This is a genomic window from Caballeronia sp. LZ033 (assembly GCF_031451265.1).
Classification (GTDB): domain Bacteria; phylum Pseudomonadota; class Gammaproteobacteria; order Burkholderiales; family Burkholderiaceae; genus Caballeronia.
Window position 1 is genome coordinate 1580666 of the sequence record NZ_JARUXQ010000001.1, and the last position, 212809, is coordinate 1793474.

Here is a 212809-nt window from a genome sequence, read left to right on the forward strand (position 1 = left end):
CCCCCCGCCCATCACACCCCCGCGGCGGGGCCCCCCCGCCCCGCCCCCCCCCACGGCGGTTTTGCCATGCGGCCCAAGCGACGGGCCGCGATGGAAGGGGATCAGAACTTGAGGCGCGAGATCTTCGTGCCTTGCAGCGACACGTCTGCCATCAGGCCGGCGTTCGTCAGCACGATGGCTTCGACCGGCTTGGTGGCCGTGGTGGTGTCGATCACGCCGTTCGCGCCCATCTTCACGAGTGCGACGGAGGCGTCCGCGCCTGCCGACCAGCCGTCCGAGTTGCGGAATTTGTCGAGCGCATCCTGCGTCATGAACAGGAAGATCAGCGCCTTCGACTGCGCGCCGGCCTGCAGGCCGAACGAGCCGGACGTCGTGCTGTAGTAGCCGACGCTGCTGCCGCCCACGCGCAGCGCACCCTTGCCGTACTGGGCGCCGACGATGAAACCTGCCTGCAGGACTTGCGGGAACACGAGAACGCCGCGCGCCTTCGCAACCAGCTCACGCGAGCCGCCGACGGTGGCATACAGGCGCTGGATGGTGGCATCGACATCGGAGTCGATGGAGCGGCGCGCGTCCGCCGCGCCTGCGGACTGTTCAGCGCCCGAGTTGGTGTTGGTCGTGCAGCCGGCAAGCGCAAGGCCTCCCAGCGCCAGAACAGCGGTGGACTTGAGCATGAAGTTTCGTCTTTGCATCATTGTTCTCCATCGTGAAATGTGGAAACCCCATAGAGCGGGAGGGTGAAGCACACAAGTTATAGCACGGCCGCAAACCGGCACGGTTCTCCGTGCACAGGCCGAAACCTTGTCGGACGCGGGTTTTCAGATTTTGCAAAATTGGGTTAAAGCTTTCCCGAAGGCCTCGCTCGCTCCGAATTCGCTTTCCTGTCCCCGTTCGAGCGTCGCAAATCACGCACATCGCCCGTCGTATCGCGACTGTAAGCTCGCGCTGGACGATGTTTCGACCAGCGGAATGCAAGGCGGAGCTTTCGCCCGAATGATGCCTTGCAAGCGAGCATTAATTTCGCGATGCCGCCGCGCGATGGTGCGACAAGACCGCATCAAGCAGTAGCAACGACCGTACCCGACCTGTATTCAGGAAGTAGTCGTCGTTTTTACTTTTGTGGAAGCAACGCTTGCTGGCGCTTCCGGGGAAGTGTCCGAAGGTTTTGCCGACGCGCCCGGCGGCCGCCGCAACGCGCGCCTGATGCCACCAATCAGCACTCCGAGGACAAGAAGAAAGGCTGCCGGAACGATCCAGTAGCCGACGAACGCATGCCAGAGATAGTCGGCCAGCGTGGCCTTGCGATGCGCGTACTCATCGAGCGCTTCCTGGTGCTTGCCGGCATTGGCGGCGAGGATGTCGGCGGGACAGCCGGCCGCGCGCGCCTCGTCGGGCACGCCGTGGCAGCGGGCCGCGGCGCCGGCCGCGCGCTGCGCGTCGGTCAGTTCCCAGGTGGAGAGGGCCTTTTGAAGATCGACGCTGTTGTAGGCCATCTCTTCGTGCACTTCATTGACCGCGACGATCAGCACCGGCACGAACCAGAACGTGATTGCCACGAGCCAGCGCCGGAACCAGCGGTTCTTGTGTCTCCATGCCATCCAAAGCCTCCATGCGGGGCTTGCGCTCCGCTCGAAACGGCGGCGGCCGATGGCTTCTGCTTGTATGGGTGAGGGGGCCGCCTCGCGCCATCTTATGAGAAAAAGACGACGGTGCGAATCACGAGCTTGGGTGCAGTGCAATAACGGCGCGTATCGAGCGTAAATAAGTGAGGCGCCGGCGGGAAGCGAAATGGCCGCGCAAGCCGCGCGGCTCAGAGAACGACATTGATTCGGTCAGCCCTTGTTGCTGAGACAGCTCTTCATGAACGTCTTGCGGTCGTCGCCTTTCTTGCCGGACGCCTGCTGGTTGCACGCGGTCATCTTCTGCTGCTGCGTCATCGGCGCGGAAGCGGCGGCGGGCGTGGCGGACAGACAGCTCTTCATGAAGGCCTTGCGGTCGTCGCCTTTCTTGTCGCCTGCCTGCTTGTTGCAGTCGCCCATCTTGGTCTGCTGGCTGTTCGCAGCGAAGGCCGCGTTGGCGCCGAAGGCAAGGCTCAGCGCGGCAAGGACGGCGGCGACGGCGGTGGTTCGAATAGTCATGAGATGCTCCCTGATCTGATTGACGGTTATTCTTCGACGACTCGTTCTCTGACACGGTGTCCAGCCCGCGCATTATGGCAAACCGAATTTGAACCGTGTATGGCATAAGGTGAAATCAGGAGACGCGCGCGGCGAACCGACGGGCATGCGGCTTGCCACCTTGCAGATGACTTTCATCAAGCGCAGCAAAGGCAATCAGTCGCAAAGTGTCCGATCTTGTTCAATCGCGGCGCACCTGAAAAACAGCCGACGTATGATCGTGCCGACCGCACTCATCCAGGAGACGAATCATGTCCACGCCGCTTTCCGACCATTACAAGGGCTTCGAGATCAAGGTGCAGGCTTTGCGCCGCGCGAAGGACCGTGATGAACCGGACGACGGCCCGCGTCACTTCGACATCGTGGTGACGATCGCGCGCAGCGCGCATGGCGACAGCGGGCGCTCGGTCATGTTCGGCGTGCCGGACCAGGAGCCGTTCGAGAGCCCGATCGATGCCACCCGCGCGGGCATCGACTACGCGCGCGACATCATCGACGACAAGGTCGAGGGCCAGTCGGTCAAGGATCTCTGAAGACGGGTCTCCGGCCTGACGCTTCACACAAGGCCGGCGCACTGGCGCGTCGGCGCGCGAACGCACGTTCTACACGTAAGCCCGATTGACCTCACGCGCCTCTGCAACGAGAATCGACGGCGAGCAAACGTTGCAACCGTCGCCGAGCGCGTTGAATCGGGCCTGTGCGTACATTCTCCTTTCACGTCCTGCGCGCGGTTCATGACGTCATGCTCGCGTTCGCTGCTGCGTTCGCCGCTTCACGCTCAAACCAGACAAACCAGAACAAAGCACTGGAGATCCGCATGAACCGAACCCTTCGCCGGCGTGTCCTGTCGGCTGCCGTCGCGCTCGCTGTCTGTTCCGTCCTGCCGTTTGCATCCACTTCAGCGTTCGCGCAGGCGGCGGCCAAGCCGAAGGTCGCGCTCGTCATGAAGTCGCTCGCCAACGAGTTCTTCCTGACCATGGAAAACGGCGCGAAGGACTATCAGGCCCACAACCCCGCCAAGTTCGATCTCATCACCAACGGCATCAAGGACGAGACCGACACCGCCGCGCAGATCCGCATCATCGAGCAGATGATCGTCTCCAAGGTCAACGCGATCGTCGTCGCGCCGGCGGATTCGAAGGCGCTCGTGCCGGTCATCAAGAAGGCGACGGATGCGGGCATCATCGTGGTCAACATCGACAACCGGCTCGACCCCGACGTGCTCAAGTCGAAGGACCTGAACGTGCCGTTCGTCGGCCCGGACAACCGCAAGGGCGCGCGCAAGGTCGGCGACTATCTGGCGCAACGCCTCAAGAAGGGCGATGAAGTGGCGATCATCGAAGGCGTGACCACCACGACGAACTCGCAGATGCGCAGCGCCGGCTTCAAGGACGCGATGGACGCGGGCGGCATGAAGATCGTCGCGCTGCAATCGGGCGAATGGGAAATCGACAAGGGCAATGCCGTCGCCGGGCAGATCCTGAATGCGAACCCCAACGTCAAGGCGCTGCTCGCCGACAACGACAACATGGCGATCGGCGCAGTCTCCGCGATCCGCGCGGCGGGCAAGGCCGGCAAGGTGCAGGTGGTGGGCTTCGACAACATCGGCGCGATCAAGCCGATGCTCAAGGACGGCCGCGTGCTCGCCACCGCCGACCAGTACGCGGCGAAGCAGGCGGTGTTCGGCATCGACGTCGCGCTGAAGGCGATCGCCGAGCACAAGAAGCAGTCGGAACTGTCGCAGGTGGTGGAGACGCCCGTCGATCTCGTGACGAAGTGACGCGATTTCGTCGGCGGCGAAACGGCTGCGGCAGCGCCGTTTCGCGTTCAGTCGGACTCAACATCGGCCTCAAGTTTGCCGCCGCGGTGCCGATATGTGTCAGGCGAACGTGCCGTCAGACTGCGCGCGGCGTGCCTGAGGAGCGACACGCGAACCGCGCGGAACGTCGAGCGAAGATGCACAGCGAAGCCTGGAAGCAGTCATGAGCCCATCCAACGACGCAAGCGGCATGAGCGGCACAAGCGACGCGAACGTGCTGACGGTGACGGGCATCGGCAAGACCTATGTCGAGCCGGTGCTGGCGGACGTGTCGCTGTCGCTCAACGCGGGCGAGGTGCTCGCGCTGACCGGCGAGAACGGTGCGGGCAAGAGCACGCTGTCGAAGATCATCGGCGGACTCACCGATCCGACCACCGGCACCATGACCCTCGCGGGCCAGCCCTACGCGCCGCGCAGCCGCTCCGACGCCGAAGCGCTCGGCGTGCGCATGGTGATGCAGGAGCTGAACCTGCTGCCCACTTTGTCGGTTGCCGAGAACCTGTTCCTGAACCGCTTGCCGCGCAAGGGCGGCTTCGGCTGGATCGACCGGCGCACGCTCGCGCAGGACGCGCGGCACGCGATGGCGCAGGTCGGGCTCGATGCCATCGATCCGGACACGCTGGTCGGGAGCCTGGGCATCGGTCATCAGCAGATGGTGGAGATCGCGCGCAATCTGATCGGCGATTGCCGCGTGCTGATCCTCGACGAACCCACCGCGATGCTTACCGCGCGCGAAGTCGATCTGCTGTTCGAGCAGGTCGAGCGGCTCAAGGCGCGCGGCGTCGCGCTCGTGTATATCTCGCACCGGCTGGAAGAATTGCGGCGCATTGCCGAGCGCGCCGCCGTGCTGCGCGACGGCCGTCTCGTGCACCTTGGCCCGATGGCCGAGCTGACCAGCGACCGGCTCGTCACGCTGATGGTCGGACGCGAGATCGGCGAGCGCATCGATCTGGGCGAGCGGCGCATCGGCGACGTCGCGCTGAAAGTGGAAGGCATGTCGCGCGGGACCGTGGTGCGCGACGTGTCGTTCCAAGTGCGCGCCGGCGAAATTTTCGGCGTGAGCGGTCTGATCGGCGCGGGGCGGACGGAACTGATGCGCCTCATCTACGGCGCGGATCGCGCGGACGCGGGCCAGGTGTCGGTGGCGCGGGCCGGGCAGCCGCTGCGGCGCGTGAACGTGCAGTCGCCGTCGGATGCGGTGAAGGCGGGCATCGCGCTGATCACGGAGGACCGCAAGGGCGAGGGGCTGCTGCTGAGCCTGCCCATCGCCGCGAACGTTTCACTGGGCAATCTCGGCGCGGTGGCGCGTCACGGCGTGGTCGACACGCGCCGGGAAGCGGCCCTCGCGCAACGCCAGATCGAGGCGATGCGCATCCGCACGTCGGGTCCGGCCCAGGCGGTGTCGGAGCTGTCGGGCGGCAATCAGCAGAAGGTCGTGATCGGCCGCTGGCTGGCGCGCGACTGCCCGGTGCTGCTGTTCGACGAACCGACCCGCGGCATCGACGTTGGCGCCAAGTTCGACATTTACGGCCTGATGGGTGCGCTGACGCGCGAAGGCCGGACGCTGGTCGTGGTGTCGAGCGACCTGCGCGAACTGATGCTGATCTGCGACCGGATCGGCGTGATGTCGGCGGGACGCATGACGGGCGTGTTCGAACGCGCGACCTGGTCGCAGGACGCGCTGCTGGCGGCGGCGTTCTCCGGCTACGCGCGGCGCGAGGCGCTGCTGCAGGAGCCGATCGCGCCCGACGCGAAGGCGCCCGAAGACAACGTGGAGCATTGAATGAGCGAAGCGAACCTTCCAGCCGATGCACCGAAGAGCACGAAAGGCGTCGGCACGCGGCTGGGGCTGTCGAATTACCTGGGTCTGGCGGGTGCGCTCGCCGCGATGATCGCGCTGTTTTCGGTGCTGAGTTCGCATTTCCTGACCTACGACACGTTCAGCACGATTGCCAACCAGATTCCGGATCTGGTCGTGATGTCGGTGGGCATGACCTTCGTGCTGATCATCGCGAGCATCGACCTTTCGGTGGGCTCGGTGCTGGCGTTGGGCGCGTCGGTGGTCAGCGTGGCCGCGCTCAAATGGCACTGGCCGGCGATTCCGGCTGCGCTGATCGGGCTCGCGGCCGCCGCGCTGACGGGCGCGGTGACCGGACTCGTGACCGTGGCATGGCGGATTCCGTCGTTCATCGTGTCGCTCGGCGTGCTGGAAGGCGCGCGCGGACTGGCCTATCAGATGACGAACTCGCGCACGGCGTACATTGGCGATGCGTTCGATTTCCTGTCGAATCCGATCGCCTTCGGCATCTCGCCGGCGTTCCTGATTGCGGTCGCCGTGATGATAATTGCGCATCTGGTCTTGACCCGGACGGTTTTTGGCCGATATCTCGTAGGGATAGGCACGAATGAAGAGGCCGTGCGGCTCGCCGGCGTCAATCCACGGCCTTACAAGGTGATCGTGTTCGCGCTGATGGGCGCCTTGTCGGGCCTGGCGGCGCTGTTCCAGATCTCGCGTCTGGAAGCCGCCGATCCGAACGCGGGCGCCGGTGTGGAACTGCAGGTGATCGCGGCGGTGGTGATCGGCGGCACGAGCCTGATGGGCGGGCGCGGCTCGGTCATCAGCACCTTTTTCGGCGTGTTGATCATCTCGGTGCTCGCGGCGGGACTGGCGCAAATCGGCGCGAACGAGCCGACCAAGCGCATTATTACGGGCGCGGTGATCGTGGTGGCGGTGGTGCTCGACACCTATCGCAGCCGCCGCAAGCGCGTTTGAAGCAAGGCAAAGGCAGGTAAAGTCAGGCAGCAGGACGGCGACGGCGCGCGCTCCGCACGGGGTGGAGAAGCGGCCCTGGCCGGAAACGGCAGCACCGGCGCGAGCAAACGTGCGCGTAGTCAGGCACGCGGCGCCGGCGAAGTGACGGAAAGCAGGCAGGGCGCGGGGAAGCAGTGCGGCGCAGGCAGCAGAAGCAGTCTTGGAAACAGCCGGCGCCGCCCGCCTTACGACCAATAAGAGAGCAGTTGGACCAAAGCAAAGCGAAGGACGATGTATGGCGACGATCAAAGACGTGGCAGCCATTGCCGGGGTGTCGTTCACGACGGTATCCCACGTAGTGAACAATTCACGGCCGGTTTCGGCCGACGTGCGGGCGAAGGTGGAGCGGGCGATCCGTGAGCTGGATTACGTGCCGTCGGCGGTGGCGCGCTCGCTGAAGGCGCGTTCGACGGCGACCATCGGCCTGCTCGTGCCAAACGCGACGAATCCGTATTTCGCGGAACTCGCGCGCGGCGTCGAGGACGGCTGCGCGAAGAACGGCTATTGCGTGTTCTTCTGCAATTCCGACGACGACCCCGCGAAGCAGCGCAGCTATCTGCGCGTCCTGCAGGAAAAGCGCATCGACGGCCTGGTGATCGCGTCGGCGGGCGAGGATTCGGTGCTGGCGCAATGTCTGGCGGGCGCGCGCGAGCCGCTCGTGATCGTCGATCGCAACATCGAGGGGGTGCAGGCGGACCTCGTCCAGATCGATCACGAAAAAGGCGCGTATATCGCGACCCGGCATCTGCTGCAGCTCGGGCATTCGGAAATCGGCTGCATTACCGGGCCCGTGCAGACCGCCGTGTCCGCCATGCGCCTGCACGGCTTCATCCGCGCGATGGCCGAACGCGGCATCGAAATCGAGCCGCACGCCATCCAGCAGAGCGACTTTTCGGCGACCGGCGGTTATGCTGCCGCATCGCAGTTGTTCGACCGCATGAAGCCGACCGCGATCTTCGCGTGCAACGACATGATGGGCATCGGCGCGCTGCGGGCGGCGGCCGAACGTCACATCAACGTGCCGACGGACTGCTCGATCATCGGCTTCGACGATGTCGAGCTGTCGCGCTATACGTACCCGGCGCTGTCGACGGTCGGGCAATCGGTCCGCGCGCTCGGCGAGATGGCCGCGCAGACGCTGATCGAACGCATCACGGGCAAGCTCACCGGTACGACGCGCCGCCGCGTGGTGCCGCCGCGCCTGGTGCGCCGCGAATCGACGGCCGTGGTGCCGGAATCGCGCAGCGTCCGGGCCTGATCCAGCCGGCCACGCCGGTCAACCAGGGAAGCATGATGGGCGAAAGCGCCAAAGCAGGCGATACGAACAAGACCGGGCGCGTGACCGTGGTCGGCAGTCTCAACATGGATCTCGTGGCGCGCGCGCCGCGTCTGCCGAAGCCCGGCGAGACGCTCGCCGGCCACGCGTTCGCGCAGGTGGCTGGCGGCAAGGGCGGCAATCAGGCGGTCGCCGCGGCGCGCCTGGGTGCGCAGGTCGCGATGATCGGCTGCGTCGGCGATGATCCGAACGGCGCGATCCTGAAACAGAGCCTCGAGGCGGAAGGCATCGATTGCAGCGCGCTCGCGACGAGCGCCGAGGCATCGACGGGCGTGGCGCTGATCGTCGTCGACGATGCCAGCCAGAACGCCATCGTCATCGTGGCCGGCAGCAATGCGCTCGTGACGCCGGCGAGCATCGAGGCGCAGGAGCAGCTGATCGCCGGGGCGGACCTGATCGTGTGCCAGCTCGAAACGCCGCTTGAGACCGTGCGCGCCGCGCTGGCCGCCGGCCGTCGTCTTGGCCGCACGACCATCCTCAATCCGGCGCCCGCCGCCCGCAAGCTGCCGCCCGACTGGTTTCCGCTGATCGACTATCTGATTCCGAACGAACACGAGGCCGCCACGCTCTCGGGCGTCGCGGTCAACTCGCCGGAAGACGCGCGCCGCGCCGCCCAGACGCTGAAGGCGAAGGGCGCGCGCAACGTGATCGTGACGCTCGGTTCGGAAGGCGTGCTCGCGCTGCTGGACGGCGAGGACGAAGCGGGTGTCCATCTCGCTTCGCCGCGCGTCGAGGCGATCGACACCACCGCCGCCGGCGATACCTTCATCGGCGGTTTTGCAGCCGAACTGGCGCGCGGCACAGCGGTGCGCGACGCGATCGCCTTCGGTCAGCGCGCCGCGGCGATTGCGGTAACGCGCGAGGGCGCGCAGCCATCGATACCACATCGCAGCGAAATTTCCGCATAATTCTTCAGTATTCGCTGAAAAATGGCGCGTTTGACGCGCCATTTTGTTTTTTGACGAAACAATCTCCTAAAGTGGTCGCGCGTTGACGCCGTTTACGTCTGGAACGGTCAAGAGGGCGCGCATCGGCCGCGCGCGCTTCCCGGGCGCAGCGGCCACCCCGCACGCACCCGCCGTCAAGCGGCCGGGCAAACCGCTCTCGAGCGGCACGGGGATCACTCAATGAAACAGGGTTTGACGATCAAGGCGCGCCTCGGCATCGCGATGGCGTTTCTGGGCGCTTTGCTGATCGCGATCGGCGCGCTGGGGCTCATCGGCATGAGCCACTCGAACGGCGCGTTCCTCGCCACCTACTCGGTGCAGATGCCTGCCGCTATCGCCGTCGGCAACGCGGAAATGTACGCGGCGCGCGAACGTCTCGTGTTCGACCGCGCCGCGCTGCTCGCAGGCACACCGGAAGTGGCGTCCACCGTCGAACGATCGCGCCTGATGCGCGACCGTGCCGACGCCTACTGGAAGCAATACACCTCGCTGCCGCTCTCACCGGGAGAAAAGCGTCTCGCCGACGCCGCGCAGGACAAGCGTCTGGCGCTGCAAGGCATCGTCGATCGCGGCGTGGCGGCCGTCATGGCGAACGATCACGACGCCATCATCGCCAGCGCCAAGGCGATGCAGGCCACCTACAACGAACTCGCCACAGCCAACGAAGCCCTGCGCGCATTCCTCACCGAATCCTCGAAGCTGAGTTACGAAGCCGCGCAGAACCGCTTCCTGTGGTTCCGCGCGCTGAGCCTGAGCGCGCTTGCGCTCGGCGTCGCGGCGGCCGGGTTCGCGTGGGTATCGCTGCGACGCGCGATCGCGCGGCCGCTGGAAGCCGCGCTCGGCCATTTCGACGCCATCGCCGCCGGCGATTTGCGGCGCGAGGTCGTCGTGACGTCGCGCGATGAAATGGGCCAGTTGCTCGAAGGGCTCGCCAGAATGCGCGCCAGCCTGCTCGACACGGTGCGCAGCGTGCGCTCGGGCAGCGAGTCGATCGCCTCCGCCACGCAGCAAATCGCGGCGGGCAATACGGATCTGTCCTCGCGCACCGAGGAACAGGCGTCCGCGCTGCAGGAAACCGCGTCCAGCATGGAAGAGCTCACCGGAACGGTACGCCAGAACGCCGACAACGCACGCCAGGCAAGCGCGCTCGCGGCGAACGCGTCGGCGATCGCGGGCAAGGGCAGCGCGGTCGTGACCCAGGTGGTCGACACGATGCGCGAGATCAACGGCAGCTCGTCGAAGATCGCGGACATCATCACGATCATCGAAGGCATCGCGTTCCAGACCAACATCCTGGCCCTGAACGCTGCGGTCGAAGCGGCGCGCGCCGGCGAGGAAGGCCGCGGCTTCGCGGTGGTCGCGGGCGAGGTTCGCAATCTGGCGCAGCGCTCGTCGGCGGCCGCGAAGGAAATCAAGGAACTCATCGACACCTCCGTCGCGCGGGTCGAGACCGGCTCCGCGCTCGTCGACGAAGCCGGCCGCACGATGGCCGAGATCAGCGGCGCGGTGCAGCGCGTGACCGACATCATGGGCGAGATCGCGGCGGCGTCGCAGGAGCAGTCGAGCGGGATCGAGCAGGTGTCGCGCGCGGTTACCCAGATGGACGAGGTGACGCAGCAGAATGCCGCGCTCGTCGAGGAAGCGGCGGCCGCGGCGCAGTCGCTGGAAGATCAGGCCGCGCGCCTGCGACAGGCCGTGGCGGTCTTTCAGTTGGCGGAAGGCGCGCCGCTTGCTGCTCATCCGACGTTTGCCGCGCCGCGCACCAGGATGGTGACGCCGCCCGTGTCGAAGCCTGCGGCGAAGTCCGTACCGATGGCAGCCCCGGTGCGCAAGGCAAAGATCACGGCCGATACGGCCGGCGACTGGGAGACGTTCTGACGTTCCGACCTTGGCCGGAGCCGGCGCCTCGGGACATCGCGTCACGCGCCAGCCATGTCGAACCGGTAACCCGTACACTGGTGAGCATGCGTGACCGCCCATAACGAGGATACCGACATGACCGGATCGACACTCGCTGCGAAGCTTGCGGAAGCCCGCCGCCGGCATCGGCTGATCGAGGTGCTGGAGCCCGCCGACATTCCCGCCGACGCGCCCACCGCCTATGCCATCCAGCACGAGATGCTGCGCGAGACGGAAGCACGCATCGGCGCCTGGAAGATCGGCGCGCGTGCGCCGGACGCGCTCGCCAACGGCGCGCCCATCGACGCCGCGCTGGTCCACGCCTCGCCGGCCCGGCTGCCGTTCGAGTCGTTCTTCCGCGTGCTGGTCGAACTCGAGATCGCATTTCGCTTCGCCTATTCGCTGCCGGCACGCAGCGAACCCTATACGCGTGAGGAAGTCATGGCGGCCATCGGCGGGATCGCAGTGGCGCTCGAAGTCGTCGACAGCCGCTTCACGCAGTGGCCCAATCTCGACCCGCTCGCGCAGCTCGCCGATTCGCAGAACAACGGCGCGCTCGTGGTCTCGGCAATGGAGCCTTACGACGTCATCGCACCCGGCTTCGACTTTCTTGCACCGCGCATCGAACTCACGCTCGACGGCATGTCGATTGCGCCCGCGGCACTTGGCAATCCGGCGGGCGATCCGCGCGAACTGCTGCTCTGGCTCGTCAACCATTGCTCGCGCATGGGTTTGACGGTCGAGCCGTTCTGGACCATCACGACGGGCTCGTACACGGGCGCCTATCGCGTCGATGGACCGGCGATGCTGCATGGCTCGATCGACCGCATCGGCGAGCTCGAACTGGTGCTCGCATGAAGCGCTTCAACATCGGGCAATCACCCTGCAAGCGGAACGGTTATCGCGAACATTGCAGGTTTTGCATCCGCGCGCAGCGACGCTGCGTAGGTGATGGGAGATGCGTAGGACACGGCTGAAAAAGGATGGCGGAGAAGCGCGGTGACGATGTACGAAAGAGCGCGGGGAAGCGAACAGGCAGGGGGCATGTCGAGCAAGAGGATAGGCACATGCGCGACATTGGGATGATGATTGTAGGTGAACGAAAATGACTCACCAAGCTAGGAATTCTGCGAAGCAAATGAACAACGCAAGTGCGTGAAAAAAAATTCGAAAGGGTTTAGGATGATTTCAAGCGATGTCGTTTCGATTACGCGCGTTGCGCACGGCATAGCTTTCTGACTTCGGCGAGGAGGTAGCATGGATATCTACAGCAGTTTCGCGACCCGCTTCGAAAAAACACGCGAGGAGGAGTTCTCGCTCGAAGAATATCTCGCGCTCTGCAAAGATGATCCTGCCACATATGCAACAGCGGGCGAACGCATGTTGACGGCCATCGGGGAACCGGAAATGGTCGACACTCGCCTCGACCCGCGTTTATCGCGTGTGTTTGCAAACAAGGTCATCAAGGTGTACCCGGCGTTCCGCGAGTTCTACGGAATGGAAGAAGTGATCGAGAACGTCGTGTCGTATTTCCGGCACGCGGCCCAGGGTCTGGAAGAGAAGAAGCAGATCCTGTATCTGCTGGGTCCGGTGGGCGGCGGCAAGTCGTCAATCGCCGAACGACTGAAGCAGCTCATGGAACGGGTCCCGTTCTATTCCATCAAGGGTTCGCCCGTCAATGAATCGCCGCTGGGCCTGTTCGACTACGACGAAGACGGCCCGGTGCTCGAAGAGCAATACGGCATCCCGCGCCGCTACCTGAAGAGCATCCTGTCGCCGTGGGCCGTCAAGCGCCTGCACGAGTACAACGGCGACATCCGCAAGTTCCGCGTGGTGCGCCGCTATCCGTCCATCCTTCGCCAAATCGGCATCGCCAAGACCGAGCCGGGCGATGAAAACAATCAGGACATCTCGTCGCTCGTCGGCAAGGTGGATATCCGCAAGCTCGAGACCTATTCGCAGGACGACGCCGACGCATACAGCTATTCGGGCGGCCTGTGCCTCGCCAATCAGGGCCTGCTCGAATTCGTCGAAATGTTCAAGGCGCCGATCAAGGTGCTGCACCCGCTGCTGACCGCCACCCAGGAAGGCAACTTCAAGGGCACGGAAGGCTTCGGTGCGATCCCGTTCGACGGCGTCATCCTCGCTCACTCGAACGAGTCGGAGTGGAAGGCGTTCCGCAACAACAAGAACAACGAAGCACTGCTCGACCGGATCTTCGTCGTCAAGGTGCCGTACTGCCTGCGCTACGGCGAAGAGATCAAGATCTACGAGAAGCTGCTGCGCAATTCGTCCCTCGCCGAGGCGGTCTGCGCACCGGGCACGCTCAAGATGATGTCGCAGATGGCCGTGCTCACGCGTCTGCACGAGCCGGAGAATTCGAGCCTGTTCTCGAAGATGCAGGTCTATGACGGCGAGAACCTGAAGGACACGGATCCGAAGGCGAAGTCGTATCAGGAGTATCGCGACTATGCGGGCGTCGACGAAGGCATGACCGGCGTCTCCACCCGGTTCGCGTTCAAGATCCTGTCGCGCGTCTTCAACTTCGATTCGTCCGAGGTCGCGGCCAATCCGGTGCACCTGATGTACGTGCTGGAGCAGCAGATCGAACGCGAGCAGTTCCCGCCGGAAACGGAGCAGAAGTACCTGTCGTTCATCAAGGACGTGCTGGCGTCACGCTACGCCGAGTTCATCGGCAAGGAGATTCAGACTGCTTATCTCGAATCGTATTCGGAGTATGGACAGAACATCTTCGACCGCTATGTGACCTATGCCGACTTCTGGATCCAGGACCAGGAGTTCCGCGATCACGACACCGGCGAGAGCTTCGACCGCGCGGCGCTGAATGCCGAACTGGAGAAGATCGAAAAGCCGGCGGGCATCAGCAACCCGAAGGACTTCCGCAACGAAATCGTGAACTTCGTCCTGCGCGCGCGTGCGGCGAATGGCGGCAAGAATCCCGCGTGGATCAGCTACGAGAAACTGCGCGTCGTGATCGAGAAGAAGATGTTCTCCAACACGGAGGAACTGCTGCCGGTCATCTCGTTCAATGCGAAAGGCTCGGCCGAAGAGCAGCGCAAGCACGAGGACTTCGTCAATCGCATGGTCGCCAAGGGTTACACGCCGAAGCAGGTGCGCCTCTTGTGCGACTGGTATCTGCGCGTGCGCAAGTCGTCATGATGTAAGGCAGGAAGGCGCGCGCCAGTCAGGTTGACGGGGGCGCGCCGATTGGCCGGAACGGGCGCCTGCGTCCGCTTCCGGTCCCGCGCAGCGCGGGAGTTATGATGTCACTGGCCGTACGGGCGTGAAGCTTGCGCCGGCCGCTCAGTGGACAGTTTGCGAGTCAGAGACGCTGCGACCGTTGGAAGGCTCACGCAGCGCCTCGCCATCTCGCCCATTACGCGGGAGACTGGATGTGCTGCACCAAATCATCGACCGCAGGTTAGCCGGCAAGAACAAGAGCATCGCCAATCGCGAGCGCTTTCTGCGACGTGTCAAGAGTTACATTCGCCGCGCGGTATCCGACGCGGTGCGCGATCGCAGTATCAAAGACATTCAAAGCACCCAGAGCATCACCATTCCCAAGAAGGACATCTCCGAGCCGTCGTTCCGTCATGGACCGGGCGGCAAGCGCGAGTACGTCCATCCGGGCAACGCCGACTACATTCGCGGCGACAAGATTCCCCGTCCGCCGGGCGGCGCGGGCGGTGGCGGCAAGAGCGCCAGCAACGAGGGCGAAGGGCAGGACGACTTCGTTTTCGAGCTCTCGCGCGAAGAGTTCATGCAGTACTTCTTCGACGATCTCGAACTCCCGCGCCTCGTCAAGACCCAGTTGCTCGCCGTGCCCACCTGGAAAAACGTGCGCGCGGGCTGGGCGGCGGAAGGCACGCCGAACAACATCGACGTGGTGCGCTCGCTGCGCAGCGCGCTGGGCCGTCGCATCGCGCTCGGCTTTCCGCTCTCGGCGCAGTTGCGCGAGATGGAGCGCCAGCTGGAGCAACTGAAGGAAGAGAAGGGCGACAAGGAAGAGATCGCGCGGCTCGAAGCGGAGATCGTGATCCTGCAGGGCCGGATCACGCGCATTCCGTTCATCGATCCCTTCGATCTGCGCTACATCAACCGCGTGAAGCAGCCGACGCCGTCGAGCAAGGCCGTCATGTTCTGCCTGATGGACGTGTCCGGCTCGATGGACGAGCAGCGCAAGGACCTGTCGAAGCGCTTCTTCATCCTGCTGTATCTGTTCCTGCAGCGGAACTACGAGAAGATCGAGGTCGTGTTCATCCGGCACCATACGCGCGCCGAGGAAGTGGACGAGGACACCTTCTTCCATTCCACCGAAAGCGGCGGCACCGTGGTGTCGAGTGCGCTCGAACTCATGAAGAAGATCATGGACGAACGCTATTCGCCGTCCGAATGGAACATCTACGGGGCGCAGGCCTCCGACGGCGACAACTGGACCGACGACTCGCCGAAGTGCCGCAAGCTGCTGGCCGAAGACATCCTGCCGAAGGTACGGTATTTTGCCTATATTCAAGTTGCGCCAGAGGAGCAGAATCTCTGGCTGGAATATGCCCAGCTCGCGCTCGGAGCGCCCGAACTGGCCATGAAGAAGGTGGACTCGGCCGCGGATATCTACCCGGTGTTCCGCGAACTGTTCGAGAAGCAGCAGGCCGCGGCGTAAGCCGCGGCAGCACGCGAATCGAGTCGCGCGGTTCGGCGGGAAGGCACGGACGATCGTGTTGCGATCGTGTCGTTTTCCGGCCGGACCCAGCGCCTGGCAACGCAACGCGTCCGCGGCGACGCACGAGGAAAGCAGGATGAATGTTGCAGAGAAACGGCGGCCGCTGCCGTGCCCGTCTGACTGGAGCGTCGAGCTGATCGAGGAATACGACGCCGAAATCTCCCGCGTCGCCAATCGCTACGGGCTCGACACCTATCCCATCCAGCTGGAAATCATCAGCTCCGAGCAGATGATGGACGCGTATGCGTCCGTCGGCATGCCGGTGAACTATCGGCACTGGTCGTTCGGCAAGCACTTTCTCTCGACCGAGAAAGGCTATCGGCGCGGGCAGATGGGCCTCGCGTACGAAATCGTCATCAATTCGAATCCCTGCATCGCGTATCTCATGGAAGAAAACACCATGACGATGCAGGCGCTCGTGATCGCGCATGCCGCCTACGGGCACAACTCCTTCTTCAAGGGCAATTACCTGTTCCGTCTGTGGACGGACGCGCACGCAATCATCGACTACCTCGTGTACGCGAAGAATTACATCGCGGAATGCGAGGAACGTTTCGGGCTGGACCGGGTGGAAGAACTGCTGGATTCATGTCATGCGCTGATGAACTACGGCGTGGACCGCTACAAGCGTCCGCAGAAGCTTTCGCTGGCGAAGGAAGCCGCGATGCGGCGCGAGCGCGAGGCGTATTTGCAATCGCAGGTCAACGAACTCTGGCGCACGCTGCCGAAAGGTAAAGAACCGACCGCCGAGGAAAGCGAGAGCCGTTATCCGCCCGAGCCGCAGGAAAACCTGCTCTACTTCGCGGAGAAAAACGCACCGCTGCTGGAGCCGTGGGAGCGGGAAGTGATCCGCATCGTTCGCAAGGTGGGGCAGTATTTTTATCCGCAGCGGCAGACGCAGGTCATGAACGAGGGCTGGGCGACGTTCTGGCACTACACGCTGCTCAACACGCTCTACAACGAAGGCCGTCTCGAGGACGGCTTCATGATGGAGTTCCTGCATTCGCATTCGAACGTGGTGTATCAGCCGCCGGTGACGAAGCCTTATTACAGCGGCATCAATCCGTACGCACTGGGTTTTTCGATGATGAGCGACATTCGCCGCATCTGCGAAAACCCCACCGACGAAGACCGCGAGTGGTTCCCGGAACTGGCCGGCAGCGACTGGCTGGAATCGCTGCACTACGCGATGCGCAATTTCAAGGACGAGAGCTTTATCGCGCAGTATCTGTCGCCGCATCTGATTCGCGAAATGCGTCTGTTCGCGATTCTCGATGACGACATGCGCGATGCGCTCGAAGTGTCCGCCATTCACGATGGCAGCGGCTATCGTTATGTGCGGCAGGCGCTGTCGAGGCAGTACGACATTCACCACCGCGAGCCGAACATCCAGGTGTATTCGGTGAATACGCGCGGCGACCGGAGTCTGACGCTGCGGCATTTCATGACCGATAACCGCCATCTGTCCAACGACAGCGACGAAGTGCTCAAGCACATGGCGCGCTTGTGGCAATTCGACGTGTATCTGGAAAGCGTCGATGAGAACGGGACGGTGAGGAAGCGGTTCGAGTGCCGGTATGTGGCGCCGGAGGGGCGCTGAGAAAGGGTGGTGGCACGATCTCGATGACAGCCGGCCTTACTTGGGTAAGGCCGGTTTTTTATTTGGGAGTTGCGGAAAACCTCTTTTCAGTGAAATTCGGAAAAAACGGATAAACACAGCCAGCCACCGCAGCGACAATCTGCGCATATCGGCCCGGGATGATTCAAGACGATCCGGTTCAGTGTGAGAACTCAACTTGCCGCAAGCAGGACTGCCTCACCGCCAAGGCCGCTGAAAGCGAGTCGAAGCTGGCCAACGCCGAGCGTGATGCTGCCCGGGCTCTGTCGCGATGGGATGAAGACGATCGCTACATTCGAACCGCTCAGGAGAATCTCGCGCGGGCAAACCGCGCCTTCAGGCAATATCGCACGGCACAATGCGGGCTGATCGCGTCCCTCAGCGGCGGCGCAGCCGGCAACGCTCACGACATCGGGCAACTGTCATGCGTGGCGTCCCTCAACACCGCACGCGCCGATGACCTTCGCCACACAATCTCCCGACTGCCGCTGAGCTAATCGGTGCCTACGCCCCCGCCTCATCCTGCGAGAACAGATCCCAGGCGGCCATGAACAGCGCCGCGACCAGCGGCCCGATGACAAAGCCATTGATCCCGAACAACGCCATCCCGCCCAGCGTGGAAATGAGCACGACCCAGTCGGGCATCTTGGTGTCCTTGCCGACCAGGATCGGCCGCAGCACGTTGTCCACGAGCCCGATCACGACGACGCAGAACACCACGAGGATCAATCCCTTGACGACCTGTCCGGTCATGAAGAAATAAATCGCCGCCGGCGCCCACACGATTGCCGCGCCGACCGCCGGCAACAGCGAGAGAAACGCCATCAGCACGCCCCACAGCAGCGAGCCGCTGATGCCCAGGATCCAGAAGATCAGCCCACCCAGCAAACCCTGCACCGCCGCCACGGCGATATTGCCTTTCACGGTCGCGCGCACAACCGTTGTGAACTTGGCGATCAGATGCTGCTTCGGCTCGGCATCGAGCGGAATGGCGCGACGGATGCGCCGGGCGATCTCACCGCCGTCGCGCAGCAGGAAGAACACCAGGTACAGCATCACGCCGAAGCTCACGACGAACTGGAACGTGTTCTGCCCGATCGACAGCGCCTGTGCCGCCGCGAACTGGCTGATCTGGGTCGCGCCTTCCATGAGCTTGCGCTGCACGCCGACGATATCGTCCAGCCCGAAGCGCCCGAGCAGTTGCTGCGCCGACACCGGCAGTGCATGCAGCACATGCTGGAAGTACAGCCCGAAATTGAGATCGCCGCTCTTGATGCGCCCATAGACCAGCGCGATTTCCTGCACCAGCGTCACCATCACGACCGCCAGTGGAATGATCACGATCAGAATGGCGGCGGCGAGCGTCGTGAGCGCGGCGAGGTTGCGCCGCTTGCCGAAGCGGGCGGCGAGATAGCGCTGCATGGGCTGGAACAGGATCGCGAGAATCGCCCCCCAGAAAATGGCGCCGAAAAACGGCAACAACACCCAGGCGAGCGCCACCGTGACGAAGAACAGCAGGATGTGGAAGAAGTTCTGGTGAGTCGTGTGATTGTTCATTCGCGAGCGTGTGACCGAAGGGCAGGGCGATTGTGCCAAAAGGCATGCGGTAAGCAAGAAACGGGCCACACTGCGTTGCGGCTGGTTTGCTTCTGGTTGCGCTGATTCGAGCGCCAGAACCGCCAATCGTTCGGAATGATTTACTAAATCCGGCAAATGCTGCTGGAGCGCAAGCTTGCTTGTCGACTAAAATCCGGCTTCCAATCCTTGCGGATCGCTTTCCGTCCGACGGCAAGCCGACAGAACCGCTCGCTCCGCTTCCGCGCAACGCATCGAATCATGAATCCAGGCGTCATCTACGCATTCTCGGCCTTCGCCATCTGGGGGCTGTTTCCGATCTACTTCAAGGCGCTGCATTCCATTGGCGCGGTCGAGATGCTGGCGCACCGGATGACGTGGTCGATGCTCTTCCTGCTGGTCGTGATGACCCTGCGCCGTCAATGGCGATGGCTGGGTCCGGTGCTGCGCGACAGGCGCCTGCTGGCGCGCTTCGCCGCCAGCGCCGTATTGCTGTCGGCGAACTGGGGCATTTATATCTGGGCGGTCAATGACGGCCGCATCGTGCAAGCGAGCCTCGGCTACTTCATCAATCCGCTCGTCAACGTGCTGTTCGGCATGGCCTTCCTGCATGAGCGGCTGCGGCCCGTGCAGTGGGTCGCCGTGACCGTCGCCGCGCTGGGCGTCGTGTGGCTCACCTGGGTGAACGGCGCGCCGCCGTGGATCAGCCTCGCGCTGGCGCTGACCTTCGGCGGCTATGGGCTGCTGCGCAAGACCGCTTCGCTCGGCGCGCTGGAGGGCTTGACGCTCGAAACCATGCTGCTCTGCCCCGTGGCGCTGTTGTATTTGTTCTTTCTGAACACGCATGGCGGCAGCGGCTTCGGGCAGGCATCGACCGGCGTGAAGCTTCTGCTTGCCGCGGCGGGCCCGGTCACCGCCGTGCCCTTGTTGCTGTTCGCGGCCGGCGCGCGGCGCATTCCGCTGTCGATGCTCGGCCTCATCCAGTACATCACGCCGACGCTGCAATTGCTGATCGGCGTCGCCATCTATCAGGAGTTTTTCGGCCGCGACCAGCTGATCGGCTATGGCGCGATCTGGGCCGCGCTCGCGTTGTACTCGCTGGAAGGCTTCTACCGGGCGCGCGCAGCCCGCCTGTGAACGCGCGCCGCGTGCGCTTCAGCGCAATGCATCGCCATAGCGATACTCGGCCGTCGCTTCATCGAGTCTGGCCTTGATGTCCGAATCGATAGGCTGATCGACGGCGGCAAGCGTTTCGGTCAGTTGCTCGGGCCGGCTCGCGCCGATGATCGCCGACGTCACCGCCGGATTCGCCAGCACCCACGCGAGCGCCGTGCTCGCGAGCGAGCGTCCGGTCGGTGCGACGATTCCGTTGATCGTCTCGATCGTGTGAAATTCGCGCTCGTGCCAGTAACGCTGCGTGTACATGGCGCCGGCCTTGCCGACGGTGTCGCTGAAACGACCTTCGCCCGGCCCGGCGCCAAAACTGTGCTTGCCGGTCAGCAGACCGCCCGCGAGCGGGTTGTACGGAATCACGGCCAGACCTTCCTCCGTCGCGAGCGGCAGCAGTTCCCGCTCGATCTGGCGAAACAGCAGGTTATAGCGCGGCTGCACCGACACGAATCGCGCGCGCCGCCCGACATCCGCGCGCCCCAGCGCACGCGCCAGCCGATAAGCCAGAAAATTCGACACCCCGATATAGCGCGCCTTGCCTTGCCGCACGATGGTGTCGAGCGCTTCGAGCATTTCGTCGAGCGGGGTATCGCGGTCGTCGTTGTGCAGCTGGTAAAGATCGACGTAATCGGTGTTCAGGCGCTTGAGCGACGCGTCGATGGCATCGAGCAGATGCTTGCGCGACGCGCCCTGTTGCCACGCGCGCGGCCCCATCTCGTGAACCGCCTTGGTGGCGAGGATGAAGTCGTCACGCCGTCCCTTCAGCCAGCGTCCGACGATCTCCTCGGTGCGGCCGGCGAGATCGTGGCTGCTGCCGAGCGGATAGACATTCGCCGTGTCGATGACATTGACGCCCGCCTCGGCGGCGCAGTCCATGATGCTGCGCGACACGTCCTCGCCGGTCTGGAGGCCGAAGGTCATCGTGCCGAGCGTAAGACGCGAGACGGTGAGCCCGGTGTTGCCGAATTTGCCATATTGCACGGTGATGCTCCCGAAAATGGATGATCCGATCAGACCGACAGCTTAGCCCGTCCGACGCTCAGGCATTGCGGGCGCCGGCGCGGGGGGAAGGCGTCGCGGGCGGCGTGCCGCGCGGCGCCGCTTCGAGGCGGCGGAACACGAGGCACGACAGCAGCGTGACCATGCCCATGCACGCGAAACTCAGACGGAACCCGGTCGAGGTGGAGAACGGTCCCTGGAACACCTGCACGAGCGAGCCGCCGATCGACACGCCCAGGCCGATCGCCAGCATCTGCACCATCGAGAACAGGCTGTTGCCGCTGCCCGCGTCCTTGCTCGACAGGCCCTTGAGCGTGACGCTGTTCATCGCGGCGAACTGCATCGAATTGCATGCGCCGAACAGCGCGAGAATCGCGATTTCGACGGCGAGCGGCAGGGAAGGCGAGAACAGCGCGCACGCCATGATGGACGCGCCGACGAGCGCCGTGTTGACGAGCAGGAAGGTGTCGTAGCCGTAGCGCTTCACGAGCCCAGGGATCCAGCGTTTGCTGATGGTGCCGGCAATCGCGATGGGCAGCATCATCAGGCCCGAGTGCAGCGGACTGTAGCCGAGTTCGAGCTGCATCAGCAGCGGCAGCAGGAACGGCACGGCAGCGGAACCGATCCGGCAGACCAGGTTGCCCACCAGCCCGACGCTGAAGTTGCGCTCGCTGAACAGCCCGAGATGAAACAGCGGGTTGCGCTTGCGCCGTGCATATGGGATATACGCCAGCGCCGACACGACCGAGAGCGCGAACAGGGCCGCCGAGACGGCGCCGCGATGCGTATCGACAGGAGAATCCAGCGCCAGCGAGAACGACACCATGCACAGCGACAGCAATCCGCAGCCGACGAAGTCGAACGGCGGCACGTCGTGAACTGCGTCGTTCGGCAGAAAGCGCTGCACGGCGTAAATGCCGAGCGCGCCGATCGGCACGTTGATGAGGAAGATCCAGTGCCACGAGAAGGATTCGACGAACCAGCCGCCGAGCGTCGGGCCGAGAATCGGGCCGATCTGGCCGGCGACGGAAATCATCGCGAGCGCGGAGACGTAGGCTTCCCCCGACACCGCGCGCAGCACGGCCAGGCGGCCGATGGGCAGCAGCATCGACCCGCCGATTCCCTGCAGCACGCGCGCCAGGACCAGTTGATTGAGGGTGTGCGCGCTCGCGCAGGTGAGCGAGCCGATCACAAACAGCGCAATCGATACCGAATAGACCAGACGGGTGCCAAAGCGGTCCGCGAGCCAGCCGGAGGCGGGCGTCAGGAGCGCCATCGTCAGCGTATAGGCGACGACGATCGCCTGCATCGCGAGCGGCGCGGCATGAAGACTGCGGGCGATCGACGGCAGCGCCGTGTTCACGATGGTCGTGTCGAGCGTCTGCATGAAGAAGCCCACGGCGACGATCCATAAAAGCGCCGTGTGCGAAGACTGTCTGGTCATGTGGGGAGATGAGGCTGAAACGGCGCGTCATCGAAAGGGCGGCGAAAGGCCGCTTCCTGCGCGCACTGTGACATGTTAGTGAATCGGGGCGTCATCGGGAAGCCCGCTGGCCGCATTGACTGCAATCGGATTTGGCGATCACAATGGCGCATGCTCAATCCGGTCTGGCTGACAACTTTCGCGACAGTGGCCGCGTCGCACAGCTTCACCGACGCCGGGCGGCAACTCGGGCTGCGGCAGTCGAGCGTCTCGGAGCACATCCGGCGTCTGGAGGAAAGTGTCGGACGCCGGCTGTTCGTGCGGGACACGCATTCGCTGGCGCTCACCGCCGACGGCGAAGCCATGCTGATCCACGCCCGCGTCATCCTCGAGGCGATGGCGCACGCGCAGTCGCAGTTCAGTTCGCCGCGGCTGCGCGGGCGGGTGCGGCTGGGTTCATCGGACGATCTGGCGCTCGGGCCGCTGCCCAGCGTGCTCGCCGCATTCCGGGATACGCATCCTGATGTCGAGCTGGAAATCACCATCGGCATGACGGGCAGGCTCTATCAAATGGTCGATGCCGGAGAACTGGATCTCGCGGTCGGCAAGCGGCGCCTCGGCGACCCGCGCGGCACGCGGCTGTTTTCCGGGCGCCTGGAATGGCTTGCGAAGACCGGCACGGTCGTGGACACGAGCCAGCCGCTGCCGCTGATCCTGGTGGCGGAACCGAGCGTCACGCGCGGACTTGTGCTCGACACGCTCGCCATGACGGGCGCGAGCTGGCAGATGGTCTGCACCAGCAGCAGTCACGCGGGATGCATTGCGGCTGCGCGCGGCGGGCTCGGACTGACCGTCCGCTCGCACTTTCTGGCGGCGCGCGGTCTGGCGCCGCCGGTGAACCGCACGGAGTTGCCCGTTTTGCCGGAAGTGGAATTCATCGTGTTCGGCTCGAAACATCCGAGCCGTCCGGCCGAAACCTTGCTACAGCTTCTGCAGGACAGCGACCTGCGCGGGAAATGGGATGGCGAATGAGCAGATGACCAGCACAAGGCAACGGCAAGTGGGTGATGCCCTTGTCACGACCCGCCGTCCCGGATGGCCGGCGACAATTTGTTCTTATATAGTGTGCGGCGTTTGACGTAGCCCTCCACGACGTGTTCCGCCTTATACGCTCTCTTTGTTCCGCTCCGTGGCGCCTGCGCGCCTGCCTCGCGACGATCATGCTCGCGGCCTTCGGTCACGCGCATGCCGCGGCCTATGTGACGAAGCATTGCGATGATCTCGAGGGCAAGCACGTCCCTGCATCCATCATCGGTCTGCCGACGCGCGGCGCGACCATCGTGTCGGCGTGGGTCGTGAAGGCGGCGGCGCCGGGCAACCGCAACGGCGAATACTGCCGCATCACCGGTTTCATCAAGGCGCTGCAGGACACGACACCGGACATCCGCTTCGAAGTGAACCTGCCGAGCCGCTGGAATGGCCGCGCATTGCAGATGGGCGGCGGCGGCTACAACGGGACCATTGTGTCCGGCACCGAGCCGATGCCGTTCGCGCCCGATTCCACGCCTCTGGCGCGCGGCTATGCGACCTTCGGCTCGGACTCGGGGCACGTGGGCAACTCGGGGCGCGCGGACTTCGCAATCAACGATGAGGCGATCGTCAATTTCGGCTTCGGGCATCTGAAGAAAACCCGCGACGTGGCGCTCGCACTGATCCAGATGGGCTATGGCCGCACACCGGAAAAAACCTATTTCGCGGGAGGCTCGACGGGCGGCCGCGAAGGCTTCACGGTGATCGAGCGCTTCCCGAACGACTATGACGGCGTCATCGCCAACGCGCCCGCGATCAACTTCTCGGGCGTGCGGCTGATGGGCGTGAAGGTCGGACAATCGTCGTATGCGAAGCCTGGTGGTTTCGTCGGACTGGCGCAGCAGCGGCGCGTGTTCGAGACCGTCGTACACGAATGCGACAAGCTCGACGGCGCCGCGGATGGCATCGTCAGCAATGTCGAGGCATGCAGGAAACTGGAGCCGCAGATCATTGCGTCATTGCGCTGCACGAACGGGCAGCGTCCGTCCCTGCGCGACAGCTGTCTGTCCGATGCGCAGATCGACACGCTCGAAACCTTGCGCGACGGACTCACGCTGCCCTATGCGCTGGCCTATAACGTGGTCCGGTATCCCGGCTACAACGTGTTCCAGGGCGTCGATTTCACGAGCGCGCTCGGCCTCGGCGATTCGCCTACGTTGCTCAGTCCGCCGACCTTCGCCGCGAACGGCTACCTGTTCGCGCAAGGCGATGCCTATATCCGTTACTTCGTCACGCGCGATCTGTCCTTCAGCGGGCTTGCGTTCGATCTCGACAATCCGGGCCGCTTCAAGCAGCGTCTGACGACGCTCGCCTACACGGTCGGCGCGATGAATCCGGACTTCTCCGCGTTCATCGCGCACGGCGGCAAGCTGATTGCGATGCACGGCCTTTCTGACGAAGTCATCAGCCCGAACCAGACCATCGCGTTCTATCGCGACCTGATCGAGCATTATGGCCGCGATACCGTCGAATCCTTCATGCGGCTCTACATGGTCCCGGGCTTTCAGCACGGCAATGGCGTGTTCATTCCGGCATGGGACGAACTCGGCGCGCTGGACGAATGGGTGAGCAACGGAGTCGCGCCGGAGACGCTCGTCGGCAGCGACATCGCGCCGGCCACCAATGGCCGGACGCGCCCGATATGCCGTTATCCGAACTATCCGCGTTACATGGGGAAGGGCAGCATCAACAGCGCGGCGAGCTTCCGTTGCGTCGAGCCTTGAAGGGCTCAGGCGAGTATGCGCTTTATGACGCGTTCACCGGGCCTGTTGCGATGCGCGGCCAGATTTTCGCGAGCCAGCGCGCGGCGCGTCCGTGCATGACGCCGCGATACGAGGTCAGCGATACCTCGACCGCGTGTGCGCTTTCCGTTGATAGCCAGACACGCTCGCCACGCGACAGGCGCACGACATCGCCTGCCTTCAGCCAGTAATCGTAGGGATCCTGATGACGCGTGAGCCACACCGATGCAGAGGCGACGCGCAATTCGGCGTCGCGCGACAGACGCCATGACACCGTCCGGTGCGGATGAACCTCGATGAAGACCACGATGCGCGTCCCGTACGATCCGGCCGCGCCGATGCGGCCCGACGCGACACCGTGGCCGACGCCCTGACATGCGGAATCCTGCGACAACTCTTCCATGCTGCTCTCCAGTGAGTGTGCCGGAGACGGAAGCCTTGCACGCAAAAACAAGAAGGCCCCGTCTTGCGGCGGGGCCTTCGGAACTCATTGCTGCCTTGTGCTTGCTCTTTCGCTAGCGCACACGCTGTTCCGTAGACCCGCCACGAATGGCGTTCATACGGTTTTTAATCGCAGCGGTGAGGAGCGTGAGGGCGGCGTGCATGAGTTGCAGTATCGTGTGGCGCAAGCTGACTTGTCAACCGTCGCGATGACAGCCACATCAAAGAACCCGGAGCAGGCCAGGCCTGCTCCGGGTTCGAGACACCGCTGACTTACATGCCGGTGTAGCCCTGCGGTCGCGTGCTGTTGCGCTTCGCGACATCCGCATTGGTCGAGACGACATATTGCGGCGACTCGGTCAGCGTCAGCGTGACTGCACCGTTCGAATACGGCACGCTCGATACGTTGCCCATCGCGTCGATCAACTGCACCGTGCCGCTGGAGCCGGCGGCATCGACATTGAGCTTGTAGCTCGTGCTGTACGTGCTGCTGAAGCTGCCGTTGGACGCGGGCCATACCGAGTTGTTATGCGTCCACAATGCGGTAATCACGCGGCCGTTGTTCAGCTGCTGGAACGAGTACGCATACACGCCGGACGGCAGGCTGTTCACCGGACCGAGGGTCGTGGTGCCGTCGAGCACGCGGGTCATCGTGGCGACTTCCATCGCGGCCGGCTTCGGGCTGATGTTGGTCGTGCCGAACTCGGCCTGCGGATGATCGAGGTCGAAGAACGTGCCATAGCCCGCCTCGCCCGGGAAGTCCGGGCCGAAGAACACGTAGGTCTGGTCCGCGCCTTCGCCCAGCAGGATCAGATGCGTGCGCGCAACCACGGCGCCCTGCGCGAACAGGATGTTCGGCGTCGGGTAGTTCGGGCCGTAGCTCGAACCCACGTCATAACTGATGCCCGTTTCCGTGACGAACAGCTTCATGTTCGGCTTGTAGTCCTTCGCCATTTCCGCGCGCAGGTTGCGCATTTCGTTGAGCAGCGAGTTGGCGGCGTCGGCGGGATTCGGGTCGGTGTGATGACGCTCCGGCGGATGCGAGGGCGACGTGCCCGCGTCGTAGTAACCGTGCGTGGCGATGCCGTCGAGATACTGCGCCAGACCGAGCGGCGCCAGACGTTTCAGGCGGTCGGTCGTCAGCGACGGGAACGGCTCGGCCGGACCCATCACGACCGCGTGCGGATCGCCGGCATGCAGCCCTTCGTACGTGCGCTGATACAGCGCGACGAAGTTCTTGTCCGTGTCCTTCCACTGGATGTACGGCTCCCACGTGACCTGGTAGTAGTTCGCCGACATCGTCGGGTAGTACTTCGCGCGGATCGCTTCGGTTTCCTGGCCGACGCGTGTCATGTAGTCACGGTAGTAGCCGAGATCGTTCGGGATATAGCCGTAGTCCGGATTCAGGCCGTGCATGCTGGCCCAGCCCGGCAGGCCGTCGAGACGCACGAGACGCATGACCTTGCCCGACGTGTAGAACGGGTCGAGGTTGTTGGCGGTCGGCTTGAACGTGTAGCGGCCATTCGGCTCCATCACGTTCATCTGGCGGTCGTCGATGGTCGAGGTGATGCCGAGCGCCGACAGCATCGTGCCGTTGTCGTTGAAGCCCTGCATCCCGAAGCGGTGCTGCTCCTGCTTCGCATACGTGACGGCGGGAATCGCGCCGGAGACGTCCGGGATCACGCCGAAGGTCGCGATGCCGTTCGGCCGCGTGCCCGAGGTCTGCACCTGGCCGCCGCCGTTGGCGAGCGTCGCCGACACGGCGAAGTAACCGGCGAGGTTCGAGCTGCAGGTGAGGGTGGTCGTCGTGGCCGCGGCGGGCGCCGCGAAGCTGCCGCTCGCGACCGTCTTGCCGAGCGCGTCGGCGATGGTCCACTTGAGCGTATCGGCCGAGCCGGGGCGCGTGGTGATCGCCACCTTGAACCTGGTATTGATCGCGAACATGCGCGAGCCGTCGGAGCCCGGTGTGTCGACAGTGATCTGGCCGCTGCCGCCCGATGCCGATGAAACCGCAGGAGAAGCACACGTGAGACGCAGATTGGCGGCCGCGTTGGCGACGGCTTGCGCGGTCACGGCGGCATCGCTCGCGAGCGCGGCGTTCGCCGCTGCGGTGCCGGAAGCGCCGGCCGCCGCGCTGCCGGATGCACTGGCGCTTGCCGCGCCGGCCGTGCCGGCTGCGCTGGTCGAAGCAGGCGAGTTGCCGTCACCGCCGCCGCCACAGGCAGCGAGCGCCAGCGCGAGCGTCGAAAGCAGGAAAGGATTCTTGATCATCGTGTCATACGCACAGGAACCGGACGCGCAGCAGTGCGCTCCCGGCGATGCCAGCGGCATCGGGAGTTGTTGACGGAAAGGCAGGGAAAGGCACGAAGCCATCCGGCCAGAGCGGAGCGGCGCACCGCGCTAATCGGTTCGAACGCCGACGTCCGGAGTCGGGACGCAAACGTCCGCTTCGCTTGTCGAACGACAGGCGAAGAATGATGCGGACGAAACCACCGGGAATGCGCCGGGCGCTGCCAGGCGTACAGCAGGTTCGCTGGCAGAAACGCACACTGGACACAGTGCGCGCGAACATTGGTAAGACATGCTTCGGATCGAATCCTACTAGGAAAGACTCGTTACAGTGAGTAATAGCGAGTAATGACTTGTAACGTATGATTAATAAGTTAATCATCACAAGAAACGCGCGGCCCCGTCTGTCTTGCCGATGCGCGCCGGACGGTTTAAGTTGGACCCCACTAAAAAAATTTTCAGGAGGACGTCGTGGCATACCTGTTACTCATCGTCGAACCCGTTGAACAGCGTGGCCAGCGCAGCCAGGAGGAGGGGCGGGAAGCCTATCGGCAAATGGTCGAGTTCGCCGACGACCTCAAGGCCCGCGGCGTGTTGCGGGCAGTGGAATCGCTGACTTCGCAGAAGGAGGCGGCACGCGTGTCGACGGCGCATGGCGATACGCGGGTGGTCGACGGGCCGTTCGCGGAAGCGAAGGAAATGATTGGCGGCTTCTTTCTGCTCGACTGCGAAACACAAGACGAGGCTGTTGCCATTGCCGCCGAATGTCCCGCTGCTGCGTGGTGCACGGTCGAAGTTCGCAAAACCGGGCCCTGCTATTTTTGACCGGGTGTTTTCCCGCATCCAGTCAATTTTTTCGATAGCACCCATGTCGATTCTGACGCGCACGGTTCGTCGTGGTGATTGAACGGCCGCGCTTTCAATCTGGAGACCCACACGATGCACAAGCAGATTTTCGTGAACCTGCCGGTCCGCGATCTCAAACGATCGATGACGTTTTTCAAGGCGCTCGGTTTGAGCTTCGACGCGACCTTCACCAACGACGATGCCGCGTGTCTCGTGATCGGCGAAAACATCTACGCCATGCTGCTCGTGGAAAGTTTCTTCAAGACGTTCACGGAGAAGCCCATCGTCGATGCGAGCACGAGCACCGAAGTGCTGGTGTGCCTGTCATGCGAAAGCCGGGCGGAGGTGGACGAACTGGTGGCGAAGGCGCTGGCCGCGGGCGGTCGGGCGCCGCGCGAGCCGCAGGATCACGGCTTCATGTATGGCCACGGCTTCGAGGATCTCGACGGACACATCTGGGAACTGGTGCACATGAACCCGGAAGCCGCGTGAGCGGGCCGGACAAGCGCGGCGCGGTCGCGGACGATGCGGCCCGGCGCGCCATCGACGCGGTGTGGCGCATCGAGTCGGCGAAGGTGATTGCGAGCGTGGCGCGCGTGGTGCGCGACGTCGCGCTCGCCGAGGAACTGGCGCAGGATGCGTTCGTCGCGGCGCTGGAGCACTGGAGCGAGACGGGCGTGCCGGAGAAACCGGGGGCATGGCTCATGACGACAGCAAAGAACAAGGCGCTCGACCGGTTGCGGCAGCATGCGTTGCACGCACGCAAGCACGAGGAATATGGACACGATCTCGAGGCGCACGAGGGCTACGTCACGCCCGATTTCGTCGATGCGCTCGGCGCCGCGCGCGAGGACGACATCGGCGACGACCTGCTGCGGCTCATTTTCACGGCATGTCATCCGGTGTTGTCCGTCGATGCCCGGGCGGCCTTGACCTTGCGGCTGATCGGCGGCCTGACGACCGATGAGATCGCGCGGGCGTTCCTGGTCCCGGAGCCGACGATCGCGCAGCGCATCGTGCGGGCGAAGCGCACGTTGTCGGCGGCGCGGGTGCCGTTCGAGGTGCCGCAGGCGGATGCGCGTGCGGCGCGTCTTGGCTCGGTACTGGAAGTGCTTTATCTGATCTTCAATGAAGGCTACTCGGCGACCGCTGGCGACGACTGGATGCGGCCGGCGCTGTGCGAGGATGCGCTGCGGCTCGGTCGGATACTTGCCGGGCTGATGCCGGATGAGAGTGAGGTTCACGGCCTGGTCGCGTTGATGGAGATCCAGGCGTCGCGGATCCGGGCGCGCGTCGATGGCCAGGGCCGTCCCGTGTTGTTGCCTGAACAGGACCGCAGTCGCTGGGATCCGTTGCTGATCCGGCGCGGGCTCGCTGCCTTGAAGCGCGCCGAAACGCTGGGCGGCGCGCGGGGCGTGTATGCGTTGCAGGCGGCGTTGGCGGCATGTCATGCGCGGGCACCGACAGCCGCGGACACGGACTGGGCGATGATCGTCGCGCTATACGATGTGCTGTTGCAGACGGCGCCGACGCCGGTCGTCGAACTGAATCGCGCGGTGGCCGTGAGCATGGCGTACGGCGCCGCCGAAGCGCTGCCGCTCGTGGATGCGTTGTGTGATGCGCCGGCGTTGAAGCATTATCAGTGGCTGCCCAGCGTGCGGGCGGATTTGCTGGCGCGGCTTGGGCGCAGAGAGGAAGCACGTTTGGAGTTCGAGCGCGCGGCGGCGTTGGCGAAGAACGCCCGGGAGCGGGCGTTCCTGTTGGGGCGAGCGCGGGAAATGGAGTGATGGATGTGGGTTCGGGCCAAACTTGGAGCCGAATTTTTAATTTAACATAAGACAAAATATCTCATTTTCGAGTGTAGGTCCCAAGTTCAAATGTCGTGTTCTGGCTATTTACAGATGTCGGGTTTTAAACGAGCGGCAAGCTGGTGGCTGGGTCGTCCAGCGGGAGCAAGCGATGTCACCGAATCCAACTGTGAGTTTGACCATGCGCGAATGGGACAGGCTGAAGGTGATCGAGGCGGTCGTGCAGACGGGACTCAAGCCCGGCCGTGCGGCTGAGCGACTGGGTCTGACGGTACGGCGGATCGAGCGGCTGATGACGCGGTATCGCGAGTACGGGCCGCTTGGCGTGGCCTCGGGCAGGCGTGGTCGGCCGGGCTTTGGCGCGCGAGAAGCTTGATGAGTGTCACGGCATCAAGCTGGCCAAGCAAACCGTGCAGCATCTGATGATCGACGCAGGACTATGGGTGCCGCACCGCCAACGGCCTCCCAAGATCTATCAGCCGCGTGCGCGCCGCGCGTGTCTGGGTGAGCTGATCCAGATCGATGGCTGCGAGCATCGCTGGTTCGAGGACCGTGCGCCGCAGTGCACGCTGTCGGTGTACGTGGACGATGCGATCAGTCGTCTGATGCAATTGCACTTCACGGTCACAGAATCGACTTTCGCCTTTTTCGAGGCCACGCGCACGTACGTTGAGCGCTATGACAAGCCTGGGGCCTTCTACAGCGACAAGTTCATGGTGTTTCGCAATGCCACGGCGGGCGGCACTGGCCACAGCACGACGCAATTCGGCCGGGCCATGTTCGAGCTCAATATCGACACGTTCTGCGCCAATTCGAGTTCGGCCAAGGGACGCGTGGAGCGCGCGCATCTGACCTTGCAGGATCGGCTTGGTCAAGGAATTGCGTCTACGTGGCATCAGCACGGTGGCTCGCGCCAATGTGTATGCGCCCTGCTTCATGGCCGATTACAACGCGCGCTTTGCCAGGCCGCCCAGGAGCGACTTTGATGCACACCGACCGGTACGAGACGACGAGAATCCGGTGCATGCGTTGACTTGGCGCGAGCCGCGCAAAGTCGCCAAGGCGTTGACGATACAGTACGACCGCGTGCTGTATCTCCTGGCGGATGTCCCGGAGAATGTTAGCGCTTTTTAGGCGTGTAGCGTATAGCGTATAGCGACAAGGCCGGCGTCTTAGATGGGCCTCGTACGAGCTAAACGTTGACGTGCCCTGTGCCAACACGAGCCAGGCCAAGGGGCACGTAAAGCGCGCCGACTGGACATTACAAGACCGGCTGCTCAAGACGCTTCGACTATGTGGCATTGGCACATGAGAGTAAGCCAATGCATATGCGCCCTCCTTCATCGCTGATTCCAATCGCCACTCTGGCTGGCCGCCCAGAAGCGAGCACGATGCGCATCGACCGGTGCGCGACGAAAAAGATCTCCGCCGGCGCTCGAAGCGTCTCGGCGGGTGCAGATCAAACGTGATGGTCGTCGTGCTTGCAATGCACCTTTGCGTACGCATCGCGGCAAACAGGTTCGAGCCTTGGATACAAGGCAGACGTGCCACATAAAGGCGGCTTCGACACCCCGCCATGGCTGGACCTATCAGAACCTCCAGCCTGGCACTACCGGCTCGATTATTGTTTGAAGATGCTTGATCAAAGCCGCGAGTTTGCAACCGAGTGCCCCGAAAAAGCCTTAAAAAGGTGCAAACCGCCACTGAGTTTATTTTCGGCCGGCAACGCCCTGGCGTACCTCCGAAAATCAAGCCCGCTCCCTGTTTTTGTTCTTGAATGGTTTTCCTTTTGCGGGATGGCTGAGCCCCCGGCGGCCCGCGTGATCCACCGGTGTGCGCGACGGACGGCATGTCGAGGCGCACGCGGCGTCCCGGACCTTCGAATCTGAAACTGAGGAGACGGCAGTGAGAGTAAGAACCCTACCCGACCACGGCAAGACGATCGAGCCTTCGACGGCACCGCGCACGCCGGAGGTCAGACAACGTCGTCACTTGCGCCCACGCCTGAAGTCTTATTGGTTGACCGGCGCCGTGCTGATCGTTGCGATCGCGCTGTGGCAGGCAATATCGATGGCCGGCGTCTTCCCCGCGTTCGCGCTGCCTTCGCCGGTGGCAGTCTGGCAGGCCTTCACCGACATTTCGCGCAACGGCTACGGCGGCCAGTCGCTGATCGGCGACATCCTGATCAGTTGCTTTCGCATCATCGTCGGCTTTGTCGGCGCTATCGCGATCGGCGTGCCCGTCGGTCTTTTGATGTCCCGCAGCAAGATCGTTTTCGACATCATCGACCCGCTGCTGCAGTTCATCCGTCCCGTGCCGCCGCTCGCCTATATCCCGCTTCTGGTGGTGTGGTTCGGCATCGGCGAATTGCCGAAGGCCATTCTGATTCTCGTCGGCACCATCCCGGTCATCATCATCGGGACCATGTCGGGCGTCAAAAGCACGCCGCCGCTGCGTATCGCCGTGGCTCGCACCCTCGGCGCCACCAACGCGCAAATCTTCCGCAGGATCGTACTGCCTTCAGCGATGCCCGAGATCTTCACCTCGATGCGTGTGGGGATCGGCGTGGCCTGGACCTGCCTCGTCGCCGCCGAACTGATCGCCGCCAGCAGCGGGCTCGGCTGGCTCGTGCAGTTCGCCGGGCAGGCGCTGCAGGTGGCCGTCGTCATCGTGGGCATCATCGTGATCGGGGTGATCGGCTACGCCATGGAACTCGTGATTCGCCAACTCGAAAACTGGATCGTGCCCTGGCGCGGGCACGACTGACATCAACACCATCCAAGGAGACCAGACATGAAGACGAGACGCCCGAAGCAAGCCATGACCGCCGCCCTCTTGATGGGCACCGTGCTCTACGCCGGCGCCGCCGGGGCACAGAGCAAGCCGCAGGTCATCATCGGCTACGAGGACAACGGCGCCGACCCCTACATGGTGTCGATGGCGGAGCACCTCTTCGAACGTCACATGAATGCGGATGTCGAGTACAAGCTCTTCAGCTCGGGACCGGCGGCCATGAGCGCGCTGGCCTCGAACAGCCTGTCGTTCATGTGCGGCCTCGGCGTACCGCCGCTCGTCACGGCGATCGCGCAGGGCTTGCCGATGACGATCGTGTACAACCAGGAACGGTATACGAACGCTGCCGGCATCGTGGTCAAGTCCGACAGCGGCATCCGCGACGTCGCGGGCCTGCAGGGCAAGAAGATTGCGATCGTCGCGGGCTCGCAGGCTTCCTTCGAACTGGCGACGTTCCTCGCCGAGGCACACGTCCCCTACACGTCCGTGACCCAGATCAACATGGCGCCGCCGCAGATGCGCACCTCGTGGGTGACGGGCTCGATCGACGCCGCCATCGTCTGGGATCCCGTGTTCAGCGCGTTGCGCGCGGCCGGCGGCAAGGCGATCAAGACCGACGGCGATCTGCCGCGCAGCGCGTCCAGCTACAACGTCTGTATTGCCAACGCGGACTGGGCGAAGGCGCACCCGGATCTCGTGCGCGGCTTCGTCGCCGCGCTCGACGAGGGCTATCAGATCACGAAGAAGGACCCGGACAAGGCCATCGCCGAGATGGCTCGCCAGACCGGCGTCACCGTGGATGTCGCGAAGAGCGAGCTGGCGGGTTACGAGCTTTTTTCCGGCGCCGATCAGACCACGCCGAACGTCATGGGCTCCGGCGCCGGCGTGAAGACCTCGGCCACGTATGAAACGCTCGTGAATACCGCCAAGGTGCTGAACTCGATCGGACGCATCCAGACGGTGCCGTCCAGCTTCGAGGTCAATGTCGCTCCGCAGTATTCGCAATCGCTGGCTCACTGAGGTGCTGCATCGACGTGCCGCATCGGATCGCTGAATCGTGCCGCTGAGGCGCTGAACACCTGCTCGCCAACAGGAGATGGACTTGACTATCCTGATCGATTCGCTTTACAAGACCTTCGGCGGAACCTCCGCCCTCGAGAACATCAATCTGCAGTTCCAGAGCGGCGAATTCGTCACCGTGCTCGGGGCTTCCGGCTGCGGCAAGACGACCTTGCTGCATCTGCTGGCAGGTCTGACATCGCCCTCTCGTGGCAGCATCCATATCGACGGCGAAATCAAGGATCGGCCCGGCGAAGATCGTGTCGTCGTGTTCCAGCAGGCCGGATTGTTCCCGTGGCTCAACGTCGAGGAAAATATCGAGTTCGGCCTCTCGCTTCACTCGGTTTCCAAGGCCGAGCGGCAGAGGGCCTCCGCCGACATCCTGCGCACCATCGGCCTCGAAAACTTCGCGCGGCACAAACCCTATGAACTATCCGGCGGGATGCAGCAGCGTGTGGCGATCGCTCGCGCACTCGTCATGAAGCCCAAGGTCCTGCTGATGGACGAGCCCTTCGGCGCGCTGGATGCGCAGACGCGCAGCGCCATGCAGACGTTTCTGACTTCGCTTTGGGACCAGTTGCATTGCACGATCGTGTTCATCACGCATGATATCGATGAAGCAATCCTGCTCGGGACGCGGCTCGTCGTGCTGTCGTCACGACCCGGGCGGGTCGCGCTGGATGTGCCGATCGAACTCGAGCGGCCCCGCACGCCGCAGTGTGCCTTCGATCCGCATTTTCTCGAGTTGAAGAAGCAGGCGATGGGGATTCTGGCGCATTGAAGGGGTGCCCGAAATCCGAATCCAGCATGGATTACGGGTTGTCGGAAAACTGCCGTTTGCCCCCTCCCTATGCGCATCTTCGACAGGATGCGCCTGGACTGGGAGACGCCGCCGTCAGTGGGTGAGCGACTTGCCGGCTGCGGGGCGAAGCTCGTTCGAGCAATGTTGCCGCGTCACGGCTTATGCCGATCCACCCGTCACGCGGTTTTACCCGGCGCCGGGTCGTCCTGCGAGCGCATCAGCACGTCCAGCACCTCACGCGCGGTGTTCTCGGAATGCTCGCGCAAGATGCGCGCGAGGCCGGCATGTGCCGTGTCCTGCAGCGCCGCAAGGATTACCTCGTGTTCGCTGGCCAAGTCCGCCCAGCGCAAGTTATCGGCGTTGGCCGCGCCGCGCGCGCGATGCACCTTCGCCATCAGCGTCGAATACCCATTCGCGAGCACTGGATTGGCGGCGGAATCTTCCTTTTCGTCAATACGCGCGCCAGCCGGGAACTCGCCCTCGTCGATCGTCACGCGCAGGCGCGGCAATTTCCGCCGCCATGTCGCGTGATGTCCGTCGACGGGGGGCGCGCCGCTGCAACCCGCGCCACGCCTCCTCAATTCACGAACGGCAGTTTGAGGTCGCGCGATTCGGTCAGCATCGACACCGTGATCTTGCGCACCTCCAGCTTGCTCTGCGTGATGTGGGCACGCAGCAGCATCGCCGCTTCTCCGCACTTGCCCCGCTCGATGAAGCGCAGCATCTTCGCGTGCTCGTCATACGTCGCGCTGGTGCGATGCGGCTTCAGGAAGTCGAGCCGCCGCACGATGCGGATACGCTCGGTGATTTCACCATGCACGCGCACCATCTCGTCGTTGCCGGATGCGCGCACGATGCCGCGATGGAACTCCTCGTCCATTCTGAACATGGCCACGGGATCGCTCTCGCGCGCCTCGACGGCCACGCACCAGGTTGACTTGAGCGTATCGATGCCGGGATGCGGCGGCGTGGCGCTCGCCAGCTTGTCGAGTGAAGCGGTCTCGAGCACGATGCGCAAGTCGTAAAGCTGGTCGAGCTGCGCAAAATTGATCTCCGAGACTTTCCAGCCGCGCCGGAAGCCTACCTGGAGATAACCTTCGCGCAACAGGCGAAACAGCGCGTCGCGCATCGGCGTGCGCGACACGCCGTAGTAGTGCGCGATGTCCGTTTCGGAGAAACGGTCGCCGGGAAACAGGCGGAAGCTGAAGATGTCCTGCTTCAACTGCTGATACACCTGTTCGGCGAGCGGATTGGCGCTCTGGATGTCGCGCACGACAGCACTGTCCGTCAGTTTGGGCGAATTGATTCGAGGTCTCCGGCAAGGCTTCTCAAGGCGCTTCGATCAGGCTCACATGCGCCGCGACGATGATCCATCCCGCGAACGTGCCCGCCCTGTCGCCGATGCGCGCCCATGTCTGCATCTGGCGCCCGAGCAATGGCGTGGCATCGCTTGTGAATTCGGTGCTCACCGTGGCATGGTCCGGGCCGAACGTCGTCACGACGGTCCGGTGCAGCCGCCGCGAACGCGGCACGGGTGCACACGTCTCGCGCCAGCGGCGGATTTCGTCGCCGCCATGCTGCACTTCGGCAATGCCATATCGTACCGTTTCCGGCGCATGCCAGAACAGCGCGTTCATCGTGCCGACGTCGTTGTCGACGAGCGCGCGCTCATAGGCGGCGAACGCACGTTCGACCTGCGCCACGGTGTCCGGATGATTCAGTTCCATCAGCCCTCCAGCAGATCGGCCAGCGTCGCCGTCCATCCGACGATGCCGCCCTGCGACCGGATCATCTCGATCGTCGCGGTCTTGAACGCGGGAATGTAGCTGGCCGTCGCGTCTTCGATCAATACGCATTCGTAGCCGCGATCGTTCGCTTCGCGCATGCTCGTCTGCACGCAGACCTCGGTCGTCACGCCGGCGAACACCAGGTGCGTGATGCCGCGTTGCGCCAGTTCCTCGCCGAGCCGCGTTGCATAAAACGCGCCCTTCCCCGGCTTGTCGATGACGATCTCGCCCGCCAGCGGCGCGACCGCGTCGACGATGGCATTGCCCGGCTCGCCGCGCACGAGAATGCGGCCCATCGGCCCGAGATCGCCGATGCGCGCATGCGGCGCGCCGCGCAGGCGTTTCGCGGGCGGACAATCCGACAGGTCCGGCGCATGCGATTCGCGCGTGTGCACGACGAGCCAGCCGTGGTCCCGCGCGTGATCGATAAGGCGCGCGACCGTCGGCACGATCAAGGCAAGCAGGGAGACATCGTTGCCCAGCGCTTCGCCGAATCCGCCCGGCTCGATGAAATCGCGCTGCATGTCGATGACCACCAGCGCCGTATGCGCTGCATCGAACGTGAAGGATCCGGGCCGGGCATGGACAAGGGTGGGCATCGTTCAGCCTCCGTAATGCCGTTCGGGCACCGGGAAACCGCAGGACGTACCGTCCTTCACGACGACCTCCTCTTCCCAGGGCAGGCGGTATTCGCCGCGCACCATGTCCTGCATGAACGTGTACGGGCAATCCCGCGCGCCGCCTTTCACGGCCACATAGCCGCGATGCCCGAGCTGATAGATATTGTTCTCGACGCCCCATTGCGTGCGCGCTTCGCGCACCAGGTCGGGACGCAGTTCACAGGTGATGATCTCGTCGGGACGATTGCCGCCTTCCACCATCACGGTGCCGTCGAAATCGCAGAACATGCCTTCGCCCATCGAATCGAACGTGCCGTCGCTGCCGCACAGACATACGCTCGCCGTCTGCGCGAGATTCTGGAATGCGTTCGACTGATTGGTGATCTTCCACGCATGGCGAATGGGCGCGGTGTAGCCCGCTGTGCGCAGGATGATCTCCGCCCCTTTGTAGGCCGCCTCGCGCGCCATCTCGGGAAACATGCCGTCATGGCAAATGATCAGCGAGAGCTTCGCGCCCCGCGGACCGACACACACCGGCACGCCGACGTTCCCCGGTTCCCACGGCTCCACCGGCACCCACGGATGCAGCTTGCGGTAATAGAGCTGGATCTCGCCCTTGTCGTCAATGACGATGCCGCTGTTATACGGGTTGCCGCCCGGATTGCGCTCCATGATGGAAAAGCATCCCCAGATGCGATGCTCGACGCAGGCGGCCTTGAAGGCCGCCACTTCCGGACCGTCCAGCGAACACATGATGGCGTCGTCGGTGCGCATCGACAGACCATGCAGCATGTATTCGGGGAACACGACCAGATCCATCGCGGGGTTGTTGCGGCGCGCCTTGCCCACCAGCGCCTCGACGCGCCGTGTTTGCGCAGCCAGTTGTTCCGGCGTCGCAACATCGGGATTCTGCAACTGGACCAGACCCACCACGATGCCCTGCGCCGACTTGTTCAATCCACCGAGACCGCTCGAACTCATTGGAAACTCCTTGATGCCGTCATGCATGCACGGCGATGGATTCGGACACATCGCGCCCCGTGCTTTCGACATGCCCCGCCATATGTCTTCCCAGTGCGACGCGATCCGCGCCGCTCGCGGGCGTTTCGTGCACGAGCCGCCCTTCCGCGATCACCACGATACGATCCGCCAGTTCCAGCAATTCGTCCAGGTCTTCGCTGACGAGCAGCACGGCGGCGCCCGCGTCGCGCGCGGCGAGAATGCGCGCATGGATATCCGCGACCGATGCGAAGTCCAGCCCGAACACCGGATTCGCGACGATCAGCACATCGACCGCCTGCCCGAGTTCGCGCGCCAGCACGGCGCGCTGGACATTGCCGCCCGACAGCGTGCCGATGGCACGCGCCGGGACCGGCGGCCGCACGTTGAAATCCGCGATGAGGCGCTCGGCGCGCGCGCGCATGGCGCGCCGGTCGAGCACCCAGCCATGGCGTTTCATCGGCGCGCGATCGAAGTCGCGCAGCGCGAGGTTCTCGGCGATGCTCATGTTCGCGACGCACGCATTGCGCAGCGGTTCTTCCGGCAGCGCGAACAGGCGCAAACGGCTCATCTCCGCGCGCGTCGCGCGATACGGCTCGCCCTTTACGCGCATCTCGCCGGCCTGCACGCGGCGCTGGCCGACCAGCGCTTCGATCAGTTCCTTCTGCCCGTTGCCCGACACGCCAGCGACCCCGAGTATTTCGCCCGACCTCACCGCCAGCGACAGCTCGCGCACCGCCGTGTGCCCACGGTCGTCCACCACACTGAGTGTCGACAGTGCGAGGCGCACGGGCGCATTGTCTTCGCAAGGCTTGCGCGTGGGACGGATCGCGGCCAGCTCCGGATCGTCGACGGCGGCGTCGCCGCCCATCATCCACGCTGCAAGCTGATCGCGGCTCGTGTCCGCCACCGCGCTCGTGCCGACGAGTTTTCCTTTGCGCAACACGGTGACATCGTCCGCGTACGCCATCACCTCGCGAAACTTGTGCGTGATCATCAGCACGGTCAGCTCGCCGCGCGTGGCGAGATCGCGCATCAGACCGAGCACTTCATCGGCTTCTTGCGGCGTGAGAACCGAAGTGGGTTCGTCGAGAATCAGGAAGCGTTGCCGCAGATAAAGCTGCTTGAGAATCTCGAGCTTCTGCTTTTCGCCGGCGGCAAGACCGGACACAGGAGCATCGAGCGGCAGGCGGAACGGCATGGAGCGCATGAAGGCAGCGAGCGCGGCACGCTCCTTCGGCCAGTCGATTCTCCATGGCAGGCGTCCGCGTGCGAGCAACAGGTTCTCCTCCACCGACAAGCCCGCCGCCAGTGTGAAGTGCTGGTACACCATGCCGATGCCGAGCGTCTGCGCATCGCGCGGCGATGCGATCTTCACCTGCCGCGCATCCGCGATGATCTCGCCGTCGTCGAGCAGCCCGTAGCCGACCAGGCCCTTCACGAGCGTGCTCTTGCCCGCGCCGTTCTCGCCGAGCAGGGCATGCACGGTGCTCGCGCGCACCCGGAGCGTCACGTCGTCGAGCGCGTTAAATGCGCCGAAACGCCGGGTCGCACCCAGCACTTCGACGCCCATGGCCCGGGTCTGGGCAGTCACAGGATTCATGATCAGCGTCCGAGTGCGGCCAGCAGCGCCCGCGAATGCGAGACCGCGCCGAATACGCCGCCCTGCATCAGCACCATGTTGAGGGCGGCGTCGTGATGGCCCTGATCAGTGGCGCCGCAGCAGTCCGCCAGAATCGTGCATTCGAAGCCGCGGTCGTTGGCCTCGCGCATCGTCGTGTGAACGCACACGTCGGTAGTGATGCCGGTCAGCACCAGATTGACGATGCCGCGCGTGCGCAGGATCAGTTCGAGATCGGTGGCGCAGAACGAGCCCTTGCCGGGCTTGTCGATGATGATCTCACCGGGCATGGGCTTCAGCTCATCGATGATCTCCCAGCCCGGCTCGCCGCGCACGAGGATCTTGCCGCACGGTCCGTCATCGCCGATGCCGATACCGTCCGTCCCCGCGCGCCGGCTTCTCCAGCGCTTGTTGGCGGGCAGGTCCGAGAGATCGGGCCGATGCCCCTCGCGCGTATGGATGATCGTGAAGCCCTGCTCGCGCATCAGGTCGAGAACGTTCCTGATCGGCCCGATCGGCGCGCGCGTCAGAGAGAGCTCATAGCCCATCTTGTCGACGTAACCGCCGATGCCGCAGAAATCCGTCTGCATGTCGATGATGACGAGCGCGGTATTGTCTGGGCGCAGATTGCCGTCATACGGCCACGGATAGGGGCGTGCTTCGATGAACCGGGTCATGTGCTTGGCTCCATGCAGAGAATTCAACGGGTAAGACTGAGTTCGCCGGGGGCGCCGGCCAGCGTGCGGTCGGGCCGGCAGTTGACGATCATGATCGCGAGGGTCAGCACGTACGGCGCCGCGTTGAACAGGTAGTAGCCGCTCGTCACGCCGATCGCCTGCAACGCGGGACCAAGCGCGCCCGCCGCGCCGAAGAGCAAGGCGGCCCACAGGCAGCGCAAGGGCTGCCAGCGGGCGAAGATGACGAGCGCGACCGCCATCAGGCCTTGTCCGCTGGACAGCCCTTCGTTCCAGCTTCCCGGGTACACGAGCGACAGATACGCACCGCCGACACCCGCGAAAAAGCCGCCGACGGTCGTCGCGAGAATGCGCACGCGCGTGATCGGATAGCCCATTGCGCGCGCGCTTTCCGCGTTCTCGCCGACCAGCCGCAGCGCCATGCCCCAGCGCGTGTGACGCAAGCCCCATTGCAGTGCGAACGCCAGCAGCACGCCGATGATGAACAGCGGGTTGATATGCAGCGCGTTGTGCAGTTGCGGCGAAGCGCTCCACGCGCCGAGGTCGATGGACGGCAGCATCGGCGCCTGCGGTTCGATGAACGGCTTGCCGAGATAGAACGCGAGGCCGGTGCCGACCAGCATCAGCGCGATGCCGAAGGCAATGTCCGACCCGCGCGGCAGCGAGCACACGAGACCGTGCAGGCAGCCGAGCAGCAGTCCGGCGCACCCGGCGGCGAGCACGCCGAGCCATGGCGAGCCGGACAGATACGCGGCGGCATAACCGGTCATCGCGCCGGACACGAGGATGCCTTCCAGCCCGAGATTCACGCGTCCGCCCTTTTCGGTCAGACATTCGCCGATGCTGACGAACAGATAGGGCGTGCTGACGCGAATGGCGCCCGCGAACAGCGAGAGCAGCAGCACGGCGATGGGGGAATGTGCATCAAACATGACTGCCCTCCAGTTGAGCCGACGAACGCGCGATCGTCATCGCCTGCAATCGGATGCGCCATGCCGCCACACGGCCGCCCATCGCCTCCCATGCCAGCAGGTTCGCGAACAGCAGGCCTTGCAAGACGAGCGTGGTGGCGTCGGGCAGGCCCAGGCGGCGTTGCAGCAGCGAGCCGCTCGCCTCGATGCCGCCCACGAGCACCGCGCACAGGATGATCGCAAGCGGGTTCTGGCGGGCCGCGAACGCAACGAGGATGCCGGCGTAACCGTACCCGGCCAGCAACGACGCGTTCGCGCTGCCCTGCACCGCCACGACTTCGAACGTCCCGGCCAGTCCCGCAGCCGCGCCGCCCAGCGCGCAGGCGGCGATCGCGAGCCGGTTCACCGGCAGCCCGACCAGTTTCGCGGCATGGGTGTTGCCGCCCGCGATGCGCATCGCGAAGCCTCGGGTGCTGTAGCGCACGAAGATCCACGCGGCAACGCAGGCAAGCGCGCCCCAGAACAAGCCCCAATGCACGTCGAGGCCCGGCAGCGAACCGACCATGAAGGCATCCGGAACAGGCGGCGTCGAGGGCTTGTTGAGACTTGCCGGATCGCGCAACGGACCTTCGACGAGATGCTTGAACAGCGCAATCGCGATATACGACATCAGCAGGCTGCTGATGGTCTCGTTGACGCCGCGCAGCTGCCGCATCGCCCCCACCGCGCCGATCCAGATCCCGCCTGCGAGCATGCCCGCGAACGCCATCAGCGGTGCGGCGACGAACCACGGCAGCGCCGCGGGCACGAGCGTCGCCACGACGGCCGATGCCAGTCCGCCGAGCGCCAGCGCGCCCTCGCCACCGATCACGATCAGCCCGACCTGCGCGGGCATTGCCACGCACAGCGCGGTCAACATGAGCGGTGCGGCCCGCAGCAACGTGCTCTGCCACGCAAACGAAGAACCGAACGCGCCTTGTGCGATGAGCACGAGGGCGTCGTCGGCCGGCTGTCCCTGCGCCAGCAGGAACAGCGAGAACAGCGCCAGCGTGCCGATCAGCGCGCACAGCGTCGGCAGTGCCGGCAATGCGCCCAGCGCCAGGCGCGGTAACAGGAAATTGGAACGCATGCTGGCTCCGCGAACTGGAAAATCAGATCTGCCCGACGACACCCGCCACGAGATAATTCATGCTCTCGAGCTTGATGTCGGTCTGCGCGTACTGGGTGCCGGACGCAATGGCGCTGCCGCCCTTGTTGTCCTTGAGCGGGCCCTTGAAGATCACGTAATCGCCCGCGACCATCTTCGACTTGATGGCGTCGGCGCCTGCCTTCGCATCGGACGTGACCTTGGGGCCGTACGGCGACATCCTGACGAAGCCTTCCTTCAGCCCGCCGCGCAAAATGTTGGGTTGCGGCTTGCCAGCCTGGGCATCGCCGACCACTTCCTTGAAGGGCGTCGCCCAGTCCCATTCCGCGCCGGTGAGATAGCCCTTCGGCGCCAGCGCGGCCTGGCTCGCGTGATAACCACAGCTCATTGCGCCGCGCTTCTCCGCGGTTTCGATCACGACTTTCGGACCATCGACGTGGCACGTCAGCACGTCGCATCCCTGATCGACGAGGCTGTTGGCGGCCTCGGCTTCCTTCACCGGCATCGACCAGTCGCCGGTGAAGATGACGTGCGTGCTGATGGACGGGTCGACCGACTGCGCGCCGAGCGTAAAGGCGTTGATGTTGCGCAGCACCTGCGGAATCGGCTTGGCGGCGACGAAGCCAAGTTTCTTGCTCTTGCTCGCGTGTCCGGCAACGACGCCGTTCAGGTACTGGCATTCGTCGATATAGCCGAAGTAGCTCGCGATGTTCGGCGGGTTGCCCTGCTTCCACAAGCCGCCGCAATGCGCGAAGCGCACCTTCGGATACTTGGCGGCCATCTTGAGCACGTGGGGATCGAAGTAGCCGAACGAGGTCGCGAAAATGAGCGTGGCGCCATCCTGCTCGATCATGGCTTCCATGGTCTTCTGCACGGCAACCGTCTCGGGCACGTTCTCCTCCTCGACCACTTTCACGCCGGGCAACTTCTTGATGATCGCGGCGGCCTGCGCCTGCGCCTGGTTGTAGCCATAGTCGCCCTTCGCACCGACATAGATCACGCCCACGGTCAGATTGCTCGCGCCGAAGGCGAGATCGAACGGCAATGCGCTGCCGAGCACGAGCGCGCCGGCGCCCTGAATGAATTGGCGGCGATTGGTCATGATGTGGCTTCCTGTGTGGGTTGATCGTTGGATGAAACGGCCAGGCTCTGCCGGTACGCGCGCCAGCCGCCGAAAGAAGTGATGTCGCGTGCGCCGCTTGCGGGCGCGACTGCGCCGGGTTCGCAGATGAAGCCCTTCACGGCGCGACCGTCGCCGGTCGTGATCGTGCCGATGCCGAGCGGCGCGGGAATCGCCGCGACGAATGCGCCGAAGTGGCGCAGCGGCATCTCCCACAACTCGATGGCGATGGCGCCCCCCTGTTCCTGGGCACGCACAAGGCCTGGTTTGGGCGGCTGCGTGCTGGCGAGCGCAAAGAGCCGGTAGTCCGCCGAGGTCGTGTTCTCTTCAATGAAGCGCCCGCCTGCCTGATGCATCTGCCATTCGAGCGGCATGCCGCGCAAATGCGCGCCGACCACGGCGAGCGTCACGGACGGTTCCTGCAGCGGCAGGGCTTCGATGGCGCCGTCGGTCAGGTCTGCATCGAACAGCGCCTGGATCTGCGCGCCGAGGGCGGCGAGCCGCTGGTCCGCTCCCGCGGGTCCAATCAACGTGATGCCTGCGGGCAAGCCGTCGGCGCGCGGCAGGCACGGCACCGCCAGCGCACAGAGGTCCAGCAGATTGACAAAGTTCGTATAGACGCCCAGTCGGCTGTTCACTTCCACCGGATTCGCCTGCACCTGCGCGATGGTGGGATGCGTCGGCGTCGTCGGGACGATCAGCACGTCGGTGATCGCGAACAGGGCTTCGGTCTCGCGCTTGAGCAGCGCGAGTTCGTATTGGCCGCTGAACGCGTCGGCGGCGGAGAATGCCTCTGCCCGGCCGATGACTTTCGCGACCGTCGGGTCAATGTCCGCGCGATTCGAGGTGAAGAATCCGCCGAGCGCCGCGCGTCGCTCCGCCACCCACGGGCCGTCGTAGAGCAGCGCGGCGGCACGCTGCATCGGCACGAAGGGAAACGTCGTGGGCGTGAGATGCAGATGCGTGCGGATGACATCGAGCGTGGCTGCGAACGCGTCAGCGGCGAGCGTGTCGCCGAAGAACTCGAGGCGGTCGGGATTCGCCACGCGCGGCGGAGCCGGCGGTACGCCGTGCGTGGCGATGCGGCGCGAGTAGCCGTCGAGCGCATCGAACGCGGCCATCTGTTGCAACACGAGCCAGGCATCTGCAACGTCGTGAGCGAAGATCGACAGCGTATCCAGGCTCCTGCATGCCGGCACGACGCCGCGCTTGCTGACGAGACCGAGCGTCGGTTTCAGTCCGACAATGCCGTTGAAGCCGGCAGGCACACGGCCCGAGCCGGCGGTGTCGGTGCCCAGCGAGAACGCCGCGATGCCCTGCGCGACCGCGACGGCCGAGCCGGAACTCGATCCGCCGGACACGTGAGCCGGGTGGTCGACCTGCCGTACAGCGCCGTAAGGCGAACGGGTGCCGACAAGTCCGGTGGCGAATTGATCGAGATTGGTCTTGCCAACGAGGATCGCGCCTGCGTCGATCAGACGCTGCACCGCGAACGCGGTCTGCTCCGGCGTATAGGCGAACGCGGGGCATGCGGCCGTCGTCGGCAAGCCGGCGATGTCGATATTGTCCTTGACCGCGAACGGCACGCCGAAGAGCGGCTTACGCGTGAAGATCGCAGGACCGTGCTCGGCCTGTTCGCGCATGAGAGTGGCCGCGACGGCTTCGAGGTCGGTCGCCGGGACGACGAGCGTCCACGCTTCTGGGCGTTCACTGGTTCCGATCCGGGCAAGCGTCGCCGCGACGACGTCCAGCGGATTGGTCTCACCGCTCTGGTAGGCATCGAGAAGCGCGCGAACCGTAACTGGAACATCGATTTTCGGCTTCATGAGTTCATTCTTGAATACAAGATTGAACTCTTTATGCACGATCTATGCCAGAGAAATGTTAGTTCCTTTGAATCAAGCGGTTAAACGACAGGACGCCTGGTTGGCTGAACGGATGTGATCCATTTCAGGTCGGCCGTAACCCTTCGTGGTGCGCTGGATGCCTCTGACGGTGCATCCGCAGTCCGCGATCAACGCACCACACCTTGCAATGCCAGCCAGCATCCGAACCAGAGGCAGGCTGCATCCATCACTTTGCCTCGGCCTGGCGCGCCGCCACCGTCGGCATGAGCATATCGTCGCGCCGGCCGACCACAAGAACGGCAAGGGTTGCAACGCCGATGGGTAGCGTCAGGAACATGAAGAGCTGGAACCATCGTCATCAAACCCGAAAGCTCAAAAGTCATCTTCGCCAGAACAACCGCAAAAATGCCTGCGGCGACGAGCGTGACCATCATCACCGTGTGAGCCTCGAGGCGATCCATCTCCCATCCGATAACGATGTTTCCGAGCGTGCCCCCGACCTGCATCATCGCGGCGACCACGGCGGCGTCGCTCATCGAAAAATGATTGCCCCTCACCATGACAGGAAGCCAGCTGTTGAGGAAATAGGCGAAAGACCTCGTCGGCCTGGGCGCGAACGTCACCATCGACGCGGCAAAGGATACAGCGCAGCGTTCGCGAATTAGCACGCGCAACCGGCGCGAGCGTGCGTTCCATTCGCCATTACGACGAACATGGACTCGTCGCTTCGGTGCGTGCGAGCAATGGTTATCGTGCCTTTCCTTATGCGGCGATCGCACAGGTTACGCCGATACAGCGCCTGATCGCCACGGGATTCAGCCTTGCCGACATTCGCTCATTTCCGGACCGCATGCGTTTGATCGAAGGCGCGGCTGCCTGCCCCGAAACCGAGGCATTGCATCGAGAGCGCTGCGCTCTATCGAAAAGCAGATCACCAATCTGGAGCGGCGGCGGTAGCGTCTTCTGGAGACGCTCAACGAAGGCCGTTCCGTGCCGGAAACGAAGTGACCTCCGGCAGTATGCCTCGCAGATGAGGTGTTCTCGCCGGAGCGTGGCCGTGCGCGTCAGCCGCGCTCGACGATTCCTGCACCGGGCTTGCGAAACGTAAAGGCTGCGGTCCTTGCCATCAACACCGCCGATGATGAACGCGACCCGCCGGAGACAGTCTCGATGATGGGCGCGATGCGGCTTGTGAACAACGGCCGGCTGTTTCTGCTTCCTGCCAGCGATGATACCTGCGGCCACGGGACGAACGGACTGGCTCGCGTCTACAAGCCGGCCCCTCGACCATTAATCGCCCTGCTCGTCCAGGTTTTTACTGGACGAAGTTGAACCCTCGGTATCCGGCTTCGAGGTCTGATCTTCGCCCGAGTCCGTCGTTGAAACGTGAAGATCGTCGAGGGTTTTGTCGATCTTCTCTTTGTCGCCTGCTTCGAGCGCATCTCGGGCAGATCTGTCCTTTTCCTGCTCGGCCGCGGCATTCGACCGGTCTTCTTGATCCCGTAGATCCTCGTTCGATACGGAATCGTTGCTGATTTGCTTGTTCATGATCCTTCCCCGATGTTTAGTGAGTGAGCCAACTAACGTGGCCCCAACCGGAACAGCCATCACACCATGCTGTGATATGTCGGTCCCGGCGACAGATGTGCAAAAGGGCTCGCCATTCAACAGCGCGCGATAAGTTCCGCCAGGTCTGAAGCTGATATGGGCTTGGGAAGATAGCCGTCAAATGCGCCAGCATTCGCCTCTTCACGAAAATCCGGGTGTCCGGTCACCGCAACGATGCAGGCTTCGTTTGACGCGCCGGCAGAGCGAATGTAGCCACACAACTTGCGCCCATCGATGTCGGGCAAGCCAATATCCATAAACACCGTGTCGTAACGCGTACGGCCAGTCATGCGCAATGCTTCGCCGCCTGAATGCGCGACTTCTGCACGATGCCCAAGTGATGCCGCGAGTTCTGCGAACGCCTTGGCCACGTTCTCGTCATCTTCAACAAACAGGAAAAGCATTGCGGCCTCGTCTTCGTTCGCGTCGCCGTGATCGGCCCATCTGCTGGATGCGCCATGTCCGCGCATGCCCCAGGTCATCGTGAAACTCGCTTGCGGCTTACATCGTTGAACACAACATCGAGCTGGGCAAGATCAACGGGCTTGGAAAAATGCTTGTTGAATCCAGCGGCCAATGCAGTCTGCTTGTCTTGCGTGCTGCCATACCCCGTCACCGCGATCGCGCAGATGTCCGCGCCGGATGGGAGTGCGCGGAGTTGTCGGACCAGCGCATACCCATCGATTTCTGGCAGGCCAATGTCGCTCAGCAGTACGTCGGGCGCGCGCTCCTGCACCATCTTGATAGCGTCGTGCGCACGGTAAGCGGTGCGCACCGTGTGGCCCGACGTCCGGAAGTAGATTGCCAGGGCATCCGCCGTATCGACGCTGTCGTCAACGACGATGATGTCGAGTACCGCAGCAGCGTGCTCTTCAATCTCCTGCTTAGGGCTTTCAGCAATCGGCGTGGCTTGCTTGAGCGTGAGCAAAAACTCGCTCCCCTCCCCTAATCCCTCGCTGCGCGCGTGCAGTGATCCGCCGTGCCACTCCGTCAGCCGCCGGGAAAGTGGCAGGCCCAGTCCCAGTCCGCCGTGCGCCCGGTCGAGCGATCGATCGCTCTGCCCGAACACCTGGAAAATCTCGTCCATATCAGACGCGGCGATCCCGATACCGGTGTCGGTCACGCACAACGTTACCCATTCGCCGTTACCTTCGATATGAATATCGACGAGGCCATGTTCCGGCGTGTACTTCGCGGCATTCATCAAAAGGTTGGCGATGATGAGCGGACACTGGACACGGTCCGCGAGCACCCAGGGATGATCGATCGACGAGCGGGTGACGCGATGCTGCCGCTGCCCCAGAATTCCCTCTGTCATTTCGAGCGCCTGATCGACAAGATCGTCGACAGCCACCGGCTCCAGTTCAAGCTTGATGGCGCCAAGCGAGACCAATGAAGCGGAAAGAAGATGCTCGACAATCTGACCCATGTGTCGAACGTGCCGGCTGATCAGCCTTTTTGCCCAATTTCGCTGCTGCGTGGAGATCTCACTGCGGCCAAGCACCTGAACAGCAGTCAGAATCGGCGACATCGGGGCACGCAGTTCGTGCGCGAGCATTGCCAGAAACTGATCGCGGCTGCGCTGAGCGTTCTCGATGGTCACCTCGACCTGCCGCGTCTTCTGCAAGAGCAGAGCGGCCTGCTCCCCTAGCATCTGCAGCAATTCCATCTCGTGCACCAGGAAATCACGCGACACGCGATCCTTGACACAGAGCGTGCCGAGCGGCAAGCCTTCAGGCGTTCTCAACACAAATGCCATGTAGAACACGGTGCCTTCCGCGCCGACGAACTCAGGGTGCGCGCGAACACCGTCGTCACGCGTCGCATCGAACACCACGATGTTCTCGCCGTCGAGAAGCGCCAGCGCACAGAGCGATTCGGCGTGAGCAACGGCCTTTCGCACACTGCCCCAAGCCGACTTGCACCACGTACGGGCCTCGTCGACGAAATTGATGAAGGCTTGCGGCACACGGAGCGCGTGCGCGGTCAGACGCGTCAAAGCGTCGAAATGCCGATCGACAGGCGTGTCGAGAATGCGCAAATTTTCCAGGGCGGCCAGCCTGGCGGGATCGAGGAGGAGGTTCATAAGGGCGTTTCTCAAGTACTTCATCTTGAGCAACGACTGTGCCCTGGGAAAAGCGGCCGAGTTCATCCGGCGTGGGATCACCTTGCTATCAGATGAAAAACGCCGGATTCGCTTCTACTGGTGCCCCCCGCTGCTTTCCCTGCGAGCCTGCATGCATTTCTTACGCCGTTCAGCGCCAATCCAGCGCAGCTTGATCGGGCGCGAGGTAACTAATACTTCGTCTGGGATCTGAATTGACCGAGACGTCGTACGTGAAGGCGACGCCGATTCGCTCGTTTCCCGGCATAGGGCGCGGACCTGGCGCGCGCATCGAGGCTCGACGCGCAGCTTCGCCGCCTCGATGCGGCAACCTCGCGATAGCCAAGGCCCGGAACTGCGAACGGCGTTTTCATCCCGCGCCCGGTGGACGTCAGCAAGGCTTCGCGCCTGCGAAGCGCCCACCCGCGCCCACCCGCGACTACCCGCGGTTATCCAGGACCGCCGACAGATCGTCGAGTCCACGCAGGGTCCAATCCGGCTTCTGGCCCATTTCCTCGAAGGTGTTGTCGCCGCGATTGATCCACGCGGTCGGAAACCCGAAATAGCGCGCGCCTGTCGCGTCCCATCCATTCGACGAAACAAAAAGGATGGATCCCCGTGCAACGCCGAACGCCGTTTCCGCCAGTTCGTATGCGCGATCATGGGGCTTGTAGATGCGCACCGGATCGACGCTCAGCAGATGATCGAAACAGTCGCGCAGCCCCGCGCTGTCGACCACGGAGGCGATGGAATGCGGTGATCCGTTCGACAGGATGGCGAGCTTGAGGCCGCGCTGTCGACACTGTGACAGCGCGTGCGGCACTTCAGGAAACGGCTGCAACTTCAGATACGCGTTGCATAGCGCGGTGCGGATTCGATCATCCAGGTCCAGCTTCAGATGACGCGTTGCATAGCGCAGGGCATCCTCCGTGGCCTGCTCGAACGTCACGTAGCGATCCATCAGGCTGCGCAGCCAGGTGTATTCGAGTTGCTTCTGCCGCCAGATGATGCTGATCTCGCGTCCGCGCCCGGGATACGCCTCGTCGCATTGATCGACGACCGAGTGCACGTCGAACAACGTCCCGTATAGATCGAACGCAATGGCCTTGATGTGATTCATGCCGTCTCCTCAACATGAGTTATCGAACAGGACACACACGCTAGCCATTCTTACCGGCCTTGAGCCGCGCGCGGTGTGCAGCCGCCTTCGCACGATTTCCGCAAATAGCCATACTGCACCACTGCCGCGCGTGACCGTGAGTGTGATCGGCGAACAGCAGTGTGCATTTTGGGCCTTTGCATGCCTTGACGTAGGTGAAATCCTCTTCACACACGAGCCTCGCGAGCGCCTCGACGATCGGCATCAGCAGCGACTCGGCCGTCGAATACCGACGTTGCATCGTGAAGGCGAGCCCGCCTGCCGGGCTCGTATCGGCCACGATCAGTCCGTGCTTCTCGTCGCGCTGCAACACGCTGTTCAACGCGTCCAGTTCGTTCAGCGCTTCGGCTGCTAGCGGTTGCCCCTTTCTCGTCTGCACAAAATGCCTGAACCATTCGCGCAGGCCGCGAGCCTTCGCGGCGACCTCGTCCAGATCGGCTGGCGCAATCTGCAGACGCATGCGCGCAAGCACGTCGCCCGGAACCAGACGCGCCTGATCCAGCCAGGACAACAATCCTTCGCCGTCCGCAATCCAGTCAATTGGTTCATCGACCGGCGTGGCAATCGAGTTCAGGAAGTCGAGACCTGTCGCGTCGGCAACGAAGATCGCAGGGAGTGAGCGGTATTCCATATTTTGAGTTCGGCAACGAAGCGGGCTTGCCAAAAATAGTAACCCCTTAGGAACAGCTTGACAAGTTACGATCGCGAAAAGTAACCTTCTAAAATAGATTTGGACGGTTACTATTTCGAGTCTTTCTGGCGTACTTCGCAAGCATCGGCCGAAGCTCGCCCCTTAACCACATCACCGCGTCACTTACCCAAGGAGAACATCATGCGAGCCATCGTCCTCGAAAAATTCGGCGGCCTCGACAGCCTTGCATATGCCGACATCCCCGAGCCAGAGCCACTGGAAGGGCATGTCGTCATCGAGATCAAAGCGTTCGGCATCAATCACGCGGAAATGCATATGCGGCGCGGGGAATGGGCCGAAGCAGCCAAGGTGAGCGGGATTGAATGTGTGGGCGTTGTGAAGTCGTGTCCGGGCGGTGAGTTTCCGGTAGGTGCCAAAGTGGCTGCGTTGATGGGCGGCCTGGGGCGCACGATCAACGGCAGTTATGCGGAATTCACGCGTGCACCCGTGTCGAACGTCGCGCTGATCGAATCCGACCTGCCCTGGGCGGAGCTCGCTGCCATTCCCGAAAGCTACGCAACGGCGTGGACAACGCTTTTTCGCAACCTCGACATCAAGAAGGGAGAAACGGTCGTCATCCGCGGAGCAACATCATCGTTCGGACAGGCAGCCGTGAATCTCGCGGTGAATGCAGGCGCGAACGTGATCGCGACGACGCGTAATACCGCTCGCTTTGCGAAGCTCGAAGCGATGCGCGTGTCGCGTGTCGAACTGGAAGGGCCAGACCTGAGCCGGCGCATTGCGGAAACGAAGCAGATCGATGCCGTGCTCGATCTGGTCGGCAACAGCACGATTCTCGATTCGCTCGCGATGCTACGGCGCGGCGGTCGCGCATGTCTTGCAGGCTGGCTGGGCGGGCTCGCGCCCATCGCCGATTTCAATCCGCTGCTGCAGATGTCGAGCGGCGTCTATCTGACTTTCTTCGGCAGCTTTGTGTTTGGCACACCGGGTTTTCCGCTCTCGGATGTGCCCTTGCAGGCGATTGCCGCAGATGTCGCCGCAGGCCGGTTCAACGCAAAGCCCTCGCGTGTGTTTTCGTTTGATGAGATTCACGAAGCGCATCGCGTGATGGAAGCCAACGAAGCCAATGGAAAGATGGTCGTCGTACATTGACTGGAGAGACAACATGAGCAACAAGGTAGCCATCGTCACCGGCGCAAGCCAGGGCATCGGACGTGCCACCGCTTTGCGGCTTGCACGCGACTTCAACTCGATCGTCCTCGTCGCGCGGAATCGCGCAAATCTGGAAGCGACCGCGGCAGCAGTTCAGGAACAAGGCGCGCAAACGCTTGTACTCGAGGTCGATCTCGCCCGGCGCGAGGCCGCGCAAGGCATCGTCGACGAAACGCTGGCGAGCTATGGACGTATGGATGCGTTGCTTAATATCGCCGGTGCGGTGCCACAGATCGATGTGTTCGACATGACTGACGAGCAGTGGAATGATGGGCTCGAGCTCAAGCTGCATGGCGCTCGCCGACTCACGGTCGCAGCCTGGCCGTCGCTCAAGGCATCATCTGGATCGGTGGTGTTGATGTCGGGAAATTCAGCGCTTCTCCCGAAGGCGGCTTATGCAGCAGTGGGCACGATCAACGCCGCAATCGTCGCGTTGGCGAAGGCATTTTCGGATCGCGGGATCGCAGACGGCGTGCAAGTGAACAGCGTTCTGCCCGGGCCCGTCATGACAGGTCGCCGGCGTTCTTATCTGGAGCATTGGGCACCGCTGCAAGGTCTGAGCGTCGAGCAGGCGCTCGCCCAATTCCCCGCTGCGGCGGGTATTGCCCGTTATGGCACGCCCGAAGAACTGGCGGAACTGATGGCGTTTCTTGTCTCGCCTGCTGCCAAGTGGATGACCGGGAGCGTCTTGCGGATGGATGGCGGCGAGGTCAAGTCAGTCTGAACGGAGGGAACGTTGCTTCAGAGATGTCATCTCAGCCATGCAGGCGAGCGTCGATGCGGACGACCCGTCGGCATACGTCGATGCGCTCGACCGCTATTACGCGATCGTCACGACCATCGCCGATAACCGCACTCTGCAGGACAACCATGCCGGACTGATCGGACCAGTGCGGCGCCTGCGTCGCATCGCGATGGCGCGTGGCGGACGCATGCGGCCATCGTTCGACATGGCGGCGAAGATCCGCGACGCCATCGTGGCGCGCTCGCCCGATGTTCAGGACCTCATGTGCGAGCAATTGCGCGGCGCATGCGATGCCGCACTCGATGTATTGCGGAGCGCGGAGGCCGAATAGGCGTGTCAGCGTTTCGCGGCCTGAACGAGATCCGGCGATCGCGCCTCGATCAACCGTCCGCGCTGATCCGGCGGGGACAGGTCGGCGGGGTCCTGCGCGCTCGTGTCGTAAAGCCGGTCGGGAATGAACAGCGTGCACACGCCGCTCAGGAAGAAGACCGCGCCCACCAGCAGGAAGCCCATGCCGAACGAGAATTGTGTCGCGACATAACCGATCAGGACCGGCGCTGCGCCCGAGCAGAAGCGCCCGACGTTATACGAGCCGCCGACCGCCGTGCCGCGAATGCGCGTGGCGAAGCTCTCGGACATGAACGCGCCCATCGTGCCGAGCGGCACGCCGTACAGGAAGCCGAAGAACAGCATCAGGACCATGATGTTCTCGCGCGTGTGCAGGAAGATGATGACGGGCAGGAACAGCGCCGCACCGATGCAGCCGATCACGTACATGCCGCGCCGGCTCCAGACATCGCCGAGCCAGCCCGCGAAGATCTTGCCGATGAATGCCACCACATAGGTGCCGATCATGTAGCCCGCGATCGAACTGAAGCGCACGTGCAGTTCCTGCTCCAGATACGTCGGCAGCCAGTTGTTGAGGCCGTAGAAGCCGGAGAGCGCGAACACGGATGCGAGCGCCCAGAGGACGAACATCTTGCGTGCTTCGTGATCCGAGAAGATCAGGTAGTAGCGGTTCTCGCGCCAGGCGCGGCGCTCACGCGGGGCGCGTTGCAGGGATACGCTCGCGCGCCAACCCGGCGGCTCGGGCACGAACCAGTGAATCGCCAGGGCGAGCAGAACGGGGATCGTCGCGACATAGAACAACATGCGCCAGCCGTAGTGCGGCAGGATCCAGTTGCTCAACGCGATGACGACGATATACCCCGCCGACACCCCTGTCTGCAGCATGCCGAGTATCAACGAGCGGCGCTCGGTCGGCACATACTCCGCAACGAGCGTGCTCACCAGCACCATGCAGCCGATGCCCAGCGAACTGACGAAGCGCACCGCTGCGAACTGCCAGAAGCTGTGCGTGAACCCAAGCAGGCCCGCGCCGAGCGAGAACAGCGCGAGCGCCCACACCACCACGCGCACGCGGCCAAGCGTGTCGCTGGCCCAGCCGCCGAGTATGCCGCCCACGGCCATGCCGACCAGCGTCAGGCTGCCGAGCGCGCCCGCCTCGACGTTGCTCAGACCGAACTCGCTCTTGATGCGCGTGAGCGTGAGGCCATACATCATCACGTCTGCGCCATCCACCAGCAGCGCGAGATAACCGAGCGCGAAGACGATCAGCCAGCGGCGGCGGTCAGACGCTGCGCCGTTCATGCGCGCGGCTCCTCTTGCGCGCCGCGCGCCGCGTGCGCGATCAGCGCGGGCGCGAGGAACGCGCCGAGCAGCAGGCCCACGTCTTCGTGATCGCTCGTGTACCAGTGTTCGACATGGGTGAGGTTCATCGTGCCGACGCACACGCCGTCATAGGCAATCGGAATGTTGAGGATCGAGCCCAGGCCCATGTCGGCCATCACCGAATGATCGTCGAAGGCGTTGCGGATATCCTGCGCGGTTTCGCCGCGAAAAGGTCTCAATTCATGGAGCACCCGCGTCGCCCACGCGGTGCCCTGCTTCTTCTTGCGGCCGCCGGCCGGATAGACGTCGGGCATGTTGGTATGCAGGCGTTGCACTTCGTGACGGCTTGCGTCGTAAGCCATGATCGTGAGCAGACGGAAGCCGATGGTCTCGGCCGCGACTGCCTCGACGGTTCTGAACAACGTGAGCGGTTGAGCGGGCTCGCGCATGGCGAGCGCGAGGCGTTGCAGATCATGTGACTGAACAGGGCGCATGAAAGTGAGGTCTTTTGAAGGAACTTGCTAGCTGCGCGCGAGACTTTCGCGTGCCTCGTTGTCGACGTCGCCGTTGACTTCAATGTCTTCGAGCGAGCGGTTGCGCGTTTCGATGCCCAGAAAGAAGACCACGCACGCGCCCGCGAGCAGCACGGCCGTGGTCATCGCGAATACGCCGAAGAAGCCGAATGCGGGATACACGATGCCGACCAGAATCGGCGCGCTGACCGATCCGATGCGCCCGAAGGATGACGACGACCCCGTGCCGGTGGTCCGGACGGAAGTCGGGAAGATTTCGGGCGTGTAGGCGTAGACGCCCGCGAACGCGCCGTTCATGAAGAACGACAGCGCGATGCCTGCCGCGATGATCTGCGGCCCGGTATGCGACAGCGACAGCATGATGGCCGCGATGCCGCCAAGCGTCATGTAGGACGCGACCACGCCCTTGCGGCCGATCTTCTCGTTGAGCCACGCCGCCGAGAAATAACCCGGTATCTGGGCGCCATAGATGGCGATGGAGAAGCCGAAGCTCTTCGTCATCGTCAGTCCTTCCTTGACCAGCAGGCTGGGAATCCACGAGAAGAACGAGTAGTACGCGAAGGCCACCGCGAACCACATGAGCCAGCTGACGGCGGTGGTGCCCGCAAGCCGCTTCGACCACAGCGACTTCACATTGAACCACGCGCTGCCGCTGCTCTTCGCGGCGGACGGGATGGCGCTGACCGACGAGAGCGGTGCAAGCGCGACGCCGCGTCGCGCATACCAGGCTTCGATTTCATCGACGACGCGATCGGCTTCGGCGGTGCGTCCCTGGCTTTCCATCCAGCGCGCCGATTCAGGCAGCGTGCGGCGCCACCACAGCAGCATCACCACGGGCAGCGCGGTGATGACAGCGAGATAACGCCAGCCGTCCGGAAAGTTACGCACGACGGTATAGCCGAGAATCGACGAACTCAGATAGCCGAACGACATGAAGCCGACCAGTGCGCCGCAGAACATGCCGCGATAGCGGCGCGGCACGAACTCCGCGAGAAACGGCGCGATCACCACCGTCTCCGCGCCCGAGCCGAAGCCCGCGACGATGCGCAGCGCGAAGAACGTATGCCAGTCCTGCGCGGTGGCGCTCGCGAGCGACGCCACGCAATAGATGGCGAGCGCGCTCATCATGATGCGGCGGCGGCCGATCACGTCCGCGAGCACGCCCGACAAAAACGCGCCGAAGAAGTAGCCGATATAGGTACTGCTCGCGACCAGTCCGGTCTGCGCACTGGTCAGGTTCCACAGCTTGCTGACGACCGGAAGCAGGAACGCGAGCGACGACGAATCGAGGCCGTCGAACAGATAACCCATGCCGCCGATGATCAGGAGCTTGCGGTGAAAGCCGGATAAAGGCAGCCGTTCGAGGCGGGCGGCGACAGCGGACATGATGTGAGTTTCCCGTTGATGGTCAGCGCCCGATGGCGTAAGCCTGCATCTGACGCGGCGTGGCTGCGCCGCGCATGAGCCCGTTGCGGATGCCGACCGCGCACACGCGTCCGAGCGACCATGGTTCGGCCACCGTGAGATCGTGGCCGCGCGCCCGCAGCCCGTCGAGCGTCGCTTGCGGGAAACTGGCTTCGGCAGACATCTTCCCCAACTGGATCTCGCGCGGATAAAACGAGCCGGGAAAGTGCGCGGTCTGGAACGACGGCGCATCGACGGCGGCTTGAAGGTTCATCGCGAAGTGCGCGTGTCGCAGGAACAGTTGCAACGACCATTGATCCTGCTGATCGCCGCCCGGCGTGCCGAGCGCGGCGTAAGGCTTGCCGCCGCGCGTGACGAGCGTGGGCGAGAGCGTCGTGCGTGGCCTGCGTCCCGGCCCGAGGGATGAGGGCAAGCCCTCTTCCATCCAGAACATCTGGCCGCGCGTGGTGATGTTGAAGCCCAGCCCCGGCACCGCCGGCGATGCCTGCAGCCAGCCGCCCGATGGCGTGGCCGACACCATGTTGCCCCAGCGGTCCACGACATCCAGATGCACCGTGTCGCCGCGCAGCTCGGGCAACGGCGCGAAGGTCGGTTCGCCCTGACCGAAGCCGCCCGGCTGCTGACGGCCCGCGTGGGCGAGAATCTTCGCGGCACGCACCTCGCTGTCGAGCAAAGGGCCGGGACGGAATTCGAACGATGCGCGCTGCGGATCGATCTGGCGGCGGCGTGCATCGTTGTAGGCGTCGCTCAGCAGCGTGTCGATGGGGACGTCCGCGAAGTTCGGGTCGCCGTAGAACACGTCGCGATCGGCGAAGGCAAGCTTCGCGCATTCGATCACCGTATGCACGAAGTCCGGGCCGAGCGGGTCCATGCCCGCGAGATCGAAGCCCTTCAGCAGCGCGAGCTGTTGCAGGAACATCGGGCCTTGTCCCCATGGCCCGGTCTTGTGCACCGTGAAGCCGGCATAGTCGTACGAGACCGCGTCTTCGTAGGTCGCTTCCCAGCGCGCGAGATCGGATGCATCGAGCAGGCCGCGATTGCGCTGGCCCGAGGTATCGAGCACATCGGTCGAACGGAAATACTGGTCGATCGTATCCGCGACGAAGCCACGATAGAACGCTGTCCGCGCCCGCTCGCACTGTTCGGCGCGGTCACGCTGCGTGCCGGCTTCGCGCAGGATGCGCTTGTAGGTGTTGGCGATGGCCGGGTTCGCGAACAGATGATTCGGCCTGGGCGCTTCACCGTCGCGCAGCCATTGTTCGGCGGACGTATGCCATTCGCTCTTGAAGAAGTCCTGGATCGCGAGGATCGACGACGCCATGCGCGGCAGTACCGGATAACCGTTCTCCGCGTAGCCGATCGCATAGCTCAGTACGTCTTCGAGCGGCAACTGGCCGTAGTCACGCAGCATGGTCATCCAGCCGCCGAACGCCCCCGGTACGACCGCCGGCAACAGGCCGGTGCCGGGCATCACGGTAAGACCCAGTTCTCTCATGCGCCCGATGGTCATGGCGGCGGGCGTCACGCCCTGACCGCACAGCACGCGCACGCGGTCCTCTTTCGCGCTGTAGAAGATGGCCGGCAACTCGCCGCCCGGTCCGTTCAGGTGAGGCTCGACGATCTGCAGCACGAAGCCGGCGGCAGCGGCGGCGTCGAAGGCATTCCCGCCTTTTTCCAGCACCGCCATCGCGGAGGCGCTCGCGAGCCAGTGCGTCGATGCGGCCATGCCGAAGGTGCCGATGAGTTCAGGTCGTGTCGTGAAGGCCATTTGCAGGTTCCGTCCTGTGAACCAATCATTATTGGTTCGATTTTACGAGGATTTTCTGTGACTGCATTTAGCGTACTTCACCATTAAAGACTTCGCAAATGGCGCCCTGTACGAAGTACGTGATACGCTTGAACCAATAATCAATGGTTCATCTGGATCGATCATGGAAAAGCCCGCACTCGACATGCTGCTCGACTACATTGCGCAAAGCGGCCTGAAGGATGGCGACGTGTTGCCGCCGGAGCGCAAGCTCGCTGAAGCGCTTGCGCTCAGCCGGCGCGATCTGCGTGCTGCGCTGGCATCGTTGGAAGCGGCTGGGCGGGTGTGGCGCGGGGTCGGGCGAGGCACGTATCTCGGCGCGCGCCCCTTGAGATTTACGGCGTCGCTACGCAGCTTGCGGGCGGGCGCAAGTCCCGCGGATATCGCCGAGATGAGGCTTGTGCTCGAGCCCGCTTTCGTCGAGCTGGCTGCGCGCAAGGCGAGTCCAGAGGATCTTGCGGAGCTGGAGAAGTGCGCGCGCCGCAATGCGATGGCGAATGATGACGAGGAGTGGCAGCAATGGGATCATCGATTCCATTTGCTGATCGCGCAGGCCACGCGCAACCCTTCGATCATCGCGCTGATGGATGTGGTGAACAGCATGCGCATGAAGCCGAACCTGCGTGAAAAGACCGCGGATCAGGAAACGCGCAGGCACTTCGCTTTGCAGCATCAAGCGATCGTCAGCGCGATGATGGAACGCGACGGCGTGACCGCAGGGTCACGCATGCGGGAACACTTGCTGAATGTGCAGTGGAGAATGCCGCTGTGACGGATGGCTGCCTGCGCCGCCCATGACATCAGGCGGGCATTCGCCGACACCCCGTCTTCGGGCGGGTAGCGGAATGAGCTTTTTCATCGCCCTCTCTTCAATCCGTGCGGAAGGGCGTGCGGGATTGCACGCTGCCCTCCGACGCCGCGCCGTCATGGCTGCAACGTCGAATTCATTGTGCGATTCGGGTGTTGATGCGAGTCTGACGACCCGATTGCGGAATTGATATCAAGCCGGTCTGCGGAATGGACAGGATGAAGCGTGTGCTGCGCGCATTTCTCTCGGCGTGGACGCGGCCGCCGTGCAGCTCCATGATGCTGCGCATGATGGCGAGGCCGAGGCCCGCCGAACCCGGCGTCGCATCGGACGCCATCCGCGAAGGATCGACACGATAGAAGCGGTCGAAGATGCGTTCGAGCAAGCCTGCATCGATAGGCGCGCCTTCGTTCTCCACGCACGCGCGAAGGAATACGCGATCGGCATGGACGGATAGCGTGGTGACGCCAGCGCGCGGCGTATGGCGCACGGCATCGGCCAGCAGATTGCTGACCGCGCGCCTGAACAGTTCGACATCGGCGCGCACCTGTCCTGCACCTGTCGCGACGATGCGCACGCCGGCGTCATCAGCGAGGCCTTCGAAATACCCGCGATACGCTGCAGCTCGTCCCTGACGTCGAACACGCGCATGTTCTTCGCGAACTGCGGATGTTCCGCGCGCGCCAGGAAGAGCACGTTCTCGATCATGCGCGAGAGCCGGTCGCACTCTTCGAGATTCGACGCGAGCAGCGTCTGATATTCGTCGGCCGAGCGCGGACGCGCCAGCGCCACTTCGGTCGCGCCGCGCACGTTGGCAAGCGGCGTACGCATGTCGTGCGCCAGATCGGCGGTATATCGCGACATGCGCTGGAAGCTGGCTTCCCGCCCCCGCCAGCTTGCGATTGAGTGCCGCGATCAGCGGCTCCAGTTCCGCCGGCACGCGGTCCATCGCAATCCGCGTATTCAGGTTTTCCAAGGTCACCGTGGCCGCACTGCGCGCCATCTCCGACAACGGACGCAGCGCGCGCCGCACGAGAAAGAAGCCCATCGCGAACGTGAGCATGACACCCGCCACGCCCGCCGGATGCAGCCTGTCGCGGTAACGGTCCAGCAACAGCCAGCGATCGCGCATGTTGCGCAGTATCACGATGGTCACCGTGCTGCCGTCCTTCAGGCGCGCGTCGACGGCCAGTGCGCGCACCGGTTCGTCGTTCGCGGTGCTCGTGGCAACGATGGCGCTGTCGCTGATGGTGTCGTCGACCGGCACGGCAAGTAGGGGCCCTTTCACGGACGACAGGGCGGCACTCAGGTTGTGCTGCACGAGCACGTGGCCCGCGTGATCCGCGATTTTCAGGGACAGCGCTTGTTGCCGGGCACCTGGCTTTCCAGGCGTTCCTGATAGCGGCCGATATCCGCGTAGCCGGAGAGCTCCTCGACGAGCCTGCGCGTGTGCTGCGCGGCCAGCACGATGTCGAGGTCGTCCTGCACGCGCACCTGACGTTCCAGCGCCAGGTACACGAAGCTGCCGACGATGCCGAACACGGCGAGCGTCGTGGTCAGCGAGCGGGCGCGATGCGCTTGCCCGCGCGCCTGACCTTGCGGCGCGTGACGTCGATACCGAAGTCCGCCACCGAGATCAGGTCGGTCTCGCGCGCGGGTCCGCGACGCGCGAGCGCCCGCACGCGCGCGAGGAGTTCGACGAAGGCAAACGGCTTGACGAGATAGTCGTCGCCGCCGAGTTCGAAGCCGCGCACGCGATCATCCACGTCGTCACGCGCGGTGAGAAAGAGCACGGACGCGGACTTCGATTCGCGCAGGATCTTGATGACGGTCCAGCCGTCCATGGTCGGCAGCATGACGTCGAGCACGATGACGTCGTAGTTTTCCTCCGTGGCGAGAATGAGGCCTTCCGCGCCGTCGTTCACGGCATCGACCGAATAGCCCGCTTCCTCGACGCCTTTCCGGATGTACGCCCCCGCCTTCTGCTCGTCTTCGACGATCAATAGCCCGCATCCCGCGGAAAAAAAGCCCGGCAAGCGCCGGGCTTCAAGAACAGTCCCGGGAGAGAGACTGTCCGCGTGGAACAGCGGTATCACAAGGATTCAGACGCACCGCCCCAGGCCGGAAACGGATCCGCAAACCGAAGCCAGGCCGCCGGTCCTCGAGCCATTTCCGCATCCGTCAGCAAGCAGGCATCGAGCCGCTGCCGCAACCCGGCCTCGTCCATCTCAATGCCGATCAGGACCATCTCCTGCCGCGCATCGCCGACTTCCGGATGCCACGCCTTCTCGATCGACTGAAGGGTATCCGGATCAGCCGGCCAGTGCTCCTTGGGTACCGCAGCCCACCACAATCCCGCCGCACCGTGACGGCACACCGCGCCCGCCTGCGACCAAGACCCGGCATACGTCGGCCGGCTGGCGAGCCAGAAAAAGCCCTTCGAACGCACGACGCCCGGCCATTCGCCATTGACGAGGTCCCAGAACCGCTGCGGATGCATCGGCCGGCGTGCGCGCCATGCAAAGCTGCGGATCCCGTATTCCTCCGTTTCCGGCGTGTGTTCGCCGCGCATCTCCCTGAGCCATCCAGGCGCATCGGCGGCTTCCTCGAAATCGAACAGCTTCGTGTCCAGCACGCGGTCGAGCGGCACGGAGCCGAACGCCGACACTTCGATTCGCGCACGCGGATTCAGCCCGCGCAGAATCGCTTTCAGGCGTTCACAACTTTCGTCGTCGATCAGATCGATCTTGTTGAGCACGATGACATCGCAGAACTCCACTTGCTCGATCAGCAGATCGACCACCGTGCGGTGATCGTCCTCGCCCAGCGATTCGCCACGCGCATGCAGGCTCTCCTGCGAACTGTAGTCGCGCAGGAAGTTGAAGCCGTCGATCACGGTGACCATCGTATCGAGACGCGCGACGTGGGACAGGCTCTGGCCGCTTTCATCGGCGAAGGTGAAGGTCTCCGCGACCGGCAGCGGCTCGGAGATACCCGTCGATTCGATCACGAGCTGATCGAAGCGCCCTTCCTTCGCGAGCCGGTTCACCTCCAGCAGCAGGTCCTCGCGCAACGTGCAGCAGATGCAGCCGTTGCTCATCTCGACCAGCTTTTCATCGGTGCGCGACAGCTGCGCGCCGCCGTTGCGAACCAGCGCGGCATCGATGTTCACCTCGCTCATGTCGTTGACGATGACCGCGACGCGCCGCCCTTCCCTGTTGTTCAGGATGTGGTTGAGCAGCGTCGTCTTGCCCGCGCCCAGGAAGCCCGAAAGAACGGTGACCGGAAGTCTTGAGTCCATGCTTGCTCCTTTGATGAATGGCGCGCGGCGCGCATCAGAACGTCGTGCGCACGCCGACCATGACGCTGCGGCCGCCCTCCGGCGCGATATCGCGCACGACCGAACTGGCGTAACGGATGTCCTGGTTCGTCAGGTTGTCGCCGCGCACATAAGCAAGCCAGTGCGTGCTGCCGACGTGGAACTTGTAGGTGAGGATCACGCCCAGCTTCGTGTAGCTGGCCGTCGGCAGATCGTCTTCCGGCACACGATGCTGCGCCCACGCATGCTGCATCTCGGCGCGCGCGCCGAAGGGCCCATAGCCATAGTCCAGCGCGACGGTCGCGCGCAGCGGCGAGATGCGCGGCAACGGCGAACCGGTGTCCATGTTGCGGGCGTGCGTGTAGTCGCCGACCAGCGAGAAATCGACCGTGTGCGCGCCATGTTCGAAGACGCGCCACTTGCTGTCCCATTCGATGCCGTAGAACTCCGCGCGAACGCCGCGATACACCGCTTCGTTGAGGGCGTCATCGGTGCCGGGCGCGACGACCTGATCGTCGTCATCGACGAGACGGCCCGTGTTGTACTCGGTGAGGTAGTTCCGGAAGCGGCTGTAGAAGACGCCGATGCTGCCCTTGTTCGGACCGCTCGCGAAACGCAGCGACAGGTCCGCCGACACCGCCTTCTCCTTCTGCGCCTCCGGATTGCCGATCAGATACTGTCCTGTTGCATCATGCGGGCCGTTGGCGAAGAGTTCGTAGAGCGCGGGCGCGCGTTCCGTGTAGGCGACATCGCCCGCGACGGACCATACGGGCGTCAGCTTGTAGAGCGCGCCGAGCGAGGCGCTCACGGTGTTGAAATCGCGCGTGGTCGCGCTCGCGAACTTGTCGTTGCCGGCCGCGGTCGGATCCTGGCTCACATGTTCGTAACGCGCGCCGGCGCTCAGCGTGAGGCGGTCGGTGACCTTCCATTCCTCGAGACCGAACAGTGCGACGTTGGTGGTCTGCGTGGTCGGCACGAGCGCTTCGTCGCCGAGCGCGGAGAAGGTGTTCTGGCTGACCTGCACGCCGATCGATCCTTCCAGCGGCCCGATCTTCTTGTGGCGCGCTTCGAGGCGCGCCTCGTAGCCGTGGTTGCGGAACGTCGTGCCGGTCTCGCCGTTGTCGATTTCCTTGTGCTCGTAGTCGGTGTAGCCGAAGTCGAACTTCAGTTGCGAGAACGGTCCCTGAAGGTTGCGCACTTCCGACGCGAACGCGACGTGATCCTGATGCATGCGCAGCCGCACATCGTCCTCGGCGACGGAGCCATAGTTCGCTTCGTAGCCGTTGTAGGACAGGCCCGCGTAGCCATCGGCCCAGGTGTACGACGTGCCCACCGCGCCGCCATGCCAGCGGCCATCGCTGTTCGGGATGCTGCCATAGGCCTCGTCGGCGTCGGGGCCGTCGAGCGCGCGCTGGCGGTCCGAATGCGCGAAGCCCGGAATGCGCTCCTTGCTGGTTTCGCGGTCGAAGGCATCGACGTGGAAATTGAATTGTCCATTGCCGCCTTCGACCATCGCTTCGCCTGCACGGGCGTTGTTGGCGCCGCCGTAACTGGTGTCGACTGCGCCGTCCACGCCCTTGATCGGCTCGCGCGGAATGCGGTTGTCGATCGTATTCACCACTCCGCCGATCGCATTGCCGCCGTACAGCAGCGCCGCCGGCCCGCGCACGATCTCGACCCGCTCGATGGTCAGCGGCTCCTGCGGCACCGCGTGATCGTAGGAGAGCGACGAGGCGTCCCACGCCGCCACGCCGTTCTGCAGAATGCGGATGCGGTCGCCGTCCATGCCGCGGATGATCGGGCGGCCGACCATCGGTCCGTAGGTCGTTGTGGAGACGCCCGGCAGACCGTTGAGCGTCTCGCCCAGCGAGTTGGTCTGCCTGCGCGTCAGTTCATCGCCGTAGAGAGCGGTCGCGGGCGCGATGAGATCCGTATCGCCGAGCGGATTGGCGGTGACGAACACCGGCGCAAGCGCGCCGCCCGGCACCGACGTTGCCGTGGTCGCCGCATCCTGCTGGGCTTGCGCCGCGAGTGCGAAACAGGCGAGCGACAGCGGGGAAAAGCGCAATGCACGTTGCGACAGGCGTTTCAGGTCTTTTTTCACGGTGGTTTCTGGATTTGATTTCGTTTTGATGCCGTTCGCGCAGGTGACGCAACAATATATCGTTGCGCACAGCGGGCAAGATTTTGACGTCGAACGGGGGCACGCCGTGACGTCGCGGTCGCAATGATATATTGTTGCATTAAGGACGTAAAGTTATGTCTTCACGGCGGAACACGCCGTCGAGGCTCAAAGGGCGCACTGCGTCGGACGTGCAGAAGGTCAATCGAGTCGATACACGCGGCTCACGGTGCCGCGAAACAGCGCTTCGCGTTCCGATGGGCTGGCCTGAGCGGTCAGGCGCTTGAACGCATTCCAGCCGTTGCTGAAGGGATACGAACCCTTGTCGACCGGAAAATTGCTTTCGAACATGCAGCGATCTGCGCCGAACGCGTCGATGCAGGTGTGCATCCACGGCGCCCAGGTTTCCGCCAATTCAACGGATGAAGGCGGCCGCGCGCCCTTCTCGAAATCGAAGCCGTTGATCCGCATGCCCAAGCCGCCCAGCTTCACGAACACATTGGGCAATTGCGCCAGTGCGCGCATGGAACGGGACCACCGGTCGAACACTTCCTTGCGCGGGTCCGCGTAACGGGCAATCCGCACGATGCCGCCGCAATGATTGACGATGAACGGCGTGCGAGGAAACGCCTTCGCCAGATCGAACAGTTCGGGCAGTTGGGTGAAAAAGAGCCAGGCGTCGCAGGACAGGCCGAGCGCTTCCAGTTGCGCCACGCCCGCCCGATACGCCGCATCGAGCAGCAAGCCTTGCGGCGCGGCCGATATGGGATTCACGAGCGTCGGGTCGGCATCCCAGGTGACCAGATGCCGCACGCCGCGCAGACGGCCCTCGCCTGCCTCCAATCCAGCTTCTAGCACGTCCCGCACCGCACTGCCGCGTCTTAGATCCGCATACCCGACGATCCCCTTCGCGATCTGCCGCTTGCCTTCCTGCAACGGCGCGGTGGCCTTGACCACGTAGTCGATCTCGCCGACCGGACGCATCGCCTCGGGCCCGTCTTTTCGATACCGCGTCAGCGCCTGCATGTACACCGACGCCGTGAGGTTGTGCCCTGACCCGATGTCCTCGAGATAGTCATCGGGAAGATAGGTCCATCCGGCGCGCTCATAGAAATGATGGTGCGCGTCGATGATCGGCATGTCCGGTTCGAGCGCCGCCTCGGTGCCCGTGGCGAGCCACGAAGCGCGTACGGGAAGGTAGTTGCCTGTCGTGCTCATGATGCGCGCGTTCCTCACCGTTCCGACTTGAAGGCATAGAGCGAGAGCGTCAGCAGGGTCGTGACGAGCAGCACCGCCGACAGGCCGATCATGCCCGCCGTGAACGTGCCGAAGCTGTCCTTGAGATAGCCGACGAGATAGGGCCCGGCAAAGCCGCCGAGCGCGCCGATCGAATTGATCAGCGCCAGGCCGCCGGCCGCCGCCTGGCCGGAGAGAAAGCGGTTCGGCAGCGTATAGAAGACCGTGCGTCCCGCAATCGTTCCGATCAGCGCCAGCGTGATTCCGCTCATGGCAGGCAGCAACTGATGAAAGTGCGTCGATATGCCGAGCGTCACGGCGCCGATCAAAAGACCCGCCGCCAGATTCGCGACGGGCGCGCCGCGCCGGTCGACCCGCCTCGCCCACCAGAGCAGCGCGATGGTCGCAAAGAAGTACGGCACGGCCGACAGCAGCCCCGTCTCCGTCATGCTCATGCCGTGGGCCTTGAGCATCTGCGGCAGCCAGATGCCGATACCGTACGAACCCATCGTGAAGCCGAACGAAATCAGCGCGAGGATGTACGTGCGCGCGTCCTTCAGCGCCGCACCGAAGTCCTTCTTTTTGGTACTGACCGCCCCTTCGCGATCGAACGCGTTCTGCAGGGCCTGGCGTTCCTGTGGCGAAAGCCACTTCGCATCGGCGGGACGATCCACGAGCATCCGGAGCACGAGAAAGCCGAGCACACAGGCGGGCAGACCTTCCGCGATGAACATCCACTTCCAGCCCGCCAGCCCGAGGACGCCGTCCATCGAGAGCAGCCAGGTCGACAGCGGCGCGCCGACGAGCGACGAAAGCGGCGTGGACACCGTGAACCAGGCGAGCACGCGCGTGCGGTAGCTGGCCGGAAACCACACGGCCAGGAAGAAGATCACGCCGGGAAAGAAGCCCGCCTCGCCGATGCCGAGCAGCAGCCGGATCGCGTAGAAACTGGCGGGACCGGTGGCGAGCGCGGTAGCGGCCGCGAAGAAGCCCCACGTGATCATGATGCGCGCAAGCCAGCGCCGCGCGCCGAAGCGATACAGCGCAAGATTGCTCGGCACTTCGCAGACGCAATAGCCCGCGAACATGATGCCCGCGCCCCAGCCGAACTGCGTGGCCGTCAGGCCGAGATCATGATTCATCGTCAGCGCGGCAAAGCCCACGCTGGTGCGGTCCAGATAGTTGAAGAAGTAGGCGAGCGCGAGCAGCGGGATGAAGCGCCACGCAGCTTTCTTCACTGCCTGTTGTTCGAGCGTGGCATCGACGGGACGGTCGGCGACCACGTTGGAGGAAAGGGATCGCATGGGTCGTCTCCTGTCGGCTGCGCTGTTCGTGCAGCGCAATGAGGTGTCGTGCTTCGGCCCGTTCAGGGCGATTCCTGGCACTTGACGACGCCCGCTTCCGTCAACTGCCTGAGCGCCTCGGTCGTGTAGCCGAGCTGCATGAGCAGTGCGCGCGTGTCCTGCCCCAGCGACGGCGGCGCTGCACGCAAGCTCAGCCGTTCACCATCGAGCGTCAGGGGCAGCAGCGCGGTCCGGGTGGACACGGCCTGGCCGGCGCCGCTGGCATCGGCGGGCAGGGTCACGTAGGCGAGTCCGCCGGTCGCGAGCAGATGCGGATCGTCGAACAGGTCCTGGGGCTTCGTGATCGGCGCATAGGGCAAGCCGCAGCGCTCGAACACCGCGCTGATCTCCGCCGCCGTGAACGCTTCCATATGCTCGCGAAGTTGCGGCAACAGCCAGTCGCGCGCCTGCACGCGCTGATTGTTGGTCGCGATGCGCTCGTCCGACTTGAGCGCCGACAGCCCGAACGCGTCGCAGAAGATCGCCCATTGCGTATCGGACACGACCGCCAGGAAAATCTGTTCGCCATCCTTGACGGAGAACACGTCGTAGACGGCCCAGGCGGAAATGCGGCTGGGCATCGGCGAGGCCGCGTGACCCGTCACCGCGTACTGCATCATGTGCTGCGCGACCAGGAACACGTTGTTCTCGAACAGTGCGCTCTGCACTTCCTGTCCGCGTCCCGTGCGTTCGCGCTGCGCCAGCGCCGCCATCGCGCCGATCGCCCCGAACATGCCGCCCATGATGTCGTTGACGCTCGTGCCCGCGCGCAGCGGACGCCCTTCCGGCCCTGTCATGTATGCGAGGCCGCCCATCATCTGCACGACTTCGTCGAGCGCGGTGCGGTGATCGTACGGTCCCGGCAGGAAGCCCTTGTGCGACACATAGACGAGCCGCGGATTGAGCTTGCCCAGCGCCGCATATCCGAGGCCCAGCTTGTCCATCGTGCCGCTCTTGAAGTTCTCGCTGAAGACGTCCGCGCTGCCGACCAGCTTGTGCATGATCTCGATGCCGCGCGCGTCCTTCACATCGACAGCGATGCTCTTCTTGTTGCGATTGAAGGTGCCGAAGAAGCCCGCGCCCGAGCCGCGCAGCGCGCGCGTGCTGTCGCCCGAGATCGGTTCGACCTTGATGACTTCCGCGCCGAGATCCGCGAGCACCATGCCGCAGGTCGGCCCCATCACCATGTGCGTCATCTCGACGACGCGCACGCCGCTGTACGGCAGGGTTTGATTCGCTTGCACGTCGCTCATTGCGCGGCTCCCAGCAGACAGCCTTCCGGTTGCGGCGCGCTCGGCGCGCGTCCGTCCGCATAGGCGAAGCCCTTCGGCAGCCCGGCATCCTGGACGTGTCCATACAGCGCATCTCCGGGCAACGCTTCGGCGAGGATCGCGCGCGCGGCGATCAGCTTGTCGATGTCCACGCCGGTGTTGTAGCCCATGGCCTCCAGCAGGAACGCGAGGTCTTCGGTGACGATGTTGCCGGTCGCGCCCGGCGCATAAGGACAGCCGCCGAGACCGGCCTGGCTCGAATCGATCGTGGTGACGCCGGCGTCGAGCGCGGCGACCACGTTGGCGAGTCCCTGGCCGCGCGTGTTGTGGAAGTGCGCGCCGCCCGCCTTCGCGCCCAGTTCAGACTGCAGCCGGCGGAACAGGCGGCGTACCTGGACCGGGTTCGCGTAGCCGCTGGTATCGGAGAGACCGATCTCGTCCACGCCGCACTTGGCCATCGCGACGCACATGCGCATGGTCTGGTCGTCCGTGACCGTGCCGGCAAGCGTGCAGCCGAACGCCACCGAAACACCCGCCTCGATCTCCACGCCCGGATACTGCGCGTCGCGCAATGCGACGATCTGGCGAACCTCTTCGATCATCTGCGCCGGCGTCTTGCGGATGTTCGCCATCGAGTGTTCCTCGGTCACCGAGACCGGCAGCGTCAGCTTGTGAACGCCCGCTTCGAAGGCGCCCTGCGCGCCGCGCAGGTTCGGGACGAGTACGGCCACATGCAGCCCCGGCAGCGACAGCGCATGCGCGACCACTTCGCGTATGTCGGCCATCTGCGGGAGCAGCCTGGCGGGAACGAACGAACCCACTTCGATCTCCTGCAAACCGGCGGCTGCCAGCGCGGAGATCCAGCGCAGCTTGGCTGCCGTTGGCATGACGCTCTTGATGCTTTGCAGGCCGTCGCGCGGACCCACTTCGCTGATCAGGATTCTGGGCGTAGAAGGTTCCAAGATTCACTCCTAAGTTCTATCTGATAGATCATGGTTCTGTCGGAAAGAACTATAGAAGTGATTTTGAACGCGTTGCAGATGGGTAAACCCGATTAAATCGAGATAAACAGAATTTGAGTTCTGTTCTACAGAACTGTAAAGTGGCGGAATAGCCAGGGAGGAACAGAAATGACGACAGCCGCGCCCGACAAGGGAGCGCCATCGGAAGACGCGCCGGAGACATCCAGCGGTGTCGCGGTCCTGGATCGTGCGTTTGCGATTCTCAATGCCTACGGGCCGACCGACGAACGGCTGACCCTCACGGAGCTCTCGCGCCGCACTGGCTTGTACAAGAGCACGGTTCTGCGCCTGCTCGGCGCACTCGAACATGGCGGCTTCATACGCAAGCTGAGCGACGGGCAGTATGCGATCGGACATCAGCCGCTGCGGCTCGCCACGCTTTACCAGCGATCGTTCCAGGTAGGGCCGGTGGTCGAGCCCATCCTTCAGCAACTGAGCCGGGATCTCGGCGAGACCGCCTCGCTGTATGTCCGCCAGGGCGACAAGCGCCTGGTCCTCTATCGCGTCGAGCCGACGCGAAGCGTACGCGTCGCGATCCGGGTGGGCGAGGAATTCGCCATCGACAAAGGCGCCTCCGGCAAAGTGCTGCTGGCATTCACCGAAGCGTCGGACCCGCGCTGGAATCATGTGCGCGATCAATTGTTCGCGGTGTCATACGGCGAGCGCGATCCGGAGACCACGTCGGCATCGGTGCCGGTATTCGATGCAACCGGCCTGATCGCCGGCGCGCTGACGGTATCCGGACCGAAGGGCCGATTCGGCGACGCCGCCACCATCGACACCGCGCTCAAGGCGCTGCTGCTCAGCGCCAAACAGGCGACGACCGCGCTGGGCGGCATGTCCGCGCGCTACGACGCGAGCATCGCCGGCTTCGACCGCGACGACACGACCCATCGCGGCGGCTAGCGGGATCCCCACGACGAGCCGTCGCCGTCCCACTCCCTACGCAAGCTTGCTGGTGTTATCCCTAGTCGCTCGTTCCGGAGGCGCGCGACTACCATACGCATGCTGTTGTGCAGAACACGGTTCTGCACAACAGAACTATCACTGAAGTTGGAAAGGAGAACATGCAGATGGCCAGCCTGCCCGTCGATGGGGTCAACCCGCCGCACAACCCACCGGAGGCCGGCGGATCGCAGCGCATCAACGCGCGTATCGACCGCCTGCCCGCGACACGCTCGGTATGGGCGCTGGTCTTCATGCTGTCAATCGGCGGCTGGTTCGAGTTCTACGACCTGTTCTTCACCGCGTACGTCGGGCCGGGCCTGGTCAAGAGCGGCCTCTACTCGACGACCACCGCCTCGTTCTTCGGTTTCTCCGGACTCGGCGCCTTCGTTGCGGCCTCGTTCGCGGGCCTGTTCATCGGCACCTTCTGTTTCACGCGCCTCGCCGATCGCTTCGGACGCAAGACCACCTTCACCGTATCGCTGCTCTGGTATTCGATCGCCACGTTCGCGATGGCCTGGCAGGACAGCGCGGCCGCCATCAACCTGTGGCGGCTGATCGCGGGCATCGGCGTGGGCGTGGAACTGGTGACGATCGATACCTACGTCAGCGAACTCGTGCCGAAACATCTGCGCGGTCGTGCGTTTGCCTTCGTGCATCTCGTGCAGTACACGGCGGTGCCTGCCGTCGCGCTGTTCTCGTGGTGGCTCGTGCCGCGCGCGCCCTTTGGCATCGACGGATGGCGCTGGGTCGTGATCATTGGCGCACTGGGCGCGCTGATCGTATGGGCGATTCGCCGCCGCGTGCCGGAAAGCCCGCGCTGGCTCGCGCAGCAGGGCCGTCTCGACGAAGCCGACAGCGTGTTGAGCACGCTTGAAGCCAGAGTCGCCCAGCAATACGGCCAGGCACTGCCCGCGCCCGATGACAGCAGCGAACCGGCCGCCGCCGCCGGCAAGGCTCGGTTCGGCGAGATCTGGCAACGCCCGTACCGCCGCCGCGCCATTACCTTGCTGGTATTCAACCTGTTCCAGGCGATCGGTTTCTACGGCTTCGCGTCATGGGTGCCCACGCTGCTGGTGTCCAAGGGCGTGACCATCACCCACAGCCTGATGTACTCGTTCGTCATCGCGGCGTCGAATCCGTTCGGGCCGCTGCTTGCGATGGCCTTCGCGGATCGCATCGAACGCAAGACGCTGATCGTGCTCTCGGCGCTCGGCATTGCGGTCTTCGGCAGCCTGTTCGCGACGCAGTCGTCGCCTGCCATGCTGATGCTGCTCGGCGTGCTCATCACGCTGTCGGGCACCCTGCTCTCGGTCGGCTATCACGCCTACCAGACCGAGTTGTTTCCGACGCGCATCCGCGCCACGGCTGTCGGCTTCGTCTACTCGATGTCGCGCCTCTCCGCGATGTTCTCGGGCTTCATGATCGCCTTCGCGCTGCGGCATGTGGGCGTGGAAGGCGTGTTCGGCCTGATCGGCGGCTCGATGGTGATGGTGATGGGCGCGATCGGCTTCTTCGGTCCGCGCACGAACAATCGCACGCTCGACGAGATCTCCCACTGAGACACTGACACACCGACAGCAAGCGCACGCCGGACCGACGGGGACTGGAACTTGCTACTCTGCCCGTTTCGCCGCGATCCGCATCACGCTGACCGCGACCCAACTGGCATGAGCCACGCCCGGGCAATCACTCGCTTCCGGGCGACCGGAGGACATCGACTGTGCGCTGGCTGCGGTACTTTCTTCTTTCCGCGGGCATTCTGCTGCCCGCTTACGCGCTGAGCACCGGCGCGTCCGGACGCTTCGGATTCGCGCCCTACGGCGCGGCGGGCGCGTTGCTCTGCGCGCTGGCCTGGCTCGCGAACCGGGCGGCCATCAAGGCTGCGAGCAAGCATCCTCATGAGTTGTTCGACGAATGATGCTGGTCTGAAGAAAACCTAGCATTCTGCTTCCGACGCCTGACAGCATGCCCCGGTCACGAAGCTGCCACTGCACGTCGCTACCCTGTGCCTTTTCATAAGAACGACACTAGAAAAGGAGTGCATGGGATGGTCAACAACAAGACGTGCGTGGCACTGGCAGTGACGTTGGCGCTGGCCGCATGCGGCGGCAACGATTCATCGGCGGACGACAGCCCGGCCGCCCAGGCTAAACAGGCGACACAGCTCTACACCCAGAACATCGCGCCCTATACGAACTGGGGCAACGTGCCGATCGTCGGCACCGGCTACGGCTCCGCACTGACGCCCGCGCCCAATCAGCCGGGCTACTTCTACGGCATGACCGATCGCGGTCCCAACGTCACCGCACCCGACGGCAGCAACAAGATCGAGCCTGACGCAGCGTTCCAGCCGGCCATCGCGCTGTTCCAGCTGGCGGGCGGCAAGGCGAGCGTGGCGAAGGTCATCGGCCTGTCGCTGGCCGACGGCACGCCGATGAACGGCCGGGTGAATCCGGAAGCGAGCACCGCCGAGACCATCTACGACATGAACGGCAACGTGCTGCCGACGAGCAACGCCGGCCTCGATCCGGAAGGGCTGGTCGCGATGGCCGACGGCACCTTCTGGGTATCGGACGAATATGGGCCGTACATCGTCCACTTCGATGCCAGCGGCAAGGAACTCCTCCGCCTCAATCCCTATTCCAAGGCAAGCACCGGCAACGATCTGGCGCTGCCCGGCGAGCTCAGGAAGCGCAAGCCCAACAAGGGCATGGAAGGACTGACGCTCAGCGCCGACGGCAAGTATCTCGTCGGCATCATGCAGTCGCCGCTGGACAAGAACGGCGTGGCGGCGGTTGCCTCGGGCAAGGCCGCGATCACGCGGGTCGTGAAGGTGTCGCTCGCGGATCCGGTCAACGATGTGCACGAATACCTGTATGCCCTGCATACGAATGGCGCGGGCAACCCCGAAGGCCAGGCCGTCAGCGAGATCACGGCGCTGCCGGACGGTACCTTCATCGTGGACGAACGCGACGGCAATTTCGAAGGCACCGTCGACGGCACGGCAAGCGGCAAGGCGCGCGCCGACAAGAACCTGTGGAAGCTCGATCTGAGCCGAGCCACGGACGTCGGTCCGAAATCGCCGCTGATCGGCACCACGATCGCGGGCGGTGCGGTGAGCTACGATCCGGCCAGCGGGCTCGAAGTGGGCGGCAAGACCATCGAGGACCTGGCCGGCACCGCCGATGCCCCGGCCGCCGTGCAGGCGCTGGGCGCGGCGGGGATCACGGTCGGCACGGAGTCGCTGTTCCTCAACTATGCGGCGCTCTTCACCACCATCGATCCGAAGGGCATGTACTTCGGTCACGACAAGGTCGAGGGTATCGCGGTCGATCCTGCCGATCCGACCAAGATCTATATCTCGAACGATTCGGACTTCGGCATCACCGACGAACCCGCGACGGTACCGATGGCCACGGCCGCGAATCCGTTCCCGCCGAGCGAGAAGTTCCTGCCCGACGGAAAGACGCAGGATTTCGGTGAGATCGTCATGATCGATCTGACGAAGGTGCCGGCGAAGTACAAGCAGTAAGCCGCGAGGGTAATAGAAGAAGAAGGCGCCGTGCGAGTTGCGGCGCCTGCATCACGCTGGCCGCGACACCATCCAGCCCACGCCGCGCACGTTCCTGATGACCTCGGCGCCCAGCTTCTTGCGGACCGTGTGAATCAGGAACTCGACGGCATTACTCTCGACTTCATCGGTCCAGCCATAGATATGGTCTTCCAGATCGGCGCGTGACAGCACGGCGCCGGGCTGCATCAGCAGCGCCTGCAGCAACGCGAATTCGCGGCCGGACAGGCGCGTCGCCGCCGCGTCCGAGCGGGCTTCACGAGTAGCCGGGTTCAAGGTCAGCACGCCGTTCGTCAACAGCGCCGCAGAGTGCGCGCCGAGGCGACGCATGAGTGCGTGCAGGCGTGCGTCGAGTTCCAGCATGTCGAACGGCTTGCTGACACAGTCATCCGCGCCTTCGTTCAGCGCGCGTATCCGCCCGGCGACCGCGCCCCGCGCCGTCAACGCGATCACGGGCACATGGCCGCCCGCGCGTCTCACCTTGCGCAGCACGGCCAGCCCGCCCGGGCCAGATCGTTCCGCATCGAGCAGAACGGCGTCGTAGACGTGCGTCGAAAGGGACAGCAAAGCCGTCTTGTCGTCATGAACCAGATCCACGACATAGCCGTAATCCTTCAGCGCGTGGTGCACGGGCTCGGCGCCACTGTGCCCGTCTTCGACCAGCAGGACTCTCATGTGCCGCTCCCGTGCGGCCCTGGCGAATGCAGGCCGCGGGCAGAGCGGGAAGGTGCGCGCTTCATCTGAACACTCGTCGACCGGACAAGGCCACGAGCCTAGTGCGCGCAAGCTTATGAAATGCTTAGCAGGCAGATGCGCCGAGGGATGGCGACGGAAGCAGCGGTCACTCGGCCGCGTGCGCGGCAGGTCTGGGCGTGAGGTCGAGCGGCGCATCGGCGAGTTCGCGCAGCCCCTGCACCGATACGGACAGCCCCGTCACGTCGCTGCGATTCGCGACGACCAGCGTTGCATGATGACGCCGCGCCACGCGTGACGCGATGGCGAGCCCAAGCCCGCTGCCATGCCCTGCCGTCCCTGAAATCCGGTAGAAGCGGTCGCACACGCGCGCGATCTCGTCGGCCGGGATGCCGCTGCCGGTATCGAGCACGGTCAGCGCGAGCCCCCGGGGTTCGCGCCGCAGGATCACGTCGACACGCCCGCCCGCCGGCGTATGGCGCACCGCGTTGTCCAGCAGATTGTTCAGCAGGACGCCCAGCGCGTGGACATCGCCGTGGATCATGAACTCGTCCCGCTCGCCGCGCGCCTGATCGACTTCGAGCCCGAGATCCAGCGACTTCGCCTCCGCCAGCAGCGAATAGTCGCCCACGCGTTCCTCGCACAGGTTGCGCAGGCTCATCGGCGCCATGGCGGCTTCGCGGGCCGCATCCTCGCGCGCCATGCTGAGCAGTTGCTGGGCGAGATGGATGACACGATTCAGGCGCCCTTCGATCTTCTGCCGGGTCACGGGGTCGACCTGCATCGATCCGTCGCTCGTCGCGCCCTGGATCTGGAGCTTGAGCGCGGTCATCGGCGTGCGCAGTTCGTGGGCCGCGTCGGCGATGAACGCGCGCTGCGCTTCCGACGCCTCGTCCACGCGCCCGAGCAGATCGTTCAATGCCTGCACGAGCGGATGCAGTTCGACGGGCATCGGCTTGTCGAAGCGGATCGGGTCGAGCGACTCGGGCGAGCGTGCCGCCAGCGCCCGCGACACCGCACCGACCGGCGACAGCCCGCGCGCCACGACGAACAGCACGATGCCGATCAGCACCGGGATCAGCACGGCCAGCGGCATCAGCGTGCGTGACGCGAGCCGGGCCGCGAGTTCCTCGCGCACGCTCGAAGGCTGCGCCACCTGGATGAAGCGGTTGCGCTCGGCGTGGCCGAAGGCGCGCCAGCGAATGCCCTCGCGCTCCGCTGAACGAAAGCCGTCGCCCAGGAACGGCAGCTCGGGTTCGTTCGGCGAGTGATAGACGAGCCTGCCCGAGCCGTCCCAGATGTCGATCACGAGCCGGTCGTCCGCGATGCCGCGCAACTCCGGCGCGCGTCCGTGCGCACCGGGCGTGTCATCGACGTTGCTCGGCATCGACAGCGCGATCGTGCGCAATTCGTAGTCGAAGAGTTCGCCCGCCTCCAGCTGCGCCAGGCTGAAAATGCCATAGCCCGCGATGGCGCAGGCCGCGCCGAGACCGCAGATCAGCCAGCCGAGCAGCCAGCGCCGGATCGATGTCATCCGAGCCCCTTCAGACGATAGCCCACGCCGCGCACCGTCACGATCTCGTCCGCGCCGATCTTGCGCCGCAGGCTGTGCACATGGACCTCGATGGCATTGCTGCCGACTTCCTCGCCCCAGCCGTACAGCTTTTCTTCGAGTTCGCGGCGCTTGAAGACCCGCTTCGGCTCCTCGATCAGGGACTGAAGGAGCGCGAACTCGCGCGGCACCAGGTTGAGCGGCACGCCGCCTTTTGCGGCCTCGTGCGCGGCAGGATCGAGCGTCAGTTCGCCGTGCGAGAAAACCGGATGCTTCTGCCCGGTCCGCCGCCGCAACAGCGCGCGGATGCGTGCGGCGAGTTCGGCGAGATCGAAGGGCTTGAGCAGATAGTCGTCCGCGCCGGCGTCGAGGCCGCGGATTCGTTCGTCCACGGCCTCGCGCGCCGTGATGATCAGCACCGGCGCGTTGCCGCCCCGGCTCCGATACGTATTGAGGACATCGATGCCGTCGCGGCGCGGCAGCGACAGGTCGAGCAGCACGAGATCGTAGACGTCGTTGGCGAGCGACAACTCGGCTTCCCGGCCGTCCTGAGCCCAGTCCACCGTGTAGTTGTCGCGGCGCAGCGCGGCGGCCACGGACTCTCCGATCATTTCGTCGTCTTCCACCAGAAGCAAGCGCACGTTGCCCTCCCCAGCCAATTCGCCGTGCCGACCCTGGCACGACCCGGAAGCTTAGCTGCCCGATATCCGTGATGGTAAGGGGGTGAGTGCTCTTTCTTCGGCGCAGTGGCGCCTTAAGCGTCCCATAAGCACCGCGTCCGCACAATGCGCCATTTTGGGTCCGAGGGCCGACATGACGGGCGCGCATCGCTCGCAGCACCATTCAATGCTTGTGGCCGATGTCGCCACGGGAGCGCCGGCATGAAGACCGCGCGTGTCAAACCGCTCGACATCGGGGCCGACGGCATCGCGTGGCGGCACTACGATCTGACGCAGGCCGATACCCTGGCGCAAGCGCCACCCGCCCCTGGCGAGCTCTACGTGTGGCTCGTCTCCACCGACTTTCCTTTCGCGTCCGCGTTGAACATCGGCCAGTGGCTGACCATCGCGGAACGCAGACGCGCGCGCATGCATCCCCGCGCGTCGATCGGACGACGCTTCAGCATCGCGCGCGCGACGCTGCGCCTGTCGCTGTCACACATGCTTGCCTGTGCGCCCGAGGAAGTCGCGCTGACAGAAGGGCCGTTCGAGCGCGTCGCGGTCGCGGGCCATGACGTGCCGCTGGGTGTGGATGTGGCCTACGCGGGCATCTGGATCGCCATCGTGATCGCGGCGTGCGAAGTGGGCGTGGGCCTGACGGTCGCGCCCGTGGCGGACGACGCGTCGCGCGGCGGCAGGGCCTGGGCCGAGGCCGCCGGAATCGCACGCGCGCGGCTCGGGCAGGCGAGCGCTGCGATGTCCCACGATCACGCCCTCACCCTGCCCATGCCCGGCGGCTTCCGGGGCGTTGCCCTGACGCGTGAACCCATCACGCGGGTCAGCACGTTCGGGTTCAGCCGGACGGTCATGCTCGAGGGGTGATCGCGCGCGGCGATCCCCCTTCCCTCCCGCTTACTGATAGAAGTTGACCGTGACCACGGCCGAGCGGCCCGGCGCCCATGTCGCGTAGATCGGATAGGCGGTCGAGAAGTACTTGCGGTCGAAGATGTTGTTTACGTTCAACTGCACGTCCACCGCTTTCGACACGTGATACGTCGCGACCGCATCGATGCGCGCATACCCCGGCGTCCACTTGCGCACCGTCGGCGAGACCGACGCATAGGTCTTGCTCGCGATGGTCGCGCCCGCGCCGATCTTCAGCTTCGGCAGCACGTCATAGAACGACCACAGCGCGACGTTGTGCTTCGGGACCATGACCATCGGCAGGCCGGATGAGGCCGCGCTGGCCGCGCCGGCATCGACGGTGATCGCGTCGAGATACGAATAGCCGCCGAACACGCTCCACTTGCCCGTGATGTTCCCCGCCGTGCCCACTTCCACGCCGCGCACGCGCTGATGCCCGGCGTTGATCAGGCCGCCCAGGCCGTCGCTCACGCGTGCGTTGGTCTTGTCGGTCTGGAACAGCGCGAGGTTCATCGAGAGCCGGTCGAGCACGTCCCACTTCGCGCCCACTTCGATGTTGCGGCTGCGCTCCGGCGAAAGATCCTGGTTGGTCGCGGTGATCTGGTCGGTGCCGCCGCCGAGGCCCGAGTTCGCGCCCGGCGGGTTCGCCGACGTGCCGTACGACGTGTACAGGCTCACCGAGGGCAGTGGCTTGTAGACGAGGCCCAGCTGATAGCTGAACAGGTTCGAATCGTTCGTCAGGTCTTTCGCGCCCTGCTGCGTCGCCGTGACGTCGAAGCGGTCGAAGCGCACGCCCGCATTGAAGAGCCACTGGTCAGTGATCTTCACGCTGTCGAACAGGTACGCCGATGCCGTGTTGGTCTGCGTATGCGTCGCCGCGCCGGGGAAGCCCTTGTCGCCGTTCAGCAGGATGCTGCCGAGCCACGGGTTGTCGGGATTCCATGCGTTGATCGGCGTGCAGTTGAACGGCACGTTGCACGGCGTGTTCGAACGGATGTTGTTGCCCGCGCTGTCCGCCACGAGATAGCCCTCGTACAGGCTGCGCTCGTGACTGAATTCGACACCGCCCGTCATCGTGTGCTGCATGCCGAGCAGCGTCGCCTTGCCCGTCAGTTCGGTCTGGTTGGTGATGCTGTTGGTCGCGTACTTGCCGCTCTTAGCCTGCAGGCCGAGGATGTTCGAGGTCGCGTTCAGCAACTGCGGATTGGTGGCGACGTAATCGAGCGTCGAGCGGCCGAACATCGTCGTGTTGCGCAGCTTCAGGTCGTTGTTGAAGCGATGCTCGACGCGCACTTCGCCCGTATCGGTCTGGCCGTAGCGGTAGTCGCGATCGTTGAAGCCGTAGAACTGGCTGCGGTCGCTGTTGATCGGCGTGCCGCCGGTCGAACGGAACGGCACGCTGAAGTCCGGCATGTCGTACGAGTTCAGATGGTAGTAGCTGACCGTGACCGTCGTCGGACTGTTCAGGCCGAACGCCACCGAAGGCGCCACGCCCCAGCGCTTGCTGTACACGTTGTTGCGGCCCGCCTGATTGGCGTCGTAGCCCATTGCGTTAAAGCGGAATGCGTTGCCGTCGCCGAATGTGTGGTTGGCATCCAGCGTGAGACGCTTGTAGGCGTCCGTGCCGATGCCGAGTCCCGCGTTGATGAAGTCCTCGTTCTTCGGCATCTTCGTTTCGATGTCGATGGAACCGCCGACCGAGCCGCGTCCCGCATACACCGAATCCGGACCCTTGATGACCGTGATGTTCTCGATGTCGAAAGTCTCGCGGTTCTGCACGCCCGAGTCGCGGATGCCGTCGACAAAAATCGAATTGCGCGATTCGAAGCCGCGGATCACCGGCCGGTCCGCCGACGGATTCGCCGCCGCATCGCCGCCGAGGAAGGTGATGCCCGGCACGGTCTTGAGGGCGTCGGCGAAGGTCGTCGCGTTGGTCTCGCGGATCAGTTCCTGCGGAATGACGGTGATGGAACGCGGCGTGTCGAGCAGAGGCGCGGTGAACTTGTACGACGGCAGCGCCTTCGTCTGCATGTCGGACTGCACGGCACTGGCGTTCACCCTGACGGCGGGCAGCGTAGCGGAGGTCGATGACGCGGGTTCGGGGGCGTCCGGCGCGGCCTGCGCGAGGGCGTGGGAAGGCAACGCGAAACTGGCGCAATAAAGCGCACCGACGGACGCGAGCAAACGCGTCCGCGTCTTGAGCAGAGCGGGCATGGTGTCTGTGTGTGAAGGATTGAAGCCTCACATTGCGTGAGGCGCACTGACGCGAACGAAGCCGCGATAGACCTGGTTAATGCGAATGTTTCGCATTAACTATCGGCGCGAAGTGTAATGTTTGTTAACCGAGGAGTAAACGGGTCTTTAAAAAGATTTCTCCGCCCGTTGTGCGGCAAGGCTGCCCACGCAACACTGAAAGCTGCGGCTAAGTGTTCGTAAGAATTTTCGTGGGATAATGGGAATGATTCTTATTAGGCTCAAACTTTGCATGGACCTCGTCTCGCCCCGGAATCGACGCGGCGCACGACGAAAAAAACCCGGCATGCGCCGGGTTGAAAAGACAGTCCGGTAAGGACTGCCCGCGTGGACGGGGAACCTGGGTGCTTCACAAGACTCAGGAATGAATGACGACGTTATCCGCCCGCTTTTCTGTTCCGCTCGCTTCCCTGTGGAGTTGCACGAGCCATCCTGAGCGGCACGCTTTGCTGACGCAAAAGCGGCTATTGACGCCATCGCGCTGCCAGACCACCTGCCCGCTGTCGCGCGCGTCTTCGAACGCCGTGCGCGCACGGTGCCTGACGAAGCGCCAGAGCATGCCCGACAGGCACAGGATGACGCTCCGGGTGGCGATGGCCGCCATCCATCCAGGATGTCCGACGCACGCCAGCACGATCAGCGCGCCGCTCTCGGTGACTACCACCGACATCGCGAAGAGGACGAGATTCGCTCGAATGGCGCCGGGCTGAGGCAGGCTCATTTGAAGCTTCCGGAATGACGCAACCTTGGTTGCGTGAACGCATGAACACCGAGTCACCGACAAGCTTGAGGTTGCCGTCCTTAAGGGAAGCTTAGCCATGCGCATTGAAGCGAAAAAACGCATGCATGAAACCGACTTGAAATGCGGCTTGAAGGAAGGTGTCAAGCGACGGGATTGACGAGACCGCACGCGACCCTAAGCCTTTCATAAGCGATCGCTCACTAAGCTCTCTGCTCCTCCATGAACGACACATCCCTGTCCCTGAGCGGAGCACTCATGCAAAAACACCCTGCGGTCACGGCCAAGGTCCCCGAGGTCACCTTCGGCTTCTGGCTCATCAAGATTGCCGCGACGACGCTCGGCGAAACCGCCGGCGATGCCGTCTCCATGTCCATGAAACTCGGCTACCTGCTGGGCACGTGCATCTTCGCCGCGGTGTTCATCGTCGCCGTCAGCGCGCAGATCAGGGCGCGCCGCTTTCATCCCGCGCTCTACTGGTTCACGATCGTCGCGACGACGACCGTCGGCACCACGCTCGCGGACTTCGCCGATCGCTCGCTCGGCATCGGTTACGCCGGCGGCAGTGCATTGCTGCTGACGCTGCTCATGCTCTCGCTCGCGGTCTGGTATCGCGCGACGGGATCGGTATCGATCGCGACCGTGTCATCGCCGCGCGCCGAGATGTTCTACTGGGTGACCATCATGTTCTCGCAGACGCTCGGCACCGCGCTCGGCGACCGGACCGCCGATGACGCCGGCCTCGGCTACACCGGCGCCGCGCTGATCTTCGGCGCATTGCTCGTGGTCATTGCCATTGCCTTCTACGCGACGCGCGTGTCGCGCACGTTCCTGTTCTGGAGCGCGTTCATCCTGACGCGGCCATTGGGTGCAGTCCTCGGCGACTTCCTCGACAAACCCGTGGCCCAGGGCGGACTCGAACTGAACCGTTATGGCGCGTCCCTCGCCCTGATGGGCTTCATGCTCGTCTGCGCGTTCACCTTCAAGCAGCGTCCCGCGCGCGCCATGCATTGAACGGGACGACGCCGAATCCCGTTATCGACACCATTCCGTCATCCTTGTCCCCTATATTCCTCAGTCACCCGGAGCTGACAGTCACCGTACTGACGGTTACGGGCATGCAATACGTGCAACACGACGTCCTTGGGCTTCCACGAGCGGGGTCTCGGCAGGCAGTCTCCTTCCCGGGCGACATCGAGCATGGAGCGCGGCCGGCTCACGCAGCCTGGCCGTGACAAGCCATGCCGGTGCGCCGGGCGGACAGGCTGCGGTGAACGCTATCGAAGGTTTCGACGCTCATTGCCTCCAGCCAAACGAGAAGGAGCACTTCCCCCGTGAACTCCCGCCGCAAGTTTCTCCAGAGCACGGCCACGGCCGGCCTGTCAGCCGCCGCGCTCAGCGTGTTTCCCCCCAGCATCCGCCGCGCGCTCGCGATACCCGCGCATCACGAGAGCGGCACGATCAAGGACGTCAAGCACGTCGTGATACTGATGATGGAAAACCGCGCGTTCGATCATTACTTCGGCACCTATAAAGGCGTGCGCGGTTATGGCGATCGCTTCACGATCCCGCTGCCGAACGGCCGCAACGTATGGCAGCAGCTCGACGCGAGCGGCAACGTCGACCTGCCCTACCATCTCGACGAAGCGCGCGGCAATGCCCAACGCGTCACCGGCACGCCGCACAGCTGGGTCGACACGCAAGCCGCGTGGGACGGCGGCCGGATGGCGGCCTGGCCGGTGTCGAAGAAGAACCAGACGATGGGCTATTTCGACACGGCCGAGATCCCCTTCCAGCGCGCGCTCGCCGAAGCCTTCACGATCTGCGACGACTACCACTGCGCGTTCCTCGGCGGCACGCATCCGAACCGGATGTTCCACTCCACCGGCACGAATGGCCCGGCCTACGGCAAGACCTTCGTGAACAACTTCACCGGCGACTACACCGTGGCGTCGTCGGCGTCGGCGTACTTCGACTGGAAGACCACCGCCGAGCGTCTCGAAGAAGCCGGCGTGAGCTGGAAGGTGTACCAGAACATCATCAACACCTACGGCTGCAACCCGCTGCTGGGCTTCAGGAAGTTCCGCCAGGCCAACGAGGCGCTGCCGGCGGCGCGCCAGGTCAACACGTCCCTCACCCAGGCTGCCGAGCCGGTCTACAACCCGGCCGATGCCGCGGCCCAGCCGCTCATCAAGGGCTATGCGATCACGATTCCGACCACGGACGCCGATCCGAACACGAACGGCACCTTCGTCGAAGCCTTCGCCGACGACGTGAAGAACGGCCGTCTGCCGGAGGTGTCGTGGGTCGTGCCGACCGACGTCTACTCCGAGCACCCCGGCCCGTCGAGCCCGGTGCAGGGCGCGTGGTTCGTGCAGCAATTCCTCGACGCGCTGACCGCCGTGCCCGAGGTGTGGAGCAAGACCGTGCTGCTCGTCAACTTCGACGAGAACGATGGCTTCTTCGATCACGTCCCGCCCGCGGCGGTGCCGTCGCCGAACGGTGACGGCAGCTATGCCGGCAAGACCACGCTCTCGGGCAGCGAGCTGGGCGTCGAGTACTTCACGCATCCCTACGTCACGCGCGCCGACACCGGCGCCGCGCCCGACAGCCAGCCCGCCGCACCGGACGGCAAGCCGTATGGTCCGGGTCCGCGCGTGCCGCTGTGGGTCATCTCGCCGTGGAGCCGCGGCGGCTGGGTCAACTCGCAGACCTTCGACCATACCTCGGTGCTGCGCTTCCTCGAGGCGCGCTTCGGCATCAAGGAAAGCAACATCTCGTCATATCGACGGCTGATCAACGGCGACCTCACGACCGCCTTCAATTTCGCGACGCCGAACAGCGAGCCATTGCCGACGCTCGCCGGCGAAAAGAGCAAGGCCGACGCCGATGCGCTGCGCGCCACGCAGCAGGCGCTCGGGCAAATCGTGCCGGACGCCGCTCGCGGCATGCCGGCGCAGGCGAACGGCTTTCGTCCGTCGCGCGCGCTGCCGTACGAGCTGCATGCGAGCGCGCACGTCGATGCATCCAGCGGCGGCGTCAAGCTGCTGTTCGCCAACACGGGCCGCCAGGGCGCCGTGTTCCACGTGTACGACAAGCTGCATCTGGACCGCCTGCCGAAGCGCTACGCCGTCGAACCCGGCAGGACGCTGGACGACCTCTGGACCCCCGCCTCCACCGACCTCGGCAAGTACGATCTCTGGGTACTGGGTCCGAATGGCTGGCATCGCGAATTCAAGGGCGATCTGTCTGCGCTGAAGGGACATCGGAGCAGCAACCTGGAGATTCGCGTGGGCTATGGCACGCTGACCGGCAACCTGCATCTGCAACTGCGCAATGACGGCGCGGGACTGGCCCAGTTCACGGTGAAGTCCAACCGGGTCTATGGCGCGCTGCAGGCGTTTCCGGGTCTGCCGTTGCCGGGCTTCGGACGCGGTCCGTCGGGCTTCGACGGCTTCGCGGCCGCCGGCTTCGGCGCCTGGCCCGCACCCGCGCCGTTCCCGCGCACCGACAGCCTCGGCCCCGGCCACACGTGGACGGTCAGCACGGGCGGCCTGCTGCCGGTGGCGCTGTTCTGGAATCTTGCGCAAACCGGCTTCTGGTATGACTTCGAGATCACCAGCAGCACGGACCGCAGCTTCTATCGACGTATCGCGGGGCGCATGGAGACCGGCCGTCATTCGGTCTCCGATCCGGCGATGGGCATGACCGACGCGTTCTGATGATGACGCGAGGCGCCGGGTTGCGGCCCGGAGCCTCGCTGACCTCATCGAGGCCGCCGCCTCAGCCCAACCGTCAGTCCGACCTTCAGCACGACCGCCACCGGAACCGCCAGCGCCAGCCAGGCGAGCGCGTGCCATACGCCCGTGCCGAGCAGCGCCGACAACAGGCCGAACAGCGTCAGGGCTGCAAGCAGCAGCGGTATCGTCCAGATCTTGCGGGCGTCATTCATGTCGCACGTCCGGGATGACAGGCGCGGGCTCCCCGCGGGAACGGGGCTCGTGCACGGCGATCAGGTGCTTCAGCCGCTGATCCCGCGTCTTGCGGCGCGCAATCCACAGAAACAGGCCGCTGGCGAGCACCGCGATGGTGAGCGCATCGAACAGCGTCCAGAGCAGCTTCAAGGGCAGCCCGCCGTAGTCGCCGAAATGCAGCGGCCGCGACACTTCGAGCGCGCGCAGATACCAGGGCATCGGCGGCATCGGCGTGAGCGCGCCGGAACGGGCATCGACGAGCACCGGCTCGAACAGCTTCGACGTCAGGTGACGCGTGCCATGTCCCCACACCAGATAGTGATGCGGCGTGCCATACGGATTGCCCGGAAACATGACGCTCGTGAAAACCGTGTCCGGCGTCGCGCGACGCGCCGTGTCGAGCGCTTCCTGCACGGGCCGCAGTTCCGCTTGCATCGGCGGCCGCGCGCCGCGCCAGGGTGCGAGCGCCGCTTCGACATCGGTGCGCTGCCAGAGGGCAAAGAGCGGCGTGGTCAGTTCGTTCATCACGCCCGTCGCCCCGACGACGAGCATCCACGCGAACCCCGCAATGCCCAGCAGGTTATGCCAGTCCAGCCACTTGAGGCGCGCGTTGCGGTCGCGCCGTATCGTGCCGAATGCGAGCTTGCGCATGAACGGCGCATACAGCACGACGCCCGATACGAGCGCGCTCACGAAGAGCACGGCCATCGCCCCCAGAAAAAGCTCGCCGGGCAGTTCCATGAACAGGTCGCGATGCAGGGACAGCATCAGGCTCATGAAGCGCGTGGGCTGCTGGCCCTCCGGTTTCGACACTTCCAGCACCAACGCCGTCCGCGCATCGAAGCGGATGAAATGCGCGACGTCCCGGTCACGCGTCAATGCGTCGAACGACGGGGCCATCCAGACGTAGACCTGCGGTTCGTCGTCGTCGATGAACACGTTGGTCACCACCTCCTTCGGGAACAGCCGCTCGCCGATGCCGACGAGCCGGTCCAGCGTGGCGCGAGGCGCGTCGGCGGGCAGCGCGGCATAGGTGTGCGGCTCGAGCCACGCATCGATCTCGTCGGAGAACACCAGCGGCAAGCCGGTCAGGCAGATCAGCAACAGAAACGCCGTGCAGACGAGACTCGTCCAGGTATGAACGAGATACCACGTGCGTACGCTGGATCGCCGGGTCATGACAGGGAAACCTGATGGGGGGCGCCCAGCCTACCACTGATACGTGGCTCGCCCGATGACACTGCGTCGCAAGCCATAAGCGCAATACGTGTCGCTCTGGCAATTCACATAGATGCGGTCGAACAGGTTCTGCGCATTGACCGACAGGCGCCAGCGCTCGATGTCGTAATGGATCGCGGCGTCGAACAGCGTGGTCGAGGACAGCTTCAGCGTGTTGGCCTGGTCGCCGTATTGCGGCCCGATATAGCGCACGCCCCCGCCGAAGCCCAGACCCTTGAGCGGGCCGCCCTGCAGCGTCTTGTCGAGCCACAGGCTGGCCATGTGATGCGGCACGTTGGCCGCGCGATTGCCCGCATAGCCTTCGTCGCTGTCGGTGATGACGCCGCTCATGTAGGTGTAGGCGGCGGTAAGACTCAGGCCGGCGCCCAGGTCCGCCACGCCCGACAACTCGATGCCCCGCACCCGCACGCCGCCGGTCTGGTCGACGAAGTTGCCGTCGGTATGCACGAAGTCCGGCTCGACCACGTTCTTCTGCTTGATGTTGTAGAGCGACAGCATCGCGAAGCTCTTCTGGTTCTTCGGCTGATACTTGACGCCCACTTCGACGCTCTGTCCGGTCGTCGGCTTGAGCGGCGAGCCGTCGTACGTGATGCCGAGTCCCGGCTGGAACGACGTCGCGTAGTTCACATAGGGCGCAAAGCCGCTGTCGAACAGATAGACGAGTCCCGCGCGATAGGTGAAGCGGTTGGCGTCGTTGTCGGCCGCGTTGACGCCGGCGATCCGGTCGAACTGCTTCGTGCTGGTCCAGTCCTGCCGCACGCCGAACGTGGCAACCAGCTTGCCGAAGCGGATCTGATCCTGCGCGTACACGCCCACCTGATTCAGCGTGTCCTTCTGGCTGAAGTCCGCCGTATCCGGCAACACGATACTGCCCGCGCCGCCATACACCGGCGCATAGAGATTGAGCGGCGGCACCTCGGAGGCATCGCGCTCGGCCCAGCGGTCGACCGAATGCGTATAGTCCACGCCGACCAGCACCGTGTGCTCGACCGGTCCGGTGCCGAAGCGGAACTGCGCGTTGTTGTCGATCGTGAAGATGTCGGCGCTGGCTTTCGCGGCATACGCATAGCGGTCGATGGTCGCGAGATCGTCTTCCTGCCCGGCGTCGCCGACGGTCTTCTGGTCGAGATGCGCGTGCAGATAGCGCAGGTTCTGGCGGACCTTGAGGATATCGCTGAAGCGATGTTCCAGCTCATAGCCGATCGCGGCTTCGGTGCGCTTGAACTGGCTGAATTCCGGCTCGCCGTCGAAGGTGCCGGTGCCGATACGGCCATACGGACTCGGATACAGCGTGCCGATCGCCGGCAAGTCCGCGTTCGGATTGCCCGTGTCGCGATAACTGAAATGCGAGAGCACGGTGAAGGTCGTGTCCGCATTCGGCTTCCAGGTCAGCGCGGGCGCGACGAACACATGCTTGTCCTGCACGAACGCCGTCTGCGTGCTTGCGCTGCTGGCGTCGGCGGTGAAGCGGTACAGGAGCGTACCGTCCCGGTTCACCGGGCCGCTCACGTCGATCTGTCCGCCCACGAGCCCGCGGCTGCCCACTTCGATCGAGGCCTCGTGGAACGGCTCGGCAGTCGGACGCTTGGTGACGAGGTTGACCATGCCGCCGGGCACGGTCTGCCCGTACAGCACCGATGCGGGACCGCGCAGGATATCGATGCGCTCGAGGCCGTAGGGATCCCAGGACGGCGAAAGCACGGTGAAGAAGGTCTGCGTGGAGAGGCCGTCGACGAACGGCATGGTGTTCTGGAAGCCGCGCACGGTGTAGTAGTTGACCGTGGTGTCGAGACCGCCGAATTGCTCGCCGATGACGCCCGCCGTGTAACGCAACGCCTGCCCGATGTTCTGCACGCCTTGCGCCTGCATCTGGTCGGCCGTGATGACAGAGATGGACTGCGGCGCTTCGATGATCGGCGTGTCGGTCTTGGTGGCTGTGGCGGACTGTCTGGCCACATAGCCTTCGACATGGCTCGTCGCGGTTTCATGATCACGCTCGCCCGTCACGATCACGGGTTTCAACTGCGGCTCGCTGGTCGTGACAGCCGACGGATCCTGCGCGTGCGCCGCGCCGGCGAACATCAGCCATGCTGCACACGCTATCTGTCGCTGCTTTTTCCCGTGCCCGATACCCGTTGCCTGCCGTCCCCGACGCCCTTGCATGTCTGGCCTGTCCTTTTAGATTGACTTCGTGATGAACCCGGCTACGCCCGTAGAGATGAAATCCGTTGCCCCCGCGGTCGCTCCCCATCAATTCGGGCTGGACTATAACAATTTTTCGGAGTTATCGCGAATGATTCTTATTTGTGTGAATGACCTCGCACTCGGCGCTGGACAGGAACGAATGCGCAGGCGAAGCGATGAAGCGAATGCGTATATGCTTTCCACACGAGTCACCGGCGAGCAAAATCATGCAAAGCGATCCGAAAGTTATCGAGCTTCTGAATGCGGAATTGAAGAACGAACTGACTGCGGTGCATCAATACCTGCACCATGGGCGCCTGTACAAACACTGGGGACTGGTGGAACTCGGCGCGCATGAATACGCGGAGTCGATGGACGAGCTGACGCATGCGGACCGCTTGATCGAACGGATCCTCATGCTCGACGGCGAGCCGAATCTGCAGGATCTGCATCCGCTCAACATCGGCAGGACGACGCTCGACGCCTTGAAAAACGATCTCGCGCTCGAACGGGCGGCGCAGTCGCAATGCAAGAGCGGAATCGTCTATTGCGAGTCAGTGCGGGATTTTGTGTCGAGGCAACTGCTGGTCGAGTTGCTGGATGCAACCGAAGAGCACATCGACTGGCTGGAAATACAGATCGGGCTGATCGACAAGCTCGGCATCGCGAACTATCAGCAATCGGCCGCGAGCAAGCCGGTTTGAACCAACCCGGCTCTCTCTCCTAATCGCCGATGCGTTTGAAACTCGCGTAGTAATCGTCGGTGTAATAGCAGTCGCGAATCTGCTTGCGCGCTCCGCCGCATACGATCCGGCGCAAGCCCCGGTCCGCCGCACCGGGCGTGCGGACGGTGTAGGCGTGGTAGTAACCGCGCGCGTGCTGCGGCAGCAATGACGCGCTGTTGCGGAACAGGACACCGTCCTCGCCAAACGGAAAAGGCCCGCCCGACTGGACCAGGCGCAAGGTCTCGGCAGCTTCGCCGGGCAATTGCGCCTTCGGGATGGTGGCCGGCGCGCCATGCTCCTGCGCGCCCGAGGCGGCGGAGACGCCGCTCGCGACCGGTCCGAGCTGGACCGGCGCCTGACTCGCGGATGCGCCCGCGTTCTGCGTCGCGTCCTGCGATCCGCCCTTGCCGCATCCGGCAAGCGCCGCGCTCAGGGCGACGGCGAATGAGAAAGCCCATGCTCGCTTCACGAAACGGTTGCCTCCGGGTTGAACCGCGTTCGACGTTCAGGACCGGATCGAGAGTAGCGCTTATGACGGGGTGAAGCAACGCAAAGGCGCACATCGCCGGGACAAAGTCCGGCCTGACCATTCCATACGAACTTTGCCTTTGGGCGTCATGAGCCGGCTCGGCCGGTCAGGATCGACGCATACAGGTTGATGGCGGGCATGAGTTCGTCGCTGAACCAGTGCGCCGGGATGGCCAGATGCAGCAGCTCGCCGATGATCACCGTCACCAGCAAGCCGACGATCCAGCGCCGCGCATGCTCGGACACCGCGATGCGCGCGCCGATCAGGCCGCCCGCCAGGCTGCCGAGCCCCATGATTCCGCCGACGCGCCAGTCGATGTTGCCGTGCTGCATGAAGACGAGCATGGCGGCGGTGGTCGTGAAGAGCGTCGCGAAGTTCTTGACGATGTTGGCTTCGACGAGCGTCAGTCCCGCCGCGAGCACCAGCACGAGGAGCATGTAGGTTCCCGAGTCGAGCACGATGAAGCCGGTCCAGATGCCCACGACGAAGAGCAGCGCCACGGTTCTCGCGTCGAAGCGGAACTCGCTGTCTCCGGCGGCGTTCAGCAGTCTCTTGAGCTTGGTGAAGATCAGGATCAGCGCGACGATCACCGCGCCCACGATGACCTTGCGCAGGTCGTGTCCCGGAAGATGCTCGCTCGCCAGCGCGCCGACGGCCGCGCCGAGCGCGAGCGGCGCGGCGACCTTGAGCGCGCGGCGCCACGGGATGACGCCTTTGCGCGCGATTCCGACCGTCGCCGCGAGCGCGCCGACGAGCACCGGAATGCGGTTGGTGGCATTCGCCGTGGCGGCGTGAAGACCGATCGACATCAGGATGGGCAAAGACACGGCGGACCCCGATGACGCCACGGTATTCAAAAAACCGCACAACAATCCGGCGACGAGCACCATGGCGATGATTTCGACGCTGAGAGTCATGCTGATTCCTTTCAGATTGATCACGGAGATAAATGCGATTCACGACGAAGTGACACGTCGGGTTTCGCGCCGGGCAGAGGCAGCGAGGCTTTCGTAAGTAATATGAATGTTGAATTGCAAGGCGCGGTCGGGCGGCTGATTGATTCTTCTGCTTGTCGGGATGCTGATTGAAAGTTTGTCTTCCAATGCCCTGCCGATTCGATCTCGCCTATGCCGCCGGGCACAGACGCCACGATAGGCCTCGAGACTAAGCCGAGAATTACGCTGGCCACGCCTTCGTCCAGGGATGCGCTTCGGCGCCTTAGCCCAAGCGACGCATTGCACGCCGCTCTTCTTTTATCCGCATTCTTTCAGATGTGATCAGGCGAAGCGAATAAAAGAAACCAGGAAGTAATAAAACCGTATGTAAATACCAGTAAGGAATTCGTCCCGGCTTCGCCATATTGAAATGTTTCAATTCCGGTGCTCCAAGTCCCGGCTTGAAGCGCGCTTGCAAATCCATTCAAAAATAAACCAGCCACTCCAGCCTGTCGGTCCTGGAGCGCTGTGCGGCAATCTGGAGCCCCCAACGAATGTCCTATAAGACCATCCTTCCCTGTGCGATCTCGGTCGCGGCGCTGCTGGCCATGGCGGCCTGCGGCAGTTCGCACGATTCGGGCGGAGCCACCACGCCCGCCGTCTCCGCGCAAGATGCGCTGAAAACCGCCACCCCGATCAAGCATCTGGTCGTGATCTTCGGCGAGAACGTCTCGTTCGATCACTACTTCGCCACCTACCCGAACGCGAAGAACGTGGCTGGCGAGCCCAGCTTCACCGCCGCCGCCGGCACGCAGAGGGACATCGCCACGCTGGCCGCCGCCGGACTCACCGGCGCCGCCAATCCGAATGCGCAACCGGGCTCGCCGAACATCGTCGCCGCCACGGTCAACGGCCAGACGACCACGCCGCCGAGCGTCGGCAACGTCGCGCTGACGACCACCACCGCGCAGCCGTTCCGCCTCGACCGCTCGCAGGCCAACACCAAGAGCCAGAACCACAGCTACGGTCCCGAGCAGCTCGCCGACGACAACCTGAAGATGGACGCGTTCCCGCTCTTCACGTCGGCCAGCTCGATCATCACGGGCAGCACGGGGCAGTTCGGTTCGTCGGCGCAGGTGCTGGGCTATTTCGACGGCAATACCGTCACGGCGTACTGGAATCTCGCGCAGAACTACGCGATGAACGACAACGCATGGACCGACACCTTCGGCCCGTCGACGCCGGGCGCGATCGAAGTGGTCTCGGGCCAGAACCAGGGCGTGACCGTCACGCCGAACCCGAAGAACCCGTCGGCGACGACCGGCAACGCGATTCCGGACGGCCAGGGCGGCTTCACGATGATCGGCGACCTCGACCCGACCACCGACGTCTGCACGACCGCCGCGCTCGGCGCCACCTCCGGCCCGACCGGCATGATGGGCGGCAAGAACATCGGCGACCTGCTGAACGGCGCGGGCATCACCTGGGGCGGCTTCATGGGCGGCTTCAACCTGCAGACCGTCAACGCCAACGGCACGACGGGCTGCGCGCGTTCGACGTGGTCGGACGTGCTCGGCACCGCGCCCGCCGACTACGTGCAGCATCACGCGTGGTTCCAGTACTACGCCTCGACGGCCAATCCGACGCACCAGCGCCCGACGACGACCGCGATGATCGGCTACACCGAGCCGACGCTCGACAACACCGCGACGCCGGTGCATCACCAGTACGACGTCGATGACTTCTTCACGGCCGTGAAGGCAGGCAATTTCCCGTCGGTGAGCTTCCTGAAGGCGCCCGCCATCAGCGACGGCCATCCGGGCAATTCCGATCCGCTCGACGAACAGGCTTTCGTCGTGAAGGTGACGAACTTCCTGCAGCAGCAGCCGGACTGGAAGGACACGCTCGTCGTGGTGGCCTATGACGACTCGGATGGCTGGTACGACCACGTGGTGCCGACGGTCAAGTTCTCCTCGTTCGACAAGTCCCTCGTCACCAAGGTCGGCACGGCCACCTTCACGGGCGCGGACCAGTTGTCGGGCCAGGGCGAGTGCACCGGCACGGGCGCGACGCAGCCGCTCGGCATCAACGGCGGCCAGGTCAACGGCCGTTGCGGTCCGGGCACGCGCACGCCGTTCCTGATGATCTCGCCGTGGGCCAAGGTCAACTACGTGGACCATACGCCGATCACGCAGGCTTCGGTCGTGCGCTTCATCGAGGACAACTGGCTCGGCGGCGCGCGTCTCGGCGCCGGTTCGTTCGATGCGACGGCCGGCGACATCCGCGGCATGCTCGACCTGAACGGCACGGGCAATGCCTCGACCGTGTTCCTCGATCCGAGCCTCGGCACGAAGCTCGCCGCCGCGCCCGCCGGGAGCTGAAACACGGCCGTGCGCCCTGCCCTCCGCCTTGCGTCATCTGACACGTGAAGGCGGGGCGCGCAACCGCTTTCGCCACGGCTCGAGACGGCGCCCCGACGCGCCGGCTCGATGATTTTTTTTCAAGCCTCTCTTCATCTCCATCGTCATGAGCTCTCCAAACCCAGCCCTGCCGCCCTCGCTCTCCGCCGGCGCCGCGCCGCGCCTGCTGCCGCGCGTGCTCGGCTGGTCCGCCGCGATCGCCGCGGCGGCCTGCGCCGCCTTCGCCGCCTATGCGCTCGTCTATCCGGAGCGGGTGCCCTTGTCCGTCGGCACGCTGGTCGAGGATCTCACCGGCGCGAATCCGCAGCCCGTGGCGCTGCACGTTCCGCCGACCCAGCCGCTGAGCGCGGTGGCCCTGCTCGGCAAGCAGATCTTCAATGACGCGTCGCTGTCGGCATCGGGCAAGCAGTCCTGCGCGTCCTGCCACAACCCGGATCACGCGTATGGCCCGCCCAATAATCTTTCGGTGCAGCTGGGCGGCGAGCACATGACCCAGGCCGGTTACCGGCCGCCGCCGTCGCTGGCTTATCTGTATCGCCAGGCGCCGTTCTCGATCGGCCCCGACCAGAACGACATGGACGCCGCGCCCGTCTCGCTCGACCAGCTGGCCACCGCGGCGGCCGGCACGCAACGCGCGGCGAAGACGGCCGGCGTCGCGCCCGCCGCGCCCGCGCTGGTGCCGCAGGGCGGCCTGTTCTGGGACGGCCGCGCGAGCACGCTGCAGGACCAGGCCCTCGGGCCAATGCTGAACCCCGTCGAGATGGCGAACCACAGTCCCGACGAAGTCGCGCGCAAGCTGATGAACGCGCCGTACCTCGACCAGTTCAAGCAGCTGTTCGGCGAGCGCATCGTGAACCAGCCCGACCTGCTCGTCGATGAAGCCATGTTCGCGGTGGGTCGCTATCAGTTCGAGGATCCGTCGTTCCATCGCTTCACGAGCAAGTACGACTACTGGCTGCAAGGCAAGACGCGGCTCACGCAGGCGGAGCTGCATGGCCTGCGCCTGTTCAACGATCCGGACAAGGCCAACTGCGCCGGCTGCCATCTGAGCAAGCCGACCGCCGATCATCTGCCGCCGCTGTTCACCGACACGCAATACGAAGCGCTCGGCGTACCGCGCAACCGCGACCTGCCGATCAACCGCGACCCGAAGTTCTACGACATGGGCGTGTGCGGGCCCTTCCGCTCCGACGCCGCCACGCTGACGCAGTACTGCGGCATGTTCCTCACGCCTACGCTGCGCAATGTCGGGACGCGCCATGCGTTCTTTCACAACGGCGTGTATCACGACCTGAAGCAGGTGATGAACTTCTACAACCTGCGCAGCGCGGACCCGGCGCAGATCTATCCGCTGGACGCAGCGGGCAAGCCGCAGCAATACGACGATCTGCCGCCGCAGTATCAGGCGAACATCGACGTCACCGATGCGCCCTTCGACCGCAAGCCAGGCGACAAGCCCGCCATGACCGACGACGACATCCACGACATCATCGCGTTCATGAACACGCTGACGGACGGTTATACGCCCTGACTCAAGCCCCTGAGGCGCGCAGGAAAAAGGAAAAAGCCGGAGGCTGGCAACCCAGCACTCCGGCTCAGGAAACGGCGGAGGCTTTTCTTGTCAGCTTGTCAGTTGCACGCCCGCCCTGAACAACGTATTACCGCGTGGACGTCCGGATGCCGTATTCCTCACGTGCACCGTAGCGTCCCGGTGCGAAGCCGTTGAACACGTGCCCGCCCACCTTCGCGCCGACATTCTCCAGACGGCGCAGCGTCTCCTCCAGTTGCCTTGCCCCCGTACGATCCGCGCGCGAGACCAGCAGCACGAGGTCGCAGTTCTGCATCGCGATCGACAGTGCGTCGGCGACCGGCAGCACCGGCGGCGAATCGATCACGATGTAGTCGTAGATGTCGCGCAGCATCGTCATCATTTCCTGGAACGCCGGACGGGTCAGCAGCTCCGCCGGGTTTTCCGGGAATTCGGCGCCCGCGTCCATCAGCGAGAGTCCGCCGTCGCCGAGCGGCTTGATCGCGTCTTCCACCTTCGCCGTGCCGGCCAGCACCTCGGCCAGGCCCGGATGCTCGCGGTCATCGCTCAGATGACGCAGGCGCCCCTGGCGCATGTCGGCGTCGATCAGCAGCACCGAAGCGCGCGTCTCGGCCAGCAGGTAAGCGAAGTTCGACGACACGAAGCTCTTGCCCACGCCCTGCGTCGGACCCGTGAACAGGATCACGCGGCCGCCGTTGTCGCGAGCGCCCGGTGCTTCGAGCACATAGCCCGGATTCATCACCGCCGTCGTGTGGCCCGTGTGACCGACTGCGTGGCTCAGCGCCATCGGGTTCATCGGGTTGAGCGGGTTCATCGGATGCAGGCCATGGAAGCCCGGATGATTCGCGAGGGGCACGCCGGAGAGCATCGCCCGCACGCTGCTGCGCAGCGAACGCAGGGCTTCGACGCTCGGGTCGGTCGGGTTCGTCATCGCGAGCAGGCGGGCCGGCGCCGCGTTATGCGTGAGCGCACGGACATCCTGACGCAGCTGCGCAGTCGAACGGGCGATCACGGCGAGACGCGGCACTTGCGAGAAGTGATCGATCTCTTCCGGGCTGCGCAGTTCCCGGCGATGCAGCGCGATCGCGTAGATCGACACCGTGCTCAGGAACAGGCCGCCGAAGATCGAGCCGAGCAGCACGATCCACGCGCGCGGCCACGACTGCTTCTCGGGCGCAATGGCCCAGTCCACCACGGCCATGCCCGGCGGCGTGCTGGCGGCGGCCACTTCGAGCTGCTGCGCGTTGGTGAGCACGCTGGTGTAGAGCTGCGTCGTCACGGCGACATCGCGCGACAGTTCGACGTATTGCCGCTGGATGCTCGGCAGCGTTGCCGCGGTCTTGGTCGCATCGCCGATTTCGCGCTTCACCTGGTTCAGCTGCGTGAGGGCGCTCTGATACGGCTCGGAATCCGGACGATAGCGATGCTGCGCGGCGTCGAGCGCGAGCTGCAGCGTCGTCTGGCGTTCCTCGAGGGCGCTCATGCGCGTGATCAGCGCGACGTTCTGCTGCTGCATGTCGACCGTGCCGGTCTGCGTGCGGAACGTGTTGAGACGGCTTTCCGCGCGTTCGAGATCGGCCTTCAGCGCAGGCAGGCGCTGCTTCAGGAAGTCGAGGCTGGTCTGCGCCTGCGCGGCGCGGCGCTCGACGTCGCGTTCCTGATAGTTCTTGACGATCGCGTTGACCATCGCCTGCGCCTCGAACGGCGATTCGGCCTGATAGGTCAGGTGGATCAGCGCCGGATCGCGCAGTGCCGAGTCACGCGGCGGAATCGCGGTGCGCAGGCGTTGCAGCACGTTGTCGAAGGTGGTCTGCTGCGAATACTTCGTGATCTGGAATTCGACGCCGGGACGGGCACGCAGCGTGTCGATGCGCACTTCGCCGGGCGCGGTGCCTTCGGGCGTCGTCACCTGGAACGGCACGGTCTCGCCGACCTTGCCTTCAGCCAGGCGTGCGTCGTCCTTGTCATAGAGCGTCCAGCGGCCGCCCTCGCCCGCGATGATGTGAAACTTCATCTGCAGCGCGGCCTTCGGCACGTTGAACACACCCGGCGTCAGACGCTCGCCGCCCCACGCGTACTGGTCGAGGCCGAACGGCGCCGGCACGAGCTCGCGGTCAGTTGCGTGACGCATCGCGAACCAGCGGCCGATCAGCGGGAAATGGCTCTCGGTCTGCACGACCGTCTCGGCGCCCGTCTGCGCGATCGCCGCGCTCACGACCGAGCGCGAGGTCAGCACGTCGCTTTCGTCGTTGGCGGAACCCTCGGCCGCGATCGAGCCGGACACGTCCGACAGCGAGCTGATCGCCACGCCGGCCTTGCTCTGCACGCGCAACAGCGCTTCCGCACGATACTGCGGCGTCGCCAGCAGGATGTACAGCACACCCGCCGCGCAGCAGGTGCCGGTGACCGCGCCGAGCAAGGTCTTGTGACGTACGACGCTGCGCCAGAGATCCACGATTCCGTCACCACGGTGCGGAACTGGCGTCATGGTGGGGCGCATGTTGTATGAAAGCATGTTATATCCCTAACAAAGAAGTAAAGACCAAGGACGTCAGTTACGACTGGCCATCGTCGGTAAATCCATTACGGCATCCAAACCGATTCAACTGGGCAGGGGTGCGTTTTCCCCGTCCGCACCCCGCCCTCCCCGCACACCACCGCAAACCCAAACTCAATCTCGTTGCCTGCGTCACCATCCCGCCGTGACGAACACCGGACCCTGCGCTTCAGTCACCGCCAGCACGCCGCGACTCGTGATCGGCTTGCCGTACATGTCCGTGATAACCGCGTTGGCCGGCAGGCGCGAGACATCGACGTTCATCACGTTACCTGCGCCGTAGCACCACACCACATACTTCGTCGCGCCGCCCGTCTCGAACTTGAGCACCGCGATCTTCTCGGCGTCATCCATGAAGTAGCGCGCGTTCTTCACGCCCGCCGTGAAGCCGAACAGATGCTTCACCGCGTGATACGCCGGCAGCTTCGCGTTGTCCGCGTCGAGCAGGCCGAAGTTGTGTTCCATCTCCTTCGGATCGCGACCGTCGTTGCGCATGTCGTAATACGAGGTCAGGCCTACTTGCGCCATCCAGTTCATCAGGAACAGCCGCACCGCATACTTCGCCTGGCGGGCCCGCGCTTCCGGCGAATGCCCGTTGCCGATGTCCTTCACATAGTCGTACGCATAGGTCGGGTATGACCATTCGGTGGCCCACACTTGCGGACGCTTCTGATACGTCGAGAGGTCTTCGCGCAACGCGGCGTAGTCGTCGAGCACCGTCTCCGGATACTGCTGCCGGTAGGGATGCACGCTCACCGCGTCCGGGCCGGTCTTCGACTTCGACGCGCTCATGTCGCCCACCGCGCGGATAAAGTCGCGGTCCACCTGCTGCACGCCGCCGGTCGCGATCGTCACGTCCGGATTCGCCTGATGCGCGGCGCTCACCGCCGTCTCGAGCAGCGCGCGATACGCGCGCGGCGATGGCGGCGCGAGCCAATAATCCTTGTGGTCCTGCTCGTTCCACACTTCGAAGCGCACCGGCGCGTTGCGGTAGCGGTACACCGACTGGACCACATACGTGCGGAACGCGGCGAGCTGCGGCGCGGTGGTGGGCGGCTGGTCCGGGCTGAACATGTAGTGCTTGTAGCCGAGGATGAAGAGCGCGCCCAGGCCGCGTGCCTGGAGGTTCGACACCAGGCCGTCGAACTCGCCGAAGTGCCAGCCGTCGCGCGCCTGCACCGCTTCCCAGAAGAGATCGGTGCGCACGAACGAGAAGCCGACGTCCTTCACGGCATCGAGCAGACGCGGATCGCTGATCTGGTGGATCGCCACGCCGGTGTTCGCCCGCGACGCGCCGAAGCGCGGCGCCGCGACATAGTGCTCTTCGGCGGAGCCGGCCGCGCCGTCGAGCGTGACCGTCGGCGCGGGCGATGCCGCCAGCAAGGCGCCGCAGCACGCAAGGAGGCCGGCCAGCGTCACGCGCCGGGCCAGGCGAGGACCGAGGCTTCTCACGTCAGATGCCTCCCGTAGCCCGTCACCGGCGCATTCAGGCGCGGGTCGAGATGCTGGTGCTCGTCGATCACCACGCCGGAAGCGGGCGTCTGTCCCGGCATCGTGATGCGGCTCAGCGGGTTCATCGGGCTCATCGGACTCAGGCGGCTGTACGTCTCGGGCACGCTCACGTGCAGATAGCGGATCGTCACGCCGAGGAACAGCAGACAGCCGATCGACTCGCAGATGTCCGTGCTGGCGCAGGCGAACAGCAGGTACAGCAGCATCACCCAGGAGGTGCGCACGGCGTTGTCGTCGGCGCGCATCATCAGGCGCACGAGGGCCCAGACGAGCACCACCGTGCCGATCAGGCCGAAGCTCGCGACTGCATACAGCACGGTGTTGTCCGCGTAGGCGACCTGGAAGCCGAAGGCGCTTTCATAGTAGGTCGATGCCGAACCGAAACCGCCGGGCCCGAGACCCAGCCAGATGCGATTGTCCTTGAGCAGTCCTTCGATCAGCCGCGGCCACGTGTTCCACATGCGGTCCTGGAACGAGGCCAGCGTCACGTAGCTGGAACCCGCGAGGTTGATCGCGGCAGTGGCGAGGAAGGTCACGATCGGGAAGCCGACCGCCACGCCGATCGCCCACAGGCAGGCGCGCTTGATGGTCGGGGTCGCGAAGAAGCAGTGTGCGCAGACCACCAGCACCATCGCCACCGGCGCGGTCTTGTTGGTGGTGGCATACACGGCGGCGCCCGCGCAGCCGAGCAGCGCCAGTTGCAGCAGCCTGGAACGCGTGCGCGTCAGGAGCCAGGTGGTCAGGAGGCCGACCATGAGACCGGTGGAGGCGCTGTCGCGGCCGAAGCCGGTCAGCCGCGAGGCGACGCCGACATACGAGTTCATCGCCACGGCGACATTGTGCCCGCCCACCGAAACGCTCTGCCCGACCCACGGCATCGGCGCGAAGCTGTTCAGCAGCAGGCCGGTGAAGCAGGCCGCGGCCAGCAGGAAGAAGGCCACTCGCGCCGCGCCGCCGTTGAGCAACTGCAGCGCCCCCGGCGAGGCCGTGAGCGCGAACAGCATCGGCATCACGGTCCACACCCAGAAGCCGACCGCTTCGGGCGCCACGCCATGCGCCAGCGACACGAAGGATTGCGCGAGCAGATACAGCGCGATGAGCGCGTGATTGGCCTTCGGCCGCTTGATGATGATGAGGAGCACCCAGGCGAGCATCAGCAGCTTGGGCAGATAGGTTGCGGGCGCCAGGTGGATCATCGAGGTCGCATAGCGGATCACGCCCGAAAGCACGTCGCTCGACACCGCGATGATGAAGGTCGCCACCCAGAGTTTGTCTTCGAGCGTTGCCCTGTTCATTGATACCCCGTCATATGTCCGTGTTCGGATCGTCGTTTGCCGCAGGCACCGGTGATAACGCGTTCTGATTCTGTTCAAGCGTCGCGGTGTGCGTATCGAGCCTGGCCGGGCCCGTTTTGTTGAGATCGAAAATTACCCGGATGCTTATTCGTCATCCGTGCGCGGACGCACGTAGCGCCGGGCGGCCCCTGCTCGCCAACGTTTGCTGTGTCGGCTGGCGCTCATAACGCGGGGCGCGGAGAACGTTTGCCCGGACGATCCTCGCGTGCCAAAGGCATCGATTGGTCGTACCGCTCGGGGTAAGTCCGACGTGCGAGGCGCCGCAGAGCGCGTGCGCCGTCGTACATTCGCGCTGCAACCGGGCCGTTAGGATTGCCGCACAAAGTCCGGAAATGTACTCACTGGTTAGTCTTGGGGGGACGGAAAACGGACAGCGCTACGGATCGGCAAGGATCCGGGCACGACACAACAAGACAAGCAAGAACAAGAAACCGCCATGAGCGAGACCAGCCGGCGACACCTTTCCGCGCAGCCGTTACGCGCGCCGCTGCATGGACAGACCACCATGCAGCGCGCCGCCCATGCGCCGGCGCGCGCCGTCATGTCATGTCGCGGCGAACGGCCGCAACGGTCCGCGCCGGACGGGCGGACTCACGCGTCGACAGGCGGGCCGTCCGGCTTGCAGGCGACGCCGACGCATCCACGTCCACCATGCATCGCAGTCAACCAGTCGTCATCTTCGGGGAAGCCATGAAAAAACAGGACCACGCGGCACTGCTGCGGGCATGCCGGGGAGAGCTCGCCGTGTTCGAATCGGTCGTGCCCAAGCCCTTGCTTGCCGAAATCAAGGGGAAGCTCGACGCCGCCCATGCGGCGACGCCGGATCACAAGCAGTTCTTCAACAGCGCCAAGGACATCCTGCACACGCTGCGCGAGATTCCGAAGTTCAAGGAACTGGAAAGCGAATCGGTGCGGCTTGCGTCCGACTGGGTCGACAACACCTTGCAGGCGAAGGCCGCGATGGGTCCGTGGTTCGGCCTGCGCGTGGGCAGCGTCGCGCAGGAGGCGAACAGCCATTGCCGTCACTATGATTCGCACGTGCTGACGTTCGTGATCCTGCTGCAATCCGCGGACGACGACGAGCGCGCCGGCGATCTCATCGCCTATTCGAAGCCGCGCCGCCTGCCGGGACGCCTGGGCAACCTCTTCACCAAGAGCCTGCAGTGGGGCGAGCGTCATCTGCCGCTGTCGATCCGCACCGCACGCACGCAACGGCATCTGAAGCAAGGCATCTGCACGCGCGTCAAGGGCAAGCCCGGCAGCGTATTCATCTTCAACGGCTTTCTGATGCAGCACTGCAATCTCGACGTCCTGAACGGCGAGCGCCGCAGTCTCATCGTCCATTATCTGGATCCGGGCCTCTCGATGGGACTCTCGGCGCTCAACCGCTTCCGCCGCGACTTCGCGCCGCCGGCAGAACCGGCGCGGCCGGTCGAGCCGATCGCCGGCATGGATGCAACCTGATCTGTAAGCCAGTCGCGCGGATCAGGAAAAGCGCGTCTCGAGAGTCTGCGGGATCGTGCTGCGGCGCGTGAGCGCGCAGGCCGGGGTATGGTCGTGCGGGCCGCGCACATAGCGCTCGAGCTGGTCGATGGCGAACTGCTGCTCGTCGATCAGCTGGCGCACCATGTCGCCGATCGACACCATGCCCACGAGCCTGCCCGCCTCGATCACCGGCAGATGCCGGATCCGCTGCTGCGTCATGAGCGCCATGCAGTCTTCGGTGCTCGTGCCGAGGCGCACGGACAGCACGGGCGCGGTCATGATCTGGCAGACCGTGGTCGTGCGCGACGCCCGGTCCATCAGGATCACCTTGCGCGCGTAGTCGCGCTCGGTGACGACGCCGCAGACCGCATCGCCCACCAGGACCACCAGGGCGCCGACCTGCGCCTTCGACATCAACAAGACTGCTTCATGAACGCTTGCTTCGGCATCGATCGTGTGAACCGTTGCGTCGCGTTTGCTTTCGAGGACCTGCTTGACCGTTGCCATTGACGTTCTCCGTGGTGGTGCGGGGTAATCTTGCGGGGATGGACTGCGGCGTTTTCAGTCAAAGTCGAACAGTTCGCCGAGAAAGGACTTCTTGCGCCGCGGATGCTCGCGCCCATTGCGGGGATCGACATAGCGATGATCGTCATGACGGTAGCCGTCGCCGCGTATCGGGCGACGCTCGCGCCCGTGGTCCTGCTCGCGGCGCCATTCCTCACGTTCGGTCTTCGCCTCGGCAAGCGACGCCTGCTCGGCGCGCCGAATCAGCTGGTCGAGTTCGCCACGGTCGAGCCACACGCCGCGACACTGCGGGCAATAGTCAATTTCGATGCCGTCACGGACAGTCATCAGGAGGTCACTTTCGGGACAGACGGGGCATTTCATTTCTCTTCCTTACTTTTTGCTTTCGATGCAAGCAATTTAGCGAAACGATAGCCGTCGAAAAATATGTGATTTCGGATCTTTTGCTTCGGATTAACCGAACTAAGCGAACATTTACGGGCGGAAGACGGGCTTTTTTGCGTTCGAATGCGTGCTGGCCGAATGGACGACTTGCGGCCGCTGCTGAAAGTCCGCAAGCTCTCGTCCAGAGGCGACGCGCGTGATGCGTCGCCCACGCACCGCTAAAGGTTTTCTCATGCCCGACACATCCGCGAAGAACGACGAACGCGAAGGCGCCGACACGCCCGATCTCCTCTATCTCCTGCAAGGCGTCGACGATTTCGGCCGTCACGTGTTTCCCGACAGCGAAGCGCTATTCAAGAGCCTCGCGCGCCGCCAGACGCCGCACACGCTGTTCATCACCTGCGCGGATTCGCGCGTCTCGCCGGAGATGATCACGCAGACGCGTCCCGGCGAGCTGTTCGTGTGCCGCAACATCGGCAATATCGTGCCGGCTTATGGCGAGATGCTGGGGGGCGTGTCGGCCGTGGTGGAATACGCGGTGCTCGCGCTCAACGTGCGGCAGATCGTGATCTGCGGCCATTCCGATTGCGGCGCGATGAAGGGTCTGGCTTCGGGCGCGACCATCGCCGAAGAGATGCCCACGGTGCACGCCTGGCTGCGCAACGCGGAAGCGGCCCGCAGCGTGGTGATGGCCCGCAAGCTCGAGGAAGAGCGCATCGTCCAGGCCATGGTGGAAGAGAACATCCGCCTGCAACTGACCCATCTGCGCACGCACCCGGCGGTGGCCGGACAGCTCGCGCTGGGCAAGATCCAGGTTCAGGGATGGGTGTACGACATCGGCCGCGGCAAGGTGTCGGTGTACGACGAAGCCGACAGCAAGTTCGAAACACTCGAGCAGGCGCGCCTGCGCATGCTGCGCAAGGCCGCGCGCTAGGACAGCGGCGCGGCGTCACGCATTCGAGGCGAGCTGTGGCGCGTTACGGCTGCACGCCCTTCTTGGCCGCCAGATCCTGCGCCATCTTCAGGTGCGACTGGATAGTCGGCAGGGCCTTCTGTGCGGCCTGCTTCAGCTTCGCGTTCTGGCCTTCCGCGGCTTCCTTCTGGAAGACCTGCACCGCTTCCTGATGCCCCTGGATGCCGAGCTTCTGGATATAGGCGGTGTCGAACTCCTTGCCGTGCAGCGCCTTCAGCGAATCGAGCGCGGACGGGTCGGAATTGTTCATCGGCACGGTCACGCCGTGCGGCGCGGCCATCTTGAGCTGCATGGCCAGCTTCATGTGATCCACCATCATGTGATGCGCGAAACTCTTGACGTCCTTGTCCTGCGACTGCTTCGTCGCGAGCTTCGCCGCATCGATTTCCGTGGATCCCGCGGACGACGCGGCCTGCACAAAAGCCTTGTCCACCGGCGCCAGGTCGTTGGCGATCGTGGTGCTGGCCGCCTCCGTTTGCGCGAGCGCGCCGAGCGGCACCGCCGCGATCACCGAAGCGGCCAGCGCTGCACGCAGCGTTGTAGTGTGTTTCATGGAGTCTCCTTGGGCGGAACGTTCGCCTTCTTGCCAGCAATGGCGGTGCCCACGCCATGTCGCATCAGCACGGTCACGCGGCGGACCGACGATGAACGCCTTGCGCCAGCTTGCTAAACTGGACTGGTAAGTCACCCTTCCCGAATGGAACACTCATGCCTGTCTATGATTACGAATGCGCATCCTGCGGCGCATTCGAAGCCGTCCGCCGCATCGCCGAGCGCGACGATCCCGCCGTCTGTCCCGCATGCGGCGTGATCGCCGCGCGCGTGACCGTCGGTGCGCCGAGCGTCGGGGGTTCGGGCGCGCAGGCTTCCGGCGCGGAGGATGCCGGCAGTTACGGCATGCGCCATCGCGGCGGTTGCGCGTGTTGCTAGAAGTCCCGGCGTCGGGCGCGCATGCGGGCACGGCCATTGCAAAGGGTCGTTGAAATGCCGGGCCGCGAGGCCGGGCGTATGATGCCCTCAGACGGTGTGCGTCGCGTGCCGTCGGGAGCATCGTCGTAGCGGAGCGCCTGCGTCGCCTGCGACGAGCGCGTTCTGCGTATTCCCAACGAATGTCAGGAGGTGATGAGGATGACGATTGAGTTCAGCGGACGACGTCATGTCGTGGCGGCAGCGCGTGTCGCATTCGAGGCCAAGGTGGACGATCGCGAAGTCTGGTGCAGTGTCTCCCTCGATGCGCTCAACGATCACTTCGGCAACAGCGGCACGTCTTCGCATGACCTTCTTTCCGCCTTCGAAGGAGGACGCGTACAGATCGAGGACGCCGCCCGGCGTGCGCTCGAGCGTAATCACGGTCAATCGGTCGAACTGGAAACCAACGACTTCAAGACGTCCAAGAGCATGTGACGGAGTCGTTTCCAGAGGTTTTCAAGCGGCGCATTCCGCACTCGCCGGAATGCGCCGGCGGCCCGCGTCAGCGGGTTCCGGCTCATTCCCCCGTGCTTGCCCAGTGCTTGCTCAATGCGCGTAGAAACACTTCAACACGTCGTACATCCACCAGACCGGACACGGCGTCCGGCAGAAGCCGTCATAGCCTGCGCCAAACAGACTGTCACGCGGATCGCGCAACGCGTCCGCCGCCAGCGCGATCATCAACGGAAGCTCCGCGGCATTGCCTGTCTCGGCCAGCGCCGCACGCATCATCCGTGCGACGGCGTGGTCATGTTGCTCGCCAACCTGCGTATCGACGAACAGCACCTGCGGACGCCACTTCCGGGCGAGGACGAGCGCGTTCTGCGTCTGGCCGGCCTGCACGGCTTCGTAGCCGCGCATGGCCAGCAGCAACGCGAACGAGTCGCCGACATTCGATTCCGAATGCACGATCAGCACACGCCGCGGGCCAGCCAGCGCTGAGGTTCGCTGGTTCCAGATCTCGCACCGCTCGGTGCAGATGTCGTACGAACGTTCTTCCATGGTGGCGTGCGCGCGATGAATTGCATCGCGCGTATCCACAATTCAGCAAGCTTGAGGCCCGCTTTGGTCACGCAAATGCGATCCGGCGCGGCCTTTTCGGCCATTCACGCGATTCAGCGCGCCGCCAGCAAGCCGATGATCAGACCGCCCGCCGCCGCCAGCGCAATCGACTTCCACGGATTGTCGTGTACGTAATCGTCAGTGCCCTCGCTCACCTGCCGGTAGTGCTTCGCCACCCGCTGCTGTGCGTCGGCCAGGGCGTCGCGCGCACGGCGGGCCGCCGGCGGCGACGGATGGAAGCGGCTGCCCTGCCGCTCCGCCGCGGTGGCGGCCGGTTGCGCGAGCACGGCCGGGCTGTCGCCGCCTTCGAGCACGCTGCCGTGCACGTGATACGGCGCGTGATGACTGGGCTTGTGCGCTTCGCCCGGCGTCAGCGGCATAACGCTGGCTCCCTTTTCCTGCGCCGCGCCCGGCGCGAGCGCGGCATCCATTGCGGTGGTCACCGAGCGGCGTATCAGCGGCGGTTCGCCGGGCTGCAGCGGGGATGGGCTGCCGTTTGCATTGTCCATGGTTCTCTCCTGAGAGGGCGGCGCCCACAGCGCCGCAAGAAGCGTACTTCCTGACCTATGCGGCAAGGTTCGCACCGTTTCCTGATGACGGCAATCGGCTGATGCGCCTGCCCGGCAGCGCGCCTCGCCCTTGCCAATTTTTCTCACATATCGGTGAGAATTGCTCGTTTGCCGCCCCGCCCGCGCGCGCCTACGATGCGGGCGTGAAACCCGGCGCGGCACGCCCTCCCTTGCATGTTTCGTTTCACGCCGCGCCGAAACGTCAGCCGCGCCGCCGTGGCTACGATGGCTTCACATCGACTCTTATAACAACGCCCAGCCATGAATCCCGCCAATCTTGCTCAACTGTTTGTGCTTGCCGCGCTGTGGGGCGGCTCGTTCCTGTTCATCCGCGTCGGCGTCACCGATTTCGGCGTGGCGCCGCTGATGGCGCTGCGCGTCGGCATCGGTGCGGCGTTCCTGCTGTTGATGCTGGTGCTGCGCGGCACGCTGCGTCCGGCGCTCGCGACCATGCGCCAGCGCGCGTGGCCGCTGCTCGTGGTCGGCATCCTCAATTCAGCGCTGCCGTTCTGCCTGTTCGCGTATGCCGAGCTGACCCTGTCGGCGGGCGTGACCTCGGTCATCAACGCGACCACGCCGCTGTGGGGCGCGCTGGTCGCGTTCCTGTGGCTCGGCGACCGGCTGACGCGCATGCGCATTGCGGGCCTGGCGCTCGGCTTCGCGGGCGTGCTCGCGCTGGTGTGGGACCAGATGTTCGCGCACGACGCCAGTGTCGCCACCGTGTCACCGCTCGCCACCGCCCTCGCCGCACTGGCCGCGCTCGCCGCGACGCTGTGCTACGGCATCGCCGCGAGTTACACCAAGCGGCATCTGATGGGCGTCGATTCGCTGACGGTCGCCGCCGGGACGATGAGCGCCGCCACCCTCGTCCTGCTGCCGTTCGCGCTGATCTCGTGGCCCGCCGGCGCGGTATCGATTCACTCCTGGGGCGCGGTGCTCGCACTGGGCGTCGCGTGTACCGGCATCGCGTACATGATGTTCTTCCATTTGATCGCCGTCGCCGGACCGGCCCGCGCCATCACGGTCACCTTCGTCATTCCGATTTTCGGGATCCTGTGGGGCGCGTGGTTTCTCGCCGAACACGTGTCGGCCGGCATGGTGGCGGCCTGCGCGGTCGTGCTCGTCGGGACGGCGCTCGCGACCGGCGTCGTCACGCGGGTGCCGTTCATCGGCGGCCGGCGCGTCGAAACTTCGAAGCAGAGCAAGGCCTGAGCGCCGTTGCCGCTCAGTGCCAGTGATGCCGCAGCGGCCCGTCTTCACCCGCGACCGGATCGCTCGACGGAAACGGCAGCGCTTCCATGGCGGCGCGCTCCCGTTCGTCGAGGGCTTCGCGCCGGATGTCCCACTGCTGCCCCGGCGGATAAGCGCCGACGACCTGAAAGCGGCGCCCCGACGTGAGCAGGCAATGGCCCGTGCCGGCGGGCAACACCAGCACATCGCCCGCACTGACCGCGATCACGCGGCCATGCGGACCGCCGAGGATCAACTCGGCATCGCCAGACGCGATACCCAGCGCCTCGTGCGCGGTGGAGTGGTAGTGGTGATAGTCGAAGACGCTGTCGCGCCATTGCGGCGGCCAGCCGTTTTGCGCGAACAAGGCTTCGAAACGGCCGGCGCCGTCTGGGGCGAGCGGCTCGATTGCGCCGCGCCAGAGCATGACCGGCAGGCGCCGGTTGTTCGGCACCCAGCCGTTCTCGGGCAACATGAAATGCTCGCAATGCGCGTGTTGCGCCAGCAAGCGTGCGGTGTGCTCGGTCATGATGCGCAGTCTCCGGAACGATGAAGACCAGCGCAGCAACGGGCGTTCCTATTGATGAAAAGCGCTCGGAACGCCCGGCGAAACCGCGGCATCAGTGTCCGTGCCAATGACCTCCGCCTCCGCCGAAACCAATCCCCAGCGACACCGAAGGCGCCGCGTAATAACCAGGACCGTAGGCGTATCCATACGCCGGCGCATAACCGTAGCCGTAGGCTGGTGCGGGCGCATACCCATAAGGCGGCGCATAGACACAGCCGCCGAGGGCGGCCGCCAGCAGCAGCGCGGCGCTTACAGCCAGCGTACGCGCGCGGCGCGCCGGGCTTCGAGCTCGTGACGAGTTATCCATGATGTGCACTCCCCGGAAAATTCGCCCTTACCAGTGACGGTAGCCATAGCCGCCGTGATGCGCGTACCAGTCGCGCCGCGCCCAGTAGCGGTTGCCGTCCCAATAGCGGTCGCCATGCCAGCCGATGTAGATGGCCGGTCCAGGCGCCATGACCACCGGCGCCGGCTGATACATGACGGGCGCGGGCGGCGCGGCATAGACGGGAGGCGGCGGCGCGACGTACACCGGCGGCGGCGGCGCCACATAGACCGGCGCGGGCGCCGCATAGACCGGGACCCCGAGATTGATGCCGACGCTCACCCGCGCCATCGCCGCTTCGCATGCCAGTCCCGCCGACAGTGCGATGCCCACTCCAATCAAGCCCTTGACGTTCATTTTTATCCTCTTCCTGGCTGCGGCCGCAGACCGGCCATGTATCCAGAGTAGCGAGGCGCCTGGCCCGTCGGGTTACAAGGCCTGTAACAGATGTGAATACTGAAACGAATGTGCGGAAACGCGCCGCGGGTTTCCGGGCTGGTCGGGTTGCGCGCGGGACCGCCGCCATGGGATAGTTCCGGCTTCGTCAAAAAACCGGCAGCACGATGGACCTATTGCGGAGCATGAGAATCTTCGCGCGCGTGGCGGAAGCGGCCAGCTTCACTGCTGCGGCGCAGCAAATGGATATCACCACGGCGCAGGCGTCGCGCGCGGTGACCGAACTCGAAACTCATCTGCGCACACGCCTGCTGAACCGCACGACGCGCCGCGTCGCGCTCACCGACGCCGGCAATCGATATCTCGCCCGCTGCAAGGAAGTGCTGGAACTGGTGGACCTGTCCGAAGCCGAAGCCAGCGACGCCCAGGTCCTGCCGAGCGGCGTGCTGCGCATGCATGCACCGATTACCTTCGGCCAGCATTACGTCGTGCCTGCACTCACCAACTATCTCGAGGCGCATCCGCAGGTGCGGGTCGAACTGACGCTGTCGCAGCACGTGCCGGACATGCTCGACGAAGGCTTCGACGTGTTCCTCCAGGTCACCACCTCGACGCTGCCGGATTCCGCCTTCGTCTCCACGAAAATCTGCTCGATGCCGAGCGTGCTGTGCGCATCTCCTGGTTATCTGAAGAAAGCGGGCGCGCCGCGCAATCCGGAAGACTTGCCGAAGCACGCATGCCTGCAAATGGTGACGACCGTGTTCCCGCTCGACCGCTGGCTGTTCGATGGACCACGCGGCCGGGTCGAAGTGGATCTGGAGCCGGGCCGGCTGCGCGTGAATTCCGCCGATGCACTGGCCGTCGCGCTCTCGAACGGCTTGGGCATCGCGCCGCTGCCGATGCTGGCTGCCCTGCCGTGGCTGGAGAGCGGTGCGCTGGTGCGCGTGCTGCCCGAATGGGAGCTCCAGTCGATGACGATCTATGCGATGTACGCATCGCGCCAGTATCTGGACGCGAAGATCCGGACCTGGATCGCGTTCCTGAAGGAATTCGTGCAGGGCACGCTCGCGAGCGAACACGCCTGAATTTCCCGCGCCTGAAGCGCCATCAAGTTAAGTGCGTTGCGTGCGTTAAGTGCGCAAGCGCACACAGCTCGCTCCGGCGCAGGTTCACTAAACGCGTAGTTGCAAGCATGATTCGGAACACTAAACTGCTTGATGATGCGGTCGCGGCGCCCCGGCGCAATGCACTGCAACAGAGAGGAGTCGGCCGACATGTTCAGCACGCTGCTCGCGGGCACCGCATCCCCCACCTTGCGGTTCTGTATTGCCACGTTGCTGGGCGCGGCATGCACGCCCGTCGATGCCGGGCCGAGCGGCGGACGCATCGTCGCGGGCTCGGGGACGATCGGCAGCAGCGGTTCGGCCACCGTCATCCAGCAGGACAGCAGCCGGCTGGGCATCGACTGGAATGCGTTCAGCACCCGCCCCGGCGAATCCGTGACCTTCAATCAGCCCGGCGCGAACGCGATCGCGCTGAACCGCGTCGTCGGGCCACGCCCTTCGCTGCTGTTCGGCAAGCTGAGCGCCAACGGGCAAGTGTTCATCGTCAATCCGAATGGCGTGATCTTCGGGCCAGGCGCGCAGGTGAACGTCGGCGGCCTGCTCGCCTCGACGCTCGGCCTGTCCACCCAGGATTTCATGAGCGGCCACTATGCCTTCGCAGCGAGCGATCAGCGGCATGGGTGGGCGCATTGGCATCATCGTCATGGCGATGACGGCGACGGCGCGCCCGTCGTCAATCTCGGCACGCTCACCAGCGCACCCGGCGGCTATGTCGCGCTGGTCGGCGCGCGCGTGATCAACGCCGGCACCATCACAACCCCGGAAGGCGTCACGGCGCTCGCGGCAGGCAGCCGCGTGGCCGTCACACTCGGCGATCACAGCCTGATCGGGCTGTCGGTCGATCAGGGGACGCTGCACGCGCTCGCCGCCAATCACGGACTCATCCAGGCCGATGGCGGCCAGGCCTGGCTCACCGCCCGCGCCGAGGACGCGCTGTTCGGCAGCGTCGTGAACAACAGCGGCGTCATCCAGGCGCGCAGCGTGGTGAATGAAAACGGCGTGATCCGGCTGGTCGCGGAAGGCGGCGTGGCGCGCGTCGGCGGCACGCTCGACGCCTCCGCTCCCAGCGGCGGCAACGGCGGCTCGATAGAGACGGCGGGCACCCAGGTCCGCGTGGCCGACGACGCGCACATCACGACGGCGGCCGCATCGGGCCAGACCGGCACATGGCGTATCGACAGCGGCTTGTCGGCGCGGGTTGGACCGGACGGCGGCTCCGCGTTCGCCCGTCGCTTCGAGACGATGCAAGGCAGCACGCTGGCACGGGCGCTCGCATCGAACAATGTCAGCATCAATGCGGGCGACAGCGTGCTGATCGACGGGCCGGTCGCCTGGAGTGGCTCGAACACGTTGTCACTCGCCGCGCCACGCGGGATTGCGCTGGCCGCGGCCATGACCGCACCGCAGGGCACGCTGGCGATGTCGACGGCCGGCGCCGCCACGCAGCGCGCCGCCATCGCGGTGGCCGGACTTGCGTTGCAAGGGGCCACGGGCGCCTACACGTTCACGAATGCATCGAACAACATCGGCACGCTTGCCGCCGATGCCAACGCGCTCTCCGTCACCAGCGCCACGCCGCTGACGGTCGGCAGCGTCGCCGGATTGACGGGCGTTGCAGCGAGCGGCGCGGTGACGCTGGCGGCGCCGTCGCTGACGCTCGCCGCTCCGGTATCGAGCCGCGCGCCGGGCACGGCGATCACGCTGGCGTCGGCGTCCTTCGACAATCGTGCCGGCGCCCAGGCGCTCTTGACGCCCAATGGCCGCTGGATCGTCTATTCCGATTCCCCGGATGCCGACCGCTTCGGCGGCCTGCAAAGCGGCAATCTCGCGCTCTGGGGCGACGCCTACGACGCCGGCGCCGGCCAGTCGGATACACGCGCCGCGTCGTCCGCGGGCAACCGCTTCGCGTTCGATGCGCTGCAGCAGGTCACGCTGACGGCGCTGAACCTCGACGTGCCATTCGACACGCCGCGCACGCTCGGCCCGAACGACGTGACGATCGCACTGCGCTACGACGGCACGAACTACGGCCACGCGTTCGCGGACAGCCCGACGGTGCACGAGCCGTTCGTCTTCACGGTGACGAGCACGGGCGCTTCGCCTGGTGCTGCGAGCGGCGAATACGCGATCACGGTCACCACGGCCGGCGGCCCGACGGGTTACCGGATCACCACGCAGGGCGGCACGCTGCGGATCGCGGCGGGACCGCCGCCGGAGCCGCCACCGTCCCCGCCGCCACCACAACCTCCACCAGCGACGCCCGATCAGCCGCCTGACGAACCCGCCATCGCGACGGCGGCGACGCTCCCCGGCATCCTCGATTCGGTGCGCACGGACGCCGCGAATCCCGCGCCGCTGTCGGACGCGACGCCGGGCCTCGAACCGCAGTCGGCGCCGCTGGTGCAGCAGCGGTCGGATTCGTCGAGCGACGGCAGCCGTCTGCCGGACGACGCATGGCCCGGTCACGTCTGCCGCATGTGAGGCCCGCGCGCATCCGGCGCCTCGAGCCCTCCACCCGCAGCCGCAGCCGCGCCGGGCGGCGGCGCTTCGCGGCGCTGCTGGCCGCGCTGGTCGCCGCCGGCTTCCGCGACATCCGCGATGCGCGCGCCCAGACGCTGCCGAACGCCGGCACGATCCTGCGGGAACAGCAGCAGCAGACGCCCGCCCCGCCGCCGCCGTCCGATCTGCGCCTGAACGTGACGCCCGCGCCCGCCGCGCCGCAGGAACCGGCGCCGGGCGGCATCCGCTTCGAGGTCAAGGGCTTCGAGTTCAGCGGCAATACGGTCTTTTCGTCGGCGCAATTGCTCGACGCGGTGCGTCCGCTGATCGGCCCGAACCGTTCGCTCGACGATCTCGACAACGCCGCCGACCGCATCAGCGCGTTCTACCGCCAGCACGGCTATCTGGTGGCGCGCGGCACCGTGCCGCCGCAGCAGATCGACCATGGCATCGTGCGCATCGCGGTGAGCGAGGGGCATTACGGGCGCATCGGCATCGACAACCGTTCGCGCACCCGGGACGCGGTGCTCGAACGCTTCCTCACGCCCTTGCACAGCGGCGACGTGATCGACGAGCACGCGCTCACCCGCGCGACGCTGCTCGCGCAGGACGCCGCCGGCGCCACCGGCGCGAACGCGACGATTGCACCGGGCCTCCTGCCGGGCACCTCCGACCTCACCTTGCAGATGCCGCCGGCGCCGGCGCTGTCGGGCAGCGTGCAGGCCGACAACTTCGGCCAGACGACGACCGGCACCGCGCGGCTCATCGGCGCGCTGCAGTGGAACAATCCGCTCGGCATCGGCGACCAGCTGGGCGCGCGGCTGCTCGGCTCGATCACCGGGCAGTTCTACGGCAATCTCGGCTATACGGTGCCGCTCGGCGGCAGCGGGCTCATCTGGGGCGCCGGCTATACGCGCTCGACCTATTCGGTGGGCGGCCAGTTCGACGATCTCGACGCCTACGGCAGCGCCAATGTGTGGTCCACCTTCCTGAGCTACGCGCTGCTGCGCGCGCCCGCGGCGAACGTGTACGCGACGCTCGGCTACGATCACAAGCTGCTGTCGGATCATCTGGGCGCGTTCGATTCCGTCGACGACAAGAACAGCGACGTCGCGCGCCTTGCGCTGTCGGGCAACCTGACGCTCGAAAAGAGCATCACGACCTTCGATCTCGGCGCCCAGCACGGCAACCTGCGTTTCAAGTCGCCGCAGCCGGGACAGGCCGCCGCGCAGATCGCGGGTTCGTTCTCGAAGTTCGTGTTCGCGCTGACGCACACCCAGGTGCTGGGCGCGCAGGCCAACGGGACTCAGTTGTACTTCTCGCTGAACGGCCAGGCGAGCTCGCGCAACCTCGACTCCTCCGAGCAGATCTCGCTGGGCGGGCCGTACGCGGTGCGCGCCTACGCCACCGGCGACGCGCCCGTCGACGAGGCCTACATCGCGAGCCTGGAACTTCGCCAGGGCGTGCCGCAGACGCTCGTGCCGGTGCGCGTCACGCTGAGCGCTTTCGTCGACACCGCCGACGGCAAGGTCGTCGCGCATCCGGTCGTGCCGGGCAGCAATCACGTGCGGCTCTCGGGCCTGGGCGTCGGCGCGAGCGTGGCCGCCCCGCACGATCTCCTGCTGTCGATGTCCTGGGCGCATACGCTCGGCTACGTGCCGGCGACGCTCGGCACCGGCCACGCGAACCGCTTCTGGGTCGCGCTCACCAAATCGTTCTGAGACCGGCCATGGCGCGCGTCCTCATCTTTCTGCTGTATCTGCTCTTCGCGCTGAGCGCGCGTGCCGAGGAAAGCCGCACGGTCGCGACCATCAAGGCGCTGGTCGGCAACGTCGCGATCCAGTCGGCGAACGGCGCGCAGCGTGTGGCGGCCGCAGGCGGCGAAATCGACAACGGCGACACGGTGCAGACCGGTGTCGGCGCCGAGATCGTGATGATCTTCACCGATGGCCAGCGCGTGTACCTGAAGCCGGGCTCCGTTTTCCGGGTCGACGACTTCAACTATGCCGCCGGCGCGCCGCAGCAGGACCGCAGCTTCCTGTCGCTGGTGAAGGGCGGACTGCGCGCGGTGGACGGGCTGGTCGCGAAACAGGGCAAGCCGGAGAACTATCGCGTGAAGACGCCGACCTCGACCATCGGCATTCGCGGCACCGAATATTCCGTCACCGATTGCGCCGATGTCGAACCCGGCAGCAACGCGAACTGCAAGGGCGAGCAGATCGTCGTGTACGACGGCCAGATCGTGGTGCTCAACCAGGTCGACAGGCAGATCGTGCGCGCGGGCGAAGGCACGATCGTCGTCAGTCCGCGACTGCCCTTCGGCGTGCTGCCGGCCTCACGCGTGACGCCGGTGGTGCCGTCGGCGGCCTGCCGCTAGCGGAGGGCGCGATGAGCGAGCACCCGGGCCCCGATCCCGCATTGCTGCGGCCCGCGCGCGCCGCGCGGCCGGCGGCGGCGTTGGCGCTGGCGGCGCTCGGCACCGACACGCTGGCCGCGCTGCTCACGGCGCTGATCGCGCTGTCGTACGCCGCCGGCTACGGCGCGATGATCTTCTCCGCCGGCCTCTCGCCATGGCTGCCGGCCGGCATGCCCACCGCGCTGCTGAGCTGTGTGCTCGTCGCCCTGGTGGTGTCGCTGACGAGCTCGGTGCCGTTCGTGATCGCCGGGCCCGATTCCAACGCCACCGCGCTGCTGGCGCCGCTCGCCGCGGGCATCGCGTTGTCGGTGCATGCGGCGGGCGGCGACGATGAAGCCGTGCTCGCCACGGTGCTGATGCTGATCGCGGTGTCGTCGCTGGCGACCGGCGCGTTGCTGTTCGCGCTGGCGCACTGGAAACGCGGCAATGCGATCCAGTACATCCCGTTTCCGGTGATCGGCGGCTTTCTGGCGGGCACCGGCCTGCTGCTGCTCGAAGGCGCGCTGCGCGTGCTGACCGACGTGCCCGTCGGCCTCGCGACGCCGCGCATCGTCATGCAGCTGCCGTGGCTCGCGAGCGTGCCGGCGCTCGTGGTCGGCCTGGGCCTGCTGGTGCTGACGCGCATCACGCGGCCGTCGCGCTACGCGATCATCCTGCCGTCGATGATGGCGCTCGGCATCGCGCTCTTCCATTTCGGGCTGGCCGCGTCGGGCAAGCATCTCGAAGACGCGCGGCGCATGGGCCTGCTGTTCCGCTACGAACCGCTGTCCGGCATGCGCCTGCCGGTCGCGCTGATTCACGTCGCCTGGCTGCCGATGCTATGGTCGCGCGCACTCGACATCGTCGCCATCGCGGCGGTCTCGTCGATGACCGTCCTGCTCAACGCGACGAGCATCGGCGTCACCACGTCGCGCGACATCGACTTCAATCGCGAGATGCGCGCGGCCGGTCTCGCGAATCTGTTGACCGGGCTGGCGGGCGGGCTGGTCGGCGCGCAATCGATGACGCGCACCATGACCAACTGGCGGCTCGGCGTGCGCGAGCGGCGCGCGGGCGTGCTGGCCGCGCTGCTCTCGCTCGCCGTGATCGCGTTCTTTCCGAGCATGATGACGCTCCTGCCGAAGCCGGTGCTGGTCGGGCTGCAACTGTTCATCGGCGCGGCGATGCTGATCGAATGGCTCGTCATGTCCATCCGGCGCCTGCCGTGGCACGACTACCTGCTGATTCCCGCGATCATGGTCTGCATCGCGGTCTACGGCATCACGGCGGGCGTCCTGCTCGGCATCGTCGCGGCGTGTCTGCTGTTCGTGGTGCGCTACGGGCGCGTCAATTGCCTGCGCCGCGAATTCGACGGCCGTGGACGGCGTTCGAACGTCGAGCGCGGCGTCGATGACACCCGGCTGCTCGATGCCCACGCGCATGCGCTCTATGGCGTCGCGCTGCAGGGCTTCCTGTTCTTCGGCACGGCGCACTCGATCCTCGCGCATATCCGCGGGCGCATCGAAGCGCCGGAGGGCACGTCGAAGGAGCCGGGCGTGCGCTACGTGCTGGTGGATTTCGCGCGCGTGCATGGCGTCGATGCATCGAGCGCCGCGAGCTTCGTGCGGCTGCGTCAGGCCTGCGGACGCGTGCGTGCGCAGATTGTGCTGACGGGTCTGTCTCCCGCGCTGCGCAGCTGGCTGGCGCGTGATGCCACGCATGCAAACGACCCGAACGGCCCCGGCAGCCTGCATGTCTTCGACGACCTGGACGGCGGCCTCGAATGGATCGAGACACAGATCCTGCGCGACGCGCGCGGCGCCGCGTCTGCGTGCGCTGCGCCTGCCGCCAGCGAGACCTTCGTCTCGACGCTGCCCGCCACGCTCGACGCGCTGCGTCCGCATCTCGACACGCTCCGGCTCGCGCCCGGCGACTACCTGTTCCGCCAGGCCGATCCCGGCGATTCCATCTACTTCGTCGAGACCGGGCGCGTGACCGTGGCGCTCGCGCTCGGCGACGGCCACACGCTGCGGCTGAGGAGCTTCGGTGCGGGGACCATCGTCGGGGAAATGGCGGTGTACACGGGCGCGCAACGCAGCGCGGATGTCGTCGCCGACGCGCCCACGGTCGTCTCGCGGCTGGCGCTGACGACGCTCCGGCGTCTCGAGGACGAAGACCCCGCGCTCGCGGCGCGCATGCACAAGTTCGCCGCGCGCGTGCTGGCGGCGCGGCTCGGCGCGGCCAACGAGCAGTTGCGGGCGGCGCAATGAGGCGCCGCCGGCGCGCGGACCGCGAGCCCTTCGCTTTCGTGCTGAAACGCGCGGTCGGGCGCTGGGCACTGGGTGTGGCGATCGTCATCGGGTTCGCGGCGCACGCGCTGTCGCTCTATCCGCTGCGTTTCGTCGATACCCTCGACGCCCTGATCTACGACACCCAGTTGCGCCTCTTCATGCCGCGCACGTCGGACGCGCGCATCGCCATTCTCGACATCGACGAGAAGAGCCTCGCGGAACTCGGCCGCTGGCCGTGGAGCCGCGCGCGCATGGCGGAACTCGTCGAGACGCTGTTCGAGCGCGAGCATGTCGCGGTGCTCGGTTTCGACATGGTGTTCGCCGAGCCGGATGCGAGTACAGGCCTCGCCGTGCTCGACGGCCTCGCGCGCGGCGCGCTCGCCGGCGACGCGGACTACCGCGCGGCGCTTGCGGCGCTGGCGCCGACCCTCGACTACGACCAGCGCTTCGCCGCCACGCTCGCGCGCCATCCCGTCGTGCTCGGCTATTACTTCGCGAACCAGGATGCGTCGAGCGGCGCGATCCCGGCGCCGCTGCTGCACGCGGGCGCGTTCGGCGCGCATCCGTTCACGCTGTTCGACTGGACCAGCTATGGCGGCAACCTGCCCGCGCTGCAAACGGCGGCGCGGCGCGCGGGTTACTTCAACCCGGTGATCGACTTCGATGGCGCCGTGCGGCGCGTGCCGCTCGTGACCGCTTATCGCGACGGCGTGTACGGCGCGCTGTCGCTCGAAGTGCTGCGGGCGCTGTACGGCGACGCCGCCGTGCGCCCGCTGTTCGATGACCCCGCCGACGCGAGCGCGCCGCTGTCCGGCCTTGCCTTGACGACGCCGCGCGGCACCCGCGCGATTCCGCTCGATGAAAATGGCGCGGCGCTCGTGCCGTATCGCGGCGGCGCGGGCAGTTTCCCGTATTACTCGATCGCCGACGTGCTCGCGCGGCGCATTCCGCCGGGCGCGCTGGCGGGCCGGATCGCGCTGATCGGCACGACCGCGCCGGGCCTGATGGATCAGCGCACGACGCCGGTGGGCGAGGTGTATCCGGGCGTCGAGGTCAACGCGAGCCTGATCAGCGGCATGCTCGACGGCGCGATCCGTTTCCAGCCGCCCTTCGCCGCCGCGTTGCAGGCGGTCGCGCTGGTGGTTGCGGGACTCGCGATGATTTTCGTATGGCCGTGGCACGGTCCCGCCCGCGCGACGCTCTGCACCGTGCTGCTGCTCGCGGCGTTCGTCGCCGCCGATCTCTATGCGTTCGCGCGCCTCGACTGGTTCATTCCGATCGGCTCGCTGCTGCTCGCCATCGTCGCGCTCCATGCGCTGAACATGTCGTATGGCTATTTCGTGGAAGCGCGAGCCAAGCGCCGCTTCGCCGCACTGTTCGGCCAGTATGTGCCGCCAGAACTGGTCGAAGAAATGAGCCGGCATCCGGAGGACTACAGCATGGCGGGACGCCGCGCCGAACTGACGGTGCTGTTCTGCGACGTGCTGGGTTTCACGGCCATCGCGGAGACGCTGGAGCCGGACGCGCTCGCACGCCTGATGAACGAGTATCTCGGCACCATGACCGAGGTGATCCGCGCGCATCGCGGCACGCTCGACAAGTACATGGGCGATGCGATCATGAGCTTCTGGGGCGCGCCCGTCGACGACCCGGCGCACGCGCGTCACGCGGTGGCGGCGGCGCTCGGCATGCGTGCGGCGCTGGTGGAACTGAACCGCACGCTGAGCGCGCGCGGCTGGCCGACGCTGTGGATCGGCATCGGCATCAATACCGGGCCGATGACCGTCGGCGACATGGGTTCGCCGGTGCGCAAGGCCTATACCGTGATGGGCGATGCGGTGAACGTCGCGGCGCGGCTCGAAGGCCTGACGCGGCGTTTCGACATCGACATCATCGTCGGCGAGGCGACGCGCGCGCAGGTGCCCGATATCGTGTTTCGCGAGCTGGACCGCGTGCGCGTGCGGGGCCGCGTCGCGCCGATCGCCGTGTTCGAGCCCCAGCCGCCGCAGCATGACGCCGAAGCGCTCGCGTGCTGGCACGCGGCGCTCGCGCATTACCGCGCGCGCGAGTGGGACGCGGCGCAGGCCATTCTCGATGCGCTGGCGGCACGGTATCCCGGACAGCAACTGTATGCGTTGTATCGCAAGCGGATCGAGACGCTGCGCAATGCGGAGCTGCCCGCCGACTGGGACTGCGTCAGCGCGTTCGACACGAAGTGATTTCCTGCAGTCTTCAACTGGGCCGCATCATGAAAGTTCGGGTACTCGGCTGTAGCGGTGCGATCCATGGCGGCGGTGGCCATGGCTCCGGCCTTGATCCGGGCGGCACCACGGCGCTGCTCGTGGACGACGATCTGCTGATCGATGCGGGCACGGGCGTCGCCGTGTTGTCCGACGACGCCCTCGCAAGCATCGACCATGTGTTCCTCACGCATTCGCATCTGGATCACATCGCGTATCTGCCGCTGATGATCGATGCCGTCGGCGAAACGCGCACGGCGCCCGTCACCGTTCATGCGAACCGCGCGACCCTCGACATCCTGCACGCCCACATCTTCAACAATCTGATCTGGCCGGACTTCACGCGGATTCCCTCGGCGACAGCGCCTGCCGTGCGCTTCGAGGCGCTGGAAGCGGGCCGACAAGTGGTGCTCGACGGGCGCACCGTGACCGCGCTGCCCGCGTGCCATACGGTGCCGTCCACCGGCTTCGCGCTGACGGGCGCCGCCGCGAGTCTCGCCTTCAGCGGCGATACGACCACGCATCCCGCGTTCTGGTCCGCCGTGCGCGCGCTGCCGGGCTTGCGTTACGTGATCGTCGAGACGGCGTTTCCCGATGCGCAGATCGAACTGGCGCGCATCGCGCATCACTATTGCCCGAGCCTGCTCGCCGACGATCTGCGCGGCATTGGCCCTGGTTTTCAGGCCGAACTGCTGATTTCGCATCTGAAGCCACCGCACGGCGCGCAAATTCTCGATGAACTGCGCGCCGCGCTGCCGGACCTCGCATTGCGTGCGCTGCGCGCGGGCGAGGTGCTGGAACTGTGACGAGCATCGCCTCGTTCAATGCGGGAGAGCGGCGGCACGGTTGATGATCGGCTGGGCCGGGCTGCTGGCGTCAGCAGGCACGGGCAGCAGTTCGCCGCGCACGATGGCCCGCACCGTTCCCGCGATCAACAACCCGATCACCACGTTCGACAGCACGAAGATCACCGGCGTGAGCCATTCGAGCGGTCCGGCGGCGCCGCGTTCGAGCATGCGCAGCATGAGCGTCGGCAAGGCGGCGGCGCCGAAGCTCACGGCCCAGTAGGCGGGCGTGAAGCCGCGCTGACGAATCCAGGGAACCAGCCGGATCACCAGCAAGGCCTGATAGAGCCCATAACCAAGCAGCATCCAGGCGAACACATCGGGCACGCCGTGCGTGATCGCGAGATAGCTCACTCCGCCGACGACGGGCGGCGCGAGCTGGATCCCGAGACTCGGACGCAGCGCTTCCGGCAAGGGTTCATGCACGGCGGCGCGATGCAGCACGATGGATTCGATCGCGAGCCACGAGAACACGCCTGCGCCGAAGAACAGCGCGCCGAGTTGCGTGAAGCCGAGACTCGCGGCAGCCGTGCCGGCGACGAAGCTCGGCGCGACGGTCGGCAGGTAGATGGCCGGCGTGCTCAGTTCGGGCTTGCGGCCGCCTTGCCAGAATCGTCCGTGCAGCCAGACCCCGAGCGAAAGCTGCCCGATCACGCCCAGCGTGAAGAGCGCGATGGCGAGATCGCGCGAATAAACCTGCACGGCTTGCGCGGCAAGCAGCACGGACACCGGCACGAGCGCCGCGAACGAGGACTGCACCGGATGTTGCAGCTCGGCGAGCGCCGCCGCGCGCGCGACGCGCCAGGTGCGGGCGTAGGCAATCAGGACCACGAGCAGGACGGCGAGCGCGGCGGCCGTGAGGAATGCCGGGATGACATCGGGAATCGTCCAGACGCGCGCGGCCGCGCGCCACGCGCCGGCGAAGGCCAGCGCGCCGACCGGAATGCCGAAGAACGCCACCGGCATCGGCGCGGGCTGGGGTGTTGCGCGGTTGCTGTTCATTGCTCTTCTCCTGAAAGTCGATGGAGAGAGCTTAGGCGCGCCACGCTCCGGGTTGAATGTCGCGGAGGATCGTTGGTCTGCTCGAGCGTCTCAATTCGCTCCGCCCGGTCCCGCACCCGTCACCGTCCGACGAACGCATCCACATGCCGCGCCAGTTCCAGCGGATACTGGAACATCAGCGCGTGCCCCGCATCCGCCACGACGTCCAGCCGCGCACGCGGAATCATCTGCTCGAGCGCCCGGCCATTGGCGTCGGGCAGCACCGCGTCGTCCGCGCCCTCGATGATCAGCGTGCGCACCGGCGAGCGCCGCAACGCCGCAGCGGCGGCGTGATCGGCGAACCAGCCCTGCATCGCCCGGTCCTGCTGCGTCGCGACCATGTCCGGCACCGGCCGGCCCTTGTACCCCGGCGGCGCGAACATGTCGCCGACGAAGCAGCGCGACGCATCCGCCACCGCATCGGCGGGAAACAGCACGCCCATGATGCGCGCGAAGGCGTCCTTGCCCCCGCCCGACAGGACCGAGAGCACCTCGGGCGGCGTCGGCACCGCGTCGGGCCCGGGCGGCGCGGTGGCAATCAATGTGAGCGATGCGACCTTGTCGCGTGCATCGAGCGCGAGCTGCTGCGCGATCATGCCGCCCATCGACCAGCCGACCACATCGACCTGCGACAGCTTCAGGCCCGCGATGACATCGGCGGCATCGGCGGCCATGTCGCGGATGGAATAGTCCGAGCTGTAGCGTCCATCGACGATCGTCGAGCCGCCGATGCCGCGGTTGTCAAAGACGATCACGTCGCGATGCTTCGCCAGTTCGCCGAGCAAATACGCGTTCCATTCGCCGAGCGTCGCGCGATAGCCGGTAATCAGCAGAAGCGGCCTGCCGTGTCCGAACCGCGCATAGCCGATCGGCCCGTTGCGGCCCTGCACCGCGTTCAGTTTCGCCACGGGCGGCTGGTCGGGACGCGCGCTGTGCAGCCCGCACAACTGGTCCGGCCCGAACGAGACATTTTCCGCGGACGCGGACGGCGCGAACGCCGCGCAAGCGGCAATGACCAGGCACGACGACAGGACACGGGCGAGCGGCACGTCTTTCATCCAATGCTCCAGGGAGTGAATCAAGGGCTCACGCGCGCCGGCGATCGAACAAAAAGCCGACGCACGTCGTGACAGCGGGGAATAATAGGCGGCGGATCACGCGCCTTCAACAAGAGCTTAAAACCGGAGTTCCAACGATGATGACCCGACTCGTCCACTCGTGCCTTCTTCCCGCTGCCGCCGCGCTGCTGCTCGCCGCGTGCAGCACGCCGGTCGAATTCTCGGCGACGGCCAGCCCGCCGCCCTGGAACGACAGCGGCGACGCCGACTTCACCGGCATGGACAGCGCGATGTCCGCCTGCAAGGCCGCCGCGAAGCAGGCCGGCGCGGGCCGCTGCACGCAGATCCGCGCCTATGAGGCGTGCATGAAGACGAAGAGCTATATCACCGTGCTCGGTCCGGAGAACCCGCCGAACTGCGGCCAGCCCGACTGGGAGCAGGACGTGCGCAAATGGATCAAGTGAGGCCGGTCAGGTGCGCTCAGGTGCGCTCAGGTGCGATGGGCGAGGCGCATGAACAGCACATAGAGCAGCGCGCCCGCCGCCGCGCCGATCAGCCAGCCGAGATTGTTGGGCGGCAGGAGCTTGAGCATCTGCGTCGAGAGCTCCCAGCCGACCGACACGATCCCTGACAACACCAGCGCCGCCAGCCCGACCTTGTTCCAGCCGCCGTCATAGTGGAAGCGTCCGCCGGGCTGCATCGTGTAGAGATCGGCGGTCTGCACCTGCTGGCGCTTGATGAGGTAATAGTCGGACATCATGACGCCGTACATCGGCGCGAGCACCGCGCCGAACACCGACACGAAAATGGTGATGGCCTTGGGGCTGTCGACGAAGATCCACGGACACACCATCACCGCGAGCACCGACGCGATCAGCCCGCCCTTCTTGAAGTCCACGTGCTTCGGAAACAGATTGGCGATGTCGTAGGCCGGCGAAACGAAGTTGGCGACGATGTTGATGCCCATCGTCGCGATGATGAAGGTGATGCTGCCGATCGCGACCCACACCTTGTTCTCGATGCGCGAGACGATCTCGACCGGGTCCATGATCATCGTGCCGAAGACCTTCTCACTGCCCGCGGTGACGATCACCGTGATGATCGCGAACGCGACGAAGTTGAACGGCAGGCCCAGGAAGTTGCCGACCTTCATCTGCCGCTCGCTCTTGGCGAAGCGCGAGAAGTCGCCGAAGTTCAGCAGCAGCGCCGCGAAGTAGCTCACCACGAGCAAGGTGGCGTTGATCATCGCGTGGAGTTGTTCGTCGCCGGACAGGACCTTGCCCGACAACGTGAGATTGAGACTGCCGAGACCGGCGTGATAGAGGATCCAGCCCATCAGCACGAACATCACGACGTACACCGCCGGCCCGCAGAAATCGATGAACTTGCGGATGATCTCCATGCCGCGCTGGAAGATGATGAGCTGCAGGAGCCACATGAAGAGGAAGCTCACCCAGCCGAGCATGTCGAGCCTGAGAAAGCTGGTGTCGCGCCACGCGGCCACCGACGGCACGAACAACAGCAGCAGCGTGGCCACGGCCTTCGATGCAAAGTAGGTCTGCACGCCATACCACACTATTCCTACCACGCCGCGAATCAGCGCCGCGAGATTCGCGCCCATTACGCCCATCGAGACGCGGGCCATCACCGGGAACGGTATGCCGTGCACGAGGCTCGGCTTGCCGACCCAGTTCATCAGCACATACACGACCAGGATGCCGATGGTCAGCGCGAGCAGCACTTGCCAGCCGGAGATGCCGAGCAGGAACAGGCTTGCGGCAAACGTATAGCCGCCGACGCTGTGCACATCCGACATCCACATCGCGAAGATGCTGTAGCCGTTCCAGGTGCGCTTCGAGCGCGGCACGGGCGCGAGATCGTGGTTGTAGAGCCGCTCGTCGGCGTCGACGATCTCGGTGTCGGCGCCAGGCAGCGCGGCATGGGCGGAGCGTGCAGGGGTGGCTGACATGGCGTCCTCCTGGACCGATACGGAAGCGGACTGTCGAACTGCCCGGAGCATGAATCGGGGCACAAATCGGGGCACGGCTCAAGGGCAAGAGTAGTTCATCCACTGGCGAAGGTGAACCGGACATCGACAGTGCTTACTGCGGCTTTCACCGCGTTAAAGTCCGATCGTGCCCTTGCCGTTATGCACACCATGAGAAAAAGACGCCTCCCCTCCCGCGACATGAACAACGCCTTCTCCGCCGCCGCCGAAGCGCTGGCGCTGTTCTGCCGCCTGCGTAATATCGACGCCACCGAACTGCCCGCCGAAGACGTCGATACCCTCCTCGATCTCGCTTTCGAAGAAGCCGCGCAACTGGCCGCGGCACGCAGCGAGGCACGCCGGACTAGCTGACAGCGATCGAGCCTTCGCGACAGGCGTGGAACTTGCTCGTTGGCAAGGGATGCGCAGTGCGCGCCGCGCGGAGGTGGCATGTCCCGGATTCTCGGCCCGGTACTGGGCCCGCAAGTACGTAGTGTCGCGCGTCATCCGTTCGGTTTCGCGCTGCGCACGCTGAAGGCCTTCCGCGCGAACCAGGGCGTATTGCTGGCAGGCGCGGTGGCGTATTACGCGCTGCTCTCCATCGTCCCGCTGCTGATCCTGATCGTCATCGTGCTGTCGCGTTTCGTCGGACAGCAGGAATTGCTCGACACCCTCGCTCATCTGCTCGAATGGCTCGTGCCGGGACAGGCGCGCGCGATCGTGCGCGAGCTGGCCAATTTCCTCGCGCATCGCGCGGTGCTCGGCTGGGTGCTGCTCGTCACGATGATCTTCTTCAGCTCCCTCGCCTTCACCGTGCTGGAGAACGCGATGTCGGTGATCTTCGTGCATCGCGTCGCGATCCGGCGCCGCCATTTCCTGCTCTCCGCCTTGCTGCCTTATTGCTACATCCTGTTCCTGGGCGTCGGCATGCTGATCGTCACCTTCGTCTCCAACGGACTCCAGGCGATGGGCAGCAACTCCATCGACCTGCTCGGCATCGAGGTGTCGCTCAAGGGCGTGTCGCGGCTGCTGCTCTATCTGCTCGGCTTCGCGGGCGAGGTCTTCGTGCTCACGTCGATCTATCTCGTGATGCCGGTCGGACGCCCTTCGCTGCGGCTCGCGCTGCTCGGCAGCGTCGTCGCGGCCGTGCTGTGGGAAATCACGCGGCACGTGCTCGTGTGGTACTTCGCGACGCTCTCGCAGGTCAGCGTGGTGTATGGCTCGCTGACGACGTCGATCGTCGTGCTGTTCAGCCTCGAAGCACTGGCGACACTGTTGCTGTTCGGCGCGCAGGTCATCTCCGAGTTCGAGCGCTTCGGCCACGACGCCGATACGCCGCCGCGAGGCTTCACCACGGATTGAGCATGCGTGCGCTACAGTGAAGCGCCCCGTCCTCCGTGCCGCCGATGTCCAAGCCCCGTTCCGATGCCGCCTCCCGCGCGGGCTCGTCACGCTCGCCACCGAACGCGCGCGTGGCCGTTTTGACGTGCAGCGCGATGCTCGCCTTCGCCGGCAACTCGCTGCTGTGCCGGCTCGCGCTGAAGGGCACGCAGATCGACGCGGCCACCTTCACGCTGGTGCGCATCGCTTCGGCGGCGCTGTTGCTCGCGGCGATCCTGATGGCGCGCGGCCGTGACCGGCACGCCGAAGCGGCGCGCGCCGGCAGTTGGATGTCCGCGCTCGCGCTGATCGTCTATGCCGCGATGTTTTCCTATGCGTATGTGCGGCTCCCGGCCGGCACCGGCGCGTTGCTGCTTTTCGGCGCCGTGCAGGCGACGATGATCGGCTATGGCCTCGCGACAGGAGACCGGCTCGCACCCGCACAATGGCTCGGGCTGTCGCTCGCGCTCGCCGGGCTCGTCTGGCTCGTGCTGCCGGGACTGACGGCGCCAGACCCGCCGTCGTCGGCGCTCATGATCGCGGCGGGCGTCGGCTGGGGCGTGTACTCTCTGCGCGGGCGCGGCCTCGCCGATCCGGTCGCGGCCACCGCCGGCAACTTCCTGCGCGCGCTGCCGTTCGCGGCGGCGGTTTTCATCGCAGCGCTCGCGCTCCAGCAGGCCCGCTTCGACGCCGCCGGCTTCGGTTACGCCGCGGCCTCCGGTGCGCTGACCTCCGGCCTTGGCTATGTCGTCTGGTATGCAGCGCTCAAAGGCCTCAAGCCCGCGACGGCCGCGACCGTGCAACTGAGCGTACCGGTCATCACGGCGGTCGGCGGCGTGCTGCTGCTCGGCGAAACGCTCGGAGCCCGGCTCGTGACGAGTTCGATTGCCATACTCGGCGGCATCGCACTTGTCGTGATGACCCGACGAAACACCTGAAAGCTCATCGTTACGGTCATCCCGAATGATGAAACTTCGGGAATCCATGTGAACTTTTAACAATTCCGGGCCACGAATGCCCATGCGTCTCGTGAAGCCCGCGAGCCGCACGATTCGTATGTGCGCCAGCTCACATACGCCCGGCGTGGTCCTCTGAAGAATGACGTATGCGGAGCACTCCATTTTTGGGGCTGGAACGAAGCCTGCTATGTAGATTGGCTGGAGATATTTCGTTGTCGTGTCGCGCGATGCGGGACGCCCTGAGCAAAGGGCTTGCCAGACGGTGTCAGATCCACCGGCCCCGATCGAGCGAGATACATTCCGCCGTTTTGTTCGACTGTCCGATGCCGCCAGATCCATGGCGAGACCGGACGGCAGTTGTATTGATCGGCTTATTGATCCGCTAAACGAGCGCCGGCCGGAGCGGCCGGCCCGGCGATGCCGCGTTCCGCGCATGAGTCATCTGCGCTGAACCGGGCGATGGCAGCACCGTTCCTGCTTCGGCTGATTCCGGTGCGAGTGCCCGTCGTCCCGTGCGGATGCCTGACCGGGCGTGCGCGCTGCCATGGCGCCCGCCGTCTGACCCATACGTTCTGGAGAGTGCTGACATGCCTCACCATGCTGAGCTACCCCCCGAGGAGCGTTTCGAGGCCCATCCCGGCCCGGCGAACGATCCGAGCGTCATCAACCTGTCTCCGCCCAAGCCCGACTTCGGCGATGAACCCTCGCCCGTGCGCGCGCCCTTGCGCTTCGGGCGGCTCGCGCTGTGGATGGCGTCCGCGAGTGCCCTCGGCATCGGCGTGCTGGGAACCGTGGGCTACGGCATGTGGTTCAACCACGACCAGCGCGTCTACGCGGAAGCGATGGCGAGCGCGCGCAAGACGCTCGGCATCGAGCAGCCGGTGATCGCCGCGCAAACGCAGTCGGCGGGTGTCGTGGAGGCAACCGGAACCGCGCCCGCCGTGTATGTGGGCAACACGAGCGGCGATGCATCGGCGAACGTGACCGCGACGCCGCTCGACACGGCCTCGCCGTCCACGGATGCGCCGACGACCCTCGCTGCCGCCACCGCCGACGACCCTGCACAGGATGCAGCCGGCACCACGGAACTCGCGACGGCCACCGCGCTTGCCGCGACGCCCCGAAGCACCGCGCCCGCACAAATCGCCGCGGCGACGCGCCGCGCCAACGGCGCCGCGGTCCAGCAAACGGCCCAGACCAGCAGTCGCGCGCCGCAGGCCAATCAGGCCAGCGCGGCGCGCCGGCACAGCGCGCACGCCAAGCCCGAGGGCGGACTGTTTGCGCGCGTCGGCGCGTTCTTTCATCGAGTGAGCTATCGACACAATGTTCCGACCCGTCAGCGAGAGGAGTATTCCCGTCCCTGATGAGACCCTTGCGATGCGTTCCCGGCGCGTACTCGAATACGCGTTCCGGCGGGCGCGCGCGCGGGGGCCGGCGCCGCTCGCAGGCGCCGCGCTGCTATGTCTTCTGATGGGTCTGCTGTTCCTGGCTTTCCAGGTGCGCGCGATCTTCTCCACACAGCTTCAGCAGGAATATGTGGGGCTCGTGCTCGAGGCAGTCGAGCGCGCCGGCGCGGCCCGCGCCACCGCCTTGTCCCTGCAGGATTCGCCCGCCAGCGATCCGCAGCACCGCACCGCCTATCGCGAAGCGCGCCTCGAACTTGCCGCGCGGCTGGCGGCGCTGCATGCGCTCATCTCATCGAGTCCGGAGCCGGCGCCGGCGCTGCCCGCCTCCGTGCTGGCGCCGTCGGCGGCGCTCGGCGAAGCGAGCAGCGCGCTCGATTCCACCTACGCGTACTGGCGCACCGAGCGCGACCGCACGAGCGCCGACGTGCGCGCACGCATCCTGAGCGTGTCACATACGCTGATCGCGCTTTCGGCCATCGTGTTTGGCGTGCTGATTACCGCGCTCGGGATGTATGCCAAGCGCAACCGGCAACTGGTCGGCCTCTCGAACGAGTTCGAGCAGGCTTCGCTGCACGATCCGATGACTGGCCTGCCGAACCGCCGCAAGCTGTTTGCCGCGCTGGAGGAAGCAGCCAGCGAGCGCGCGGACGGCAACGGACGCATCGCGGTGCTGTATATCGATCTCGACGGCTTCAAGCGAGTCAACGACACGCGCGGCCACCGTATCGGCGATGAATTCCTGATCGCGGTATCGCGCCGCTTTCGCCAGGCGGTGCGCGGCAGCGACCTGGTCGCGCGCATTGGCGGCGACGAGTTCGCGCTGCTGGTGCAGTCGTTTTCGAGCGACAGCGAACTGGCCGCCATCGCACAGCGCATCATCGCCTGCGTACACGAGACCGATGCGCAGATGGGCCTGTCGATCGTGCGCGCGAGCATCGGCATCGCCAGCTATCCGGACCGCGTCGACGACTACTGGCGCCTCGTCGCCGCCGCCGACGACACCATGTACACCGTCAAGCGCAACGGCAAGAACGGTTACGCGTTTGCTTCGGCTTCGGCATCAGCTTCGGCGTGAAGCCGAAGCGAAAGCATCAGGCCGCCGCGCGCAAGTCCTCTTCGCCGCCGAGCGCCTCGGTGATGGCCGAGAGCATGCGCGCGAGTTCGCCCGTCATCAGGATGAAGTCGGACTCGAAGCGCTCGTCGTCGTTGGCGGCGGTGGGATCGGCGGCTTCCTTGATGACATCGAGCGCGCTCACGCGCTTGAGCGTCAGCGACGGTGTCAGCACGAACGACACGCGGTCATCCCACGTCATGGCCAGCCGCATGCACTGCTTGCCCGCCTCGATGTGACGGCGCATGTCTTCCGTTTCGAGCGCATGCCCGACGTAACGGACCGTCGCGTTGCCTTCGCCGGTCGAGCGCAGTTCGGTGTCGCGATCGAGCGTGAAGCCGCCGGGCGCGTCGCCCGACAGGAGCCACTCGGTCATCGCGGATACCGGTGAACGCGCTGTGCGCACGCTCGCAAGGGGCAGATCGGTCACCGACTTGACCAGCAGACCGATGATGTCGTCGCACACCGTGGCGGAGGCCGAATCGATCGCGAGCCAGCCGTTGACCGGATCGATCCACACACGCGTATCGCGGCGAATGCTGAAGGCACGCGGCAGCAGTTCGTCGGTGACCTGCTCCTTCAGTTCCTTCATTTGCTTGCGGCCGGGCCTGAAGCCCTGCTGCTCTTCGAGTTCGGCCGCGCGTTCCTTGACGAACTGCGTGACGACCGACGACGGCAACAACTTCTTTTCCGCGCGATACACGATGAGCATCTGGCGGTTCGTCGCATGGACGAGTTCGCCGTCGCCGCGCGGCGCGACCCAGCCGCGCCGTTCGTTCTCGATGCTCGACGCCGCGCTGAACGCGAGCGGCGCGAGCCATTGCTGCAGTTGTTGCGGCGTGACGGACCAGTGAGCGGGAAGACGATGAAGCTGGAGGTTCTTGAACCACATGGCGCGGAATATCGATGAGGGCGATTGCGGGCAACCGGGGGCGACATTCTATACGACGTCTCCGGCACGCAGCAGGCTCGGACGGAAACGCGTATGGTGTCCCCTTCCCTGTCACGCTTTCGATCCCATGGATACTGTCCGTCTGCACCGTGCGCGCGCCGTCGCGCTTGCCGCTGTCTTCTCCGCGCTCGTGCTGGGCGGATGCGCTGCATCGTCATCCAGTGCGCCTGCCTCTTCGCAGGACGCGGCCACGACCTCGCTCGATGCCGCGATCGCCGGCCCGCAACGCAGCGACAAGGCGCGTGCGCGCGATGTGTACCGGCATCCGAAGGAGACGTTGCAATTCTTCGATCTCGCGCCGACGCAGGCGGTGCTGGAGATCGCGCCGGGCGGCGGATGGTACACGGACATACTCGCGCCGTATCTCCACGATGCGGGGCAGTTGTATGAGGCGCAGTATCTCAGCACGTCCGCGGATCTCGCCGCCGAGGACAGCGAAACCGATGCCGCCTACCTTCGCAAGCTCGCCGCCACACCCGCGCTCTATGGCAACGTGAAGGTGGGCACGCTGCACGCGGGACGGTTCATCGGCTTCGACGCGCATGAACGGTTCGCACGCGTGCTCACGTTCCGCAACATCCATAACTGGATCAAGGACGGGCAGGTCGATGCGAATTTCAAGGCCTTCTACGATGCTCTCCAGCATGGCGGCGAACTGGGCGTCGAGGAACACCGCGCGCGACCGGGAACGAGCGTGCAGCGGATGATCGATACGGGCTATGTGACCGAGGCGTTCGTGATCGAACATGCGACAGCCGCCGGCTTTGTGCTCGCCGGACGCAGCGAGGTCAATGCGAATCCACGCGACACGAAGGACTATCCGCACGGCGTATGGTCGTTGCCGCCGACCTTCAAAGGGGGCGATGCCGACCGCGCGCGTTATGCCGGAATCGGCGAATCGGACCGGATGACGCTCAAGTTCGTGAAGCCGTAGCCGAGCCCGCTCATGCGTTTTAAACCGTGCGAAGGACGTGGGCGGCACGACCGGCGTTACACTAGGGACGCCTGAAAACCGATGACAGGCTGAGCGTGCAAGGAGCGATCATGAGTGACTTCGACGGCAACCGCACCTTTCGCGGACTACCGCTGACGCCCGAGCAGGACGCCGAGATCCGGCACTACATCAAGAAGCGAAAGCAGCGCGGCGAAACGTGGGAAACACCCGAACTGGAGGCGATGCTGCAGGACATGCTGGAGCCGCCTCCCGACGACGACATCTTCGCCGACGAGGAAACCGAAGAGGAAACGCGCGGGGTGGCAGAACGCGCATCGGCATTCATCGACGAGGGCATGGACCCGATCGAGAACAGCGAGGAATGGCATGCCGCCATGGAAGCCGAGGCGATGAAGGGGCCGCGCCGCTGATCGGCGTTTCACACGAACAGTTCACTTCATTCATGCACACGGCGCCGAGTCATGCCGGCGCGTTGCATGCTGCACTGCGCGCTCAATGCCTGTGCAACCAGTCGCGCTGCGGATGCGAATCCAGCCAGCGCGGCCGCGGCGTATGGATATGCGGATGCCGGCGATTCATCACGAGCACTGCCGCGATGCACAACAACAGAAGCACACCCGCCATCACGCTGATCATCGGTTCGGTCATCGCAATCTCCTGTCGATCAAGGGGCGATATCTGGCATTCTAGGCCGCGCTGCGCTTGACGGTCCGACTTCTTCACGCACAAGGCCCGCGTGGCCGGGAGCACGCAAAGCGCTTGTGTCCTATAGTGCTTGGCAGGCGAACCGACGACTGGAGACACACATGGCGACATGGAAACCGGATCCGAGCTTCTACCCTTCCCCGCGTCTTGCAGCGAAGGCGCCGCGCGAGACGCTCGCGTACGTGGCGACCTTCGATCCCGAGCGCCGCGCACCCGACAAGATCGCCGTGGTGGATGTCGATCCGGATTCGCCGGACTATACGAAGATCGTCGGCGAAATCGCCATGCCCGATACCGGCGACGAGCTGCATCATTTCGGCTGGAACGCGTGCTCGTCCTGTCTCTGTCCCAACGCGCCGCATCCCCATATGGAGCGGCGCTATCTGGTGGTGCCGGGGCTGCGGTCATCGCGCATCCATATCATCGATACGAAGCCGGATCCGAAGAAGCCCGTCATCGTGAAGACGATCGAGCCCGCGGAGCTCGCCGAAAAAACCGGTTATACGCGGCCGCACACGGTGCATTGCGGGCCGGGTGGAATCTATATCACGGCGCTCGGCAATGCCCAGGGCCAGGCGCCCGGCGGCGTGCTGATGCTCGACCAGCAGAGCTTCGATCCGCTCGGCCGCTGGGAAGTGGAGCGCGGTCCGCAGCAGCTTGCCTACGACGGCTGGTGGCATCTCGGCTACGACACCATGGTCACGAGCGAATGGGGCACGCCGGACACCTTCGAGAACGGCCTCGTGCCCGATTTGCTGCTGGGCGCGAAGTACGGCCGCAAGCTGCATTTCTGGGACTTCACGAAGCGCAAGCATATTCAGGAGATCGATTTTGGGGACGAGTATCAGCTCGTCTTCGAACTGCGTCCCGCGCACGATCCGACCAAGGCCTACGGCTTCGTCAATTGCGTGATCAGTCTGAAGGATCTGTCCTCGTCGATCTGGACCTGGTACCGCGACAAGGACAAGTGGGCGGTCAGGAAAATCATCGAGATTCCCGCCGAGCCCGCCGACGCCAACCAGCTTCCGCCCTTGCTGAAGGGCTTCAATGCGGTGCCGCCGCTTGTTTCGGACATCGATCTGTCGATGGACGACCGCTTCCTTTACGTCTCCTGCTGGGGCACCGGCGACATGCTGCAATACGACGTGTCCGATCCGTTCGCGCCGAAGCTGACGGGCAAGGTGCGCATCGGCGGCGTGGTGTCCCGCGCGACCCATCCGGGCGCGGCCAACGGCGCGCTGAACGGCGGCCCGCAGATGGTCGAGGTGAGCCGCGACGGCCGTCGCGTGTACTTCACGAACTCGCTGTATGGCGCGGTGGATGCGCAGTTCTATCCCGAAGGCATCGACGGCTGGATGGTCAAGCTCGATGCCGGCGCGGATGGCGGACTGTCGGTCGACGAGAAGTTCTTCATCGATTGGCCGAAGGGGCACCGGCCGCATCAGATCCGGCTGCAAGGCGGCGATTGTTCGTCGGACTCGTTCTGCTACCCCTGACACGCCGCGAGCCGCCCGCATGGATTCTGCCTCGCCCGGGCTGCTTCTCACGGCCGCAAGCCTCGGTGCCTTCCACGGGCTCAATCCCGCGATGGGATGGCTCTTCGCCGTCGCGCTCGGCCTCTATGCGAGAAGCCGGCGGGTCGCGCTGGTGTCACTCGTGCCGATTGCGCTCGGGCATGCCGCCTCGGTCGCGCTGGTGCTGGCGGGCGCGCTCACGCTCGGCATGGCAGTGGGCCACGACGTGCTCGCGCGCGGCTGCGGTGCGGTGCTCATCGGCTGGGGCGTGTGGCGGGCCTGGCGCGGGCATCGCGGCAGACCGACGGTCGGCATGCGCACCGGGCTCGCCGGGCTCGCGCTCTGGTCGTTCGTGATGTCGAGCGCGCACGGCGCCGGGCTGATGCTCGTGCCCGCGCTGCTGCCGCTTTGCACCGGCAGGATCTCCGATCGCGCCTACGAAGCGGGCGCGATCGCACTGATGGTGCACACGGGCGCGATGCTTGCCGTGATCGCGCTGATCTCGATGATCGCGATGTCCGTGCAGGCGCGCGGCGGCCTGGGCTTTTTGCGCAGCGGCTGGATCAACATCGATTGGCTCTGGAGTGTGGCGCTCATCGCATGCGGCGCGTGGCTCTTCCTGTAGTCTCCACGTTTTGAAAGCGCCTTGATGCAGGGTGCGATGCGACCGCGCCGGCCGACTCGACGGCATGGCGGCAGGCGGCTTGAGTTCGGCGGGCAACGGCTATCGTGGCCGATTGCGCGGGACAGCGACTCCCGGCACTATCGCCCGGAACGAACAGTGAATATCGCGGCGCGCCACCGGAGCATCAGGCCGATAAAACCACGTGGGGAGTTTTTGATGCGCGAGATTTCATACGAAGAACAAACCGTCAATTCAGGCAATCCGCTCGCTCGTTTCGCCCATCGCACGAGAATGTCGATGGCGATCAATTTGGTCAGCGAACTGTGCCCTGAGCGCGGTACCGTCGCGGATTTTGGCGCGGGACCGGGGCTGTTTCTGCACGCACTCGGTGAAACTCGTCCTGACGTGACGCTCATCGGTCATGACATGTTCATGGCGCCGGCGTTTCCGGAGATCAAGTACGCGGAGTCGCTCAAGTCGGTGGCGGCGAACAGCGTGGACGTGCTGACCGCATTCGAGGTCTGCGAACATCTCTACGATCACGAGCTCGATGCCCTGCTCGACGACGCCTCGCGGATTCTCAAGCCGAACGGTGCATTCGTCATCTCGGTGCCGATCATGTATGGACTCGCGATCGGACCGAAAGTCTCGAACTGGATGATCCGCAGCCGCTCGTTGCAGTCCGAGTATTCTCCGGCTGAGTTCTTCAAGGCGATGGTCGGGATTCGCGTGAGCCGGCCCGAGAATCCGCGCACGACGCACAAGGGCTTCGACTTCCGCGAATTGCGCGATGTCGTCAGCAAGCGCTTCCGGATCGATGCGACTCAGCTCAGTCCGCTGCCCATCGCGCCGTGGTGGATGAGCTCGCAGTTCTTCATGACCTGCAGGCCGAAGGGCAAGAACTGAGAGACTGTGCGCGGGCGAGCTGCGTGGTCGCGCTAACGTAGGGATCGGAAGTGAGGAAGCGCCGGGTCTTTGAGATCATCAGGGGTCCGGCGTTTTGCGTTTTGAATGCTTGATGCTGAATGCCAGGCGGTATTTTGCATGCATCGTGCGGCATGCATCACAAGGAGTTCAGAGCGCGGCATGCAGAGCGCGGAAAGCAAAGAGCCGAGTGCAGCGGATCCAGCTTGACGACCCGTCGCCGTTCCTCTCATCGCGTTGCATCGTTGCCGCCCAATGGCATTTTGCCTTTTGCATGCATGATTCCATCCGGCCGAACGCATGCAAAATGCCGTATCACTCGCGCCGCGATAACTCGTCCGTGCCCGGCAGATCGGCGGCGCTCCAGCCGCCGCCAAGCGCCTTGATCAGCGCGACGCTCGCCGACATCCTGCGCCGCTCGATGCGCACCGCCGCCCGCTGATCCGACAACACGATCGCCTGCGTCACCACCACGCTCAGATACGTGATCGCGCCGTTCTCATAGCGATTTCCAACCTTCGCAAGCGCGCGTTGCGCGGCGTCGACGGCATCGCGTTGCGCGGCGCTCTCGCGGCGCAAGACGTCAAGCGCGTTGAGGTTGTCTTCGACCTGACCGAAGGCCGAGAGCACCGTCTGCCGATAATCCGCGACGCTCTCGTCATAAGCGGCGCGCGCAGCATCGCGCGCCGCGGCGCGGCCGCCGAAATCGAGCACGGTAAATGCGAGTTGCGGCCCGAGCGACCAGAAACGGCTCGGCGCCTCGATCCACGAACTGAAGTGAGTGGCTTCCAGTCCGCCCGTCGCGGCGAGCAACAGGTTCGGAAAGAACGCCGCCGTGGCCACGCCAACGCGCGCATTCGCGTCCGCGACACGCCGCTCTGCCGCCGCAATATCCGGCCGGCGTTCCAGCAAGGCAGAGGGCACGCTGAGCGGCAGCGCGTTCAGCGCAGCCGATGGCCGAGGCGCATGCCCTTCGTTGAGCGGATCGACGTCGAGCGCAAAACTCGAAGGCGGCTCGCCGACGAGAATGGCGATAGCGTTGACGAGGCTCGCGCGCGTCGTCTCCAGGTCGATCAACTGCGCCTGCGTCGAACGAAGCTGTTCCTCCGCCTGCGCCACGTCGGACTCGGCCGCGACGCCGCCGGCGAAACGGTCGCGCGTCAAGGCCAGCGCCTTGTCGTAGGCCTGCAGCGTCGCCTGCAAGAGCCGCTCTTCCTCCACCGTGCCGCGCAGATCGAAATAGTTGGTGGCGAGCTCGGCCTGCATCGACAGGATGGCGCCCTGGAGGTCTGCCGCGCTCGCTTGCGCCTCGGCCCGGCCGCCTTCGACGGCGCGCGAGATGCGCCCCCACAGATCAGGCTCCCAGGAGATCTGGGCATCGACGAGATAGTCCGGCACCGTCACGCCCGCGCTCGACTTGTACAGCACGTTGGACGACGCACGCGACTGATTGAATGCCGCATTCGTGGTGACCGTCGGGAAGTAGGCCGAGCGGGTCTGCGCCACGGCGGCACGCGCCCTGCGATAGCGCGCCGCCGCCGCGGCCACGGTCTGGTTCGCTCCCGCGACGCGTTCTTCGAGCGCGTTCAACTGCGGATCGCCATAGACTTCCCACCATGCCGCACGCGGCGTGGTGTCGGCGGGCCGGGCGGGTTTCCAGTCCTGCGCGGCCGTTGCCGATGCCGGAACGTCCGACGCAATCTGCGTTTTGTATGCAACCGGCATCGCGACGTCCGGACGGACATAGTCGGGACCCGCTGCGCACCCTGACAGCACCGCCGCTGCGAGCCATGCGATCGGCCTGCCTCGCCGAAGAATGAATGCAGCCCGCGTCACGACTCGCTTCCTTCCGGTTTCGCCGCGCCCCCGCGCGGTCCCTGCGGCGCGCCGCCATGCGTGCGGCCGATGCGCACCGCAGTCCCGTCGATGATCGAATCTGGCGGATTCACGATCACGCGTTCATCGCCCTTCAGTCCCGACGCAATGGCTACCCGCGTGCCGTAGTCCGTACCGAGCGTGACCGGCAACAGCTTGACGCGATCGTTGGCATCGACACTCGCGGCATGCACGCCATCGGGACGGAACAGCAACGCATTGCCCGGCAGCGTGTACGAAGGCGTCGCGCTCGTCAGCTTGAAACGCACCTGCGCATAGGCGCCCGCAAGCAGTTCGCCGGTCGGGTTCTTGACATCGACTTCGACGCGCATCGTGCGTGCAACCGGATCGACGGCGCCGGCCGTCCGCACAGTCACGCCTTCGAACTTGCGGTTGCGATCTTCGTTGAGCAGCAGCTCGGCGGGCAGGCCCACCGTGACCATGCGCGCATAGGCTTGCGGCACATCGACGAACACCCGCAGCGCCGACGCATCCTGAATGTGGAACAGCTCTCGTCCGGCCGCACCGCTGCCCGCATCGATCAGCTGCCCGACATCCGTGTTGCGCGCGGTCACTACGCCATCGAAAGGCGCATAGATCTTCTGGAACGACACAAGCTGTTCGAGCCGCGACACGTTGGCTTGCGCGGCATTGAACGCGGCTTCCTTGGCGAGCATGTCGCCGTTCTTCTCATCCGTCTCCTGGCGCGATACCGAGTTGTTCTTGAGCATCTGCGTCCAGCGCTCGGCCGTGGTCTTCGAGAGCAGATAGTTGGCCCGTGCGGTCTGCGCATCGGCGCGCGCCTGGCGCAACTGGTCGTTGATCTCGGGTGCATCGATCTCGGCGAGCAACTGCCCCTTCTTCACCCGGGTGCCGATGTCCACGGTCCAGCGCTTCAGATAGCCGTTGGTGCGCGCGAAGATTGGAGCGTCGGAGAACGCGCGGATATCGCCTGCCAGCACCAGGTCCTGCGAGGCCTTCATGCGCGCCGGCTTGATCACCTCGACCGTCTGCACGCTGTGCTCGCTCGCATCGCGCTCCAGCTCCGCATGCGCAGCATGGCGCGAAACGATGCCCTGCGCGACGAGCGCGACGACCACCACGAGCGCGGCCACGAGCCACCAGCGCCCGCGCTTCGGCTTGTCGGATCGTTGCGACACCTGCTCTTCCATGCTCACTCCGCCTGCGGATCGTTGGTTTCAATGCCCGGCGCGCGCGCCGCCGCGCCCGGTCCCTTGCCGCGCGCTTCCATGCGCTGATAGATCATCGAGAACACGACCGGCACGAAGAACAGCGTGGCGACGGTGCCCACCATCAACCCGCCGATCACCGCGCGTCCAAGCGGCGCATTCTGCTCGCCGCCCTCGCCGAGTCCGATCGCCATCGGCACCATGCCGATCATCATCGCGGCGGCCGTCATCAGCACCGGACGAAAGCGCGTATAGCCTGCTTCCAGCGCCGAGCGCAACGCATCGCCATGCTCAGCGAGCGCGCCGCGCGCGAAGCTCACCACGAGGATGCTGTTGGCCGTCGCGATGCCGATGCACATGATCGCGCCCGTCAACGCGGGAATGGAGAGCGTCGTGTGCGTGAGGAACAGCATCCACACGATGCCCGCCAGCGCGCCCGGCAAGGCCGTGATGATGATGAACGGATCAAGCCATGACTGGAAGTTCACGACGATCAGCAGATAGACCAGCACGACCGCGAGGATGAGCCCGAACGCGAGACCCGAGAATGAGCTGTTCATGGTTTCGACCTGCCCGCGCATTTCGATCGACGAGCCCTTGGGCAACTCGCCGCGCGCGTCGTCGAGGATGCGCTGCACGTCATCCGATACTGCGCCGAGGTCGCGCCGCTCGGTGGTTGCATAGAGATTGATGGTGGTCTGCGCGTTGTAGTGATACACGACGGCATCGCGCGCGCCCCGCGACAGCGAGGCAAGCGCGCCGAGAATATTGGTCTTGCCGCTCGCCGACGTGACCGGTATGTTCGCGACCGACTGCAGCGAATTCATGTCGTACTGCGGCGCCGTCGTGATGACCTGATAGCTCACGCCGTTGACGGGATTGAGCCAGAACGTGGGCGTCGTCTGCTGGCTGCCCGAGAGCGTGATGAGCAGGTTGTTGGCGACATCGCGTTGCGTGAAGCCGGCTTGAAGGGCCTTCGTGCGGTCCACTTCGACATTGATCGACGGCAGGTCGGAAGGCTGCTGGATGCGCGCATCGACGAGCCCCGGCACGCGGCGGATCTTCTCCAGCAAGCGGTTCGCGAGCGCGCGATTGGCATGCACGTCACGCCCGGTGATCGCGATATCGATCGGCGCGGGGACGCCGAAGTTGAGGATCTGGCTCACGATATCGGCGGGCAGGAACGAGAACGCCACGCCTGGAAACTCCTGCGGCAGGCGCTTGCGCAGTTCGCGGATATAGCCTTCGGTCGGCGCGTGATCCTCGTTGAGGCTGATGAGCACGTCGGAATCCGCGGAGCTGATGGTGCCCGTGTTGCTGTACGAGAGATTGATGCCCGATACCGGCAGGCCCATGTTGTCGATGATCGAACGGAGCTCGCCGCGTGGAATCAGTTGCCGGATACGGGCATCGACACGATCGGTCAGCGCCGCGGTTTCCTCGATACGCGTGCCGGTCTTCGTGCGCATGTGCAGCGCGATCACGCCGGAATCGACGGACGGGAAGAAGTCGCGCCCGAGGAACGGCGCAAGCCCGAGCGACAGCAGACAGCACAGCAGGAACAATGAAGCGAAGCGTCCGGGATGTGCGAGTTGCGCTTCGAGAAAACGTCGATAACGGCCGCGCACTGCCTCGAAGCGGCGCTCGAAGCCGAGATGAATGCGCACGAAGGGATTGCGTGAGCCCTTCATCGATTCGACATCGCCGCCCATGTGTTCATGATGACGCAGCAGATACTTGGCCAGCGTCGGGATCAACGTGCGCGAGAAAAAGTACGAAGCCAGCATTGCGAAGACGACGGCTTCGGCCATTGGCACGAAGAGATAATGCGCGACGCCCGTCAGCAGGAACATCGGAATGAAGACGATGCAGATGGAGAGGGTCGAGACGAGCGTCGGCACGGCGATCTGCTGCGCGCCATCGAGAATGGCTTCTTCCAGCGCCTTGCCCTGTTCAAGGTTCTGGCTGATGTTCTCGATGGCGACAGTCGCATCGTCGACGAGAATGCCGACTGCGAGCGCCAATCCGCCCAGCGTCATGATGTTGATGGTCTGGCCGATCGCGGATAGCGCGACGATCGACGTCAGCATCGACAGCGGAATAGAGATCGCGATGATCAGCGTGGCGCGCCAGCTGCCGAGGAAAAGCAGCACCATCAGCGCGGTGAGTCCCGCCGCGATCACCGCTTCGCGCAACACGCCCGACACCGACGCGCGCACGAACAGCGACTGGTCCGCGACCGGTTCGATCTTCAGCGATTCAGGCACCATGCCCCGCAAGGTCGGCAGCAGGTTCTTCACCCGCGCGACGATATCCAGTGTCGATGCATTGCCGCTCTTGTTGATCGTGAGGAGCGATGCGCGCGTACCGTCCACGCGCACGATGTTGGTCTGCGGCTGAAAACCGTCGCGCACGTGCGCCACGTCGCGGATATAGATCGTGCCGGCCGGTCCCGTGCGGATGGGGATGTCGTTGAGGCCTTCGATCGAACCCGGACTCGCATTCAGCCCGACCGAATATTCCATCGATCCTATCTTCGTGGTGCCGGTCGGCAGGATCAGGTTCTGCGCGCTGATGGCATTGACGACGTCGGTCGGCGCGAGGTTCTTCGCCTGCAGCTTGTTCGAATCGATATCGACCATGATCTGGCGCTGCTTGCCGCCATAGGGCAACGGCACGGATGCGCCCTGCACCGTCGCGAGCTGCGTCTTCAGGAAGCTGTTGCCGAAGTCGTAGAGCTGCTGCTCGGTGAGTTCGGACGACGACAGCGCGAGCCGCAGGATCGGCACCGTGGAAGCGTTGAAGCGCAGGATGTTCGGTGGCGTGATGCCCGGCGGCAGCGAGCGCAACTGGGTTTGCGAGAGCGCGGTGATCTCGGCGATGGCTTCATCGACGTTCGCACCCGGCTGGAAGTAGATGCGGATGACCGCGATGCCGGGCAAGGATTCCGACTCGATATGCTCGATGTCGTTCACGGCCACCGACAGCCCGCGCTCGTAATTCAGCGTGATGCGGCGTTCCATCTGATCGGGCGGCAGACCCGTATAGGACCAGATGACACTGACGACCGGAATGTCGATGTTGGGAAAGATATCGGTCGGCGTGCGCAGGATGACGAGCGGACCGATGATCAGCAGAAGCAGCGACAGGACGATGAAGGTGTACGGGCGCTTGAGCGCGAGTCTGACGATCCACATCGAAGTTCCGCTTGCCCCGTTTGGTGTTCGTTATTCGAATCGTTGGATTGCCCGACATGACCGGGCAAGAACATTCGCTACGATGACACAATTGAAGCTTACAAAACAATTTGCGCAAACGCTTGCGAGGGTTTATGCGGAAGGTTTTCTGCTGACGAATGAGCGATTGCGCCGTTCATGGCGGCGTGGCCCTGTTGTTTGATGGCGATTGGCTTGCCGGCTTTGTGCGCTACGGCGATCTATGCCGACGAACGCGGGCGTCGCAAGTCTAGCGGGACACCGACCGGCGATTAAGCACCGCTTTGAAGAATAATCTTTACACGTCATGCAACAGAGCATTATTCAAGCTTGCAGCCAAGGAGTTCTTTAGCCTTCCAACGCCGTTCCCGTAGGGCGCCGCGGTAAAACTTTGCATGGCGCACAAGCTCTTCATTGCGATTATTCCCGTCTCGGCAAAGATCAATCAACAGATAAGAGAATGATCTTCGTCAGGCCCGTCTTTAAACTCCGTTCCAAGCTGCTTGAGAAGAACGGCAGCATCATCAGACATCCGAATCGGAGTTACCTATCATGAAGACGCTCGTTTCCGCCCTTGCTGTTGCTGCCGCCCTCGCTGTTCCCGCCCTGTCGTTTGCCCAGCAAGCCGATGCGCCCCTTTCGCGCGCCCAGGTCCGTGCCGAGCTGGCCCAGTTGCAGCAAGCTGGCTACAACCCGAACATCAGCGATCCGTCGTACCCGCAAAACATTCAGGCTGCCGAAGCTCGCGTGAGCACGCAGACGAGCGATTACGGTTCGGTGGCGGCAGGGTCGTCGCAGTCGGGTCGTACAGCCGGCGCACAGCCGCGCGCACTTGGCGCGTATTTCGGTCAGTAATAGCGTCGACGGGCGGTCCGATCATCCGGAATCGCCCTCCTCCGTCCAATCCACATGGCGGCAAGCGCAAAGAGCGACATCTTTCGATGTCGCTCTTTTATTTTGCATGCGTGATGCAAAATGCCCATCTGCATTAATGATGCTGCATGCAAAACGCAAACGCGTGCGATCACGTTTTGCTGCATTCGCGCTCATGCGGCAAGCCGTGCTTCGATACGCGCGGTATCCATCAATTCGCGGGAATAGTCACCACCGGCGACTTCGAGGTGTCCGTCACCTCCGCGAGCGCCATCAGGTTCTGCACCACCGTGAACGCGTATTTCGAATCGAAGTCGCCGCGGTCAATCCAATAAGAAGACTCGTCGTAGAGCACGCTCACATACGCATCCTTCGGCGGCTTCTCTCCCGTCTTCACCACGATGGTCGGCCGCGTTTCACCGCCGATCAGCCCGATCGTCGGCATGGTCGCGCCATTGCCTACCTGCTCGTTCGGCACGGCGATCTGCGCGCCGAGATCGGTCAGGATGCCGAGCACCGAGCGCGTGACCATCGGAATCCGGTCGTGATCCGCTGATTGCCCGTAGACGATCTCGTAGGTCTTCATCTTCGGCGACAGATGCAGGAGCTTGCGCACGAGCGCCAAGTCGTCGGTGACCTGCTTGCTGTCGCCGCTTCGCGTCGCACCGAGCGTGATGAACACGCCGCTCTTGTCCGCATCGTTGATCCGGCTGGTGCCCTTGGCCGTCTTGTCGTCCTTGCCGTTGTCCGTATTGCGCGACTCGACGTTCAACTCACCCGCCAGTTGCAGACGGCGCAGCGCCTGGAGCAACAGGAAGAATTGCGGCGAGCCCGACGAATTCGGCCCGCCCAGCGCCGTGCCGTTCTGCAAACCCGCAATCGACTGCGCGGTGATGCGCAGCAGCAGGTCGATCGGAATCCCGCTTTCCGCGAGCGGCATGACGAGCGTCGGCGACAGCGGCCGGATATACGCGCTTGCGTAGGCATCGCCGGTGGTCGGCGTGAACGTGAAAGTGGGATGGTTCGAGTAGGACACGCTGCCGGTCGCCTGCGCGTAGTTCGGCTGGGCGCCGGAGCCGGCGTTCAGGATCGCGCCGCCGGTGGCATCGAAGGTATATGCCGCGATGATGCTGCTCACTGTGAGAAACGAAGGCGCATCGGCGAAGCGCAATCCGACAATCGCTGCAAGAATTTCACGTTTTTTTGCGTCGCCGAGCGCGCGAGCGTAGTCGACCTGATCGGCCTTGAGGCGGCCCGGTCCGATGCCCGCGCAACCTGCTGCGAGTACGGAAGCGGAGAGAATGGCGATCGATAGCGCTTTCCTTGTCATGGGTCTCAATGAAGGTGAAAGGGAGGATCGACGGCGTACCGCCGCGGAGCACCCGGGCGGCGGCCGCAAATTTCATACCTTTACCTGCAAATAAAAAGTGGAACGCGTTGCAAAAAAAAAGCGTGCGAACGCGGTCCGGCGCGTTGCACGCCGGTTTTCCGGCAAGCCTGGCGGCCTGCCTCCGATCATCGATCGCTCATGCGTCCGGAGCGGGAAGCGCCTGATCCGCCGACGGTGTTTGCAACGGACCTGGAGTTTGCGCACGGTCCTGACGCACCGGCGTCCGGCCAATATTGCGCGCCGCTTCCCGATGCTCCGCGACGAGCGCATCGAGGCGGTCCTGTGCGAGTCGCGGTCCGTCATCGCGCGCGAATGCGGATGCGCCCGGTATCGCCAGCATGACCGATGCAACAATCAGCGCCGCGCCGAAAGGCTTGCTTTTCATGATTCACCCCGCAGGAGCGCGGCCTTTCATCCGGCCGCAGGCTCAGGATCGCACAAGGCCGCGCAGCGCGCGCGGCATCCCTGCCATGCAGCGCGCAGACATGCCACGCTTATCCGCCAAAATGCAGTGCTTCGGTGCATGAAGCCCGCTTTACATGCTTCGCGTGCTTGCACATGGCGCCGCCGTTTCCTATTCCTTACATCGGGGCGTCGAATTGTCATACCGGCGCCATCGAGTCAGGATCACTGGAGATCTGCGTTCATGAACCTCGCCATCTTCTTCGACGGCACGTGGAACGAACCCAACGATCGCACCAACGCCTATCTGCTCTACAAGCTCGCGCCGGAAACCGATCAGCAGGAAACCTTCTACGTGCCGGGCGTCGGCACGCAGGGCAAGGGCCTGTTTGCGCTCGCCGACAAATTTCTGGGCGGCGCCTTCGGCGACGGCCTCAGCCAGAACATCAAGAGCGGCTACGCATGGCTGTGTCAGCGTTACCGGCCCGAGGCGAAGATCTATATCCTCGGCTTCAGCCGCGGCGCCTATTCCGCGCGCAGCCTGGCGGGACTCATCCGCAAATGCGGCCTCACCAACGGCTGGGACGCAGACTCGATCGATCAGGCCTACGGCATCTATCGCGATCGCGATGTCGGGGCGTCGGCTGAATCGGTCGTCGCCTTCCGCAAGCAGTTTTCGCGCGAGGTGGATGTCGAGTTCATCGGTGTGTGGGATACCGTCGGCGAACTCGGCATCCCGCTGGACGGCCTGCCGGTCCCGGGTTTCTCGAGTTACTACCGGTTCCACGACACCACGCTTTCGAACAGCACGAAGGCGGCTTATCACGCGATCGCAGCGAACGAATTCCGCTCGCTCTATAAGCCGACCTTGTGGACCCCCGGCGAGGAAGCGCGTGGTGACTTGCCGCTCGAACAGCGCTGGTTTGCGGGCGCGCATGCGAATGTCGGCGGCGGCTATCTCAGTCCGCCACGCTCGCCCGCGGATCTGCTGCCGCTGATTCCGGCCGAATGGCTGCGCCAGAAAGCCGCCGCGCGCGGTCTTGCCATCGACGGTCCCATCCAGATTCCGCCGCTCGCCTACGATTCACAGCCCATCGATTCGTACACCGAGTTCACCGCGCACCACCCGTTCCTCAAGGCAGTCTGCAAGGAGGAGCCGCGCACCGCCGGTCAGGCGCTGAACGAAACGATCGATCCGAGTCTCGTCGCGCGGCTGAAGGATCCGGGCTTTCTCAGCGCGTATCCGGGGTTCGTCACGCAACTGAAGGCGCTTACTGTCGGCACATGAACGCGTTATACCCCATGTGCAATGCGTAAGTCGATACGCACGCCATGCGCCGATAGTTGCAATCGCAATCATCTGCGCGCCTGGCCGGCAATACGTCCGTCCGCAGCCCATGCTCCGCCCGGACACGAGGAGACCGGAATGAGCATATCCACGACAGCGGAACGCGCTGCGCACCCTTCCAGCACTCAGGAAGACGCGGAAGACGAAGCCGGCAGCGGTCAGCCGGGTCCGCGCGTCGCCGACGATTTTGCTGAGTGCGTATCGCTCATCTCGCATGCGGCCGCAAGTGGCACGGTGTTGACGAAGCCCGACGTCGACGCCGTACGCCGCGCGCGCGAGGCGTTCGATCAAGGCGTATGGGATCGCACGATTGGCGGCGCGTTCTACGAGGCGATGATCCGCATTGCCGCCTCGGTGCACTATCCCGGACGACGCATCGCCAGCGATCTCGACCACTGCCGCGACCTGATTTCGTACGGCGCGCAGAACGGCAAGCTGCTCGACGAGCACGATGTCGAAGCCATCGCGAAAGCGCGCGCGGCGCAGGGAGAGCACGCGTGGGACGCGGGCATCGAGAGCGCGTTCTACGCCGCCATGAGCCGCATCGCCCATGCAGTCGCGCCGGTCGTCGCGGAGACGGCGGGCGACGAGGCGCGGCACGGCGCGCGCCGTGCGATCCGCATCTACACGTATTCGGCGATCGCGCTGACGGTGTTCGTCGTGTCCCTGTCGTGTCTGTTGTTCGTCGCCAATCAGGTCGCCACGGACATCGCCACGGTCGTCAAAAGCAACGACGCCGCCGCGCTGACGCTGCACAACCAGTTGCAGGCCCATGCCGTGGCGATCGGCGACGCCGAGAAAAAGCACGACGCCGATGCCGTCATCGCGTTGCAGAACTCGCAACCCGCGCTGCAGATCAAGGAGGAACTGCAGAACTTCGCGACCAATAATCGCCAGTTGTTCGCGGACGTATCGCGCATCAGCGCCTTCACGACGAGTCTCGGGCTCGGCGCGATCCGCAGCCCCTACAAGGCGCCCTGCGACGCCCAGGAAAGCGTGCTCAATTTTCAGGGCGCTTATCGCACTTCGCATTCACCGCGCTATTTCTCCGGCAAGACCCAAAGCGGCGACTGGCAATGCAATCCGGATGTCGCGCGCAAGGTGCTCGAAATCACGCTGCCGCTGCTCGCCAGGCCGAACGCGGAGCCCGGCGACAGCCATCCGCCCAGCGACCTCGACGCCGTTCAGCAAGGCTTCCAGAAAATCGCCGTCTATCAGGACATTCGCGCGATGGCGCTCTATGCAAACGACATCATCCTGTCGATCGTCGGCGCGGTCACCGGCTTCATGTTGCCGGTGCTCTATGCATGGCTTGGCGCGTGCGCGGCGATCCTGCGCCAGCTGTCGGCCGAATCCGCGGCCAGCACCTTCCATCCCGAGCATTCGAAAGTGGCGAACCGGGCGCATGTGACGAGCGCGGTGATCGTGGGGATATCGATCGGGCTGTTCAGCGGCTTGCTCGAAGGCGGCAAGAATATCTCGCCGCTCGCCATCGCGTTCATTGCGGGTTATGCGTCCGACAAATTCTTCTACTTCGTCGATCGTCTGGTGGGCGCGATGTTCCCGCCGCGCGTCGATCATGTGGATCACGCCGCGCGTCGTCCCCCCGGCGCGTCGAAGGACACGGCGAAGACGCTTCGGTCAGGCTCCTGAACGCGCGCCGCAGCGTTCAAAGACTCAGAACAGATGCGGCGGACGGGGTTCGGTCATCTCGCGCGGAAAGGTCTCGTCGAGTTCGAACTCGATGCCCGGATAGTCCTGCAAGCGTCCGCTGACTTCGGTTTCGCGCTCGCTGGTGAAGAGGCCATCGAGGAAGTCGAACGACAGGTGTTCGACCAGTGCCTTCAACGCCAGCTCGGCGCTGCGCTTCGGCTCCGTGACGATATCGCCCGAATCCGTGCGCGCGCAAAAGGCGCCGTTCTTTGCTTCCATCGCGCCGATGTCGATCACCTTGCCATCCACGTTCTGCGCCAGCACGCGCTGTTCGACCGCGAACAACCTGAAGGGACGCGCGAGGCCGGCGGGAGCATCGGCGCCGGATGACGAGTCTGAGCGATTGGACATGATTCAATTCTCCATGGCTGCATTGGTGAGATGCGGTCAGCAAGGCCTGCGCCCGCCGGTGCATCGGATCAGTATGGAGAAGCATAAAAAAAACCGGACGCACGAGGCGTCCGGTTTTGCAACGATCCGCGGCACGCGGCCGCGAAATATTGCTTAGAAGCGGTGGATGATACCCACGCCCGCCGCGAACTGGCTGCGCGAGGACGACGGGGCGCCCTGGAAGCCGTCGCCGATCGATGCAGTCGCGTTGATCTGGCGGTTGACCGCGCCCGTCGGCGTGAACACCGGCGTGCCCAGCGTGCGGCCATTCGCGCGCTGGAACGCTTCCAGTGCGTACAGGCCCGTGCGCTTCGACAGCGAGTAGTACTGGGACAGGTTGAACTGGTGGTACGACGCTGCATCGTCGATGCCGTTCGCCTTGCTGGCCCACGTGTAGCTGTAGCCTGCCGCGAAGTCCCATGCCGTCGTTGCCTTCCAGTGCAGCACGGTGCCCGCCGTGTTGAAGATGGCCGTATCGGTGAACTTCGAGTTGATGCCCGGGATGTACTGAACGTTCGTGTACGTCGCCGAGACATCCCACGCGCTGTTGAAGGTGTAGCCGAAGCCCACCGCGAAGCGGTTCTGCGCCTGCGCGCCCTGGTAGCCGTTGGTCACCGCCGACACGCCCGACTGACCGCCGGTGTTGGTCGTCGAGTCCGCGCCGTACACGCCGCCGCCGTTGGTCGAGTTGTTGATGCGCGTGAACGCCACCGCGCCGCCGATCGGGCCTTGCTGATACTGGATCGCAGCCGACCACGTGGAGCCCTGGTAGGCGCTGTCAGGCACGCCTGCGAGCGAGTACGAACCGCTCACCGTGAAGCCATACAGCTTCGGCGACGTATAGACGATCGAGTTGTTCGCGCGGTAGATCGTGTCGAGTTCGTCCAGATCGCCCGGGTGCGCGCCGAAATAGCCGGTCAGCCAGTTGGTCGGGCTGTACGGCGACATCAGCGTGTAGTACGAGGTGTATTGACGGCCCAGCGTGAGGGTACCGTAGCCCGGGTTCGTCAGACCGACCCATGCCTGGCGGCCGAACATGGCGTTGGTGTACTGCTGGCCGCCGGTGTTGATGTTGAAGCCCGATTCCAGCTGGAAGATGGCCTTGTTGCCGCCGCCCAGATCTTCAGCGCCCTTCAGGCCGAAGCGGCTGCCTGCCCAGATGCCCGACGCCATCTTGACGTTGGAGCGGCCGCCGCTGTTCGAACCCAGCGACGTCTGGCTGCTTTGATAGACGATCGAATCGTCGACGATACCGTAGAGCGTGACGCTGCTCTGGGCAAAGGCCGGTGCCGCGGCCGCGAATGTCGTGGCTGCGACGGCAGCGGCCTGGGTCAGCGCAAAACGCTTCATTTTTTATCTCCTCATGCAATGGGCTGAACTTGTGTCGTCGACTTGTGGAACCGGTGCCGCCGAAGCGGCTTGACGTGTATCAAGTCGTAACTTTTATCGACGGGAAGTGTATGGCTTACAGACAGAATGCGAAAGGACGTCACACTTTGTTGTCGTTTTTTTTCACTGTCTGGTTAACCAGAATTTCCGCAAGCTGCGTTTGGCGGCATCCGGTCGCGAAACTGACGAATGCCTGACGCCAGCATGGCTTCGGAGCGGAGTTTGCACGAAACGAACGATCGCACGGCGGCACGGCCGGATCGTCTGAACAGTCGATGGCGCGGGGATGCAAGGAAAGTTGGAAAGCCTGAAAAGGCCGTGCGCCTTGAGTCTGGCGCGAGGGAAGCGCGGTGCGGGTCAGCCGACCCGCCGCGTCAGGTTGAAATTACTTCCATAAAGCAAATGGCTTTCGGCTCAGCGTCACGCCACTGCGAACCGAAAGCATCAAGAATGCATTATGCCAGCGCCCGGGAGCGGCGCTGGCGGTGATCCTGGCACCGCTCAGGGTTCGATTTTCGTGCGCAGCTCGCGCGCGGTTTCCAGGAGCCCTTCATAGCCCGAGCGGGCATGCGCGGGAAGATCGGGGTCGCCGACGAGTGTGCCGAGTGTCTCGATGATGCTGTACAGGATGCCCTTCGCCGCGCCCGCGGCCATCTTGCCGGCGGCGTAGGACTGATCGACATGCGAGATCGCGGCGTCGAAATGCTCGACGTCAGGATGTGCATCGTCGATCTGCGGAGCGTCGCTGCGCGGCTCGGTCGGGTCGTTGTTCATGATGGATGTCCTCCGTGCTTGAATGTTCGCCTGCTGTCGATGGACTCTCTTCTGTCTCTGTATAACGCCGCGCCGCGCCCCGCGCAATCGAGAGCGCTCCGCAGTAAGTCCGCTCACGAAGCTCGCTTATGAAGCCGGCAGCTCCTGCACCGGCTGGATGAAATGGACGCGGCGCATCTCGCCGCCGCCGCGACCGGTGCCGTGCGGAACCCCTTGCTCCGACAGCAGCGCGCGCAGATCCAGGATCACCGGAAACACCTCGTGGTTGTGATCCGCGCCCTGCCGGTCATGCGCTTCCTGTTCACGCTCGACGATCCACCGGTCCTCCGTAAAAATGCGCTCGGTAAACCAGACCAGCAGCGGCCACGCGGCGTCGAGCACCAGCGGCAGCTTAGGGCGGCGGATGGACAACAGGCCGAAGGTGCGGTTGGTGCGCTGCTCGGCGTCGAGCGGCACATAGGCGATCCACAGATCCATCACCATGGTTTCGTCCTTGGTGCGGATCTTGAGCGTCTGCCACGGGTACTCGGTGCGGACCGTCATGACGTCCTTGTTCGAGTCGTCCGGTTTCGCGCCGCGCTTCTGGCTGAACACCAGCGCCTCGCCGATCGGCTGCTTGCCCGCCTCCCGCGCGAACACATAATCGACCTCGATCCAGTCATCTCCGCGACGCCGTCCGAGCGAACGCGCGCGCATGCTGCCCATCTGCCGGCGATGCAGGAACTGATGGTTCATGTCCATCAGGTTTTCGTGCATGAAGGTGTAGTGGCACTTCACATCGCCGCCGAAACGGCGTGTCTTGTAGGCGCGATCATCGGCGGAACCGAGCTCGGGGAACTTCGCTTGCGGGGCGAGCGCCGGGTCGCCGGTGAACACGAAGATGAGCCCCGCCGCCTCGCGGCACGGATAGGCGCGCACGCCGTTGGGCAGGCGCTCGCGGCCAAGATAGGGAATGTCGGTGCAGCGGCCGGTGCAATCGTAGGTCCAGCCGTGATAGCAGCAACGGATCGACTCGCCGTCGACGACGCCCGCCGACAGCGGCACCTGCCGATGCGCGCAGCGGTCTTCGAGCGCGAACACCTGGCCCGATTCGGTACGCACGAGCACGATCGGATCGCCGGCGAACGTCACGCCATGCGCGCGGCCGCGCTTCACCTCGCGCGACCACGCGAGCGGATACCAGTTGTCTGGATGGATGTCGACGCGGCGCAGATCGCGCGTCGGTCTTGCGGGTGTATCGGTGGAACCGGCTTCCTGCTCGCCTTGCGGCAACGCTGCGTGCATGTACGACGCCTCCGGGAAAGGGAGATCGGATTGAGCGCCCCGGGCGACTGCGGCGCAATGAACGACCATTCGCAGTCTACACGGCGATGTCGGTTTCGGCGCGTGCAAGCTTGTCCTAAATCAAGCCGATGGCTACGCGTCCCGCCCCGCGTTCCCGAGGTGCGCATACAGGTGATCGATCAGCGCCCGCACCTTCGGTGGCAGGAAGCGGTTCGGCGGATACAGCAGCCACACCGGGCCCTGATACGCGCGCACCTGGATCTCCCAATCGGCCAGGACGGGCTGCACGCTGGCGGCGGCGAGCGCATCGCGGGCCGCGAATTCCGGCAGCGCCGCGATGCCGAGCCCTCGTTCCGCCGCCTCCAGCCGCGCGCCCGCGTGATTCGCGAGGTAGCGGCCGTGCACCGTGACCGTCGCCGTCTCGGCGTTCTCTCCGGCCGCGTGGGTCGCGTGCCGGGTGAAGCGCCAGCGATTGTCGTCGGCGGTTTCGCCGAGATAAATGCAGTCGTGCGCCGCGAGTTCGCGCGGATGCTCGGGCACGCCCCGCGTGCGCAAATACTCCGCCGACGCGCACAGTTGCCAGCGCACGCGCCCGAGCGGACGGGCGGCGAGCCCCTGCGGCGGCTGGCTGGTCGCGCGGATGACGAGATCGATGTCGTGTTCGAGCGGATCGATGTCGTGGTCGCTGAAGACAAGCTGCACGTCGACTTCCGGATAGGCCGCGAGAAACGCCGGCACGAGCGGGTGGATGACGGATTTCGCGTAGGCCGTCGGCGCCGACAGCGTGACGCGCCCCTGCGGCTTGCCGGTGGAGAGACCGGCGGCATCGACGGCGGCCGCGGCGGCGGCAGCCATGTCGCGGCAATATCGATACACCTGCTGCCCTGCTTCCGTGACGCGGACCTTGCGCGTCGAGCGTTCGAACAGGCGCGTGGCGAGCGCCTCCTCGAGACGCTTGATCTGGCGGCTCACCGTGGAGGGTGGCGTGCCCAGCTGCCGTGCGGCGACGGAGAAGTTGCCGGCATCGACCACGCGCGCGAACACGGCCATGTCGGGCATCAGGGCGAACAGATCGACGGAATTCATTTGTGCATCGGCGACAATAACGCTGTGCGTGACGACCTGATTATCGCGTGCCGCGCATCATTCGACAATGACGGCTTCTTTCGCTTCTTCTTTCGGAGCCGTCCATGTCCCGCGAATCGCCCGCCCGCCGCATGCTGCCGCTTGCCGATCTCCTGCTGTTCGCCGTCGCGATGGTGTGGGGAAGCAGCTATGGCGTCGTCAAGAGCGCACTGGCCTTTTATCCTGTGCTCGGACTGCTGACCCTCCGCTTCGGCATCACGTTCTGCCTGCTTGCCGTTCATTTGCGGCATCTGCGGTCGGCTGGCAGGAAGACGCTTGCCGGTGTCGTCGTGCTCGGCCTTTTGCTGCTGTCGATCTTTCTCGCCGAAACCTTCGGGGTCTTGCACACGCGTGCTGCAAATGCTGCGTTTCTCATCAGTCTGTGCGTCGTGCTGACACCGCTCGTCGAATGGGGCCTGCTGCGCCGACGGCCCTCGACGCCCGAATGGATCGCGGTCGGCGTGTCCTTCGCGGGCGCCTGGTTGCTCGCCAGCAACGGCACCCTTTCCTTCGATTTCAATCTCGGCGATGGCCTGATTCTCGCCGCGGCCGTGTTGCGCGCGTTATCGGTCTGCGTGACCAAGCGCGTGCTTCGAGCGGCGCCGCTGCCCGCGCTCACGGTGACGGCCGTGCAGGCGGGCGTCGTGACGATCGGCAGTGCGGCGATCGCGTTGACCCTCGCGCCGTCGCAATGGCAGGCGCTGCCGTCGGTCGCGGGTCATGCGGCGTTCTGGGGCTCGGTGATGTATCTCGTGTTTGCATGCACGCTGTTTGCATTCTTTGCGCAAAACTACGCGATCGGCCGCAGCAGTCCCACGCGGGTGTCCCTGCTGATGGGCAGCGAGCCGGCCTTCGGCGCGCTGTTCGCAAGCATCTGGCTCGGGGAGCACGTGTCGACCGCCGGATGGATCGGCGGAGCGATGATCGTAGCCGCCTCGCTCATGGCAAGCGTCTCGTGGCGCGGTCGGCTGGTGCGCCTCGGTGCGGGTGCGCGCTCGGCTGGCGAAGCTTGAATGCGTTATGCCGATTTCTCGAAGACGACGCTGAAATTGTTCGCGGGCATCGCGATGACTTCCTTGAGCGCGAAGCCGACGCGCCCGCCTGTTCTTTCCACCTCCTCCAGATCGCGCACGCCCCAGCGCGGATCGCGGGCGCGCAACTGTTGATCGAAGGCTTCATTGCTCGGCGCCGTGTGCGCACCGTTGCGCCGGTATGGCCCGTACAGGTACAGTACGCCCCCCGTGCCGAGTCTCGCGCCGGCGCCCCGAAAGAGCGCCTCCGTGGCTGCCCACAGCGCAATGTGGATCATGTTGATGCACACCACCGCCGACACCGCGCCGATTTCCCAGTCATTGCTCGTCACGTCGATAGCGAGCGGTTCGCGCAGGTTCGTTAGTCCGGCGTGAGCGCGCCAGGCCGCGATGGAGTCGCGCGATGCGGCATCCGGATCGCTCGGCTGCCAGACGATGTCCGGCAACGCGGCAGCGCAGTGCGCCGCGTGTTGTCCGGTTCCGCTCGCGATCTCCAGCACGATCCCGGTTCGGGGCAGCACCCGCTTGAGGACCGATAGAATCGCATCGCCATTACGCTCGGCGGCCGGCGCGCGACGGCGAATGCCGGTTTCGGGTTGCGGTGTGCCATGGGGATCGGATGCTGCGTCGGTCATTTGGGTCGTGTCGTGGTGAGGGTGCGGGGAAGGCGTTGCGAAACGCCGGCGATTGGGTGTTTTCAGGATTCGTATCGTGCGTATCTGGGTATTGCAGGTTCGATCGGGGTGGGTGGCTCGCAGCGTTGCGAACTTCAATGTTCCGCAAGACCAGTCTTAATCGCGATAACTTGCTTCGCCTGCGGCATTCGCAGTTGCTGCAACTTCCGTCGGCCTTGCGGCTTCAGCGACCCACCGCCGACGAGACGTTTGCAGCCCTCAGAACGATGATGATCACCTGCAAGCCCGCAAGCGCTCGCAGCTCTTCGGACGGACGCGCGAAACGCACCATACAGGGTGCCCGCACCGCGCGCCTGGGCTCGATTCGTGCTGATCCGGCCCGCGGCAAGCGCGGCGGGACATGAAACCTGTGTATGCTCCCGGTTGATCCCGCGTCCGCCGCTCATTTTGCATGATGCGTTTTGCATGCGAAATGCCATTTGGTATGCATGAGCCATGCATGCAAAACACAGCAAGGCATCCGCTTGCAACGCTTCCCACTGAAAAGAAGCAGCGCATGCGGCGCAATCGAAAATGGAGTCAAGCATGCAGCATGATCCGAACCAGCAGGCGCCGGAGCAATCGCGTCCCGGCCCCGACGACGACATGATCGCCTTTGCAACCGAAGTGTTCGACGTGGCCCGCCGCGGCGACGCTTCAATGCTCGACGCCCTGCTCTCCAAGGGTCTGCCGCCCAACCTGCGCAACGACAAGGGCGACAGTCTCGTGATGCTGTCGAGCTATCACGGCCACGCCGACGCCGTGCGCGTGCTGCTCGAGCACAAGGCCGATCCCGACCTGCGCAACGACAACGGCCAGACGCCCATCGCGGGCGCGGCGTTCAAGGGCTTCACCGACGTGATCGAGACACTGCTTGCGCATGGCGCCGATGTCGAGGGCGCGTCGCCGGACGGACGCACCGCGCTGATGATCGCCGCGATGTTCAATCGCGTGGAGATCGTCGAGTTGCTGGTCGAGCGTGGTGCGGATCCCGATGCGCGCGATGCCGGCGGCTTCTCGGCCCGCGACGCCGCCGAAAAGATGGGCGCGCCCGATACCGCCGCCCGCCTCGCCGAAATATCGGCTGCGCGCAGTCGCCCGGGCGCGGCATGAGGGTGCAGGAAGAGGCGCACGGCGGCGGTCAGCGGGCGGTCACGGCGCATCGACTTCCGCCTGCGGCATTTTGCATTCAGCCTTTTGCATGCAGGATGCAACCCGTCCTGGCGATCGACACACACAGCATGCGGGGCGCAGTGTGCTAAAACGGGTACGCCGCCGGCAACCGCGCATGGCGGACGCACATGCACGTGCATATGCGGATAGCAACCGCGCGACGCCACGATCCGACCAACGACAATCAAGACCAACAAGCAGGTGATTCGGAACCATGGAGCTTTTGTGATGACAGGCGGTTTCCCGCAACGGGGTCATGGGTCGTCGAACCGTGAGCACGCGCCTCGCCGCGTGCGTCGGATCGACGGGGCCTTGCACGCGGCCGCGTACTGCCTGGCGCGCCTGTTCGCGCGCATGCTGGCGCTCGCCGCCCGATGCACATCGGTTGGCGGACGAACCTGCGCACGAACCCGCAACGCTTTCCGCCCTCGCACCGCAGCAACCCTGCTGGGCGCCGCGGCGCTCTCCGCATGCGGTTTGCTGCCGAAACAGGTGCCCGCGCCGATCGTCGAGCATTCCTACATCCCGACGCCCGCCGAAGCCGCGCCCAACGAGCCCGAGGAGCCCTTGCCCGAAGTGCAGGCGCCCGAGCCCGCCTCCGCCGTCAAGCCCGCGCCCGCACCGAAGCCCAAGCGCCGCATCGTCCGGCCGAAACCGCAGGAGCCGGCCGTCACGCCGCCGCCCGAGCCGGCCGAACCGCCGCCGCCTCCGCAGATCATCTCGACCCGCACCATGCAGCACGATCAGCTGCACGGCCTCCTCGATGCCGAGGTGCAGCGCCCGGACGGCAAGGTCGTCGGCCGCGCGGTGGACATGTATATCGATACGGCCGCGCGACCGAAGCTGCTGATGGTGAACCTCGCCGGTTTCATGGGCGTCGGCGACCGCAAGGTCAATTTCCCGTGGACGGCCTTCCGCTTCACGCCCAATGCGAAGGGCGCGCCGATCACCTTCGTGCAGCCGGCGCCGCCCGCCAAGGGCAAGCCTGCCGATCCGGCGCCCAAGCCTCAGCCAGTTAACGAGGCGCCGCCGAACCTCGTGCAGCTGGTCGATTCGACGGTGGCGCAGAAGAGCGGCGCGCGCATCGGCCGGGTGGTCGACGTGCTGGTCGATTCGCAGTCCCAGCCGCAGGCACTCGTCCTCGATCTGTCGAGCTCGCTGGCGGAGGACAAGCGCCATGTGGCCGCCAACTGGGGCGACCTGCATGTCGTCTCGCACAACAAGCAATGGCAATTACAGATGGACTTCAACGACGCGCAGCTTAAGGCGACGCCGACCTACTCGCCCGAGCAGCCGATCAAGATCGTCTCGCCGGTGGTGCCGGCGCCTGCGTCGGCGCCAGCGGGCGCATCGGCCGCATCGGTCGCGTCTGGCACATCGGGAACATCGGGCGCAGCAGCGACGGGCCCCACAGGGACGACGGCATCGGGCGCTGTGTCGGCGCAGAAGCCGGCCTCCAGCGCGCGCCCCGCCAAATAACGGACAACGACATCGAGAACAGATTCACAACATGGTAATTGCACGCAGTCTGCGCGCGCTCGACTGGCTGAACTTCTTTGTCGCCAACGTGCAGACCGGCTTCGGCCCCTTCATCGCTTCGTACCTTGCGGCCAACAAATGGACGCAGGGCGAGATCGGCCTGATGCTTTCCGTCGGCACGATCAGCGCGATGGCGAGCCAGTTGCCGGCCGGCGCGCTCGTCGACGCCATGCGCAACAAGAAATTCGCTGCGCTTTCCGCGATCGTTGCGATCATCGTGAGCGCGCTGTTGCTCGCCGCGAGTCCGACCTTCGTCCCCGTCTTCGCGGCCGAAGTGCTGCACGGCTTCGCGAGCTGCATGCTCGTCCCGGCGATGGCCGCGATCTCGCTCGCCCTCGTCTCGCGCGCCGATCTCGGCGACCGGCTGGGCCGCAATGCGCGCTGGGCATCGATCGGCAGTGCACTGACCGCTGCGTTGATGGGTGCGTTCGGCGAGTACCTGTCGCTGCGTTCGGTTTTCTTCCTGACCGCCGCGCTCGCCGTGCCGGCGATCTTTGCGCTGCGCATGATTCATTACGACATGGCGCCCGCCGTACCGCGCGCACCGCCCGGCAAGCCGAAGATCACGCACGAAGGTGAAGAACGCGAGTCGTTGCGCGAGTTGCTGAAAGACCGGCGCCTTCTGATCTTCGCGGTGTGCGTCGTGCTGTTCCACCTGTCGAATGCGGCGATGCTCAATCTCGCCGCCGGCGAAGTCACCGCGCACATGGGCGACAACGTTCAACTGGTGATCGCCGCCTGCATCATCGTGCCGCAGTTCCTCGTCGCGGTGATGTCGCCATGGGTCGGACGCCAGGCGCAGAAATGGGGACGCCGGCCGGTGCTGATCCTCGGCTTCTGCGCGCTGCCCGTGCGCGCGATCCTGTTTGCCGGCGTGAGCAGCCCTTACCTGCTCGTGCCCGTGCAGATGCTCGACGGCATCAGCGCGGCGGTGTTCGGCGTCATGCTGCCGCTCATCGCGGCGGACGTCGCGGGCGGGCGCGGACACTACAACCTGACTATTGGTTTCTTCGGTCTCGCTGCGGGCGTCGGCGCGACGCTCTCTACCGCGGCGGCGGGCTTCGCCGCGGATCGCTTCGGCACGACCATGAGCTTCTTTGGATTAGCCGGCGCAGGCGCGCTGGCCGTGCTGATGGTGTGGCTCGCGATGCCCGAGACCCGCATCGAGCATGCGAAGACCGTGGAGGTCGAACCGCCGGTCAAGGCCTGACCTTGCACGCGCGCTGTGAAGCTACGCGTTATCGCAACGGCTTCAGGCCTTCGAGCAGCGTCGGGATCAGTTCACTCACCGTCGGGTGGATGTGCATCGCGCGCTGCAGCGTCGTGTAGGGCGCATCGGCGTTCATGATGTCGATGAAGGTATGGATCGCCTCATCGCCTTCTATGCCGTAGATCGCCGCGCCGAGGAACCGCTTCGTGCGCGCATCGACGAGCGCTTTCATGAAGCCATCGGTTTCGCCGCGCTCACGGGCCCGGCCGACACGCGCCATCGGCATCGTCGCGATGAGCGCCTCGCGGCCGTCCTTGCGCACCTCTTCCTCGCTCATGCCCACGCGCGCGAACGGCGGATCGACGAACACCGCGTACGCCATGATGCGCGTGTCGACGCTGCGCGCCTCGCCATCGAGCAGGTTCGAAGCGACGATCTCGTAGTCGTTCCATGAGGTATGCGTGAACGCGCCGCGCCCGTTCACGTCGCCGATTGCATAAATGCCCGGCACGCTGGTGCGCAACTGGCCGTCCACGTCGATCATGCCGTGCCGGTTCACCGCGATGCCCGTGTGCTCGAGGCCGAGATCGTCGGTGTTCGGCGTGCGGCCGGTCGCGAACAGCAGATGCGACGCATCGACCGTCCCCGTGCCGGTCACGATGCGCACGCCCGCCGCCAGCGGCTCCACGCGCTGCAAGTCGGTGTCGAAGCGGAACTCGACGCCCTCGCGCGACAGCACGTCCTGCATCGCGCGGGCCACGTCCGCGTCCTCGCGTGTGAGGATTCGCTCGCCGCGCACGAGCAGCGTCACGCGGCTGCCGAAGCGCCGGAACATCTGGCCGAATTCCAGCGCGATATAACTGGCTCCGACGATCACCAGATGCTCCGGCACCTCGGTGAGTTCGAGGATGGAGGCGTTGGTCAGATAAGGCACGCTCTCGAGCCCGTTTACGGGCGGCACCGCGGCGCGCGTGCCCGTGTTGATGAAAACGAGATCGGCATCGATGTCCTGCGTCGAGCCGTCGGCGGCCTCGATGCGCAATGCATGCGGTCCTGTGAAACGTCCGTGGCCCTTGAACACGGTGAGGTTCTTCGTGCCGCGCAGCCACTTCTCGACGCTGCTGCGGGAACTGCCGATCACCTCGTCCTTGCGCGCTTTCACGCGGGCCATGTCGATGGCGATGTCGCCATCGATCATGACGCCGTAGCGTGCCGCCGTGCGCGCGACATGCGCGGCCCGTGCACTGGCCACGTAGGTCTTGGTGGGCGTGCAGCCGACGTTCACGCAGGTGCCGCCGAACAGATGCCGCTCGATGACCGCCGTGCGCCGGCCACTCTCGGCCAGCCGGACCGCGAGCGGCGAGCCGCCCTGTCCCGTGCCGATAACGACTGCATCGAAATGCTGTGACATGGTGAGGCCTCCGTGATTCGTTGCGAGCGCGCCGTCGTGGATGGCGAACCGCTGAACATGAGTCGAAGCATCTTACGCGCAAGCCGCCACGGCTTCAGGAACGATGCATCGGGCGTCCGATGCGGACATGGGCATGACACGTGCTCCTTTTGTGTGAATCATGCCGTGCGTCCAGGGCCGCGGCGTTCATCCATTCCGGCTCACGTGACCGAAGGCATTCATGATCGAGACGATATGGTTCCTCGTAGTCGGCGGCGTGCTCATCTTCATGGGCCTTGCCAGTTCGATGTTCCGACGCCTGCCGATCAGCACCGCGATGTGCTATCTGGCGATCGGCTTCGCGCTCGGTCCCGCCGCGGCCAATCTGCTGTCGCTCGACCTCGCCACCGATGCGACGGTCCTGCGGCGCATCACCGAAGTCGCGATGCTCGCGTCGCTGTTCGCCATCGGCCTGCGCCTGCGCGTGCCGCCAACCGATCGCATCTGGTTCCTGCCCGTGCGACTCGGACTGGTCGCAATGGTGCTCACCGTCGCCGCGCTCACCGTCTTCTGCGCCTATGTGCTCGGCCTGGGCTGGGGGCCGGCGTTGTTGCTCGCCGCAATGCTTGCGCCAACCGACCCGGTGCTCGCGCACGACGTACAAGTTGAAACCCCCGGTGACATCGACTTGTTGCGCTTTTCGCTCACCGGCGAAGGCGGCCTGAACGACGGTATTGCGCTGCCTTTCGCGCTGCTGGGCATCGCCGTGTGCCGCTTCGAGGCCTCACCCAGCGAGGCGCTGCACTGGAACTTCGCGTTGCAGGCGGCATGGGGCATCTCGGGCGCGCTTGCGAGCGGCTGGCTGCTCGGTGCGCTGTCAGTGCGGCTCGTGGCCTATCTGCGCACGCGTCATGGACAGGCGCTGGGTCCGGAAGGCTTCTATGCGCTGGGGCTGATCGCGCTGTCGTATGGCGTCGCCGAACTGTTGCACACCTATGCCTTCCTCGCGGTGTTTGCGGCGGGGCTCGCAATGCGCCGCGTCGAACAGAAGGCGAGCGGCGACAAGACGCCACGGCAGGCGGTCGGCAAGATCGATGCGGACGATGTCGGCGCGGCCGCGGCGGATCCCGAACGCGCGCACGCGTTCGTAGCCGAGCGCGTGCATGGCTTCACGATCGAACTGGAGCGTATTGCCGAGGTGGCGATCATGCTGATGGTCGGCGCCCTGCTCGCGACCCTGTGGCGCGACCTCTTCACGTGGAGAGCCGCCGTGCTGATCGCGGCGCTCTTCCTCGTGTTGCGGCCGGCGGCCGTCGAGCTCTCGCTGATCGGCTCCAATGCGACCGGCACGCAACGTCGGCTCATGAGCTGGTTCGGCATACGCGGGGTGGGCTCGTTCTACTACCTGCTCTATGCGCTCGAACAAGCCCCGCGCGACGTTGCGGCGCCGCTCGTGCCGCTCGTCATCGCGACCATTGCGGCATCGGTCGTGGTTCACGGCATCACCGCCACGCCGCTCATGAACCGCTATCAGCGCTGGAGCGCGGACGATTGACGGCGTGCTTGCCGGGTTGCGCGGGCGCGCGGCATCATCATCGTCATGCTCAATCCATTCAAGGACGTTCAGGCGTGAAGCATCTGCTCTTCTTCTGCGGTCATGCGGGCACCGGCAAGACCACGCTGGCCAGGCGCCTGTTCGCGCCGCTCGGCAACGCCACCGGCGAGCCTTTTTGTCTGCTCGACAAGGACACGCTCTACGGACCGTACAGCGCTGCGGCGATCAGCGCGCTCACCGGCGATCCGCACGATCGCGACAGTCCGCAGTTCATCGAGCACTTCCGGGATCCCGAGTACCGTTCGCTCATCAATACCGCGGCGGAGAATCTTTCGCTGGGTACGAGCGTGATCGTCGTTGCGCCGCTCACGCGCGAAGTGCGCAGCGGCCGCCTGTTCGATCGGGCGTGGCTGGGCATTGGCGACGATGTCGCGATTCGCGTCGTATGGGTTCATACCGCAGAGGCGGTGGCGCGCGAGCGCATTCTTGCCCGCGCCGATCCCAACGATGCGTACAAGCTGGCGCATTGGGACGAGTATCGCCGGCGCCTGTTCGTACCCGACGACACTCTCGCCCAAACGCTCGTGATGGTCGACAACACCGCGCCCTCGGACGATACGCAGGTTGACTTGCTGGCGCGTCTTGTCGAGACAGGATGATGCATGCTGCATTACGCGTTTTGCATTACGCGTTTTGAATTACGCGTAATGAATGCACCTCGGTATGCACATCACGCGGCTGCGAGCCGCCGCGCCGGCGCCAGCGCATTCGCGCCTTCGTACAGCTTGCCGAAACGATTGCCGAGGAACGCCTCGAGCGGCACCTGCTCCTGACGCACGAAGCCGGACTGCGGTAGTACGCCCTCGCGGAACAGGTCGAGTTCGGCGCAAATCGCGCCGGCCGTGGTGATCTGGATCGCGCTCATCGGTACGCCGCACACATTCTTCGCAAAGATCTTGCGGGTGAATACGTCCTGCACGAGCTGGCCGTGACGCATGCCCGTCACCGTGACAAAGATCAGCACCACGTCCTGCGCCGTCGAGGGCACCGCGCTCTTGAGCATGGTCTTGAGACCGTCGCGGTCGGTGGACATGCGCAGGTCTTCGAGCAGGAATTGCATCAGGTCCCGGTGCCCCGGATAGCGCACCGACTTGTAGTCGAGCGTCTCCACCTTGCCGGCAAGCGTTTCGCAGAGCGTGCCGAGGCCGCCCGACGTGTTGAACGCCTCGTATTCGATGCCGTCGAGCGAGAAATGCTCGACGCCCTCGAGCGGCTGCACCCACTGCGTACGGCCTTCGCGAATCGCCTCGCAGGGCTGGCAGTACTCGTTGATGAGACCGTCGATGCTCCACGTGAGGTTGTACTTCAGCGCGTTGGTCGGAAACTCGGGCAGCGCGCCGACGCGCATCTTCACTTCGCGGACATCGTCGAGACGCTTCGCGAGATCGTGCGCCACGATGCCGATGAAGCCTGGCGCGAGACCGCATTGCGGCATGAACGCGAGTTCCGAACCGTCGGCGATGGCGCGGATCGCATGCGTCGCGCGGACGTCCTCGGTCAGATCGAAATAATGTACGCCTGCCGCCTTCGCTGCCGAGGCGACGTTGATCGCGAGGTAGTAAGGCAAGGCGTTGACGAGGGCATCGAAGCCTTGCAACGCCTGCCGCAGCGCGGGGGTATCGGCGGAATCGACACGGCGTGTCGCGAAGCCTTGCGCATCGAGCAGTGCGAGCGCGTGTTCGTCGCGATCGAATGTGACCACTTCGAAATCCCCGCTGTCACGCAACAGTTGAGCAATGCTGCGACCGATCAAACCGGCGCCGACGAGAGCCACTTTCATATTCGTCTCCTTGTGTGTGTTCGAGTGGGGCCGAAGCCGTCTTCAAACAGTGTAGGGGCGGACGAATGCGGTTCCTAGACGCAAAGTGATGCGCTTCGACGAAGGTTTTCGACGTTTCGACGGGACAATACTGCGTTTTGTCGTGTCCGGCTAACCTGCCCGGTCGATCTTGCGCGCCAGGATGATGGACGTCGTCGTCCGCTCGACGCCTTCCAGCGCGCCGATTTCGTCGAGCAGGTCATTGAGGCGGTCGGGTGAGTCGGCGCGCAGCCAGGCGACGTAATCGAATTCGCCGCTTACCGCGCAGAGCAACTGGATCTCGGGCATGCGCGCAAAACGCTTCTGCAGATCGCGCCCATATCGCGGCGTCAGCTTGATGCCCACGTAGGCCTGGATACTCGCGTCGAGCACGTCCTGTCCGAGTCGCACGCCATAGCCCGCGATCACCTGATTCTTTTCGAGCCGCGCGATCCGTGCGATCACCGTGGTGCGCGCGACGCCAAGCTGCCGCGCAAGTTCGGCGACGCTCTCGCGGGCGTTCATCTGCAAAAGCGCGACGAGGTTGCGATCGATGTCGTCGAGTTGATCGAGGCGCGGCGGTCTCATGTGTGCGTCGTTCCTGGCGTTTTGTATTGGCTGAGTTGGTTCTATGCGTTATGCATTACGCGCTATGCGTTTTGAATGCCAAAGGGTATTCGGCATGCGTAATCTTGCATGCCGGCGCGCGGTCTGTGCTTTCCGTCGCCCTCACGAAGGGGCCGCCGGGTAACGAAGCAACGTCACGCCTGCACTGCACCTCCCGTTTTTGCACCTCACTCGCACCACGTTGCATTTTGCGTTACGCGTATTGAATGCAAACCGGCATTTGGCATTTTGTGTTTTGCATTATCGCCGACGGGCCTGGGACATCAGCAGCGTCGTACGTTCGAGTCGCGGCCCGGTTCACACAAGGCTTGCCGCCAGCACGTTTGCATCGTGCCAAGCACTCTCAATCGCCGTCGCCCAACTCCCGTCATCACACCCCCAGCCGCGCCATCATGAAGTCGACGAAACTCGCGAGCTTCGGCGTCGCGCGCGTATCACGGGGATACACCAGATGCACCGGCGAGGATTTCGGCAAGTACGCCTGCAACACCGCCACCAGCGCGCCGCTATTCAACTCGTCCTCGACCAACGCATGCGGCTGCAACACCAGCCCGAAGCCCGCCAGCGCGGCTTTCTTCAGCGCCTCGCCGTTGTTTGCCCGAAAGCGCGCGGAACCGGTGCGGCGTGCGAGGATCGCGTCATCTTCCCCCTCCAGTCGCCAGCCCGCCTCGCGTCCCTGATGCACGAAACCCAGGCACTCGTGTCCCGCGAGATCGGCGGGCGTTGCGGGCGTCCCCGCACGCGCAAGATAGCCGGGCGCCGCGCACACAGCCATGGCATAAGGCTTCAACGGGCGTGCGACGAAACTCGAATCCGCCAGCGCGCCGATGCGCACGGCCGCATCGAACCGTTCCTCGACGATATCGACCATGCGGTTGGTGAGATCCAGCTCCACCGCGATCTGCGGAAACGCCGCCAGAAAATCAGTCACGGCCGGCGTGACGAAATGCACGCCGTAGGTCAGCGGCACCGTCACGCGCAACACACCGCGTGGCGTCGCGCTCATGGCTTCTGCAAGGGTATCGGCGGCATCGACGTCGGCGAGAATGCGGCGGCAGCGTTCGTAGTATTCGCGGCCGACCTCGGTCAGACTCTGGCGCCGCGTCGTGCGTACCATCAGGCGCGTGTTCAGACGCGCCTCCAGCGCCTGCAGATGCTTGCCGGCCATTGGCGCGGAGATGGAAAAGCGCTCGGCCGCGGCGCTCAGGCTGCCCAGATCCACGATGGCCACGAAGACCCGCATGCTCAACAAGGTATCCACTGCGCTTTTTTTCCAGAGTCGTATCGAATGTAAGCAGTTGTCGCAATGCAAGCGAATTTGAATGCAATCGTGATACTAATATCCGCCAACGGCATGCAGCATACCGGCACGCCCACCTTTCATCTCGATTCAAGGTATATACGAATGAAGAGAACTCTCGTCACCCTGGCCGCCTCGCTGGTCTCGCTGGGCGCATTGAGCCCGGTCTTCGCACAATCGTCCGCGCCCGCAGCCGCTTCCGCGCCGGCCGCTCCTTCTGCCCAAACCGCCGCTTCAGCGCCGGCCGCCTCGAATCGCGAGGCGCGCACTGAAGAGCGTATCGCTGAGCTTCACTCGAGCCTCAAGATCACGCCGCAGCAGGAAGAGCAATGGTCGAAGTTCGCCGACGTGATGCGCGACAACGGCCGCACCATGGCCGATCTCTATCGCCAGCGCGTCGCCCAGCGCAGCACGATGTCCGCGCTCGACGACATGAAGCAGTATCAGCAGATCACGCAAGCAAACGCGGACGGCACGAAGCGCCTCGTCGAGGCTTTCGAGCCGCTTTACGCGAGCCTCTCGCCGGAGCAGAAGAAACTGGCCGATACCAGCTTCCGCGACGAGCATGCCAAGGACCACCGCCATCGTGCGCATCGTCGCCCGCATGCGGCCAGCCCGGCGCCGGCTTCGGCAACCAAGCCCTGAGTTGAATCTTGCATGATGCATACAAAGCCCGCCTAGGCGGGCTTTTTCACATGACGAGGCGCACAATGCGCGCGAATGCCGTTACGATCCCGCATCCCCATGTCACGCCATCCGGCAACGCACCATGCTCCATCTGACCCAGCTCGATCTCGCCTCTGACCCGGCCGCATGCCGCGTCGTCAAGGACGAAGCCGTATCTGTCGAATTCGCAGCCGGCGACGGCGAACTGATGAGTCTCGAAGGCCCGAACCGGCACACACAAGGCGATGCCATCGTCAGCGGCGCCGGCGGGGAACGCTGGGTCGTGTCGCGCGCACGCTTCGATACGAAGTACGCGCCGGAAGGCGGCATTGCGCATGGCGAGCCGGGCATCTATCGCAACCTGCCGAGCGTCGTGCTTGCTCGCGAGATGCACGAGCCCTTCTCCATCGCGCGCTCGGCCGCCGGCGACATCCTCACGGGCGATGCCGGCGACTGGGTCATGCAATACGCGCCCGGCGACTACGGCGTCGTCAAGGCAGCGCGCTTTGCCAAGGTGTACCGCGTGCTTTAAAAACGCACGCCAAAGTCCAGACGCCTCAGGCGAAGTCCTCGCCTATCTCCAGTTCGACCTCGCGCGGCACAGCCTCGCCGTTCGCATACTGCTCCTCCAGCGATCCGAGCGTGGCCTCCACATACGCGCGCAACACCGCATAACTGCGTGCGTGCATGCGCGGCGGCGTCGCGCGGTAGCGTGCGAGCGCATCCGGATCGAAGCGCACGTCGATGGCAATGCGCCGCGCCTGCGCGCCAAAGCGCATGGCCACGTAGTGAATCACGAGCGAGGTACGGCCCGTGTCGTCCTTGCGCTCGACGAACTGCGTCTGTTCCGGAAAGAGGTCGGAGATCACACGCGCCAGCATGTCGATGTCCGCGCTCGGGCAGTCGTATTGATAGTCTTCCATGCCGTGTCGAAGAGAGATCGGGAAGTGGCGGATACGGTTCAGGCCGCGCGCCGATAGTAGCGCACCAGCCCCACTGCGACGAACACGCCGAGCGCGAGATACACGGCATCGGCGGCGAAGAGCGGCACCAGCCGCGCCTGGAACAACGCGGCAGGCAGGCCGACAAGCGCATGCGCCGCGATCAGGAACGGCAACGCATGACGCGAGCGTTCGCGCAACATCTGCCACATCAGTGCAGAGAAGCCGAGTTGCAGGACGAACGCGCTCGCGCGCTCGATCACGAAGATGGCCGCCGATACCGGCGAGAGACTCAGCAGCACCAGATGGATGCGCGCGACCGCTTCGAGCGGCGCGTTCGCAAAATGCGCATCGAGCGTGCCGCGGTCGGCGAGCACCGCGTAGATGATCCATTGCACCTGCACCAGCACGCCGACGATCCACGCCTCGGCGCCGCCATGTCCGATGCCAAGTCCAAGCCCCGGTCCGACGCGGTCCAGCGCGCCGGGTTCGCGCGAGATGAGCCACTTCATCGCGAGAAAGCGGCCAACTTCCTCGCAGACACCGGCGGCCAGCGCGCCATAGACGACGAACACCGCGGGGCTCGCGAGCCAGCCGGACGTGACGGCATTGGCGAGCACGAAGCCATGCAGCGCGCGTTCGATGACCATCGCGAAGAGCGCGAACACGCCCACGCCGAGAATCGTTTCGCGCGGCACGATGCCGAAACGCGGCCTTAGCTTCCGGTACAGCACGACGGGCAGCGCGGCGATCAGCAGCGCCGCCAGCGCAAGACACAACAAGGTCGACACACTGACCATTCCAGTTCCTCAGGTTCCTTGGGATAGCACGTGCGGATCGCGCGCCGTGGAAGCGCGCACGATGAGCTCGCCGGGCAGCAGGCATTCGCGCGCGGGCATCGTGGCGCCGCCGAGCCGTTCATGCAGAAACTCGACCGCGCGCCGGCCGATATCGCCGGTCGGCTGCCGCACCGTCGTCATGCCGGCGAGCTGGGCCCATTCGGAATCGTCGATCGACATCAGCGCGACGCGTGCCTGCCAGTCCGCGCCATAGCGCGCCTTCAGATGCACGGCGACGCGCAACGCAACCGGCCCGTTGGCGGCGAACAGCGCGACGCGCCTGCCCGCCGCCTGTGCCGCGCTCACGCGCGCGTCGAGTTGTTCGAGCGCGGCCGACGCATCGGCGAGATCGATCACGAGCGTTGCGCCGCTCGCACCCGTTGCCGCAACCGTTTCACGGAAGGCCGCTTCACGCAGACGCCGCGAGCTGACGTGCGTAACGGGCTGCACGATGAACAGCAGTTCGTCGAACCCTTCAGCGACGAGATGACGCGTGGCCAGCGCCACGGCCGCATGATTGTCGAGCCCGACCATGTCGGTGACGAGCCCTTCCACCGAGCGGTCCACCAGCACGACCGGAATGCCGCCCTGCGCGAAGCCCTGCAGCAATGCTTCCTTCACGCCGAGCGCATTGACGATGACGCCTTCGACGCGATATGTCGTCAGCAGTTGCAGATAGCGCCGCTCCATGTCGATCTCGTTGGCCGCGTGACAGATGAGCGGCATGTAGCCGAGCGTGTGGCACGCGGCCTCGACGCCCTGCAGCACTTCCACGGAGTACGGATTGGTGAGGTCGGCGAGCAGCATGCCGATCAGGCGGTTGCGGCCGCGCTTGAGGCCCCGCGCCATCTGATTCGGCCGATAGTCCAGCCTGGCGATGGCCGCCTCGATGCGCCCGCGCAGGTCGGGCGACAGCACGTCCATCTCGCCGTTCAGGTAGCGCGAGATGCTGGTCTTGCCGGTGCCCGCCTCGCGGGCGACATCGGTGATCGTTGCACGGCGCGTGACGAACGGCGCCGGGGGCTGGGTTGAAGAGGGATCGTCGGACATAAGGGTCGTGGCCCGCGGGGCGCCTAACGGCGACACGCGCAGACTTGATTATGGTTCTGCTCGCATCGCGCATGTTAGCGCATGCGCGGGCCCGATCCTTGTCGCTCAGCGCGTCAGCACGTCGCGATTGACGATATTTTGCGTCAGCGTACCGTCGAGCGCGCCGATCAGGTTTTCGGCTGCATTGCGCGCCATCGCGTGACGCGTCTCGTGCGTGGCCGAGCCGATATGCGGCAACGCAACGACATTCTTCATCGCAAGCAACGGTGAATCGGCGGGCAGCGGTTCGTGCTCGAACACATCGAGGCCCGCGCCGCGAATCGTGCCGTCGCGCAATGCGTCGATCAGCGCGGCTTCGTCTACCGTCGGGCCACGCGACGCATTGATGAGGATCGCGCTGCGCTTCATCTTGCCCAATTCGGCCGCGCCGATCATGCCGCGCGTCTCGGGCGTGAGCGGCACTTGCAGGCACACGAAGTCGGCCTGCGCGAGCAGTTCGTCGAGTTCGACACGCCGCGCGCCGTAGTCACGCTCGGCCTGCTCGTTCGGGCTGCGGTTGGTGTAGAGCACGTCCATCCGGAAGCCGAGCGCGGCGCGGCGCGCGACCGCCCCGCCGATGCGTCCCAGCCCCACGATGCCGAGCGTCTTGCCCTGCACGTCCACGCCGAAGCAATCCTCGCCGATGCTCCCTTTCCAGTGGCCTTCGCGAACCCAGTCGGCCAGTTCCACGACGCGGCGCGCGCTCGAGAGGATCAGCGCGAACACGGTGTCGGCGGTCGATTCGGTGAGCACGTCGGGCGTATGCGTGAGCACGATGCCGCGGCGCGTGAGGTCGGCGACATCGAACTGATCGAAGCCGACGGAGATCGTCGAGAAAGCCTTCAGGCGCGTGGCGCCGTCGAGCATGTCGGCGGAGATCTTCACGCTCGCGCCGATGGCGCCATCGGCACGTTGGAGCGCCGAGACGAATGCGGCGTGGTCTTTCGGATCGACATCGATGACGTCGGCGCGCTCGCGCAGCCAGGCGTCGACGTCGGGGGGCAAGGCTTTGTAGGCAACGATGGTTCGGGTCATGGGCGCTCGATGCGATTGCAGGTTGGAGGGGCCAAGCATAAACGGCTCAGGACCGCGCCGCCACGCCCGTGCGCACCGTGGCCTGCGGCTTGACGGCCAGCGTGAGCCAGACTGACAGCAGCAGCGCCGCGCTCATGAAGACGTAGGAGGCAGCGGGCGAACCGGTCGCGCCATTCAGATAGCCGACAACATAGGAGCCGACGAACGAGCCCAGCGCGCCCATGCTGTTGATGAGCGCCATCGCCCCGCCCGCGACGTTCTTCGGCAGCAGCTCGGGCACGATCGCGAAGAACGGTCCGTAAGGCGCGTACATGGCCGCGCCGGCGATCACCAGCAGCGCGTACGAGGCCCAGAAGTTGGTCGAGCCGAGCAGATACGAGCCCGCGAAGGCAATGGCGCCGATCAGCAGGAACGGCCAGACGAAGGCCTTGCGCGCCTGCAGCTTGTCCGAGGCCCAGGACGCCAGCAGCATCGCGATAGTCGCCGCGAGATACGGCACCGCCGAGAGCCAGCCGGTCTCGACCATGCCGAGCGTCGAGCCGCTCTTCAGGATGGAGGGCAGCCACAGCACGAACCCGTACACGCCGATGCTCCAGCAGAAATACTGCGCGCACAGCTTAATGACGGCCGGCGACTTGAAGGCCTCGCGGTAGTTCTTGACCGGCCTGATCGACGCCTGCTCGGCGCGCAGCGTGGCGTCGAGATCGCGTTTCTCCTGTTCCGAGAGCCAGCTGACCTGCGCCGGCTTGTCCTTCACGATGAACCACCAGATCACCGCCCAGACCACGGCCGGCAGGCCTTCCGCGATGAACATGTGGCGCCAGCCGAACGAGTTCACCAGATAGCCCGATACGACCGACATCCACAGCACCGTCACCGGATTGCCGAGGATCAGGAACGTATTCGCGCGCGAACGCTCCGACTTCGTGAACCAGTTGGCGATGAACACGAGCATCGCCGGCATCACCGCGGCCTCGACCACGCCGAGCACGAAGCGGATCGCCATCAGAGACGGAATGTTGCTCACCATGCCGGTGAGCGCCGCGCACCCGCCCCAAAGGATCAGGCTCCAGAACACCAGCTTCTTCACGCTGCGCCGCTCGGCGTAGATCGCGCCGGGAATCTGGAAGAAGAAATAGCCGAGGAAGAACAGCGCGCCGATCAGCGAAGACAGCCCCTTGCTGATGCCTAGATCCTGGTTGATGCCGGCGGCCGACGCGAAACCGTAGTTCGCGCGATCCAGGTAGGCGAGGCTGTAGGTGATGAAGACGATCGGCATGATCGCCCACCAGCGGCGCACGGCCAGCGTGGGAGTGGAGGAAGTCTGCATGGTTGTCTCCTGAAGCAGAACGTTGGGTGCGCGGCATCGTGCATGTTGAATGCCCGATGAATGCACGCTGAGTGCACGGTTTAACGCACTTTGAATGCACGATTCAATTCACGAGCGAAGGCCTCCGCGGCCCTCGTTCAGGCCGGATCAAACGCGGCGCTGGCCGTCCTGTCGCTGGCATCCTGCCGTTCGAGCAGGTCGAGCGCGGCGCGGGTCGGCAGGCCTTCGCTGTCGCCGATCACCTGGATTGCCAGACCGCCAATACGATTGCCGCGCGCAATGGCATGCCGCACGTCGTGTCCTTCCAGCAGCGCGCTCACCACGCCGACGGCAAAGCCATCGCCCGCGCCGACCGTGTCGACCACGTTCGTCACCGGAAGCGCCGGCACGATGCCCTGCTCGTCGCGCGCCGTGCGGAAGTACGCGCCATGCGCGCCCAGCTTCACGACCACGCCCTTCGCGCCGCGCTCGAGATAGAACGCGGCGATGTCCTCGGGCTTCGCGTAGCCGGTCAGCGTCAGGCCCTCGGTCACGCCCGGCAGCACCCAGTCGGCCAGCGCGGCCAGTGCATTGAGCGACTCCGCCATGGCTTCGCGCGACGGCCACAAGGTCGGCCGCAGGTTCGGATCGAACGAGATCGTCTTGCCTGCCGCACGCATTTCGCGGGCCATGTGAAAGGCGAGTTCGCGTGAAGTCGCGGAAATCGCCGGCGCCACGCCCGTCAGGTGCAGATGCCGTGCGCCGAGGACGTAGTCGGCGGCGTAGTCGTCGAGCGACAGGTGACTGGCCGCCGATCCGGCGCGGAAGTACTCGACGGCCGGGTCGCTGCCGTCGTCGCACTTGCCCTTGAGCTGGAAGCCGGTCGGATAGCGCCGGTCCACCGCCACGCGGCGCGCGTCGATGCCCTCGGCCGCGAGCACGTCCAGCACGTAGCGGCCGAACGAATCGTTGCCCACGCGGCTCATCCAGCCCACCTTGAAGCCGAGCCGCGACAGCCCGATCGCGACGTTCAGATCCGCGCCCGCCACCCGCTTGGTGAACTGGCCGACGCGGGCGAGATCGCCGGTCTGGGCCGCGACGAACATCGTCATCGCCTCGCCGTAGGTGACGACGTCCAGGGAGTCGGTCTGAGCTTGCATGTCGGTTCCTCTACAGGTTGATGCTGAATGCAAAATGCACTGCTGAATGCAAAATGCGTTATTCAAAATGCCGCGCAAATGCGCCGATGCGGGCAACCTGGCGCGCCGCGTCGTCCGCGAGCGAGATGTCTGCACCTGCCATGAACGGATATTCGATGCCGCGCGGCACGTCGCCCGGCAGTTGCGCGAGCAGCGTCGCGAAACGCGCGTCGCCGTCGGCCGGCGCGGCGGCGAAGCGGCGCCCGCCCTCGCCCATCACCGCCTTGCAATGCACGTAGGCGACATGCGGCGCGAGCCGTCGGGCGGCATCGAGCGGATCCTGCTCCGCCCACTGCCAGTTGCCGGTATCGAACGTCATCGCCAAGCCACTCTGGCGCGGCAATGCGGCGAACAGCGTCTCGAACGCGCCGATCGTTCCTCCCGCCTTCAGCTGTCCGTTCTCGACCACCACGCGCGCCCGCGACGTCGCGACGCCCGACAGCAGCCGATCCAGCGTGACGCCATCCGTCTTGACTGCGCGCTCCGTGCCGCCGAGTTGCAGCTTCACGAGGCGCGCGCCCAGCGCCGCAGCTTCGTTGATCGCAAGCGCAAGCGCGTCTGAATCGAGCGCGCCGTCGTCACGGAACAGACAGGCGGGCGTGGAATACACGGCCCACAAAGCCCGCGCGCGAATCCGTTCGCCGAGGCGCGCGAGTGCGGATGGCTGGACATCGGCATCGCTGGCGAACAGTTCGCGGCGCACTTCGAAGCCGTGCGCGCCCGCCTTCGCCGCCGCGCTGGCCCAGACGGCGTGACCGTCGCAGCGAATCGCCTCCGCGCCGAACGCGCTCGCGACGATCACCACCTCCGATACCGCTTTCTGTCGAGAAATCTGCTTCACCTGCGCGCCACCATCGAATTCGGTCCGATTCAGCCTGCTGGAACCGGTTCCATTTAAAGATTTCAAAAAAGACGCCGCAGCGTCCTGATTCAGAGCGAATGGTGCGTCAGAGTACGTGAGGCGCGCCATAGTGGAATTCCCTAGCCGATCAGGCCGGGTTCCTCGCACAGTTCCAGAAAGCGCGTGGCGACACGCGAAGGCGTAGCGGCATGCGGCAGCAGAATGGAAAAGCGCCGCGTGAGCGGTTCGGGCGCGAGGCGCAGCCGTTGCAGCGCGTTGTCCTCGTGACGGATCGACATCGCCGAAACGAAACCGATGCCCATCCCCGCGCGCACCGCTTCCTTCACGCCCTCCACGCCTGCGATTTCGAGCGCCGCACGCATTGGCGCGCCGTGTTCCGCGAACGCCCGTTCGACAATCAGCCGCACCCCCGAGCCCGGCTCGCGCAACACGAGCGGCTGCGCCCCCAATTCGTCGAGCGTGACGAATTCTCGGCCGTCCGCGAGCGGATGCCCTTTCGGTGCAATCGCGACGATCTCGTCCTCCCGCCACGACGTCACCGTGGTGCCGAGCGGCAGATCCTGCCCGGCCGGGCCTTCGACCAGTGCAATGTCGAGCGCGCCGAGCGCCGCGACGATGTCGCTGGTATTGCCGTCGATGGTCGTCACGGTGACATCGGGATAGCGCTTGTGAAACGCCGCGATCAGATATGGCAGCAGATAGCTGGCGGGCGTCGTACTGGCGCCGATGCGCAGCGTCCCGCGTTCAAGCCCCCGCAGCGCGTCGCGCAGCGCATGGGCCTGAGCGAAGGTCTCACGTAGCCGCTCCGCATGCCCGAGCAGTTGCTCGCCGGCCGCTGTCAGGCGGATGCCGCGGCCGTCGCGCTGATAAAGCGGCTCGCCGAATTCGTCCTGCAAAAGCCGCAGTTGCCCCGATACCGCAGGCTGCGAGAGATGAAGCGCCACCGCCGCGCGGCTGATGTTGCCGTGCTCCGCTACGGTCGCAAAGGTTATCAGCTGCTCCGGGGTCATCGCTTTCAAATATCCGCTTATCCGATACTTGGCATTCTAAATCACGATTTTTCATATTGATATATCGAGAATAGGATTAGGCCATAGACTCCTACCTATCCTTGAGACCCTCCATGTCCACGGTCCCGTCCGCCTCCCCGCTCGCACCCGCCGCGTCTTCCACACGTGGACAGCTCAACGGCATTCTCTTCGTCGCGCTGTTTGCCGCCGCCGTGACGCGTGTTGCCGCCGTGCCCGCGATCGCGGGAGTCGGAATCAGCCCGCTGATCGTCGGCATCATCGCGGGCGCGCTCTACGGCAACGCATTGCGCCACGGCATGCCCGACAGCTGGGCCGCCGGCGTCAACTTCTCGGCGCGCAAGCTGTTGCGCATCGCCGTCGCGTTCTTCGGCCTGCGGGTCAGCCTGCAGGAGATCGCGCAGGTCGGCGCAGCGGGGTTCACGGTGTCGGTGCTGGTTGTCGTCAGCACGCTCGTCGTGGGCACCTGGGCCGGCATGAAGCTCATGAAGCTCGACCGCGACACCGCGCTGCTCACCGCCGCCGGCAGCGCCATCTGCGGCGCGGCCGCCGTGCTCGCCTTCGAATCGACGCTCCAGTCCAAGCCGCACAAGAGCGCGATGGCGGTCGGCAGCGTCGTGCTGTTCGGCACGCTCTCGATGTTCCTCTATCCGCTCGCGCTCAATGCCGGCTGGCTGCATCTCGACACGCTCGGCGCGGGCCTGTTCTTCGGCGGCACGATCCATGAAGTCGCCCAAGTGGTCGGCGCGGCGAGCAACGTCAGTCCGGAAGCGACGCACATCGCCACCATTGTGAAGATGACGCGCGTGATGCTGCTGGTGCCGGTGCTGCTGGTCATCGGTTTCTGGATCAGCCGCTCGCGCAACGCCGGCGCAGGTCAGGACCCGACCCAAGGCAAAGGCAAGGTCGCGGTGCCGTGGTTCGCGCTCGGCTTCCTCGCACTGGTCGTCGTGAACTCGCTGCACGTCCTGCCCGATACCGCCACCAGCACGATCAACATGCTCGACACCTTCGCGCTCACGATGGCCATGACGGCGCTCGGCATGGAAACCCGCTTCGCGCAGATTCGCGCGGCCGGCCCGCGTGCCCTCGCCACCGGCGCGATCCTGTACGCATGGCTCGTTGGCGGCGGTCTTGCGATCACCCTCGGCGTCGAGCGTCTGTTCGGCTGACCGGGCTGTTGCAGTATCCATCGCGCGAACTCCCCATCGCGCGATGACGCTTTTTGAAGGAGCACTCATGGAACACGGCGCTCGCACCCAGAACGAGACGCTCGATGTCAAGACCACGACGTGCTACATGTGCGCGTGCCGCTGCGGCATCCGCGTGCATTTGCGCGACGGCGAGGTTCGCTACATCGACGGCAATCCGAACCATCCATTGAACCAGGGCGTGATCTGCGCGAAAGGCGCGTCGGGCATCATGAAGCAGTACTCGCCCGCGCGTCTCACCCAGCCGCTGATGCGCAAGCCCGGCGCGTTGCGCGGCGAGGCGCAGTTCGAACCCGTGTCGTGGGACGTGGCCCTCGACACGCTCGAACAACGTCTCGCGCATCTGCGCGCCACCGATCCCAAGCAGTTCGCCCTCTTCACCGGCCGCGACCAGATGCAGGCGCTGACGGGCCTGTTCGCGAAGAACTTCGGCACGCCCAATTACGCCGCGCATGGCGGCTTCTGTTCGGCCAACATGGCGGCCGGCATGATCTACACGATGGGCGGTTCGTTCTGGGAATTCGGCGGTCCCGATCTCGACCAGTCGAAGCTGTTTTTCATGATCGGCACGGCGGAGGATCATCACTCGAACCCGCTCAAGATCGCCATCTCGAAGTTCAAGCGCGCGGGCGGACGCTTCATCGCGATCAATCCGGTGCGCACGGGTTATGCGGCCATCGCCGACGAATGGGTGCCGATCCGCCCGGGCACCGACGGCGCCCTTTTCATGGCGCTGATCCAAGAACTGATCGCCGCCGACGCCTACGACCACGAGTTCGTCACGCGCTACACCAACGCGGCCGAACTGCTCGACATGAACGAGGCGAGCGAGCGCTTCGGCCTGTTCGTCGAGGATGCCAGCACGCCCGAAGGCAACAAGCTCTTCCCGCAGAATCATCTGTGGTGGGACACGAAGACGAACCGCGCGGTCGCGCATCACGCGCCGGACGCCGAGCCCGCGCTCGACGGCCGCTATACGCTCGAAGACGGCACGCCCGTCGCGCCATCCTTTGCGCTGTTGCGCGAGCAGGTCGCGTCCTGCACGCCGGAGTGGGCGGCGGAGATCACCGGCATTCCGGTCGCGACCATCCGGCGACTGGCCGCCGAAATGATCCAGGTGAGCCGCGACCACAAGATCACGCTGCCGATCCGCTGGACCGATGCCTGGGGCAAGACGCATGAACACGTGACGGGCAATCCCATCGCGTTCCATGCGATGCGCGGGCTCGCTGCGCACTCGAACGGCTTCCAGTCGATTCGCGGCCTCGCGGTGCTGATGTCCTTGCTCGGCACCATCGACCGGCCGGGCGGCTTCCGCCACAAGTCGCCGTTTCCGCGCGCAGTGCCGCCGTCCGCGAAACCGCCGAATCATCCCGACCAGGTGCAGCCCAACACGCCGCTCGCCAGCGGCCCGCTCGGCTGGCCCGCCGCGCCCGAGGACCTGTTCATCCACGACGACGGCACGCCGGTGCGCATCGACAAGGCCTTCTCGTGGGAATATCCGCTCGCGGTGCACGGCGTCATGCACAGCGTCATCACGAACGCCTGGCGCGGCGATCCGTATCCCATCGACACGCTGATGATCTTCATGGCCAACATGGCCTGGAACTCGTCGATGAACACGATGGAAGTGCGCAAGATGCTGGCCGACAAGGACGCGAGCGGCGAGTACAAGATTCCGTTCATCGTGGTCTGCGATGCATTCCAGTCCGAGATGACCGCGTTCGCCGATCTCGTGCTGCCCGACACGACCTATCTTGAACGCCACGACGCGATGTCGATGCTCGATCGCCCGATCTCCGAGTTCGACGGTCCGTGCGATTCGGTACGCGTGCCGGTCGTGCCGCGCACCGGCGAATGCCGGCCGTTCCAGGAAGTGCTCGTCGAACTCGGCAGCCGGCTGAAGCTGCCCGCCTTCACGACGCCGGAAGGCACGCGCAAGTATCGCGACTATCCGGATTTCATCGTCAATCACCAGACCGCCCCGGGCTCAGGCGTGGGCTTCCTGATGGGTTGGCGCGGCAAGGACGGCAAGGATGCGCTGGTCGGCGAGCCGAATCCGAACCAGTGGGAAGAGTATGCGAAGCACGACTGCGTCTTCCATTACACGATGCCCGAGGAATTCCAGTACATGCGCGGCCAGAACGGGCCGTATCTGAAGTGGTCGGTCGAAAAAGGCTTCCGCAAGTTCGACACGCCGATCCTGATCCAGCTCTATTCCGACGTGATGCAGAAGTTCCGCCTTGCCGCCCAGGGACGCACGAAGGGCCGGCAGCCGCCGGATCATCTGCGTGCGCGCATCGAACATTACTTCGATCCGCTGCCCTTCTGGTACGCCCCGCTCGAACGCGACACGACCGACCTCGAACGCTACCCGCTCGCCGCCGTCACGCAACGCCCGATGGCGATGTATCACTCATGGGACTCGCAGAACGCGTGGCTGCGGCAGATTCATGGCGAGAACCTGCTGTACATGAATCCGCGCATGGCCCAGGCGAACGGCATCGAGGATGGCGGCTGGATCTACGTCGAATCGCCATGGGGCAAGGTGCGCTGCATGGCGCGCTACAGCGAGGCGGTCGAGCCCGGCACGGTATGGACCTGGAACGCGATCGGCAAGGCCTCGGGTGCGTGGGGCCTCGGCGCCGACGCCAACGAATCGCAGCGTGGCTTCCTGCTCAATCACCTCATCACCGATGAAATCCCCGACCCGCAGCGCGAAGGCGCCCGCTACTCCAATTCGGATCCGGTGACGGGACAGGCGGCCTGGTACGACGTGCGCGTACGCGTCTATCCCGCTGAAGCCGACGCGCGCCATACCCTGCCGCAATTCCCGCCGATGCGCCCCGCACCGGGCATGGCCGGGCCGGTGCAGCGCGTCGTACAGACCTACTTCGCGGGACGCGGCGAGTTCGCGGCGCGCCTGCGCAACGCGTTGAAGCGCAACCCGGGCAACTGAAGGAGACTCCGATGACCCAGATGGCTCTCGTGATCGATCTGAACGTCTGCGTCGGCTGCCATGCCTGCGTGACTAGCTGCAAGGAATGGAACACCTCCGGCGAAGCGGGCAGCCTCGCGGATCAGCGCCCCTATGACGCCGATCCCTCCGGCACCTTCTTCAACCGCGTGCAGACCTATGAGTCGGGCGAGTTTCCGCTCGCCGACACCATTCATTTCCCGAAGTCGTGTCTGCACTGCGAGGACCCGCCGTGCGTGCCCGTCTGTCCGACCGGCGCGAGCTACAAGCGCAAGGAAGACGGGCTCGTGCTGGTGGATTTCGACAAGTGCATCGGCTGCAAGTACTGCGCGTGGGCGTGCCCCTACGGCGCGCGCGAACTCGACGAAGAACGCAAGGAGATGACCAAGTGCACGCTGTGCGCCGACCGCATCTATAACGAGGCGCTGCCCGAGCGCGACCGCAAGCCTGCCTGCGTGCTCGCGTGCCCGACTTCGGCGCGGCTCTTCGGCGACATCCATGATCCGGAGTCGGTCGTCTCGAAGGCGATCGAGGAGCGCGGCGGTTATCAGCTGATGCCCGAATGGGACACGAAGCCCGCGAATCACTACTTGCCGCGCAATCCCGTGAATGCGTGCGGCAGCGGTTCGTGCGGGTGTAAATCGAATGGCGAGTCGAATGGCAAATCGAATGCCGCCGACGATGACGCGCTCGACGCCCACGGCGAACTGAATCTGGCGGCCATGGCCGCCCGCGTCTGACCTCACACGGAGCATCCTCATGAAACCCGCGTTTTCTGTCGTGTTCCTCACGACCCTGAGCGGCGCCGCGCAAGGCCTGCTGATCGCGCTCGTCGGCGTGGAACTGCTGGCGCGCATCGGCCTGTTCGCCGGGCCGTCGCAGACCTTCTTCGTCATCGGCGCGGCCGTTGCCGTGGCGCTCGGCGGCCTCGGGCTGATCGCGTCGTTCTTTCACCTCGGCCATCCGGAACGCGCGTGGCGCGCCATCGCGATGTGGCGCACCTCGTGGCTCTCGCGCGAATGCCTGGCCCTGCCGGCCTTTCTCGGCTGCGCCGCGCTCTATGGTTTTGCGCACTGGCTCGGCGCGACGTGGTCGCTGGCCATCGGCTTGATCGGCGTGCTCGCGGCGGCCGCGCTGTTCGTCTGCACCGCGATGATCTATGCATGCCTGCGCTTCCTCCAGGAATGGGCAACGCCGCTCACGCTGGTCAACTTCGTACTGCTCGGCTGCGCATCTGGTTTCACGCTCGCCAGCGCTTGCGCCGCATGGCTCGCGCCGTCGCTTGCGGCGGGACTCGCGGCCTGCGCCTGCACGCTGACGCTCGCCGGTTGTGTGGCGCGTGTCGCGTCCTTGCAGCGTAATGCGCGTCTGCGGCCCAAGTCCACCGTGCAGAGCGCGACAGGCATCAAGGGGCCCAACGTCGTGCAGAAATCGCGCGGCTTCACGGCGGGCGCCTTCAACCTGCGCGAGTTCTTCCATGGACAGACCGTGCAGGCGATCCGCCGCATCAAGTGGACCTTCCTGATCGGCGCGTTCGGCGTGCCCTTCGTGCTGATGCTCGCGGGCATCGGCGCGCAGTCCGCCGCGCTGTTCTGCGTGGCCTTCGTCACGCAGTATCTGGGGCTAGTCGCAGAACGCTGGTTCTTCTTCGCCGAAGCGCGCCACCCGCAGAACATCTACTACGCTCGGGCTTCGTGATCGGCTGATCCGCAGCATAAACAACGCGTGCCCGGGAAGGCACGCGTTAGCGGCTTACACGGCCAGCTTGAGCGCCTGACCGAAGTCGGCGATCAGGTCCGCGGTATCCTCGATGCCCGCCGAGAGCCGCAGCATGCCGTCCGAGATGCCCATCGACTTGCGTACTTCGGCGCCGGCTTCGTAAAAGATGGTCGGCGCAACCGGGATGATCAGCGTGCGCGTATCGCCGAGTCCGGTCGCCTTGATCGGCAGCTTCAGCGCATTGACGACGTCGATCATGCGGTCCGCGCGACGCAGTTCAAACGACAGCAGCCAGGACGCGCCCTTGAACAGCTTCTGCGCGATCGCATACTGCGGATGACTTTCCAGCCCCGGATAAAACACGCGGCCGATGGCCTCGTGCCCTTCGAGAAAGCGCGCCAGCGCGAGCGCGTTGTCGCTGCACCGGGCGACGCGCAGCGCGAGCGTCTCCGCGCCCATCGCGATGGAATGCGCCTGCTCCGACGAAAGCGAGCCGCCCATGTCGCGCAGTCCCTTCTTGCGAACCTGCAACAGCCCTTGTTCCTTCGGCGCAGAGCCGCGGTAATCGTCGGCGATGTTCGGATACTTGCTCCAGTCGAACAGGCCGGTATCGGTCACCGCGCCGCCGAGCGCGGCGCCGTGTCCCGCGATGGTCTTGGTCAGCGAATTGACGACGAGGCTCGCGCCCACGGCCTTCGGCACGAACAGCGCCGGCGACGTGATGGTGTTGTCGACGACATAGGCGAGACCGCGCGCGCGGCACAGTGCGCCGATGCCTTCGAGATCGGGAATCTGCGTGCCCGGATTCGCGATGGTCTCGACGAACACCATGCGCGTGTTCGGCTTGATGGCGTTCGCGACGTTGTCGGCGGAGGTGGCATCGACCGTGGTCACTTCGATGCCGAGCGTCCTGAGCGTGCCGAACACGCTGTTGGTGTTGCCGAACACATAGCGGCTCGACACGAGGTGATCGCCCGCGCGCAGCAGCGTCAGGAACACCGCGGAGAGCGCGGCCATGCCCGTGCCGAAGCAGATGGACCCGACGCCCTGCTCCAGGCTCGTGATCTTGCGCTCCAGCGCGGCCGTGGTCGGCGTGCCCTGACGGGCGTAGTTGAAGCCGCCCTTCTTCGTGCCCTGGAACACGCCGATCAGATCTTCCACGCGCTCGAAGCCATACTGCACCGATGTATGGATCGGCTGACGCACGCCGCCGTGTTCCGCGCCGGGCTGCCTGTCGCCGTGAACGATGCCTGTGGTGAAACCTTGCTTGTCCATTACTTCTCCGCTAGCGAGTCGATCCGAAACCATCGATTTTGCCTGATCTTCAGCCGCTCATGGCATCCACGGCTTACGGGTACGCATGTTGCTCGCCTGTTCCTTCGTCCGCGCCGTTCGCGACGAGCATGATAACGCTGCTCCGCTCGTGAACCCCGGCGCGGCATTCCCCGACAAGGAGCCCAACTCATGCCTTACGAACTCCATTACTGGGACGGATTGCAGGGCCGCGGCGAATTCGTCCGGCTGGCGCTGGAAGATGCCGGCGCGCCGTACATCGAGGTCGCGCGCGAGTCGAAGAAAAGCGGCTACGGCATGAATGCGATGATGAGAATCCTCGACAGCAAGACCGAGCCGCATATTCCGTTCGCACCGCCGTTCCTGAAGGACGGCGAGCTGATCGTGCCGCACGTCGCGAACATCCTGCTCTATCTCGGTCCCAAGCTGGGCCTGGCGCCGCAGAATGAGGGCCTGCGCTACGTGGCCAATGGCCTGCAGTTGACCATCGCGGATTTCGTTGCCGAAGTGCACGACACGCATCATCCGCTGGCCACCGACCTCTACTATGAAGATCAGAAGGACGCCGCGAAGATCCGCACGCGGAATTTCCTCGACAAGCGCGTCCCGAAGTTCATGGGCTATTTTGAACGCGTGCTGAAGCAGAATCCCGCGGGCGACACGCAGATGATCGGCGACCAGACCAGCTATGTGGACCTGTCCATGTTCCAGATCGTCGATGGCCTGCATTACGCGTTTCCGCGCGCGATGAAGCGCTTCGGCGAGCAGTATCCGCGCGTGGCGGCGCTGCACGATGCCGTGCTGCAACGGCCCAACATTGCCGCCTACGTGGATTCGGACCGGCGTCTGCCGTTCAACGAATCCGGCATCTTCAGGCACTACCCCGAACTCGATCAGGACGCGTGAGCCACGATGAACCACGCGCGCCTGACGCCCATCCACTCCCGACTCAGCAAGGAGCCAGCATGATCGAAACGATTCCTTCCTTCGGTCTCGGCACGTTTCGCGTCGATGCCGCCAAGACCACGGAAGCTGTAAAGAGCGCAATCGGCATCGGCTACCGCCATATCGACACCGCGCAGTACTACAACAACGAAGCCGCCGTGGGCCAGGGCGTGCGCGATTCGGGCATCGCGCGCGACGATGTCTGGGTCACGACCAAGGTCTGGTGGGAGCGGCTGTCGCGCGACGCGCTGATTGCCAGCCTGAAGGACAGTCACGCGAAACTCGACATCGGCACGATCGATCTCGCGCTGGTCCACTGGCCGTCACCCAAGGGCGCGGTGCCGATCGCCGAAACGCTCGCGGCGCTGCAGGAAGCGCAGCAACTGGGGCTGATCCGCCACTACGGCGTGTCCAACTTCACCGCGCCGCTGCTCGAGGAAGCGCTGGCGGCGCCGGGCGGCAAGGACATCGTCACCAATCAGATCGAAGTGAGCCCGTTCCTCGCGAACCGGGCGCTCGTCGATGCGACGCAGAAGTCCGGCATCAAGGTGACGGCGTACATGCCGCTCGGCGAAGGCCGCGCGCACAAGGACATGACGCTCAAGGCGATCGCCGCGAAACACAATGTCACGCCTGCGCAGGTCACGTTCGCGTGGCTGCTGGCGCGGGATATCGTGGTGTTGTCGGCCTCGACGAATCCGGAGCATCAGCAAAGCAACTGGGACGCGCAGAAACTCAAGCTCGACGCCGACGACATCGCCCAGATCGATGCCCTCGACGAAGGCCGGCGCAACGCCAATCCTTCGTTCGCGCCGAAATGGTGATAGCGATGCGCGGCGCATGCCGCCACGCATAGCATCCGTACATAGCCGCCCGGCTGACGCGTTCGCCGGGCGTTTTTCTTCGATGTCCCGAAGCCCGCAGACCCGCCTTGCAATGCTATCCTTGCGGGCGTCCTTATTCCATTTCCTTCTAAGCTTTCCACGATTTCGCAAAAGTGCTTTCGTTCCTGCTCAAGCTCCGTACCCGCGCCCAACGGCTCTTTCGTCTGTCGGACTCGCATACGATGCTCGTCTGGGCAGTCGTGGTCGGCGTGGCCGGCGCGTTCGCCACGGCGCTGTTTCGCGAAGGCATCGAGATCCTGCAACATCTGCTGGGTAATCGTTCGGAAGGACTCGTGGCGCTCGCGCTCGGCCTGCCCTGGCCCGTGCGCATGCTGCTGCCCGCCGCGGGCGGCGTCATCGCGGGCTTCTGCCTGCTGATCGCGCGCCGCCGCGTCAACAAGAACGCGAGCACCGACTACATGGAAGCCGTCACCATCGGCGATGGCGTCGTGCCGGTCTGGCAGAGCTTCTGGCGCAGCCTGTCCTCGCTCATCACCATTTCGAGCGGCGGTTCGATCGGCCGCGAAGGCTCCATGGTCCAGCTCGCCGCGCTCGTGTCGTCGCTGATCGGCCGCTGGGTCCACTTCGATCCGCCGCGCTTGCGCCTGCTGGTCGCGTGCGGCGCGGCCGCCGGGATCACCTCGGCCTACAACGCGCCGATCGCCGGCGCCTTCTTCGTCACCGAACTCGTGCTCGGCTCCATGGCGATGGAAAGCTTCGGGCCCATCGTCGTGTCGTCGGTGGTTGCCAACATCACGATGCGCGAGTTCGCCGGTTATCGGCCGCCGTACGAGATGCCGGTCTTCCCCACCGTCACCGGTGTCGAAGTGCTGCTCTTCGTCGTGCTCGGCCTGTTTTGCGGCGTGCTCGCGCCGCAATTCCTGCGGCTGCTCAGCGCCTCGAAGAAACGCTTCGCCATGTTGCCGTGGCCCTTGCCCGTGCGGCTCGCGGCGGGCGGGCTGATCGTCGGCGTGATCTCGATCTGGTGGCCCGAAGTCTGGGGCAACGGCTATGAAGTCGTGAATTCGCTGCTGCATGAGCAATGGACCTGGACCACGCTGCTCACGCTGCTGCTCTTCAAGATCATCGCGACGGCCGCCACCGCCGGTTCCGGCGCGGTCGGCGGGATCTTCACGCCGACGCTGTTCTTTGGCGCCGTGGTGGGCTGCCTGTTCGGCATCGGCGCGCATGCCATCTGGCCGCATGCCACCTCGGCGCCCTACGCCTATGCGATGGTCGGCATGGGCGCGTTTCTCGCCGCCGCCACGCACGCGCCGCTGATGGCCATCCTGATGATCTTCGAGATGACGCTCTCGTATCAGGTGATGCTGCCGCTGATGCTGTCGTGCGTGATTGCGTACTTCATTGCGCGCACCTCGGAGCAGACCTCGATGTACGAAGTCACGCTGCGCCGCAACCGCGAGGAGAAGGAGCGCGTGCGTCTGGCCGCCACGCAGATGCGCGAGCTCGTCAAGCCCGCCGATACCGTCGTGCCGCTCACGGCGAACATCAAGGACATGACGCGCGTGTTCCTCGAGTATCCGGTGAAGTATCTGTATGTCGTCGATGAAGCCGGCCGTTTTCGTGGCGTGGTCGCGCTGAAGGACATCACCTCCGACCTGCTCGACGAGCACGACACGCAAGCCAAGACCGCCGCCGACTATCTTCAGCCGCAATTCGACGTGCTGATGCCCGACATGTCGCTGGGCGAGGCGCTGCAGCACTTCCTCGCGTTCCAGGGCGAGCGTCTGCCGGTGGTCGAGAACAAGAGCCAGCCACTGCTGCTGGGGGTCGTGTACAAAACCTCGCTGCTGGACGCATACTTCCGTTTGAATCCGACGTCGCGCTGAAACTGCGCAGCCGTGCAATTTTGCGGCGCGGCGTGCCGCTTGCGTGCGTCCTGCGCGCGGTCCGGGTCCACTTCACATTTCACTCGAAGTACGTCCGCGCGACGCCCGCACGTCGCGCCCGTGCGCAGCCCGCTCAGGCGGTCGCGGCGCGCGGCCAGGCAGGTCATGCGAGCATCGGCACAGGCTTTGCTTGATGCATCTCGCTGCCTACGTGAGGAGGGGTTGCCCGATGAAGACCTCAACGTTGTTGTCGATGGCCCTGGTGTCGGTCTCGTGCTATGCCGCGCCGCTGCATACGAGTTCCACCGACGAATCCACCGCCGCCGCCACCGCGACACGCGCCGCCCTGCGCGTCAATGTCGCTCCGGTTGCGCCGCCGGCGCCTGAAGTTGCCGCGCAGGACCTCGATCACGCGCGCTGGCGCCACGTGCCGCTGCCGAAGTCGCGTACGCCGAATCACGGTATGGCTAGCCAGCCGGTTCAGGTGCAGACCTGACGAGTGGTTTTCTCCGAATCATCAACTAATCAAGTCAGCGCAATGACCGACACGCACTCAAAACACGCCTTGAACGATGAGCCGATCGACGATGAGATCGCGCAAGTGCTGCGCCTCGTGAAGTATCCCGCCAACAAGGACGCCATCGTCGACGCCGCGCGCGAAGCCGGCGTCAGCAATGATGTCGTCACGCTTTTCGACGGACTGCCCGAGCAGGATTATGCGGATGCGGATTCGGTCGAGCAGTTGCTGGGGAGTAATGGCGGGCTGGGGCTGTCGAGTTGAGTGCTGGTGCGCGTATGGAAGCGTAGCGTACATGTGTGCTGCCCTTCGGGCACGTCATACTAATCGTTCGCCGTCAAAGACTTAGGCCGATCCCCCGGCCTTTTCAACAGCGCTGTCCACAGAATATGTGGATAAGTCAGGCTTCGATTGCACTGGTTTGCCTGGTGACGATCTTGGTTCGATCCGCACCACGTCTGGATTTCCCAAAGAATTCAAATGACTGAGGAAGTCACCCAGCGGTTTTCCACAGGGCTTTCCACGCGGCCTGTGGAGAACTCCTATTGCATCGCCTCTTTGCGTGCCGCGGAAACGGCTACTAGCCCTCGGCATGTCGATCTTTATCTGCCTGCCATAAAGCAACAGATCACGCCCGTCCGGGACACAATTTCACAAACATAAACACGCAATCAAAAGCAGGTTTGTCCTATTCTGCGAAATCTCATTGCATGCGCAGCGGACAGGTTGGAAGCCTGTAGCAAAGCGGAACCCGCGTCTCGCTCGTGCTGAACGAGCGAGCGCGTCAAGCCTTTATTCGTCTTGCAAGACGGATTGCGTGGTTATCCGCGCCTTGTCGGAGCGAGGCAAGCACGTTCCCCAAGCCTCCCCTTTCTAAAGCGGCGGAATCAGCACTCCCTTGCTGACGCGACGTAAGTCAACTCCCCTTATACTGCGCGGCACTAGCCCCCACCGGCGCCGCCGGCTTCTTCTTCGCGCCCTGATCACTCGCCGCCGCCCCCGACGACATATAAGCCGGCGCCGCCTTGGCCTTCTCCTTCTGTCCCGCAGGCGGCGCGGTCGGTGCCTTGCCGATATCAGCAAGCATCTGCTGGCACGGCAGCGGCTTGTTGTTGCTCGGCGCAATCAACGGAATCAGCGCCGCGAACGGATTGATCAGCCCCAGCCCGACCGCCGCCGCCCCGCGTATCGCCAGCACCGGACTCACGCCGATATGCGGATCCTTGAACGTGCCCTTCACATACAGCGGCGAGCGCAGCGAGAAGATCCGCACGCCCTTCGTGTGCGGGTGGATGCCGAGATCCATGGCTTCGGTCTTGAGATTGATCGTGCCGTCGACGTTGATGACTGCATCATCGGTGTCGAGCGCGAAGACGCGTGAATCGAGCACGCCATCCGTCACGACAAAATCCGCCGCCGCGCAGTTGATGTTCACATCACGCTTGCCGAACAGCTTCTCGTACACCACGTTCGCCACGTTCAACCCGGCTGCTTCCATGTAAAGCCGGCTGACGGTGCCTTCGGTGACCAACGCCTTCACTTCGCCGTTCGATGTCGCCGCCAGCGCCGCCGGCGAATTGCCGGTAGCGGACAACGCCGCATCGCCATTGATTTCACCCAGCGCCGACTGCATCGTCTTGTTGGTCGGGAACAGCTGCTTGAGCTTCAGATGCCGCGCCTGCGCCGACACGCGTCCCTTGAGCGGCGCTGCGCTGCCGTCGAGATGAATGTTCGATGCCAGCGAGCCCCCCGCCACGCCAAACTTCAGCGGCTCGAACGACAACACCCCATCGTTCATCACCACGTGCGTGTACAGGTTCGTGATCGGCAGGTCCGGGTCCTTGATGATGCGCTCGCCGGTGAACTTCACATCGGCGTCGATGGACTTCCAGCGATCGGTCTTGAACTCCTCGGTCGGCAGCGCCTTCGACGATGGCTGCTTCTCCGTCTCGCCGCGCTTGGCCTTGCTCGCGTTGGAATCGGCGCCGATGATCGGCGCGAGATCCTTGAACTGCAACAGATGCGACACCAGTTCGCCCTGCAGCAGCGGACGCGGCTTCTTGCCCGCATAGACCAGCGAACCGTTGATATCGCTGCCGCCCACGCGTCCCGTGAAGTTCTCGTAATGGAACACGTTGCCGTCTTCGCGGAACTGTCCGGTCAGACGCCCTTCGGTTGCGAACGGCGGCGTCTCGGGCAGCGTCACGCCAGTAAATGGATACAGATGCGCCATGCTGACGGCCTGGATCCACAGGCGCAGGTCGAGCGCCGCGAGATGCGCAGGATCGGTCACGGTGCCCACGAAGGCGATATGCGTGTCGCCGAGGCGCACGTCGGCCTGCACAGGGAACGGCCGCTGTGCGTCCTGTACCGCGAGCACGCCGCCCAGCTTGCCGTCGCCGGACACCTTGCCGCCGTTGTACGTCCCCTTCACGGTCCAGCCGAACGCATAGGGGGGAACCGGCGGCTTAGGAGCGTCCTTGGTGGTGATGCTGGTGTTCGCTGACGTGCTCGCCGGATTAGGCGCCGATGCATTCGCCGCTGCCGCAGCGGACGCCGCCGATGCGGCCGACGCTTCCGAAGCCGCCGCCGCATCGGCCTGCTTGTTGAGCTTCGCCGCGCCGCTCTTGCCGACCATCTCGGCCGAAGACTTCGCCGACGCCGCTTCCTGCTGCTTCATGACTTCACCGATGGGCACGGGCTGGCCGAGCGTATCGATGACCGCTTGCATGTCAGCCTTGGTGACTTCGTCACGCAGGCTCACGGTGCCCTTCGCGAGCGAAATGTCGCCAAGCTTGAGATTCCACGTGGACGGTTCGTTCGACTGCTTGAACTTGAACGTCCAGTTATTGCGCTTGTCCTTGAGCCGCTCCACATCGATGGACGGATTCACGAGATTGATCGACGGAATCACGATGTCATGCGCGAGCAGGGGCAGCACGGCGACCTGGAAGTCGATCTCGTCGAGCGTCGCGAAAAATTTTTGACGCGTCCAGTCCGGGTTCGCGATGGTGATCTTCTCGGCCGAAAAGCGCGGCCATGGCACCCAGCGTTTCCATCCGGTCTCGTTGGGCGGACGATGCCAGCCCACCTTCAGGTCGCCGGTGATCTCGAAGCGGCGGCCGATGGCCTCGGACACCTTGTCGTCCACCCACGGTCGCAGCCGGTTCCAGTCGAAGGTCAGGAAAATGACCACCAGGATCGCAATCAGCACCGCCAGAATGCCGAAGAACCAGGCGGCGATCTTGCCGATTTTGCGGGTCGTTCCAGCCTGCGCCATGACCTCTCCATGCGTATTATCGTTATTCGGTGCGGCAGCACATAATGTGCCCGGCGTGCGTCCACGCGCCTTTCTGGACACCGTTTGAAACTCCGTAAGATGTCGATCTCGACCCCTCCAACTCACATGCATCCGATGCCCGAAGCGACATCGCCCGGCGTTTCCCCGAAGACCGAGCTCGTGACCGCCCACGGCGTCACGCGGCGCGACGCCGTGAGAGGCACGACGCTGCTTCAGCCCACCGATTTCACGCTGTATGGCGGCGAGCGCGCCGCGATCACGGGCCCTTCCGGCTCCGGCAAGAGCGTCTTCCTGCGCACGCTCGCGCTGCTCGACGCTTGCGATGCAGGCTACGTGACCTGGCGCGGGGAGCGGATCGCGCGCTCGCGCATTCCGGCGTACCGGCGGCGCGTGGCCTATATCGCGCAACGTCCCGCGATGCTCGACGGCAGCGTCGAGGACAACCTGCGCTATCCATTCATGCTCAAGGCCTATCGAGATGTGCGTTTCGATCGGGACATCGCGGCGCGGCTGGCCCAGGCGGCCGGACGCGCCGCCGATTTCCTCGACAAGTCCGCCAGCGAGCTGTCGGGCGGCGAGGCGCAGATCGCCGCGCTCGTGCGCACCTTGCAACTCGCGCCCGACGTGCTCCTGCTCGACGAACCCACCGCCTCGCTCGACCCGGCTTCGGCGCGGTCGATCGAAGCGCTCGTTGCCGCCTGGTTCGATGCCGATGCCGCCCGCGCCTGCATTTGGGTGTCGCACGATCCGGAACAGGCGCGGCGCGTCGCCACGCGCCACCTGACCATGAACGCCGGCGTGCTCGGAGGCGACCTGCGATGAACGGCTATCAGAATCTCGGGATCGTCGATATCGGACTGGCGGCCTTGCTGATCGTGGTGAATGGCGCGTTGTCGGTCGCGCTCCAGCTCAGGCTCGAACGCAAGCTCGCCGTCGCGGCGGTGCGCACCGTCGTGCAGCTGCTGCTGATCGGCTATGTGCTCGGCTGGGTTTTTGCGTTCGACCGCTGGTATGTCGTCCTGCCGCTGATGGCGCTGATGACCGTCATCGCCGGCTTCGCGGCATCCGGACGCGGACGGCGCACTTACGCGGGCCAGCGCGTCGACAGCATCCTGTCGATCTGGGGCAGTTCCTGGTTGATCGGCGCGTTCGGGCTGTTCGTCGTGATCCGTATTCATCCCTGGTACGAGCCGCAATACGCGATTCCGATCCTCGGCATGATTCTCGGCAATACGCTCACGGGCGTGTCCCTCGGCATCGAGCGGATGACCGAGGAACTGACCGCCGGACGCGCCGCCGTCGAGATGTCGCTCGCGCTCGGCGCAACCCGCTGGGAAGCGGCGCAAGGCCCCGCGCGCCAGGCCGTGCGCGCGGGCATGATTCCCACCCTCAACCAGATGGCGGTGGTCGGCCTCGTCAGCCTGCCCGGCATGATGACCGGCCAGGTGCTCGCCGGACAGTCGCCGTTGCAGGCGGTGCGCTATCAGATCGTCATCATGTTCCTGATCGCGGCAGCCTCGGCGCTCGGCGTGGTCGCCGCGATCGTGCTGACCTACCGACGGCTCTTCGCGGCGGACCATCGCTTCATGGCGGCGAAACTCGTGGAGCGCCGCCCGCGCAAGCGCGCCACTTGAGTTGTCCGGTCACGCGCCGTTGTAGACCCGCTCCAGCTCGACGAAGTCCAGCTTGATCATGTCCATCATCGCGCGCATCGTGCGGTTCGCCTTCTCCGCATCCGGGTCCTGCAGCATCTTGAGCAAACGCCTCGGCGCCACCTGCCAGACGACGCCATAGCGGTCGGTGAGCCAGCCGCAGGCCATCGACTTGCCGCCGTCCATCAGCTTGTCCCAGTAGTAGTCGATCTCTTCCTGGGTATCGCACTTGATGAACATCGAAACGGCCGGCGTGAAGTCGAACTGCGAATTGCCGTTCAAGGCCATGAAGGCCTCGCCCTCCAGTTCGAACAGCACGGCGAGCACGCTGCCGGCGGGACCAGGACTGGCCTCCGTATGGCGCATGACTTCGGCGATGCGCGCACCCCTGAAGGTCGCGACGTAAAAATTTGCGGCTTCTTCCGCGTTGCCTTTGAACCAGAGGCAGGGCGAGATCTTGTCCATCTGCGGGTCTCCGTTCTCGAATGGGGTCATTGGCCGGGCGCGCAGCCCTTTTCCATCGCGGCCTTCATCTCTTCCGGGTTCATGTCGCGCTTGTGCGTCGCGACCGACCACTGATGCCCGAACGGATCCTCGAGACGGCCATAGCGGTCGCCCCAGAACATGTCGGCGACGGGCATCGTGACCTTCGCGCCGGCCTCGGCCGCCTGCCTGACCGTGGCATCGACATCCGTGACGTAAAGATGCACGGTGACCGGCGAACCCTTGATCGCCTTCGGCCCGAGCATGCCGAATTCAGGATGTTCGTCGACCAGCATCAGCATCGAATCGCCGATCTTGACCATCGCGTGCATGAGCCGGCCGTCCGGGCCGGGCATGCGGCCCATTTCGACGGCGTCGAACGCGCGCTTGTAGAAGTCGATGGCCTTGGCGGCGTCCGCGCAGCACAGGTGCGGGGTCAGCGAATGCATGCCGGGAGGAATGGGTTCAGTAGCAGCAGAGGACATGTCGGCTCCGTGAGAGTGGACGAGGCGCGCCAGGCGGTGGCGGCGCTCTCACACCCTACAACGATCGGCGCGGGCGTCAATCGACATGAACGCGCAGCGGCGGCGCGAAAATTTCACGCCGCGCCGGCACGACGCGATAGCCTATTTCGAAGACTGCTCGGCAAGCGATTGAATCAGGCCTTCGAGCCGCGAGAAATTCACGGGCTTGGTCAGATGATCGAGGAAGCCGGCTTCGCGGCAACGGCGAATGTCCTCGTCCATGCCGTAGCCCGTGATGGCGACGGATGGCTTGTTGGGCTGCAGGCTCGTCCAGGCGCGTGCGATGTCGAGTCCGCTGCCGTCCGGCAGTCCGATATCGCTGACCAGCAGATCGAACGACGCGCGCTTCGCGTGTCCGATCGCCTCCGCCACCGTGATGGCGACGGTCACCTGATGGCCCAGCATTTCCAGCACTTCGGCCATGGCGGACGACGTCTGCTCGTTGTCCTCCACCAGCAGGACTCTCAGCGCACGGCTGTGTTCCTGCTGCGCCGCCTCGACGCGCGGCGTGTCCTCGTGCTCCGGCTGCACGCGGGCGAGCGGCAGCGTGAGGGTGAAGCGCGCGCCCTTCTCGCGCCCCTCGCTGTAGGCCGACAGCGTGCCGCCATGCTTCTGCGCGAGCGTGCTGGCGATGGCCAGTCCCAGCCCCAGACCGCCGAAGGAACGGGTGATGGAATCGTCGGCCTGTTCGAACGCCGAGAAAATGCGCGGCAGCGCCTCGGCACTGATGCCGATGCCGCTGTCCGTGACCGAAACCGAAATGGTCGCGGGATCCGGGTTCCAGGTGCGCACTTCGATGCGGCCATTCGCCGGGGTGAACTTCACCGCGTTCTTCATCAGGTTCCAGACGATCTGCTGCAAGCGCGCGGCGTCGCCCAGCACGACGAAGCGGCTCGCGTCGAAGTACGTCTTCAGGGTGAGGCTCTTGGCGCGCAGGTCGGCTTCGGACATGTCGAGCGCGCTCGTCAGCAGCGTGTCCAGCGCGACGTTCGCGAAATTCAGCGAGAGCTTGCCGCGCGCGATGCTCGTGAGATCGAGCAGATCGTCGATCAGGCGCGCTTCCAGTTCCACATTGCGACGGATCAGGTCGAGCGTCGGATGTGCCTCGCGCGGCAGCGCATGCTTCATTTCGAGCAGGCGCACGGCCGCCAGAATGGGCGTGAGCGGCGTGCGCAGTTCGTGCGACAGCACCGCCAGAAAATGGTCCTTCGCGCGGTTGGCCGATTCGGCCTGATCCTTCGCGAGACGCAGCGCGTCGGCGGCCATGTGGGCATCGGTGGCGTCGCGCACGATCTTCGAGAAGCCGATCAGTTCGTCATGCTCGCTGCGGATCGCGGTAGTCACGCCCGACGCGAAGAACGAATGGCCGTCCTTGCGCCACAGCCAGCGGTCGTCGCTTGCGCTGCCTTCGCGGCGCGCGGTGTTCAATTCGGCCTCGAACACGCCGGTCTCGCGGTCTTCCTGGCTATAGAAGATATCCGCCGATTGCCCGAGCACGTCCTGCGCCGGAAAGCCCAGAATGCGCTCCGATGCGGCGTTCCAGGTGCGAATGCGCCCTTCCGGGTCGAGCGTGATGACGGCGTAGTCCTTGAGCGCGTCGATCAGCAGCCGGAAATGGGTTTCGGTTTCGCGCAGCGCGCGTTCCACGGCGATGCGCTGCGCCCGTTCGGCGCTCTCGCGCATCGCGCGGCGCACGACGGCGGGCAGGCGCTGGAGGCGCTGCTTCAGCACGTAGTCGGTCGCGCCGCGCTTCAGCATGTCGACCGCATGTTCCTCGCCGAGCAGCCCCGACACGAAGATGAACGGCGTGTCCGGCGTGCGTTCGCTCGCGATGGTCAGCGCCTCGATGCCCGAGAACGTGGGCATCACGAAATCGGCGAGGATCACGTCGAAACGCTTCTTCTCGAGTTCGGCGACGAACGCCGCGGAGTCGTAGACGATCGACGCTTCGACCGCATAGTCCGCGCGTTCGAGCTGGGCGATCGTCAACTCCGCATCGAGTGCGTTGTCTTCGACGAGAAGCAGATGCAGGGGCTGCATGATCTACACGTCCTCGCCGGAAGTCGGGTGCGGGGACGGGTGCGCGAAGCGGCGGGACGCCGCGGACAGGATCGCTGCGCTCATTGCGCGTTGGGCGGACGGCGCAGGCGCGTCGAGCCCGGCGGCGGCTCGTTGAGCACGGCCCAGAACACGCCGAGATCGCTGATCGCCTCGACGAATTCCGCGAACTCGACCGGCTTCACGACATACGCATTCACGCCGAGTTCGTAGCTGCGAATCAGATCCTGCTCCTCGCGCGACGAAGTCAGCATCACGACCGGAATGCTCTTGAGCGCCGCGTTCGAGCGGATCATGTCGAGCACTTCCAGACCGTCGATCTTCGGCAGCTTCAGGTCGAGCAAAATGACGGCGGGATTGCCCGGCGCGCGCGCCTTCCACTCGCCTTCGGAGGTGAGATAGTCGATCGCTTCCTGGCCGTCGCGCGCCACGATGACCTCGTTGGCGAGCTGGCTCTTGTCGAGCGCGACGAGCGTCAGCTCGAGGTCATTCGGGTTGTCTTCGACAAGCAATATCGGTTTAAGCATGGTCTCTTCGTGACTTTGTTACTGGCGTGCCTTGAGCGCCGTTGGGTCCCTTTGCGCCTTGCGCGGCGCCGATGCTGCGAAACACGACCGGCAGCGAGAAATAGAATACCGCGCCTTGCCCCGGATGCCCTTCGGCCCAGGTCCGCCCTTCGTGCCGTTCGATGATGCGCCGCACATTTGCAAGTCCGATGCCCGTGCCCTCGAACTCTTCCGCGCGATGCAGGCGCTGGAACACGCCGAACAGCTTGGCGCCGTACTTCATGTCGAAGCCGACGCCATTATCCCGGACGCCGATGATGTATTCCTCGCCGCTGCGGCTGGCGAATACCTCGATTTTCGCCGATTCCCGCGTTCTCGTATATTTCACCGCGTTCGACAGCAGGTTGCGCACCGCCAGTTGCAGGAAAGCCGCGTCGCCGGTGACGCGCGGCAGGTCGCCGATCACCCATTCGATATCGCGTCCCGACGCCTCCTGCTCGAACTCCTGCACGACCGAGCGCACCAGCATGCCGAGGTCCACCGGGGCGGGGCGCAGCGCGGCGCGGCCCATCTGCGAAAAGGTCAGGAGATCGTCGACGAGCGTGCCCGCGAAGCGCGCCGAATCCAGCATGTTGTTGAGAAAGCGCCGGCTTTTCTCCGACATGCGCTCGCCCTCCTGCTCGCGCAGCAGGTCGCCGTATCCGGCGATATGGCGCAGCGGCGCGCGCAGGTCGTGCGACACCGAATAGGAAAACGCTTCCAGTTCCTTGTTGGCGCGCGTGAGCTCGGTGGCGAGCGCCGCGCGTTCCTCGGCGCGCCGCAGCACGATGTTCAGGAGCGCGCCGCGCAGCTCGCCCGCAATCTCGATCTCGCCCGCGCGCCAGGGCTTCGAATGCCCGCGCACGGTTTCGAGCCACGGCGAGAAGCTGGTGCGCGGCGCGCTCGCGCCGGCCCCGTCCTCGATCTTGACCGGTTCGCCCGCCCACTTGATGGTCTGCATCACCTCGGGCCTGAACCATAGCAGATAGTTGCGGAAGATCTGCGACACCGGCACCGCCAGCACGCCGCACGCACGGTCTTCGCGCGCCTTGGCGGGCGGCCACTGGCGCGCCAGGGAATCGGTCGCCCAGACGCCGCTGGTATGTTCCGCGAGCCAGTGCGTGAGCGCGCGCACCGTGTCTTCGTCGGGCGTGGCGCCGAGCAGCGTCACCTGATCATCGAACACGATGGCCGCGCCGGCGGAACGCGCGAAGTTCAGCACGTCGGCGGGCACGGACTGCAGTCCGGTCACGAAACGCTCGTGCTCGCCCATCGCGGCGATCAGGCGGCCCATGGTCCGGCGCAGGTCGGTGAGATATTCGCCTTCGGCGCGCTCTTCCTTCGCCTCGATCTGCAAGGACAGCATGTTGCCGAGATGCTCGACCGCGACGCGCGTGTTGAACGGCACGATGCGCGGCGCATGGTCGTGGCACGAGACGAGGCCCCACAAGCGGCCCCGCACGACGATCGACACCGACATCGACGCATGCGTGTTCATGTTGCGCATGTATTCGAGGTGCACCGGCGAGAAGCTGCGCAGCGTCGAATAGGTGAGGTCGGTCGGACGGCCCGTGAGCGGGTTCACATCCGGCACGAGGCGCGCGGGCGTGTAGTTGACGTCGGCGACCAGGCGGATGCGGTTCTTCAGATACAGCGCGCGCGCCTGGCGCGGAATGTCGGAAGCCGGAAAGAACTGATGCAGGAACGACGCGTAGTCCGCCTCGCGGTCTTCCGCGAGCACGTGGCTGCGCCCTTCTTCGTCGAAGCTGTAGAGCATTACGCGGCCGAAGCCCGTGATCGCGCGCACCTCGCGCACCGCGAGTTCCGCCAGTTCCTGGACGGTCGCCGCATCCTGCAGGCCGCGCGCGAAGGTGCGCACGAGCGGATACATCGAGGCGAACGTGTCGCCGCTTGCCGCCGCCGCTTCCATCTCGACGATCAGGATGCCGTCGTGCCGGTGCAGCGTGACATCGAGACGCGCGGAGCCGGGGGGCGCGGCCGGTATCTCGACCGGTCCGACATACAGCGGCGAATCCTCCAGCGCCGCCATGCTGGCCACGTGCGCGATGCGCTGCGCGGCGGCCTCGCCGAGCGCCACCGCGAGCGGCTGGCCAAGCAGCGCATCCAGAGGCGCGCCCGTCAATGCAGGCAGGTTGTCGCTGGCCTGCACGATGCGGAGATCGTCGGCCAGCGCCAGCAGATAGCCATGCGGCTGGATGCCGCCGGGAACGTGGATCGGCTCGGCGTCGCAATCCTTGCTCGCGACGCCCGAACTGAGCGTGAGCCGGCGTGCCTCGGCGTCGGGCGGTCCGTAGCTCCCCGCTCCGGGAGTGAGTGAACCGCCGGATCCGCTGTCCGTCCCGCTCATGTGACGGCTCCCGGTACGGGCGGGACGACGTCGACACCGGCCGCTTCGGGACACAGCCAGGACTGCAGGCTCTCAAAGGTGGCGATGGCGGCCTTCACCGCGTCGTCATGCTGGGCTTCGGGCACCGAGGCGGCGGCGGTTTCGCGGAACGCGTTCCACATGCTGCCGGTGCGCGCGCCATAGCCTTCGAAATAGGCATTGCCCAGGCCTGACGCGAGATCGAGACGCTGCGCGACGTGTGGCGCAATGAACCGTCCGCCGAGCGTGCTGCCTTCCATCACGTACATGGAGCCGAACGCATCGCCCAGGTTGTGGAGGCGCGGCAGGTCATAGCGCGTGTCGGCCTGCGGCACGGAGCCGACCGGCCGGCGTTCGCCGGTCAGCGCGGCGAGATCGGCGGCCAGCAGCGGCGCCTTGCGGCGCTGGTCGAAGAAGACCGACAGCGTGGCCGGCAGGCACGCGGCCGCGGCGTCCTCCCACGGTGCAACATAGCCATAGAATCGTTCGAGCAGCGCGATGTATTCGTCGCGTTGCAGATCGTCCCGCATCAGGTCAAGCGCATTCTCGAGCCGTGCATGACACGCGGCGGTTTCGTTCTTCAGGCGGGACAGAAGGTCGGATTGCATGTTGCGATGAGTGGGCTTAAGGACCGCGAGGCGGACGAATGATGCGGGTATCGGCAGGGCTTACCGGTTCGGGCGCCTGGCTGGGCGTGGGTGTCGGTAGAAATCGCACCGCGAACGCTTGGCGGCGAACGTGATGCGAGCGCTCATTTAAAAAAGAGTCATTCTACGCATCCGGCCTCGCCGCTGCCATGCAAGGCCAGCGTTTATAAGCAATCTGCCGCGCCGTTGCCGGAACAATTCACCGGTCAGTTCAAATTTTTTTCAGGACTTGCGCGGCCGGCCGTCACCGCTATTGACGTTGGCGTGCTCGTCCCGCTGCGTGCCGCGCTGATAGTCGTCGCCGCCGCGCCGGTCGGTATCGACGAGCCCGCGTTCGAGATCCTCGTGCGCCTGCTTGCCGACCTCGCGCGGATCGTGCTCATGCTGCGATTCGACGTTCTGGTCCGCTTCGTGAGGCAACGGTGCGTTCGCGGCATCGTCGCGCGTCTGGGTATTGCGATCGCTGCTCGACACCTCGCGGCCGCGTTCGGGCGCGCTTGCGGGTTCCTTGTTCGACTGCTTCATGATCTTCTCCTGTCAATTGCTTCACTTCAGCCCGAGGCGCTTCTTCATCTCGGCGCTCAGGCGCTTGCGCGCCTTGTCGTAGCCGGCCCACGGATCGTGCTTCAATGCGTCGAGCCGTTCGTGCGCATTGCCGATGTTCCATTGATCGCCGCTCGTCACGTCGTCGAGTTCGTCCCAGGCAATCGGCATCGATGCGCCGAGTCCCGGACGCGCGCGCAGCGAGAACGCCGCCACCGTGCTCGAGCCGCGGTTGTTGCGCAGATAGTCGATGAAAATCTTGCCCTTGCGGTTCTGCATGCCCATCTTCGCGGAGAAGAGCTTGGGCAGCGTGCTCGCCATGTGCTGCGCGACCGCTTGCGAGAAGTCCTTCACGTCGTCCCAGCCGGCCTGCTTCACGAGCGGCACGATCACATGGAAGCCCTTGCCGCCGCTCGTCTTGCAGAACGTTTCGAGGCCCAGTTCGGCGAGCAATTCCCTGGTGAGGCGCGCCGCCTCGATCATCCGTTCCCAGCCGACGCCTTCGCCCGGATCGAGATCGAACACCATGCGGTCCGGCTTCTCCAGGTTCGATGCGAGCGCGTTCCAGGTATGCAGCTCGATGGTGCCCATCTGCGCACAGCCCGCGAGCGCGCCCGCTGATTCAATGGTGAGCAGCGGCGGATGACCGGGATCGATGTCCGGATGCTGCTTGATATGGGGAATGGCGAGCTTCGCACTGTGCTTCTGGAAGAACAGCTCGCCGCCGATGTCTTCCGGCGCGCGCACGAGCGACACCGGGCGGTCCTTCAGATGCGGCAGCATCCATTGCGCGACGCTGGCGTAGTACTCGACCACGTCGATCTTGCGCGAGCCGCTGGACTTGTCGATCACGCGGTCCGGATGGCTGATCTTCACGCCTTCGACTTCCGCCGATGCCGCCTTGGCCTTCTTCGCTGCGGTGGTCTTCCTTGCTGCGGTCTTCTTCGTCGCTGTGGTCTTCTTCGCCGCAACCGGCTCTTCCTTGACGATCTGCCGCGCGGGTTTGTCGTCACGCAGACTGACGAACGATGCTTGTCGCACGATGCGCTCCTTGGTCCATTCCGCGAAATTGCATTCGGCCACGAGTTCGGGCTTGACCCAGTGCACGGGCGTCCGGCTGCGCTCCTGCGGCTCGCTCGCGAAGGGCATGCGCTTCGTCTCGCGTTTGTCGAGTTCCTTCTTCACCGCGACGAGCAGCGCGTGATCGAACCCGGTGCCCACGCGGCCCGCGTATTGCAGCTTGCCGTGCGCGTCGTACACGCCGAGCAGCAGCGCGCCAAACTGGCCGCGGCTGCCTGTCGGCTCGGAATATCCGCCGATCACGAACTCCTGGCGCCGCCGGCACTTGAGCTTGATCCACGCATTGCCGCGCCCCGACACATAGCCGCTGTCAATGCGCTTGCCGATGATGCCTTCGAGCGCCATGTCGCATGCGCTTTTCAGCAGATCGTCGGCGTGGAACGCGAAGTCCTGCGAATAGCGCAGCACCGGATCTTCCGCCGGTTCGACGAGCGCCTTCAGCAGCGCGCGACGCTGCACGAGCGGCACGTCGCGCAGGTCATAGCCGTTGAGCCAGGGCACGTCGAAGAAATACACGACGATGTCCTGCGGACGGCCTGCGTCAAAGGCGTTCTGCAGCGCCTGGAAGTCGGGCAGTCCGCGTGCGTCGAGCACCACGGCTTCGCCGTCGAGCCAGCCGCTCTCGATCTCGAGCTGTTCCAGCGCCTGAACCTGCTTCGGGAATTTCGCGGTCCAGTCGTTGCCGTTGCGCGTGAAAATCGCGATGCGGCGTTTGCCCTTCACCGTGTCGATGCGCGCCAGCACCCGATAGCCGTCGAACTTGATCTCGTAGGCCCAGTCGTCGCCGGAGGGCGCGGCATCGACGAGCGTGGCGAGCTGCGGCTTGAACGTGGCGGGCAGCTTCGCCTTCACCGCGCCCTCGATCGCGGGTTCATGCGACAAGGTCCGCAGCGATTCCGCGCTGCGAGTCGCGACGATGTCCGGATGATCGTGGCCGTTCGCCTGTGCGGCGGAGGTCTTCTTGCGCGCGGGCGTCTTTGCGGGCGCTTTCTTTGCCGCCGCCTTGCGCTCCGATCGTTCGAGCACCGCACCATCCTTGCCGCGCGCGCCGGGCGCATCGGACATCACGCTGCCCGGCCTTTTGAGAAGCACGTCGTATTCGCTCTCCGGGCGCGCCGTATCGTCGCGCTCCTTGATGAGCAGCCATTGCTCCTTGTCGCCGCTGCCGCGCATGTGGCTTTTTACGAGCGTCCAGCCGCCCTGCAGCTTCTCGCCATCGAGCGTGAACTTGAGCTTGCCCTTTTCGTATTCACGCTGTGCATCCGCGAAGCTGCCCGCCTGCGGCGCCCACGTGCCGCGATCCCACACGATGACGCTGCCCGCACCGTAGTTGCCTTCGGGGATCTCGCCTTCGAACGAACCATAGTCGAGCGGATGATCCTCGACATGCACCGCCAGGCGCTTCACCGTGGGATCGAGGCTCGGTCCCTTCGGCACGGCCCATGACTTGAGCGTGCCGTCGAGTTCCAGGCGGAAGTCGTAGTGCAGACGGCGTGCGTCGTGTTCCTGGATGACGAAGGACAGGCTGGACTTCGCGGGTGGTTTGGCCGTCTTGCGGGCCCGCGCGGCGCGCTTCGCGGCGCCGGACGGCTCCGGCGTCTTGTCGAACGCGCGCATGCGCTGATAGGTGTCGAGTTTGCCGGCCATCGTCGGAAATCCGCAGTGTCAGAGGCGAGACAGACGCGCTTCACGCACGCTTGCGGCGCGCAGTCTTGCGCGCCGGACGCGCGGCTTCTTCGCCGGAGTCGTCCTCGCCGTCTGCTTCCTCCGCGGCCGCGGCCTTGCCACGTTTCGCCGGCGCGCCACCCTTCTTGAGACTGCGCTTGAGCAATTCCGACAAGTCGAGGATGTCGGCAGACGACTTCTGTTCGCCGCCCTCTTCCACCTTCATCACCTCGGCCACCTTGCCTTGTTTCACCTTCTTGTCGACGAGCGCCATGATGTCGTCCTTGAAGGTGTCGTGGTACTTCGACGGATCCCAGCTGTCGCTCATGTCGTCGATGAGCCGCTTGGCCATCTCCAGTTCCTTCGGCGTCACGCCGGCCTTCTTCGTGTCTTCGTCGGGGAACTTGAACTCGCCGAAATCGCGAACCTCGTCGCCCCAGCGCAGCGTGTTGAGCGCCAGCGCCGGACCCACCGGAATCAGCGCCGCGAGATGCTGCTTGTTATGCAGCACGACGCTCGCGATGCCGACCTTGCCCGTGTCCTTCAGCGCATCGCGCAGCAGCGCATAGACCTTCTCGCCCTTGCGATCGGGCGCGAGATAGTAAGGCGTGTCGAGCGACAGGAACGAGATCTCGGGGGCATCGACGAAGGCGAGAATGTCGACCGTCTGGGTCGACTCCGGATTGGCCGCGCGAATCTCGGCGTCGGTCATCACGACATACTTGCCCTTCTCATACTCGAAGCCGCGCACGATGTTGTCGCGCGTGACTTCCTTGCCCGTGTTCTTGTTGATCTGCTTGTAGCCGATCGGGTCCATGGAGCGCTTGTCGAGCAGGTTGAAGCCGACCTTCTCCGACTGCGTCGCGGGATAGAGTTGCACGGGCACGTGGACCAGTCCGAAGCTGATCGCGCCTTTCCAGATCATGTGCGGCATCGCGGCACCTTGGCGGTCGGGAAGAGTCGATGAACGCGCCTCGCGCCGGGCGGGCGTCGAGGCGTTTTCCGTGCGCGGTTGCGGCACGGTATCGGAAGGAATCGCAGGAAACATGCCAAGGCGGGCGGGCGCGCGGCGTCCGGCGATCTGGGCCGAAGCCGGGCAGGCGTTCTGTAAGCCTTACTGCTCCAGCCGCTCAAAGATGCTATTTGCGGTTGGCGGTCACGGTCAGCTGCGTGCCGTCGTCGAGCGTGACGGTCTTTTTGGAACCAGTGGAAGTCGGCATGGCGAAGCGCACGATCTGGCTGAAGCGGTTGTCCACCGGACATTGCAGGCTCTTCCCGGCCACCGTGACGCGCGATGTGCCCTTCGGCGCATAGGCCCGAAAACTGATCTGCACGTTGGCCGTGCCGTTGTCGCCGACCATCGGCGCGAAGCGGATCTGCACCTGCCGCACCGCCGCGCCGTCGGCGCTCTTCGGCACCGAGGCCGCCTGCGGACAGCCGTCCGGCACGGCCTGCGCGCCGCCGGCGGCGTTGCCTTGCCAGGTGAAGTCATCGGTCTGCCCGGAGCGGATGGTGCGGGTTTCCTGCTCGTTGCCGAACGACTTCGAGGTCATCTTGACCGTGTACTTGATGGGGCCGTCATTGGCCGCCTCGGAGAGCACCTTGATGCCCGGCGTGGCCCGGGCGGTCGCGGCGACCATCGTGAGCGCGGCGACGGAAACGATGCGACGAACGATCGAACGACGATTCATGCCGCCACCTCCGTAACAGGCGCTGTGAGTGAATCCGGCGCGTCTCGCGCACCGGGACGCAGTGTGCGTGCAACGGTCCGGATTCAGTCTAGCGCCACGTTTGACGGGTCATCGTCATGGATAACCCGAGTGCGCGAAGGGCGGCTTGCGCATGGTCAAAAACCTGTCAGCGGCGCCTCAAAAGCCCGTCAGCACCAGCTTGCCGACCGTGCGCCCTTCTTCCAGCAGCCGATGCGCCTCGCGCAGGTTCGTCGCATTGATGGGTCCGAGGTCGCGTCCGAGGGTCGTGCGCAGCGTGCCTGCGTCGATCAGCCGCGCCACTTCCGACAGCAGCTTGTGCTGCTCGATCATGTCGGGCGTGCTGAACATCGCGCGCGTGAACATGAGCTCCCAGTGCAACGCCGCGCTCTTCACCTTCAGCAGTTCCACCGGCAGCGGCCGCGCATTCTCGACGATCGTGCAGATGCCGCCCTGCGGCTTGATGACTTCGGCGGCGGCCGGGAAATGCTTGTCGGTGTCGTTGAAGATCAGCACGTAGTCGACCTGCGGGAAGCCGATCTGCTTCATCTGCGCCGGGATGTCCCCGAAGTGATCGACGATGTGATCCGCACCGAGTTCTTGCGCCCACTTGGCCGATTCGGGCCGCGACGCCGTGGCGATCACCTGCAGCTTCGCCACCCGCTTCGCAAGCTGGATGCCGATCGACCCGACGCCGCCCGCCCCGCCGACGATCAGCACCGACTTGCCCGCGTCCTTGCCTTCCGCCGACACGCCCAGGCGGTCGAACAGCGCTTCCCACGCGGTGATGGTGGTCAGCGGCAGCGCGGCGGCGCTGCTGAAATCGAGCGAGGCCGGCTTCGTGCCGACGATGCGTTCATCGATCAGATGGAATTCGCTGTTCGCGCCGGGCCGGGTGATGTCGCCGGCGTAGTAGACCGGATCGCCGACCTTGAACAGCGTCGCTTCCGGTCCGACGGCGGCCACCACGCCCGCCGCGTCCCAGCCCAGCACGCGCGGGGCCGATTCGACCTTGTCCTTGGGCGCGCGCACCTTGGTGTCGACCGGATTGACGGCGATCGCCTCGACCTTCACGAGCAAGTCGCGTCCGGTGGGCACGGGTTGCTCGAGTTCGATGTCGACCAGCGCTTGCGGGTCGGAAATCGGGAGGTAGCGCGTGAAACCGATGGCTTTCATGGGGTGCTCCATTGAAGTGAGTGAACTGTTGCCCATGGTAAGACGCCTGGGATATTCGGAAAACCGTCATAATCACTGAAACATTTTTCGCCAAATCCATCAAATGGCAAGCGATCTCCTCGCGGACGCCACGCCGCGCGAGCGTCTCGATCTCCTCGATATCGGACTTTTCGTGCGTGCGGCGGCGTTGGCCAATCTGTCCGCCGCCGCGCGCGAATTCGGGCTCTCGCCCGCGGTGGCGAGCGCCCGCATCGCGGCGCTGGAGCGCATGCTCGGCGCGCGGCTGCTGCATCGCACGACCCGGCGCGTCTCGCTGACCCAGGAGGGCGAGATCTTCGCCGACCACGCGCGCGGCCTGCTTGACGCCGCCGACGCGGCGCGCGCGTCGGTCGGACAGGCGCGCGAGCATCCGCACGGACGCCTGCGCGTGACCATGCCCTCGTCGCTCGGACGCCAGCACATCTCGCCGCTGATGCCCGCGTTCCTGCGCCAATACCCGGGCGTGAGCGTCGATCTGCGCATGACCGACCAGATCGTCGATCTCGTGGACGAGGGCATTGACCTCGCAATCCGCATCGGCGCGCTGAAGGATTCGACGCTGGTGGCGAAGAAGCTCGCGAGCAACCGCCGCGTGCTGTGCGCATCGCCCGGCTATCTCGCGCGGCACGGCACGCCGCGCCATCCGGCCGATCTCGCGCGCCACGAGTGTGTGATCCTCGCCGATCAGCGCGACTGGAGCTTCGTCACGCCGACCGGCGTGATCGACGTGCGCGTGTCCGGTCGGCTCGTGACCGACAACGGCGAGGTGATCCGCGATGCGCTGGCGGCGGGCATCGGCATCGGGCTGAAATCAACGTGGAGCGTCGCGCCGCTGATCGCGAGCGGCGAACTCGTCACGCTGCTCGACGACTATCCGCCCGCGCAGACCGTGGCGATCTGGGCCGTGTATCCGAGCCGCGCGTTTGTGCCGCCGAAAACGCTGGCCTTCATCGACTTCCTCGCCGGACAGTTCGGCGAGCCGCCCTACTGGGACGTCGATCCCGCGAAGGTGCAGCGTTAGCGCGCGCAAGCCGGCCGGTACAATGGCGCTTTCGCGCGTCCACTGTTTCTTGGCCCTCGCCCTCGCCTTCGATGAACCTCGTCATTCAAAGCCTCGCCCCGATCTCCGATTCGCATCTGCGCCCGCTCGCGGCGCTGGCCCGCTCGCAGGCTCCGCAGCGCGTCGATGACACGTTGCTGCGTCTTGCCGGCGCCGATCCGCTGCAACGTCCCGACATCGACGCGTACTGCGGCACGCACGGCCTCGACTACGCCTACATCGCGCCGGATGCGACGCTCGCCGGTTTTGGCCTCGTCGCGATGGACATGGACTCGACGCTCATCACGATCGAATGCATCGATGAAATCGCGGATTTCTGCGGGCTGAAGGCGGAAGTCGCGGCGATCACCGAGGCGTCGATGCGCGGCGAGATCAAGGACTTCAACGAGAGCCTCACGCGCCGCGTCGCGTTGCTGAAGGGACTCGATGCAAACGCGCTCGAACGGGTCTACGAGGAACGCCTGAAACTGTCGCCGGGCGCGGAGCGCATGCTCGCCGGCGCGCGCGCGGCGGGTCTGAAGACGCTGCTCGTGTCGGGCGGCTTCACGTTCTTCACCGAGCGGCTGAAGGCGCGTCTCGGCCTCGACTACACGCGGGCGAACACGCTCGAAATCGTCGATGGCAAGCTGACGGGGAAAGTAGTCGGCGAAATCGTCAACGCGGACTTGAAGGCGCGCACGCTGCTCGACACCTGCGCGCAGATCGGCATCGATCCGCAGCGCGCGATCGCCATGGGCGACGGCTCGAACGATCTGAAGATGATGGCCGAAGCGGGCTTGTCGGTGGCGTTTCGCGCGAAGCCGGTCGTGCGCGAGTCGGCGAGCCTCGCGTTCAACTTCGTCGGCCTCGACGGCCTGCTGCGGTTGTTCTGAACGCTGCGGCTTTCGTGCTTGTCGAAGAACGGCGCCCTCGGGCGCCGTTTGTCTTAACCGAACGCCTTGACCAGCGCCGCTTCGAGATCGGCGCGCAGGTCCGCTTCCGCCTCCAGCCCAATGTAGAACCGCACCAGCACGCCTTCGTGCGGCCATTGCGATGCCGTGCGCATCGTGCGGACGGTGTAGGGCATCGCGAGGCTGTGCGAGCCGCCCCAGCTCCAGCCGATCGAGAACAGCTCGAGCGCCTCGACGAACGCATCGACTTGCGCCGCGCTGTATTGCTTGTCGAAGACGATGGAGAACAGGCCGCCCGCGCCGCCCTTGAAATCGCGCTCGAAGAACGCGTGGCCGGGACAGTCCGGCAGCGCCGGATGCAGCACGGCGGCCACTTCGGGGCGCATCTTCAGCCAGGTGGCGAGCGCGAACGCCGCGCGGTCGTGGGCCTCGTAACGCGTCTTCATCGAAGGCAGGCTGCGCAATACGAGCGATGCATCGTCCGCCGATACCCCGACACCCAGCTGCATGCGCGCGCGCTTCAGCTTGCTGTGCAAGTCGGCGTTGCGCGTGATGGTCGCGCCCATCAGCACGTCGCTGCCGCCGGACTGATACTTCGTCAGCGCCTGCACCGAAATGTCGACGCCATGTTCGAACGGCTTGAAAGCGAGGCCGGCCGAGAACGTATTGTCGATGGCCGTCACGATGCCCTTCGCCCGCGCGGCCGCGGCGATGGCGGGCACGTCCTGCACTTCCATCGTCACGGAACCGGGCGCTTCGAGCCAGACCAGCTTCGTATTGGCGCGCAGCAAGGTATCGATGCCCGCGCCGATCATTGGATCGTAATACGTCACCTCGATGCCGAAATCCTCCGCGAGCCAGTCCGCGTGATCGCGGTTCGGGCCATAGGCGTTGTCGGGCACGAGCACGTGATCGCCCGTCCGCACGAGACCGAAATAGACATTCGAGATCGCCGCGAGTCCCGAGGGCTGCAACAGCGCGTACTCGCCGCCTTCGATGGCCGCGATGCGCTGCGCCAGCGCGATGGTCGTCGGCGTCCCGTGCAGGCCGTAGCGCCACCTGGAGTCGTCGTTCCAGACGAGCGAGCGCATCGTCGCGAGATCGGGAAACACGACCGTCGACGCCCGCGCCACCGGCACCGAAAACGACTCGAAGCCGGGCGTGATGCGATCCTCCGGCTGGACGATGCGGGTTTGCAGGTCGCGGTTGGGGGCGTTGTCGTGGGAATCGGTCATGGCGTGGCGTTGAAACGGATCAAGGAAGATGCCGCCGGAGCGCGCCGGCGGCATGAAAGAGACAGGGCTATTCGCCGATGATGACGTTGCTCGTGCCGCCCACGCTGTTCTTCGGCGGTGCGGGCGGCGCCGGTTCCAGCGACGGCGCGGGCGGCGCTTTCGATGCACCCGCCGCGCCCGCTGAACCCGCGGCATTCCCGCCCGGCAGCGGCGGCAGCCCGGCGCCCGCAACGGCGGGCCGAAGCTCGAAGGGCTGTCCGTTGGAATCGTCGGGATCCATGCGTTCGCCGGACACGCTGCCGTCCGGCGCGAACTTGCCGACCCAGTTGCCGGTGATGTGCGTGCCGTCGTTCGATTCCTCGATCTCGAGCGTGTCGCTGTCGCGATCGCCCGCCACGAGAATCACGTTCGGGCTGCCGGCGAAGCGGTACTCGCCGTGGACGCCGGACGGATCGTCGGTTTTCGCGCCGAGCGTCATCTCGACCTGCCTGGTGCCCAGCGTGCCGACATAGCGCGGAAAGCGCGCGTACTCCGGATTGGGCGTCAGCGGCTTTTGCGGCGGCAGCGCCAGTTCGGCGATGGCCGCTTGCGCGCCGTGCGCATCCGCGCCGGCCGGCTCGCGCTGGTCAGGCGGCAGCACGCCGGAGCTCCCTGCGGGCATCGGCGAATTGCAGGCGGCCAGCGCCGCCGTGATGGCCAGCGCCGCCGTGATGGCCAGCGCCGCGATGAGACGCGAGCCGTGCATGCTGTGGATCATCCGTGGTTCCTTCGTTGTGTGCGGGATTCGAGCGCGCATCGGCTGCCTCAGATGCGCTCGAAGATCGCCGCGATGCCCTGCCCGCCGCCGATGCACATCGTCACGAGCGCATAGCGCCCGCCGATGCGCTGCAGCTCGTACAGCGCCTTCACGGTGATCAGCGCGCCCGTGGCGCCGATCGGATGGCCGAGCGAAATGCCCGAACCGTTCGGATTGACCTTCGCGGGATCCAGCTTCAGTTCCTGCGACACGGCGCAGGCCTGCGCGGCGAACGCCTCGTTGGCCTCGATCACGTCGAGATCCGCGACGGACAAACCCGCGCGTTCCAGGACCTTCTGCGTCGCGGGCACCGGGCCGATGCCCATGAGCTTCGGATCGACGCCCGCGTGCGCGTAGGCGACCAGCCTGGCCAGCGGCTGCGCGCCGCGCTTCTCGGCGACGCTGCGCTCCATCAGCACGACGGCCGCCGCGGCGTCGTTGATGCCCGATGCATTGCCCGCCGTCACCGTGCCGTTTTCTTTCGCGAACACGGGCTTGAGCTTCGCGAAGTCCTCGGCAGTGGCGTTCATGCGCACGTGTTCGTCGCGCTCGAACACCGTGTCGCCTTTCTTCGACGCGAGCGTGATCGGCAGGATCTGCTCCTTGAAGAAACCGGCCTCGATGGCGTGCGCCGCGCGCTTGTGCGATTCGAGCGCGAGCGCGTCCTGCATCTCCCGCGTGATGCCGAACTGGCGCGCGACGTTCTCGGCGGTCACGCCCATGTGAATCTTGTCGAACGGATCGTTCAGCGCGCCGACCATCATGTCGACGATGCGCGCGTCGCCCATGCGCTGGCCGAAGCGCGCGGCCGGCATGATGTAGGGCGCGCGGCTCATGCTTTCAGCGCCGCCGCCGATGGCGACATCCGCATCGCCGAGCAGGATGCTCTGCGACGCCGATACGATCGCCTGCAGGCCCGAACCGCACAGGCGGTTCACCGTGAGCGCGGGCGCGTGCTGCGTGACGCCGCCGTCGAGCGCGGCGACGCGGGCAAGATACATGTCGCGCGGCTCGGTCTGGATCACGTTGCCGAACACTACGTGGCCGACTTCATCGCCCTGCACGTTCGCACGCGACAAGGCCTCGCGCACGACGCGCGCGCCGAGATCGGTCGGCGTGAAATCCTTCAGCGCGCCGCCGAAATCGCCGATTGCCGTGCGCACGCCGCTCACCACCACCACTTCACGTTGCATGTCGTCTCCGCTGTCGGGTTGCTGTTGCTGGATTGACGCTCAGGCTTTCAGCGCGCGCTCCACCGCGGCCTGATCAGGAATCGGCGCGACCGCGCCAAAGCCTTGCGTCGACAAGGCGGCCGCCGCGTTCGCATAGCGCGCGGCCGCGAAAGGATCATCGCCGGCGACGATGCGCGCAATGAACGCGCCGCCAAAGCAGTCGCCCGCGCCGGTGGCATCGACCGCCTGCACGACGCGGCCGGGCACCACGCGCCGCTCGGCGGGCGTGGCGATGTACGCGCCTTCGCGGCCCAGTTTCAGCGCGACGATCTTCGGACCGAGCGCCAACAAGGCGTCGACGATCGCGTCCTTGTCTTCGTGGCCCGTGAGCAGCGTGACGTCGTCCCAGCTCGGCAGGCAGATGTCGGCCGAGCGGATGGCTTCGAGCATCACGGCGCGAGCGCGCGCGAGCGGCCACAGCTTGAGGCGCAGGTTGGTGTCGAAACTGACGGTGACGCGGTGCGAGCGCGCATGGTCGATGGCGGCGAGCGCGGCATCGCACGCGGCCACGCCGATCGCCAGACTGATGCCCGACAGATGCACGACGCGGGCGGCCGCGATGGCGTCGAGCGGCAGGTGCGACGGCGCATAGCGGCTCGCCGCCGAGCCCGCGCGCAAGTAGTCGAAGCGATGCCCCTGCTCGCCGTGCGACACGAAATACACGCCCGTGGGCGCGTCCTGATCGATGCGCACCGTGGAGGTGTCGACGTTCTCCGCGCGCCACAAGTCGAGCAGCAACTGGCCGAAGTGATCGTTGCCGACGGCGGAAACGAAGCCGGTCGAGGCGCCCTGCCGCGACGCCGCGATCAGGAAGTTCGACACGTCGCCGCCGAAACCTTGCAGATAGCCGGGCTGGCCGCGCTGCGACTGGTTGAACTCGATCATCGCCTCGCCGAGGGCGAGGACCTGCGGAGCGTGCGGCATGGTGTCAGACCTCGCCCCAGAGATCGTGGCCGTCGGCGCCGGTGATTTTCACGGAGACGAAATCGCCGGCCTTGTAGCGCTTCGATGCCTTGGTGGCCGGCGCGATGTACACGACGCCGTCGATTTCCGGCGCATCCGCCGCCGTGCGGCCGATGCCGCCGTCCGTGCCGATCTCGTCAACGAGCACCTTGAGCGTCTTGCCCACTTTCTTTTTCATGCGCTTCGCCGACAGTTCCTCGGCGAGTTCCATGAAGCGCGCGCGGCGCTCTTCGCGGACTTCATCGGGCAAGGCGCCGTCGAGTTCGTTGGCGCTCGCGCCTTCGACCGGCGAATACGCAAAGCAGCCGACGCGGTCCAGGTCCGCTTCCGCGATGAAGTCGAGCAGGGTCTGGAACTGCTCTTCCGTTTCGCCCGGAAAGCCTGCGATGAAGGTGCTGCGAATGCTCAGGTCGGGACAGATTTCGCGCCACGTCCGGACGCGCTCGAGCACTTTCTCGGCGTTGGCTGGGCGCTTCATGCGCTTGAGCACCTCGGGATGCGCGTGCTGGAACGGCACGTCGAGATACGGCAGCACGTGGCCCTTGAGCGGGCCTTCGGCCATCATCGGGATGACTTCGTCGACGCTCGGGTACGGATAGACGTAATGCAGACGCACCCAGGCGCCGTATTGGGCGGCAAGTTCGCCGAGCGCGCCGACCAGGTCGGTCATGCGCGTCTTGAGCGGCTTGCCGTTCCAGAAGCCGGTGCGGTACTTGACGTCGACGCCGTACGCGCTCGTGTCCTGCGAGATCACGAGCAGTTCCTTCACGCCGGACTTGAAGAGATTCTCGGCTTCGAGCATGACTTCGGCGACGGGACGCGAGACGAGATCGCCGCGCATCGACGGAATGATGCAGAAGGTGCAGCGATGATTGCAGCCTTCGGAGATTTTCAGATAGGCGTAGTGGCGCGGCGTGAGCTTGATGCCGGCGGGCGGGACGAGGTCGGTGAACGGATCGTGCGGCTTGGGCAGATACGTGTGCACCGCGTTCATCACTTCGTTGGTGGCGTGGGGGCCGGTGACCGCGAGCACCTTCGGATGCACTTCCTCGATCAGGCCGCCGCCGCTCGCGCTCTTTTTCGCGCCGAGGCAGCCGGTGACGATGACCTTGCCGTTTTCGGAGAGCGCCTCGCCGATGGCGTCGAGGCTTTCCTGCACGGCTTCGTCGATGAAGCCGCAGGTGTTGACCACGACGAGGTCCGCGCCGTCATAGGTGCCGGAGATCTGATAACCCTCGGCGCGCAGCTGGGTGATGATCTGCTCGGAGTCGACGAGGGCTTTCGGGCAGCCGAGGGACACCATGCCGATTTTGGGGGCTGGGGCCTGGGCGGTTGATTCCAAAGAGTTTTTCACGGGGAGAGACGATGTTGTGGGACTCGGCCGAAGGCGTCGGGCGAATCCACTATTTTACATCGGAGCGGTGGGGAGGCGGTTTGGAGGGCGGTGGGTGGTGCGGATTGGTTCAAGCGGAGGATCACCCAGGCATTCGCTGTGACACGGTTTGCTGAAAACGAACCCCTTTTTCACAACACAGTCTGCGTTTGTCGTTCAGACTGGCTTACATCCGCGAGGCTCGAAACTTGAAATACGACGCGAAATGCCATGAGAAGGACAGCAATACAGATCCGCGCTGCAACCGTCGAAGACGTGCCCCGGCTTTTCGATGTTCGCACTAGCGTCCGTGAGAACCGCATGTCCATCGAAGAACTGGCATCCGCGAATATCACGCCGGTGACCATTGCCGCCATGCTGACCGGCGAAGGCCGCGGTTGGGTTGCGGAAGATGCTGCAAAGGTTGTGGCATTCGGCATGGCAAACGCGGCAGACGCAACGATCTTCGCGCTGTTTGTTCGACCCGAATATGAAGGAATCGGCGTGGGCCGGCTGCTCATGAACGCAGCGGAACAATGGTTGTTCAGCCAAGCATGCGGCGAGATCTGGCTGCGGACTGATCGGAATCCAGCAGTCCGAGCGAACGGCTTTTATCAGCGGCTTGGTTGGAAAAACGAGGGGGTTCAGGAAGACGGCCAGAATCAATATACGAAGTGCCTTTCTTGATACTGCACCTGCGGCACTTGAACGATTTTCCGGCGAACTCGGCTCGAGACGTCGCGAGACGTTGAATCCTGATGGATGCGCCGCTTCCTGCCTTATCGATATAGCAGATCGATATAGCAAATGTACGTCACAGTCTTGCGTCCGCGGATATGAAAACAGCCGCTCGAAGCGGCTGTTTGGCGGCCTGCGGCCGTATTTGCCGTCAGGTTTCCCCGTTCGACGAGCGTTTCAGGCATCGCCTGAAACGTAGGTATCGCTTAGGGGCGCGCCACACCGAGCGTCAACGAAATCGCGAACGCATTTCTGTGAAATTACTTCCTCAACGTTCCGCCGCTGACCCTGATCCCCCGGCTGGCGATGCACGCCACCCGCGAAGCCTGCCCGGATACGAGCCCCCTACTTCTTCTCCGTAGTCGGCCCCGTAGGCGCCTGAAACGGAAACGTATTGAACATCGTCTTCGCCTGAGATTGCATCTGCTCCTGCATCTGCACGAACATGTTCTTCGACTGCTCGATATAGCTCGTCATCATGCCCTGCATCATCGGCGCCTGCATGTTCATGAACTGCGACCAGACCTCGGGATTCAGCGCATTGCCGTCGTAAATGCCCTTGCTTTGCTCGGACAGCTTCTGCTGGATGTCGATGAACGCCTGGATGTTCTTCTCCAGGTACGTGCCCATCATGCCCTGCATCGCGTGGCCGTAGAAGCGGATGATCTGCGACAGCATCACCGAGGAGAACATCGGCAGGCCGCCGCTCTCTTCCTCAAGAATGATCTGCAGCAGGATGCTGCGCGTGAGGTCGTCGTTGGACTTCGCGTCGAGCACCTTGAACTCTTCCTGATCGAGCACGAGTTGCTTCACATCCGACAACGTGATGTAGGTGCTCGTCTCCGTGTCATACAGCCGACGGTTCGGATACTTCTTGATCAGTCGCTCGGCGGATTTCTTTGTAGTAGTAGTGGTCATTGAACGCCTTTAAACGCAAAACTTTACTGCGATGGCAGCAAGCAGGTCTTGCGTCGTCGCAAAAAAGCGCTGCTGCATGTTCGCCGCATCGTTGAAAAAATCCGGCGAGTGGCGGCCCGCCCGGATGCACGTAATGCATGCAACGCACGCAATGCACGCCGCACCCGGACGAGCCTCCGCCCGTCAGCCCATATGCAAGCCGCCGTTCAGCGAGAAGTCCGCTCCGGTCGAGAAGCCCGATTCATCGGAGGCCAGCCACGCGCAGATCGAGCCGATCTCGTCGGGCGTGCCCAGACGCCGCACCGGAATGGTCGCGACGATCTTCTCCAGCACTTCCGGCCGGATGGCCTTCACCATGTCCGTGCCGATGTAACCCGGCGACACCGTGTTGACCGTCACGCCCTTGGTCGCCACTTCCTGCGCGAGCGCCATCGTGAAGCCGTGAATGCCGGCCTTGGCTGTCGAATAGTTGGTCTGGCCGAACTGCCCCTTCTGCCCGTTCACCGACGAAATGTTGATGATGCGGCCGAAACCCCGCTCCACCATGCCGTCGATGACCTGCTTGGTCACGTTGAACAGGCTCGTCAGGTTGGTGTCGATGACGGCCGTCCAGTCCTCGTGCGTCATCTTGCGGAACACGACGTCGCGCGTGATGCCTGCATTGTTCACCAGCACGTCGACTTCGCCGACTTCGGATTTGACCTTGTCGAACGCGTTCTTGGTCGATTCCCAGTCGCCGACGTTGCCTTCCGAGGCAATGAAGTCGAAGCCGAGCGCCTTCTGGTCTTCCAGCCATTTCACCCGGCGCGGCGAGTTGGGGCCGCAGCCCGCGACCACCGTGAAGCCATCCTTGTGCAGGCGCTGGCAGATGCTGGTGCCGATGCCGCCCATGCCGCCGGTTACATACGCTATGCGCTTCGTCATTCCTCACTCCATTTTCGTTATGCGGACGGCGATCTCCAGGCCGCCCGCCAATCCTTCCCAGTCCTGCCCTGCGTACTTGTGCCGCGCGTCCTGCTTACGGCCGTTCCACCGCCAGCGCCACGCCCATGCCGCCGCCGATGCACAGCGACGCCAGACCCTTCTTCGCATCGCGCTTCTGCATTTCGTGCAGCAGCGTCACC

The 212809-nt window shown here is 64.9% G+C and carries 189 protein-coding genes and 6 pseudogenes; 87 read left to right on the forward strand and 108 right to left on the reverse strand.

The annotated features are described in order from the left end of the window. Window positions 1-101: 101 nt before the first annotated feature. From QCE62_RS07420 to QCE62_RS07430, 3 genes are all read right to left on the reverse strand, one after another. Window positions 102-692, reverse strand: a complete 591-nt coding sequence (locus QCE62_RS07420; protein ID WP_309811509.1) for a YSC84-related protein — start codon at window positions 690-692, stop codon at window positions 102-104. A 399-nt stretch (window positions 693-1091) separates the two neighbouring features. After that, a complete protein-coding gene (locus QCE62_RS07425; protein ID WP_309919691.1) occupies window positions 1092-1598 on the reverse strand; it encodes a hypothetical protein in 507 nt (168 codons plus the stop codon). A 234-nt stretch (window positions 1599-1832) separates the two neighbouring features. Beyond that, window positions 1833-2138 carry a PsiF family protein gene (locus QCE62_RS07430; RefSeq protein ID WP_309916079.1) on the reverse strand — a complete coding sequence of 102 codons (306 nt, stop codon included), beginning with the start codon at window positions 2136-2138 and terminating at the stop codon, window positions 1833-1835. Window positions 2139-2428: 290 nt separating this feature from the next. On the opposite strand from QCE62_RS07430, the gene QCE62_RS07435 reads away from it, so the two are divergent. The 12 genes from QCE62_RS07435 to QCE62_RS07490 all read left to right on the forward strand — a co-directional run bounded on the left by QCE62_RS07435 (window position 2429) and on the right by QCE62_RS07490 (window position 17846). Further along, on the forward strand, window positions 2429-2710 hold the full coding sequence (locus QCE62_RS07435; protein WP_309808268.1) for a hypothetical protein: 282 nt from the start codon (window positions 2429-2431) through the stop codon (window positions 2708-2710). A gap of 284 nt (window positions 2711-2994) precedes the next feature. Beyond that, window positions 2995-3957, forward strand: coding sequence for a sugar ABC transporter substrate-binding protein (locus tag QCE62_RS07440; RefSeq protein WP_309916082.1), 963 nt, complete (start codon window positions 2995-2997; stop codon window positions 3955-3957). A 229-nt stretch (window positions 3958-4186) separates the two neighbouring features. Further along, complete coding sequence (locus QCE62_RS07445; protein ID WP_309919696.1) at window positions 4187-5779, forward strand: sugar ABC transporter ATP-binding protein; 1593 nt, start codon at window positions 4187-4189, stop codon at window positions 5777-5779. Then, the gene (locus QCE62_RS07450; protein ID WP_309808271.1) at window positions 5780-6769 is read left to right on the forward strand and encodes an ABC transporter permease; all 990 of its coding nucleotides are present in this window, start codon (window positions 5780-5782) and stop codon (window positions 6767-6769) included. A 274-nt stretch (window positions 6770-7043) separates the two neighbouring features. Next, window positions 7044-8066: a LacI family DNA-binding transcriptional regulator gene (locus QCE62_RS07455; protein ID WP_309901097.1), complete on the forward strand. Its 1023-nt coding sequence runs from the start codon at window positions 7044-7046 to the stop codon at window positions 8064-8066. A 35-nt stretch (window positions 8067-8101) separates the two neighbouring features. Continuing rightward, on the forward strand, window positions 8102-9052 hold the full coding sequence (rbsK, locus tag QCE62_RS07460; RefSeq protein ID WP_309919700.1) for a ribokinase: 951 nt from the start codon (window positions 8102-8104) through the stop codon (window positions 9050-9052). Between the two features lie 219 nt (window positions 9053-9271). Continuing rightward, window positions 9272-10969, forward strand: coding sequence for a methyl-accepting chemotaxis protein (locus QCE62_RS07465; RefSeq protein ID WP_309916085.1), 1698 nt, complete (start codon window positions 9272-9274; stop codon window positions 10967-10969). A 117-nt stretch (window positions 10970-11086) separates the two neighbouring features. Next, window positions 11087-11848 (forward strand): fumarylacetoacetate hydrolase family protein, encoded by a 762-nt coding sequence (locus QCE62_RS07470; protein ID WP_309916089.1) that lies wholly within the window; start codon window positions 11087-11089, stop codon window positions 11846-11848. Between the two features lie 399 nt (window positions 11849-12247). Continuing rightward, window positions 12248-14170 carry a PrkA family serine protein kinase gene (locus QCE62_RS07475; protein ID WP_309808274.1) on the forward strand — a complete coding sequence of 641 codons (1923 nt, stop codon included), beginning with the start codon at window positions 12248-12250 and terminating at the stop codon, window positions 14168-14170. Between the two features lie 235 nt (window positions 14171-14405). After that, window positions 14406-15671 carry a YeaH/YhbH family protein gene (locus QCE62_RS07480; protein ID WP_309808276.1) on the forward strand — a complete coding sequence of 422 codons (1266 nt, stop codon included), beginning with the start codon at window positions 14406-14408 and terminating at the stop codon, window positions 15669-15671. 136 nt (window positions 15672-15807) lie between these two features. Then, entirely contained in the window at window positions 15808-17331 is a 1524-nt protein-coding gene (locus QCE62_RS07485) for a SpoVR family protein (RefSeq protein ID WP_309916091.1), read from the forward strand. A 158-nt stretch (window positions 17332-17489) separates the two neighbouring features. After that, window positions 17490-17846 carry a lysozyme inhibitor LprI family protein gene (locus QCE62_RS07490; RefSeq protein WP_309916094.1) on the forward strand — a complete coding sequence of 119 codons (357 nt, stop codon included), beginning with the start codon at window positions 17490-17492 and terminating at the stop codon, window positions 17844-17846. A gap of 7 nt (window positions 17847-17853) precedes the next feature. On the opposite strand, the gene QCE62_RS07495 is transcribed toward QCE62_RS07490, so the two are convergent. After that, window positions 17854-18906 (reverse strand): AI-2E family transporter, encoded by a 1053-nt coding sequence (locus tag QCE62_RS07495; RefSeq protein ID WP_309916097.1) that lies wholly within the window; start codon window positions 18904-18906, stop codon window positions 17854-17856. Window positions 18907-19185: 279 nt separating this feature from the next. On the opposite strand from QCE62_RS07495, the gene rarD reads away from it, so the two are divergent. After that, complete coding sequence (gene rarD / locus QCE62_RS07500) at window positions 19186-20061, forward strand: EamA family transporter RarD (protein WP_309916102.1); 876 nt, start codon at window positions 19186-19188, stop codon at window positions 20059-20061. Window positions 20062-20079: 18 nt separating this feature from the next. Here rarD and QCE62_RS07505 read toward each other — a convergent pair whose 3' ends face one another. Continuing rightward, window positions 20080-21075 (reverse strand): aldo/keto reductase, encoded by a 996-nt coding sequence (locus tag QCE62_RS07505; RefSeq protein WP_309916105.1) that lies wholly within the window; start codon window positions 21073-21075, stop codon window positions 20080-20082. 58 nt (window positions 21076-21133) lie between these two features. Beyond that, window positions 21134-22537, reverse strand: coding sequence for a DHA2 family efflux MFS transporter permease subunit (locus tag QCE62_RS07510; RefSeq protein WP_309916108.1), 1404 nt, complete (start codon window positions 22535-22537; stop codon window positions 21134-21136). A 150-nt stretch (window positions 22538-22687) separates the two neighbouring features. Between QCE62_RS07510 and QCE62_RS07515 the strand changes: the two genes are divergently transcribed. After that, window positions 22688-23548, forward strand: a complete 861-nt coding sequence (locus QCE62_RS07515) for a LysR family transcriptional regulator (protein ID WP_309808284.1) — start codon at window positions 22688-22690, stop codon at window positions 23546-23548. A gap of 188 nt (window positions 23549-23736) precedes the next feature. Then, a complete protein-coding gene (locus QCE62_RS07520; RefSeq protein WP_404987303.1) occupies window positions 23737-25329 on the forward strand; it encodes a tannase/feruloyl esterase family alpha/beta hydrolase in 1593 nt (530 codons plus the stop codon). A gap of 22 nt (window positions 25330-25351) precedes the next feature. Here QCE62_RS07520 and QCE62_RS07525 read toward each other — a convergent pair whose 3' ends face one another. Next, window positions 25352-25750 carry a DUF2917 domain-containing protein gene (locus QCE62_RS07525; RefSeq protein ID WP_309916114.1) on the reverse strand — a complete coding sequence of 133 codons (399 nt, stop codon included), beginning with the start codon at window positions 25748-25750 and terminating at the stop codon, window positions 25352-25354. Between the two features lie 311 nt (window positions 25751-26061). After that, window positions 26062-28059, reverse strand: a complete 1998-nt coding sequence (locus QCE62_RS07530; protein WP_309916117.1) for a hypothetical protein — start codon at window positions 28057-28059, stop codon at window positions 26062-26064. Window positions 28060-28548: 489 nt separating this feature from the next. Here QCE62_RS07530 and QCE62_RS07535 point away from each other — a divergent pair, with 489 nt between their 5' ends. The 8 genes and pseudogenes from QCE62_RS07535 (at window position 28549) to QCE62_RS07570 (ending at window position 35364) form a co-directional block, all read left to right on the forward strand. Then, on the forward strand, window positions 28549-28902 hold the full coding sequence (locus QCE62_RS07535) for a YciI family protein (protein WP_309916120.1): 354 nt from the start codon (window positions 28549-28551) through the stop codon (window positions 28900-28902). A 114-nt stretch (window positions 28903-29016) separates the two neighbouring features. After that, entirely contained in the window at window positions 29017-29415 is a 399-nt protein-coding gene (locus QCE62_RS07540; RefSeq protein WP_309916123.1) for a VOC family protein, read from the forward strand. Beyond that, entirely contained in the window at window positions 29412-30710 is a 1299-nt protein-coding gene (locus QCE62_RS07545; protein ID WP_309916126.1) for an RNA polymerase sigma factor, read from the forward strand. The genes QCE62_RS07540 and QCE62_RS07545 overlap by 4 nt, the downstream gene beginning before the upstream one ends. A gap of 172 nt (window positions 30711-30882) precedes the next feature. Beyond that, a pseudogene (locus tag QCE62_RS07550) lies at window positions 30883-31850 on the forward strand (ISNCY family transposase); the annotation flags it as partial. 61 nt (window positions 31851-31911) lie between these two features. Next, window positions 31912-32157: pseudogene (locus tag QCE62_RS07555) on the forward strand (transposase); the annotation flags it as partial. Between the two features lie 407 nt (window positions 32158-32564). Then, window positions 32565-33497 carry an ABC transporter permease gene (locus QCE62_RS07560; RefSeq protein WP_309916129.1) on the forward strand — a complete coding sequence of 311 codons (933 nt, stop codon included), beginning with the start codon at window positions 32565-32567 and terminating at the stop codon, window positions 33495-33497. Window positions 33498-33524: 27 nt separating this feature from the next. Next, the gene (locus tag QCE62_RS07565) at window positions 33525-34544 is read left to right on the forward strand and encodes an ABC transporter substrate-binding protein (protein ID WP_309916133.1); all 1020 of its coding nucleotides are present in this window, start codon (window positions 33525-33527) and stop codon (window positions 34542-34544) included. A 76-nt stretch (window positions 34545-34620) separates the two neighbouring features. Next, window positions 34621-35364 (forward strand): ABC transporter ATP-binding protein, encoded by a 744-nt coding sequence (locus QCE62_RS07570; RefSeq protein WP_309916135.1) that lies wholly within the window; start codon window positions 34621-34623, stop codon window positions 35362-35364. Window positions 35365-35561: 197 nt separating this feature from the next. Here QCE62_RS07570 and QCE62_RS07575 read toward each other — a convergent pair whose 3' ends face one another. The 12 genes from QCE62_RS07575 to QCE62_RS07630 form a co-directional block, all read right to left on the reverse strand. Next, on the reverse strand, window positions 35562-35894 hold the full coding sequence (locus QCE62_RS07575; RefSeq protein ID WP_309916137.1) for an FCD domain-containing protein: 333 nt from the start codon (window positions 35892-35894) through the stop codon (window positions 35562-35564). Between the two features lie 68 nt (window positions 35895-35962). Further along, window positions 35963-36658: a GntR family transcriptional regulator gene (locus tag QCE62_RS07580; protein WP_309916140.1), complete on the reverse strand. Its 696-nt coding sequence runs from the start codon at window positions 36656-36658 to the stop codon at window positions 35963-35965. Between the two features lie 55 nt (window positions 36659-36713). Then, window positions 36714-37112 (reverse strand): oxalurate catabolism protein HpxZ, encoded by a 399-nt coding sequence (gene hpxZ, locus QCE62_RS07585; protein ID WP_309916143.1) that lies wholly within the window; start codon window positions 37110-37112, stop codon window positions 36714-36716. Then, on the reverse strand, window positions 37112-37771 hold the full coding sequence (locus tag QCE62_RS07590; RefSeq protein WP_309916146.1) for a cysteine hydrolase: 660 nt from the start codon (window positions 37769-37771) through the stop codon (window positions 37112-37114). Before QCE62_RS07590 ends, hpxZ begins: the two co-directional genes overlap by 1 nt. A gap of 3 nt (window positions 37772-37774) precedes the next feature. Then, window positions 37775-38773, reverse strand: coding sequence for a formamidase (locus QCE62_RS07595; protein ID WP_309916148.1), 999 nt, complete (start codon window positions 38771-38773; stop codon window positions 37775-37777). A gap of 19 nt (window positions 38774-38792) precedes the next feature. Further along, complete coding sequence (locus QCE62_RS07600; RefSeq protein WP_309916151.1) at window positions 38793-40394, reverse strand: ABC transporter ATP-binding protein; 1602 nt, start codon at window positions 40392-40394, stop codon at window positions 38793-38795. Between the two features lie 2 nt (window positions 40395-40396). Further along, a complete protein-coding gene (locus tag QCE62_RS07605; protein ID WP_309916154.1) occupies window positions 40397-41089 on the reverse strand; it encodes an isochorismatase family cysteine hydrolase in 693 nt (230 codons plus the stop codon). Between the two features lie 23 nt (window positions 41090-41112). After that, window positions 41113-42039 (reverse strand): ABC transporter permease, encoded by a 927-nt coding sequence (locus QCE62_RS07610; RefSeq protein WP_309916158.1) that lies wholly within the window; start codon window positions 42037-42039, stop codon window positions 41113-41115. Continuing rightward, window positions 42032-43147, reverse strand: coding sequence for an ABC transporter permease (locus QCE62_RS07615; protein WP_309916161.1), 1116 nt, complete (start codon window positions 43145-43147; stop codon window positions 42032-42034). The genes QCE62_RS07610 and QCE62_RS07615 overlap by 8 nt, the downstream gene beginning before the upstream one ends. 22 nt (window positions 43148-43169) lie before the next feature. Then, complete coding sequence (locus tag QCE62_RS07620) at window positions 43170-44267, reverse strand: BMP family ABC transporter substrate-binding protein (protein WP_309916163.1); 1098 nt, start codon at window positions 44265-44267, stop codon at window positions 43170-43172. Then, window positions 44264-46111: an allophanate hydrolase gene (gene atzF, locus QCE62_RS07625; RefSeq protein WP_309916166.1), complete on the reverse strand. Its 1848-nt coding sequence runs from the start codon at window positions 46109-46111 to the stop codon at window positions 44264-44266. Before atzF ends, QCE62_RS07620 begins: the two co-directional genes overlap by 4 nt. A gap of 188 nt (window positions 46112-46299) precedes the next feature. Continuing rightward, a complete protein-coding gene (locus QCE62_RS07630) occupies window positions 46300-46758 on the reverse strand; it encodes a hypothetical protein (RefSeq protein WP_309916168.1) in 459 nt (152 codons plus the stop codon). Between the two features lie 14 nt (window positions 46759-46772). On the opposite strand from QCE62_RS07630, the pseudogene QCE62_RS07635 reads away from it, so the two are divergent. Then, window positions 46773-47089: pseudogene (locus QCE62_RS07635) on the forward strand (MerR family transcriptional regulator). Between the two features lie 333 nt (window positions 47090-47422). On the opposite strand, the gene QCE62_RS07640 reads toward QCE62_RS07635, so the two are convergent. From QCE62_RS07640 to QCE62_RS07660, 5 genes are all read right to left on the reverse strand, one after another. After that, a complete protein-coding gene (locus tag QCE62_RS07640) occupies window positions 47423-47680 on the reverse strand; it encodes a hypothetical protein (RefSeq protein ID WP_309916170.1) in 258 nt (85 codons plus the stop codon). 116 nt (window positions 47681-47796) lie between these two features. Further along, window positions 47797-48222: a response regulator gene (locus QCE62_RS07645; RefSeq protein ID WP_309916172.1), complete on the reverse strand. Its 426-nt coding sequence runs from the start codon at window positions 48220-48222 to the stop codon at window positions 47797-47799. Then, complete coding sequence (locus QCE62_RS07650; RefSeq protein WP_309916174.1) at window positions 48219-49826, reverse strand: ATP-binding protein; 1608 nt, start codon at window positions 49824-49826, stop codon at window positions 48219-48221. The genes QCE62_RS07645 and QCE62_RS07650 overlap by 4 nt, the downstream gene beginning before the upstream one ends. 457 nt (window positions 49827-50283) lie before the next feature. Beyond that, window positions 50284-50964 (reverse strand): haloacid dehalogenase type II, encoded by a 681-nt coding sequence (locus tag QCE62_RS07655; protein ID WP_309916176.1) that lies wholly within the window; start codon window positions 50962-50964, stop codon window positions 50284-50286. 40 nt (window positions 50965-51004) lie between these two features. Next, window positions 51005-51634: an ABATE domain-containing protein gene (locus QCE62_RS07660; RefSeq protein WP_309919703.1), complete on the reverse strand. Its 630-nt coding sequence runs from the start codon at window positions 51632-51634 to the stop codon at window positions 51005-51007. Window positions 51635-51835: 201 nt separating this feature from the next. Between QCE62_RS07660 and QCE62_RS07665 the strand changes: the two genes are divergently transcribed. Genes QCE62_RS07665 through QCE62_RS07675 form a run of 3 tightly spaced genes read left to right on the forward strand, consistent with a single transcriptional unit; the run spans window position 51836 to window position 53943 of the window. Further along, a complete protein-coding gene (locus tag QCE62_RS07665) occupies window positions 51836-52807 on the forward strand; it encodes a zinc-binding alcohol dehydrogenase family protein (protein WP_309919706.1) in 972 nt (323 codons plus the stop codon). A gap of 13 nt (window positions 52808-52820) precedes the next feature. Continuing rightward, entirely contained in the window at window positions 52821-53591 is a 771-nt protein-coding gene (locus QCE62_RS07670; RefSeq protein WP_309916178.1) for an SDR family oxidoreductase, read from the forward strand. Then, window positions 53566-53943: an FCD domain-containing protein gene (locus QCE62_RS07675; RefSeq protein WP_409017810.1), complete on the forward strand. Its 378-nt coding sequence runs from the start codon at window positions 53566-53568 to the stop codon at window positions 53941-53943. Before QCE62_RS07670 ends, QCE62_RS07675 begins: the two co-directional genes overlap by 26 nt. A gap of 5 nt (window positions 53944-53948) precedes the next feature. Here QCE62_RS07675 and QCE62_RS07680 read toward each other — a convergent pair whose 3' ends face one another. From QCE62_RS07680 to QCE62_RS07695, 4 genes are read right to left on the reverse strand one after another with little or no spacing between them, the layout of a single operon-like run. Then, window positions 53949-55262 carry an MFS transporter gene (locus QCE62_RS07680; RefSeq protein WP_309916183.1) on the reverse strand — a complete coding sequence of 438 codons (1314 nt, stop codon included), beginning with the start codon at window positions 55260-55262 and terminating at the stop codon, window positions 53949-53951. Further along, on the reverse strand, window positions 55259-55777 hold the full coding sequence (locus QCE62_RS07685) for a GAF domain-containing protein (protein ID WP_309916185.1): 519 nt from the start codon (window positions 55775-55777) through the stop codon (window positions 55259-55261). The genes QCE62_RS07680 and QCE62_RS07685 overlap by 4 nt, the downstream gene beginning before the upstream one ends. Window positions 55778-55804: 27 nt before the next feature. Further along, window positions 55805-57202, reverse strand: coding sequence for an MFS transporter (locus tag QCE62_RS07690; protein WP_309916188.1), 1398 nt, complete (start codon window positions 57200-57202; stop codon window positions 55805-55807). A 22-nt stretch (window positions 57203-57224) separates the two neighbouring features. Next, window positions 57225-59009: a gamma-glutamyltransferase family protein gene (locus QCE62_RS07695; protein WP_309916191.1), complete on the reverse strand. Its 1785-nt coding sequence runs from the start codon at window positions 59007-59009 to the stop codon at window positions 57225-57227. 163 nt (window positions 59010-59172) lie between these two features. Here QCE62_RS07695 and QCE62_RS07700 point away from each other — a divergent pair, with 163 nt between their 5' ends. After that, window positions 59173-59820, forward strand: coding sequence for an FCD domain-containing protein (locus QCE62_RS07700; RefSeq protein ID WP_309808334.1), 648 nt, complete (start codon window positions 59173-59175; stop codon window positions 59818-59820). 172 nt (window positions 59821-59992) lie between these two features. Here the strand turns inward: QCE62_RS07700 and QCE62_RS07705 are convergent. From QCE62_RS07705 to QCE62_RS07740, 8 genes and pseudogenes are all read right to left on the reverse strand, one after another. Further along, window positions 59993-61416: pseudogene (locus tag QCE62_RS07705) on the reverse strand (heavy metal sensor histidine kinase). 11 nt (window positions 61417-61427) lie between these two features. Next, window positions 61428-61892, reverse strand: a pseudogene (locus tag QCE62_RS07710) (response regulator); the annotation flags it as partial. 56 nt (window positions 61893-61948) lie between these two features. After that, the gene (gene zigA, locus QCE62_RS07715; protein WP_309916194.1) at window positions 61949-63157 is read right to left on the reverse strand and encodes a zinc metallochaperone GTPase ZigA; all 1209 of its coding nucleotides are present in this window, start codon (window positions 63155-63157) and stop codon (window positions 61949-61951) included. Between the two features lie 34 nt (window positions 63158-63191). After that, window positions 63192-65279, reverse strand: coding sequence for a TonB-dependent receptor (locus tag QCE62_RS07720; protein ID WP_309916196.1), 2088 nt, complete (start codon window positions 65277-65279; stop codon window positions 63192-63194). 219 nt (window positions 65280-65498) lie between these two features. Beyond that, a pseudogene (locus tag QCE62_RS07725) lies at window positions 65499-66521 on the reverse strand (amidohydrolase family protein); the annotation flags it as partial. A gap of 8 nt (window positions 66522-66529) precedes the next feature. Continuing rightward, window positions 66530-67837, reverse strand: coding sequence for an MFS transporter (locus QCE62_RS07730; RefSeq protein ID WP_309916202.1), 1308 nt, complete (start codon window positions 67835-67837; stop codon window positions 66530-66532). Between the two features lie 62 nt (window positions 67838-67899). Beyond that, window positions 67900-69129: a CaiB/BaiF CoA-transferase family protein gene (locus tag QCE62_RS07735; RefSeq protein WP_309916205.1), complete on the reverse strand. Its 1230-nt coding sequence runs from the start codon at window positions 69127-69129 to the stop codon at window positions 67900-67902. After that, window positions 69126-70109, reverse strand: coding sequence for a hydroxymethylglutaryl-CoA lyase (locus QCE62_RS07740; protein WP_309916208.1), 984 nt, complete (start codon window positions 70107-70109; stop codon window positions 69126-69128). Before QCE62_RS07740 ends, QCE62_RS07735 begins: the two co-directional genes overlap by 4 nt. 168 nt (window positions 70110-70277) lie before the next feature. Here QCE62_RS07740 and QCE62_RS07745 point away from each other — a divergent pair, with 168 nt between their 5' ends. The 4 genes from QCE62_RS07745 to QCE62_RS07760 all read left to right on the forward strand — a co-directional run bounded on the left by QCE62_RS07745 (window position 70278) and on the right by QCE62_RS07760 (window position 74649). Beyond that, window positions 70278-71075, forward strand: a complete 798-nt coding sequence (locus QCE62_RS07745; protein ID WP_309916211.1) for an IclR family transcriptional regulator — start codon at window positions 70278-70280, stop codon at window positions 71073-71075. A 161-nt stretch (window positions 71076-71236) separates the two neighbouring features. Next, window positions 71237-72676, forward strand: a complete 1440-nt coding sequence (locus tag QCE62_RS07750; protein ID WP_309916214.1) for an MFS transporter — start codon at window positions 71237-71239, stop codon at window positions 72674-72676. 161 nt (window positions 72677-72837) lie between these two features. Further along, window positions 72838-73035, forward strand: a complete 198-nt coding sequence (locus tag QCE62_RS07755; RefSeq protein WP_309916217.1) for a hypothetical protein — start codon at window positions 72838-72840, stop codon at window positions 73033-73035. Between the two features lie 129 nt (window positions 73036-73164). Next, on the forward strand, window positions 73165-74649 hold the full coding sequence (locus tag QCE62_RS07760) for an esterase-like activity of phytase family protein (RefSeq protein ID WP_309916220.1): 1485 nt from the start codon (window positions 73165-73167) through the stop codon (window positions 74647-74649). Between the two features lie 51 nt (window positions 74650-74700). On the opposite strand, the gene QCE62_RS07765 is transcribed toward QCE62_RS07760, so the two are convergent. From QCE62_RS07765 to QCE62_RS07775, 3 genes are all read right to left on the reverse strand, one after another. After that, a complete protein-coding gene (locus tag QCE62_RS07765) occupies window positions 74701-75363 on the reverse strand; it encodes a response regulator transcription factor (protein ID WP_309916223.1) in 663 nt (220 codons plus the stop codon). A gap of 166 nt (window positions 75364-75529) precedes the next feature. Next, window positions 75530-76915, reverse strand: coding sequence for an ATP-binding protein (locus QCE62_RS07770; RefSeq protein ID WP_309916226.1), 1386 nt, complete (start codon window positions 76913-76915; stop codon window positions 75530-75532). Next, on the reverse strand, window positions 76912-77574 hold the full coding sequence (locus tag QCE62_RS07775) for a response regulator (protein ID WP_309916229.1): 663 nt from the start codon (window positions 77572-77574) through the stop codon (window positions 76912-76914). The genes QCE62_RS07770 and QCE62_RS07775 overlap by 4 nt, the downstream gene beginning before the upstream one ends. A 240-nt stretch (window positions 77575-77814) precedes the next feature. On the opposite strand from QCE62_RS07775, the gene QCE62_RS07780 reads away from it, so the two are divergent. Continuing rightward, window positions 77815-78474: a hypothetical protein gene (locus QCE62_RS07780; protein ID WP_309916231.1), complete on the forward strand. Its 660-nt coding sequence runs from the start codon at window positions 77815-77817 to the stop codon at window positions 78472-78474. Between the two features lie 30 nt (window positions 78475-78504). On the opposite strand, the gene QCE62_RS07785 is transcribed toward QCE62_RS07780, so the two are convergent. Both QCE62_RS07785 and QCE62_RS07790 read right to left on the reverse strand, forming a co-directional pair. Then, window positions 78505-80730 carry a TonB-dependent siderophore receptor gene (locus QCE62_RS07785; RefSeq protein WP_309916234.1) on the reverse strand — a complete coding sequence of 742 codons (2226 nt, stop codon included), beginning with the start codon at window positions 80728-80730 and terminating at the stop codon, window positions 78505-78507. Between the two features lie 397 nt (window positions 80731-81127). Further along, entirely contained in the window at window positions 81128-81490 is a 363-nt protein-coding gene (locus tag QCE62_RS07790; RefSeq protein ID WP_309916237.1) for a hypothetical protein, read from the reverse strand. Window positions 81491-81766: 276 nt separating this feature from the next. On the opposite strand from QCE62_RS07790, the gene QCE62_RS07795 reads away from it, so the two are divergent. Further along, a complete protein-coding gene (locus QCE62_RS07795) occupies window positions 81767-82522 on the forward strand; it encodes a hypothetical protein (protein WP_309916240.1) in 756 nt (251 codons plus the stop codon). Window positions 82523-82842: 320 nt separating this feature from the next. After that, window positions 82843-85230, forward strand: a complete 2388-nt coding sequence (locus QCE62_RS07800; protein ID WP_309916245.1) for a phosphocholine-specific phospholipase C — start codon at window positions 82843-82845, stop codon at window positions 85228-85230. A 44-nt stretch (window positions 85231-85274) separates the two neighbouring features. Here the strand turns inward: QCE62_RS07800 and QCE62_RS07805 are convergent, their stop codons facing one another. The 3 genes from QCE62_RS07805 to QCE62_RS07815 are packed head-to-tail and all read right to left on the reverse strand — an operon-like array spanning window position 85275 to window position 88803. After that, on the reverse strand, window positions 85275-85460 hold the full coding sequence (locus QCE62_RS07805) for a hypothetical protein (RefSeq protein WP_309916248.1): 186 nt from the start codon (window positions 85458-85460) through the stop codon (window positions 85275-85277). After that, complete coding sequence (locus QCE62_RS07810) at window positions 85453-86661, reverse strand: PepSY-associated TM helix domain-containing protein (RefSeq protein ID WP_309916251.1); 1209 nt, start codon at window positions 86659-86661, stop codon at window positions 85453-85455. Before QCE62_RS07810 ends, QCE62_RS07805 begins: the two co-directional genes overlap by 8 nt. A 30-nt stretch (window positions 86662-86691) precedes the next feature. Then, window positions 86692-88803: a TonB-dependent siderophore receptor gene (locus tag QCE62_RS07815; protein WP_309916254.1), complete on the reverse strand. Its 2112-nt coding sequence runs from the start codon at window positions 88801-88803 to the stop codon at window positions 86692-86694. Window positions 88804-89132: 329 nt separating this feature from the next. Between QCE62_RS07815 and bfr the strand changes: the two genes are divergently transcribed. Next, window positions 89133-89609 carry a bacterioferritin gene (gene bfr / locus QCE62_RS07820; RefSeq protein ID WP_309916257.1) on the forward strand — a complete coding sequence of 159 codons (477 nt, stop codon included), beginning with the start codon at window positions 89133-89135 and terminating at the stop codon, window positions 89607-89609. 19 nt (window positions 89610-89628) lie between these two features. Here the strand turns inward: bfr and QCE62_RS07825 are convergent, their stop codons facing one another. The 3 genes from QCE62_RS07825 to QCE62_RS07835 form a co-directional block, all read right to left on the reverse strand. Further along, a complete protein-coding gene (locus QCE62_RS07825) occupies window positions 89629-90099 on the reverse strand; it encodes a ribonuclease (protein WP_309916258.1) in 471 nt (156 codons plus the stop codon). A gap of 146 nt (window positions 90100-90245) precedes the next feature. Next, window positions 90246-91076 carry a sulfite exporter TauE/SafE family protein gene (locus QCE62_RS07830; protein ID WP_309916261.1) on the reverse strand — a complete coding sequence of 277 codons (831 nt, stop codon included), beginning with the start codon at window positions 91074-91076 and terminating at the stop codon, window positions 90246-90248. Between the two features lie 301 nt (window positions 91077-91377). Beyond that, on the reverse strand, window positions 91378-91578 hold the full coding sequence (locus QCE62_RS07835; RefSeq protein ID WP_309916264.1) for a hypothetical protein: 201 nt from the start codon (window positions 91576-91578) through the stop codon (window positions 91378-91380). Window positions 91579-91648: 70 nt separating this feature from the next. Here QCE62_RS07835 and QCE62_RS07840 point away from each other — a divergent pair, with 70 nt between their 5' ends. Together QCE62_RS07840 and QCE62_RS07845 are read left to right on the forward strand one after the other, a co-directional pair. Beyond that, window positions 91649-93475, forward strand: coding sequence for an alkaline phosphatase family protein (locus QCE62_RS07840; RefSeq protein ID WP_309916265.1), 1827 nt, complete (start codon window positions 91649-91651; stop codon window positions 93473-93475). 145 nt (window positions 93476-93620) lie between these two features. Further along, the gene (locus tag QCE62_RS07845; protein WP_309916268.1) at window positions 93621-95045 is read left to right on the forward strand and encodes a cytochrome c peroxidase; all 1425 of its coding nucleotides are present in this window, start codon (window positions 93621-93623) and stop codon (window positions 95043-95045) included. A gap of 127 nt (window positions 95046-95172) precedes the next feature. Here QCE62_RS07845 and QCE62_RS07850 read toward each other — a convergent pair whose 3' ends face one another. The 3 genes from QCE62_RS07850 to QCE62_RS07860 form a co-directional block, all read right to left on the reverse strand. Beyond that, window positions 95173-97518 (reverse strand): polysaccharide biosynthesis tyrosine autokinase, encoded by a 2346-nt coding sequence (locus QCE62_RS07850; protein WP_309916271.1) that lies wholly within the window; start codon window positions 97516-97518, stop codon window positions 95173-95175. A 234-nt stretch (window positions 97519-97752) separates the two neighbouring features. Continuing rightward, window positions 97753-99072: a cellulase family glycosylhydrolase gene (locus tag QCE62_RS07855; RefSeq protein ID WP_309916274.1), complete on the reverse strand. Its 1320-nt coding sequence runs from the start codon at window positions 99070-99072 to the stop codon at window positions 97753-97755. After that, window positions 99069-100427 (reverse strand): hypothetical protein, encoded by a 1359-nt coding sequence (locus QCE62_RS07860; RefSeq protein ID WP_309916277.1) that lies wholly within the window; start codon window positions 100425-100427, stop codon window positions 99069-99071. Before QCE62_RS07860 ends, QCE62_RS07855 begins: the two co-directional genes overlap by 4 nt. Window positions 100428-101177: 750 nt before the next feature. Between QCE62_RS07860 and QCE62_RS07865 the strand changes: the two genes are divergently transcribed. Further along, window positions 101178-101951: a hypothetical protein gene (locus QCE62_RS07865; RefSeq protein WP_309916280.1), complete on the forward strand. Its 774-nt coding sequence runs from the start codon at window positions 101178-101180 to the stop codon at window positions 101949-101951. A 21-nt stretch (window positions 101952-101972) separates the two neighbouring features. On the opposite strand, the gene QCE62_RS07870 is transcribed toward QCE62_RS07865, so the two are convergent. Further along, window positions 101973-102479: a CBS domain-containing protein gene (locus QCE62_RS07870; RefSeq protein ID WP_309916283.1), complete on the reverse strand. Its 507-nt coding sequence runs from the start codon at window positions 102477-102479 to the stop codon at window positions 101973-101975. A gap of 54 nt (window positions 102480-102533) precedes the next feature. Beyond that, complete coding sequence (locus tag QCE62_RS07875; protein ID WP_309916285.1) at window positions 102534-102860, reverse strand: zf-TFIIB domain-containing protein; 327 nt, start codon at window positions 102858-102860, stop codon at window positions 102534-102536. 253 nt (window positions 102861-103113) lie between these two features. Here QCE62_RS07875 and QCE62_RS07880 point away from each other — a divergent pair, with 253 nt between their 5' ends. Further along, entirely contained in the window at window positions 103114-103815 is a 702-nt protein-coding gene (locus tag QCE62_RS07880) for a carbonic anhydrase (protein WP_309916287.1), read from the forward strand. Window positions 103816-103858: 43 nt separating this feature from the next. On the opposite strand, the gene QCE62_RS07885 is transcribed toward QCE62_RS07880, so the two are convergent. Next, window positions 103859-104407 (reverse strand): DUF4142 domain-containing protein, encoded by a 549-nt coding sequence (locus tag QCE62_RS07885; RefSeq protein ID WP_309916289.1) that lies wholly within the window; start codon window positions 104405-104407, stop codon window positions 103859-103861. Window positions 104408-104562: 155 nt separating this feature from the next. On the opposite strand from QCE62_RS07885, the gene QCE62_RS07890 reads away from it, so the two are divergent. Then, entirely contained in the window at window positions 104563-104784 is a 222-nt protein-coding gene (locus QCE62_RS07890; protein ID WP_309916291.1) for a zinc ribbon domain-containing protein, read from the forward strand. 198 nt (window positions 104785-104982) lie between these two features. Then, a complete protein-coding gene (locus QCE62_RS07895) occupies window positions 104983-105258 on the forward strand; it encodes a DUF1488 domain-containing protein (protein WP_309916294.1) in 276 nt (91 codons plus the stop codon). 111 nt (window positions 105259-105369) lie between these two features. On the opposite strand, the gene QCE62_RS07900 is transcribed toward QCE62_RS07895, so the two are convergent. Continuing rightward, window positions 105370-105825 (reverse strand): response regulator, encoded by a 456-nt coding sequence (locus QCE62_RS07900; protein ID WP_309916297.1) that lies wholly within the window; start codon window positions 105823-105825, stop codon window positions 105370-105372. A 113-nt stretch (window positions 105826-105938) separates the two neighbouring features. After that, window positions 105939-106394 (reverse strand): glycine zipper domain-containing protein, encoded by a 456-nt coding sequence (locus QCE62_RS07905; protein WP_309916300.1) that lies wholly within the window; start codon window positions 106392-106394, stop codon window positions 105939-105941. A 321-nt stretch (window positions 106395-106715) separates the two neighbouring features. Between QCE62_RS07905 and QCE62_RS07910 the strand changes: the two genes are divergently transcribed. After that, the gene (locus QCE62_RS07910; RefSeq protein WP_309916302.1) at window positions 106716-107666 is read left to right on the forward strand and encodes a DMT family transporter; all 951 of its coding nucleotides are present in this window, start codon (window positions 106716-106718) and stop codon (window positions 107664-107666) included. Between the two features lie 13 nt (window positions 107667-107679). Here QCE62_RS07910 and QCE62_RS07915 read toward each other — a convergent pair whose 3' ends face one another. The 3 genes from QCE62_RS07915 to QCE62_RS07925 form a co-directional block, all read right to left on the reverse strand. Further along, the gene (locus QCE62_RS07915; RefSeq protein WP_309916305.1) at window positions 107680-108213 is read right to left on the reverse strand and encodes a cupin; all 534 of its coding nucleotides are present in this window, start codon (window positions 108211-108213) and stop codon (window positions 107680-107682) included. A gap of 91 nt (window positions 108214-108304) precedes the next feature. Further along, the gene (locus tag QCE62_RS07920; protein ID WP_309916307.1) at window positions 108305-108559 is read right to left on the reverse strand and encodes a hypothetical protein; all 255 of its coding nucleotides are present in this window, start codon (window positions 108557-108559) and stop codon (window positions 108305-108307) included. Between the two features lie 27 nt (window positions 108560-108586). Further along, complete coding sequence (locus QCE62_RS07925) at window positions 108587-108934, reverse strand: hypothetical protein (protein ID WP_309916309.1); 348 nt, start codon at window positions 108932-108934, stop codon at window positions 108587-108589. 206 nt (window positions 108935-109140) lie between these two features. Here QCE62_RS07925 and QCE62_RS07930 point away from each other — a divergent pair, with 206 nt between their 5' ends. From QCE62_RS07930 to QCE62_RS07960, 7 genes are all read left to right on the forward strand, one after another. Next, the gene (locus QCE62_RS07930) at window positions 109141-110058 is read left to right on the forward strand and encodes a LysR family transcriptional regulator (protein WP_309808375.1); all 918 of its coding nucleotides are present in this window, start codon (window positions 109141-109143) and stop codon (window positions 110056-110058) included. Between the two features lie 189 nt (window positions 110059-110247). Further along, window positions 110248-112578 carry a filamentous hemagglutinin N-terminal domain-containing protein gene (locus tag QCE62_RS07935; protein WP_309916312.1) on the forward strand — a complete coding sequence of 777 codons (2331 nt, stop codon included), beginning with the start codon at window positions 110248-110250 and terminating at the stop codon, window positions 112576-112578. Beyond that, window positions 112551-114317, forward strand: coding sequence for a ShlB/FhaC/HecB family hemolysin secretion/activation protein (locus QCE62_RS07940; protein ID WP_309916314.1), 1767 nt, complete (start codon window positions 112551-112553; stop codon window positions 114315-114317). Before QCE62_RS07935 ends, QCE62_RS07940 begins: the two co-directional genes overlap by 28 nt. Before the next feature lie 8 nt (window positions 114318-114325). Further along, window positions 114326-114973, forward strand: coding sequence for a FecR family protein (locus tag QCE62_RS07945; protein WP_309916316.1), 648 nt, complete (start codon window positions 114326-114328; stop codon window positions 114971-114973). A gap of 11 nt (window positions 114974-114984) precedes the next feature. Beyond that, window positions 114985-117261 (forward strand): SulP family inorganic anion transporter, encoded by a 2277-nt coding sequence (locus QCE62_RS07950; protein WP_309916319.1) that lies wholly within the window; start codon window positions 114985-114987, stop codon window positions 117259-117261. Then, window positions 117258-119501 (forward strand): adenylate/guanylate cyclase domain-containing protein, encoded by a 2244-nt coding sequence (locus QCE62_RS07955; protein WP_309916322.1) that lies wholly within the window; start codon window positions 117258-117260, stop codon window positions 119499-119501. Before QCE62_RS07950 ends, QCE62_RS07955 begins: the two co-directional genes overlap by 4 nt. A gap of 29 nt (window positions 119502-119530) precedes the next feature. Further along, window positions 119531-120328 carry a 3',5'-cyclic-nucleotide phosphodiesterase gene (locus QCE62_RS07960; protein WP_309916324.1) on the forward strand — a complete coding sequence of 266 codons (798 nt, stop codon included), beginning with the start codon at window positions 119531-119533 and terminating at the stop codon, window positions 120326-120328. 15 nt (window positions 120329-120343) lie between these two features. Here QCE62_RS07960 and tehA read toward each other — a convergent pair whose 3' ends face one another. Continuing rightward, entirely contained in the window at window positions 120344-121369 is a 1026-nt protein-coding gene (tehA, locus tag QCE62_RS07965) for a dicarboxylate transporter/tellurite-resistance protein TehA (RefSeq protein WP_309916327.1), read from the reverse strand. Between the two features lie 119 nt (window positions 121370-121488). After that, window positions 121489-122466, reverse strand: coding sequence for an alpha/beta hydrolase (locus tag QCE62_RS07970; protein WP_309916329.1), 978 nt, complete (start codon window positions 122464-122466; stop codon window positions 121489-121491). A gap of 137 nt (window positions 122467-122603) precedes the next feature. Between QCE62_RS07970 and QCE62_RS07975 the strand changes: the two genes are divergently transcribed. Beyond that, window positions 122604-122930, forward strand: a complete 327-nt coding sequence (locus QCE62_RS07975) for a hypothetical protein (protein ID WP_309916332.1) — start codon at window positions 122604-122606, stop codon at window positions 122928-122930. Window positions 122931-122956: 26 nt separating this feature from the next. Here QCE62_RS07975 and QCE62_RS07980 read toward each other — a convergent pair whose 3' ends face one another. Further along, window positions 122957-124435, reverse strand: coding sequence for an NCS1 family nucleobase:cation symporter-1 (locus QCE62_RS07980; protein ID WP_309916335.1), 1479 nt, complete (start codon window positions 124433-124435; stop codon window positions 122957-122959). Between the two features lie 219 nt (window positions 124436-124654). Between QCE62_RS07980 and QCE62_RS07985 the strand changes: the two genes are divergently transcribed. The 5 genes from QCE62_RS07985 (at window position 124655) to QCE62_RS08005 (ending at window position 129273) form a co-directional block, all read left to right on the forward strand. After that, a complete protein-coding gene (locus QCE62_RS07985) occupies window positions 124655-124825 on the forward strand; it encodes a hypothetical protein (RefSeq protein ID WP_309916338.1) in 171 nt (56 codons plus the stop codon). Window positions 124826-124903: 78 nt separating this feature from the next. Further along, on the forward strand, window positions 124904-125815 hold the full coding sequence (locus QCE62_RS07990; RefSeq protein ID WP_309916340.1) for a YihY/virulence factor BrkB family protein: 912 nt from the start codon (window positions 124904-124906) through the stop codon (window positions 125813-125815). A 44-nt stretch (window positions 125816-125859) separates the two neighbouring features. Beyond that, window positions 125860-126771 (forward strand): DMT family transporter, encoded by a 912-nt coding sequence (locus tag QCE62_RS07995; RefSeq protein WP_409017811.1) that lies wholly within the window; start codon window positions 125860-125862, stop codon window positions 126769-126771. Window positions 126772-127379: 608 nt separating this feature from the next. Beyond that, entirely contained in the window at window positions 127380-128156 is a 777-nt protein-coding gene (locus tag QCE62_RS08000) for a hypothetical protein (RefSeq protein WP_309916342.1), read from the forward strand. 13 nt (window positions 128157-128169) lie between these two features. Then, window positions 128170-129273 carry a GGDEF domain-containing protein gene (locus QCE62_RS08005; protein WP_309916345.1) on the forward strand — a complete coding sequence of 368 codons (1104 nt, stop codon included), beginning with the start codon at window positions 128170-128172 and terminating at the stop codon, window positions 129271-129273. Between the two features lie 16 nt (window positions 129274-129289). Here QCE62_RS08005 and QCE62_RS08010 read toward each other — a convergent pair whose 3' ends face one another. Continuing rightward, window positions 129290-130201, reverse strand: a complete 912-nt coding sequence (locus QCE62_RS08010; RefSeq protein WP_309916347.1) for a recombination-associated protein RdgC — start codon at window positions 130199-130201, stop codon at window positions 129290-129292. A 127-nt stretch (window positions 130202-130328) separates the two neighbouring features. Between QCE62_RS08010 and QCE62_RS08015 the strand changes: the two genes are divergently transcribed. After that, the gene (locus QCE62_RS08015) at window positions 130329-131195 is read left to right on the forward strand and encodes a methyltransferase (protein ID WP_309916349.1); all 867 of its coding nucleotides are present in this window, start codon (window positions 130329-130331) and stop codon (window positions 131193-131195) included. A 110-nt stretch (window positions 131196-131305) separates the two neighbouring features. After that, window positions 131306-131626, forward strand: a complete 321-nt coding sequence (locus QCE62_RS08020; RefSeq protein ID WP_309916352.1) for a hypothetical protein — start codon at window positions 131306-131308, stop codon at window positions 131624-131626. Between the two features lie 82 nt (window positions 131627-131708). Here the strand turns inward: QCE62_RS08020 and QCE62_RS08025 are convergent, their stop codons facing one another. After that, the gene (locus tag QCE62_RS08025; protein ID WP_309808395.1) at window positions 131709-131864 is read right to left on the reverse strand and encodes a hypothetical protein; all 156 of its coding nucleotides are present in this window, start codon (window positions 131862-131864) and stop codon (window positions 131709-131711) included. Window positions 131865-132022: 158 nt separating this feature from the next. Here QCE62_RS08025 and QCE62_RS08030 point away from each other — a divergent pair, with 158 nt between their 5' ends. From QCE62_RS08030 to QCE62_RS08040, 3 genes are all read left to right on the forward strand, one after another. Beyond that, window positions 132023-133417 carry a selenium-binding family protein gene (locus tag QCE62_RS08030; RefSeq protein WP_309916356.1) on the forward strand — a complete coding sequence of 465 codons (1395 nt, stop codon included), beginning with the start codon at window positions 132023-132025 and terminating at the stop codon, window positions 133415-133417. Between the two features lie 19 nt (window positions 133418-133436). Next, window positions 133437-134060, forward strand: a complete 624-nt coding sequence (locus QCE62_RS08035; RefSeq protein WP_309916360.1) for a hypothetical protein — start codon at window positions 133437-133439, stop codon at window positions 134058-134060. A gap of 297 nt (window positions 134061-134357) precedes the next feature. After that, window positions 134358-134966 carry a methyltransferase domain-containing protein gene (locus QCE62_RS08040; RefSeq protein ID WP_309808398.1) on the forward strand — a complete coding sequence of 203 codons (609 nt, stop codon included), beginning with the start codon at window positions 134358-134360 and terminating at the stop codon, window positions 134964-134966. A gap of 333 nt (window positions 134967-135299) precedes the next feature. Here QCE62_RS08040 and QCE62_RS08045 read toward each other — a convergent pair whose 3' ends face one another. From QCE62_RS08045 to QCE62_RS08055, 3 genes are read right to left on the reverse strand one after another with little or no spacing between them, the layout of a single operon-like run. Beyond that, the gene (locus QCE62_RS08045) at window positions 135300-136802 is read right to left on the reverse strand and encodes an efflux transporter outer membrane subunit (protein WP_404987354.1); all 1503 of its coding nucleotides are present in this window, start codon (window positions 136800-136802) and stop codon (window positions 135300-135302) included. Window positions 136803-136816: 14 nt separating this feature from the next. Further along, the gene (locus tag QCE62_RS08050) at window positions 136817-138031 is read right to left on the reverse strand and encodes an efflux RND transporter periplasmic adaptor subunit (RefSeq protein ID WP_309916365.1); all 1215 of its coding nucleotides are present in this window, start codon (window positions 138029-138031) and stop codon (window positions 136817-136819) included. Between the two features lie 2 nt (window positions 138032-138033). Further along, complete coding sequence (locus QCE62_RS08055) at window positions 138034-141246, reverse strand: efflux RND transporter permease subunit (protein WP_309916368.1); 3213 nt, start codon at window positions 141244-141246, stop codon at window positions 138034-138036. A gap of 570 nt (window positions 141247-141816) precedes the next feature. Between QCE62_RS08055 and QCE62_RS08060 the strand changes: the two genes are divergently transcribed. Then, on the forward strand, window positions 141817-142119 hold the full coding sequence (locus tag QCE62_RS08060) for a DUF4148 domain-containing protein (RefSeq protein WP_309916370.1): 303 nt from the start codon (window positions 141817-141819) through the stop codon (window positions 142117-142119). Window positions 142120-142348: 229 nt separating this feature from the next. On the opposite strand, the gene QCE62_RS08065 is transcribed toward QCE62_RS08060, so the two are convergent. Both QCE62_RS08065 and QCE62_RS08070 read right to left on the reverse strand, forming a co-directional pair. Further along, entirely contained in the window at window positions 142349-143467 is a 1119-nt protein-coding gene (locus tag QCE62_RS08065; RefSeq protein ID WP_309916372.1) for a hypothetical protein, read from the reverse strand. A 196-nt stretch (window positions 143468-143663) separates the two neighbouring features. Beyond that, the gene (locus QCE62_RS08070; RefSeq protein ID WP_309916375.1) at window positions 143664-143912 is read right to left on the reverse strand and encodes a hypothetical protein; all 249 of its coding nucleotides are present in this window, start codon (window positions 143910-143912) and stop codon (window positions 143664-143666) included. 261 nt (window positions 143913-144173) lie between these two features. On the opposite strand from QCE62_RS08070, the gene QCE62_RS08075 reads away from it, so the two are divergent. Beyond that, window positions 144174-145217 carry a DUF2235 domain-containing protein gene (locus QCE62_RS08075; protein WP_309916376.1) on the forward strand — a complete coding sequence of 348 codons (1044 nt, stop codon included), beginning with the start codon at window positions 144174-144176 and terminating at the stop codon, window positions 145215-145217. A gap of 138 nt (window positions 145218-145355) precedes the next feature. Beyond that, window positions 145356-146930 (forward strand): hypothetical protein, encoded by a 1575-nt coding sequence (locus QCE62_RS08080; protein WP_309916378.1) that lies wholly within the window; start codon window positions 145356-145358, stop codon window positions 146928-146930. Window positions 146931-146954: 24 nt separating this feature from the next. Here QCE62_RS08080 and QCE62_RS08085 read toward each other — a convergent pair whose 3' ends face one another. The 5 genes from QCE62_RS08085 to QCE62_RS08105 form a co-directional block, all read right to left on the reverse strand. Beyond that, window positions 146955-147341: a hypothetical protein gene (locus tag QCE62_RS08085; RefSeq protein ID WP_309916381.1), complete on the reverse strand. Its 387-nt coding sequence runs from the start codon at window positions 147339-147341 to the stop codon at window positions 146955-146957. A gap of 153 nt (window positions 147342-147494) precedes the next feature. Continuing rightward, a complete protein-coding gene (locus tag QCE62_RS08090) occupies window positions 147495-148730 on the reverse strand; it encodes a porin (RefSeq protein WP_309808409.1) in 1236 nt (411 codons plus the stop codon). Window positions 148731-149270: 540 nt separating this feature from the next. Then, window positions 149271-149543: a hypothetical protein gene (locus QCE62_RS08095; protein WP_309916383.1), complete on the reverse strand. Its 273-nt coding sequence runs from the start codon at window positions 149541-149543 to the stop codon at window positions 149271-149273. A 126-nt stretch (window positions 149544-149669) separates the two neighbouring features. Next, complete coding sequence (locus QCE62_RS08100; protein WP_309916385.1) at window positions 149670-150827, reverse strand: aromatic ring-hydroxylating dioxygenase subunit alpha; 1158 nt, start codon at window positions 150825-150827, stop codon at window positions 149670-149672. A 132-nt stretch (window positions 150828-150959) separates the two neighbouring features. Further along, window positions 150960-151913 (reverse strand): LysR family transcriptional regulator, encoded by a 954-nt coding sequence (locus QCE62_RS08105; protein ID WP_309916388.1) that lies wholly within the window; start codon window positions 151911-151913, stop codon window positions 150960-150962. 104 nt (window positions 151914-152017) lie between these two features. On the opposite strand from QCE62_RS08105, the gene QCE62_RS08110 reads away from it, so the two are divergent. Then, complete coding sequence (locus tag QCE62_RS08110) at window positions 152018-152965, forward strand: EamA family transporter (protein ID WP_309916391.1); 948 nt, start codon at window positions 152018-152020, stop codon at window positions 152963-152965. Window positions 152966-152970: 5 nt separating this feature from the next. Here the strand turns inward: QCE62_RS08110 and QCE62_RS08115 are convergent, their stop codons facing one another. After that, window positions 152971-153618 (reverse strand): DUF938 domain-containing protein, encoded by a 648-nt coding sequence (locus tag QCE62_RS08115; protein WP_309919709.1) that lies wholly within the window; start codon window positions 153616-153618, stop codon window positions 152971-152973. Window positions 153619-153755: 137 nt separating this feature from the next. Here QCE62_RS08115 and QCE62_RS08120 point away from each other — a divergent pair, with 137 nt between their 5' ends. From QCE62_RS08120 to QCE62_RS08135, 4 genes are all read left to right on the forward strand, one after another. Continuing rightward, a complete protein-coding gene (locus tag QCE62_RS08120; protein ID WP_309916394.1) occupies window positions 153756-154022 on the forward strand; it encodes a hypothetical protein in 267 nt (88 codons plus the stop codon). Between the two features lie 241 nt (window positions 154023-154263). Beyond that, window positions 154264-154770: an ankyrin repeat domain-containing protein gene (locus tag QCE62_RS08125; protein ID WP_309919711.1), complete on the forward strand. Its 507-nt coding sequence runs from the start codon at window positions 154264-154266 to the stop codon at window positions 154768-154770. Window positions 154771-155058: 288 nt separating this feature from the next. Beyond that, the gene (locus tag QCE62_RS08130) at window positions 155059-156309 is read left to right on the forward strand and encodes a hypothetical protein (protein WP_309930146.1); all 1251 of its coding nucleotides are present in this window, start codon (window positions 155059-155061) and stop codon (window positions 156307-156309) included. Between the two features lie 31 nt (window positions 156310-156340). Beyond that, on the forward strand, window positions 156341-157579 hold the full coding sequence (locus QCE62_RS08135) for an MFS transporter (RefSeq protein WP_309916400.1): 1239 nt from the start codon (window positions 156341-156343) through the stop codon (window positions 157577-157579). Window positions 157580-157607: 28 nt separating this feature from the next. On the opposite strand, the gene QCE62_RS08140 is transcribed toward QCE62_RS08135, so the two are convergent. Next, complete coding sequence (locus tag QCE62_RS08140) at window positions 157608-158990, reverse strand: FAD-containing oxidoreductase (protein ID WP_309916404.1); 1383 nt, start codon at window positions 158988-158990, stop codon at window positions 157608-157610. A 220-nt stretch (window positions 158991-159210) separates the two neighbouring features. Here QCE62_RS08140 and QCE62_RS08145 point away from each other — a divergent pair, with 220 nt between their 5' ends. Both QCE62_RS08145 and QCE62_RS08150 read left to right on the forward strand, forming a co-directional pair. Further along, window positions 159211-160524: a cation:proton antiporter gene (locus QCE62_RS08145; protein WP_309916407.1), complete on the forward strand. Its 1314-nt coding sequence runs from the start codon at window positions 159211-159213 to the stop codon at window positions 160522-160524. 74 nt (window positions 160525-160598) lie between these two features. Then, window positions 160599-161183 (forward strand): ATP-binding protein, encoded by a 585-nt coding sequence (locus QCE62_RS08150; protein WP_309916410.1) that lies wholly within the window; start codon window positions 160599-160601, stop codon window positions 161181-161183. A 71-nt stretch (window positions 161184-161254) separates the two neighbouring features. Here QCE62_RS08150 and QCE62_RS08155 read toward each other — a convergent pair whose 3' ends face one another. The 3 genes from QCE62_RS08155 to QCE62_RS08165 form a co-directional block, all read right to left on the reverse strand. Continuing rightward, entirely contained in the window at window positions 161255-162364 is a 1110-nt protein-coding gene (locus QCE62_RS08155; RefSeq protein WP_309916412.1) for a saccharopine dehydrogenase C-terminal domain-containing protein, read from the reverse strand. Window positions 162365-162514: 150 nt separating this feature from the next. Continuing rightward, window positions 162515-162970 (reverse strand): Lrp/AsnC family transcriptional regulator, encoded by a 456-nt coding sequence (locus QCE62_RS08160; protein ID WP_309832366.1) that lies wholly within the window; start codon window positions 162968-162970, stop codon window positions 162515-162517. Between the two features lie 409 nt (window positions 162971-163379). After that, a complete protein-coding gene (locus QCE62_RS08165) occupies window positions 163380-164270 on the reverse strand; it encodes a LysR family transcriptional regulator (protein ID WP_309919715.1) in 891 nt (296 codons plus the stop codon). A gap of 144 nt (window positions 164271-164414) precedes the next feature. On the opposite strand from QCE62_RS08165, the gene QCE62_RS08170 reads away from it, so the two are divergent. Both QCE62_RS08170 and QCE62_RS08175 read left to right on the forward strand, forming a co-directional pair. Beyond that, complete coding sequence (locus QCE62_RS08170; RefSeq protein WP_309919718.1) at window positions 164415-164954, forward strand: Spy/CpxP family protein refolding chaperone; 540 nt, start codon at window positions 164415-164417, stop codon at window positions 164952-164954. Between the two features lie 124 nt (window positions 164955-165078). Then, window positions 165079-165507 carry a PGDYG domain-containing protein gene (locus QCE62_RS08175; RefSeq protein WP_309916415.1) on the forward strand — a complete coding sequence of 143 codons (429 nt, stop codon included), beginning with the start codon at window positions 165079-165081 and terminating at the stop codon, window positions 165505-165507. Window positions 165508-165532: 25 nt separating this feature from the next. On the opposite strand, the gene QCE62_RS08180 is transcribed toward QCE62_RS08175, so the two are convergent. The 8 genes from QCE62_RS08180 to QCE62_RS08215 all read right to left on the reverse strand — a co-directional run bounded on the left by QCE62_RS08180 (window position 165533) and on the right by QCE62_RS08215 (window position 173259). Further along, window positions 165533-165898: a DUF3022 domain-containing protein gene (locus QCE62_RS08180; RefSeq protein WP_309916417.1), complete on the reverse strand. Its 366-nt coding sequence runs from the start codon at window positions 165896-165898 to the stop codon at window positions 165533-165535. A 38-nt stretch (window positions 165899-165936) separates the two neighbouring features. Further along, window positions 165937-166716: a YhfC family glutamic-type intramembrane protease gene (locus QCE62_RS08185; RefSeq protein WP_309916420.1), complete on the reverse strand. Its 780-nt coding sequence runs from the start codon at window positions 166714-166716 to the stop codon at window positions 165937-165939. A gap of 9 nt (window positions 166717-166725) precedes the next feature. Beyond that, a complete protein-coding gene (locus QCE62_RS08190) occupies window positions 166726-167805 on the reverse strand; it encodes a LacI family DNA-binding transcriptional regulator (protein ID WP_309916423.1) in 1080 nt (359 codons plus the stop codon). Between the two features lie 105 nt (window positions 167806-167910). Continuing rightward, window positions 167911-168879 carry a D-glycerate dehydrogenase gene (locus QCE62_RS08195; protein WP_309916426.1) on the reverse strand — a complete coding sequence of 323 codons (969 nt, stop codon included), beginning with the start codon at window positions 168877-168879 and terminating at the stop codon, window positions 167911-167913. A 46-nt stretch (window positions 168880-168925) separates the two neighbouring features. Then, window positions 168926-170209, reverse strand: a complete 1284-nt coding sequence (locus tag QCE62_RS08200; protein ID WP_309916429.1) for an MFS transporter — start codon at window positions 170207-170209, stop codon at window positions 168926-168928. A gap of 137 nt (window positions 170210-170346) precedes the next feature. Beyond that, on the reverse strand, window positions 170347-171348 hold the full coding sequence (locus QCE62_RS08205; protein ID WP_309916432.1) for a sugar kinase: 1002 nt from the start codon (window positions 171346-171348) through the stop codon (window positions 170347-170349). A 58-nt stretch (window positions 171349-171406) separates the two neighbouring features. After that, entirely contained in the window at window positions 171407-172228 is an 822-nt protein-coding gene (locus QCE62_RS08210) for a TIM barrel protein (RefSeq protein WP_309916435.1), read from the reverse strand. 140 nt (window positions 172229-172368) lie between these two features. Continuing rightward, entirely contained in the window at window positions 172369-173259 is an 891-nt protein-coding gene (locus tag QCE62_RS08215; RefSeq protein WP_309916438.1) for a LysR family transcriptional regulator, read from the reverse strand. Window positions 173260-173372: 113 nt separating this feature from the next. Between QCE62_RS08215 and QCE62_RS08220 the strand changes: the two genes are divergently transcribed. From QCE62_RS08220 to QCE62_RS08235, 4 genes are all read left to right on the forward strand, one after another. Beyond that, complete coding sequence (locus QCE62_RS08220; protein ID WP_309916440.1) at window positions 173373-174449, forward strand: YeiH family protein; 1077 nt, start codon at window positions 173373-173375, stop codon at window positions 174447-174449. Window positions 174450-174516: 67 nt separating this feature from the next. Continuing rightward, window positions 174517-177447: a molybdopterin oxidoreductase family protein gene (locus QCE62_RS08225; RefSeq protein ID WP_309916443.1), complete on the forward strand. Its 2931-nt coding sequence runs from the start codon at window positions 174517-174519 to the stop codon at window positions 177445-177447. An 11-nt stretch (window positions 177448-177458) separates the two neighbouring features. Further along, the gene (locus tag QCE62_RS08230) at window positions 177459-178205 is read left to right on the forward strand and encodes a 4Fe-4S dicluster domain-containing protein (protein WP_309916446.1); all 747 of its coding nucleotides are present in this window, start codon (window positions 177459-177461) and stop codon (window positions 178203-178205) included. Between the two features lie 19 nt (window positions 178206-178224). After that, window positions 178225-179163, forward strand: coding sequence for a DmsC/YnfH family molybdoenzyme membrane anchor subunit (locus QCE62_RS08235; protein WP_309916450.1), 939 nt, complete (start codon window positions 178225-178227; stop codon window positions 179161-179163). A 54-nt stretch (window positions 179164-179217) separates the two neighbouring features. Here the strand turns inward: QCE62_RS08235 and QCE62_RS08240 are convergent, their stop codons facing one another. Next, window positions 179218-180459, reverse strand: a complete 1242-nt coding sequence (locus QCE62_RS08240) for a cystathionine gamma-synthase family protein (RefSeq protein WP_309916452.1) — start codon at window positions 180457-180459, stop codon at window positions 179218-179220. 189 nt (window positions 180460-180648) lie between these two features. On the opposite strand from QCE62_RS08240, the gene QCE62_RS08245 reads away from it, so the two are divergent. The 5 genes from QCE62_RS08245 (at window position 180649) to QCE62_RS08265 (ending at window position 184937) form a co-directional block, all read left to right on the forward strand. Then, window positions 180649-181383 carry a glutathione S-transferase family protein gene (locus QCE62_RS08245; RefSeq protein WP_309916455.1) on the forward strand — a complete coding sequence of 245 codons (735 nt, stop codon included), beginning with the start codon at window positions 180649-180651 and terminating at the stop codon, window positions 181381-181383. A gap of 59 nt (window positions 181384-181442) precedes the next feature. After that, a complete protein-coding gene (locus QCE62_RS08250; RefSeq protein WP_309916458.1) occupies window positions 181443-182246 on the forward strand; it encodes an aldo/keto reductase in 804 nt (267 codons plus the stop codon). A 173-nt stretch (window positions 182247-182419) separates the two neighbouring features. Then, complete coding sequence (locus QCE62_RS08255; protein ID WP_309916461.1) at window positions 182420-184156, forward strand: ClcB-like voltage-gated chloride channel protein; 1737 nt, start codon at window positions 182420-182422, stop codon at window positions 184154-184156. A 229-nt stretch (window positions 184157-184385) separates the two neighbouring features. Further along, a complete protein-coding gene (locus QCE62_RS08260) occupies window positions 184386-184652 on the forward strand; it encodes a hypothetical protein (RefSeq protein WP_309808442.1) in 267 nt (88 codons plus the stop codon). A gap of 42 nt (window positions 184653-184694) precedes the next feature. Then, window positions 184695-184937 carry a DUF2795 domain-containing protein gene (locus tag QCE62_RS08265; RefSeq protein ID WP_309919720.1) on the forward strand — a complete coding sequence of 81 codons (243 nt, stop codon included), beginning with the start codon at window positions 184695-184697 and terminating at the stop codon, window positions 184935-184937. 652 nt (window positions 184938-185589) lie between these two features. Here the strand turns inward: QCE62_RS08265 and QCE62_RS08270 are convergent. Further along, the gene (locus QCE62_RS08270) at window positions 185590-187953 is read right to left on the reverse strand and encodes an AsmA family protein (protein ID WP_309916464.1); all 2364 of its coding nucleotides are present in this window, start codon (window positions 187951-187953) and stop codon (window positions 185590-185592) included. A 135-nt stretch (window positions 187954-188088) separates the two neighbouring features. On the opposite strand from QCE62_RS08270, the gene QCE62_RS08275 reads away from it, so the two are divergent. Both QCE62_RS08275 and QCE62_RS08280 read left to right on the forward strand, forming a co-directional pair. Then, a complete protein-coding gene (locus QCE62_RS08275; protein ID WP_309919722.1) occupies window positions 188089-188796 on the forward strand; it encodes an ATP-binding cassette domain-containing protein in 708 nt (235 codons plus the stop codon). Next, complete coding sequence (locus QCE62_RS08280; RefSeq protein WP_309916467.1) at window positions 188793-189608, forward strand: ABC transporter permease; 816 nt, start codon at window positions 188793-188795, stop codon at window positions 189606-189608. Before QCE62_RS08275 ends, QCE62_RS08280 begins: the two co-directional genes overlap by 4 nt. 9 nt (window positions 189609-189617) lie before the next feature. Here the strand turns inward: QCE62_RS08280 and QCE62_RS08285 are convergent, their stop codons facing one another. The 11 genes from QCE62_RS08285 to QCE62_RS08335 all read right to left on the reverse strand — a co-directional run bounded on the left by QCE62_RS08285 (window position 189618) and on the right by QCE62_RS08335 (window position 202442). Then, window positions 189618-190091: a VOC family protein gene (locus QCE62_RS08285; protein WP_309916471.1), complete on the reverse strand. Its 474-nt coding sequence runs from the start codon at window positions 190089-190091 to the stop codon at window positions 189618-189620. 26 nt (window positions 190092-190117) lie between these two features. After that, entirely contained in the window at window positions 190118-190594 is a 477-nt protein-coding gene (locus QCE62_RS08290) for a VOC family protein (protein ID WP_309916474.1), read from the reverse strand. A 141-nt stretch (window positions 190595-190735) separates the two neighbouring features. Then, on the reverse strand, window positions 190736-192673 hold the full coding sequence (locus tag QCE62_RS08295) for a response regulator (RefSeq protein ID WP_309916477.1): 1938 nt from the start codon (window positions 192671-192673) through the stop codon (window positions 190736-190738). A gap of 80 nt (window positions 192674-192753) precedes the next feature. Continuing rightward, window positions 192754-193218: a response regulator gene (locus QCE62_RS08300; protein ID WP_309808453.1), complete on the reverse strand. Its 465-nt coding sequence runs from the start codon at window positions 193216-193218 to the stop codon at window positions 192754-192756. Continuing rightward, window positions 193211-195604, reverse strand: coding sequence for an ATP-binding protein (locus QCE62_RS08305; protein ID WP_309916480.1), 2394 nt, complete (start codon window positions 195602-195604; stop codon window positions 193211-193213). Before QCE62_RS08305 ends, QCE62_RS08300 begins: the two co-directional genes overlap by 8 nt. Beyond that, a complete protein-coding gene (locus tag QCE62_RS08310) occupies window positions 195601-196230 on the reverse strand; it encodes a biliverdin-producing heme oxygenase (protein WP_309916483.1) in 630 nt (209 codons plus the stop codon). Before QCE62_RS08310 ends, QCE62_RS08305 begins: the two co-directional genes overlap by 4 nt. 261 nt (window positions 196231-196491) lie before the next feature. Next, window positions 196492-196794 (reverse strand): hypothetical protein, encoded by a 303-nt coding sequence (locus tag QCE62_RS08315; protein WP_309916485.1) that lies wholly within the window; start codon window positions 196792-196794, stop codon window positions 196492-196494. A gap of 21 nt (window positions 196795-196815) precedes the next feature. Continuing rightward, window positions 196816-199539: a DNA ligase D gene (gene ligD / locus QCE62_RS08320; protein WP_309916488.1), complete on the reverse strand. Its 2724-nt coding sequence runs from the start codon at window positions 199537-199539 to the stop codon at window positions 196816-196818. 40 nt (window positions 199540-199579) lie between these two features. Next, window positions 199580-200491, reverse strand: coding sequence for a Ku protein (locus tag QCE62_RS08325; protein WP_309916490.1), 912 nt, complete (start codon window positions 200489-200491; stop codon window positions 199580-199582). A gap of 205 nt (window positions 200492-200696) precedes the next feature. Next, a complete protein-coding gene (locus QCE62_RS08330; RefSeq protein WP_309916493.1) occupies window positions 200697-201248 on the reverse strand; it encodes a DUF6013 family protein in 552 nt (183 codons plus the stop codon). Between the two features lie 177 nt (window positions 201249-201425). Next, window positions 201426-202442, reverse strand: coding sequence for a zinc-binding alcohol dehydrogenase family protein (locus QCE62_RS08335; RefSeq protein WP_309916495.1), 1017 nt, complete (start codon window positions 202440-202442; stop codon window positions 201426-201428). Window positions 202443-202545: 103 nt separating this feature from the next. Between QCE62_RS08335 and QCE62_RS08340 the strand changes: the two genes are divergently transcribed. Further along, a complete protein-coding gene (locus tag QCE62_RS08340) occupies window positions 202546-203502 on the forward strand; it encodes a LysR family transcriptional regulator (protein WP_309808461.1) in 957 nt (318 codons plus the stop codon). A gap of 71 nt (window positions 203503-203573) precedes the next feature. Next, window positions 203574-204413 carry a phosphoserine phosphatase SerB gene (gene serB / locus QCE62_RS08345; protein WP_309916498.1) on the forward strand — a complete coding sequence of 280 codons (840 nt, stop codon included), beginning with the start codon at window positions 203574-203576 and terminating at the stop codon, window positions 204411-204413. A gap of 53 nt (window positions 204414-204466) precedes the next feature. Here the strand turns inward: serB and QCE62_RS08350 are convergent, their stop codons facing one another. From QCE62_RS08350 to rimO, 5 genes are all read right to left on the reverse strand, one after another. Then, entirely contained in the window at window positions 204467-205666 is a 1200-nt protein-coding gene (locus QCE62_RS08350; RefSeq protein WP_309916500.1) for a cystathionine beta-lyase, read from the reverse strand. Between the two features lie 67 nt (window positions 205667-205733). After that, entirely contained in the window at window positions 205734-206423 is a 690-nt protein-coding gene (locus QCE62_RS08355; RefSeq protein ID WP_309916502.1) for a hypothetical protein, read from the reverse strand. Between the two features lie 47 nt (window positions 206424-206470). After that, window positions 206471-207655 (reverse strand): beta-ketothiolase BktB, encoded by a 1185-nt coding sequence (gene bktB / locus QCE62_RS08360; RefSeq protein ID WP_309916505.1) that lies wholly within the window; start codon window positions 207653-207655, stop codon window positions 206471-206473. A gap of 39 nt (window positions 207656-207694) precedes the next feature. Further along, a complete protein-coding gene (locus tag QCE62_RS08365; RefSeq protein ID WP_309916508.1) occupies window positions 207695-208618 on the reverse strand; it encodes a sugar kinase in 924 nt (307 codons plus the stop codon). Window positions 208619-208622: 4 nt separating this feature from the next. Then, on the reverse strand, window positions 208623-209960 hold the full coding sequence (gene rimO, locus QCE62_RS08370) for a 30S ribosomal protein S12 methylthiotransferase RimO (protein WP_309916511.1): 1338 nt from the start codon (window positions 209958-209960) through the stop codon (window positions 208623-208625). A 390-nt stretch (window positions 209961-210350) separates the two neighbouring features. Between rimO and QCE62_RS08375 the strand changes: the two genes are divergently transcribed. Next, window positions 210351-210716 (forward strand): GNAT family N-acetyltransferase, encoded by a 366-nt coding sequence (locus QCE62_RS08375; RefSeq protein ID WP_309916513.1) that lies wholly within the window; start codon window positions 210351-210353, stop codon window positions 210714-210716. Window positions 210717-211112: 396 nt separating this feature from the next. Here QCE62_RS08375 and phaR read toward each other — a convergent pair whose 3' ends face one another. The 3 genes from phaR to QCE62_RS08390 form a co-directional block, all read right to left on the reverse strand. Further along, window positions 211113-211685 (reverse strand): polyhydroxyalkanoate synthesis repressor PhaR, encoded by a 573-nt coding sequence (gene phaR, locus QCE62_RS08380; protein ID WP_309916516.1) that lies wholly within the window; start codon window positions 211683-211685, stop codon window positions 211113-211115. Window positions 211686-211868: 183 nt separating this feature from the next. Continuing rightward, window positions 211869-212609: a 3-ketoacyl-ACP reductase gene (locus QCE62_RS08385; RefSeq protein ID WP_309916519.1), complete on the reverse strand. Its 741-nt coding sequence runs from the start codon at window positions 212607-212609 to the stop codon at window positions 211869-211871. A 94-nt stretch (window positions 212610-212703) separates the two neighbouring features. Next, window positions 212704-212809 (reverse strand): hypothetical protein (locus QCE62_RS08390; protein WP_309919726.1); only part of this gene is annotated, 106 nt, incomplete at its 5' end.

Excerpts from the sequence above, each read along its gene's own strand:
- QCE62_RS07420 (WP_309811509.1), bottom strand. The coding sequence starts at position 692 with ATGCAAAGACGAAACTTCATGCTCAAGTCCACCGCTGTTCTGGCGCTG.
- QCE62_RS07425 (WP_309919691.1), bottom strand. The coding sequence starts at position 1,598 with ATGGCATGGAGACACAAGAACCGCTGGTTCCGGCGCTGGCTCGTGGCA.
- QCE62_RS07430 (WP_309916079.1), bottom strand. The coding sequence starts at position 2,138 with ATGACTATTCGAACCACCGCCGTCGCCGCCGTCCTTGCCGCGCTGAGC.
- QCE62_RS07435 (WP_309808268.1), top strand. The coding sequence starts at position 2,429 with ATGTCCACGCCGCTTTCCGACCATTACAAGGGCTTCGAGATCAAGGTG.
- QCE62_RS07440 (WP_309916082.1), top strand. The coding sequence starts at position 2,995 with ATGAACCGAACCCTTCGCCGGCGTGTCCTGTCGGCTGCCGTCGCGCTC.
- QCE62_RS07445 (WP_309919696.1), top strand. The coding sequence starts at position 4,187 with ATGAGCGGCACAAGCGACGCGAACGTGCTGACGGTGACGGGCATCGGC.
- QCE62_RS07450 (WP_309808271.1), top strand. The coding sequence starts at position 5,780 with ATGAGCGAAGCGAACCTTCCAGCCGATGCACCGAAGAGCACGAAAGGC.
- QCE62_RS07455 (WP_309901097.1), top strand. The coding sequence starts at position 7,044 with ATGGCGACGATCAAAGACGTGGCAGCCATTGCCGGGGTGTCGTTCACG.
- rbsK (WP_309919700.1), top strand. The coding sequence starts at position 8,102 with ATGGGCGAAAGCGCCAAAGCAGGCGATACGAACAAGACCGGGCGCGTG.
- QCE62_RS07465 (WP_309916085.1), top strand. The coding sequence starts at position 9,272 with ATGAAACAGGGTTTGACGATCAAGGCGCGCCTCGGCATCGCGATGGCG.
- QCE62_RS07470 (WP_309916089.1), top strand. The coding sequence starts at position 11,087 with ATGACCGGATCGACACTCGCTGCGAAGCTTGCGGAAGCCCGCCGCCGG.
- QCE62_RS07475 (WP_309808274.1), top strand. The coding sequence starts at position 12,248 with ATGGATATCTACAGCAGTTTCGCGACCCGCTTCGAAAAAACACGCGAG.
- QCE62_RS07485 (WP_309916091.1), top strand. The coding sequence starts at position 15,808 with ATGAATGTTGCAGAGAAACGGCGGCCGCTGCCGTGCCCGTCTGACTGG.
- QCE62_RS07490 (WP_309916094.1), top strand. The coding sequence starts at position 17,490 with ATGATTCAAGACGATCCGGTTCAGTGTGAGAACTCAACTTGCCGCAAG.
- QCE62_RS07495 (WP_309916097.1), bottom strand. The coding sequence starts at position 18,906 with ATGAACAATCACACGACTCACCAGAACTTCTTCCACATCCTGCTGTTC.
- rarD (WP_309916102.1), top strand. The coding sequence starts at position 19,186 with ATGAATCCAGGCGTCATCTACGCATTCTCGGCCTTCGCCATCTGGGGG.
- QCE62_RS07510 (WP_309916108.1), bottom strand. The coding sequence starts at position 22,537 with ATGACCAGACAGTCTTCGCACACGGCGCTTTTATGGATCGTCGCCGTG.
- QCE62_RS07515 (WP_309808284.1), top strand. The coding sequence starts at position 22,688 with ATGCTCAATCCGGTCTGGCTGACAACTTTCGCGACAGTGGCCGCGTCG.
- QCE62_RS07520 (WP_404987303.1), top strand. The coding sequence starts at position 23,737 with ATGCTCGCGGCCTTCGGTCACGCGCATGCCGCGGCCTATGTGACGAAG.
- QCE62_RS07525 (WP_309916114.1), bottom strand. The coding sequence starts at position 25,750 with ATGGAAGAGTTGTCGCAGGATTCCGCATGTCAGGGCGTCGGCCACGGT.
- QCE62_RS07530 (WP_309916117.1), bottom strand. The coding sequence starts at position 28,059 with ATGATCAAGAATCCTTTCCTGCTTTCGACGCTCGCGCTGGCGCTCGCT.
- QCE62_RS07540 (WP_309916123.1), top strand. The coding sequence starts at position 29,017 with ATGCACAAGCAGATTTTCGTGAACCTGCCGGTCCGCGATCTCAAACGA.
- QCE62_RS07565 (WP_309916133.1), top strand. The coding sequence starts at position 33,525 with ATGAAGACGAGACGCCCGAAGCAAGCCATGACCGCCGCCCTCTTGATG.
- QCE62_RS07570 (WP_309916135.1), top strand. The coding sequence starts at position 34,621 with ATGGACTTGACTATCCTGATCGATTCGCTTTACAAGACCTTCGGCGGA.
- hpxZ (WP_309916143.1), bottom strand. The coding sequence starts at position 37,112 with ATGGAACTGAATCATCCGGACACCGTGGCGCAGGTCGAACGTGCGTTC.
- QCE62_RS07590 (WP_309916146.1), bottom strand. The coding sequence starts at position 37,771 with ATGCCCACCCTTGTCCATGCCCGGCCCGGATCCTTCACGTTCGATGCA.
- QCE62_RS07595 (WP_309916148.1), bottom strand. The coding sequence starts at position 38,773 with ATGAGTTCGAGCGGTCTCGGTGGATTGAACAAGTCGGCGCAGGGCATC.
- QCE62_RS07600 (WP_309916151.1), bottom strand. The coding sequence starts at position 40,394 with ATGAATCCTGTGACTGCCCAGACCCGGGCCATGGGCGTCGAAGTGCTG.
- QCE62_RS07605 (WP_309916154.1), bottom strand. The coding sequence starts at position 41,089 with ATGACCCGGTTCATCGAAGCACGCCCCTATCCGTGGCCGTATGACGGC.
- QCE62_RS07610 (WP_309916158.1), bottom strand. The coding sequence starts at position 42,039 with ATGTTTGATGCACATTCCCCCATCGCCGTGCTGCTGCTCTCGCTGTTC.
- QCE62_RS07615 (WP_309916161.1), bottom strand. The coding sequence starts at position 43,147 with ATGCGTTCCAATTTCCTGTTACCGCGCCTGGCGCTGGGCGCATTGCCG.
- QCE62_RS07620 (WP_309916163.1), bottom strand. The coding sequence starts at position 44,267 with ATGACCAATCGCCGCCAATTCATTCAGGGCGCCGGCGCGCTCGTGCTC.
- atzF (WP_309916166.1), bottom strand. The coding sequence starts at position 46,111 with ATGAAGCCGAAAATCGATGTTCCAGTTACGGTTCGCGCGCTTCTCGAT.
- QCE62_RS07630 (WP_309916168.1), bottom strand. The coding sequence starts at position 46,758 with ATGGTGACGTTCGCGCCCAGGCCGACGAGGTCTTTCGCCTATTTCCTC.
- QCE62_RS07640 (WP_309916170.1), bottom strand. The coding sequence starts at position 47,680 with ATGAACAAGCAAATCAGCAACGATTCCGTATCGAACGAGGATCTACGG.
- QCE62_RS07645 (WP_309916172.1), bottom strand. The coding sequence starts at position 48,222 with ATGACCTGGGGCATGCGCGGACATGGCGCATCCAGCAGATGGGCCGAT.
- QCE62_RS07650 (WP_309916174.1), bottom strand. The coding sequence starts at position 49,826 with ATGAACCTCCTCCTCGATCCCGCCAGGCTGGCCGCCCTGGAAAATTTG.
- QCE62_RS07655 (WP_309916176.1), bottom strand. The coding sequence starts at position 50,964 with ATGAATCACATCAAGGCCATTGCGTTCGATCTATACGGGACGTTGTTC.
- QCE62_RS07660 (WP_309919703.1), bottom strand. The coding sequence starts at position 51,634 with ATGGAATACCGCTCACTCCCTGCGATCTTCGTTGCCGACGCGACAGGT.
- QCE62_RS07665 (WP_309919706.1), top strand. The coding sequence starts at position 51,836 with ATGCGAGCCATCGTCCTCGAAAAATTCGGCGGCCTCGACAGCCTTGCA.
- QCE62_RS07670 (WP_309916178.1), top strand. The coding sequence starts at position 52,821 with ATGAGCAACAAGGTAGCCATCGTCACCGGCGCAAGCCAGGGCATCGGA.
- QCE62_RS07675 (WP_409017810.1), top strand. The coding sequence starts at position 53,566 with ATGGCGGCGAGGTCAAGTCAGTCTGAACGGAGGGAACGTTGCTTCAGA.
- QCE62_RS07680 (WP_309916183.1), bottom strand. The coding sequence starts at position 55,262 with ATGAACGGCGCAGCGTCTGACCGCCGCCGCTGGCTGATCGTCTTCGCG.
- QCE62_RS07685 (WP_309916185.1), bottom strand. The coding sequence starts at position 55,777 with ATGCGCCCTGTTCAGTCACATGATCTGCAACGCCTCGCGCTCGCCATG.
- QCE62_RS07690 (WP_309916188.1), bottom strand. The coding sequence starts at position 57,202 with ATGTCCGCTGTCGCCGCCCGCCTCGAACGGCTGCCTTTATCCGGCTTT.
- QCE62_RS07695 (WP_309916191.1), bottom strand. The coding sequence starts at position 59,009 with ATGGCCTTCACGACACGACCTGAACTCATCGGCACCTTCGGCATGGCC.
- QCE62_RS07700 (WP_309808334.1), top strand. The coding sequence starts at position 59,173 with ATGGAAAAGCCCGCACTCGACATGCTGCTCGACTACATTGCGCAAAGC.
- zigA (WP_309916194.1), bottom strand. The coding sequence starts at position 63,157 with ATGGACTCAAGACTTCCGGTCACCGTTCTTTCGGGCTTCCTGGGCGCG.
- QCE62_RS07730 (WP_309916202.1), bottom strand. The coding sequence starts at position 67,837 with ATGCGATCCCTTTCCTCCAACGTGGTCGCCGACCGTCCCGTCGATGCC.
- QCE62_RS07735 (WP_309916205.1), bottom strand. The coding sequence starts at position 69,129 with ATGAGCGACGTGCAAGCGAATCAAACCCTGCCGTACAGCGGCGTGCGC.
- QCE62_RS07745 (WP_309916211.1), top strand. The coding sequence starts at position 70,278 with ATGACGACAGCCGCGCCCGACAAGGGAGCGCCATCGGAAGACGCGCCG.
- QCE62_RS07750 (WP_309916214.1), top strand. The coding sequence starts at position 71,237 with ATGCAGATGGCCAGCCTGCCCGTCGATGGGGTCAACCCGCCGCACAAC.
- QCE62_RS07760 (WP_309916220.1), top strand. The coding sequence starts at position 73,165 with ATGGTCAACAACAAGACGTGCGTGGCACTGGCAGTGACGTTGGCGCTG.
- QCE62_RS07765 (WP_309916223.1), bottom strand. The coding sequence starts at position 75,363 with ATGAGAGTCCTGCTGGTCGAAGACGGGCACAGTGGCGCCGAGCCCGTG.
- QCE62_RS07770 (WP_309916226.1), bottom strand. The coding sequence starts at position 76,915 with ATGACATCGATCCGGCGCTGGCTGCTCGGCTGGCTGATCTGCGGTCTC.
- QCE62_RS07780 (WP_309916231.1), top strand. The coding sequence starts at position 77,815 with ATGAAGACCGCGCGTGTCAAACCGCTCGACATCGGGGCCGACGGCATC.
- QCE62_RS07785 (WP_309916234.1), bottom strand. The coding sequence starts at position 80,730 with ATGCCCGCTCTGCTCAAGACGCGGACGCGTTTGCTCGCGTCCGTCGGT.
- QCE62_RS07790 (WP_309916237.1), bottom strand. The coding sequence starts at position 81,490 with ATGAGCCTGCCTCAGCCCGGCGCCATTCGAGCGAATCTCGTCCTCTTC.
- QCE62_RS07795 (WP_309916240.1), top strand. The coding sequence starts at position 81,767 with ATGCAAAAACACCCTGCGGTCACGGCCAAGGTCCCCGAGGTCACCTTC.
- QCE62_RS07805 (WP_309916248.1), bottom strand. The coding sequence starts at position 85,460 with ATGAATGACGCCCGCAAGATCTGGACGATACCGCTGCTGCTTGCAGCC.
- QCE62_RS07810 (WP_309916251.1), bottom strand. The coding sequence starts at position 86,661 with ATGACCCGGCGATCCAGCGTACGCACGTGGTATCTCGTTCATACCTGG.
- QCE62_RS07815 (WP_309916254.1), bottom strand. The coding sequence starts at position 88,803 with ATGTTCGCCGGCGCGGCGCACGCGCAGGATCCGTCGGCTGTCACGACC.
- bfr (WP_309916257.1), top strand. The coding sequence starts at position 89,133 with ATGCAAAGCGATCCGAAAGTTATCGAGCTTCTGAATGCGGAATTGAAG.
- QCE62_RS07830 (WP_309916261.1), bottom strand. The coding sequence starts at position 91,076 with ATGACTCTCAGCGTCGAAATCATCGCCATGGTGCTCGTCGCCGGATTG.
- QCE62_RS07835 (WP_309916264.1), bottom strand. The coding sequence starts at position 91,578 with ATGGATTTGCAAGCGCGCTTCAAGCCGGGACTTGGAGCACCGGAATTG.
- QCE62_RS07840 (WP_309916265.1), top strand. The coding sequence starts at position 91,649 with ATGTCCTATAAGACCATCCTTCCCTGTGCGATCTCGGTCGCGGCGCTG.
- QCE62_RS07845 (WP_309916268.1), top strand. The coding sequence starts at position 93,621 with ATGAGCTCTCCAAACCCAGCCCTGCCGCCCTCGCTCTCCGCCGGCGCC.
- QCE62_RS07860 (WP_309916277.1), bottom strand. The coding sequence starts at position 100,427 with ATGAACAGGGCAACGCTCGAAGACAAACTCTGGGTGGCGACCTTCATC.
- QCE62_RS07865 (WP_309916280.1), top strand. The coding sequence starts at position 101,178 with ATGAAAAAACAGGACCACGCGGCACTGCTGCGGGCATGCCGGGGAGAG.
- QCE62_RS07870 (WP_309916283.1), bottom strand. The coding sequence starts at position 102,479 with ATGGCAACGGTCAAGCAGGTCCTCGAAAGCAAACGCGACGCAACGGTT.
- QCE62_RS07875 (WP_309916285.1), bottom strand. The coding sequence starts at position 102,860 with ATGAAATGCCCCGTCTGTCCCGAAAGTGACCTCCTGATGACTGTCCGT.
- QCE62_RS07880 (WP_309916287.1), top strand. The coding sequence starts at position 103,114 with ATGCCCGACACATCCGCGAAGAACGACGAACGCGAAGGCGCCGACACG.
- QCE62_RS07885 (WP_309916289.1), bottom strand. The coding sequence starts at position 104,407 with ATGAAACACACTACAACGCTGCGTGCAGCGCTGGCCGCTTCGGTGATC.
- QCE62_RS07890 (WP_309916291.1), top strand. The coding sequence starts at position 104,563 with ATGCCTGTCTATGATTACGAATGCGCATCCTGCGGCGCATTCGAAGCC.
- QCE62_RS07895 (WP_309916294.1), top strand. The coding sequence starts at position 104,983 with ATGACGATTGAGTTCAGCGGACGACGTCATGTCGTGGCGGCAGCGCGT.
- QCE62_RS07900 (WP_309916297.1), bottom strand. The coding sequence starts at position 105,825 with ATGGAAGAACGTTCGTACGACATCTGCACCGAGCGGTGCGAGATCTGG.
- QCE62_RS07905 (WP_309916300.1), bottom strand. The coding sequence starts at position 106,394 with ATGGACAATGCAAACGGCAGCCCATCCCCGCTGCAGCCCGGCGAACCG.
- QCE62_RS07910 (WP_309916302.1), top strand. The coding sequence starts at position 106,716 with ATGAATCCCGCCAATCTTGCTCAACTGTTTGTGCTTGCCGCGCTGTGG.
- QCE62_RS07915 (WP_309916305.1), bottom strand. The coding sequence starts at position 108,213 with ATGACCGAGCACACCGCACGCTTGCTGGCGCAACACGCGCATTGCGAG.
- QCE62_RS07920 (WP_309916307.1), bottom strand. The coding sequence starts at position 108,559 with ATGGATAACTCGTCACGAGCTCGAAGCCCGGCGCGCCGCGCGCGTACG.
- QCE62_RS07925 (WP_309916309.1), bottom strand. The coding sequence starts at position 108,934 with ATGAACGTCAAGGGCTTGATTGGAGTGGGCATCGCACTGTCGGCGGGA.
- QCE62_RS07930 (WP_309808375.1), top strand. The coding sequence starts at position 109,141 with ATGGACCTATTGCGGAGCATGAGAATCTTCGCGCGCGTGGCGGAAGCG.
- QCE62_RS07935 (WP_309916312.1), top strand. The coding sequence starts at position 110,248 with ATGTTCAGCACGCTGCTCGCGGGCACCGCATCCCCCACCTTGCGGTTC.
- QCE62_RS07940 (WP_309916314.1), top strand. The coding sequence starts at position 112,551 with ATGGCCCGGTCACGTCTGCCGCATGTGAGGCCCGCGCGCATCCGGCGC.
- QCE62_RS07945 (WP_309916316.1), top strand. The coding sequence starts at position 114,326 with ATGGCGCGCGTCCTCATCTTTCTGCTGTATCTGCTCTTCGCGCTGAGC.
- QCE62_RS07950 (WP_309916319.1), top strand. The coding sequence starts at position 114,985 with ATGAGCGAGCACCCGGGCCCCGATCCCGCATTGCTGCGGCCCGCGCGC.
- QCE62_RS07955 (WP_309916322.1), top strand. The coding sequence starts at position 117,258 with ATGAGGCGCCGCCGGCGCGCGGACCGCGAGCCCTTCGCTTTCGTGCTG.
- QCE62_RS07960 (WP_309916324.1), top strand. The coding sequence starts at position 119,531 with ATGAAAGTTCGGGTACTCGGCTGTAGCGGTGCGATCCATGGCGGCGGT.
- tehA (WP_309916327.1), bottom strand. The coding sequence starts at position 121,369 with ATGAACAGCAACCGCGCAACACCCCAGCCCGCGCCGATGCCGGTGGCG.
- QCE62_RS07970 (WP_309916329.1), bottom strand. The coding sequence starts at position 122,466 with ATGAAAGACGTGCCGCTCGCCCGTGTCCTGTCGTCGTGCCTGGTCATT.
- QCE62_RS07975 (WP_309916332.1), top strand. The coding sequence starts at position 122,604 with ATGATGACCCGACTCGTCCACTCGTGCCTTCTTCCCGCTGCCGCCGCG.
- QCE62_RS07980 (WP_309916335.1), bottom strand. The coding sequence starts at position 124,435 with ATGTCAGCCACCCCTGCACGCTCCGCCCATGCCGCGCTGCCTGGCGCC.
- QCE62_RS07985 (WP_309916338.1), top strand. The coding sequence starts at position 124,655 with ATGAACAACGCCTTCTCCGCCGCCGCCGAAGCGCTGGCGCTGTTCTGC.
- QCE62_RS07990 (WP_309916340.1), top strand. The coding sequence starts at position 124,904 with ATGTCCCGGATTCTCGGCCCGGTACTGGGCCCGCAAGTACGTAGTGTC.
- QCE62_RS07995 (WP_409017811.1), top strand. The coding sequence starts at position 125,860 with ATGTCCAAGCCCCGTTCCGATGCCGCCTCCCGCGCGGGCTCGTCACGC.
- QCE62_RS08000 (WP_309916342.1), top strand. The coding sequence starts at position 127,380 with ATGCCTCACCATGCTGAGCTACCCCCCGAGGAGCGTTTCGAGGCCCAT.
- QCE62_RS08005 (WP_309916345.1), top strand. The coding sequence starts at position 128,170 with ATGCGTTCCCGGCGCGTACTCGAATACGCGTTCCGGCGGGCGCGCGCG.
- QCE62_RS08010 (WP_309916347.1), bottom strand. The coding sequence starts at position 130,201 with ATGTGGTTCAAGAACCTCCAGCTTCATCGTCTTCCCGCTCACTGGTCC.
- QCE62_RS08015 (WP_309916349.1), top strand. The coding sequence starts at position 130,329 with ATGGATACTGTCCGTCTGCACCGTGCGCGCGCCGTCGCGCTTGCCGCT.
- QCE62_RS08020 (WP_309916352.1), top strand. The coding sequence starts at position 131,306 with ATGAGTGACTTCGACGGCAACCGCACCTTTCGCGGACTACCGCTGACG.
- QCE62_RS08025 (WP_309808395.1), bottom strand. The coding sequence starts at position 131,864 with ATGACCGAACCGATGATCAGCGTGATGGCGGGTGTGCTTCTGTTGTTG.
- QCE62_RS08030 (WP_309916356.1), top strand. The coding sequence starts at position 132,023 with ATGGCGACATGGAAACCGGATCCGAGCTTCTACCCTTCCCCGCGTCTT.
- QCE62_RS08035 (WP_309916360.1), top strand. The coding sequence starts at position 133,437 with ATGGATTCTGCCTCGCCCGGGCTGCTTCTCACGGCCGCAAGCCTCGGT.
- QCE62_RS08040 (WP_309808398.1), top strand. The coding sequence starts at position 134,358 with ATGGCGATCAATTTGGTCAGCGAACTGTGCCCTGAGCGCGGTACCGTC.
- QCE62_RS08050 (WP_309916365.1), bottom strand. The coding sequence starts at position 138,031 with ATGGAAGAGCAGGTGTCGCAACGATCCGACAAGCCGAAGCGCGGGCGC.
- QCE62_RS08055 (WP_309916368.1), bottom strand. The coding sequence starts at position 141,246 with ATGTGGATCGTCAGACTCGCGCTCAAGCGCCCGTACACCTTCATCGTC.
- QCE62_RS08060 (WP_309916370.1), top strand. The coding sequence starts at position 141,817 with ATGAAGACGCTCGTTTCCGCCCTTGCTGTTGCTGCCGCCCTCGCTGTT.
- QCE62_RS08065 (WP_309916372.1), bottom strand. The coding sequence starts at position 143,467 with ATGACAAGGAAAGCGCTATCGATCGCCATTCTCTCCGCTTCCGTACTC.
- QCE62_RS08070 (WP_309916375.1), bottom strand. The coding sequence starts at position 143,912 with ATGAAAAGCAAGCCTTTCGGCGCGGCGCTGATTGTTGCATCGGTCATG.
- QCE62_RS08075 (WP_309916376.1), top strand. The coding sequence starts at position 144,174 with ATGAACCTCGCCATCTTCTTCGACGGCACGTGGAACGAACCCAACGAT.
- QCE62_RS08080 (WP_309916378.1), top strand. The coding sequence starts at position 145,356 with ATGAGCATATCCACGACAGCGGAACGCGCTGCGCACCCTTCCAGCACT.
- QCE62_RS08085 (WP_309916381.1), bottom strand. The coding sequence starts at position 147,341 with ATGTCCAATCGCTCAGACTCGTCATCCGGCGCCGATGCTCCCGCCGGC.
- QCE62_RS08090 (WP_309808409.1), bottom strand. The coding sequence starts at position 148,730 with ATGAAGCGTTTTGCGCTGACCCAGGCCGCTGCCGTCGCAGCCACGACA.
- QCE62_RS08095 (WP_309916383.1), bottom strand. The coding sequence starts at position 149,543 with ATGAACAACGACCCGACCGAGCCGCGCAGCGACGCTCCGCAGATCGAC.
- QCE62_RS08100 (WP_309916385.1), bottom strand. The coding sequence starts at position 150,827 with ATGCACGCAGCGTTGCCGCAAGGCGAGCAGGAAGCCGGTTCCACCGAT.
- QCE62_RS08105 (WP_309916388.1), bottom strand. The coding sequence starts at position 151,913 with ATGAATTCCGTCGATCTGTTCGCCCTGATGCCCGACATGGCCGTGTTC.
- QCE62_RS08110 (WP_309916391.1), top strand. The coding sequence starts at position 152,018 with ATGTCCCGCGAATCGCCCGCCCGCCGCATGCTGCCGCTTGCCGATCTC.
- QCE62_RS08115 (WP_309919709.1), bottom strand. The coding sequence starts at position 153,618 with ATGACCGACGCAGCATCCGATCCCCATGGCACACCGCAACCCGAAACC.
- QCE62_RS08120 (WP_309916394.1), top strand. The coding sequence starts at position 153,756 with ATGTTCCGCAAGACCAGTCTTAATCGCGATAACTTGCTTCGCCTGCGG.
- QCE62_RS08125 (WP_309919711.1), top strand. The coding sequence starts at position 154,264 with ATGATCGCCTTTGCAACCGAAGTGTTCGACGTGGCCCGCCGCGGCGAC.
- QCE62_RS08130 (WP_309930146.1), top strand. The coding sequence starts at position 155,059 with ATGACAGGCGGTTTCCCGCAACGGGGTCATGGGTCGTCGAACCGTGAG.
- QCE62_RS08135 (WP_309916400.1), top strand. The coding sequence starts at position 156,341 with ATGGTAATTGCACGCAGTCTGCGCGCGCTCGACTGGCTGAACTTCTTT.
- QCE62_RS08140 (WP_309916404.1), bottom strand. The coding sequence starts at position 158,990 with ATGTCACAGCATTTCGATGCAGTCGTTATCGGCACGGGACAGGGCGGC.
- QCE62_RS08145 (WP_309916407.1), top strand. The coding sequence starts at position 159,211 with ATGATCGAGACGATATGGTTCCTCGTAGTCGGCGGCGTGCTCATCTTC.
- QCE62_RS08155 (WP_309916412.1), bottom strand. The coding sequence starts at position 162,364 with ATGAAAGTGGCTCTCGTCGGCGCCGGTTTGATCGGTCGCAGCATTGCT.
- QCE62_RS08160 (WP_309832366.1), bottom strand. The coding sequence starts at position 162,970 with ATGAGACCGCCGCGCCTCGATCAACTCGACGACATCGATCGCAACCTC.
- QCE62_RS08170 (WP_309919718.1), top strand. The coding sequence starts at position 164,415 with ATGAAGAGAACTCTCGTCACCCTGGCCGCCTCGCTGGTCTCGCTGGGC.
- QCE62_RS08175 (WP_309916415.1), top strand. The coding sequence starts at position 165,079 with ATGCTCCATCTGACCCAGCTCGATCTCGCCTCTGACCCGGCCGCATGC.
- QCE62_RS08180 (WP_309916417.1), bottom strand. The coding sequence starts at position 165,898 with ATGGAAGACTATCAATACGACTGCCCGAGCGCGGACATCGACATGCTG.
- QCE62_RS08185 (WP_309916420.1), bottom strand. The coding sequence starts at position 166,716 with ATGGTCAGTGTGTCGACCTTGTTGTGTCTTGCGCTGGCGGCGCTGCTG.
- QCE62_RS08190 (WP_309916423.1), bottom strand. The coding sequence starts at position 167,805 with ATGTCCGACGATCCCTCTTCAACCCAGCCCCCGGCGCCGTTCGTCACG.
- QCE62_RS08195 (WP_309916426.1), bottom strand. The coding sequence starts at position 168,879 with ATGACCCGAACCATCGTTGCCTACAAAGCCTTGCCCCCCGACGTCGAC.
- QCE62_RS08200 (WP_309916429.1), bottom strand. The coding sequence starts at position 170,209 with ATGCAGACTTCCTCCACTCCCACGCTGGCCGTGCGCCGCTGGTGGGCG.
- QCE62_RS08205 (WP_309916432.1), bottom strand. The coding sequence starts at position 171,348 with ATGCAAGCTCAGACCGACTCCCTGGACGTCGTCACCTACGGCGAGGCG.
- QCE62_RS08215 (WP_309916438.1), bottom strand. The coding sequence starts at position 173,259 with ATGACCCCGGAGCAGCTGATAACCTTTGCGACCGTAGCGGAGCACGGC.
- QCE62_RS08220 (WP_309916440.1), top strand. The coding sequence starts at position 173,373 with ATGTCCACGGTCCCGTCCGCCTCCCCGCTCGCACCCGCCGCGTCTTCC.
- QCE62_RS08225 (WP_309916443.1), top strand. The coding sequence starts at position 174,517 with ATGGAACACGGCGCTCGCACCCAGAACGAGACGCTCGATGTCAAGACC.
- QCE62_RS08230 (WP_309916446.1), top strand. The coding sequence starts at position 177,459 with ATGACCCAGATGGCTCTCGTGATCGATCTGAACGTCTGCGTCGGCTGC.
- QCE62_RS08235 (WP_309916450.1), top strand. The coding sequence starts at position 178,225 with ATGAAACCCGCGTTTTCTGTCGTGTTCCTCACGACCCTGAGCGGCGCC.
- QCE62_RS08240 (WP_309916452.1), bottom strand. The coding sequence starts at position 180,459 with ATGGACAAGCAAGGTTTCACCACAGGCATCGTTCACGGCGACAGGCAG.
- QCE62_RS08245 (WP_309916455.1), top strand. The coding sequence starts at position 180,649 with ATGCCTTACGAACTCCATTACTGGGACGGATTGCAGGGCCGCGGCGAA.
- QCE62_RS08250 (WP_309916458.1), top strand. The coding sequence starts at position 181,443 with ATGATCGAAACGATTCCTTCCTTCGGTCTCGGCACGTTTCGCGTCGAT.
- QCE62_RS08260 (WP_309808442.1), top strand. The coding sequence starts at position 184,386 with ATGAAGACCTCAACGTTGTTGTCGATGGCCCTGGTGTCGGTCTCGTGC.
- QCE62_RS08265 (WP_309919720.1), top strand. The coding sequence starts at position 184,695 with ATGACCGACACGCACTCAAAACACGCCTTGAACGATGAGCCGATCGAC.
- QCE62_RS08270 (WP_309916464.1), bottom strand. The coding sequence starts at position 187,953 with ATGGCGCAGGCTGGAACGACCCGCAAAATCGGCAAGATCGCCGCCTGG.
- QCE62_RS08275 (WP_309919722.1), top strand. The coding sequence starts at position 188,089 with ATGCCCGAAGCGACATCGCCCGGCGTTTCCCCGAAGACCGAGCTCGTG.
- QCE62_RS08280 (WP_309916467.1), top strand. The coding sequence starts at position 188,793 with ATGAACGGCTATCAGAATCTCGGGATCGTCGATATCGGACTGGCGGCC.
- QCE62_RS08285 (WP_309916471.1), bottom strand. The coding sequence starts at position 190,091 with ATGGACAAGATCTCGCCCTGCCTCTGGTTCAAAGGCAACGCGGAAGAA.
- QCE62_RS08290 (WP_309916474.1), bottom strand. The coding sequence starts at position 190,594 with ATGTCCTCTGCTGCTACTGAACCCATTCCTCCCGGCATGCATTCGCTG.
- QCE62_RS08295 (WP_309916477.1), bottom strand. The coding sequence starts at position 192,673 with ATGCAGCCCCTGCATCTGCTTCTCGTCGAAGACAACGCACTCGATGCG.
- QCE62_RS08300 (WP_309808453.1), bottom strand. The coding sequence starts at position 193,218 with ATGCTTAAACCGATATTGCTTGTCGAAGACAACCCGAATGACCTCGAG.
- QCE62_RS08305 (WP_309916480.1), bottom strand. The coding sequence starts at position 195,604 with ATGAGCGGGACGGACAGCGGATCCGGCGGTTCACTCACTCCCGGAGCG.
- QCE62_RS08310 (WP_309916483.1), bottom strand. The coding sequence starts at position 196,230 with ATGCAATCCGACCTTCTGTCCCGCCTGAAGAACGAAACCGCCGCGTGT.
- QCE62_RS08315 (WP_309916485.1), bottom strand. The coding sequence starts at position 196,794 with ATGAAGCAGTCGAACAAGGAACCCGCAAGCGCGCCCGAACGCGGCCGC.
- ligD (WP_309916488.1), bottom strand. The coding sequence starts at position 199,539 with ATGGCCGGCAAACTCGACACCTATCAGCGCATGCGCGCGTTCGACAAG.
- QCE62_RS08325 (WP_309916490.1), bottom strand. The coding sequence starts at position 200,491 with ATGCCGCACATGATCTGGAAAGGCGCGATCAGCTTCGGACTGGTCCAC.
- QCE62_RS08330 (WP_309916493.1), bottom strand. The coding sequence starts at position 201,248 with ATGAATCGTCGTTCGATCGTTCGTCGCATCGTTTCCGTCGCCGCGCTC.
- QCE62_RS08335 (WP_309916495.1), bottom strand. The coding sequence starts at position 202,442 with ATGAAAGCCATCGGTTTCACGCGCTACCTCCCGATTTCCGACCCGCAA.
- QCE62_RS08340 (WP_309808461.1), top strand. The coding sequence starts at position 202,546 with ATGGCAAGCGATCTCCTCGCGGACGCCACGCCGCGCGAGCGTCTCGAT.
- serB (WP_309916498.1), top strand. The coding sequence starts at position 203,574 with ATGAACCTCGTCATTCAAAGCCTCGCCCCGATCTCCGATTCGCATCTG.
- QCE62_RS08350 (WP_309916500.1), bottom strand. The coding sequence starts at position 205,666 with ATGACCGATTCCCACGACAACGCCCCCAACCGCGACCTGCAAACCCGC.
- QCE62_RS08355 (WP_309916502.1), bottom strand. The coding sequence starts at position 206,423 with ATGATCCACAGCATGCACGGCTCGCGTCTCATCGCGGCGCTGGCCATC.
- bktB (WP_309916505.1), bottom strand. The coding sequence starts at position 207,655 with ATGCAACGTGAAGTGGTGGTGGTGAGCGGCGTGCGCACGGCAATCGGC.
- QCE62_RS08365 (WP_309916508.1), bottom strand. The coding sequence starts at position 208,618 with ATGCCGCACGCTCCGCAGGTCCTCGCCCTCGGCGAGGCGATGATCGAG.
- rimO (WP_309916511.1), bottom strand. The coding sequence starts at position 209,960 with ATGGTGTCCCTCGGCTGCCCGAAAGCCCTCGTCGACTCCGAGCAGATC.
- QCE62_RS08375 (WP_309916513.1), top strand. The coding sequence starts at position 210,351 with ATGTCCATCGAAGAACTGGCATCCGCGAATATCACGCCGGTGACCATT.
- phaR (WP_309916516.1), bottom strand. The coding sequence starts at position 211,685 with ATGACCACTACTACTACAAAGAAATCCGCCGAGCGACTGATCAAGAAG.
- QCE62_RS08385 (WP_309916519.1), bottom strand. The coding sequence starts at position 212,609 with ATGACGAAGCGCATAGCGTATGTAACCGGCGGCATGGGCGGCATCGGC.